Consider the following 230,686-nt stretch of genomic DNA (forward strand, 5'->3'; position numbering starts at 1 on the left):
AGCCTGTTCCATGTGGATGAACGCCTTGAGGGCGACCAGTTGGTGGCACGCCTCAACCGTAAACGGCCAGACCTGTACTTGATGCCCTTGCAGGACGGCAAGCCACTGGCTGAGCTGTATACGTTGAAGAAAGACGAACTGGTACCGGCGAGCACCCGCGGGCTGTACCTGGCCGAAAGCTTCGCGCGCCAGGACGGCTGGGTGGTGACGGATGAGCGGATACGTTGGAAAGAGTGGGTGAAGCAGCAGGGTTTGGTGGAGCGCAAAACGGCCAAGGTTTCACATTTGCAGCGCTTTGGAGACAAGGCGCGGGCGCTGCTGCAGCGGGCGCGTACCACACTGCATAAATGAAGTGGGGCTGCTTTGCAGCCCATCGCCGGCAAGCCGGCTCCCACATGTACAGCGCAGGCCTCACGGGCACTGGCTTCTCTGTAGGAGCCGGCTTGCCGGCTCCCCCCTGTATAGCGCTGGCCTCAAGGGCACTGGCTTCTCTGTAGGAGCCGGCTTGCCGGCGATTGGGCCGCGAAGCGGCCCCAGCGCCATCAGTTCTTGCGGATCTTCTCGACAATCGCCGTGGTCGAGCTGTTCTCGACCAGCCCCAGCACCTTCACGGTACCGCCATAGGCTTTGACGATGTCGGCGCCGACCACCTGGTCGATGCCATAGTCACCACCTTTGACCAGTACATCCGGCTTCACTTGGCTCAACAAGTTTTCCGGCGTGCCTTCAGGGAAGCTGATCACCCAGTCCACCGCGCCAAGGCCGGCCAGTACCGCCATGCGCCGGTCGACACTGTTGATCGGCCGACCAGGGCCTTTCAGGCGGCTTACCGAAGCGTCGTCGTTGACCGCGACGATCAACCGATCGCCTTGGGCCCGTGCTTGCTCCAGGTAAGTCACATGCCCGGCATGCAGGATGTCGAAGCACCCGTTGGTGAAGACGATCTTCTCGTTATGCGCGCGCGCATCGTCGATGGCCAGCAGCAGTTGCTCCAGGCCCAGCACACCACGCTCCGAACCCTCTTCACGCTGGATGGCACGGCGCAACTCAGGTGCGCTGATTGCCGCGGTACCCAGCTTGCCGACCACGATGCCTGCAGCCAGGTTGGCCAAGGCAACGGCGTGAGGCAGGTCTTCACCCGCTGCGATGGCGGCCGCCAGTGTGGAGATAACGGTATCGCCGGCACCGGTCACATCGAACACTTCGCGGGCACGCGCAGGCAGGTGCAGCGCCGGCTGGCCGGTGCGCAACAGGGTCATGCCATGCTCGCCACGGGTGACCAGCAGCGCGCCGAGGTCCAGGTCCAGCAGCAACTGCAGGCCCTTGGCGACCAGCTCGGCCTCATCGGTGCAACGGCCGACAATGGTCTCGAACTCGCTGAGGTTCGGGGTGATCAGGCTGGCACCCCGGTAAATGGAGAAATCCTTGCCCTTGGGATCGGCCAGCACCGGGATGCCCTTGGCTCGTGCGGCCTGGATCAGGCTCTGGTGGTTCTTCAGCGCGCCCTTGCCGTAATCGGACAGCACCAGCACCTTGACGCCCTCGAGCAGGCTTTCGACCTCAGCGCCCAACGACAACGGGTCGGTGGCGAACGGCTCTTCGAAATCTATGCGCAACAACTGCTGGTGACGGCTCATGACCCGCAGCTTGACGATGGTCGGCTGGTGCGCGATGCGCTGGAACACCGAACGCACGCCAGCAGCCTGCAGGCTGTTGGCCAGGCTGTCGGCGGCTTCATCCTGGCCGGTCACGCCGATCAGCGCTGCCGGTGCGCCGAGGGCGGCAATGTTCAAGGCAACGTTGGCCGCGCCGCCGGGGCGATCCTCGATCTGATCGACCTTGACCACCGGCACTGGCGCTTCTGGCGAAATACGCGAAGTACCGCCATGCCAGTAGCGGTCCAGCATGACATCGCCGACCACCAATACCGGGGCTTGATCGAAACGCGGCATGGACAACTTCATGGGCAACCCATATGGAAATAATGAACAGGGGCAGGATATTAGCACAGGGCAGGCGACGGCTTTACGGCCAGATCGGGCTCTGGAAAATTCCGGTGACAATCGGGGCCATACGGCCCCGTTCAGGGAGGACTCAGGTGATATCGGCCTTTGCCGGCTCTTCCAGGCCCATGGCGTGCAAGCGGGCATAATAGCCATTTGCTGCCAACAGCTCGGCATGCGTACCGCGCTCGACCAGGCGGCCCTGGTCCATGACCAGGATCTGGTCGGCCTTCTCGATGGTCGACAGGCGGTGTGCGATCACCAGCGTGGTGCGGCCCTTCATGACATAGTCCAGCGCAGCCTGGATGTGCCGCTCGGACTCGGTGTCCAGTGCCGATGTCGCTTCGTCGAGGATCAGCAACGGGGCATTTTTCAACAGTGCCCGGGCAATTGCCAGGCGCTGGCGCTGGCCGCCGGACAGCAGTACGCCGTTTTCACCCACATCGGTATCGAAGCCCTTGGGCAACTGGTCGACGAACTCCTTGGCGTAGGCATCGGCGGCCGCGGCTTCGATGTCCGCGCGCGGTGCGCCGGCCAGGTCGCCGTAGGCGATGTTGTTGGCTACCGTGTCGTTGAACAGTGTGACGTGCTGAGTAACCTGCGAAACGTGACGGCGCAGGTTGCGCAGGCGGTAGTCTTCGATCTCGACGCCATCGAGCAGGATCTGCCCCTGGTCGTGGTGGTAGAAGCGTGGAATCAGCGCCGCCAGGGTCGACTTGCCGCTGCCGGAACGCCCTACCAGGGCAATCATCTGCCCAGGCTCGGCGGTAAAGCTGATGTCGCTCAGCACTTCGCGATCGGTACCTGGGTAGGTAAAGCTTAAGTTGCGCACTTCAAGGCGCCCTTGCACCCGGTCCTTCTCGACGGTACCGCTGTCGACTTCGGGTTGCTCGTCCAGCTGCTCGAAGATGCTTTCAGCGCCGGCCAGGCCTTTCTGGATGGTCGAGCTCACTTCCGACAACTGGCGGATCGGCTTGGGCAGCAGGCCCGCAGCAGTGATGTAGGCCACCAGGTCACCGGCGGTGGAGTCGCCCCGCAGGAACAGCACCAGGAACATCAACGCAGCCATGGCGCTGTAGATCACCAGCTGCAGCATCGGCGTATACAGTGCACCGGTCTTGGTCATGCGCAGCTGTTTGTCGGTGTTGCTCTGGCTGGCACGGCCGAAGCGTTGCTGCTCGTAAGCCTCGCCGCCGAAGCTGCGCACCACGCGATAACCCTGGATGGTTTCGGACGCGACATGCGTGACGTCGCCCATGGCCACCTGGATCTTCTTGCTCTGCTTGCGGAATTTCTTGCTGGCGACGCTGACCATCACCGCGATTACCGGCAAGATGGCGACCATCACCAGGGTCAGGTGCCAGTTCATCCACAGCAGGTAGGCAAACAGGAACACCACCGTCAGGCCTTCACGGATCACCACCTTGATGGCATCGGTGGCGGCGCCCGTCACCATGGTCACGTTGAAGGTGATGCGCGAAATCAGGTGGCCGGAGTTGTGGTTGTCAAAATAGCGGTTGGGCAATACCAGCAGCTTGTTGAACAACTCGACCCGCAGGTCATGCACCAGGGAAAGGGAGACCTTGGCCAGGAAATAGTTGCCAAGGAAAGAGCCGAGGCCTTGCCATGCAGCGATCAGGATGATCAGCAGCGGCACGGCCTGCAGCAACTGCAGGTCGCGCAGGTAAGGGACGTTGGGGAACAGCACCGCTTCGGGGTTGCTGAGGCCATCGACGAAATACTTGAGGATCCCGGCCAGCATCGGCTGGGTCGAGGCAAAGATCACGAAACCGATAATGCTCAGCAGGAAAATGCCGACATAGGGTTTCACATAGCTCAGCAGCCGGAAGTAGATCTTCACGCTGGAGGTGTGCTCCGCCGGTAGCGGTGTTTCGGCCATCATCGAGCTCGCTGTTCAGGTTGAACCGGAAATTTTACCACAGGCGTCATTTTCGGCACTCCCCCAGGGTAACAACATCGCCAGGCCGACGATCAGCCAGCTCACGAACCACTCCGCACGCGGTGTTGCGGTGAGGCTGGCGGCATCGAACTGCATGGCCATGGTGGAGAAAATCCACAGCGCGAGCAGGATCTTGCCCAGCAATGTGTGGCGCGCGCGTACGATCTCAGCCAGCGTAAACAGCCATACCGCGATCCACAGCAACATTCCAGGTAGCCCGAGCTCCACCGCAACGTGGGTGAACATGTTGTGGGTATGGTCGAATTCCATACCGACCGCGCTCACTTTGTAGGACGCACCCAGGCCCAGCCCAGTCCATGGGTGTTCGCCGATCATCTGAATCACGGCTTGGAAAATCTCTGGCCGGAACGAGGAGCCCCGCGCCGTGATCACGTCATACACCACATAAAACGCCACGCCAGTGGCGATTACGGCCGCAACCGCGATCATTCGGCTATGGCGGTCGCGGAACCACAACGGCGCAAGTACCACGGTGGACAGCAACGCCAGCACCGCGCCGCGGCTCTGGCTGAGCATGACGAATGCACCCAGGCATGCCAGTGCCAACAACCAGCCAAGCTGAACAACCCGCTGGTGTGGCAACTGATAGAGCAGCAGCAGGACCGCCGTACCTATGACGTAGGCGCCAAGAATCGGGTGGGAGATTTCGCCGATGCCCCCAAGCCTACCGATCAGCGGATTGCCCAATACGAAATAGAACTGGACGATCGATATCAACGCGGCAATGGCAAGCAAACCACTACCGATTTGCAGCAAGTGACGAATGCGTGCAGGCCCGCCCTGGGCCACCAAGGGAAACGCCAACAGAAACACCAGGATATAAATCAAGCGCTTGGCTTCGCGCCCAGGATCTTCGGCAGCCGACCAGACCAGGCTGATGGCACCCCATACAATCAGCAGCAGCACCGCCCCCCAGAGCGCCGGCTGACGTCGCCAGGCTTCGATCAGCACCGTGCGCGCGGGCCATGCCAGTATCAAGGTCGGCAACCACAGAAACGCTACCAGGCCCTGCTGATACACCTTGTTGCTGGGTGCCAGGGCGATGGCAGCCACAAACCAGACCAGACCCAACCCCAACCAGGCCCGCGCCCAGTTTTTCTCATGCAACATCAGCTCCCCCGGTGAATCAAAGACACCATCATGGTGCTACAGCATTATTTTCGGCATTATTGCCGGTCATTTTGCTCGCCAGACGACAAGGCTCAATTCATGCAATGCTCTCGGCTCACCCAGGTCGACTTCGATCAGCTGACACTTGGCGCCCAGGTTCTAGAGGCTGACAGCCATGGCGCCAAAGTCTACCTCCTTGAAGATGGAAATTTCCTCAAGGTTTTTCGTCGCAAGCGTCTGATTTCATCTGCGCTGCTGCGCCCCTATTCCCAGCGCTTTGTTGAAAACGCCACGAGACTTGCCCAACTGGGCATCCCCACGCTCGAGGTCATCAGCCAGCACAAGCTCGACCTGCCCGGCAGAACGGCGGTGCTGTACCGGCCGCTGCCGGGGCGCACGCTGCTGCAGATGTCGCGTGATGACGGCTTCAGCTGGGACATCTACCTGCCCCGCCTGATCGACCTGATCCGCCAGTTACACCGCAGCGGCGTGTACTTTCGCTCGCTGCATCTGGGCAATGTGGTGGTCACCCCCGACCAGCGCCTGGGCCTGATCGACGTGGCAGACATGCGTTTCCTGCGCCCGCCACTGTCTGCCCGGATGGTTCGTCGCAATGTGCAACACATGGTGAGTTACATTGAACGCGAGAAGCTTGGCGACCGCTTCCCGCTCGCCGATTTCGAGGCGGCCCTGCTGGCGCGCTGAGCCTTAGCCGCGCAGCAGGCTGGCCGAGCCACTGCTGAAAGCCTGCCAGGCCGCTTCCGGCGCCAGCGCCTGACGCTGCCGGGCGGCCAGCGCCGCTGCGCTCCGGTCATCACAGCGCTCGATCGCCTGGGCCCAGACCTGTACATCGCCAACAGGGAGGTAGCAGCCGGTGTCCTCCAACTGCTCCCGGAACACCGGCAGATCGCTGCAGATCACCGGCACATCGGCCATCACCGCTTCTTGTACGACCAACCCCAAGCCTTCGGCGCGCGAGGGCACCATGAGCCAGTCAAACGCCCGGTAGAGTTGCTGCAAGTCATCATGGTGCCCACAGAGATGGACGCGACCATGCAGGCCGAGTGCATCGATGCGCGACTGCAGGGCCGCTCGCTGAGGGCCGTCACCGATGATTGCCAACTGCGCATCAGGCTGCGCCGCGGTGCCCTGAGCGAATGCGTCGATCAGCATCTCGAAGCTTTTGCTCTCTACCAGCCGACCCACGGCGCCCAGTACTTGCCCGCTGGTTTGCGGCAACGCCAAAACCTGCCGTGCCCGTTCGCGGGTCATCAGCGACTCGATAAACGCGTGCGGTTCGAGCGCCATGCGCAACGTCTGCACTGGCCGCCCCAGGTCGCGCTCCAGCGCCTGCGCGAGGGTCTGCGAAACCGCAGCGATACTCAGCCGGTCGGCGGGGAACCTGCACAGCAGGCGAACATCGCTGGCGGTGAGACGGGTCTTGCCATGGAACAGGACCTTGGCCCGCATACCAGGCAGCTGCAACAGTAATGGCAGCACCAGGCGCGCAACGCCGACGCCATCGAGCAGCAACACATCGGCCTTGGCTTCGGCCAACGCCCTGCGCAGCTTCAAGCGCAGCCATGGCCGCAGCAGGCGCCACAGATGCCGCCCCTTGAGCGCACGTTGCGGCATGTGCCATTCGCGGGTGGAGCCGAGCCCGCAACAAAGGCCGCTGCCCAGCAGCAGCCAGTTGCTGATACGGGCATCCGCACCCGCGTGCGACAGCACCTGCCGGTGAACCTTGTGAATGGACATGTACGGTGACCCGCCCGCCCACATCATGTTGACGATGTTCATGGGGATAGCGCCCCTCTCCCGTTCAAGCCAGGTGGGACTGCGATTTCAGTGAACAAAAATAGAAATTCCCATGCCTACCAAGGCACCCATAATCAGCGTCAATGCCAGCTTTACCCGATCGCGTTGGCGCCGCTTGGCCTTGCGCTGGACTTCTTCAGGCAAGGTTACGTGGCTGCCAAAGCCGGTGTGCAATACTGCATCACCTTCCAGCGTGACCGCTGTAAGTTTCATCTCAGCGTAGCGACGGGAAAGCGCCTTCTCACCAGCATAGGCGGCAAATGGCGCACAGCGCTGATAATCGCTCAGGCGACGCAGGCCGGGGTTGAGCGAAAAGGCCTGCCACTCGGCTTTCTCGGAAAGCAGTGGGTAGCAAGGCACGCCTGCAATCACCTGGCGATCGCCCAAGTGAATGTAGGGGCTGTGGATCGCCAGGTCATGGGCATAACTACGCAGCCACACCTGCAACACCTCGGGGCTGGCCTGCAGTATCGACCTGGAATCTTCGACGAACGCCTGACGATAGAATTGCCAGTCGTCTTCGCAATGGAAGATGTAGGGCGTCTTGACGTGGCTGTAGGCCAGGTCGATCGAAGGCAGCTGGCCAAGCTTGGGCCGATTCACGAACACCGTGCAGTAAGGCTTCCAGTGTTCCGGCACGGCGCCATGCACCGCGTCGTCCCCGGAGTCTTCGGTGATGAAAACTTCGCGTATGGGCGCAGTGTTATAGCGATCGAAACTCGCAAGGGTATCTTTGAGCAGATCGAACCGACCGCAGCTGGTCACCACCAGGGTGACATCACTCTCTTGAGAAAAGCGCACCGGACTCCCTCCGCGTTGCGACAATCGACTTTCGCCTGCATTCCCTGAAAGCGAAAGTTCTTGTAATTAAAAGCCCAGCTTCAACCGCAACCGCTGCCATGCAGACAAGGGCGGACGCGGCCTGAGTGCCGGGCGCATGTGGTCGACGATGCTACGACCAACTTCACCGAAGCTGAAACGGGAAACCGCCAGATGGCGCCCATTCTCGGCAATTTGTTGGGCCAGGGCAGGGTCTGCCCGCAACGTGTGCAGTTTCGCCTGCAGCATCGGGATGCTGTCGTAGAACACCACGTTGTGCATGTCCTGAAGGCCCAGGGCGCGGTTTTCTTCCACGCCCTGGTCAAAGGCCAGCAGCACGCAGCCGCAGGCCATGGCCTCGAAGTTCTTGATCATGTACTCGCCCATGCCGACATCGGCACTGACGAAGAAACGAATACGGTTGAGCGTGTTGCAATAGTCCTCGCCAGACTTGGTGCGCGTCACCACCAGGTTCTCCACCCGCCCCAGCTCATCCAGCAGTGCCTTGCGACCGCTGTAGGCGACGCTGTTGGTGCTGCCGACGAACGCCAGCTCGATGTCGCGGTCACGGCCCTGGTCGGTCAACAGGTGCTCGTCGTAGCCCTTGGGCACGAACACCGCATCGAAACCTTCCTGGCGCAGGCGCTCGCTGACCGTGTATCCAGAGCTGATCACCCGCGCCCAGGGCAACTTGCGGTAGTGCGCGCTGAACTTGCCGGTGTACTTGCAAGGGATGTAGTTCTGGTAGGCGTCGTGTTCGAGGATGACCAGGTTCGGCACTGTCTGGATGAACGCCACCTGACGGATCTCCTGCTTGAAACGCAGGAAGAAGACGATGCGGTCATAACGTTCGACCTGCACTTCGCGTTTGAAGTAACGGCGCAGGTTGCGCTGGTCTTCACTGGTCAGCCAGCGCAGGTCGCACTCACAGTTGGCCGCGACGCCGTCGTACAGGCGATCCAGGATGGCCCGCTGTTCCTTCTGCACCAGAAATAGGACTTTCATTGCTTTCCTTGGGCGCTCTGCGCCATCGCGGTCAACCATGGGCGTTGTCTACAGCTCACGGCGCCAGAACAGTTCATGCCGGCGCACGGCCTTGCGGAAGAATTCGTTCTCCCCGTAAGGCGACGGGCGGCGCCCGGCCAGCCAGCGCTGCAACAGCCGGCGCAGCCGGCGCTTGAACGGTGCGCGTGGCTGCAGGTCGTGCATCATGCCCAAGGCCATTGCCTTGTCGCGTTGCGTTGCCAGGTCCAGTACCAGAGAGCACGGCGCCCATGGCTGCTCGGCACTCAATTGCGGCGGCAAGGCCACACCGTCGCCGCTGTCACCCATCGGCCACCGGTCGTTGTCATGCAGGTGGTTGGCGTAGCACAGCAGCGTTTGCGGCTGCCATTCCAGGCCCTGCAAAGCCTCCAGCACTGCCGCCTGAGCACAGATGTGGTCCGGATGCGGGTCGAGTTGCGGGTGCGGCATGACCAGCACGTCGGGCTTGGCAAGCATCAGCAAGGCACGCAGGTCAGCCAGCAGGTTTCGCCAGGTTGGCGCACCATCGCCATCTGCCGGCAGCGGGAACGGGTTGAAGCGGCGGAAAGGGCGAATATCGGCCATGTCGGCTTCACGTGAAGCGGCCGGCACATCGGGCGCAGCTTGCATGGTGGGCAGTTGCAGGCAGAAGTAGCCCAACTGCACGCAACGCGACTCCGGCACCCCGGCCCAGCGCGGCACGGCAATGCTGTCCCAGGCGCGCAGACGGCCCTTGAGGCGCGCCGCCTCGGCCTTGCCCAGGCCCATCTGCTGATAGTGCTCGGCCTCGATTTCGCCAGCGGTCAACGTGACCACCCAGGTTTCGTCGGCCTGGCTGTACAAGCCATAAGCGGCCAGCTCGGCATCATCGGCATGCGGCGCAATCACCATCACTCGACGGCGCTGCAACTCGACGCTGGGAGTTATCCACAGCCGAGCCTCGCCCTGCAGGCGGCAATGGCGACCACGCAAACGCAATGTACCCGCTTGAAGCGGTGCAGCCAGCCCGGTCAGGTTGAGGAAGCGAACCCCAGCGACACCGCGTTCGAAAGCCTGCCGATCGCTGAGCTCATCTGCCAGCAACTCGACACGCGGGTCCAGAAAACGCCCCAACCAACCGCTCTTCACGCATACTTCGAGGATTAGCGTTTCGTTGCCCTGCAACGCCGCGCCCACCTTGATCACCCCGCCACGCAAGGTGACAGGCGCTTGCCGGGCCTGCTCGCCGAAGTTGTAGGCGTAGTCCTCGTCTGGCGCATAGAACAGATGGTCGGCGAACCACGCCTCGTGGGCAGCCCAGAGCAACGGCAGCAGCAACAGCGGCAGCCACCACCAGGCGAATACGCCCAGGGCAACCAGCGCCGCCAGGCCGGCCAGCAGCCCCAGGCGCTTGTTGCGCCGGTGGCGCTTGAGCAACTGCTGCTTGCGGCTCACGCCTGGTACACCGGTACAGGGTTGCACCAGCGATCCTTGTACTCGCGGTCGGCACGGCCGAACGAGAAGCGCAGGGGCTTGTTGCGCGCGCGGGCGTCCTCCCAGGCAGCCTGGGTGTTGAGGAAGCTAAGTACGCTGCCGGGGCTGAAGGCCTTGGTTTCAGGGTCTACGCCGCCGTTGACGTATTCGACACTGATCCAGCCCGGCGCTTCGACGCGATACACCAGCTGGATGGCGATGGGTTTGTCGTCGAGCAACAGCACCGACCCGATCAGCAGCTCGCGCAGGCGCTGCAGCACGTCCGCCATGCGCTCGGCGCCGGTGGCCGGGAAGCCCCAGCGGCGCTGGAACAGGTCGCAGTACATGGCGGCGATTTCGCTGGCGCCGAAATCAGTGATCGGGCGCACCACCCCACCCGCCTCTTCCAGCAGGCGCAACTCGCGGCGCTGGTTGTAGCGGAATTTCTTCGACAGGTCTTCGGGCGCGCGGGCCATGGCCAGCTGTTCTTTCTGCGCCTTCAGGCCGGTAAAGCGCCCCTGGTTCAGCTCGGACAGGTAGCGCATGGCATGGCGCAACGGCGCGGCAGCGTCAGCGGCGGCCGGCAGAATGATCTCGGCATTGCCAAGGTCGAACAGGCCTTTCTTGCCAGCGCGCTTGAGCACGTCCTTGGACAGCGCCAGATGGCGCCCCCAGGTCGGCACGGCGGCCTTAAGTTCACCCGCCTGATGCCAACCCAGGTAGCGCACGGGTATCTGCGCCAGGTCAGCCAGTTGTTCGATCACCAGCGGGTGCGTGGCGACACTGCCACCGAATCGCCCCCACGCCTGGGCGTAGGTTGCCGCGTCGATAACCTGCCAACCCCGCTCACGGAAGGCCTGAATATGATTGAGCATCATACCTGCCCCACCAGCGCACGCACTTGCGGCAGCTGCCAGAAGGCCTCGCGCACAGCCGCGTCGGAGAAGCGCTCGTGCAGGCGCTGCAGCATGTGCGCGGCACACGCCTGGCGCTGCTGCGCGTCCAGCTTGGCCATATGCGTGAGGCCCTGGGCCAGCTGCGTGGCATCGCCCAGCGGGAACAATACGCCCACGCCTTCAACCACCTCGCGCGCACCCCCGCAGGCGGTCGCCAGCACGGGTACGCCGGCCACCATGGCTTCGAGCAGGACCATGCCGAACGGCTCATGGTCAGAACTCAGCGCAAAGACATCGAACGCCTGGAAGTAGTGGCGGGCATCCGGCACCTGACCCAGGAAGTCGACATGCCCCACGATACCCAGCTCAGCGGCCAAGGCCTTGAGTTTGCCTTCCAGGCGCCCCTTGCCGAGGATCGCCAGGCGAGCCCCCGCAGGCAGCCCTGGGCGTGCCTGGGCAAACCCGCGCAACAAGGTGGCCTGGTCTTTATCCGGATGCAGACGGCCGACGTTACCGACGATCCAAGCCTGGGCATCCAGCCCTAGAGCCTGACGCGCCTCGGCACGCGGCACCAGCGCTGCGTCGAGCGCGCCGATATCGATGCGGTTGTACAAGGTCTGAATACGCTCGGCCGGCCACTGCGGCAGGCAACGGCGTATGTCGTCACGCACCGCATCCGACACGCCGAGCAGGCTCAAACGTTTGCTGAACAGGTTGGCGAACAGCCGCCGCCCCTTGCGCTGGTAGTCGCCGAACGCATGGTGCACGCCGATCACCGGCAAGCCAGTGCCCAACAAGGCCACATAAATCGGCTTGAAGCGGTGGGCGATGCAGAAGCTGAAGTTGCGCTCGGCCGCGACCCGGCGCAGCGCCCGGATGGCACCGAGCTTCAGGCCGCGAACAGCCTTGGAGCTGAATTCGAGAAACAGCACCTCGTCCGACGCGCAGCCGGCCGCAACCTGCGGGTCGGCGGCGCCGGTGAGGAACACCGTGGTGACCTTGTAGCCGCTGCCTTGGAACAGGCTGGCGTATTGACGAGCGCAGTCGAGAAACGGCCCGTCATAGCCATGGCAGAACTGCAGGATGCGCGGTTCAGAGCGGCTGGTCATACGCGGCTGCGCCGTCCTTGACGACCAGGATGTCTTCCATGATCAGGTACTGCAGGTCCGAGCCGAAGAACATGTTCAAGGCATCGGTCGGCGAGCAGATCATCGGTTCACCACGGCGGTTCAGCGAGGTGTTCAGCGACACGCCGTTGCCGGTCAGGTCCTCCAGCGCTTTCATCATGTCGTAGTAGCGCGGGTTGTACTCGCGCTTGAGCACCTGTGCACGCGACGTGCCGTCTTCGTGAACCACTTCTGGTACGCGGGTCTTCCACTCTTCAGCCACTTCGAAGGTGAAGGTCATGAACGGCGCCGGGTGATCGACCTTGATCATCTGCGGGGCAACGGTGTCGAGCATCGACGGGCAGAACGGTCTCCAGCGCTCGCGGAACTTGATCTGGTGGTTGATGCGATCAGCCACGCCTTCGACACTCGGGCAGCCGATGATCGAACGACCACCCAGCGCGCGCGGGCCAAACTCCATGCGGCCCTGGAACCAGGCCACCGGGTTGCCGTCGACCATGATTTGGGCGATCTGCTGCGGCATGTTGTCGAGCTTGCGCCACTTCGGTTGGTCCGGGTGACGAGCGCAGGCGGCAATCACGTCTTCGTTGGAGTACGACGGGCCGAGGTAGACGTGCTCCATCTTCTCGACCGGTACGCCACGGGCGTGGGAAACATAGGCGGCCGCACCGACTGCGGTGCCGGCGTCGCCGGAGGCCGGCTGGACGAACAGCTCTTTCACGTCCGGGCGGGCAATGATCTTCTGGTTGAGCTTGACGTTCAGCGCGCAGCCGCCGGCGAAGGCCAGCTTGCCGGTTTCACGCAGGGTGTCGCCCAGGTAGTGGTCGATCATCTGCAAGGCCAACTTCTCGAACAGCGCCTGCATGCTGGCCGCGTAATGGATGTACGGCTCGTCGGCGATGTCGCCTTCGCGCTTGGGGCCCAGCCATTCGATCAGTTTCGGCGAGAAGTAGAAACCTTTGCCCTTCTCTTTATAACGGCGCAGGCCGATGACGTTGGCGTATTCGGTGTTGATCACCAGTTCGCCGTTTTCGAAGCTGGCCAGGCGCGAGAAGTCATACTTGCTGGCGTCGCCATAAGGCGCCATGCCCATGACCTTGAACTCGCCGTCGAGCATTTCGAAACCCAGGAACTCGGTGATTGCGCCGTACAGGCCGCCCAGAGAATCCGGGTCGAAGAATTCCTTGATCTTGTGGATCTTGCCGTTTTCGCCATAACCGAAGAAGGTCGTGGCGTACTCGCCCTTGCCGTCGATGCCGAGGATCGCGGTCTTCTCTTTGAAGCCCGAGCAATGGTAGGCGCTGGAGGCGTGGGCCAAGTGGTGCTCGACCGGCTCAATCTTGACTTTTTTCGGATCGAAGCCCAGTTGCTCCAGGCACCAGACGATCTTCTTGCGGTAGCGCTTGTAGCGACGGTTGCCCATCAGGATGGCGTCGAGGGCGCGGTCCGGGGCGTACCAGTAGCGCTTGGCATAGTGCCAGCGGGCTTTGCCGAACAGGCTGATCGGGGCGAACGGGATGGCAACCACGTCCACGTCGGACGGCTTGATGCCCGCTTGTTCCAGGCAGAACTTCGCCGACTCGTAGGGCATGCGGTTCTTCGCATGTTTGTCACGCACGAAGCGTTCTTCTTCGGCGGCGGCAATCAGCTTGCCGTCGATGTACAGGGCCGCGGAAGGGTCATGGCTAAGGGCGCCGGACAGGCCAAGAATCGTCAATGCCAAGGGATTAGCCTCTTCATTCGGTAGAGATGCGCCAGCGGCCTCATGGGCGGGTGGCGGCTAAAAGGCGGGATTATAACGCAAACGAGAAAGACACACCGCCCCTTGTGGGGGCGGCGGTGCGGCAAGTCTGCAGGGGTGCGGCAGTGGCTTATTCGGCGATCAGCCAGTCCATCCGGTAGCTGCCAGCGGTCTGCGCCAGTTCCTTGGCCAGCCAGGGCAGCAGCTCCTTGAGCTCCTCTTCCAGGCCCCACGGCGGGTTGGCAATGGCCAGGCCAGAGCCGTTCAGCCCCTGCGGACTGTCCTGGTGGTGCACGTACAACTCGACCCGCAGCAGCTTCGGCGCGCCGGTACTGGTGAGGTCCTGGTAGAAACGGGTGAGCGAGCGCTGGTCCTTGATCGGGTACCAGATGGCAGCAACGGTCTGGCGCATGCGGCCAATCGCCTCTTTCAGCGAGCTAGTGCAGCGCTTGAGCTCGTCAGCCTGCTCGAATGGCGGGTCGATCAGCATGATCGCGCGTTTTTCCTGCACCGGCAGCAACGCCCGCGGCACATGCCAACCCTCACCCAGGTGCACCACCACGCGCGGGTCTTTTTTCATGTTCTCTTTGAGCAGCGGCCCGTCTTCAGGGTGCTTCTCGTTGAGCAACGCCCGGTCCTGCTGACGCATCAGGCGGCGAGCCAGTTCTGGCGACCCAGGGTAGTAGCGCAATTCGCCATCGGCATTCAGGCGTTTGATGACACGCAGGTAGTCGGCGGCCATCGCCGGGACATCATCGCGATTCCACAAACGTGCAACGCCTTCGAGGTATTCACCGGTACGGGTCGCCTGGTCGCCCTGCAGGTCGTACAGACCAAGGCCGGCGTGGGTGTCTATATAGGCGAACGGCTGCTCCTTGCGCGACATCAGGGCGATGAGGCGGGTCAGCACGATGTGTTTGAGAACGTCGGCGTGGTTGCCGGCGTGGAAGGCGTGACGATAGTTCATGGCAACTCCTGCGGGGGTGGCAAGTTTACCTCGTAAGACCGGCGGAGTCAGGTACGGGCACGCACAGTTCATCCACCCACCGCCCCCATCTCAGGTAGCCATTCCCCGTTCTTCACCTCAGGCATGGAGCTCAATCTAGCGCTTCCACTATCAAGGAGTACCTGACATGAAAGCTTCCATCAACTTCGACAACACCGTAACACCACTGGTACACGGCGACCTCGGTATCGCCAATGTGCCGTACACCGCTGTACTGGAAGTTACCAAGCCTGATGGCACGATCGACAACCTGGTCGTAGGATCCTCGCAAAGCACAAAGTGGTCGATGAACCTGGATAGTTACGCTCCTGGCGATTACGACGCTCTGATCCGCCCAAGGGAAGCAAACGCGTTTGAAGCAACCCGAGTGAAGTTCTCGCTATAAGCAGCCTTCACTGAAAAGCAAGCGGCCCGAACAATCAGATTGTTCGGGCCGCTTGCTTTTACCGGGCCAACGCCCAGCAGATCACAACCAGGCAGTCAGCAGCACAACTGACTGTTGGCACAAAGGTTACTTGTCAGCGTGATACGCCGCATCAGCAGTCTCGAAGCGCTGCACCATCGTCTGCGACGGGCTGCCCAGCTTGCTGACCACGATGATGGCGATGCTGGCAAGCAGGAAGCCCGGGATGATTTCGTATAGGCCCCAGGTGTCGATCTGCTTCCACAGGATCACGGTCAGGGCGCCAACCACGATACCCGCCAGCGCGCCGTTACGGGTCATGCCCTTCCACAGCACCGAAATCAACACCACCGGGCCAAAGGCAGCACCGAACCCAGCCCAGGCGTAGGCCACCAGGCCCAGCACGCGGTTTTCCGGGTTGGCAGCCATGGCGATGGCGATCAGTGCCACGACCAATACCATCAGACGGCCGACCCATACCAGCTCGCCCTGCGAAGCATTCTTGCGCAGGAAAGCCTTGTAGAAGTCTTCGGTCAGCGCACTGGAGCAGACCAGCAGCTGGCAGCTCAGCGTACTCATCACCGCCGCCAGAATGGCCGACAGCAGCACACCGGCAATCCACGGGTTGAACAGGATTTTCGCCAGTTCGATGAACACACGCTCATGGTTTTCGGTAACAGGGCCCGCCAGGTCAGGGTGCGCGGAGAAGTAGGCGATGCCGAAGAAGCCCACGGCGCAGGTACCGGCCAGGCACAGGATCATCCAGGTCATGGAGATGCGGCGAGCTTTGGCGATCGACTTGACCGAATCGGCGGCCATGAAGCGCGCCAGGATGTGCGGCTGGCCGAAGTAGCCCAGGCCCCAGCCCATCAGCGAGATGATGCCAATGAAAGTTGCACCCATGAGCATGTCGAAGTTGGCAGGGTTCTGCGCCTCGATGGCCAGGAAGGTCGTGTCGAAGCCACCCGTGGAGATCAGCACGATGATCGGCGTCAGGATCAGCGCGAAGATCATCAGCGAAGCCTGCACGGTGTCCGTCCAGCTCACGGCCAGGAAGCCACCCACGAAGGTGTAGGCGATGGTCGCGGCGGCACCGGCCCACAGTGCGGTTTCATACGGCATGTCGAAGGTGCTTTCGAACAGGCGCGCACCAGCAACGATGCCCGAAGCACAGTAGATGGTGAAGAACACCAGGATGACGACGGCCGAGATGATCCGTAGCAGGCCGGACTTGTCCTCAAAACGGCTGGCAAAGTAGTCCGGCAGGGTCAGCGCATCGCCGTTGTGTTCGGTCTGCACGCGCAGCCGGCCAGCGACGAACAGCCAGTTCAGGTAAGCGCCGACGGTGAGGCCGATGGCGATCCAGGCTTCGGAAAGGCCGGAGAAGTAGATGGCGCCCGGCAGGCCCATCAGCAGCCAACCGCTCATGTCGGAAGCACCGGCAGAAAGCGCGGTAACCACGCTGCCCAGGCTGCGCCCGCCGAGGATATAGTCAGAAAGGTTTTTGGTGGAGCGATAGGCAGCGAAGCCGATCAGCACCATTGCCGCGATGTAGATCACGAAAGTGATCGTTAGTGGATTGCCCATGCGTGTGCCCTGGCGTTTGTTTTTATCTCATGCACAACCGCTTTGAGGCGGTTGCACCCAGGCGGCGAATCCTATGCAACAACGCAAACTGGGTGCAACCATTTTTCATTTGCAAGTTGCACCCGCTCGTGCAATTTCAGTAAACACCTTGTTCTTGCTCCTTTTTGGAGCAAAAAACGTTTTTTTCAGACGAAAACGCACCGTAAACAATCCTTTATTAGATGTAGGAATTTTCGCCAGACGAGTTGCACCTTTTCGACGAAAAAAACGGGTTGCACCTGGTTGCACCTGAATTGCCCTACAGCTACTCTTGGCGCCAGCTAAGGCCACAGCCGTGGCAATAAAGAGGATAAGAAATGGCGACGACCACCCTTGGGGTCAAACTCGATGACCCAACCCGTGAGCGACTCAAAGCAGCTGCGCAGTCCATTGACCGCACACCTCACTGGTTGATCAAGCAAGCGATCTTCAATTACCTGGAGAAGCTCGAGGGTGGTGCTACCCTGACCGAACTCAACGGTCATGCCAGCAGCCTGGGCGACGATGCGGGTGAAGTAACGCCCGACCACGCTCACCAGTGCTTCCTGGAGTTCGCCGAGAGCATCCTGCCGCAGTCCGTCCTGCGCTCGGCCATCACTGCCGCCTATCGCCGCCCCGAGCAGGAAGTGGTTCCGATGCTGCTGGAGCAGGCGCGCCTGAGCGCACCGCTGGCCGAGGCGACCAACAAGATGGCCGCCAGCATCGCCGAAAAGCTGCGCAACCAGAAGAGCGCTGGCGGCCGTGCTGGCATCGTTCAGGGCCTGCTGCAGGAGTTCTCGCTGTCGTCCCAGGAAGGCGTGGCGCTGATGTGCCTGGCCGAAGCCCTGCTGCGCATCCCCGACAAAGGCACCCGCGACGCGCTGATCCGCGACAAGATCAGCACCGGCAACTGGCAGCCGCACCTGGGCAACAGCCCGTCGCTGTTCGTCAACGCCGCCACTTGGGGCCTGCTGCTGACCGGCAAGCTGGTCTCTACCCATAACGAATCTGGCCTTACCTCTTCGCTTACCCGCATCATCGGCAAGAGCGGCGAGCCGATGATCCGTAAGGGCGTCGACATGGCCATGCGCCTGATGGGCGAGCAGTTCGTTACCGGTGAAACGATTGCCGAAGCACTGGCCAATGCCAGCCGTTTCGAATCCAAGGGCTTCCGCTATTCCTACGACATGCTCGGCGAAGCCGCACTGACCGAGCACGACGCACAGAAGTACCTGGCCTCCTACGAGCAGGCGATTCACTCGATCGGCAAAGCGTCGCATGGCCGCGGCATCTATGAAGGCCCGGGTATCTCGATCAAGCTTTCTGCGCTGCACCCGCGCTATAGCCGCGCGCAGTACGAGCGCGTCATGGAAGAACTGTACCCGCGCCTGCTGTCGCTGACCCTGCTGGCCAAGCAATACGACATCGGCCTGAACATCGACGCTGAAGAAGCTGACCGCCTGGAGCTTTCGCTCGACCTGCTCGAGCGCCTGTGCTTCGAGCCTTCGCTGGCAGGCTGGAACGGCATCGGTTTCGTGATCCAGGCCTACCAGAAGCGCTGCCCGTACGTGATCGACTACGTCATCGACCTGGCCAAGCGCAGCCGCCACCGCCTGATGATCCGCCTGGTGAAAGGCGCCTACTGGGACAGCGAGATCAAGCGCGCCCAGGTCGAAGGCCTGGAAGGCTACCCGGTCTATACCCGCAAGGTGTACACCGACGTTTCCTACGTTGCCTGTGCACGCAAGCTGCTGGCCGTACCCGAAGCCATCTACCCGCAGTTCGCCACGCACAACGCCCACACCCTGTCGGCCATCTACCACATCGCGGGTCAGAACTATTACCCAGGGCAGTACGAGTTCCAGTGCCTGCACGGCATGGGCGAGCCGCTGTACGAACAGGTGGTCGGCAAGATCTCCGAGGGCAAGCTGAACCGCCCGTGCCGCGTGTATGCGCCGGTCGGCACCCACGAAACCCTGCTGGCCTACCTGGTCCGCCGCCTGCTGGAGAACGGCGCCAACACCTCGTTCGTCAACCGCATTGCCGACCACTCCATTTCCATCCAGGAACTGGTCGCCGACCCGGTAGCAAGCATCGAGCGCATGGGCACCCAGGAAGGCAACCTCGGCCTGCCACACCCACGCATCCCGTTGCCGCGCGAGCTGTATGGCAGCGAGAGGGCCAACTCGGCCGGCATCGACATGGCCAACGAACACCGCCTGGCCTCGCTGTCCTGCGCCATGCTGGCCACCGCGCACAACGACTGGAAGGCCACCCCGCTGCTGGCCTGCACCGCCAGCGAAGCCGCAGCCGCCCCTGTACTGAACCCATCAGACCACCGCGATGTGGTCGGCCATGTCCAGGAAGCCACCGTTGCCGACGTCGACAACGCCATCCAGTGCGCGCTCAACGCCGCACCGATCTGGCAGGCAACCCCGCCAGCCGAGCGTGCCGCGATTCTCGAGCGTACCGCCGACCTGATGGAGGCCGAGATCCAACCGCTGATGGGCCTGCTGATCCGCGAAGCGGGCAAGACGTTCGCCAACGCCATCGCCGAAGTGCGCGAGGCCGTGGACTTCCTGCGCTACTACGCGGTGCAGGCACGCAACGACTTCAGCAACGACGCCCACCGCCCATTGGGCCCGGTAGTGTGCATCAGCCCGTGGAACTTCCCGCTGGCAATCTTCACCGGCCAAGTGGCCGCAGCCTTGGCTGCCGGCAACCCGGTGCTGGCCAAACCTGCTGAACAGACCCCGCTGATCGCTGCCCAGGCCGTGCGCCTGCTGCTCGAAGCCGGCATCCCAGAAGGTGTGCTGCAACTGCTGCCAGGCCGCGGCGAAACCGTCGGCGCCGGCCTTGTCGGTGACGAGCGGGTCAAGGGCGTGATGTTCACGGGTTCCACCGAAGTCGCCCGCCTGCTGCAACGCAACGTCGCCGGCCGCCTGGACAACCAGGGCCGCCCAATCCCGCTGATCGCCGAAACCGGCGGCCAGAACGCGATGATCGTCGACTCATCGGCACTGACCGAGCAGGTGGTGATCGATGTGGTGTCTTCGGCCTTCGACAGCGCTGGCCAACGCTGCTCGGCCCTGCGTGTGCTGTGCCTGCAGGAAGATTCCGCCGACCGCGTGATCGAGATGCTCAAAGGTGCCATGGCCGAAAGCCGCCTGGGCAACCCGGACCGCCTGGCCGTGGATATCGGCCCGGTGATCGATGCCGAAGCCAAGGCGGGCATCGACAAGCACATTCAGGCCATGCGCGAGAAAGGCCGCGCGGTCTATCAGGTGGCCATCGCCGATACGGCCGAGGTCAAGCGCGGCACCTTCGTCATGCCGACCCTGATCGAGCTGGACAGCTTCGACGAGCTCAAGCGCGAGATCTTCGGCCCGGTGCTGCACGTGGTGCGCTACAACCGCCGCAACCTCGACCAACTGATCGAGCAGATCAACAACTCCGGCTACGGTCTGACCCTCGGCGTGCACACCCGCATCGACGAGACCATCGCCAAAGTGGTGGAAAATGCCAACGCCGGCAATATGTACGTCAACCGCAACATCGTTGGCGCTGTGGTGGGCGTGCAACCGTTCGGCGGTGAAGGCCTGTCTGGCACTGGCCCGAAAGCGGGCGGCCCGCTCTACCTGTACCGCCTGCTGTCGACCCGCCCGGCCGACGCCATTGGCCGTCACTTCCAGCAGCAGGATGGTGACGGCAAGCCGGACCGCACCCTGCACGAACAGCTGATCAAGCCGCTGCACAGCCTCAAGGCCTGGGCCGAGAGCAATCAACAGGCCGACCTGGCCGCACTGTGCACCCAGTTCGCCAGCCAGTCGCAAAGCGGCATCGCGCGGCTGCTGCCAGGCCCGACCGGCGAGCGCAACAGCTACACCATCCTGCCGCGCGAGCACGTGCTGTGCCTGGCGGACAATGAGGCTGACCTGCTGGCACAGTTTGCCGCTGTAGTGGCGGTCGGTAGCTCGGCAGTGTGGGTGGATGGCGAGCCAGGCAAGTCGCTGCGCGGCCGCCTGCCGAAGGAGCTGCAGGCCAAGGTCAAGCTGGTGGCTGACTGGAACAAGGATGACGTGGCATTCGATGCCGTGATCCACCATGGTGATTCGGACCAGCTGCGCGGCGTTTGCCAGCAAGTGGCCAAGCGGGCCGGTGCGATCGTTGGCGTTCACGGGCTGTCCAGCGGCGACCATCAGATTGCCCTGGAGCGACTGGTGATCGAGCGGGCGGTGAGTGTCAATACCGCTGCGGCTGGGGGTAATGCCAGCTTGATGACCATTGGCTGATGGCTGAGGGTTGTTGAAGAAGAAGGAGAGCTTAGGCTCTCCTTTTTTTGTGCCTGTCTCGAAATTGAGTCTGGGTGGCCAGGTGCCTGTCCTGATTGGTTCAGCGCGGCGGAAATCGAGCGCCCGCGCGGCGGATCGCGAGCTGCGCTCGCTCCTAGATTTGTTTCGGGTTACTCCAGAGGGTTTTGCGCGCGAACGCCTTGGCGCATGAGTCAATATCGCGTCGTACAAACAAGGCGGCCGCGCGCAGTTGCAAAGGGGTTACTCGCCCGAAACAAACGTAGGAACAAGCGCTACTAGCGATCCGCCACGACAAGCAATGCCGAAACGCCGCAATGCCATCATTCGCGCCTTCGCCAGAGCCACCAAAGACTCCACACTTTAGCCCCTTCAGACGCACAGAGAAGGCTCAACCAAATCCATGCGCGAGTGTCAGGCAATACTAAAATCACGGAAAGCGATGGAATTACAAATACAAATCGAAAAGGAGTTTGAACGCCAGCCAGATAGACCCCTGACAATTTCCCCAGACAAAGCAAAGTGCCACTAACCACAAGGGATGCCTGGGCGATCAGTCCCATCCACACCATGAGCTCAAGCCCTCCTCCCCACCGCTCCATGTTCGCAAGTGCGGCGTTCAAATCACTTAAAAATGGTGTCACGCCTCTACGCAGGCTGCTGAACACTACAAAACAAATGTAAAAAGCATCCATCGCTCCCCAAAACCAACCAACCGAACGTTTTGACTTGATCAGATTCATGATAAGCATCATTCGTCTTTGAACTCATACTCATCATTTGCCACGACGGGTCGCCAGTGCCATGAAGACCCCGACACATCCCAAGCGTCGTCAGCTTCCACGTAAATCTGAGTAACTTCACGCTCTAGCCCATATCGATGAATGACAGAGGCTTTGGCAAAACCTCGGTCTTCGGTATCAAGGGGCACCCATTTCTGGCTTACCGTTCTTGTGGTGTTAGCAAAATCTTTCCCAGACGATAAAAACACCCGCCCTTCATCCCCTCTCGAAGTCAGGAAGTTCGCAAAAAAAGCAGCACCCGAGGAAAACTTGTTAATCTGAACCGCCACTGTCCTCCACTTACCAGGCCCACTTATCGTAGAGGCTGTGTTCAACAAGTACGTGTCGTCTACACACTGGCTACGCACTCTCGCACACCAACACTTTTCGATATCTATGGGCTTGAATGGCTCATTTTTAATCAACATCCACTCGCCTGACGCTACAGGCCTGAGGACCCTGTCAATAGCATTGCTCGTCAAACGGACCGAGCCGTAGACGCCGCACGCCCGCAGAAGATCGTCAATACCTTTTATCTCTGAAACGTAGCCCCGACTCATCAAGATAGATCGCACTATTGAGACCGAAAAGAAAGGATCTTCTACCTTACATAACTCGTCCTTCGTGACATTTGTCCAGCGAGTTAACTTGTCCATTATCAGCTTCTCCGTTCAAAGGCTGACATTTAGATCATCTCGCTCAAAAAAGCTGTAATTCTACGTCTGAAAATGTTGTGGGAAATTTCTCTCGACGTAGGGAGTTGAAAGTCCACACGCACTCCAGACACTAGTCCCATTCCTCGTTTTGAACCCTTATCACCCAAACCTATTAATCTCCCCCCTAACCAGCCGATCCCCTAGACTCGCCCCAAGCCCGTTCAAGGACCACCGCCATGCCCGAGACCCTGCTCAGCCCCCGCAACCTCGCCTTCGAACTCTATGAGGTGCTCGACGCCGAGGCCCTGACCCAGCGCCCGCGCTTCGCCGAGCACAGCCGCGAAACGTTCGATGCCGCGCTGACCACCGCCCGCACCATCGCCGAAAAGTACTTCGCCCCGCACAACCGCAAGGCCGACGAAAACGAGCCGCGCTATGTGGACGGCCGCGCCGAGCTGATCCCCGAGGTGAAACCTGCGGTCGATGCCTTCCTCGAGGCGGGCTTCCTCAACGCCAACCGCGATTTCGAGGTCGGCGGCATGCAGTTGCCCAGCCTGGTCTCGCAAGCCTGCTTTGCCCACTTTCAGGCCGCCAACGCCGGCACTACGGCCTACCCGTTCCTGACCATGGGCGCGGCCAACCTGATCGAAAGTTTCGGCAGCGACGAACAGAAGCGTTTGTTCCTGCAACCGATGATCGACGGCCGCTATTTCGGCACCATGGCGCTGACCGAACCCCATGCCGGCTCTTCGCTGGCCGATATCCGCACCCGTGCCGAGCCTGCGGCGGATGGCAGCTACCGGATCAAGGGCAACAAGATTTTCATCTCCGGCGGCGACCACGAGCTGTCGGAAAACATCGTGCACATGGTCCTGGCCAAGCTGCCGGATGCACCACCTGGGGTGAAGGGTATTTCGCTGTTCATCGTGCCCAAGTACCTGGTCAACCCGGACGGCAGCCGCGGCGATCGCAACGACGTGCTGTTGGCCGGGCTGTTCCACAAGATGGGCTGGCGCGGCACCACCTCCACGGCACTGAACTTCGGCGACAACGGCCAGTGCGTCGGCTACCTGGTCGGCCAGCCGCACCAAGGCCTGGCCTGCATGTTCCAGATGATGAACGAGGCACGCATCGGCGTCGGCATGGGCGCGGTGATGCTCGGTTACGCCGGGTACCTGTATTCGCTGGAATATGCGCGCCAGCGGCCGCAGGGCAGGCTGCCGGACAACAAGGACCCGCACAGCCCTGCGGTGCCGATCATCAGCCACACCGACGTCCGGCGCATGCTGCTCGCCCAGAAGGCCTATGTAGAAGGCGCTTTCGACCTGGGCTTGTACGCCGCACGGCTATTCGACGACACCCACACGGCAGCCAGCGAATCCGCCCGCCAGCAGGCACAGGAACTGCTCGACCTGCTGACGCCCATCGTCAAATCCTGGCCATCCACCTTCTGCCTCAAGGCCAACGAACTGGCGATCCAGATCCTCGGTGGCCACGGCTACACGCGGGAATACCCGGTGGAGCAGTACTACCGCGACAACCGCCTGAACCCGATCCACGAAGGCACAGAGGGCATCCAGTCACTCGACCTGCTGGGCCGCAAACTGGCGCAGAACAACGGCGCAGGCCTCAAGCAACTGACCCGCCTGATCGCCGATACCGCTGAACGCGCCAGCCATCACCCGGGCCTGGATGCCATGCGCCACCCGCTGGAGCATTTGGTAAACCGCCTGCAGGGCGTGACCCTGGCCCTGCTCGGCGACCTGGCAGAAGGCAAAGTCGCGGGCGCCCTTGCCAATTCAGCCCTGTACCTCAAGGCCTTCGGCCACTGCGTGATCGGCTGGCGCTGGCTGGAACAAGCGATACACGCCGAACTCGGCCTGCTCAAGGGCAATGCCGCAGATCGCGACTTCTACCGGGGCAAGTTGCAGGCCGCACGTTATTTCCTGACCTGGGAAGTACCGGGCTGCCATAATGACCTGGCATTGCTCGAGGCACGCGACGATACCTGCCTGGCCATGCAAGACGGGTGGTTCTAGGGGGAGCCACCGTGCACGCGGAGGTTTTCCCATGTTCGATTCCAGCGCCCTGCTGCGCCAGCGCTTTGCCGCGCTGCGCAGCACGGCCGAGTTGTTTTCCCTGCGCCATGTCAAACAATCGCACCAAGCGCTTTCGGTAAGGCGCAATGTGGCCGAGCCGCCCTTCTTCAGCCAGGACGAAGGCGCCATGCTCACGGTGCGGGTGCAGGGCGTGGAGGCTTACGCCGCCACGGCCGACCTGTCTCAGCAAGGCCTGCAACGTGCGCTGGAACACGCCGAGGCACTGGCCCGGCAGATTGCCAGGCACAGCTTGCTCGACCTGCGCGACCAACCCGTAACCAACGCCCGTCACGACCATGTCTCGCCGAACTTCGACCGCCCGTTACCCACCCTCGCCGACTGCCTCGGCCTGCTCGCTGCCGAGTCGGCCAGCGTGCCCAAGGACAGCCGCCTGGTGGACTGGCAGGCCAGCCTGAGCCAGAGCCTGGTCGAACAGACCTACATGAACTCCGCCGGCGCCGAACTGCGCCACGCGCAGCGCTTCCTGTTCCCAGGCCTGGGCGTAACCGCCAGCGACGGCCAGGACAGCCAGAGCCGCAGCCTGGGCCGTGACAACTTCGGCCAGCAGGGTGGCTTCGAGATCATCGAACGCTGCGGCCTGGTCGGTGCCGCCCACCGGGTCGCCGACGAAGCGCTGCAACTGCTGCTAGCACCCAATACACCCAGTGGCGAGCGCGACCTGCTGCTGATGCCCGACCAGATGATGCTGCAGATCCACGAATCCATCGGCCACCCGCTGGAGATGGACCGCATCCTCGGCGACGAGCGCAACTACGCCGGCACCAGCTTCGTCAAAGCCAGCGACTTCGGCCATTTGCAGTACGGCTCGCCACTGCTCAACGTCACCTTCGACCCGACCATCGCCGAAGAGCTTGCCAGCTACAGCTACGACGATGACGGCAGCCAGGCCAGCAAGCAGTTCCTGATCCGTGAGGGCCTGCTGCTGCGGCCGCTGGGCGGCGCGTTGTCGCAATACCGTTCGGGCCTCGACGGTGTGGCCAACAGCCGGGCCTGTGGCTGGAACCGCGCCCCGATCGACCGCATGGCCAACCTCAACATCGAGCCGGGCGAGCAAACCCTTGAGCAACTGATCGAGGGCATCGAGCACGGCATCCTGATGCGCACCAACCGTTCGTGGTCCATCGACGATGCGCGCAACAAGTTCCAGTTCGGCTGCGAGTGGGGCCAACTGATCGAGGACGGCCAGCTCAAGGGCATCGTCAAGAACCCCAACTACCGCGGCATCTCCGCGCAGTTCTGGCGCGACCTTGCGGCGGTCGGCGACCGCAGCACCTTCCAGGTACTGGGCACCCCCAACTGCGGCAAGGGCGAACCCAACCAGGTGGTACGGGTCGGCCACGCCGCACCGGCCTGCGTGTTCCGCCAGATCGACGTATTCGGAGGGGACGCCTGATGAGCGCCACAGCACAGCAGCTTTTCGAACAATTGGTCAGCGCCCTGCACGATGCACGGCAAGCCGAAGAGCAATTCACCCTCGGCTACAGCGCCGAACAGTCGCAGTTCGTGCGTTTCAACCACGCCAAGGTGCGCCAGGCCGGCGAGGTCAGCCAGGCCAGCGCGCAACTGCGGCTGATCCGCGATGGGCGCCAGGCAGAACAGCAGGTCACGTTGAGCGGCGATGCCGAACTGGACCATCAGCGCCTGCGCGAGGCGCTGGAACAGTTGCGTCAAACCCTGCCGCTATTGGCCGTTGACCCTTACCTGCGCCTGGACGAAAACCCATGGCACAGCTACAGCCTGCAGGAACAGGCGCTGCCAGAGCTAAGCGAAGTACTGGAACTACTCGACCGCGAAGCCGGCGACCTGGACCTGGTCGGTATCTATGCCGCAGGCCCGGTCTGCCGGGGCTTCGCCAGTTCGTATGGCGCCTTCGGCTGGCACCAGGCCAACAGTTTCAACTTCGACTGGAGCCTGTTCCACAGCAATGGCCAGGCCGTGAAGGCTAACTATGCCGGCCAACTGTGGAGTGCCAAGGACTTCACCGCACGGCTGCGCCAGGCCCGTGAGCAACTGGGCTTCCTCGGCCGCCCGGCCGTTACGCTCAAGCCCGGCAGCTACCGCGCCTACCTGGCGCCTGCCGCCATGGACGAAATCGCCGGCATGCTGTGTTGGGGCGGCTTCTCGGCACAGGCGCTGGCCACCGGCAACAGCGCACTGCAGCGGCTGTACAGCAGCGATGCACGGCTGAGCCCGTTGGTCAGCTTCAATGAGCACGTCAGCGGCTCGCTGAGCCCGGCATTTTCCGATGAAGGTTCGCCACGCCTGGACGTACAGCTGATCCAGCACGGGCAGGCTGTGGACAGGCTGGCCAGCGCGCGCAGCGCCGTCGAATTCGAGTTGCTTGCCAATGGCGCAGACAGCCATGAATCGCCCTGTGCATTGAGCCTTGCACCGGGCACCCTGGCGCCTGAAGACATCCTGCAACGGCTGGGCACAGGCCTGTACATCAGCAACCTGTGGTACCTGAACTACTCCGACCTGCCGGCCGCACGGATGACCGGGCTGACACGCTTTGCCACCTTCTGGGTAGAGGACGGTGAAATCAAGGGGCCGGTGAGCACCATGCGCTTCGATGACAGCCTGTACAGCTTGCTGGGCAGCCAACTCGAAGACCTGACCCGCGAACGCGAGATGATCCTTTCAACCAATACCTATGGCCAGCGCAGTACCGGGTCGAGTCATTTGCCGGGAGCTTTGGTCAAAGGGCTTACCCTGACATTGTGATTGGAATTGCAGGCATCTTCGCGGGCTAGTTCGGATTCGCGCATAGCTGCGAGCTTGCCCCGCGAAGAGGCCGGTACTGACAAACGAGGACGTCATGCCCGAACGCACCCCGCTCGACCCCGTCACCGCCCGCTGGATCCCGTGGGTGGTGGCCATTGCTTTTTTCATGCAGTCCCTGGACGGCACCATCCTCAACACTGCCCTGCCGGCCATGGCCCGCTCGCTGGAAGAAGACCCGCTGCGCATGCAGGGCGTGATCATCGCCTACATGCTCACCGTGGCCTTGCTGATCCCTGCCTCTGGGTGGATCGCCGACCGCTTTGGCACCAAGCGCATCTTCTTCAGTGCCATCCTGCTGTTCAGCTTCGGCTCCTTGCTGTGTGCCATGGCCAACAGCCTGGGCTTTCTGATACTCGCCCGCATCGTGCAGGGGCTGGGCGGTGCGCTGATGCTGCCGGTCGGGCGGCTGGTGGTGTTGCGCGCCTATCCGCGGACCGAGCTGGTGCGGATCATGAGCTTCATCACCATCCCCGGCCTGCTGGGCCCACTGCTTGGCCCGACCTTGGGCGGCTGGCTGGTCGAAATCCTGACCTGGCACTGGATCTTCCTGCTCAACCTGCCGGTCGGTGCCATTGGCTGTTACGCGGTGTGGAAGTTCATCCCCGACCTGCGCGGAGCCGAACGCACCACCTTCGATGGCCCGGGTTTCCTGCTGTTTGGCGCAGCGATGGTGCTGATTACCATCGCCATGGAGGGCCTGGGCGAATTGCACCTGCCGCACCTGCGGGTGATGCTGCTGCTGTTCGCCGGCATGGCCTGCCTGGCCGCCTACTGGCTGCGTGCCGGGCGTGACCCGGAACCGCTGTTCTCGCCCAGCCTGTTCCGCGTGCGCACCTTTGCCATCGGTATCCTCGGCAACCTGTTCGCGCGCCTGGGCAGTGGCGCCCTGCCGTTCCTGGTGCCGTTGCTGCTGCAGGTCGCCTTGGGCTATTCGCCGGCACAGGCTGGCATGAGCATGATCCCGCTGGCGGCGGCGGCGATGGTGGCAAAATCCATTGCCCGGCCACTGATCGAGCGGCTCGGTTACCGCATCGTGCTGACCGGCAACACCTTGCTGCTGGGCCTGCTGCTGGCCAGTCTCGGCCTGGTCGATGAGCAGACGCCGTACGCCGTGCTGCTGGTGCAACTGGCCCTGTTGGGCGCAGTGAACTCCATGCAGTTCACCGCGATGAACACGGTGACCCTGATCGACCTTGACGACGCCAGCGCCAGCAGCGGCAACAGCCTGCTGTCGGTGGTCGCGCAACTGTCCCTGAGCCTGGGCGTGGCCTGCGCCGGCGCACTGCTCGGCGGCTTTACCGCAGCCGGCAGCGCCGACGGTGTGGAAACCACTCTGGGGGCCTTCCAGCTGACCTTTGTGACCATCGGCGTCATGGCAATGCTGGCGGCAGCGATCTTCCTGCAGCTGGCGCCGACGGACGGAAGGCGTGCCCGTCGTCCGGAACCGCACATGGAGTCGTAGGGCGAATGGCCATGAGGCTGGTAGACTGTGCGGCATTTTTCGCTTCGCAACGCAGGCCCGCCTCGTGACCACCGAAACCACCGCTTTTGCCACCTTGCCGCTGTCCGCCGCCATGCTGGCCAACCTGGACGCCCTCGGCTATGCCGCGATGACGCCGATCCAGGCCCAGAGCCTGCCCGTCATCCTCAGGGGCCAGGACCTGATTGCCCAGGCCAAGACCGGCAGCGGCAAGACCGCCGCTTTCGGCATTGGCCTGCTCAACCCGATCAACCCGCGCTACTTCGGCTGCCAGGCACTGGTGCTGTGCCCTACCCGCGAGCTCGCCGACCAGGTCGCCAAAGAGTTGCGCCGCCTGGCACGTGCCGAGGACAACATCAAGATCCTGACCCTGTGCGGCGGCGTCTCGCTCGGCCCGCAGATCGCCTCGCTGGAGCACGGCGCGCACATCATCGTCGGCACCCCGGGGCGCATCCAGCAGCACCTGGACAAAGGCACCCTGGTACTCGACGGGCTCAACACCCTGGTGCTGGACGAAGCCGACCGCATGCTCGATATGGGCTTCTTCGATGCCATTGCCAGCATCATCGGCAAGACCCCGTCGCGCCGCCAGACCCTGCTGTTCTCGGCCACCTATCCATCCGGTATCGAGCAACTGGCCGCCGACTTCATGCGCAAGCCGCAGCAGGTCAAGGTCGAGAGCCTGCACACCGACAACCAGATCGAACAACGCTTCATCGAGATCGACCCGCAAAACCGGCTGGAGGCCGTCACCCGCGTGCTTGGCCACTACCGCCCGCAGTCGTGCGTGGCGTTCTGCTTCACCAAGCAGCAGTGCGAAGACGTGGTCGCTCACCTGACCGCCAAGGGCATCGTTGCCCAGGCCCTGCATGGCGACCTGGAGCAGCGTGACCGCGACCAGGTACTGACCATGTTCGCCAACCGCAGCAGCTCGGTGCTGGTGGCCACCGACGTGGCCGCCCGTGGCCTGGACATCGATGGCCTGGACATGGTCATCAACGTCGAGCTGGCCCGTGATGCCGAAATCCATGTGCACCGTGTTGGCCGTACCGGCCGCGCCGGCGAAAAGGGTATCGCCGTCAGCCTGGTGGCCCCGGCCGAAGGCCACCGCGCCCAGGCCATCGAAGCACTGCAGAAGAGCCCGCTGCGCTGGGACCAGCTGGACAGCCTGAAGAACAAAGGCGGCGAGCCCCTGCTGCCGGTCATGACTACTCTGTGCATTGCCGCTGGCCGCAAGGACAAGCTGCGCCCTGGCGACATTCTTGGCGCGCTGACCGGTGATGCCGGCATCCCGGGCAAGCAGGTGGGCAAGATCGCGATCTTCGACTTCCAGGCGTTCGTTGCCGTGGAGCGCGCACTGGCCAAGCAGGCCATGCAGCGGCTGAACAGCGGCAAGATCAAGGGCCGCGCCCTGAAAGTCCGTATTCTTTGACATTTTTTGGGGCTGCTGTGCAGCCCATCGCCGGCAAGCCAGCTCCCACAGGATCACCCCAGGCCTCAGGCTTGCGCAGTGCCCGTGGAAGCTGGCTTGCCAGCGATGGCCGCACAGCGGCCCCAAACTCGCAATGAGGTAACACCGTGCACTCCACCGACGTGATCATCCTCGGCGCCGGCGCCGCCGGCCTGATGTGCGCCCAGCTCAGCGCCCGCCGTGGCCGCCGGGTGCTGCTGCTCGACCACGCCAACAAGCCAGGCAAGAAGATCCTCATGTCCGGCGGCGGGCGCTGCAACTTCACCAACATGTACACCGAGCCGGCCAACTTCCTCTCGCACAACGCCCACTTCTGCAAATCGGCCCTGGCCCGCTACACCCAGTGGGACTTCATCGAACTGGTGGCCAAGCATGGCGTGCCGTATCACGAGAAGAAGCTCGGCCAGCTGTTCTGCGACAACAAGGCCAGCGACATCCTCGACATGCTGCTGGCCGAGTGCGACGACGCGGGCGCCGAACTGCGCATGCAGACCAGCATCGAACACATCGAGAAGACTGAAACCGGTTACCTGCTGCAAACCAGCGCCGGCCAGTTCGCCTGCCAGTCACTGGTGATCGCCACCGGTGGCCTGTCGATCCCGACCCTGGGCGCGACCGGTTTCGGCTACCAGGTGGCGCGCCAGTTCGGCCACACCCTGCTGCCGACCCGCGCCGGCCTGGTGCCGTTCACCATCACCGAGCCCCAACTCAAGGCACTGTGCACCGAACTGTCGGGCACCTCGCTGGACTGCACTGCCAGCTGCAACGGCACCAGCTTCCGCGAAAACCTGCTGTTCACCCACCGCGGCCTGAGCGGCCCGGCGATCCTGCAAATCTCATCGTTCTGGGAGGCAGGCGACACCGTCGAGATCAACCTGCTGCCCGACCGCGATGCGCTGACCTGGCTGCAACAGCAACAGCTCGAACGCGCCAACGCGGAGTTGAAGACCGTGCTGGGCGAGGTGTTCACCCGCAAGCTGGCCACCCTGCTGGCCGAGCAGTGGTTCGAGTCCAAACCCATGAAGCAGTACACGCCGGCGGAACTGGCACAGATCGCCGACAGGCTGTCGGCCTGGCAATTGGTACCGGCCGGTACCGAGGGCTATCGCACCGCCGAGGTCACCCTGGGTGGCGTGGATACCCGCGAGGTGTCATCCAAGACCATGGAATCGCTGAAGAGCCCCGGGCTGTATTTCATCGGCGAAGTACTGGACGTGACCGGCCACCTGGGCGGTTTCAACTTCCAGTGGGCCTGGGCATCGGCCAACGCTGCAGCGCAGTTCGTGTAGAGTAGAATCCATTCAGCAGCACGGAACGCTTCTTGCTGGTCCGTGCCGCAATGCATTCATTCGATCACTGCCAGCAGGCCATCATGTCATCGAGTTCGTTCCGTCAGTCACTGCGTCGCCTGTGGGGCCAAGACAAGTTCAGCTACAGCATCCGGGTGACCATCGCCCTCACCGGCAGCCTGGCCCTGTGCTGGTACCAGAACGAGATGGCCCTGCTGATTCCGCTGTTCCTGGGCATCATCGCCAGCGCATTGGCCGAGACCGACGACAGCTGGCAAGGGCGCCTCAGTGCCCTGGCCGTGACGCTGGTCTGCTTCGCCATTGCCGCGCTAGCCGTCGAGCTGCTGTTCCCCTACCCGTGGGTTTTCGCCATCGCACTGGCGTTGGCGGCGTTTGGCCTGACCATGCTGGGTGCGCTGGGCGAACGCTATGGCGCCATCGCCTCGGCCACGCTGATCACCGCGGTATACACCATGATCGGCGTGGACCAACGCGGCGGCCAGGTCACCGACTTCTGGCACGAACCGCTGCTTCTGGTGGCGGGTGCAGCCTGGTATGGCTTGCTCTCGGTGCTGTGGCAGGCGCTGTTTTCCAACCAGCCGGTGCAGCAGAGCCTGGCCAAGCTGTTCTTCGAACTGGGACGCTACCTCAAGCTCAAAGCCAACCTGTTCGAGCCGATTCGCCACCATGATCTGGAGGCCCGGCGCCTGGAGCTGGCCCAGCAGAACGGCAAGGTGGTCGCAGCGCTCAATGCGGCCAAGGAAATCATCTTGCACCGGGTCGGGAACAGCCAGCCCAACTCCAAGGTCAGCCGCTACCTCAAGCTGTACTTCCTGGCCCAGGATATCCACGAGCGCGTCAGTGCCTCGCACTACCCCTACAATGCCTTGGCCGATGCGTTCTTCCACAGCGATGTGATGTTCCGCTGCCAGCGCCTGCTGCGCCATCAAGGCTCGGCGTGCCAGGACCTGGCCCGCTCGATCCGCCTGCGTCAGCCGTTTGTTCTCGACAGCCGGTTTGCCGACACCCTCGAAGACCTCAACGCCTCGCTGGAGCACCTGCGCACCCAGAACAACCCGGCGTGGCGTGGGCTGCTGCGCTCACTGCGCGCACTGGCGGCCAACCTGGCCACGCTCGACCGCCTGCTGGGCGCCGCCAGCAACCCGGACAGCCTGGCCGATGCCAGCGACAGCAGCCTGCTCGACCGCTCACCGCGAAACTTCAAGGACGTCTGGACCCGCCTGCGCACCCAGCTGACGCCCACTTCGCTGCTGTTCCGCCACGCCCTGCGGCTGCCATTGGCGCTGTCGATCGGCTACGGCATGGTGCACCTGATCCACCCGACACAAGGCTACTGGATCATCCTCACTACGCTGTTCGTGTGTCAGCCGAACTATGGCGCCACCCGGCGCAAGCTGGTGCAGCGCGTGTTCGGCACGGCGATCGGCCTGACGGTGGGCTGGGCGCTGTTCGACCTGTTCCCCAACCCGATCATCCAGTCGCTGTTCGCCGTGGTAGCCGGGGTGGTGTTCTTCGTCAACCGTACCACCCGCTATACCCTGGCCACGGCGGCGATCACGCTGATGGTGCTGTTCTGCTTCAACCAGATCGGCGATGGCTATGGCCTGTTCCTGCCGAGGCTGTTCGATACCCTCGTGGGCAGCCTGATCGCCATCCTCGCGGTGTTCCTGTTCCTCCCCGACTGGCAGGGCCGGCGCCTGAACAAGGCATTGGCCAATACCCTGGCCTGCGCCAGCGTGTACCTACGCCAGATCATGCAGCAGTACGCCCACGGCAAGCGCGACGACCTCGCCTACCGCCTGGCCCGGCGCAACGCCCACAACGCCGACGCCGCGCTGTCTACCACATTGGCCAACATGCTCATGGAGCCTGGGCATTTCCGTAAGGAGGCGGATGTAGGCTTCCGCTTCCTGGTGCTGTCACACACCTTGCTCAGCTACCTCTCGGGGCTTGGCGCGCACCGTGATACCGCGCTGCCGGCCGAAGTTCAGGAGCAATTGATCGATGGCGCAGGGCAGAGCCTGGCCAACAGCCTGGACGAAATCGCCAATGGCCTGGCGGCGCGCTTGCCGGTGGCGATTCACAGTGACGCCGAAGAGACCCTGGCCAATGCGCTGGAACAAATGCCAGAGGAGCTGGATGAACATCAGCGCCTGGTGCAGACCCAGCTGGCTTTGATCTGCCGGCAGTTGGGCCCGTTGCGGACATTGGCGGCGCATTTGATCAAGGAAGGTGCACCGGCCTGAGGTTTTTTCGCCTGTGCCGGCCCTTTCGCGGGGCAAGCAACAGAGATCAAAAGCCATGCTGTCGCAGCAGCCGTGCATAGCTGCCATCGGCCTTCATGGCCGCAATGGCCCGCTCGAAGCGCTCGACGATCTGCTGATGCTCAGGGTGTTTGAGGCTCACCAGAATATGCAGGGTATTTTCGCTTAAGGGCGGCTCGACCATCGTCACCGCCTCCCGCACCTGCTCTGGCTCACGCTGCAGGTTGTAGCGCGCCACGAACTCATCTTCCACCGCCAGGTTCACGCGCCCTGCCGCAACCATGCGCACGGCGGAGGAAAAGTTGCGCACCGGCACCTTGAGCAAGCGGGTATCGCCATCGAACTCAGGCGAATACGCATAATCACGCACCACGGCGATGCTGTAAGGGTACAGGTCAGCCTGGCGCTGATAACGGAAGCTGTCCCCCTTGCGCTTGAGCAGGCGAATGCGATTGGTCAGGTAGGCGCTGGAGAAGTGGCCGATGCGGGCGCGCGAATCGTTGTACCAGGCATTGATCAGCACATCGTAACGGCCCTCACCAACGCCGACCAACGCCCGCGCCCATGGCGCTTCTTCGTAAACGCTGGCGTAACCGGCGCGGGCCAGCGCCGTGGTGACGATGCTGGTGGCCAAGCCACCACCCGGCATGCCAGTGTCGGTAAACGGCGGCCAAGTGTCGGCCACCAACCGTAGCTTGCCCTGGCCCAGGACGGGCGCTGCAAGCATCAGGCCCAGCAGGCCCAGAGCGCAAAGCAGTGGCCGCATGCTCAAGTCCTATTGCAGTGGGATGGCGGTATACGTTGACGCTGGCAGTGAGGTTACACAAACCCGCTGCACACAGGGCAGCGGCCAATAGTGTCATTTAGCCTCTATTTTGGCCGCACTGATCAACGCTCACGGGTAACCGAGCACTTCCCTGATCTGCCGCAGATGCCGGATGATCCACTGCTTGTCGATCGCCCCCCAGTCATGAATGCGGTAATGCCCGGCATGGTTGCGCGCACCCTCCTGCTGCTCGAACTCGCAGACGATGTCCAGGTCGGCCAATGCTGCAATGGTGTCCTGGGCAGTGCGGCGTGGCATGCCGGTGGCTTCCATCAGCGCCGGCACGCTGGTGGCGGTCTGGCTGTCGATCAACCAGGCCACATACAAGCGGCGATAGAAACTGCTCTTGGTCTTGCTCACATCCATGCTGCGTGATCCTTACAGGTTACCCGGCAGCTCCCGATAGGTCAGGTAGACGCGCAGGTCGAATTCCAGTTGGTGGTAATCCGGCTCCATGTGCTGACAGAGCTGGTAGAACGCTTTGCTGTGATCGCGCTCGCGCAGGTGCGCCAGTTCGTGCACCACGATCATGCGCAAAAACTGCGGTGCCGCTTCCTTGAACAGCGAGGCGATACGGATTTCCTTCTTCGCCTTGAGCTTGCCGCCCTGCACCCGCGACACCGCAGTGTTGAGGCCAAGGGCACGGTGGGTCAGGTCCAGGCGGTTGTCGAACAGCACCTTGTCCAGGCTCGGCGCACTGCGCAGGTATTGCTGGCGCAGCTCCTGGGCATAGCCGTACAGCGCCTTGTCGCTCTGCACGTCATGGCGGCCAGGGTAGCGGCGCTGCAGGTAGTCACCCAGGCGGTCGCTGTCGATCATCTGCTGCACCTGCTCCTGCAGGTGCGGCGGGTAGGCATGCAAATAGCGTAATACGGTCATGGCACTGCATTCGGCGTGACGAACGGCGATTCTAGCCAATCAAGGCCGCGGCCAGGGAAAAATCGCCGGGAAGCCGCTGGCATCCGCAGCGGTCATTGGGTGGGCGACCAAAAAACCCTGCACGTAGGCGCAACCGTTTGCCTTCAGCCACGCAGCCTGGGACGCCGTTTCAACGCCCTCGGCGATGACCGTAACGTTGTAGTCGGCGCACAGGCCGATGACCGAGCGCACCAACGCAGCGTCTGCCGCCGAATCGGGCAGGCGCGCTACCAGATGCCGGTCGATTTTCAAGGTGTCGATCGGCAGGTCCCGCAGCATGCGCAACGAGCAGTCACCCGCACCAAAATCATCCAGCGCCACGCGCACGCCCAATTCGCGCAGGCGGTGGATCTGCTTGATCGCTGTGTCGATGTTGTACATCAACGACGTTTCGGCAACTTCGACTTCCAATTGCGCGGGGTTGAGCTGGTACTCCTGGATCACCCGCTGCAACTCATCGACCAGGCCGGGCATGGTGAACTGCGCGCGGCTCAGGCTGATCCCCAACACCAGGTCCGGGGCGAACCGCTCGCACCAGGCCTGGCGCTGCGCCGCGCCCTGACGGTAGATCCAGCCGGCCAGGCGGTTGATCAGCCGGGCCTCTTCCAGCAGCGGGATGAACAGCCCCGGCGGCACATCGCCGACGCTGGGGTGCTGCCAGCGCAGCAAGGCCTCGAAGCCACGCAGACGGCCGTCGGCAAAAGCGACCTGAGGTTGGTACACCATGCTGAAGTCACGGGCCTCGACGGCGTTGCGCACGCTGTCTTCAAGCATCAGCCGCGAGCGTGCCCGGCCATTGAGCTCCTGGTCGTAAAAGCGGTACTGGTGGCGCCCGGCCTGTTTGGCCGCATACATTGCCGCATCGGCAGCACGCAGCAAGCCTTCGACATTGGCGCCGCAGTCCGGGTAGGTGGCGATGCCGATGCTGACGCCCAAGCAGACGTCCATGCCATCTACCTGCTGCTGCACCGACACGCGTTCGAGCAACTGCTCGGCATGGCGCCCGGCTTGTTCCGGATACGGCAGGTTATCGAACAACGCCGTGAATTCGTCCCCACCCATGCGCGCCAGCAGGGCCTCACTGCCCAGGCAATCCTTGAGCTGCTCGGCCACCCAGCGCAATACTCGGTCCCCCGCTTCGTGGCCGAGGGTGTCATTGATCCGCTTGAAACCATCAAGGTCCATGTACATCAGCGCCTGGGTCTTGTCCGAGCGCTCGTTGCGCAGCAGTACGCCTTCCGCGGCCTGATAGAAGCCTCGCCGGTTGAACAGCCCAGTGAGCGGGTCGGTCACTGCCTGGTACTCGAGTTGCTGGTGCAGGTTGCGCTCCACCGACATGTCCAGCACCGTCACCACCATCGCCTGCTGATCGGCAGGCAGCGGGGCGCACGAGAGCGCTACTGGCACCAGATGGCCGGCTACCGTGCGTAAATGGGCCTCATGCACGCGGGATATTCGCCGTGCCTGGTAGGCCTGGTGAAAGTCGGATTCGCTCCACAGGGTGGCATTGGGCAACTGCACCAGGTCGAGCAGATGAGCACCCTGCAATTGCTCGACCGGTGCTTCGAGCAGCCGCGAAATAGCCGGGTTGGCGAAGCTGATGGTGCCGAAGGCATCGACTACCAGAATGCCCTCAGCGGCGTTTTCCAGGATCGAAGCATTGAACGCCCTGGCAGCCTCCAGCTCGCGCGTCAGCTGCTGCAGCATGCGCCGGTTGCGTTGCTGGTCCAGTTGCGCCTGCACCTTGGGCTTGAGGATTTGCGGGTCGAACGGCTTGAACAGGTAATCCACCGCGCCGCTGGCGTAGCCCTTGAGCACGGCGGCATCGGACTGTTCGTTGGCGGTGAGGAAAATGATCGGGGTCAGCCGGGTACGCTGGCTGCCACGCATGAGCCGGGCGACCTCGAAGCCGTCCATTTCCGGCATCTGCACGTCAAGCAGCACCAGGTCGACATCGTGCTCCAGCAAGGCACTCAAGGCTTCCGTACCTGAGCTTGCGGTCAACACCTGCCAATCCCTGCGGGCCAGCAGGGCTCGCATGCTTATGAGGTTCTCAGGGTAATCGTCTACCACCAGGAGAACTGACTTGCCGTCCAACGGTTCAGGGTAAGCGCCATCCATGCTGCTTTCTCTTGTATGACCGACTTCAACTTGCTATTGGATCCGATTACCACTCTAGCCATGAGGGGGCAACACGCAATGCAATCAGAACGCTATCAATGATTAAAGTGAAGGGTAGCCGACTAATGGTCGTTTGCCGGAACGGCATGCATAAAAAAACCCGCATTTCTGCGGGTTTTTTGTAGTCGCCTGACGATCAGTTGACCTTGGCGGCCAACTCACCCTTCAGGTAACGCTGGTACATGCCTTCCAGGGAGATCGGCTTGATCTTGGAGGCATTGCCGGCGGTGCCGAAGGCTTCGTAACGGGCGATGCACACGTCACGCATGGCTTTGACGGTTTCACCGAAGAACTTGCGCGGGTCGAACTCGCTCGGGTTCTGCGCCATCAGGCGACGCATGGCACCGGTGGAGGCCAGGCGCAGGTCGGTATCGATGTTCACCTTGCGCACGCCGTGCTTGATGCCTTCAACGATTTCTTCAACCGGTACGCCGTAGGTCTCTTTGATGTCGCCGCCGTACTGGTTGATGATCGCCAGCCACTCTTGCGGTACCGAAGAGGAACCGTGCATCACCAGGTGGGTGTTGGGGATGCGCTTGTGGATTTCCTTGATACGGTCGATCGCCAGCACGTCACCGGTAGGCGGCTTGGTGAACTTGTAGGCACCGTGGCTGGTACCGATGGCGATTGCCAGGGCATCGACCTGGGTCTTCTTGACGAAGTCGGCAGCTTCTTCAGGGTCGGTCAGCATCTGGCTGTGGTCCAGCACGCCTTCGGCGCCGATGCCGTCTTCTTCACCGGCCATGCCGGTTTCCAGCGAACCCAGGCAGCCCAGCTCGCCTTCCACCGAAACGCCGCAGGCGTGCGCCATGGCAACGGTCTGCTGGGTAACACGGACGTTGTAGTCGTAGTCGGTCGGGGTCTTGCCGTCTTCACCCAGCGAGCCGTCCATCATCACCGAGCTGAAGCCCAGCTGGATGGAGCGTTGGCAGACGTCTGGGCTGGTGCCGTGGTCCTGGTGCATGCACACCGGGATGTGCGGGAATTCTTCGATGGCGGCCAGGATCAGGTGGCGCAGGAACGGCGCGCCAGCGTACTTGCGGGCACCGGCCGAGGCCTGGACGATCACTGGGGAGTCGGTCTTGTCAGCCGCTTCCATGATGGCGCGCATCTGCTCGAGGTTGTTGACGTTGAAAGCCGGAACGCCGTAACCGAACTCGGCGGCGTGGTCCAGCATCTGGCGCATGCTAATGAGTGCCATTGTGTATCTCTCTCCCGACAAGCGTCGTTTTGTTTCGTGCAAGCCTGCCGCAGGGGCGGTTGCTGTTCAAGTAGTGTGGGCCACCAGCGCGGCCCGGCCAGTCACGGTGCCTTGCAGCCCCGCCCAATCAGGTCGTTGGTTGCCACCCAGTACACCAGGCCTTCATCGCCCTTGGTGTGGAAGGCCAGCACGCCATCGCTGTACATCGCGCCCGACGCGCTCGGCTCGGACTTGAGCCGGTACACCTGGTCGCCGCCGCCGAGGCGAACGTCGACCGAATCCTGCTGCGCGTCAGCGTAGCGCCACAGCACATCGGCCTGGCTGTCGCAGACCCAACGGGTCCATTTGTCTGCCGGGGCGGGTTGCGCCGGCTGCAGCAGCGAGCATCCTGCCAGTGTCGCCAGGGCCATCAAGGCCATCAGCGCTTTCATTGCATATCCTCTAGATGACCACACAACGGCCGCTTGGTTGCCTGCTCCGACGAAGCGCATCGGTTCAAGGGCAGCCTGGCGCCTTGCGCTGGTGGTCTTCGTCATACTTTTCCAGGCCTTCCGGGCCCACGCGCTTGCTGATGACCGGCACGGTTTCGGCCTGCCACTCGGACTGGTAGCAACCGCCCTTGGGCGGCTGCGCCGGGTCATCGGCCGAGGACGGGCTGCCGGAGCAAGCGCTCAGCAGGCCGGCCAGGATCATCACAGGCAATTGCTTGACCATCAGGTCGCTCCCTTTGCCAGGCGCCGCCATTGTCAGGCTTTGGCCCGCTCTTCCAGGATCGCCACCGCCGGCAGTACCTTGCCTTCGACGAACTCGAGGAACGCACCGCCACCGGTGGAAATGTAGGAGATATCCTTGCTGACGCCATATTTATCGATGGCAGCCAGGGTATCGCCACCACCGGCGATGGAGAAGGCGGCGCTGTCAGCAATGGCCTTGGCCAATACCTGGGTGCCGTTGCCGAACTGGTCGAACTCGAACACGCCGACCGGGCCGTTCCACAGGATGGTCTTCGACGACTTCAGCAGCTCGGCGAAGTTGGCTGCGGTTTGTGGGCCGATGTCCAGAATCATGTCGTCGGCAGCAACGTCGGCGATCGCCTTGACGGTGGCTACGGCGCTTTCGGCGAATTCCTTGGCGACCACCACGTCGACGGGCAGCGGCACGCTGACCTTGGCGGCGATGGCTTTGGCGGTCTCGACCAGGTCAGGCTCGTACAGCGACTTGCCAACCGGGTGGCCAGCGGCGGCCAGGAAGGTGTTGGCGATGCCGCCACCGACGATCAGTTGGTCGCACACTGCGCTCAGGCTGTTGAGCACGTCCAGCTTGGTGGAAACCTTGGAGCCGGCAACGATGGCAGCCATCGGCTTGGCCGGGGCCTTCAGGGCTTTGCCCAGGGCGTCCAGTTCGGCAGCCAGCAGCGGGCCGGCAGCAGCGACCTTGGCAAACTTGGCCACGCCATGGGTCGAACCCTCAGCACGGTGGGCAGTGCCGAACGCGTCCATGACGAAGACGTCACACAGGGCGGCGTACTGCTGCGCCAGCTCGTCGGCGTTCTTCTTCTCGCCCTTGTTGAAACGTACGTTCTCGAACAGCACCAGGTCACCGGCCTTGACCTCGACACCGCCGAGGTAGTCGGCGACCAGCGGCACGTCGCGGCCCAGGGCCTTGCTCAGGTAGTCGGCAACCGGCTTGAGACTGTTCTCGGCCGAGAACTCGCCTTCGGTCGGGCGGCCCAGGTGCGAGCAGACCATTACCGCTGCGCCCTTCTCCAGGGCCAGCTTGATGGTCGGCAGCGCAGCGAGGATACGCGCATCGCTGGTTACCACACCGTCCTTTACAGGCACGTTGAGGTCTTCGCGGATCAGTACGCGTTTACCTTGCAGGTCGAGGTCGGTCATCTTCAACACGGTCATGAATGCAGTCCTTCAGGGCTGTTTGCTGCGGGTTGGGTGGACGACGTGCAGATAATGTTCGGCAACGTCGAGCATACGGTTGGCAAAACCCCATTCGTTGTCGAACCAGGCCAGCAGGTTCACCAGGCGTGGGCCTGAGACGCGGGTCTGGCTGGCATCGACGATGGCCGAATGCGGGTCATGGTTGAAATCACAGCTGGCGTGGGGCAGCTCGGTATAGGCCAGCAAGCCTTTCAGCGGGCCATCCAGCGCCGCCTCGCGCAATACCCGGTTGACCTCTGCCGCGCTGGTATCGCGGGCGGTCTGCAGGGTGATGTCCAGGCACGAGACGTTGACGGTGGGCACGCGTACCGCTTTGGCCTGGATTCGCCCGGCAAGTTCCGGCAGCAGGCGCTCGATGCCACGCGCCAGACCAGTGGACACCGGGATCACCGACTGGAACGCCGAGCGCGTGCGGCGCAGATCCTCATGGTGATAGGCGTCGATCACCGGCTGGTCGTTCATCGCCGAGTGGATGGTGGTGATCTGCACGTACTCGATGCCGAACGCCTGGTCCAGCACCCGCAGTAGCGGCACCCCGCAGTTGGTGGTGCAGGAGGCGTTGGAGACAAGAAGCTCGTTGCCGGTGAGGCACGCCTGGTTGATGCCGTAGACCACCGTGGCATCTACATCGGCCTCGCTGGCCATGGGCTGCGAGAACAGCACGCGCGGTGCGCCGGCGTCGAGGAAGCGCTGGCCGTCGGCACGGGTGTTGTAGGCGCCGGAGCACTCCAGCACCAGGTCGATGTCCAGGGCCGCCCAGTCGACGCCCTCGGGCGTGGCGCTGCGCAAGACTTTCACGCAGTCACCGTTGATATGCAGACAATCACCGTCGACCTTCACCTCACCAGGAAAACGGCCGTGGGTAGAGTCGAAGCGTGTCAGGTATTCCACGCTGGCCTGGTCGGCCAAGTCGTTCAGTGCAACGATCTCGAAGCCGGCTTTTGCCCCACGCTCGAACAGTGCGCGCAGGACACAGCGGCCGATGCGGCCGTAACCGTTGAGTGCAACTTTGTAGGGACGCGGGTGGGGCATAGATGGCTCGTGAAATCCGTCGGTTGAAAGGGGCCGCCATGCGGCCCATTCGCGGCACAAGGCCGCTCCCACAGGGTACTGCGGCGTATGCAGATCCTGTGGGAGCGGCCTTGTGCCGCGAACGAGGGCCAGTAGCCCTCGCTTTGCCTGTATCAGTCTTCCAGCAGCTCTTCGGCGGTACCCAGGATGTTCTCCAGGGTGAAGCCGAACTCCTCGAACAGTGCGCTGGCCGGAGCCGATTCACCGTAGGTGGTCATGCCGATGATACGACCTTCCAGGCCGACGTACTTGTACCAGAAGTCAGCGTGGGCGGCTTCGATGGCGATGCGCGCACCGACTTCCAGCGGCAGTACGGACTGCTTGTAGGCGGCGTCCTGTGCATCGAACACGCTGGTGCTCGGCATCGACACGACGCGAACCTTGCGGCCCTGCTCGGTCAGTTTGTCGAACGCCTGAACGGCAAGGCCCACTTCGGAACCGGTGGCGATCAGGATCAGCTCAGGCTCCCCAGCGCAGTCTTTCAGCACGTAACCGCCACGGGCGATGTCGGCGATCTGCTGCGCGTCGCGGTCCTGGTGCTGCAGGTTCTGACGCGAGAAGATCAGCGCCGAAGGGCCGTCCTTGCGCTCCAGGGCGTGCTTCCAGGAAACCGCCGATTCAACGGCGTCAGCTGGGCGCCAGGTGTCCAGGTTCGGCGTGCTGCGCAGGCTGGTCAGCTGCTCGATCGGCTGGTGAGTCGGGCCGTCTTCGCCCAGGCCGATGGAGTCGTGGGTATAAACGTGGATCACGCGCTGCTTCATCAGGGCAGACATGCGCACAGCATTGCGGGCGTATTCCATGAACATCAGGAAGGTAGCGCCGTAAGGCACCAGGCCGCCGTGCAGAGCGACGCCGTTCATGATCGCGGTCATGCCGAACTCGCGCACGCCGTAGTACATGTAGTTGCCGTTGGCATCTTCATGGCTTACGCCCTTGCAACCTTTCCACAGGGTCAGGTTGGAACCGGCCAGGTCGGCCGAGCCGCCCAGCAGCTCCGGCAGCAGCGGGCCAAACGCGTTCAGGGTGTTCTGGCTGGCCTTGCGGCTGGCGATGGTTTCGCCTTTGGCAGCGACTTCAGCGATGTAGGCCGCGGCCTTTTCAGCGAAGTCGGCCGGCAACTCGCCGCTCAGGCGGCGCTTGAGTTCGCCAGCCAGCTCAGGGAAGGCAGCGGCGTAGGCGTCGAAACGCTTGTTCCACTCGGCTTCGACCTTGGCGCCAGCGTCCTTGGCATCCCACTCGGCATAGATGTCGGCAGGTACTTCGAACGGCCCGTGGTTCCAGTTCAGCTCTTTGCGGGCCAGGGCGATTTCGTCGTTGCCCAGCGGAGCGCCGTGGCAGTCTTCCTTGCCCTGCTTGTTCGGCGAACCGAAACCGATGATGGTCTTGCAGCAGATCAGGGTCGGACGGTCGCTCTTGCGCGCGGTCTCGATGGCGGTGCGGATCTCGTCGGCGTCGTGACCGTTGACGTTACGGATCACCAGCCAGTTGTACGACTCGAAACGCTTCGGCGTGTCGTCGGTGAACCAGCCTTCCACTTCACCGTCGATGGAGATGCCGTTGTCGTCATAGAAGGCGACCAGCTTGTTCAGGCCCAGGGTACCGGCCAGCGAGGCGACTTCGTGGGAGATGCCTTCCATCATGCAGCCGTCGCCGAGGAACACATAGGTGTTGTGGTCGACGATGTTGTGGCCGTCACGGTTGAACTGGGCGCCCAGTACTTTTTCAGCCAGGGCAAAGCCCACGGCGTTGGCCAGGCCTTGGCCCAGTGGGCCGGTAGTGGTCTCGACACCCGGGGTGTAGCCGAATTCCGGGTGGCCCGGGGTGCGGCTGTGCAGCTGGCGGAACGACTTGAGGTCATCGATGGTGACGTCATAGCCGGTCAGGTGCAGCAGCGAGTAGATCAGCATCGAACCGTGGCCGTTGGACAGCACGAAGCGGTCGCGGTCGGCGAAGCTCGGGTTGCTCGGGTTGTGCTTCATGTAGTCGCGCCAAAGCACTTCAGCGATATCCGCCATGCCCATAGGGGCACCTGGGTGGCCGCTGTTAGCCTTTTGCACGGCATCCATGCTAAGGGCACGAATGGCGTTGGCACGTTCACGACGGCTGGGCATCGCTTATCTCCTGGGCTTGAATAGGTGGTGTTACGAAAAAGGCGGCTATTTTCGCCCACTGGGGGGCTGGGGGCAATGACGGATGGCCACACTTGGGCGTTTTTCCCGTGATTGGCTGTCAATGCGGCGGAAAACCCGGTGCACCCACCCGCCCATCAGGCAATATCAAAACTTTTTGATATTGGCCTTGCTAGGGCAGCGATGCCTGTCTAGACTGCCGCGTCATGAACCTCCGTGCGCAACCGATCCCTCAGCAAAGCGACACCCTGGCCGCCCTGTGCAAAGCCAGTGGCGACGAGTTGCGCCTGAATGTCTTGCGCGCCCTGGCCAGTGACTCGTTCGGCGTGCTGGAGCTGGCGCAGATCTTCGACATCGGCCAGTCGGGTATGAGCCACCACCTCAAAGTGCTGGCCCAGGCCGAGCTGGTGGCCACGCGCCGTGAAGGCAACGCGATTTTCTACCGCCGCGCCCTGCCCGACAGCCACCGCCTGGGCGGGCGACTGCACACGGCGTTGCTCGAAGAGGTCGATGACCTGAGCTTGCCGCAGGACGTCCAGGCACGCATTGCCCAGGTACAGCAACGCCGCGCCGCCACCAGCCAGGACTTCTTCCTGCGCGTGGAGGAGAAGTTCCGCGCCCAGCAGGACCTGATCGCAGGCCTGCCGCAATACCGTGAAAGCCTGCTGGCGTTGCTCGACACACTGAATTTCGAGCCGACCGCCAGCGCGCTGGAAGTCGGCCCCGGCGACGGCGGTTTCCTGCCTGACCTGGCCCGGCGGTTTGCCAGTGTCACCGCCCTGGACAACAGCCCGACCATGCTCGAGCTGGCGCGCCAAGTGTGCGAGCGCGAACGCCTGGATAATGTAAACCTGCAGTTGGCCGATGCACTGGGTGCAACGGATGTGGAAGCCGACTGCGTAGTGCTGAACATGGTCCTGCACCATTTCAGCGACCCGGCCCAGGCCTTGCGCCTGCTGGCCAAACGGGTGAAAGCGGGCGGCAGCCTGCTGGTCACCGAACTGTGCAGCCATGACCAGGATTGGGCGCGGGAAGCCTGCGGCGACCTCTGGCTTGGCTTCGAACAGGACGACCTGGCCCGTTGGGCCAATGCTGCCGGGCTGGCCCCGGGGGACAGCCTCTATGTGGGCTTGCGTAACGGTTTCCAGATCCAGGTCCGCCATTTTCAGCGGACGGCTGGCGACACACACCATCGGTAAATTTTAGGAACCCGTCGAGATGAGCGAATACTCCCTTTTCACCTCCGAGTCCGTGTCCGAAGGGCATCCGGACAAGATCGCCGACCAGATTTCGGACGCGGTCCTGGATGCCATCATCACCCAGGACAAATATGCCCGCGTGGCATGTGAAACCCTGGTCAAGACCGGTGTCGCCATCATCGCCGGCGAAGTCACCACGTCGGCCTGGGTCGACCTGGAAGAACTGGTGCGTAAAGTCATCATCGACATCGGCTATAACAGCTCGGACGTCGGCTTCGACGGCGCCACCTGCGCCGTGATGAACATCATCGGCAAGCAGTCGGTGGACATCGCCCAAGGCGTCGACCGCTCCAAGCCGGAAGACCAGGGTGCTGGCGACCAGGGCCTGATGTTCGGCTATGCCAGCAACGAAACCGACGTGCTGATGCCGGCGCCGATCTGCTTCTCGCACCGCCTGGTCGAGCGCCAGGCCGAAGCGCGCAAGTCTGGCCTGCTGCCGTGGCTGCGCCCGGACGCCAAGTCGCAGGTCACCTGCCGCTACGAGAACGGCAAGGTCGTCGGTATCGACGCCATCGTCCTGTCCACCCAGCACAACCCTGAGGTCTCGCAGAAAGACCTGCAGGAAGCGGTGATGGAGCTGATCGTCAAGCACACCCTGCCGGCTGAACTGCTGCACAAAGGCACCCAGTACCACATCAATCCGACCGGCAACTTCATCATCGGTGGCCCGGTGGGTGACTGCGGCCTGACCGGCCGCAAGATCATCGTCGACTCCTACGGCGGCATGGCCCGTCACGGTGGTGGCGCGTTCTCCGGCAAGGACCCGTCGAAAGTTGACCGTTCCGCTGCCTACGCCGGCCGCTACGTGGCGAAGAATATTGTCGCTGCAGGCCTGGCCGAGCGTTGCGAGATTCAGGTGTCCTACGCCATTGGCGTCGCTCAGCCGACCTCCATCTCGATCAACACCTTCGGCACCGGCAAGGTTTCCGACGACAAGATCATCCAGTTGGTGCGCGAGTGCTTCGACCTGCGTCCGTACGCCATTACCAAGATGCTCGACCTGCTGCACCCGATGTATCAGGAAACCGCTGCCTATGGTCACTTCGGCCGCACCCCGCAGCAGAAGACTGTCGGCGACGACACCTTCACCACCTTCACCTGGGAGCGTACCGACCGCGCCCAGTCGCTGCGTGACGCTGCCGGCCTGTAAGTTTCCTACAGCGGTAAATGAAAGCCCTTGCCGAGTGATCGGCAGGGGCTTTTTCATGACATATCGGCTGACAACTGCGCGGCGCATCGACAGGTTCACCGGCCTAGGCTGAGGCTTTCACTCCGCCACGCAAGGATGCTGGCCATGCCCGTTATGTTGCTCATGCTGATGCTGTTGCTCGCACCTGCGATCCACGCCTCCGACTGCCCGGAATGGTCAGCGGACCGGGCCGACGTGGAACTCGCCAACCTGCGTGAAACCCTTGCCCAATGGGACGACCATTACCATCGCCTGGGCGAGACTCTTGTGCCGGACGCGCTCTACGACCAGAGCCGCCAGCGCCTTCTGGACCTTCAGCGGTGCTTCGCACACGAAGGCGGGCTGGACTCCCTGGCCACTGCACGCGGCCCCCTTGCCCATCCCATTGCCCACACCGGTGTCGAAAAACTGCCGGACGCCCAGGCAGTCGCCCGCTGGATGGCCGGCAAGACTGGCGTATGGGTGCAGCCGAAAGTCGATGGGGTAGCTGTCTCGCTGATTTACCGCCAAGGCCGGCTGGTACGGCTGCTCAGCCGCGGTGACGGCGTCCAGGGGCATGACTGGAGCCGGCACATCCAGGACCTTGAAGGCATCACCCGGCAACTCCCGCAAGCAATCGAGCTGGTGCTGCAAGGCGAGCTGTACTTGCGCCTGGATGGGCATGTACAAGCGCAGGCGGGCAGCGCCAATGCCCGTGGCAATGTCGCCGGCCTGCTGGCACGCAAGCGCCTGGGTCGCGAACAAGGCGCACGCATCGGGCTGTTCGTCTGGGATTGGCCGCATGGGCCGACCACTCAGGCCGAGCGCCTGGCACAGCTCACGGCCCTGGGGTTTGCCGACAGCGAGCGTTACAGCACATCCATCGCTACCCCGCAAGAGGCCGCGCAGTGGCGCTTGCACTGGTACCGCACGCCACTGCCCTTCGCCACGGACGGCCTCATCCTGCGCCAGAACAGCCGCCCCCCGGCCGATCGCTGGCAGGCCAACGCGCCCTACTGGATCGCCGCGTGGAAGTACCCTTTCGCCCAGGCGTTGGCGCAAGTGCGCGAGGTGCGCTTTGTCATCGGCCGCACCGGCAGGGTGACGCCACTGCTCAAGCTGCAGCCGGTCACACTGGACGACCGCCGTATCAGCCAGGTCAGCCTAGGCTCCCTGGCCCGCTGGCAAACGCTGGACATTCGCCCGGGCGATCAGGTGGTCATCAGCCTGGCCGGGCTGACCATTCCTCGGTTCGAACAGGTGCTGCACCGCGCAGTCGAGCGCCAACCCGTGTTGGCACCCGAGGCCGGGCGCTTCGGCCCTCAGAGTTGCTGGCGAGCCAGCGAAGGTTGCGAAGAGCAGTTCATCGCCCGCCTGGTATGGCTGGGCGGCAAGCAAGGGCTGGCGATGCCGGGCATCGGCCCGGGCACCTGGCGGCGGCTGGTGCAGGCGGGCCTGGTGACATCGCTGACAGATTGGTTGGCACTCGATGCGCAGCAGTTGGCCACAGTGCCGGGCATCAGCGAGATCACCGCCCTGCAACTGCAACGCAGTTTCGCCATGGCCCGCAGCCGGCCTTTCGCCCAATGGCTGAAGGGGCTTGGCGTGCCCGCGCCCGGTCATGTGCCGCGGGGTGAGCCATGGCCCGCCCTGGCCGGCCGGTCTGCCAGCGATTGGCAAACCTTGCCTGGTATCGGCGCAACACGCGCCAGACAACTTGCGGCGTTCTTCGCCAATGCCGATGTTCAGGGCATCGCCACACGATTGGGGAACAGTGGGCTCGACGGCTTTCAGGCGGCACAAGATGCCCATTCGCAATAGCCCACGGGCAGGGCATGCCCGTGGGAATGCCCGTGGGAATGCCTGAATCTCAGCCTGAAAAAAACGACAAGGGTTTATAAATCGGCAAAACCAAGGCAGGATTTCCCGACTTTTTGCTGCCCCGCCCCGTTTAGGAGGCTATTCATGAAACGTATTTCAACTGTTTTCCTGCTGGCAACGCTTGCTTTTGGGGTTCAAACCGCCCAGGCCGCAGAAGAACAACCGGGCCTTACTGGCTGCGCCGCCAAGCGCCAGGCGATCAGCGAGCAGATCGAACAAGCCAAGGCTCACAATAACAGCGAGCAGCAAGCTGGCCTGGAAACAGCGCTGGGCGAAGTTGATGCGAACTGTACCGATGCCGGCCTGCGCAAAGAACGCGAGCAGAAAGTGCTCGAAGCGCGCCATGAGGTCAACCAGCGCACCAAGGACCTGGACAAGGCCATGAAGAAAGGCGACCCGGAGCGCATCAACAAGCGCAAGGACAAATTGGCCGAGGCAAAAAAGGAACTGCAGGAAGCGGTCGACGATCTGGAACGTTGACAGCGAGCCGCCACTCAAATTGGCTTGTAGGACTTTTCTGAACTTGCCCGTCTAGGGGTTCACTCAGTTGTAGGAACGGGGCAGGATCGCAGCGCTTACTGCCATTGCCCCTACAAGGAGGCTCCTGTGAAATTAATTTCTTCCGCAGTCATGCTCGCAGTTCTGGGCCTGAGCACCTTCGCTGTGCAGGCTGCTCAGCCCACCCCGGGGTTGACCGGTTGCGCCGCCAAGCGCAGCGCGATCGAGAACCAGCTTGAATACGCCAAGGCACACAATAACGCGGGCCAAATCCGCGGCCTGGAAAAAGCCCTGCAGGAAAACACCGAGCACTGCACCGATGAAGGCTTGAAGGAGGAGCGCGAACAGAAAGTGCGCAAGGCCGAATCGGAAGTCAAAGAGCGTGAAGCCGACCTCAAGCAGGCCCAGGCGAAAGGCGATAGCAGCAAGATCACCAAGCGTGAAAATAAACTGGCCGAGGCCAAGGCAGAACTTGAAGCCGCCAAGGCCGAACTGAACAAGTGACCTGATCCTTCAGGCACGTGCGCCCGCCAGCGGCCCACAAACCGCTGGCGGGCAGCATCAGTGGTTACGAAACTCTGTATGGCAGGCCTTGCAGGCTGCCTCGACCTTGTCCATCGGTGCCTTGAGCATTGCCGCATCCAATGGCTGCTTGCGCGTCACTGCCAGCAATTCGCCCGTTACACCTTCCAGCGACTGCGCCAGGTCGTGGAAACGCGCCTGACGCTCCCAGACTTCGGGCCGAGCACTGCTCTCGCCATCGTCTTTTACCTGCGGGAAATGCTGCCAAGGCGCATGGGCCAGGCCATCGAGCTTCACAGCGCCGTCCGCGAACCTGGCGCCATCGAACGGCAACCGCCCACGCAGCATGCCGCCCATGTCCTCGCTGGTCTTGAGCATCTGTTTGAAGATCGCCTTGCGCTGCCCCAAGGGTGAGTTAGGATCGACACGGTCGCAGGCCGCAAGGGACAGGCTGATCAACAGCACGGCGGTGAAACATTTGAACATCACGGTCACATTGGCAGCTCGAAGGGCCAACAGTATCCTCGGCTGGCCGACAAAGACCAATACCCTCACGAACACTACGGGCAAGTTTCATCTGCTGCCCGCCAAGGATTCAACCATGAAATCTGCTCTGCGCCATCTCGCCTGGGCGCTGCCAGCCCTGGCCTTGCTGGCCGGCTGCAACGGCGGCGAAAGCGCCAAGCCCGAGCCCCACGCCATCGCCACCTACGCCCCGGCCACCTGGAAAGACCTGCCCGCAGTCAGCGACGAAGACCTGCTGGCCGGTTTCTACGCCTGGCGCAGCGGCTGTGAGAAGCTCAAGCGCGACCCGGTGTGGGCCGCCACCTGCGAAGCCGCCGGCAGCGACACGGCGAGCGCTGCCCAGGTGCGTACCTTCCTTGAGCAGAATCTGCAGGTTTATGGCCTGCGCTCCGCCGAGAACAATGCCAACGGCCTGATTACCGGTTACTACGAGCCGGTCTACCCCGGCAGCCTGAGCCAATCAGCCACCAACCATGTGGCGGTTTACGGCCCCCCGGATGACATGATCGTGGTCGACCTGGCCAGCGTGTACCCCGAGCTGAAGGGTAAGCGCCTGCGTGGTCGGCTCGATGGCCGGGTACTCAAACCATACGACACTGCCGAAGTGATCAACCGTAACGGCGTCAAGGCACCGGTGCTGGCCTGGCTGACCGACCCGATGGACCTGCAATTCCTGCAGATCCAGGGTTCGGGCCGGGTACAACTGGAAGACGGCCGTCAGCTGCGCCTGGGCTACGCCGATCAGAACGGCCACCCCTACCGGCCGATTGGCCGCTGGCTGGTGGAGCAGGGCCAGTTGAAAAAAGAAGAAGTGAGCATGGGTGCCATTCATGCCTGGGCCCAGGCCAACCCACAGCGCGTACCGGAACTGCTGGCCAGCAACCCCAGCTACGTGTTCTTCAGCACCCGCCCGGACAGCAACGAAGGCCCGCGCGGTTCGTTGAACGTACCGCTCACCGCCGGCTACAGCGTGGCGATCGACCGCAAGGTGATTCCGTTGGGCAGCCTGTTGTGGCTTTCCACCACTCGCCCGGACGGCTCGCCAGTGGTGCGCCCGGTGGGTGCGCAGGACACTGGTGGGGCGATTGCGGGTGAAGTGCGTGCCGACCTGTTCTGGGGCACCGGCCCGGAAGCTGGCGAGCTGGCGGGTAACATGAAGCAGCAGGGCCAGATCTGGATGCTTTGGCCTAAAGGCAAACCACTGCCTGAGGTACCAAAGGTCCTTTGATAGCGTGCTGGATTCGTCGCGGGCAAACCCGTTCCCACAGGGTCACCGAACACCAAGTGGGAGCGGGTTTACCCGCAAAGGAACCAGCCGATTTCAGGCCGAAACCACAAAGAACGCGACGATCAACGCCAGCCCGGCAAACCATACCAGCGAACGCAACGCCGCCCAGTCCGCCAGGTAGCAGATGATGTAAAGCAGCCGACTGGTGATGTACATCACCCCCAGCACGTCCTGCGTCACCTGCTCGGCATTGCTGACGATATCCGCCACCAGCACCGCCGCCGCGAACGCTGGGAACGCCTCGTAGCTGTTCTGCTGCGCGGCATGCGCGCGGCGCGGCAAGCCCGACAGCGTGTCGAGGAAGGCACGCGGATCGTGATTGTCCTTCATGCCGAAACGGCCACTGCTCACCTTGGCAATCAATGCACAAAGCGGCGGCAGGAGCAGGGCAAACAGGATGCACCACAGGGCAACGGTCATTGGACAGGACTCCTATCAGTCGTGAGGTTAGAGCTTCATCACCAGCATACCTGCCAGCACCAGCCCGCAAGCTAGGAGTCTTGGCCCGCCAAAAGGTTCTTTGAGGTAGCGCATACCCAGCAGCACCACCAGGATCACGCTCAACTCACGCAAGGCCGCCGCCTCGGCCACCGAGCCCAGGTGCATGGCCCACAGCACCAGCGCATAGCTGAACAGCACGCAAAACCCTACCGCCAGCCCCAGACGCCACTGCGTTCGCCAAAACAGCACAAACGGTGCCCGCCGCGCCACGCTGGCCAGCAGCGGGAATTGCCAGGCACTGAGCAGGGTCAGCCATACCAGGTAGTCCCACGGTTTACCCCACAAGCGCACGGCCTGGCCGTCGAACCAGGTGTAGCAGCCGATGCACAGGCCGATCAGGGCCACCACCGGCAGCATCGACCAGGGCAGCCGGTCACCGCCGCCGCCCTGCCACAACAGGCAGGCCATGCCACACGGGATCAGCAGGATGCCGATGACCTGCTGCTGGCTCAGCGACTCCCCGGCAAAGGCCAGCGTCAGCCCCAGCACCACCAGCGGCGACAGCCCGCGCATCAGAGGATAGACCAGCCCCAGGTCGCCCACTCGGTAGGCCTTGATCAGCAGGTACCTATACAGCTGCTCGGCCAGCGCCGAGGCTATCAGCCAAGGCCATATCTCAGCCGGCGGCACTTCGACGAAGGCCACAGCCAGCACTGCGAACACCAGCGCTACCGTGTCCATACTGGCGATCACCAGCAAGCGCTCGCCGCTGAATTTGATCAGGGTATTCCAGGCCGCATGCAGCAGGGCGGCGACCAGCACCAGGGAGGTTGCCAACACGCCTTCTTGTCCTTATGGCTTTTCATGGCTGTGAATATATAGCGTTACGGGGCCGCTGTGCGGCCCTATCGCCGGCAAGCCAGCTCCCACATTGACCGCGCCGCTTTCAAGGTTGATGCCGTACATGTGGGAGCTGGCTTGCCGGCGATTGGGCTGCGCGGCAGCCCCCTTACATGGGAACGATTGGAACGAATCCGGTCAAAGCTTGTGTCCCGAACCCCGCTCCAGGTCATCAAACAACTGCCCGAGCCATTCGGGTAACGACTTGGAAGCCACTGTCACAGGATTCGGGATGCTTGAATTAGTTGCCGCGTTTATCTGCCTCACCACCCTCCTTACCTATGTAAATTACCGCTTTATCGGCCTGCCACCCGCCATCGGCGTGATGGTCACGGCGTTGCTGTTCTCGCTAATGCTGCAGGGTTTGAGCCTGATCGGCTTCCCTGGCCTGGAAGAACGCGTTGAAGGGCTGATGAACCAGATCGACTTCAATGACCTGCTGATGCACTGGATGCTGGCGTTCCTGCTGTTCGCCGGCGCGCTGCATGTCAACCTGAGTGATCTGCGCAGTTATCGCTGGCCGATCGGTTTACTGGCAACGATCGGGGTGCTGATCGCCACCGTGGTGATCGGCTACCTGTCGCACTGGGTGTTCGCGATGTTTGGCTGGCAGGTGCCGCTGATCTACTGCCTGCTGTTCGGCGCACTGATTTCGCCCACCGACCCGATCGCGGTGCTGGGCGCACTACGTACCGCCAACGCTTCCAAACCGCTGAAAACCACCATCGTTGGCGAGTCGCTGTTCAACGACGGCACGGCGGTCGTGGTGTTCACCGTGTTGCTCGGCATCATCCAGTTGGGCGAAACCCCGAGCATTACCGACACGGCGATTCTGTTCGCCCGGGAGGCCATAGGCGGCGTGGTGTTCGGTGGCCTGATCGGCTACGCCACCTACCGCATGATCAAAAGCGTCGAGCAGTACCAGGTCGAGGTCATGTTGACCCTGGCGCTGGTCATCGGCGGTTCGGCGATGTGCTACGAGCTGCATGTTTCGGCGCCGATCGCGATGGTCGTGGCCGGCCTGATCATCGGCAACCTGGGGCGTAACCTGGCGATGAACGACATGACGCGTCGCTATATGGACGGCTTCTGGGAGCTGATCGACGATATGCTCAATGCCCTGCTGTTCGCCCTGATTGGCCTGGAACTGTTGCTGCTGCCATTCAACTGGCTGCACCTGGCCGCAGGCAGTGTGCTGGCGCTGGCGGTGCTGCTGTCGCGGCTGTTGACCGTGGCCCCGGCGATTCTGCTGCTGCGCCGCTGGCGCAGCGTGCCCAAGGGCACCATCCGCGTTCTGACCTGGGGTGGGTTGCGCGGCGGCGTGTCGGTAGCGCTGGCGCTGTCGCTGCCGCTGGGCGAGGAGCGTGACCTGCTGCTGTCGATCACCTACATCGTGGTGCTGTCGTCGATCCTGGTGCAGGGCCTGAGTGTCGGCCGGGTGGTGCGCAAGGTCAGTGCACAACCCTGATGAAAAACCGGGGCCGCCTGGCGGCCCCAGTATTTCCTACTCTACCGCGCTGTCCGGAAACTGATCCTGGACGTACTTGATCTCCGTCCGCCCGTGGGCCGCCGGCAGACCATCCTCGCCCAGATTGACGAAGACCATCTTGTCGACCGTCAGGATGCTCTTGCGGGTGATCTTGTTACGCACTTCGCACTTGAGGGTGATCGAGGTGCGGCCGAATTCGGTAGCGGTGATCCCCAGCTCGATGATGTCGCCCTGGCGCGAGGCACTGACGAAATTGATCTCCGACATGTACTTGGTGACCACGCGCTGGTTGCCGAGCTGGACGATGGCGTAGATTGCCGCCTCTTCGTCGATCCAGCGCAACAGGCTGCCACCGAACAGTGTGCCGTTGGGGTTGAGGTCTTCGGGTTTTACCCATTTGCGGGTGTGAAAGTTCATCTGTACTCCTGACCTGCTTGGCTAACGTGGAGTAATGATGGCAGAGCGGCCGCCGGCGCTCCATTGAACATCGACTATCGTCGCGATTAATCGACAGAAAGCCTTGGGTGTGTCACACGGCCAAGGCTATAATCGCTGCCGTTTCACATGGCTGCCCACAGCGGCGCCATGCCCGCCACCCACCCGAGGGGCGCTGCAGCAGGGTCACCCTGTCAGGCTCGGATGGGGCGTTGTCCGCTCCCGCGGACGCTCAAACGCACAACGGCGCCCATTCGCACACTACGAATGGAGGCTCTCATGAGCGCTGTAAACACGCCTGCAGGTTTTACCGATTTCAAAGTCGCCGACATCTCCCTGGCCGCCTGGGGCCGTCGCGAAACCATCATCGCCGAATCGGAAATGCCTGCTCTGATGGGCCTGCGTCGCAAGTACCTCGCTGAGCAGCCGCTCAAGGGTGCGAAGATCCTTGGCTGCATCCACATGACCATTCAGACTGCCGTGCTGATCGAAACCCTGGTTGCCCTGGGTGCCGAAGTGCGCTGGTCGTCCTGCAACATCTTCTCCACCCAGGATCAGGCTGCTGCCTCCATCGCTGCCGCCGGCATTCCTGTTTTCGCCTGGAAAGGTGAAACCGAGGAAGAGTACGAGTGGTGCCTGGAGCAGACCATCCTCAAGGATGGCCAGCCATGGGACGCCAACATGATCCTCGACGACGGCGGCGACCTGACCGAGCTGCTGCACAAGAAGTACCCGGCCGTGCTGGACCGCGTCCACGGTGTCACCGAAGAAACCACCACTGGCGTGCACCGCCTGCTGGACATGCTGGCCAAAGGCGAGCTGAAAGTCCCGGCGATCAACGTCAACGACTCGGTCACCAAGAGCAAGAACGACAACAAGTACGGCTGCCGTCACAGCCTGAACGACGCCATCAAGCGCGGCACCGACCACCTGCTGTCGGGCAAGCAAGCCCTGGTGATCGGCTACGGTGACGTGGGCAAGGGTTCGGCCCAGTCCCTTCGCCAGGAAGGCATGATCGTCAAGGTCACCGAAGTTGACCCGATCTGCGCCATGCAGGCCTGCATGGACGGCTTCGAGCTGGTCTCGCCGTTCATCGACGGTATCAACGACGGCACCGAAGCCAGCATCGACAAAGCTCTGCTGGGCAAGATCGACCTGATCGTCACCACCACCGGTAACGTCAACGTCTGCGACGCCAACATGCTCAAGGCCCTGAAGAAGCGCGCCGTGGTCTGCAACATCGGCCACTTCGACAACGAGATCGACACCGCCTTCATGCGCAAGAACTGGGCATGGGAAGAGGTCAAGCCGCAAGTGCACAAGATCCACCGCACCGGCGCTGGCGACTTCGACCCGCAGAACGACGACTACCTGATCCTGCTGGCCGAAGGCCGTCTGGTGAACCTGGGTAACGCCACTGGCCACCCAAGCCGCATCATGGACGGTTCGTTCGCCAACCAGGTACTGGCACAGATCTTCCTGTTCGAGCAGAAGTTCGCTGACCTGTCGGCCGAGAAGAAAGCCGAACGCCTGACCGTTGAAGTGCTGCCGAAGAAGCTCGACGAAGAAGTGGCCCTGGAAATGGTCCGCGGCTTCGGCGGCGTGGTCACTCAGCTGACCAAGCAGCAGGCCGACTACATCGGCGTGACTGTCGAAGGCCCGTTCAAGCCGCACGCTTACCGCTACTAAGCGGCAAGCGCCAGGGGCATGCCGCCTGGCGCTTGTAGTCGTTGAATCTTGATCGATGCCCAAGCCAGGCCGGCCCACACCGCCCTGGCTTTTACTTGCAGCTTGCGGCCCTGGCTTGCAGCTGAGGAAACAGAGATGTCACAAGAACGTCGCTACAGTTTCGAATTCTTCCCGACCAAGACCGATGCCGGTCACGAAAAGCTGATGGGCGTTGCCCGCCAGTTGGCTGGCTGCAACCCGGACTTCTTCTCCTGCACCTACGGTGCCGGTGGCTCGACCCGCGACCGCACACTGAACACCGTGCTGCAGCTGGAAAGCGAAGTGAAAGTGCCGGCCGCCCCGCACCTGTCGTGTGTCGGCGACACCAAGGACGAGTTGCGCGCCCTGCTGGCACAGTACAAAGCTGCCGGCATCAAGCGCATCGTCGCCCTGCGTGGCGACCTGCCGTCGGGCATGGGCATGGCCAGTGGCGAACTGCGCTATGCCAGCGACCTGGTCGAGTTCATCCGCCAGGACAGCGGTGACCACTTCCACCTGGAGGTTGCCGCTTACCCGGAAATGCACCCGCAGGCGCGCAACTTCGAAGCCGACCTGAGCAATTTCGTGCACAAGGTCAAGGCCGGTGCCGACAGCGCCATCACCCAGTACTTCTTCAACGCCGACAGCTACTTCTACTTCGTCGAGCGTGCGCAGAAGCTGGGCGTGGACATTCCTGTAGTGCCCGGCATCATGCCGATCACCAACTACAGCAAGCTGGCGCGTTTCTCCGACGCCTGCGGCGCCGAGATCCCACGCTGGATCCGCAAGCAGCTGGAAGCCTATGGCGACGACACCGCCAGCATCCAGGCATTCGGTGAAGAAGTGATCACCCGCATGTGCGAGCAACTGCTGCAAGGCGGCGCGCCAGGCCTGCACTTCTACACCTTGAACCAGGCCGAGGCGAGCCTGGCGATCTGGAACAACCTGAAGCTGCCTCGCTGAAACTTTTTGGCAAAGTCCCATTCAGAAATGCTTAAGGCTTTAGTCATAGACTAAGGCCTTATTTTTTTTTGGTTCAAATGGGTTTAGCCAGCCATGCAGCCTCTCACGCTCTCGCGCCCCCAGCTGGTCTACCTGGCCTTCGGCCCGGCCACCTACCATCAGGAAGCCTGCTTCAGTATCGTCAGCGCCCTGGCCCACCTGGACACATCAGCTGGCGAGGCCTTGGATATCCAGGTCTATACCGACAACCCGCAACCCTACAGCCATCTGCCAGTTACCGTTCATCACCTCGATGAGGCAACGCGCACAGCCTGGAACCAGCCGCACGGGTACCATTTCCGCAGCAAGCATGTGCTGTTGCGCCAGGTATTGCAGCAACACCCGCTGGCCGTGCTGATCGACACCGACACTTTCTTTCGCAAGTCGCCGCTGCAGCTGTTCCAGCGCGTAAAGCCCGGCAGCCTGCTGTGCAACGCGATCGGCGGGCGCTACGGCGAAAATCAGAAGTGCCTGCTTTACAAGAACCTGCTGAATATCTTGCAGGCGAGGGCCCTGGCTGACTGCCAGATGCCGCTGGTCAACTCCGGCGTGATTGGCCTCACCCGCGAAGATGCAGGCGTACTGGACCACTCCGTCGCCCTGATGGACGAATTTCATCCACTGGCCCGCTCGGCCTACACGCTGGAAGAGTTCTGCCTGGCCGTGGCGGCTTATCGCAAGCTGGCATTGGCCGAATGCACCGACGTGATCCACCACTACTGGAGCCGCAAAGCTCAATTCCGCGCCAAGATCCAGGCCTGGCTGCGCAAGCACGGTGACCAACCGCTAAGCGCCGCAGCCCTGGCCGATGTGCTGCTGGTGAACGATCAACTGCCCCGCCCCCCTACCCTGCAACGCTTGGGTTACAAAGCCTTGAGCTTGACCATGCCTAGCCGCGAGCGGCAATTCGCCCGTGAATTGCTGTATGGCAGCTACCCCTACCCCAACGAGTTCGACCGCGCCTGCGCTTCGGCCTGGTGGGACAAGGCGCTGGAGAACCTCAATGCGCGATATGGCCGCATGGAGCCAGAGCAGCTGCGCCAATGCCTGCGCCACCCGGGGCTGCGTCTTTCGCTGGGCGCCCGGCGCAAGGATATCGAAGCGCATCTGCTTAAAGCATCCCAACGCTGATTCGGCTCGGCAGAGCCCTGCGGGTTCACTGGCCTTGCCCTGGCCGAGCGCGTAATCTCGCGCCATGCCACACATCGCCTACCTGTTCTGCATCCTGCTGCTCGCCTGCCTGAGCCCGTTGGCGCAGGGCGAACGGCTGCGCCTGGTCAGCGACGACTGGGCGCCTTATGTGTATCAGGATGCGGGGCAGGCAAAAGGCATCGACTACGAAGTCACCACCGAAGTGTTCAAACGCTTGGGTGTCGAGGTGGAATGGCTGTTCATGCCCTGGAAGCGATGCCTGGCCATGGTCGAGCAGGGCCAGGCCGACGGCGTGATGGACATCTTCATGGTCGACTCGCGCAAGGCCTACCTGATCTACCCGCTGGAACCCATGTCGGACGTCGAGTTCGTGCTGTACCAATCCAGCCGCCGCCGCCATGTCATCAGCCAGCTGAGCGACCTGAGCAACCTGACCGTGGGCACCTCGCCAGGCTATGCCTACGGCGCCGAATTCAACGAAGCCTCCGGCTTTCGTAGAGAGTCAGCACCCAGCCATGAAGCCAATTTTGGCAAACTGGCGCTCGGGCGCATCGATTTGCTGGTCACTGATCGCCTGGTCGGGCGCTATTTGCGCCGACAGCTCGGCCTTGAGCAGCAGGTCGAGGAACTCCCTTTGCTGATCAGCCAGCAGGCGCAATACCTGGGCCTGGCGCGCAAACCTGGCCGCGAGGCGCTGGCCCAGGCCTTTACCGAAGAGCTGCGGCGCTTCAAGCAGGAGCCCGCATTCCTGGCGATAATCGAACGCTACATCGGCGACCCCGGCCATCTTCCTGACGCCGTTGAGCAGCAGGAAAGCAGCACGCCGCGATAGCTCTGTTATACTCGGGCCTTCCCGCCCGGCTCACGCCCGGACGCTCGGCCTCGCAACAGGCATCCCGATCGGCATCGACGCCCCCTTGGCGTCCACCCTCCGTTTTCCGGATGTGCAGTGAAAGCCCAGCTGGACCGGACGCGATCGCATCCCTCCGATGCCCGTCGCGCCAGGCAGAACATCCCTACGGGCCCAGCCCACACGAGAACAGGATTGCCCATGTCCTTTGCTTCCCTCGGTCTCTCCGAGGCTCTTGTCCGCGCTATCGAGGCTGCGGGCTACACCCAGCCGACTCCGGTGCAACAGCGGGCGATTCCCGCCGTGTTGCAAGGCCGCGACCTTATGGTTGCCGCACAGACAGGTACTGGTAAAACCGGCGGCTTCGCCTTGCCGATCCTTGAGCGTTTGTTCCCGGCAGGCCACCCCGACAAATCCCAGCGCCACGGCCCACGCCAACCGCGCGTGCTGGTTCTGACCCCGACCCGCGAACTGGCGGCTCAGGTGCATGACAGTTTCAAGGTGTATGCCCGCGACCTGCCGCTGGTCAGCGCCTGCATCTTCGGCGGGGTTGGCATGAACCCGCAGATCCAGGCCATTGCCAAGGGCGTCGACGTCCTGGTGGCCTGCCCGGGGCGCCTGCTCGACCTGGCCGGTCAAGGCAAGGTCGACCTGGCCCACGTTGAAATCCTGGTCCTGGACGAAGCTGACCGCATGCTCGACATGGGCTTCATCCATGACGTCAAGAAGGTCCTTTCGCGCCTGCCGGCCAAGCGCCAGAACCTGCTGTTCTCCGCGACCTTCTCCAAAGACATCACCGACCTGGCCGACAAGCTCCTGCACAACCCGGAGCGCATCGAGGTTACCCCGCCGAACACCACGGTCGAACGTATCGAGCAGCGCGTCTACCGCCTGCCAGCCAGCCACAAGCGCGCGCTGCTGGCGCACCTGATCACGCTGGGTGCGTGGGAACAGGTGCTGGTATTCACCCGTACCAAGCACGGCGCCAACCGCCTGGCAGAGTACCTGGAAAAACACGGCCTGAGCGCCGCTGCGATCCACGGCAACAAGAGCCAGAACGCCCGCACCAAGGCCCTGGCCGATTTCAAGGCCAACAGCGTGCGCGTGCTGGTCGCCACCGACATTGCCGCCCGTGGTCTGGACATCGACCAACTGCCTCACGTAGTCAACTTCGAGCTGCCTAACGTCGAAGAAGATTACGTCCACCGCATCGGCCGTACCGGTCGTGCCGGTCGTTCGGGCGAGGCCATTTCCATGGTCGCGCCGGATGAAGAGAAGCTGCTCAAGAGCATCGAGCGGGTCACCAAGCAGCGGATCCCGGATGGCGACTGGATGGGCTTCGATGCCAGCCAAGTCGAAGCCGAAAAGCCTGAAGTGCGCGAGCGCCAGCAGAACAACGGCCGTGGTGGCCGCAATCAGCAGGCACGTGGCGAAGGCGGCAAAGACGCCAACGGGGGCCGCAAGGACAAGGGCAAGGATAAAGGCAAGGCCAAGCCGCAGGCTGCGGACAAGCCGGCCGACAAGGAAAAGAACGGCGACAAGCAACAGCAGCCTCGCAAGCCGCGTGACAAGAAGCCGCGCCAGCAGCAACAGCAGCAGGCCAGCAGCAACAGCGCACCGAAAGTACCGGCCAACCGCAACCCGGAAGAGTTCCTAGACGACGAAATCGACAATTTCGGTAACCGCGCCGACTATGTCAGCCCGTACCAGGGCAAGAACCAAGGCCGCAATCGCCGTCCAGGTGGTGGTGCCGGCCAAGGTCAGGGTCAAGGCAGTGGCCAGCGCAGCAACGCTGGCGGCCAGGGCCAACCCCGCAATGGCGGCCAGCCACGCAGTGGTGGCAGCGCCGGTGGCGAAAAACGCCCGCCCCGCGCCAACAACGGTGGCGGTGCCCGTCGCGATGGCGGCGCTGGCCGTAGTCGTCCGGCCCGTGACGATGCTGCCCGGCAAGAGCCGGCAGGGCGCAACCCGCGCCAGCCGGAAAAACAGCCGGTGATCATTCGCAAGGAGTCCAAGCTCGACCGTTTCCCGACACCTGAGCAACTGGATGATCTGCCGAGCCGCCCGCGCGGTGAGCGCCCGGCGCTGCTGACCCGCAAGGGCTGATAGCTGTTATGAAAAAGCCGCCTGACTGGGCGGCTTTTATGCACTTGGGAGCTCGCAAATCGGCCCATAGGGGAGCCTGGTACCTGTCATTTTTGCCAGTAGCCTCGCTATCGCAAACGGAAGAGACTGATTACTCACACCTCTGAGGTTGGCCATCATGGATTCCAAAGAAGCTATCGTGATAGCAGGCTCCCCAAGTCAAAAATGGCAATGCGGCACTTGTGCGAACAGCGTGCAGGACAGTAAAGCTCACCTGCATCAAACAGATCAAAACACTCCATATTCCGACACCCTGTTCTTTACTAGCTTATCGCTCAGGATAGGGAAGACCGTTGACGTGCGTGGCTCAACCTCAGCGAGCAGTGGCGTTGTTGAACTATTGTCCGACGGCACATGGAAAGGCATCGGCAGCGTCACCTCAGACGGCACGTTTCACAACGATGAAGTCCCGCCGACGTATCTGGTGGACAAAAATATTTATGCCCGCGTCAGAAACAACGGTTTTACTTCACGAATGCTATGTGCAACAGATGCGTTCGTCCATCCGCGCTGCATTTCTGTACACACAACCGCAAGCAAAGCTGAAGATCAAAATTTTTACAACTGGAACATACAATGGGCGGACTATCAACCTAGCGGCTACTGGGTACCGCCCGAGACTCTTTTCACTGTTTGGGTGATTGGTAATGATGTTAAGGGCTTTGTCTGTATCGGGACCCAGGGCCTTGCGGAGAAAAAAAAGAGGGACACACAGACCGAGAACATGCTTGAGTTTGCGTTGGCGAAAGGGCAAAACATCTTCAACTCCGGCCCGAATGGCGGTGCGCTTCATTTTCGCAACAACGGTTCAAATGACTTTAGAGTTTTACTGGGCCCTCAAACCCAACCCATCCCTTACTTTATACTCGGCCAGACCCCCCATGACGACTGGCACCGCATGCTTGAAAAAAGCGACCCAATGACCCAGGTGGAGCTTGTCGGAAATCGCGTGGTCATAGCCGCGTACGCTGACACTTACCGACAATATGCCCCTGTAAATGTCGATGAGATTGTAAGGTCTCATGAGAAAGTTCTGGAAATCGAGGCTGAGGCCGCAGGCCTTGATGGTTCCTCGCTCATTCACAGCAAGAGCAACATGTGGATCTACGCGGTGGAGTCGACGTCATCCGTTAGCCCACACGCGAGCACGGGTTACATTGCTCTCCCTCATGGAACTGACCCAAACAATGCGTACATGTATTCATTGGTAGGTGGCCAGGCACACCAGCGCTGGGTAGCCTTGCACGAGTACGGTCACCATTTTCAATCGCGAATGAACAGCGTTTCTCCTATGTTCAATGAAGTGAGCGTGAATATTTATGCATCGGCGGTTGCCCGTAAGCACAAAAACGATCACGTCGATCATTTTCGCCAACTATGGCCAGCAATCAAAAAGTGGTTGGCTAAACCCCGCGAGGAGAAGGAGTTCCTGGAAGCTCCTGACCACTATGCGCTCTTTGAACAATTGCGCGTGGAATACGGCACGCGCTTTCTGACCGATTGGACTCGTACTATCCGAGAAAACCCGCCTGCGAAAAATACTCTAATCACACTTACTTCGTCGCTATGCAAGGCCGCCAGATTTAATCTGGCCAACTTTTTTGCTGATTGGGGAGTCATCAAAGAACGCGATGAGACTTGGCAGGCGCTGGAAGCGCTAGACTTGCCACTGTCCCCCACTGGGCTGATCGACCACGAACCCTACACCGGGCTTTCTGATAACCCATGAAGTAAAAACGCCGCCCCACAGGGGCGGCGCTCATTTACATCAGAGCAGGGCCAATTACTTCTGCTTCACACCTTCAACACTGATATCCAGGTCCAGGGTCTGCGACGTTGCACCCGGGCCCTTGATGCCGAAGTCGTTCAGGTTGAGGGTGGTGGTGGCGTTGAAACCAGCACGCTCGCCGCCCCACGGGTCCTTGCCTTCACCGTTGAAGGTGGCCTTGAAGGTGACGGGCTTGGTCACGCCGTGCAGGGTCAGGTCACCAGTTACGTCGGCGGTCTTGTCACCGGTCGATTTGACAGCGGTAGACACGAACTTGGCGTCTGGATACTTCTTCACATCCAGGAAGTCGGCGCTGGCGATGTGCTTGTCACGCTCGGCGTGGTTCGACCACAGGCTGGCGGTTTTCAGGTCGACACTGATTTTACTGGCTTCAGGCTTTGCGCTGTCCCAGGTAAAGGCGCCATCGAAGTCCTTGAAGGTACCGTGGATGAAGCTGTAGCCCAGGTGGCTGATCTTCCAGTCGACGAACGCGTGCTGGCCTTCCTTGTCGATCTTGTAATCGGCTGCCATGGCCTGGCCAGCGGAGAACAGGGCGGTACCGAGCGCCAGAGCGGCAAAAGTCTTTTTCAACATCCTTTCTATTCCTTGCAATTGAGGTTGAGAGTCAAGCTTTGCGGCCCAGCATACGGCTCAGGGTCGCGTCACGGTCGATGAAATGATGCTTGAGCGCGGCAAGGCCGTGGAGCACGGCGAAAATCACCACGCCCCAGGCCAGCCACAGATGGATCACGCCAGCCAGGTCCGCCTGGTCGGGCAGGTCGCTGATCAGCGCTGGCACTTCGAACAGGCCGAACACCGGGATACCGACACCGTCGGCGGTGGAAATCAGGTAGCCGGCGATCATCACCGCAAACAGGCCCAGGTACAGCGCCAGGTGCCCCAGCTTGGCCGCCACGCGGGTAGCTGCCCCGTGGTTGGCCGGTGCCGGTGGTGGTGGGCTGATGAAGCGCCACAGCACACGCAACAGCATCACTGCCAACAATACCAGGCCGATGCTCTTGTGCAGGTCTGGGCCGGATTTGCGCCAAGGGCTGTAGTAGTCGAGCCCGACCATCCACAGGCCCAGGCCGAACAGGCCGAAGACTGCCAGCGCCACGCCCCAGTGCAGGACAATGCTGACCGCGCCATAGCGAGAAGGTGAGTTGCGCAGTTGCATGATGACGTGTTTCCCCGTGAAAGCTGTGCACAGACTAACGCGTAACGTATCGAATAAAAGCTGAAAAAATTGCTTTGGATTATCGACAAATCCGATAGTTAGTGTGCGAGTTTGCTATTAAGGAAACATTAACGATAGCGGGTAATTCTAGGTTGTCAGCTGCGGCCCTATCGTCGGCAAACCGGCGATAGGGCCAGTACAGGCATCACATCAGTTCGCTTTGGCCTGGGTGTTGGCCACGGCTTTCTTCGTAGGCTCCGATTTGGCGGTAGCCTTCTTGGCCTCGACAGGCTTGTGCGCTTGCTTCGCCGCCGGCTTGTGCGCTGGCGCATGCTTGGCCGGTGCTGCCTTGTTGGCCGCAGGCTTGGCAGGCTCTTGCTTGGCGACCGTTGCCGGTACCACAGGCGCCGGAGCGGCTACAGGAGCGGGCGCCGGCGCCACTTCTTCGGCCTTGGCAATTGGCGCAGTCTGCACCTCTGGCTTGTCCGCACCGCCGAACATACGCGAGAAGAACCCTGGCTTGTCCTGCTTGGCGTCTTCAGCCTTCACCGGTTCAGCCTTGGCAGGGGCCTTGTCGGCTTTATCACCTTTGTCGGACGAGCCGCCAAACATGTTCGAGAAGAATCCGCCCTTGTCTTTGCTCGCCGCAGCACCCGCCGCCGCTGCCGCCGCGATCGGCACAGCCTTGGCCGGGTCGAACGACTTGCCGGCCAGCAGGTCCTGCACCTGGCTGGCGGCGCGTTGGCCGCTGCGCAGGGCGCCTTCCAGGGTGCCAGGGTAGAGCGCATCGGTGTGTTCGCCGGCAAAGGTTATGCGTTGTACCGGGCGCTCCCACAAGCGCCAGTACTTGCTGATCTGCCCCGGCCCGTACGCCAGGTAGGCACCGCCAGTACCGGCGTCGGTGCTGTAGCGCTTGACCTCGTAGCCGGTGAACGCACCGCGGGCCTGTGGATAGAACGCATGCAGGCGGATCAATACCTGGTCGACCATCTGCTTGTCGCCAAATGCCTGCAACAGGCGGGCATTGTCACCCGACAGGTTGATCACCACGTTGGCGCCACCCTTGAGCGCCGGTTCGATCCACAGCATGCCCAGGCCTGCGTTGCTGAAAATTTCTCCAGACATGCGCGAGCGGCTTTCCCACACTGGCTGCTTGAACTTGAGCATCAGCTGGTCGCGCCAGCCATAGTTGGTACCCTTCAGTGCCGCAACGTGCTGGGTGTCCAGGCCGGGGGTCATCTGGATCTTGGCCAGCGCCCGCAGGGGCACGGCCATGACCAGGTAATCGGCCTGGTAGCTGGTGCTGCCGACCTTGACCGTTACTCCATCCTTGTCCTGCACGATGGCGGTGACCGGCGAGCTGGTCTTGATGGTTTTCAGCTGTTTGACGAAGGCTTGGGCCAGCACCGGGCTGCCGCCAGGCAGGCGCGCTGCACGCAGGTCACGGTCGCTGACGCCGCGGTAGACGCGGTTCTGCTGGGCGAAGTACAGCAGCGACAGGCGCGACGGTTCATCGTAGCGGCTACGAATCTGCTGGTTGACCAGCTGTCGCGCGGTGCTCGGCAGCTGCAGCTTGTCGAGCCAGGTGGACACGTTCATCTGGTCAAGGGCAAAAAGCGTGCTGGTAGCCTGCGGCTTGAGCGGGTCATCGATCGAACGGGCCAGGTCGTCGAGGGTTTTTTCGTAACGCTTGAGCGCCTCGGCGGTGGCCGGCTGTTTGGTGGCCAGATCGCTGGCGCTGAAGTACTCACCGTCGATCAGGTAACCCGGCGTACGCACGAACTCCGGCGCCGGCAGTGTTTCCAGCTTGAAGCGGTCGAGGTACTGGTTGAGCACCGGCTGGGCCTTGCTGTTGCCGATCCACTCGCTGGTGGCCAGGCCCGAACGGCCGCCCATGCCCGACTTGGCTTCCAGCAAAGTCACCTGCCAGCCCTTGTCCTGCAGTTCGTAGGCAGCGGTCAGGCCTGCCAGGCCGCCACCCACCACGATTGCCGAAGGTGCCTTGTCCTTCGCCAGCGCGGCGCCGCTGGACACACCGATCAATACCAACGCGCACAGGCGCACCCAAGCAGCAGCCATGATGGCGAACTCCGAGTTGACGTTACAGAAATGGGAAGAGGCAGGAATGCCCCGAGAGACTATGCGTTAAGAATACGTCAGGTCTGGGCACCCTGCCACCACAGCGACATCAAGTGCCTTTGGCAACTGGCATTTTTGCCAGTAGCCAAGGCTCCCGCGCCTGCGCAATGCTGCTGCACGGTAGCCAAAATTCCGACAAAAGGAGCCGCGCATGATCTATGAGGAGCATTTCGCACAGGTCGAACGGCAGTTCCTCTGGTACAAACAGACGCTGCGTACGCCATCAGGCTTGAGTATCCGCTCGAACGGCACTTCCTGGACGGGCTTTCATGAAGCCTTCAAGGGTGAGGATGGCACGGAGTTGGTGATCGGCGAGCACAGTGACGTGGAGATCGCCTTCAGCCAGGAAGTCGAGAACCTACGCCTCGAATACTACGTGGTCAGCGATCAGCACTTCGAAGATGTGCAATTGCTGCTGGACACCGATGGTTACGACATCGACCCCTTCGCCCCGGCCCCGCGCAATTTCTACTGGCTCACGCTTTCGGGCAGCGGGTATACCGAGTTCATGCCCGGCCCGATCTCTACACAACCGTACCATCAGCTGCTGGCCGGGCCGTTTCGGCGCCTGACCATTTCCACTTCACAAGCCGGCACCGTCCACATTCGCAAGCTCGAATGGACCCGCACCTGCCGCCATTGAGCCGCAGCGGTTGTTCTACCTCCCGGCATTGCTTAGGCTTACGCGGTCAAACCAAGCCGTAACGCCAGGAGAAGCGCCGATGGGCCTCAATGATCAGTGGATGCAGCGTGACCTCAAGGTCCTGTGGCACCCCTGCACCCAGATGAAAGACCACGAGCAGCTGCCGCTGATCCCGATCAAGCGCGGCGAAGGGGTGTGGCTCGAGGACTTCGAAGGCAAGCGCTACCTGGATGCGGTCAGCAGCTGGTGGGTCAATGTGTTCGGCCACGCCAACCCACGCATCAACCAGCGCATAAAGGACCAGGTCGACCAGCTCGAGCATGTGATCTTGGCAGGCTTCAGCCACCAGCCGGTGATCGAGCTGTCCGAACGCCTGGTTGCCATGACGCCGGCCGGGCTGGATAGGGTGTTCTACGCCGACAATGGCTCTTCGTGCATCGAAGTGGCGCTGAAGATGAGCTTCCACTACTGGCTGAACATCGGTAAACCGTCAAAAAAACGCTTCGTCACCCTGACCAACAGCTACCACGGCGAGACCATTGCGGCGATGTCGGTGGGCGACGTGCCGCTGTTCACCGAAACCTACAAGGCGTTGCTGCTCGACACCATCAAGGTGCCTAGCCCTGACTGCTACCTGCGCCCGGAGGGCATGGGTTGGGAAGAACATTCGCGCAACATGTTCCAGGCCATGGAACAGACCCTGGCCGAGCATCACGAAACCATCGCCGCAGTGATCATCGAGCCCTTGATCCAAGGCGCCGGCGGCATGCGCATGTACCACCCGGTCTACCTCAAGCTGCTGCGCGAGGCCTGCGACCGTTATGGCGTGCACCTGATTCACGATGAAATCGCCGTCGGCTTCGGCCGCACCGGCACGATGTTCGCGTGTGAGCAGGCTGGCATCCGCCCCGACTTCCTGTGCCTGTCCAAGGCGCTGACCGGCGGTTACCTGCCGCTGGCCGCTTGCCTGACCACCGACACGGTGTACCAGGCGTTCTACGATGACTACCCGACCCTGCGCGCGTTCCTCCACTCGCACAGCTATACCGGTAACCCGCTTGCGTGCGCAGCTGCGTTGGCGACCCTAGACATCTTCGAGCAGGACAACGTGATCGAGGCCAACAAGGCGTTGTCTGCGCGCATGGCCAGCGCCACGGCGCACCTGGCCGATCATGCCCATGTCGCGGAAATCCGCCAGACCGGCATGGCCCTGGCGATCGAGATGGTCCAGGGCAAGGCCGGCAAAGTCGCCTACCCGTGGCAGGAGCGCCGTGGCCTGAAGGTGTTCGAGCATGCCCTGACCCGCGGTGCGTTGCTGCGCCCGCTGGGCAGCGTGGTGTACTTCCTGCCGCCTTACGTGATTACCCCGGAACAGATCGACTTCCTCGCCGAAGTTGCCACTGAAGGCATCGATATCGCGACCCGGGACAGCGTCAGTGTCGCCGTGCCAGCCAACTTCCACCCGGATTTCCGCGATCCGGGCTGACCGAACAGCCATCGCACTGCCTTGCAGGAGCGGCCTTGTGCCGTGAAAGGGCTGCGTAGCAGGCCCAAGGGTTCAGCATCGCTGCGACACTAACGGGGCCGCTTTGCGGCCCTTTCGCGACACAAGGCCGCTCCCACAGGGACGATGTTCAACCTTCTTTCCGAGCAGAACCATGAGACTGTCCCGCTTCTTTATCGACGCCCCCCTGAGCCTTGGCGAGCACGACCTGCCCGAGGCCCAGGCCCACTACATTGGCCGCGTATTGCGCATGGCCGCCGGCGATGCCGTGCAACTGTTCGACGGCAGTGGCCAGGAATACCTCGGCCAGCTGCTGGAAGTGGGCAAGAAAACCGTGCGCGTCAGCCTCGATCAGGCCCTCGCCGGCCAAGCCGAGTCGTCGCTGCACATCCACCTCGGTCAGGGCCTGTCCCGTGGCGAGCGCATGGATTGGGCGATTCAGAAGGCCACCGAATTGGGCGCCAACGAAATCACGCCGATCGTCAGCGAGCGCTGCGAAGTGCGCCTGAAAGACGAGCGTGCCGACAAACGCCTGGCCCACTGGCGCCAGGTAGCAATCAGCGCCTGTGAGCAGTGCGGTCGTTCGACCTTGCCAGTGATCCACCCGCCCGTAAGCCTGGCGGATTGGATCAAAAACAGCGACGCCGACCTCAAGCTGGTGCTGCACCCAGTTGCCGAGCCGCTGACCAGCCATGAAAAGCCGGCACGCCTGGCCTTTCTCGTCGGCCCCGAAGGCGGCCTGAGCGATACCGAGGTCGAGCAGGCCAAGGGCGCCGGCTTCCACGCCGCCCGCCTTGGCCCGCGCGTACTGCGGACCGAAACCGCGCCGGTGGTGGCGCTGTCGGTGGCGCAGCAGTTGTGGGGGGATTTCTCGTAGGGCATGACGGGGGCGGTGAGATCGATCGCCGCCCCACCGCGCAAACATCTAACGCACGTAAAGCGACACCGCGACGAAGTGCATCAAGCTGCCGGCAATCACGAACAGGTGCCAGATGCCATGCCAATGGCGGAAGCGGCTGTCGAACGCGAAGAAGATGATGCCCACCGTGTAGAACACCCCGCCGGCCGCCAACCAGGCGAAGCCAGCGGTGCCAAGGCTGTGCAGCAGCGGCTTGACTGCCACCAGGACGATCCAGCCCATCACCGCGTAGATGATGATCGACAAAACCCGCGCCTCGGAGCGCGGCTTGATTTCCTGGAGCATACCTAGCACCGCCAGCCCCCAGACCACCCCGAACAGGCTCCAGCCCCAGGGCCCGCGCAGGCTGACCAGGCAGAACGGCGTGTAGCTGCCGGCAATCAGCAGGTAGATCGACAGGTGATCGAGCTTGCGCATGATCACCTTCGCCCGGCCGCGGGTGCTGTGGTAGAGAGTCGAGATGCTGTAAAGCAGCAGCAATGTGCCGCCGTAGATGGAGAAACTGACGATCTTCCAGGGGTCGCCCTGCAGGCCTGCGACGACGATCAGCCAGATGGCACCGATGCCGGCCAGAATGGCACCGACCAGGTGGGTCCAAGCGTTGAAACGTTCACCGTAATACATGCAAACACAGACCTCCTTGGCTGGGCTGGGTTCCTCATTGTGACAGTGGTGTACCTGTGGGAGCGGGCTTGCCCCGCGAAAAGGCCAGCCGCAGCACCATCCTACCCAAGCACAGGTTGCAGTTGCGCGTCCCGCACCAGCCTTTCCAGCCCGATCAGGTCCGGCACCCGTGCCACCTGCTCGCCCACCTGCACCGCCGCCAGCTCCAGGCTACCCAGCGCCACATCCACATAGTTGAGCTGGCTGTCGAGCTTGCACGAGCGCGGAATGTCCTGCAGCAGCACCGCCAGGTAACGCAGGCCGGTATCCCCGAGCGCGTTCAACACGACGATACGCGCCCGCTCGCCGCACGGTGTCTCTGTGCCACAAGCCGCCTCGAAACCGATCAGCGGCAGGTGCTGCTGGCGCCAGTCGATCCACCCCAGGTGCCAGCTCGGCTCGCCGCGCTGGCACACCAGGTTGCGCTGGCCAATCAGTTCGGCCACGGCGACATTGGGCAGCACCAGCGTGCGGTCGCCCAACGGCAGCAGCAAACCGGTCAGGCTGCTGCGCTGGCCTGAGATCAGTTCAAGCATGGGTCTGGCTCCAGTGGGCGATGCTCTGCAGCAGCACCGACTCCTGATAGGGTTTGCCCAGGTAGTCGTTGACACCGATGGCCATGGCCCGGTCGCGGTGCTTCTGCCCGGTGCGCGAAGTGATCATGATGATGGGGAGGTCTTTAAGACGTTGGTCACGGCGAATACGGGCGGCCACTTCAAAGCCGTCCATACGCGGCATTTCGATGTCCAGCAGCAACACGTCCGGGCGGTGCTCTTCCAGCAAGGCCATGGCGTCGACACCGTCCTTGGCCGTCAGCACGCTCATGCCATGGCGCTCCAGCAGGCGGCTGGTGACCTTGCGCACGGTCACCGAGTCGTCCACCACCATCACCAGCAACGCCCTGCGCGGTGCCGGCCCGAACAGCGTGCGCTGTACCCCGCTACCGCCCGGCAAGCGCGCCAGGCGCCGTTGCTGGCCGCGCAGCTGGCCGAGCAGATCAAGAATCAGCACCACCCGGCCATCACCGAGCAAGGTGGCGCCCGACAGCCCCGCGACAGCCGCGAACTGGGGGCCAAGGCTTTTCACCACGATCTCGCGGCTGGGCGACAGGCTGTCGACCTGAATGGCGAACGACTGCTCCTGGGAGTGCACCAGCAGCACCGGCAACGGCACGCTCTGGCCCAGCAGGCTGGGGCGTGGCAAGCCTTGCAGCAGCTCACCCAGGTAGCGCAATTCGTACGTGTGGCCGGCATAAACATAATGGGGCACGTCGTGCTGGTAGCAGGCGGCCAGCTCGGCTGGCGGCACGCGGACGATGCCCTCGATGGTGTTGAGCGGGATGGCGTACTGCTCTTCGCCCAGGTGCACCATCACCGCGCGGTTGATCGACACGGTGAACGGCAGTCGGATCAGGAAGCGTGCACCCTTGCCCGGGGCCGACTCGATACTCATCGAGCCACCCAGCTGTTTGACCTCCTCGTGTACCACGTCCATGCCAAGGCCACGCCCGGAAATCTGAGTGATCTTCTCGGCAGTGGAAAAGCCCGGGCGCAAGATGAATTGCAGGATCTCGTGGTCGCTCAGGTGTGCCTGCGGATCCAGCAAGCCACGTTTGATCGCCTTGCGCCGCACAGCCTCCAGCGGCACGCCGGCGCCATCGTCGGTCATCTCGATGACGATATCGGCGCCCTCATGCAGCAAATTCAGGTGGATGGTGCCCAACTCGGGCTTGCCGGCCGCCAGGCGCGCCTCACGCGTTTCCAGGCCATGGTCGACGGCATTGCGCAACATGTGCTCGAGCGGCGCCACCATGCGCTCGAGCACACTGCGGTCGAGCTCGCCCTCGGCATTGCCGACCACCAGCTCGACCTGCTTGCCCAGCTCGCTGGCCACCTGGCGCACCACCCGCTGCAGGCGCGGCACCAGGCGCTCGAACGGCACCATCAAGGTCGCGGTCAGGCCTTCCTGCAACTGGCTGTTCACCCTCGCCTGCTGTTGCAGCAGGCTATGGGCCTCCTGCGCGCGCTGGGCCAGGGTCTCTTTCAGGTCGAGCAGGTCGGATGCCGATTCGAACAGCGCCCGAGACAATTGCTGCAACTGCGAATGGCGGTCCATTTCCAGCGGGTCGAAGTCTTCGTAGGCGTCACCCTCGAACGGCTGGCGGCTGCTGATGCGCCCTTGGGTTTCCATGTCCAGGCGCAGCAGTTGGTCGCGCATGCGCTCCAGCGTGGTTTCCATCTCGTTCAGGGCAAACTGCGCATCGTTGACTTGTTGTTCGATACGCCCGCGGATGACCGAGTGCTCGCCGGCCAGGTTGCCGAGGTCGTCGAGCAGTTCGGCATCCACCTTGACCATGTCGCCAGGCGCCCGCTCCGGGGCAGCAGCAGCCACTTCGGCGGGCGCGGCTTCGGCCTGGGCCTGCCCCGCAGCGCTGTCGGTCAGGGCGGCGCTGCTGAAGTTACGGATGTAGTCGATCAGCGCGGTGGCGGCATGCAGCGGCTGGCCCAGGCGCACGGCATCGAGCATGTGCGCCAGGCGGTCATGGCAATTTTGCAACAGGGCGAACAACGGCGCACTCGGCGGCAAACGCCCAGCGGCCAGCAGTTCGTAAAGAAACTCCAGCTCGTGGGCCAGGTCGCCGATGGCGGCGATCTCGACCATCCGTGCGCCGCCCTTGAGCGTGTGCAGGTCACGCAGCAGGTTGTCCACTTCAACGCTGCTGCGCGGGTCGGCCTGCCAGCGCGCCAGGGCCGCGCCGGCGCTTTCGACGATGTCCGAGCTTTCTTCGAGGAAGACTTCCAGCAGTTCCTTGTCACCCGGGTTATCGGCCTCTTCGGCCGGCTCCAGGGGGGCATCGAGCACAGTGACCGACCCGGGTGCCACCAGGCCTGTGGCATCGGGCGCCAAAGCTCCGTCGAGCAACTTGCGCAGGCCATCGGTGCAGTCTGGCCGGGCGGTCAGCTCCTGGCCAGCCGCAACCTCGTCAAGCATGTCGAGGAGCACCTCGTGGGCCTGACGGGCCTGGGCGAAGAAACGCGCATCAGCAGCCAGGCTGCCCTCTTCCACTGCGCCGTAGAGGTCCAGCAGCGCTTCGCAGACGTCGTCCATTTGCCACAGGTCGGCCAGGTGCGCACCGTGGCAGAGGGTGGTCAGTTCATCGAGCAAGGTGTCCAGCGACTGGCGCTGCCCCGGTTGCTCCTGCCAGCGCGACAGCAACGACTCGGCGTCCAACAGGATGTCCATGGCCTGGGCCAGGAAGTTTGTGATCAATTGCGGGTCGCGCTTGCCCCGGCGCGCCTGCAGCGGCTCGTCATGCACGCTGGCAAGCCGCGCGTCCACCGCCTCGCCGACCTGCTCGATCAGCTCGGCCGCACCGGGTATGGCGGCCAACGGCGTGCTGCCCAATTGCGCCAACCCCGCTTCAAACAAAGCCCGCGCCGCTTCCAGCCATTCGATTTCGGCCACCTGCAACGGGAACTGGTGGCCCCGGTACTCGCGCACCAGGCGGTCGAAGGCAGTCGCCAGCTCGGCGATCGGTAACACGCCAGCCATCGCCGCGCTGCCTTTGAGCGTGTGCAGGGCGCGCTGCAGGCCATCGCTGACGACGGTGCCCTGGCCATCGGCGGCCTGCAGAAATGCGTCCAGGCTGGCCAGGTGGCCCTGGGCTTCATTGCGAAAGATGTCCAGCAACAGCGGGTCGAGGCCATCGATCTCGGCACTGGCCGGGGCATCGTTTTCCGCCAGTGCATGCAGGTGGCTCGCCAACTGCTCGATCTCGGTCACCTGGGGCATCTGGCCGGCAGCAAAGTCGGCCAGCAGGTCGGGCAGGTGCACTACTACCTGCTGCAAGGCCACCACGCCTTCCGGGGCCAGCGTCATGCGCCCCTCCAGCACTCGGTTGAGCAGATGCTCGCCGCCCCAGGCCAGTTCGGCGACCGCCTGGGCATGGACCATGCGGCCACTGCCTTTGAGCGTATGCAGGTCGCGGCGCACCTCCAGCAAGGCATCGCGCAGGGTATTGTCGGCACGCCAGCGCAACCAGTGCCGCTCGATCTCCGGCAGCAACTCGCCGGCTTCCTCAAGGAACACCTCGCGCAGTTCGTCATCGATGCCGTCGGTGCTGCCGTCCTGCTCAAAGCCGGCGTCACCGTGCGAGCACTGCACGCCCAGCGCCGACAAGCTTGCGCGGGCCATGTCGAGGAAAGGCTGGCCATCGGCCAGCGGGTCGGCAACCCGCCATTGCAGGTAGCACTCGCTGGCACTGAGGGCATCAGCCAGGTGGTTCAGCTCGTCCGCTGGCGGCTCCACGTCAAGATGTTGCAGCCAGCGCTGCACATAGCCCGCACAGCCGGCGAACACTTCGGCAGCCGCTGGCAGCATCAGCATCGCCAGCGCACCTCGCACCTGCTGCAGCAGGCCCGGCAAGGGCTGCAGGCGCTGGCGCGGCCAGTCGGACTCAAGGCAATCGCCGATCAGGTCCTTGGCTTGCTGCAGCACGTTTAGCGATTCGTTCAGCACCAGCTGGCGAATTTCGGCCAGGTCCGAACCGGGCAGGCCGCCCTGCCCGCCTTCCTCCAGCGGGCCGACCATGCCATTGAGGCTTGCCTCCACGTACAGCAAGGCGCCTGCGACATCCATGAGCACCGCGTCATTTGCCGCACGTTCGCCCTGGGCCACGGCTTGCAAGGCCAGCACCTGGTCGACGATCACCCGCCGTGGCTGCTGAAAGCCCAGGACCGCGAGGGTATCGGCAACATGGCGCAAGGGTGACAGCAGGCTGTCCAGCTGCTCGCTGTGCTGGCGATCACCCCGCACGAACTGGTCCAGGCGCTCCTTGATGCGCATCAGGTCATCGCACAAGGCGCTGATTACCGAGCGCAAGGCATCACGCCCGGGCCCTGCCTGGATCTGATCACGCCAGTTGCCCAACGACAGGTCGAGGTTGGCCAGGTCGTCGGAGCCTGCAAAGCGCTGGGCTGCGCCGCTGATCAAGCTACCCTGGGCCAACGGCTCGACACCTCGGCAGGCGCGCAACTGGTTGAGCAACGGCAGCATCACCAGAGGCAGGTCATGCCGCGCCCCACGCAGCCGCTCCAGGTACGACGGCAGTTGCTCCAGGCCACGGAACAGCGGCCCCAGGCAGTCACCGCGCGGGCTGACATGGCCCTCGGCAATGGCCCTGGCCAACAGCTCCAGCTCTTCGGCCAGGCGCGTGGCACCGCGCAGTTCGAGCATGCGCAGGCAGCCATGCACCTGGTGCAGGTTGTCCACCACGAACCCTAGCAAGGACAAGTCGTCGGTCGCGCCGGCAAAGCGCTCCAGGGCTTGGCGCGCCTGGCCCAGGCAGTCGAGGATGGCCGCCCGCGTCCAGGCCAGGGCCACGGTATCGTGGCGTTCGGGGCTTACGGCTGCAGCCATGACCATTCCTTAGCGCCGCTCGGCCGGTGCTGGCAAAGTAAACCCGGACACCGAGCGGCGCATCTCGCTGGCCATCCGCGCCAGGTGGCGAATGCTGTCGGCGGTGGCCCCGGAGCCGGCGGAGGTTTGCGCGGTGATCTGCTGGATGACCGCCATGGTGTGGGAAATCTGCCCTGCAGAGGATGTCTGCAACTGGGCGGCATCCGAGATGCTGTGGATAAGTTCGGCGAGGTTTTGCGAAACCCCTTCGATTTCGGCCAGCGCCACCCCGGCGTCCTGCGCCAGCCGCGCGCCACGCACCACTTCGGCGGTGGTCTGCTCCATGGAAATCACCGCCTCGTTGGTGTCGGCCTGGATGGTCCGCACCAGCGCTTCGATCTGCCGCGTCGCCGAGGATGAGCGCTCCGCAAGGCGCTGGACTTCATCGGCAACCACGGCAAAGCCGCGCCCGGCCTCCCCCGCCAACGAGGCCTGGATAGCCGCGTTGAGGGCAAGAATGTTGGTCTGGTCGGCAATGTCGTCGATCAGGCTGACGATGTCGCCGATCTCTTGGGAAGACTCACCCAGGCGCTTGATCCGCTTGGCGGTGTCCTGAATCTGCTCGCGGATGTTGTCCATGCCGTTGATCGTGTTATGCACCACCTCATTGCCCTTGTTGGCAATCGCCACAGAACGCTCGGCCACCTTGGCCGACTCGTAGGCATGCGCCGAAACCCGGTCGATCGACTCGACCATGTCGCCCACCGCCTCCGACGCCTCGCTGATCTGATCGGCCTGGTGCTCCGAGGCCTTGGCCAGCTGGCGGGCGGTGTTCTGCGTGTCCTGCACCGCTGCAGCCACTTGCTCGGCGCTGTGGTTGATGGTGGCCACCAGGTCGCGCAACTGGTCCACGGAATAGTTGATCGAGTCGGCAATGGCCCCGGTAAAGTCTTCGGTCACCGACACCGTCACGGTCAGGTCGCCGTCGGCCAGCTCTTCGATTTCGTCGAGCAGGCGCATGATCGCCTGCTGGTTGCGCTCGTTCTTCTCGGCGGTTTCGTGCAACTGCCGGTGGGTGGCGCGCACCATTACCAGGCCGATCAGGATGATCGAGGCCAGCGCCAGCAGGCCCAGCACATAACCACCCACAGTATCCAGCGTGCGCCCGGCGGCCAGGTTCTCGAAGCCATTGGCCAGGTGCGAGGCTTCATCGAGCAGGGTTTGCGACAGGCTGAAGATGTTGCCGGCCGCTTCGCGCACGCGGAACAGCTCCGGCGAGGTTTCGAGGATTTCATCGACCGAGCCTGCGACAAACTGGAACAGCTCGGCGATTTCGGCCAGCCGGGCACGGGCGTCGGCATCCTCGACGCGGGTTACCTGGATGGCCGGGTTGCCCGCCAGCATGCCTTCGAGCACCTGGCCAAACCGGCTGGCATCACGGCCGAAGGTGTCGGCGGCCTGCGCTGCTGTGTCGTCGCCGGCCAGCACGGTGTTGACCGACCCCAGTATGCGCTCGGCAAGCAGCAACTGCCGTTGTGCCACAACCACCTGGCTGGCCGGAGCACCGCTCTGCAGCAGGATCTCAACCACCTTCTCGTATTCCACCTGCAGCTGCGGCACGGTTTCGGCCAGGGTCGCCGCCACCTGGTGTAGCGACAATACAGTCTGTTCACTGGCAAGAATGGTGTCGGTGTTCTTGCGCAGGTTTTCCCAGTCTTGGCGTACCGCTTCCATTTCATCCTTTACGGCGGCCGGCGCCGCTGGCAGGCCGGTGGACTTGTCACCTTCACGCAGGTAGCTCCAACGCCGCTCGAAATCGTTGCGCGCATCCGACAGCAACTTGAAGGCCAAGGCCTTGCCAGCCGCAGCCTCGGTGGCGTTCTTGGCAATGCGCTGGGACAGCACGCGCAGTTCACCGGCGTGGCCGATGTACTGCTTGTCGTGGTTGGACTGGGTATTGAGGTAAGCGAAGTTGGCGAACAGCAGGATGATCGACAGGATCAGCACCACGAACAGCACGGTGATCTGCGCGATGCTGCGCGTGCGCGGGGTCATGCTGGTGGAGGCGACATTGGTGGCCGGCTTGTTCACGTTCGAAAGTCCTATAGCGCCACGTCTAGAAAGCCCGGCGCCTGGCACAGGGCGAAGGGGCTGAAGATCGCCCAGTTGCGTTCACGCGGGAAATGCCCCTGGACGAACCTCGCGGCGGCGCGAATCAACGGCTGTGGCGGCGCCAGCTCCAGGGTATCCAGGGCAAAGTGCTGCAGGCCCAGCACCTCGTCGACCAGCAGGCCGACGAACAGGTCCTCGTGGTCCAGCACCAGCACCCGCCGCTGCTTGCCCGGGGCCGCCGGGCCGAGGCCGAGAAAACTGCTCAGGTCCATGACCGGCAGCAACCGGCCGCGCAGGTTGGCCACCCCGCAGACCCATGGTTGCACCCCCGGCACACGGCTGCTGCGCGGCTCGCGCGACACCTCGGCCACCTCACCCATCGGCGCGACGAACCACTGCCCGGCAATGCGAAAACCGATACCGCTCCATTGTTGCAGGCGGGTGTCCTGCAGCGGCTGGTCGGCCACCAGCAGGCGGCAGCGCCGGTCGATGTCCAGCAACAGCTCGAAGGCGGTCAGAGACGCGCCTTGGGGGCGGGTGGTCAAGCGCCCAGTACTTCTTTGAGCTTGGCGATCAACGCGTCTTCTTCCACGGGTTTGGTCAAGAAGTCGCGAGCGCCCTGCCGCGTGGCCCAGATCCGGTCGGTTTCCTGGTCCTTGGTGGTTACCACCACCACGGGGATGGCGCTGGTTTCCGGGTCCTTGCTCAGCTGGCGGGTGGCCTGGAAGCCGTTCATGCCAGGCATGACGATGTCCATCAGCACCGCATCCGGTTTTTCCTGGCGGGCCAGGGCCACACCGTCGGCGCCGTTGCTGGCCTTGAGCACTTGGTGGCCATGCTTCTCGAGCCATTCGGTCAATCTGTACATCTCTGTCGGCGAGTCGTCGACAATCAGAACTCGGGCCATGCTGTTTCCCCATCAGGAAAAAAAGGCCGTGCCACCTCGGGCGCGGTCAGGGTGCGTGTTGTTCGTGCGCAACGAAACCGGGCACATGGGCCCTGATCGCGTCGAGCAGTTCTTCCTTGCTGAATGGTTTGGTCAGGAACTGGTCAGAGCCGACCACCCGCCCGCGGGCCTTGTCGAACAGGCCATCGCGTGACGACAGGAGAATCACCGGGATGTCCTTGAAGGCACTGTTGTGCTTGATCACCGCACAGGTTTGATAGCCATCAAGGCGGGGCATCAGCACGTCGACGAAAATGATCTGCGGCTGGTGGTCGACGATCTTGGCCAGGGCATCGAAACCATCGCTGGCGGTAATCACCTCACAGCCCGCTTCGCCGAGCAACATCTGCGCGGTGCGGCGGATCGTGCGGGAATCGTCGATCACCATCACCTTCAGGGGCTGTTCCATAAGTCGCGCTACCATCGCTGCACAGTGTGGGCTGCAAGGCACTGATGGCTTGCAGCTTGAAGCTGAGGGCATTTTTAGCACACTCCGGGGGCCCGTTCCATCTGCCGCCCCCTTGACCCGCGGCGCTCACAGCGCCACCCTGAGCCACTTTTCTTTCGATTCACCGCGGCCACGGGCCGCCAAGAGGAACCACCCCATGAGCGTTCGCCTCGGCATTGTCATGGACCCGATCGCGTCCATCTCCTACAAGAAGGACAGCTCGCTGGCCATGCTGCTGGCCGCCCAGGCCCGCGGCTGGAGCCTGTTCTACATGGAGCAGCGCGACCTGTACCAGGGCGAAGGCAAGGCCCGCGCGCGCATGCGCCCATTGAAAGTGTTTGCCGACCCGGCGCGCTGGTTCGAGCTGGGCGACGAACAGGACAGCACCCTGGCCGAGCTGGACGTGATCCTGATGCGCAAGGACCCGCCGTTCGACATGGAGTTCGTCTACAGCACTTACCTGCTGGAACAGGCCGAGGCCGAAGGCGTGCTGGTGGTCAACCGCCCGCAGAGCCTGCGCGATTGCAACGAAAAACTGTTCGCCACGCTGTTCCCGCAGTGCACACCCCCGACCCTGGTCAGCCGCCGCCCGGACATCATTCGGGAATTTGCAGCCAAGCACGGCGATGTGATCCTCAAGCCGCTGGACGGCATGGGCGGCACGTCGATCTTCCGCCACCGGGTTGGCGACCCCAACCTGTCGGTGATCCTCGAAACCCTGACCGCACTCGGCGCCCAGCAGATCATGGCCCAGGCCTACCTGCCGGCGATCAAGGACGGCGACAAGCGCATCCTGATGATCGACGGCGAGCCGGTCGACTACTGCCTGGCGCGCATCCCGGCCAGCGGCGAAACCCGCGGCAACCTGGCCGCCGGTGGCCGTGGCGAAGCACGCCCGCTGAGCGAGCGTGACCGCTGGATCGCTGCCCAGGTCGGCCCGACCCTGCGTGAAAAGGGCCTGCTGTTCGTCGGCCTGGACGTGATCGGCGACTACCTCACCGAAATCAACGTCACCAGCCCGACCTGCATTCGCGAGATCGATGCCGCCTACAACACCGATATCGGCGGCAAACTGATGGATGCCATTGATCGCCAGCTGAAGGCGCGCTGACCGCCGACGCGAAGCAAAAGCGCGGAGTGGGGTATGATGCCAGTCCTTTTCGACTGAGCTGCTGCCCCGCCCTGCGGTTGCTGGATACCTGATGACGCTGCCCGCCGACATCCCTGCCGACCTGCTGCCACCCCGCGTTCGCCCGGTGGACCGGCTTGGCTTTACCCTTTTCCTGGCTGCCCTGGTGCACCTGGCGCTGATCCTCGGGGTCGGTTTCAGCGTGGTCAAACCGGCTGAAATCCGCCAGACCATGGATATCACGCTGGCCACCTTCAAAAGCGAGAAGGCACCCGAGAAGGCCGATTACCAGGCACAGGCCAACCAGCAGGGCAGCGGCACCCTGGAAAAAAAGGCGGTGCCCACCACCACCGAGGTCGCGCCGTTCCAGGACAGCAAGATCAACAAGGTCACCCCACCTCCCGCGGCCAAGCCCGAAGTTGTGCCGCCGCCTGCGCCGCAGAAGTCTGCCGTGGCTACCCAGGCGCCCAAGGCGCAGAAGGTCGAGCCCAAGCCCAAGGCAAGCAAACCGCAGCCAAAGCCGGCAGCGGCCACGCCTGATTTCGACAGCTCGCAGCTGTCGAGCCAGATCGCAAGCCTTGAGGCCGAGCTGTCCAACGAACAGCAGATGTACGCCAAACGCCCGCGTATCCACCGGCTGAACGCGGCGTCGACCATGCGCGACAAGGGCGCCTGGTACAAGGAAGAGTGGCGCAAGAAAGTCGAGCGGGTGGGCAACCTCAACTACCCCGACGAAGCGCGCCGGCAGCAGATTTACGGCAACTTGCGGATGATGGTGTCGATCAACCGCGATGGCTCTTTGTATGAGGTATTGGTGCTGGAGTCGTCCGGCCAGCCGCTGCTGGACCAGGCCGCGCAGCGCATCGTGCGGCTGGCCGCGCCGTTTGCGCCGTTTACCGGGGACCTTGCCGAATACGACCGGCTGGAGATTATCCGCACCTGGCGGTTTGCCCGCGGGGATCGGCTTTCCAGTAACTGATTTGCGCTTTCAGGGCCGCTTCGCGCCCCATCGCCGGCAAGCCGGCTCCCACAGGGACCGCGCCGTCCTCAGAATCACCGTTTTACCTGTGGGAGCCGGCTTGCCGGCGATGGGGCGCGAAGCGGCCCTGAATCTGAGCTGCACAGCACCTTGTCAGCCTCGCCACCTGGCGCCACACTATCCCTCATGAAAACCCTCGCCCCGAGCTACCTCAAGCATCAGTTCCTGATCGCCATGCCGCACATGGCCGACCCGAACTTCGCCCAGACCCTCACGTATATCGTCGAGCACAACGCCAATGGCGCCATGGGCCTGGTGGTCAATCGACCTCAGGAGCTGAACCTGGCGGACATTCTCGAGCAGTTGCGCCCGGACGAGGAGCCACCGGCCAGTACCTTGCAAGTGCCCATCTACCAGGGCGGCCCGGTGCAGACCGACCGCGGCTTCGTGCTGCACAGCAGCGAATGCAGCTTCCAGGCCACCGTGGCCCTGGAAGGGTTGTCGCTGACCACATCGCAGGATGTGTTGCTTGCGATTGCCGCAGGGGTCGGCCCCAAACGGAGCCTGATCACACTGGGCTACGCCGGCTGGGAAGCGGGCCAACTGGAAGCAGAACTGGCCGACAACGCTTGGCTCAACTGCCCGTTCGACCCTGACATCCTCTTCGGTATGGCCAGCGAACAGCGCCTGGGCGCCGCCGCCCGCAGCCTGGGCATCAACCTCAGCCTGCTGACCAGCCAGGCGGGCCACGCCTGATGGCTGAACTACGCCTGTTGCTGGGCTTCGACTACGGCAGCAAACAGATCGGCGTGGCCGTCGGCCAGGTAATCACCGGCCAAGCCCGCGAGCTGTGCACCCTCAAGGCGCAAAACGGCGTGCCGGACTGGGCCCAGGTGGAAAAACTGATCACCGAGTGGAAGCCCGATGCCATCGTCGTCGGCCTGCCGCTGAACATGGATGGCACTCCCAGCGAAATGAGCGCCCGCGCCGAAAAGTTCGCCCGCCGTCTCAATGGCCGCTTCAACCTGCCCGTGCACACCCACGACGAACGCCTGACCACCTTCGAGGCCAAGGGCGAGCGCATGGCCCGCGGCGGCCAGCGCGGCAGCTACCGTGACAACCCGGTCGATGCCATCGCCGCTGCCCTGCTGTTGCAAGGCTGGCTGGAGGCCAACACCTAACTTTCCGCTTTGCCGTCGGGCCAACCCGGCGCCCCCCTAGGAGCACGCAATGAGCCTACCCAATCCAGCCGACCTGATCCGGCAGATGGCTGTCGACCTACGCGCCCATCTGGCCCGCCGCGGCATCACCGAACCGCGCTTCATTGGCATCCGCACCGGCGGTGTCTGGGTAGCCCAGGCCTTGCAGCGGGAAATGGCCGACGAAAGCCCGCTGGGCACCCTGGACGTGTCCTTCTACCGCGACGATTTCAGCCAGAACGGCCTGCACCCGCAAGTGCGCCCCTCCGAGCTGCCGTTCGAGGTCGAAGGCCAGCACTTGGTGCTGATCGACGACGTACTGATGAGCGGCCGCACCATCCGCGCCGCACTCAACGAACTGTTCGACTACGGCCGCCCGGCCAGCGTGACGCTGGTTTGCCTGCTGGACCTGGATGCCGGCGAATTGCCGATCCGCCCCAATGTGCTTGGCGCCACCCTGTCGCTGGCCGCCCATGAACGGGTAAAATTGACCGGACCCGCACCGCTCGCCCTCGAGCGCCAGGACCTCGCCACCGCTTCCGCCCTTTAAGAGTCCACTCGCGATGACGCCAATCGACGCCAAGCGCCCGCTGCAGCTCAATGATCAGGGCCAGCTGCGCCACTTCCTCTCGCTCGACGGTTTGCCCCGCGAACTGCTGACCGAGATCCTCGACACCGCCGACTCGTTCCTCGAAGTCGGCGCCCGGGCCGTCAAGAAAGTCCCGTTGCTGCGCGGCAAGACCGTGTGCAACGTGTTCTTCGAGAACTCGACCCGTACCCGCACCACCTTCGAACTGGCCGCTCAGCGCCTGTCGGCCGACGTGATCAGCCTCAATGTGTCGACCTCCTCGACCAGCAAGGGCGAAACCCTGTTCGACACCCTGCGCAACCTCGAAGCCATGGCCGCCGACATGTTCGTCGTGCGCCACTCCGACTCGGGTGCTGCACACTTCATTGCCGAACACGTGTGCCCGGATGTCGCGGTGATCAACGGCGGTGATGGCCGCCATGCCCACCCTACCCAAGGCATGCTCGACATGCTGACCATCCGCCGCCACAAGGGCAGCTTCGAAAACCTGTCCGTGGCAATCGTCGGCGACATCCTGCACTCGCGCGTGGCCCGCTCCGACATGCTCGCGCTCAAAGCGCTGGGCTGCCCGGACATCCGCGTGATCGGCCCGAAAACCCTGATCCCGATCGGCATCGAGCAATATGGCGTGAAGGTCTACACCGACCTCGCCGAAGGCCTGAAGGACGTCGACGTGGTGATCATGCTGCGCCTGCAGCGCGAGCGCATGGCCGGCGGCCTGCTGCCCAGCGAAGGCGAGTTCTACCGCCTGTTCGGCCTGACCACCGCGCGCCTGGCCGGCGCCAAGCCTGACGCCATCGTCATGCACCCAGGGCCGATCAACCGCGGCGTGGAAATCGAATCGGCGGTTGCCGACGGCAAACACTCGGTGATCCTCAATCAGGTTACCTACGGCATCGCCGTGCGCATGGCGGTATTGTCCATGGCCATGAGCGGGCAGAACGCGCAACGTCAAATCGACCAGGAGAACGCCCAGTGACCCTCAGCATTCTTGGCGCCCGGGTCATCGACCCCAAGAGTGGCCTGGACCAGGTCACCGACCTGCACCTGGATGGCGGCCGTATTGCCGCGATCGGCGCGGCCCCAGCCGGTTTCAGCGCCAGCCGTACCCTCCAGGCCGACGGCCTGATCGCCGCGCCAGGCCTGGTCGACCTCGGTGTCTCCCTGCGTGAGCCGGGTTACAGCCGTAAAGGCACCATCGCCAGCGAAACCCGCGCCGCCGTGGCCGGTGGCGTCACCAGCCTGTGCTGCCCGCCGCAGACCAAGCCGGTGCTGGACACCTCGGCAGTGGCCGAGCTGATCCTCGACCGTGCCCGTGAAGCCAGCAACAGCAAGGTCTACCCGATCGGCGCCCTGACCAAAGGCCTGGAAGGCGAGCAACTGGCCGAGCTGGTGGCCCTGCGCGACACCGGCTGCGTGGCCTTCGGCAACGGCCTGAAGGAAATCCCCAACAACCGTACCCTGGCCCGCGCCCTGGAATACGCTGCCACTTTCGACCTGACCGTGGTGTTCCACTCCCAGGACCGCGACCTGGCCCAAGGTGGCCTGGCCCACGAAGGCGCCATGGCCAGCTTCCTCGGCCTGCCCGGCATCCCCGAAAGTGCCGAGACCGTGGCCCTGGCCCGCAACTTGTTGCTGGTCGAGCAGAGCGGCGTGCGCGCGCACTTCACACAGATCACCAGCGCCCGTGGTGCGCGGCTGATCGAACAAGCCCAGCAGCTTGGCCTGCCGGTAACTGCCGACGTTGCCCTGTACCAGCTGATCCTCACCGACGAGTCGCTGCGCGAGTTCTCCAGCCTGTACCACGTGCAGCCGCCACTGCGCAGCAAAGCCGACCGCGAAGGCCTACGCCAGGCGGTCAAGTCGGGCGTGATCCAGGCGATCTCCAGCCACCACCAGCCGCACGAGCGCGATGCCAAGCTGGCACCGTTCGGCGCTACCGAGCCTGGAATCAGCAGCGTCGAACTGCTGCTGCCACTGGCCATGACCCTGGTTGACGACGGCCTGCTCGACCTGCCAACCCTGCTGGCTCGCCTGACCAGCGGCCCTGCGGCGGCCATGCGCCTGCCGGCGGGTGAGCTGAAGGTAGGTGCAGCTGCTGACCTGGTGCTGTTCGATGCCAAGGCCTCGACCGTTGCCGGTGAACAGTGGTTCTCACGCGGCGACAATTGCCCGTTCATCGGCCACTGCCTGCCTGGGGCGGTGCGTTATACCTTGGTCGATGGGCATGTCTGCCACGAGGGCTGAGTAGGCCCCACCGCCCTCAACGCCGGCAAGCCGGCTCCCACAGGGATTTGCAGCGCTAAAACCTGCGTGGGGGCCGGCTTGCCGGCGATGAGGCCAGCACAGACATCCACCAACCATTCATCCCCCCCGGTTGAAATCCTTCCCCCCACCCCCATATGAGTCTGCATCAGGCAATTTTGCCCCGCTGCGTGGAGACTCCCCCTTGACCACCATCGTTTCTGTCCGCCGTAACGGCAAAGTCGTCATGGGCGGCGACGGCCAGGTATCCCTCGGCAACACCGTGATGAAAGGCAACGCCAAAAAGGTTCGTCGCCTGTACCACGGCCAGGTCATCGCCGGCTTTGCCGGTGCCACCGCCGACGCCTTCACCTTGTTCGAGCGTTTCGAGGGGCAGCTGGAGAAACACCAGGGCCACCTGGTGCGTGCCGCCGTCGAGTTGGCCAAGGAATGGCGCACCGACCGCTCCCTGAGCCGTCTGGAGGCCATGCTGGCCGTGGCCAACAAGGATGCATCGCTGATCATTACCGGCAACGGCGACGTGGTCGAGCCCGAAGACGGCCTGATTGCCATGGGTTCCGGCGGCGCCTACGCCCAGGCCGCAGCCCGCGCCCTGCTGAACAAGACCGACCTCTCGGCCCGTGAAATCGCCGAGACAGCCCTGAACATCGCCGGTGACATCTGCGTGTTCACCAACCACAACCTGACCATCGAGGAGCAGGACCTGGCCGACTGATCAGTTGTTTTGGCGTCCCGCCCAGAGCGGGACTTTTCCACACTGATTGCTCTGCTCGAGGACCATTTTCATCATGTCCATGACCCCCCGCGAGATCGTCCACGAACTCAACCGCCACATCATCGGCCAGGACGACGCCAAGCGCGCCGTGGCCATTGCCCTGCGCAACCGCTGGCGGCGCATGCAGCTGCCTGCCGAGCTGCGTGCCGAGGTCACCCCGAAGAACATCCTGATGATCGGACCCACCGGCGTCGGCAAGACCGAAATCGCCCGTCGCCTGGCCAAGCTGGCCAATGCGCCGTTCCTCAAGGTCGAAGCGACCAAGTTCACCGAAGTCGGCTACGTTGGCCGCGATGTCGAGTCGATCATCCGCGACCTGGCCGACGCGGCCATGAAGATGTTGCGTGAGCAGGAAATCATCCGCGTGCGCCACCGCGCCGAAGATGCCGCCGAAGACCGTATCCTCGATGCCCTGCTGCCGCAGGCCCGGGTGACCAGCTTCAGCGAAGAAGCCGCACAAACCAGCAGCGATTCCAACACCCGCCAGCTGTTCCGCAAGCGCCTGCGTGAAGGCCAGCTGGACGACAAGGAAATCGAGATCGAAGTTGCCGACACCGCCGGCGTCGAAATCGCCGCGCCCCCCGGCATGGAAGAGATGACCAACCAGCTGCAGAGCCTGTTTGCCAACATGGGCAAGGGCAAGCGCAAAGCGCGCAAGCTTAAGGTCAAGGAAGCGCTGAAGATGGTTCGCGACGAAGAAGCGAGCCGCCTGGTCAACGACGACGACCTCAAGGCCAAGGCCCTGGAAGCGGTCGAGCAACACGGTATCGTGTTCATCGATGAAATCGACAAGGTTGCCAAGCGTGGCAACGTCGGCGGTGCCGATGTATCCCGCGAAGGCGTGCAACGCGACCTGCTGCCGCTGATCGAGGGCTGCACCGTCAACACCAAACTGGGCATGGTCAAGACCGACCACATCCTGTTCATCGCCTCCGGTGCGTTCCACTTGAGCAAGCCGAGCGACCTGGTGCCTGAGCTGCAAGGCCGCCTGCCGATCCGTGTCGAACTCAAGGCACTGACCCCGGAAGACTTCGAGCGCATCCTGCAGGAGCCGCACGCTTCGCTGACCGAGCAATACCGCGAGCTGCTCAAGACCGAAGGGCTGAACATCGAGTTCCAGGCCGACGGTATCAAGCGCCTGGCCGAGATCGCCTACCAAGTCAACGAGAAGACCGAGAACATCGGTGCCCGCCGCCTGCACACCCTGCTCGAGCGCCTGCTCGAAGAGGTATCGTTCAGTGCCGGTGACCTGGCCAGTGCACATGACGAAGCACCTATCCAGATCGATGCCGCTTATGTGAACAGCCACCTGGGTGAGCTGGCGCAGAACGAAGACCTGTCGCGCTACATCCTGTAAGACCGAAGGGGCCGCTTCGCGGCCCAATCGCCGGCAAGCCGGCTCCCACAATGTCCGCAGCACTGCTGAACCCTGTGGCAGCCGGCTTGCCGGCGATTGGGCTGCACACCAGGCCCTTGCACAAAGGCGGGAATCTCTCGAAGCTTGCATTATCAGCTAACCAGAGATTCAGCCCATGGCCCGCCTGCCCACCGCTATCAATCTGCACAAAGCCTCCAGGACCCTCAGCCTCACGTACGGCCCCGACGAGGTCTACCACCTGTCCGCCGAATTCCTGCGCGTGCACTCGCCTTCCGCCGAAGTGCAGGGCCACGGCAACCCTATCCTGCAATTTGGCAAGATCAACGTCGGCCTTTCCGGCCTCGAGCCTGCCGGCCAGTACGCACTGAAACTGACTTTCGACGACGGCCACGACAGCGGCCTGTTCACCTGGGAATACCTCGAGCAGCTGTGCCTGCGCCAGGAGCAGCTCTGGGCCGAGTACCTCGATGAATTACACAAGGCTGGCAAAGCCCGCGATCCTGCCGAATCGGTGGTTAAACTGATGCTCTAGGTCAGGCCTTCCAAGAGTTAGAGCGCATTTTCTAATCTCATCTGTTTGAATGCCTTACAGACAGCTCTTTCAAGCGCTGTCTTGCGCATTACATGAAGTCGGGTTACCAATGGAGCTGGCAAGTTCCCTGCATTGCTTTCCAGGCAATCAGGGCCAGGCCGGTTTGTAGAGGTCGCGAGCGAAAGCAGGCAGTCTTCACACGCAGATTCCCCCGCAGCTCATCGCCGAATGCATCCGGCCCGCAGCACCGCTGTTCCTTATCACTGGTCACCCGAGTAGCAGTACCGGGCTGTCGACTGTGCGTTTGCCACAGCAAACCGGTACTCGTCTCAGGACAACGGAGCGTCGTAGATGAGTAGCAAGAACAACGATGAGTTGCAGCGGCAAGCCTCGGACAACACCCTGGGCCTGAACCCGGTCATTGGCATCCGCCGCAAGGATCTGCTGAGCTCTGCCCGTACCGTGCTGCGCCAGGCCGTACGCCAGCCGCTGCACAGCGCCAAGCACGTGGCGCATTTCGGCCTGGAGCTGAAGAACGTGCTGCTGGGCAAGTCTAGCCTGGCCCCCGAGGGCGACGACCGTCGCTTCCAGGACCCGGCCTGGAGCAAGAACCCGCTGTATCGCCGCTACCTGCAAACCTACCTGGCCTGGCGCAAGGAGCTGCAGGACTGGATCGGCAACAGCGACCTGTCCCCCCAGGACATCAGCCGCGGCCAGTTCGTCATCAACCTGATGACCGAAGCCATGGCACCGACCAACACCCTGTCCAACCCGGCGGCAGTCAAACGGTTCTTCGAGACCGGCGGCAAGAGCCTGCTCGACGGCCTGTCCAACCTGGCCAAGGACGTGGTCAACAACGGCGGCATGCCCAGCCAGGTAAACATGGACGCCTTCGAAGTGGGCAAGAACCTGGGTACCAGTGAAGGCGCCGTGGTGTACCGCAACGATGTGCTCGAACTGATCCAGTACAGCCCCATCACCGAGCAGGTGCATGCCCGCCCGCTGCTGGTGGTACCGCCCCAGATCAACAAGTTCTACGTTTTCGACCTGAGCCCGGAAAAGAGCCTGGCGCGCTTCTGCCTGCGCTCCCATCAGCAGACCTTCATCATCAGCTGGCGCAACCCGACCAAGGCTCAGCGTGAGTGGGGCCTGTCGACCTACATCGACGCGCTCAAGGAAGCGGTCGACGCGGTGCTGGCGATCACCGGCAGCAAGGACCTGAACATGCTCGGTGCCTGCTCCGGCGGCATCACCTGCACCGCGCTGGTCGGCCACTATGCGGCGCTGGGCGAGAAAAAGGTCAATGCCCTGACCCTGCTGGTCAGCGTGCTCGACACCACCCTGGACACCCAGGTCGCGCTGTTCGTCGACGAGCAGACCCTCGAATCGGCCAAGCGCCATTCCTACCAGGCCGGTGTGCTCGAAGGCAGCGACATGGCCAAGGTGTTCGCCTGGATGCGCCCCAACGACCTGATCTGGAACTACTGGGTCAACAACTACCTGCTCGGCAACGAGCCGCCGGTGTTCGACATCCTGTTCTGGAACAACGACACCACGCGCCTGCCGGCCGCCTTCCACGGCGACCTGATCGAAATGTTCAAGAACAACCCACTGACCCGTTCCGATGCACTGGAAGTGTGCGGCACGCCGATCGACCTGAAGAAGGTGCACTGCGACATCTTCAGCGTCGCTGGCACCAACGACCACATTACCCCGTGGCAGTCGTGCTACCGCTCGGCGCACCTGTTCGGCGGCAAGATCGAGTTCGTGCTGTCCAACAGCGGCCATATCCAGAGCATCCTCAACCCGCCGGGCAACCCCAAGTCGCGCTTCATGACCGGCGCCGACCGCCCGGGCGACCCGCTGGCCTGGCAGGAGAACGCCGACAAGCATGCCGACTCCTGGTGGCTGCACTGGCAGAGCTGGCTGGGCGAGCGTGCCGGTGACCTGAAAAAAGCCCCGGTGCGCCTCGGCAACCGCGCCTATGCCGCAGGTGAAGCTGCACCGGGGACTTACGTTCACGAACGTTGAGTTGTAACGCCGCGGCGCCCATGGAGGGCCCACGGCGCTTCATCCACATCAGAGTCACGCGCATGCCGCCACCCTACATATTCAGGACCGTCGAGCTGGACGACCAGTCCATTCGTACCGCCGTCCGTCCGGGCAAGCCGCACCTGACGCCGCTGCTGATCTTCAACGGCATCGGCGCCAACCTGGAGCTGGTGTTCCCGTTCATCGAGGCGCTCGACCCCGACCTGGAAGTCATCGCCTTCGATGTGCCAGGCGTGGGTGGTTCCTCCACTCCGCGTCACCCTTACCGCTTCCCGGGCCTGGCCAAGCTGACCGCGCGTATGCTCGATTACCTGGATTACGGGCAGGTCAATGTGATCGGTGTGTCCTGGGGTGGCGCCCTGGCGCAGCAGTTCGCCCACGACTACCCGGAGCGCTGCAAGAAGCTGGTGCTGGCCGCTACTGCCGCCGGTGCGGTGATGGTGCCAGGCAAGCCCAAGGTGCTGTGGATGATGGCCAGCCCGCGTCGATACATTCAGCCCTCGCACGTGATTCGCATCGCCCCGTTGATCTACGGCGGTGGCTTTCGCCGCGACCCCGACCTGGCCATGCACCACGCATCCAAGGTGCGCTCCGGCGGCAAGTTGGGCTACTACTGGCAGCTGTTCGCCGGCCTGGGCTGGACCAGCATCCATTGGCTGCACAAGATCCAGCAGCCCACTCTGGTGCTGGCCGGTGACGACGACCCGTTGATCCCGCTGATCAACATGCGCCTGCTGGCCTGGCGAATTCCCAATGCCCAGCTACACATTATCGACGACGGTCACTTGTTCCTGATCACCCGGGCCGAGGCCGTCGCCCCGATCATCATGAAGTTCCTCCAGCAAGAACGTCAGCGTGCAGTCATGCACCCCCGCCCAGCCTCCGGCGGCTAGGGTGCTGGTTGCTGCGTTCTGAGCTGACCGTGGCTTGACGAAGGAGTGCTGCCATGAAAGACAAACCGGCCAAAGGAACGACAACGCTTCCCGCCACCAGCATGAACGTGCAAAACGCGATTCTCGGCCTGCGCGGTCGCGACCTGGTCTCGACACTGCGCAATGTCGGCCGCCATGGCCTGCGCAACCCGCTGCACACCGCCCGCCATTTGTTGGCGCTGAGCGGCCAGCTAGGCCGGGTGATGCTCGGCGACACGCCGTATCAGCCAAGCCCCCGCGATGCACGCTTCAACGACCCGACATGGAGCCAGAACCCGTTCTATCGCCGCGGCCTGCAGGCCTACCTGGCGTGGCAGAAGCAGACCCGCCTGTGGATCGAGGAAAGCCACCTGGACGCCGACGACCGGGCCCGCGCGCATTTCCTGTTCAACCTGATCAACGACGCCCTGGCCCCGAGCAACTCGCTGCTCAACCCGCTGGCAGTGAAGGAGCTGTTGAATACCGGTGGCCAGAGCCTGGTGCGTGGCGTGGCCCACCTGCTCGATGACCTGCGCCACAATGACGGCCTGCCGCGCCAGGTGGACGAGCGTGCCTTCGAAGTCGGTGGCAACCTGGCTGCAACCCCAGGCGCGGTGGTGTTTCGCAATGAGCTGCTGGAGCTGATCCAGTACAAGCCCATGAGCGAAAAACAGCATGCCCGGCCCTTGCTGGTGGTGCCGCCGCAGATCAACAAGTACTACATCTTCGACCTGCAGCCGACCAACAGCTTCGTCCAGTACATGCTCAAGAACGGTTTGCAGGTGTTCATGATCAGCTGGCGTAACCCCGACCCGCGCCACCGCGAATGGGGCCTGTCCAGCTACGTACAGGCCTTGGAAGAAGCACTCAACGCCTGCCGCAGCATCAGCGGCAACCGCGACCCCAACCTGATGGGCGCCTGCGCCGGGGGCCTGACCATGGCCGCGCTGCAGGGCCACCTCAAAGCCAAGCACCAGCTGCGCCGGGTGCGCAGCGCCACTTACCTGGTCAGCCTGCTCGACAGCAAGTTCGACAGCCCCGCCAGCCTGTTCGCCGATGAGCAGACCATCGAGGCGGCCAAGCGCCGCTCATACCAACGTGGCGTGCTGGACGGCGGCGAAGTGGCGCGGATTTTCGCCTGGATGCGGCCCAACGACCTGATCTGGAACTATTGGGTCAACAACTACCTGCTCGGCAAGACGCCACCGGCCTTCGACATCCTTTACTGGAACGCCGACAGCACACGCTTGCCGGCCGCGCTGCATGGCGACCTGCTGGACTTCTTCAAGCACAACCCGCTGACCCACTCGAACGGGCTGGAGGTCTGCGGCACACCCATCGACCTCAAACAGGTCGACCTGGACAGCTTTACCGTGGCAGGCAGCAACGACCACATCACCCCGTGGGACGCGGTGTACCGCTCGGCCCTGCTGCTGGGTGGCGAGCGTCGTTTTGTGCTGGCCAACAGCGGGCATATCCAAAGCATCATCAACCCGCCAGGCAACCCCAAGGCCTTTTACCTGGACAACCCCAAGCTTTCGAGCGACCCGCGGGCCTGGTTCCACGATGCCCAGCGTAGCGACGGCAGCTGGTGGCCGCTGTGGCTGGAGTGGATCACCCCGCGCTCCGGCCCGCTGAAGGCGCCACGCGTGGAGCTGGGTAATGCAACTTATCCACCGCTGGGCCCCGCGCCAGGCACCTATGTCCTGACCCGATGAGCACAACGACTGGATGAAAACCCGCGACCGTATCCTCGAATGCGCCCTGCAGCTGTTCAACCAGCAGGGCGAGCCCAACGTTTCGACCCTGGAGATTGCCAACGAACTGGGCATCAGCCCGGGCAACCTGTACTACCACTTCCATGGCAAGGAACCGTTGGTGATCGGCCTGTTCGAGCGTTTCGAAGAGGCACTGATGCCGCTGCTGGACCCGCCCCTGGAAGTGCGCCTGGATGCCGAAGACTATTGGCTGTTCCTGCATCTGATCGTCGAGCGCATGGCTCAATACCGCTTCCTCTTCCAGGACCTGTCGAACCTGACGGGGCGCTTGCCGAAGCTGGCGCGAGGCATGCGCAGCCTGATCAACGCGCTTAAGCGCACGCTCGCTGCGTTACTGGCCAGTCTCAAGGGCCAGGGGCAGGTGGTCAGTGAAACGCAGGCGCTGGGGCAGTTGGTGGAACAGATCACCCTGACGCTGATGTTCTCGCTGGATTACCAGCGGGTGCTGGGGCGCGAGGGCGACGTGGGGATTGTGGTGTATCAGGTGATGATGCTGGTGGCGCCGCATTTGCAGGCGCAAGCGCGGGGGGCGGCGGAGCAGTTGGCGGTGCGGTACTTGGAAGGGTAAGGCTGCTGAATGGCGTTGCCTTCATCGCGGGCAAGCCCGCTCCTACAGGTATTGAAACCGACGCAGTACCTGTGGGAGCCGGCTTGCCGGCGATTGCGGCGACGCAGTATCAGGCCTGAGTAGCCGCGTTTACCGGTGCCGACGGTGCGTTGCTGGCCGGGGCCGCGCTTGGCGCTGGCGCCGCGGTAGCGGCCGGTGCGGCACTGGCCGCCGGTGCTGCCGGCTTGGAGGCTGCCGGCTTGGCCGGTGCCTTTTTCACCGCAGGTTTTTTCGCAGCAGCAGGTTTTGCTGCAGGCTTGGCAGCAACTGGTTTGGCTGCAGGTTTCGCCGCGGGTTTGGCCGCAGCAGTCTTGGCCGCTGGTTTGGCCGCAGGCTTGGCCGCCGCCGTTTTTGCTGCAGGCTTGGCAGCTGCCTTGGCCAGCGGTTTGGCTGCAGTCTTGCTGGCTGCAGGCTTGGCCGCAGCGGCGCGCGACGAGATTGGCGTGACCGAAGCCCCGGTCAGTTTCTCAATCTGCTTGGTCAGGCTATCAACCTGCTGGTGCAGAGCCTTGATCTCGTTGCGGCTCGGCACGCCAAGGCGCGAAATCGCGCTGTTCAAGCGCTTGTCGAAGGCCTCTTCGAGTTCGCTCCACTTGCCCAATGCGCGATCTTTCACGCCCGACACGCGCGAGGTGGTCGAAGACTTGGCGCTGTCGGCCACATCTTCTGCAGCCTTCTTCGCCTGCTTCTCGGCCTTCTCGCCATCCTTCACCAGCGAGTCGAACAGCTTCGGGCCGTCCTGGTCGACTTTCGAGTAGATACCCAGCCCTGCCAGCCAGATCTTGCGGGAGTACTTCTCGATCCCACCGACCCAGGAGCTGCCTTCTTTGTCGGAATTCTTTTTGCCAGCCATCCTGCTCTCCTTATGGTTTGTGCGCGACGCGCTCGAGCAGCTCATGCAGCTGCTCAAGCTTGATGGACAACGCCTCAACGTCATGTTTAGACGGAATGCCGAGGCGATTCAAGGCGCGACCTACCCGTGCGTCGAAAGCTTTTTCGATCTTGTCGAGTTGAATCTCGACCTTGCCGCGTACCCGACTGACTTCTTCAGCGGCTTCATCGATCTGGTTGTTGGCGGCATCGAGCTCTTTGTCGATACGTTTCTTGCCACGCTTCTCGACGCCTTCACCGGCTTTCACCAGCTCCTGAAAGTACTCGGAGCCTTCCTGGCCAACACGGGCGTAGGCGCCAATGCCTGCCAGCCAGATCTTGCGCGCATAACCGCGCACCTCGCCCAGCGCGCTCTGGGCGTCGTCCTTTTTCTTCACATTCACTTTGGCCATGCTCTGTACCTCATGCTCATGAGTGGAGGAGAACCGCCCATGAAGGTTGGGCTTGAGCATAAGGTAGGAGCAGGAATTAGAATCTTCACCCTAAGATCGCCGCGCTGAAGTATCTACCGCAGCTGCTGCATGCTGGCGTTGCAGAATTCGGCTCCCTTTTCCCGGAGCCTTTGCCATGCCCCAGTCACCGACCTCGCCAGCGACATCGTTCAGGCAACGGGTAGCAATGCAGTTCGCCAATCGCCCCAGCTTGCGCGATGTCATTGCCGCCGCTGGCTTCGACGCACTTGCCGCACGCTACCCGTGGACCCGCAAGAACCATCCGCAGCTGCAATCCCTGGAGGGCTTCAGCATCCTGCCTGGCGCGGATGAAGAACAACCGGCACAACCCCGCAACCTGGTCGACACATTGCTTGAGCATTTCCTCAACGGCCAGCCCATGGCCCTCAAGCCCACGGACCAGTTCAGCCTGAACCCGCCAGCCATCTTTCGCCCCCAGGATGATGCCCCGACCATCGACATTCGCATGGCCGACCTGAACACCGATTACGACGATGTCCTTGCGACCCTCTGCGAGAGATTTCAGCAGGCACAGGTCAGTTTCTGGAACAGCCGCGAGGGGGACTCGGATGTGACCCGTCTGCACTGGATGCAGCAGGTGCTCAAGGCCGCACTGCTCGGCACGCTCGAGCGCCAAGGCCTGGACAGTGATCAGAAGACCTTGCTGTACGCCATGCTCGCTCGAACCAATGCGTCGTCCAACGTGCAGGGTTTGCAGGTGACACTCGGCAGTCAGGGCAACATGGTTGAACTGGTAGTTCCGGACCTGCTCATCACAGGGCAAAAAGAGGCGCGCGAGCTGATCTTGTGGTGCAAACCCTCTGGCACCGTGCGCGGCTTCACTGGGCTGCCGGCCTTTGCGGTCGCCCTGCGCGACGAGCTCTCCGAGCGCCATGTGTTCGACACGATGTCCTGGGCCAGCACGGCCCTGGTCGAAGACCCGTTCTGCTATCAGGCCCGGCAGATGCTCAACGCACTGCTGCAACAGATTGACCGCATGCAACTGGATGCAATTGAACAGACAAGCGATCTGGAGGAGGCTTTCAGCCTGCTGAGCGATCCTTCATCGACATTCCCGACGTACTTCAAGCTCGAGCAATCGCCCCCCGAGATCACGCTGCCTGGCTGGCTGGAGAACGCCACGGTAACGGATCGATTCCAGTACCACATGGCGTTGCTGGACCTGGCGGCAGAGCAAATGCTGGCGCAGGGTAAATCATCCCTGGACGGGATCGAAGATTTGCAGCAGTACACGGTTCGCCGCCTGCGCGATCAAATGCGCGATGACCACCCGGCCGAGCAGGTTTACAACCCCGATGAGGTTCAGATCACGATTTCACAGGTGGTGCAGGTGTCCTCCGCGGGGCCAGCCAAGCTTGAGCCTCTGAAAATCATCAGCCTGACCGAACTGGCCATCACACGCCTTCCCCTGGGCAGCGGCCAAGTCGCCTCGGCCATTGAATTGGCCGATCAACAGACGCTGGGCAGCTGGATGGACCTGGACTACGTCAACGCACTGGTCAGTGCCGTGGATGTCGGTGGCCAGTATCCGCAATTTGTCCACAACCAGTTGCAAGCCGGCAACGACACCGACAAACACCACCAGCGGTTCGCCGAAGAATGGCGCGCAGCCCTGCTGCTGAGCGCGCTACAAGCCAAGATCGCTAGCCAGCTGGACGAACGAACCTGGCAGGTGGTCGCAGACTTCTGCCGCCGTAAAGCCCACGCCAGCGCATCGCTGAACCTGGCTCCGCTGGCATTCAACAGTGTCCCCGGTGGCCCGAAGGCCAACCGGGTGCATGGCATGTTCGTCATTCACATCCCCGCCACAGGGGCCTGGATACTCTACCGGCCCATGAACACGGTGCAGGCTGTCAGGCAGTTCGAAAGCCAAGATCTGTTGATGGCAGCAATACGGACCGAACCGCGCCTGCAGCAGGACATCCTCGCCTGGCTGGATGACGAAGCCCACCCCATTTATGCCAATGACGGCTTCACCCATCCGCACTTGCATAGCGGCCTCACCGAATTGGCGCACCTTGTGGGGCCCGGTTCCGAGCTGGCCACTGAAGCCCTTGAGCGTCTGAGGGCACCTGTCACCTTGGCTTTCACTCCACGGTCCGGCGACCTGGACAGGTCGATGTTGCGGGCCAGGGCCGATGTGCTTGTGTTACTGGCTTCACGGCAGAGCGTCTCGAATGCGCAGCAACGCTGGGCGATGGTCGTGCAATTCGCCTGGCTGGCGTTCAACACTGTCACGCCGCTGCTGCGTGGGCCTGCAGGCCTGCTGGCCTGGCTGGTGGCAGCCCTGCTCAGCATCAAGGATGACCTGACAGCGTTGACCCAAGGGAGCAGCGCAGAAAAGGTACTCGCCACTGCCGACCTCCTGTTGAACCTGGCCATGCTGCTGGCCCACGGGCCCAATACCACCCCCATCGAGCCAGAGGTGGCACTTAAGCCCAGGCCACGGCGTGGCTCCGACGCAACCGCAAAGCAGCCACCCGAGCAGACAACCTGGCAAGCCCCCACGGAGCAGCCCGGGCCTGCAGCGCTCAACGTCAGCCAATGGGGCCACGACCAGAGGCTCGGCAACCTGCCCCGCGAAGCCCGTGCCACCCTCCACACGCTACGCGCCAAGCTCGGCCTGCACGGGCGCAGTGCGCTGAGCAGTGGCCGCATGCGCGGCCTGTACAAGGTGGACGGCCGCTACTACGTGAATTTGCAGGATGTCGCCTATGAAGTGGAAGAGAACTGGCGCGGCATGCGCATCATCGGCCCCGAGGTCAGCCAGACTGAATGGTCGCAAACCTGGGGGGCAGAGCCTGACGGCTACTACATTGTCGGCCGCGAACGCAGCCATGGCCCTTGGCTGACGCGCTGGAACGGTGAATGGATGCTCGACCTGCATCTGCCCGGCGGCATGCCGAAAACGGCCAGGGCGCTGATCGATGAAAAAAAGGAAGCTTTCAGCAAAATGCAGGAAAGCCGAAAGGCAAATGACAAGAAACTCACCAGCACGGAAGACTTCATCGATGGCTATCTGGAACGCTTGAAACCCTATGACCAGGCGCATCAGGCATTCGAAAAGTCCCTGGAGGATTACCCCGGTGTCACCCTCGACAATCTGCCAGCAGAGCTGCAAGCGCCGCGCCAGGCACTACGGGCCCTGCGCAACGAGGCACGGGCAAACCTGGATGTACTGGCACGCGCCTACGACAAACAGGCCGGGCTGGTAAAAGAGCAGGTGCAGCTGTACGCCAGCATGAGCGATCTGAAGTACGCCAGGTTCGACCCGAAGGCGGCTGCCACCTATGGCCGTGGGCAGTGGTGGGAACAGTTGCTGACCACCGACCTGCAGCAGTTCCGCCGCCTGCTGGACATGAATGACTATGAAACCCTCAAGGATCAGTCAAACCGGCTGGTGCAGCTACCTTTCGGGCAGGAGCAGGCACAGTTGTACCTGGAGCACAGCAAGAACGTGGAGGCAGCACTGGCTACCCATAGACGCCTCTTCAGCGTCAGCCAACGCCTCGACCAGAACATCGGCGAGGCACTGGCAGACGGCCAGATCCAGTTCCCAGGCAAGCGCAAGAAGCTCGATGCCCTCATCAATAACCGGCGATACTCGACACTCATCATTCGAGCCCAGATCCTGAGCGACTTGTTTCAGTTGGTGGTGAAGAGAGACCAGCTGACCGCGGAGACCTTCGAAAGCACCCTGCTCTGGCAAAAGACCCTGCGTAGCAAAAGCCTCCATGAAGCGATGCTGAGCCACGACAGCCTGGCTGCAGCCCGCCTGGAGCCCGAAGCGCAGAAGGAGCCGCTGGAGAGCGCGCTGTGCGAATACAAACTGTCACGGGGCATCGCCGACTATTTGCTGTCACTCGATCTTCCGGCTGTGGACAGCAGCAGGCTCAATGAGTACATCGCTGAGCTCGATGCACTGATAACGCTGGCCGAGCGTGACCTTGCCTATGTTTCTGCTGCGGCGGATGCGCAGGGTGCAGTGATCGAACGGCCTGTGGTAAATAAAATGCGCCCCGTGAGACGCAAGGTGATCCGCACCACCCGTGGCAGATCACTGGTGGTCGAGCAGGCGGAGGAAGGCAGCGAAGCCGTGCAGATCGACCCGCTGACCGAACAGACCATTGCGCGCTATCAGCCTCAAGGCGATCGCTGGGAAGTTGTGCCGCAAAGCGTGCCAGCACCCAACTACGCTCACCTGCACCGCTTCGGCAACGACCTGTTGAGGCAGAAGGATGCCAGAATCGCCCACGCCGCCCGCCACCTGGACGGTCCCAATAGCCTGTCGGACCAGCTCGACTTTTACATCCAGGACATGGCCGATACCGCCGGCCCCTTGCGTGCGGGGCCAGAACAAGGGCATTCACTCGCCACCAGGCTGGATCAGGCGATTGCCGAGGTACAGGCAGAAAAAAAGCGGCTCTTGACCGTCGCCTACCTCGGCACCTTGCACCCGGACAGTAAGGCGTTGCGCTTTTTGGTGGATGCTGACGAAGTCGAAATCAAGGCAAGCAGGCGCCGCAAGAAACTCAAGGCCAATGACTTTCTGGATGTGTACGACGTTTATCGCCTGCAACCCCGGCAGAAGCTCTGGGAAGCGCATTTTCACTACACCAGCGCCAATGCCAATGCCCGGCGCTTCGCCAAGGGCCATTTGAAGTTCCCGGACGCCATGGGCCGTGACGAGCGTTTGCAGCGTGCACTGGCCCCGGCAGAGCGATATGACATCTATCGCGGTGACCTACGCCTGGAACAGATCGAGGACGTCATCCCGTTCCCCGACAATTGACAGCAGCGGGCGTCAGGCCAGCGCCTTGTCCAGCGCCCGCTCGATCTCGCCCTTGATGGTGCCGCTCATCATCGACAGCATCATGCCGAGCTTCAGCTCCACACGGATGCTGTCGTCGCCAATGTGCACGCTGCCATTGGCGCCGCTGCGCGCCACATCCACGCGGTCGCCGTTCCAGGTGGCCTTGAGGTCGTACTCACGGCTGAGCTTGTCGACCAGCGCTTCGGCCTTGGCGCGGGCGGCCTCGCGGCCTAGGGAGTGTTTGCGTTCGACGCTGATCTGGGTCATGCGGGTGTTCCTGAAGATGAAGACATAATCGGCATTATGCCCGCCCCTGCCCACTGGCACACCCCGCCAAGACAAATCCGCCCGTTCGCCCTAGAATGGCGGTAATTTTTTCCGGTGAAGCGATATGAACGACCAGCGCAAAGGCGAACACGCCGAACCCACCACTCATTTCGGCTACCAGGACGTCCCCGAGAGCCAGAAGGCAAAGAAAGTCGCCGAGGTATTCCACTCGGTGGCCGCCAAGTACGACCTCATGAACGACGTGCTTTCCGGCGGCATGCACCGCTTGTGGAAGCGCTTCACCATCGAGCTGTCGGGCGTGCGCAGCGGTAACCGCGTGCTGGACATCGCCGGTGGTACTGGCGACCTGGCCGCCAAGTTCTCGCGCCTGGTTGGCCCAACCGGTCAAGTGGTGCTCGCCGACATCAACGATTCGATGCTCAAAGTCGGCCGTGACCGCCTGCTCGACCGTGGCGTGGCGGGTAACATCGAGTTCGTCCAGGCCGACGCTGAAAAGCTGCCGTTCCCGGACAACCATTTCGACTGCGTGACCATTGCCTTCGGCCTGCGTAACGTCACCCACAAGGACGCAGCGATCCGCTCGATGCTGCGCGTGCTCAAGCCCGGTGGCCGCCTGTTGATCCTGGAGTTCTCCAAGCCGACCAACAAGCTCATGTCCAAAGCCTACGACGCCTACTCGTTCGCCTTTATGCCACTGGCCGGCAAGCTGATCACCAATGACTCGGAAAGCTACCGTTACCTCGCCGAGTCGATCCGCATGCACCCGGATCAGGAAACCCTCAAAAGCATGATGGTGGAGGCCGGTTTTGACCGCGTCACCTACCACAACATGACCAGCGGCATCGTCGCCGTGCACCGGGGAATCAAGCCCTGATGCTGCTGGCAGGGCTGCTCGCCAGCGTCGAACATGGCCTGAACCGCGTCCTGCGCATGGACAGCACGGCCCTGCCGCGGCTGGCCGCGCTGGAAGGCAAGGTCATCGAAATCGACTGCCGTCAGCCGGCCCTGCAGGTCTTCATCCTGCCCGATGAAGAAGGCCTGATGCTCGCCGCCCATTGGGAGGGCGAGGTGGACTGCAGCCTGCGTGCACCGGCCGGCAGCCTGGCGCAACTGGCCCTGGCCAGGGACAAGACCGCCGTGCTGCACAGCCCGCAGGTCGAACTGCATGGCGACAGCGCCGTGCTGCTCGACCTGTTCGGCGTGCTGCAAGACCTGGAGCTGGACTGGGAGCACGAGCTGCAACGCTGGCTCGGCCCGGTCGCCACGGCGCTGCTGGCAGGCCACATCCGCCTGCGCGCACGCTGGACCCGCCAGGGCCTGGCACGCTTCAGCCAGAACCTGTCCGAATACCTGGCCGAAGAGTCGCGCACCCTGGTGGGCAAGCGTGAAGCCGAAGCCGCCTTCAGCGAGCTCGACACTTTGAAGGTCGACATAGAACGCCTCGAGGCGCGCCTGCTGCGCCTCTCCCGATCCCTTGATACCAGCGATAACGCATGAAGCTGCTCGCCGTCCGCCGTCTTTTCCGCATCCAGCGCGTGGTGATCCGCTACCGCCTCGATGACTTGTTGTTCGACCTGCCGCTGCCCTGGTGGCTGCGCAGTCTGCGCCTGCTGATGCCTTGGCGCTGGCTGCCGCGCAAGCCGTCCGAGCTCACCCGCGGTGCGCGCCTGCGCCTGGCGCTGCAGGACCTGGGGCCGATCTTCATCAAGTTCGGCCAGCTGCTGTCCACCCGCCGCGACCTGCTGCCCCCTGACATCGCCGATGAGCTGATGGGGCTGCAGGACCGCGTGCCGCCGTTCGACCCGAAACAGGCCGTAGCGCTGATCGAAGCACAGCTGGGCGCCAAAGTGGGCCAGGTGTTCAGCCGCTTCGACGTCGAGCCGCTGGCCTCGGCCTCGGTGGCCCAGGTGCATGCCGCACGCCTCAAGACCGGTGAAGAGGTGGTGGTCAAGGTGGTGCGGCCCGGCCTGAAGCCTGTGATTGCCCAGGACCTGGCCTGGCTGTTCCTGATTGCCAAGGCCGCCGAGCGCGCCTCGGCCGACGCCCGCCGCCTGCACCCGGTGGAAATCGTCGGCGACTACGAAAAGACTATCTACGACGAGCTCGACCTGCTGCGCGAGGCGGCCAACGCCAGCCAGCTGCGGCGCAACTTCGAGGGCTCGGAGCTGATGTACGTGCCCCAGGTGTACTGGGACCTGTGCCGCCCCAAGGTGCTGGTGATGGAACGCATCTACGGCGTGCCGGTGACCGACATGGCCACCCTGGCCGACCAGCGCACTGACATGAAGCTGCTGGCCGAGCGCGGCGTCGAGGTGTTCTTCACCCAGGTGTTTCGCGACAGCTTCTTTCATGCCGACATGCACCCCGGCAACATCTTCGTCAGCACGGTAAAGCCGTGGAGCCCGCAGTACATCGCCATCGACTGCGGCATCGTCGGCAGCCTCACCGCCGAGGACCAGGACTACCTGGCGCGCAACCTGTTCGCCTTCTTCAAGCGTGACTACCGCCGCGTTGCCGAGCTGCACATCGATTCGGGCTGGGTACCGGCGCACACCAAAGTCAATGAATTCGAGGCCGCGATCCGCACCGTGTGCGAGCCGATCTTCGAAAAACCGTTGAAAGATATTTCCTTCGGCCAGGTGCTGATGCGCCTGTTCCAGACTGCCCGGCGCTTCAATATGGAGGTGCAGCCACAGCTGGTGCTGCTGCAGAAGACCCTGCTCAACATCGAAGGCCTGGGCCGTCAGCTCTACCCCGACCTGGACCTGTGGAGCACCGCCAAGCCGTTCCTCGAACGCTGGATGCGCGAGCGCTACAGCCCCAAGGCCGTGTTCGGCAACCTGCACAGCCAGGTAGAACAACTGCCGCACCTGGCCGACATGACCCGCGACTTGCTCGAACGCCTGTCGCAGCCGCACCTGCACGACCCACAGCTGCCGGAGCGCCGCCGCCAGGGCGACCGCTGGGCGCTGCGCCTGCTGGGTGCCGGCCTGCTGGGTGGCGGTGCGGTGCTGGCCGCCGGTGCCGCCGAGGCCGCCAGCCTGGCAGCCCCGGCTGCATGGCCGGCCTGGCTGATGCTGGCTGCAGGCCTTTACCTGATCGTGCGCCAATAGCCAGCCGCGCTGCTGGCTGGCACACTAGCGCAAGGGGCCCGGTACAGGAGCGGGCCCGGCTTTGGAGTCGACGATGAAAGACTGGCTGGACGAGATCAAGTGGAACAGCGATGGCCTGGTACCGGCAATCGCCCAGGACCACAAGACCGGACGCGTACTGATGATGGCCTGGATGAACCGTGAGTCGCTGGCACTGACTGCCGCCGAGCATCGCGCCATCTACTGGTCACGCTCCCGTGGCAAGCTGTGGCGCAAGGGCGAGGAATCTGGCCATGTGCAGAAGCTGCACGAGATGCGCCTGGACTGCGATGCCGACGTGATCATCCTGATGGTCGAGCAACTGGGCCATATCGCTTGCCATACCGGCCGTGAAAGCTGCTTCTACCGCGTCTTCGAAGACGGCCAGTGGAAAACCGTCGACCCGGTGTTGAAAGACCCGGATGCCATCTACAGCGCAGGACACTGACATGAGCGATACCCTCAACCGCCTGGCCGAAGTGCTCGAAGAACGCAAGCACGCAGCACCCGACAGCTCCTATGTGGCCAGCCTGTACCACAAGGGCCTGAACAAGATCCTCGAGAAACTTGGCGAAGAGTCCGTCGAAACCATCATTGCTGCCAAGGATGCCGAGGTCAGCAAGGATTACAGCGATGTCATCTATGAAACCGCCGACCTGTGGTTTCATAGCCTGGTCATGCTCAGCGCACTGGGCCAGCATCCACAAGCCGTGCTCGATGAACTGGAGCGCCGTTTCGGCCTCTCCGGGCACGATGAAAAAGCCGCGCGCCAGCCCTCGGCCTGACCGAATAGCATTCTAGGAGAGCACCATGGGTATTTTTGACTGGAAACACTGGATCGTCCTGCTGGTCGTCGTCGTGCTGGTGTTCGGCACGAAGAAGCTGAAGAACCTGGGTGGCGACCTGGGCGAATCGATCAAGGGCTTCCGTAAAGCCATGAACGACGAAGAGACCAAGCCGGCCGAGCAGACCCCGCCGCCAGCCCAGCCGATTCCGCCGGTACACACCACCCAGCCGCACGCCGCCGCGTCGCAGCCGCAGCCGCAGCCGCAGGGCCACACCATCGAGGGCCAGGCCCAGCCGGTCCAAGAGCCGCAGCGGAAAGACTGAGCCATGTTCGGCATCAGCTTCAGCGAGTTGCTGCTCGTCGGCCTGGTAGCGCTGTTGGTGCTCGGCCCCGAACGCCTGCCTGGCGCCGCGCGTACTGCGGGGCTGTGGGTCGGCCGGCTCAAGCGCAGCTTCAACGCCATCAAGATGGAAGTCGAGCGCGAAATCGGCGCCGACGACATCCGCCGTCAGTTGCACAATGAGCACATCCTGCAGATGGAACAGGAAGCCAAGCGCATCCTCAACCCGCTGACGCCGCCAGCCCCGCCGCCAGCCGCTGCGGTTACCGAGCAGCCTGCCGCCACGCCCACGCCAGCGCCGGTAGCACCTGTAGCGCCGGCCACTGCGCCCGAGCAGCCCGAACAGCCTCAACCGCCGCGAGCCCCATGAGCGAAAAACCGCAAGACGACCAGCCCATGCCGCTGGTCTCGCACCTGACCGAACTGCGCACGCGCCTGTTACGCTGCGTCGCCGCGATCTTCCTGATCTTTGCCGGGCTGTTCTCTTTCGCCCAGCAGATCTACACCCTGGTCTCGGCGCCCCTGCGCGACCACTTGCCGGCCAACGCAACGATGATCGCCACCGATGTGGCCTCGCCGTTCCTGACGCCGTTCAAGCTGACCATGATCGTCTCGCTGTTCCTGGCCATCCCGTTCATCCTGCAGCAGATCTGGGGGTTTATCGCCCCGGGTCTGTACCGCCACGAAAAACGCATCGCCATTCCGCTGCTGGTATCGAGCATCTTCCTGTTTTACGCCGGCATGGCCTTCGCCTACTTCCTGGTGTTCCCGCTGATGTTCAAATTCTTCGCCGCTGCCACACCGGCAGGCGTGGCGATGATGACCGACATCGCCAACTACCTCGATTTCGTCATGACCCTGTTCTTCGCCTTCGGCGTCGCCTTCGAAATACCGGTGGCGGTGGTGCTGCTGGTGTGGATCGGTGTGGTCGATGTGCAATACCTGAAGAAAATCCGCCCTTACGTGATCATCGGCTGCTTCGTGGTCGGCATGATCCTCACCCCGCCAGACATCTTCTCGCAGACCCTGCTCGCCGTGCCCATGTGGCTGCTGTTCGAAATCGGTGTGCTGTGTGGCAGCCTGATCCGCAAGCGCAGCCACCGCGATGATGAAGCAGCGAACGACCACAACGACCAGCCGCCAGCGACCCAACCGTGAACCTCTTGCTTCTTGAAGAGGCCGACTTCGTCTCGGCCGACCGTGTCGTCCTTGCCGATCGGCGCTTTACCCACATGCAGGAAATCCACCGTGTGGCGGTGGGCGACAGCCTGCGCGTAGGCCGTATCAACGGCCTGATGGGCAGCGCTACGGTGGTGCGCCTGGAGCAGCACGAAGCCGAACTTGAAGTCGGCTTCAACCAGCCGCCGCCCGCCAAACTGCCGCTGACCCTGGTGCTGGCCGTGCCGCGACCAAAGATGCTGCGCAGGCTGTTCCAGACCGTCGCCACCCTGGGCGTACAGCGGTTGGTGCTGGTCAACAGTTACAAAGTCGAGAAAAGCTTCTGGCAGACGCCCTTCCTGACCCCCGAGAGCATCCGCGAGAACCTGATTCTGGGGCTGGAACAGGCCCGCGACACGGTGCTGCCCGAGGTATTCATCGAGAAGCGCTTCAAACCGTTCGTCGAAGACCGCCTGCCCGCCATCGCCGAAGGGACCCTCGGCCTGGTCGGCCACCCGGGCCCCTACCCCGCCTGCCCGCGTGCGGTCGAAGGCCCGGTAACGTTGGCGATTGGCCCGGAAGGTGGCTGGATCCCCTACGAAGTCGAACTGCTGGGCAAGGCAGGCCTGGCGCCAGTGCAGCTGGGTGAACGCATTCTGCGCGTGGAAACGGCCGTCACGGCGTTGTTATCGCGAATTTTCTGACAGCCAAGTCAGCCTTTTCCACCCATCAAGTTTCCCCGACATAGGCCGATGCTCTGGCAACACAACAATAATTCCGTGCTGCCACGTTGCCGGGGGGTCGAACATGTACCAAAAGTTTTCCCAATCGCTGGGGAATATAAGCGTCAATCGAAAATTGGGGCTGGGCTTCGGCTTGGTGCTCTTGCTCACCCTGGCCATTACCTTCACGGGCTGGAAGGGCATGGACAGCATCATCGACCGGGGCGACAAGCTGGGCAATATCTCGGTGATCCAGCAATACACCCAGGAACTGCGCATCGCTCGCCAGCATTACCAGCGTCAACGCGACGCGGCCACGTTGGGCGAATTGGAGCAGGCGCTGGCCAACCTCGATCACCAAGTGCAGCGGATGCTCGGGGAGATCGAACAGCCGGCAGACCGCCAGCGCCTGGAGCAGCAGCGCGAGGCCGTGCGCATCTATCAGCAGGCCCTCACCGACCTGAAGCAGGCCGGTCAGCGTCGTGACACGAGCCGTGCCATGCTGGGCGACACCGCCGACAAGGCGGTCGAGCTGATCGGCCGTGTGCAGCAGCGCCTGCTGCAGGGCGGCGATATCACCCAGTACCACGCTGCCGTCGAGGTCAATGCCCTGGTTCAGCAGGCGCGCTTCCAGGTGCGTGGCTACACCTACAGCGGTAATGCCGACTTCCAGCAGACCGCGCTTAAGGCGATCGACCAGGCCCTCGCCGAGCTCAAGGCGCTGCCGGCCAAGCTCCCAGCCGAATATGCCGCCAGCCTCGATGACTCCGCCACCGCACTGGCCGCCTACCGCGATGCGGTACGCCAGTTCGGCGACGCCCAGAATGCCAGCGAGCAGGCCCTGCAGCACATGGCCGACCAAGGCTCGGTGCTGTTGCAAACCAGCCAGGCGATGACCCTTTCGCAAACCGAAGTGCGTGACGCCGGCAGCCACCGGGCCAAAGTCATGCTGGGCGCAGCCACCGCCTTCGCCATGGTGCTGGGCCTGCTCGCCGCATGGGCCATCACCCGGCAGATCATCATCCCGCTGCGTCAGACTTTGGCCGCCGCCGAACGCGTGGCCAACGGCGACCTGCGCCAGGACCTGGTCAGCACCCGCCGCGACGAACTGGGCCAGTTGCAGGCCAGCATGCAGCGCATGACCCAAGGCCTGCGCGAACTGATCGGCGGCATCGGCGACGGCGTCACCCAGATCGCCAGCGCCGCCGAAGAGCTGTCGGCTGTGACCGAGCAGACCAGCGCCGGGGTCAACAACCAGAAGGTCGAAACCGATCAGGTAGCGACCGCCATGAACGAAATGGCTGCCACCGTGCACGAAGTGGCACGCAATGCCGAGCAGGCCTCGGAAGCGGCGCTGATGGCAGACCAACAGGCGCGTGAAGGCGATCGCGTGGTCAGCGAGGCCGTTGCGCAGATCGAGCGCCTGGCCAGCGAGGTGGTGAATTCCAGCGAAGCGATGAACCAGCTCAAAGCTGAGAGCGACAAGATTGGCAGCGTGCTCGACGTGATCAAGTCGGTTGCCCAGCAGACCAACCTGCTGGCCCTCAACGCGGCCATCGAAGCGGCCCGTGCCGGCGAGGCTGGCCGTGGTTTTGCCGTGGTGGCCGATGAAGTGCGCAGCCTGGCGCAGCGTACTCAGCAGTCCACCGAGGAAATCGAAGAGCTGATTGCCGGCCTGCAAAGCGGCACCCAGCGGGTTGCCAGCGTCATGGACGCCAGCCGCCAGCTCACCGACAGCAGCGTCGAGCTTACCCGCCGTGCGGGCGGCTCGCTGGAAACCATCACCCGTACCGTGTCGTCGATCCAGGCAATGAACCAGCAGATCGCCACGGCAGCCGAGCAGCAAAGCGCCACCGCCGAAGAGATCAACCGCAGCGTGATGAACGTGCGGGATATCTCCGACCAGACCTCGGCGGCCAGTGAAGAGACGGCCAGTTCCAGTGTCGAACTGGCGCGCCTGGGCACGCACCTGCAGGGCCTGGTCGGGCGCTTCAGGCTCTAACGACACGGGCTACTAGTAACATCCTACGAATCAGGCTGAAATTTCCTACCTGATTCTCAGGTCAAGTCCTACGCGCCCTCCGCCGATGGGCAGGGGTGTCATGCCAGCAAAGTGCTGGCATGGCTCCCCTACTCAACTGGACGGAGACTTGCCATGTTCGGCTACCTCAACCGCAGGCTCGGCAACATCAGTGTCGGCGCCAAGCTCGCCCTGGGCTTCGCCGTGGTCCTGCTGCTTACCCTGGCCACCACTGTCAGCGGCTGGCGCGCCCTGGATGGTGCCATTACCCGCTCGGAACAGCTCAGTGAAATAGGCCGGATCAACGACTTGGTCAAGGATCTGCGCGCCGAGCGCATCACCTACCGGGTGCTGGACGATGACACCAGCAAGGCGAAGATCGCCAGTATCCTGCAGCAACTGGATGCCATGCTGACGGCGCTGCAGCAACGCAGCAGCGTCGATGAATCGCGGCAAATGCTGAGCCAGAAGCTGCAAGTGCTGCAGCGGCTGCTCGACGATTTCAGCGCCCTGCAGCGCGCCGTCGAAAGCCGGCGTACCCTGCGAGCGGCCATGCAGGCGCAGGAACAGAAGCTCAACGAAGTCATCGACGAACTGCAAACCCAAGCCCTGCTGCAGATGCCCGCCGACAGCCAGCAGAACGGCGTACTGGGGCTGATGGACACGCTCAGCCGGCATGTCGACGGCGCCAATCAGCAGAGCCTGGTACCGGCGTACACCTTCTCGCCGCTGGGCGACTTCGCCAAGGTGGGCGATACCGCGCTGGACGCCGCGCAAGCCAGCCTCGGCCAACTGCTCAAAAGCATTGCCCCCTTGGGCCTGCCGCGCAGCCTGACGGAACAGCCAGGCATGGAGCTGGGCAAATACCGCGCCAGCCTCGATCAATACCGGCGCACCGCGCTGGGTGTGGAGCAGCTGCAAGACGACATGGAGCAGAAGGGCAACGAGCTTCGGGCGGTCAGCCTGGAGCTGGGTGAAAGGAAGATCGAACAGCGCGACAGCGAAGCCCTGGCTGCCCGCTCACTGTTGACCAGCGTGGCCCTGCTGGCCCTGGTGGTCGGGGTACTGGCCGGTTGGCTCATCACTCAGCAGATCACCCAGCCGCTGCGCCAGACGCTCGCCGTGGCGGCGCGTATCGCACGCGGCGACCTCAGCCAGGTAGAGCCCGTGCAGCGTCGTGACGAGATGGGCCAGCTACAGGCCAGCATGCGTGAAATGACCCTCAGCCTGCGCGAGCTGATCGGCGGCATCGACCAGGGTGTCGGTCAGCTGTCACAAGCCGCCACACAACTGGCGGCCAGCAGCGAGGACACCAAGCTACGCATCAACCAGCAGCGCGAGGAAACCGACCAGGTAGCCACCGCAATGAACCAGATGAGCGCCACGGTGCAGGAAGTTGCTCAGAATGCCGAGCAGGCGTCAATGGCGGCGACCAATGCCGACCAGCAGGCGCAGCTGGGCGACCAGGTGGTGGCCGAGGCCATCAACCGTATCGAGCAACTGGCTGGGCAAATGGACCACTGCCTGGCGGCCATGCAGCACCTGGCAGGTGAAAGTCAGCGCATCGGCAGCATTCTCGATGTGATCAAGTCGGTGTCCGAGCAGACCAACCTGCTGGCGCTGAACGCCGCCATCGAGGCCGCCCGGGCCGGTGAAGCCGGGCGTGGTTTTGCCGTAGTCGCCGATGAAGTCAGAGGGTTGGCGCAGCGCACGCAGCAGTCCACCGAAGAGATCGAACAGCTGATCGAAAGCCTGCACAGCGGCACCGACCAGGTCACCAGCCTGCTCGACAACAGCAAGCGCCTGACCGAGCAGAGCGTCGAACTGAGCCGCAAGGCGGGGGGTGCCCTGAGCCAGATCACCGATACGGTGTCGAGTATCCAGGGCATGAACCAGCAAATCGCCACGGCCAGCGAGGAGCAGAGCGTGGTGGCCGAGCAGATCAACCGCAGTGTGATCAGTGTGCGCGATGCGTCAGACCAGACCAGTGCAGCCAGTGAGCAGACGGCAGCTTCGAGTGGGGAGCTGGAGCAGCTGGGGCAGCAGCTACGGGGGATGGTGGGGCGGTTCAGCCTTTGAGATTGCCGAGGGCCGCGTTGCGGCGCCTTCGCGGCGCAAGTCGGATCGCCGCACCGCCGCTCCCACAAACTGGGGCAGTGAATCGCCTGTGGGAGCGGGCTTGCCCCGCGAAGGGGGCGGCGCGGTTACAGCACCTGGCGCAAGAACGCCTGCGCGCGCGGGTCTTTTGGCGAGGCGAAGAACGCCGCCGGGGCAGAATCTTCCAGCAACTTGCCGTGATCGAAGAACAGCACCCGGTCCGCCACTTCTCGGGCAAAGCCCATTTCATGGGTCACGCAGACCATGGTCATGCCTTCCTGGGCCAAGGTCTTCATCACGTCCAGCACTTCACCGACCATTTCCGGGTCGAGCGCCGAGGTGGGCTCGTCGAACAGCATGACCTTAGGCTCCATTGCCAGGGCCCGGGCGATCGCCACCCGCTGCTGCTGGCCGCCGGAAAGCCGCGAGGGGTACTCGTTGGCCTTTTGCGAAATGCCCACTTTCTCCAGCAGCGCACGCGCCTTGGCTTCGCGCTCGGCCTTGCCGCGCTTGCGCACGACCTTCTGGGCCAGGCACAGGTTCTCCAGCACAGTCATGTGCGGGAACAGGTTGAAGTGCTGGAACACCATGCCGACTTCGCGGCGGTAGGCATTGATGTCGGTCTTCGGGTCTGCGAGTTGCAGGCCGTTGATGGCGACATGGCCTTCGTCGAAATGCTCCAGGCCGTTCAAGCAGCGCAGGAAGGTCGACTTGCCCGAGCCCGACGGGCCGAGCACCACCACCACTTCGCCCTTGGCCACCTGGGTGGTGACGTTGTCCACCGCGCGCACCACTTGGCCACGGGTGTCGAACACTTTCAAAAGGTCACGGACTTCAATCACTTTGCGCAAGCCTCCGCTCGAGCCGGCTGGCCAGGTGCGACAGCGGCAGGTTGATCAGCAGGTACAGGCCTGCCACGCAGAACCAAATCTCGAACGTCGAGAACGAGGTGGTGATGGCCTCTCGACCGCTCTTGGTCAGTTCGGTGATGGCGATCACCGACACCAGCGAGGTGTCCTTGACCAGGCTGATGAACTGGCCGGCCAACGGCGGCAGCACGCGTTTGAAGGCCTGCGGCAGGATCACGTGGCGCATCGACTGGCCCGCGTTCAGGCCCAGCGAGCGCGCAGCCTCGTTCTGGCCCTTGGCGATCGACTGCACGCCGGCACGGACGATCTCGGCCACATAGGCACCGGTGAACAGCGCCAGCGCCGCCACACCGGCGAATTCACGGGACAGGTTGAGCACGGTGCCGATGAAGAAGTAGAAGATGAAAATCTGTACCAGCAGCGGCGTGCCGCGCACCAGTTCGACGTAGACGGTCGACAGGTCGCGCAGGGTCGGGTTGTTCGACAGCCGGCACAGCCCGGCGAACAGGCCGATCACCAGGCCCAGCGCCCCGGAGACTACCGAAAGCCACAAGGTAGTCCACAGGCCCCATGCCAGCGGGCCGGCTGCCCAGTGGCGAGTCACGCCGATCTGGTCGCCTTCGGCAACGTCGTCACCGCGGCTCAGTTGCAGGCTGTCCTTGGCCACGTCGAGCACTTGCTCATCGCCGTTCTCGTCTTTGAGCGTAACGCGGGCGTTATCGCCAGAGACGACGATTTCCTGCACCGTGCCGTAGCCGCTGGCGCGCTGCGCTTCCTCGGCCTTGTAGGCGAAGTATTGCGGTACGCGGTTCCAGCGCCACTCGTAGGACATCATCGAGGTGGCCAGGTACAGGCTGATCGCCAGGCCCACCAGGACCAGCGCAGTCAGCGCGTGCCAGGGCCACTGGGCTTTCTTGTGTTTGATCACGTGGGTACTTCCGTAAATGCGAACGCGCAGGGTTTACCTGCGCGTCGGGGTCAAAGCCGGGGGCTTGTGGCCTGGGCCTTATTCCATTTCCTTCAGCCAGTCCTTGTTCTTGAACCACTTGTCGTGGATACGATCGTAGGTCCCGTCATGCTTGATCTGGTGCAGGAAGTTGTTGATGAAGTTGATGCTGTCGTAGTCGCCTTTCTTCAGGCCGAAAGCCAGCGGCTCGTAGGTGAAGGGCTCTTCCAGGAACAGCAGCTTGCCAGCACCGGCCTTCTCGACTGCCACCACGTTGTACGGCGCGTCATAGACGAAGGCGTCAGCCTTGCCGTTGACCACGTCCATCACCGCTTCCTGCTCGTTGTCGTAGCCGTGGTATTTGGCCTTGGCGATCAGTTTCTTGGAAACCATCTCGCCGGTGGTGCCGAGCTTGGAGGTGATGCGGTACTTCTCGTTGTTCAGGTCCTTGTACGACTTGATCTCGCCCGCCAGCTCCTTGCGGATCAGCAGGGTCTGGCCAACCACGATGAAGGGTTCGCTGAAGTTCAGGCGCAGGTTGCGTTCCTGGGTCAGGGTCATGCCGCTGCCGATGATGTCGAACTTGTCGGTCAGCAGGGCCGGGATGATCCCGTCATAGGCGGTGGAGACTGCCTCGAACTTGACGCCCATGGATTTGGCCATGGCTTTGAGGATATCGACTTCAAAGCCGATGATCTCGCCACGCTTGTTGGTCATCTGGAACGGCATGTAGGTAGGGTCCATGCCCACCCGCAGGGTGCCGCGCTTGACCGCGTCGTCGATTGCGCCGGCCTGGGCCGAAGCCACTGCAACCAGCGCGGTGACGCCGACCAGCAGTCGCGAAAGGTATTTCTTCATCATCACCAAGTCCCCTAGCAAGAAAAGTAGCGAATCTTATCGTTGGCACGGCCGTACCGGCCGGCGTGGTTTATCGGAGAGGGATGCTAACGCATGGCGGCCCTGGGACCTAGAGCCGGGGGGGACTTTGTTGGCCAAAAACAGCGTTGTGGCCATTGAAAAGCTTCGCGGGCAAGCCCGCTCCTGCAGGGTTTGGTGTGAACCCTGTGGGAGCGGGCTTGCCCGCGAATACTGCCTGTCAGGCGCCGACGAGTGCCGGTTGGCCTTCGTTCTCTGGGTGCAACGGCAACAACGGCGAATGCGGGTCGTTGTTGATCGAAGCCCGCCACACGTCGATCCAGGCGGCATTGTGCTCGGCCCAGACTTGTTCATGCAGGCGCGACAGGGCAACCGGGTCGCTCAGCAGGGCAAGACGGGTGTTCAGGTCCAGGCCATTGGGCCCCACCTCGATCGCCTTGGCCACACGCTCGGCGCGCAGTGCTTCGATCGGCGCAGCCTGGCCGTGACGGGCAGTGGCCATGGCACAGGCCAGGGCGTTCTGGCGCGGGTCGACCACGGCGCGCACAAAGCCGTCGTGCAGCGCGTGCCAGCGGTTTTCGTGGGTGTACTGGTCGGTTGCCAGCAGCTCCTGCGGCGTCGCGTATTCCTCAGGGATGAGGAACAGCTTCTCGTCCTTGGCCGCAAGGCCCAGGCGAGTACGGCTGGAGATCACCGAAACAGGAATGGACAGCACCAGCGAACCGACGATCGGCGCCAGCCACCACAGGAAGCTCGGGTTCAGCCAGGCCACCAGCGCAGCCCAGGCAAAGCCCAACAGCGTTTGCGGGCCGTGGCGGCGCACGGCCTCGCTCCACGGGGTGGAGTCGTCGTCACGCTGTGGCGAGTTCCAGGTCGCTGCCCAGCCGAGGAACGCGGCCAGTACGAAACGGGTGTGGAAGATCATCCGCACCGGCGCCAGCAGCATGGAGAACAGCATCTCCATCAGCATCGACAGGGTGACCTTGATGCGCCCGCCAAACTCGACCGCACCCTTGGCCCAGATCAGGATGATGCTGAGCAGTTTGGGCAGGAACAGCAGCACGATGGTGGTGGAGAACAGCGCAACGGCCTTCTCCGGGTGCCATTGTGGCCACAGCGGGTAAAGCTGGTACGGCTCGATGAAGTATTGCGGTTCCATCAGCGTATTGGTCGCCAGCAGCGCGGTCGACAGCACCAGGAAGAAGAACCACAGCGGCGCCGACAGGTACGACATCACGCCGGTCAGGAACACCGCACGGTGCACCGGGTGCATGCCCTTGACCAGGAACAGCCGGAAGTTCATCAGGTTGCCGTGGCACCAACGGCGGTCACGCTTGAGCTCGTCGAGCAGGTTGGGCGGCAGTTCTTCGTAGCTGCCCGGCAGGTCGTAGGCGATCCACACGCCCCAGCCGGCACGGCGCATCAGCGCGGCTTCGACGAAGTCGTGGGACAGGATTGCACCGGCGAACGCACCCTTGCCCGGCAACGGCGCCAGGGCGCAGTGCTCGATGAACGGCTTCATGCGGATGATCGCGTTGTGGCCCCAGTAATGCGACTCGCCCAGCTGCCAGAAGTGCAGGCCGGCCGTGAACAGCGGGCCGTACACACGGGTAGCGAACTGCTGCATGCGCGCATACAGGGTGTCCATGCCCGACGCCTTGGGCGCGGTCTGGATGATACCGGCGTCCGGGTTGGCCTCCATCAGGCGCACCAGGCTGCTCAGGCACTCGCCACTCATGACGCTGTCGGCGTCGAGCACGACCATGTACTTGTACTCACCACCCCAGCGACGGCAGAAGTCGTCGAGGTTACCGCTCTTGCGCTTAACGCGGCGGCGGCGGCGGCGGTAGAAGATGCGGCCGAAGCCCTTGGTCTCGCGGCACACGTCCAGCCAGGCCTGTTGCTCGGCCACGGCGATGTCGGTGTCGTTGGTGTCGCTGAGCACGAAGAAGTCGAAACGGTCGAGGTTGCCGCTGGCAGCCACCGACTCGAAGGTCGCTCGCAGGCCGGCGAACACGCGCGGCACGTCTTCGTTGCAGATCGGCATCACCAGCGCAGTGCGCGCTTCGGGTGCGATCGGCTCGTTACCGGCACTGCTGCCGGAGATGCGGTACTTGTCACGGCCGGTGAGCAGTTCCAGGAACCCCATCAGCGCGGTCCAGAAGCCCGCCGAAACCCAACAGAAGAGGATACCGAAGAGGATCAGGATGGACGTCTGCAAGGCATACGGCCAAACCTGCACCACGGTGTCCCACAGTGGCTGGTTGACCACTTCGTCGAGGTCGACGAACGACCAGCCCTGGTACGGCAGGATGCCCTTCATGTACCAGCCGGCGACGATGGTCTGGCCGATCATCAGGGCCAGCAGGATGTAGCGGCGGATCGAACCGACCGTGCGCCAGCGCGCCTTGGGCAGCTCGCGCTGCTCGGGCTGCGGGGCGTTGGTGCGGCCGGTCATGCGCCGCCACATGCGGATCAGCACGTTGGTGCGCCACGGCTCGGGCACTACCCGGGTACGCTTGATCGGCGGTGCGATCTTCAGGCACAGCCGGCCGCTGCCGTCGACGCCAAGCATCTCGGCGTCTTCCAGCTCGGCGGCGCTGCCCACGGTCAGCCGCGGGCCCACCGAGGCCTGTACGGCCTCGGTGGATTCGGCGGCCGGGTTGGCCGCCAGGCGTTGGTGCAGCTCGCTGAACGAGGTGCAGCTGGCGAGTTCCGCGCGCTGCTCATCGCTCAGTGGGAGGTGGGCCAGGTATTCGCCAAGCGATTCCGGCCTTGCGCTTGAGTTACTCATCGGCAGGCAACTGATAGCTCCAGGTCTCGGTCAACACCTTTTCTTCGGTGGTGGCCGGGGTCCCGTTGGTGGGTGCCGCATCGGCGGCGGGTTGTTCGGCCTTGGCAGGCTCCTGCGCCTTGGCAGTTTTTTCGTGCTTGGCATGCTTGGCAGCGGCCTTGTCCTGCTTGGCGTCTGCGGCAGGCTTGGCCGGCTCGACCGGTACGTCACGCACCAGCGCGGCGCGCATTTCGGTGGCCTTGTTGGCTTCCTTGACCTTCAACCGCAGGGTCAGGCGCCAGCCTTTTGTTTCCGGGTTATAGCGCAGGTTGTTCTCGACCACCTCGGCGTTGTCGCCAACGCTGATTTGGCTACGCACTGGGGCGTCTTCCGGCAGGGATGCCAGCGCAGGGCCTGCAAAATCGACCAGGAAGGCAACGCTGCCGTCCGGTTGACGGATCAGGTTGGACTGCTTGACGTCACCGGTGGAGCGCATGGTCTGGGTAACCGAACCCAGCTCCTGAGCCTGGAACTTGGCTTCGTCGATGGTCCAGTGCAGGCGGTAGGCGTATTCGAACGGCTTGCCTGGCTCTGGCAGGGTTTCCGGGCTCCAGAACGCAACGATATTGTCGTTGGTTTCGTCGGCGGTCGGGATCTCGACCAGATCGACGGTGCCTTTGCCCCAGTCGCCTTTAGGCTCGATCCAGGCGCTCGGGCGCTTCTGGTAGTTGTCGTCGAGGTCTTCGTAATCCTTGAAGTCACGATGACGCTGCATCAGGCCGAAACCGCGCGGGTTCTCGACGCTGAAGTTGCTCACGGCCAGGTGTTTCGGGTTGTTCAGCGGGCGCCACAGCCATTCGCCGTTGCCAGCGTGGATCGACAGGCCTTCGGAGTCATGCAGGGCCGGGCGGTAGTTCATGACCTTGGACGGCTGGTTAGGCCCGAACAGGTACATGCTGGTCAGCGGGGCAACACCCAGGCGGCTGACGTGGTCACGCAGGAACACGCGGGACTGCACGTCGACCACGGTGTCGTTGCCTGGGCGCAGGATCAGCTTGTAGGCGCCGGTGGAACGCGGCGAATCCAGCAGGGCGTAGATCACCAGGTGCTTGTCGGCAGGCTTTGGCTTCTCGACCCAGAACTCGGTGAAACGCGGGAATTCTTCGCCCGACGGCAGCGCGGTGTCGATGGCCAGGCCACGGGCCGACAGGCCATACACATGGCCCTTGCCGACCACGCGGAAATAGCTGGCGCCAAGCAGGGTCATGATTTCATCCTGCTTGTCGGCCTTGTTGATCGGGTACAGCACGCGGAAACCGGCGTAACCCAGGTTCTTGGTGGTTTCCGGGTCATGCGGCACGTCACCGAACTCGAAACGGCTCGGGTCGTACTTGATTTCCTCGACCTTGCTGGCGGTGACCTCGTTGATCTTCACCGGCGTGTCGAAATGCATGCCTTGGTGGTAGAAGGACAGCTTGAACGGCGTCTTGTCCTTGGCCCACTCGGCCTTTTCCTGCAGGAAGTGGATCTTCTGGTAGTCCGCGAACTTCATGTCGCGGAACACGGCCGGCAGGTTGCTTTTAGGGGCTTCGTACTTCTGGCCGGCCAGATCCTTTGCCTTGGCTGCAACATCGTCAAGATTGAATGCCCACAGCTGGCCCGCGCTCATCAGGCCGACCAGTGCCGCACTGGCCATCAGGGCCTTGCGCAGCCGCATGCCGGGGATTCTTGATGCTTTTTGGGGACTAACAATCACGAGCAACCCTCGCCGAAAACAGATCATGAAACCAACGGCCAGCGACAAATGCCGGGTTGGCGAGCACTGTTCGGACCCCGTGAGGGCGTAATGATTCCCCAAACGGTTCCAGACAATGCTCGAGTCAGAGTAGAACGAACCTGCGAACGCAGGCCCACGCAGCGCGCGATTATCCAGCAGGTCGCGTTACAACGCATCAGGCTGGAACAACTATTTATCGTACAAAACCCCTGTTTTACCCACAAAGCAGGGGTTTTTTTACCTCATATTTGTAACAGAAATGTCACTGGGCCATCATTGACCAGGTGCACCTGCATGTCTGCACCGAAGCGCCCGCTTGCAACAGTGGCATGTTGGCCTTGGGCCTGGCGCAAAAGATAGTCGAACAATTCGGCCCCCAGCGCCGGCGGTGCCGCCGTCGAGAAGCCCGGCCGCATGCCGCTGCGGGTGTCGGCCGCCAAGGTGAACTGAGACACCAGCAGCAGGCCGCCGCCAACATCCTTGAGCGACAGGTTCATCTTGCCCTGCTCATCGCTGAACACGCGATAATTGAGCAGCTTGTGCAACAGCTTGTCGGCATGTTCCCGGCTATCTTCAGGTTCGACGGCCACCAGCACCAGCAGGCCCTGATCGACGGCGCCGACGATCTCGCCGGCCACCTCTACCCGCGCGCCACGCACGCGCTGCAACAGCCCCCTCATGCTTCTTCCAGGGGCAGATCGAGCAAGCGACGCGCCATTTGGTCAGCAGCACGTACCAGGGCGTCGGTAATGCCCGGCTCGGACGCGGCGTGGCCGGCGTCGCGGATCACCTTGAGCTCGCTGTTCGGCCAGGCCTGATGCAGAGCCCAGGCGTTGTCCAGCGGGCAGATCACGTCATAGCGGCCATGCACGATCACTGCCGGCAGGTGGGCGATCTTCGGCATGTCGCGGATCAACTGGTCCGGCTCGAGGAAAGCGTTGTTCATGAAGTAGTGGCATTCGATGCGAGCAATCGACAGCGCCCGCTGTGGCTCGGAGAAGCGGTCGACCACCAGCGGGTTGGGGCGCAGGGTGGCAGTGCGGCCTTCCCAGGTGGACCAGGCCTTGGCGGCATGCATCTGGGCAATCTGGTCGTTGCCGGTCAGGCGTTTGTGGAATGCCTTGACCAGGTCGCCCCGCTCGTCCGCCGGAATCGGCGCGATGTAATCCTGCCAGTAATCGGGGAACAGGCGGCTGGCGCCCTCCTGGTAGAACCACTCGATCTCTTGCGGGCGGCACAGGAAGATGCCGCGCAGGATCAGGCCATGCACCCGCTCGGGGTGGGTCTGGGCATAGGCCAGGGCCAGGGTCGAACCCCAGGACCCGCCGAACAGTACCCACTTGTCGATGCCCAGGTGCTCGCGGATGCGCTCCAGGTCCTCGACCAGGTGCCAGGTGGTGTTGTTCTCCAGGCTGGCATGTGGCGTGGAGCGGCCACAGCCGCGCTGGTCGAAGGTGATGATGCGGTACAGGTTGGGGTCGAAGTAGCAACGGCTCTGGGCATCGCAACCCGCGCCCGGGCCACCGTGGATGAACACCACCGGCAGACCTTCAGGCGAGCCGCTTTCATCGACATACAGCACATGCGGCGCTTCCACGGCCAGATCGTGCCGGGCGTAGGGTTTGATCTGCGGGTAGAGGGTCTGCATTGCGCACTCCGTGTGAGGATTAAGTCTGCCGTTGGGCATCATAAACCTGAATTGCGCTTTGAGCATGCTCTCGTGCTACCGCGTGAGCCCGCCGTGGCGGCGGGCTTGCCGGGCCTGCTATTTACCGTACTTCGCCTTGCCCCATGCGAGCAGCTGCTTCAGCAGGCGCTCCAGGACCTGGCGAGTGGGCTGCGCCAGGTCCTCGCGATAGGCGAACGGCTCGGTTTCATTCATGTAGGTGCTTTGCGCCAGCTCCAGCTGCACCGCATGAATGTGCTGCGCCGGGTCGCCATAATGGCGGGTGATGTGCCCGCCTTTGAAGCGCCCGTTGAGCACATGCGTGTACGCCGGCGCCTGGGCACACACGCCCTCCAGCAACTGTGCCAGCTCTGGGTCACAGCTGGCGCCGTTGAAGGTGCCAAGGTTGAAGTCCGGCAGTTTGCCGTCGAACAGGTGCGGGATCCGCGAGCGGATCGAGTGGGCATCCCACAGCAGTGCGTAGCCAAACGCGTCGCGCAGGCGCGCCAGTTCGCGTTCGATGGTGGCGTGATACGGCCGCCAGATCTGCTCCAGATACGTGCTGCGCTCGTCGGCGGACGGTGCCTGGCCGTCCTTGAACAGCGGCTCGCCCTCGAACAGCGTGGCCGGGTACAAGCCGGTGGTAGCGCCCGCGTACAGCGGTTTGTCGTCGTCCGGCCGGTTCAGGTCGATGACGAAACGCGAATACTCCGCCGCTACAACGCTCGCTCCGAGCTCGTGGGCAAAGTCGTACAGGCGCGGGATATGCCAGTCGGTGTCGGGCAGGCTACGCGCCGGCTCGACCAGGCCATCGCGCACAGCCGGGGTCAGCTTCAGGCCCGCGTGGGGCATGCTGATCAGCAAGGGCAAACGGCCCTGGTGGAAACTCAGTACCTTGTCCATCTCGCCTCGCTCAGTTGGATATCTCGTGGCCCTTGCGCACCACGCGCTTGGGCAGGTCGCCACCCAGCCAGTAGGCCAGGTCTGCAGGGCGTTCGATGTGCCAGGCGACGAAGTCTGCCGCCTTGCCGGTTTCCAGCGTACCGTGGCTGTGGCCCAGGCCCAGCGCCGTGGCGGCATGGGTGGTGACGCCGGCCAGGGCTTCTTCCGGGGTCATGCGGAACAGCGTGCAGCCCATGTTCAGCATCAGCCGCAGGGATAGCCCTGGCGAGGTGCCGGGGTTGAGGTCGCTGGCCAGGGCGATCTTCACCCCGTGGCGGCGCAGGGCGTCCATCGGTGGCAGCTGGGTTTCGCGCAGGAAGTAGAACGCGCCCGGCAGCAGCACGGCGACCGTGCCGGCCTTGGCCATGGCAATGGCGTCTTCCTCGGTCATGAACTCCAGGTGGTCGGCTGACAGCGCCTGGTAACGCGCTGCCAGGCTCGAACCGTGCAGCGACGAGAGTTGTTCGGCGTGCAGTTTCACCGGCAGGCCCAGTTCGCGGGCCTTGATGAACACCCGCTCGACCTGCGCGGGGGAGAACGCCAGGTGTTCACAGAAGGCATCCACGGCATCCACCAGCCCTTCCCTGGCAAGGGCCGGCAGCATTTCGTCGCAAATGTGCGCGATGTAATCGTCCGCCCGGCCCGCGTATTCCGGCGGCAGGGCATGGGCGGCCAGGCAAGTGGCGCGCACCGCCAGCGGCAGCTCGTCGGCCAGGCGCCGGGCCACGCGCAGCATCTTGCGCTCGTTGGCCAGGTCCAGGCCGTAGCCGGACTTGACCTCGATCGTGGTCACGCCATCTCGCATCAGCGCCTGCACACGCTGGCGAGCGCTGGCGAACAACTCATCTTCGCTGGCCGCACGGGTAGCCCGCACGGTGCTGGCAATACCTCCGCCCTGCGCCGCGATCTCGGCATAGCTCACGCCCTGCAGGCGCTGTTCGAACTCGCCGCTGCGGTTACCGCCGAACACCGCATGGGTGTGGCAGTCGATCAGCCCCGGGGTCACCCAGGCGCCGCCAAGGTCCACGGTACGGGTGATGCCCAGCGCCGGCACGGCTGCACGTGGGCCAATCCATTCGATCAGGCCCGCGTTGCTGACGATGGCGGCGTCCTCGATGATCGAGTAGCTGCCTTGGGCCATGGTCGCCGCATGGCAGTGCTGCCAGAGGGTTCTCATACACAGTCTCCGTTACTAGCGATGGAGTTCGGCGCGGTCGATCGCTGGCCCGCCCTGCCCCGCCCGTGGCTTGCACCACAGCCAGTAGGACAGCACCAGGAACACCACCCAGGCCACCCCGACGAGCAACGCCGCCTGGGTGTCGGGGAAGTAGCCGAGCACTCCGAAAATGAACAACATGAACGCAATGGCCAGGGCCGGCCCGTAGGGCCAGAACGGTACGGGGAATTGCAGGCTGGCGGCCTCTTCGCGGCTCATGCGCCTGCGCATGGCCACCTGGGTGACCAGGATCATCAGCCACACCCAAACGGTGGCGAAGGTCGCGATCGAGGCAATCAGCAGGAAGACGTTTTCGGGGATCAGGTAGTTGAGCAGCACGCCGATCAACAGCGCCGCTCCCATCACCACAACGGTCAGCCATGGCACGCCTTGGCTGGACAGCCGGGCGAAGCCACGCGGTGCCTGGCCTTGCTGGGCCAGGCCGTACATCATGCGCCCGGCGCCGAAGATGTCGCTGTTGATTGCCGAGATCGCCGCGGATATCACCACCACGTTGAGCAGCGCGGCGGCCGAGCCTATGCCCAGGTTGCTGAAAATCTGCACGAACGGGCTGCCCTGGCTGCCGATCTGCGGCCAGGGGTACAAGCACATCAGCACGAACAGCGTAAGCACGTAGAACAGCAGGATGCGCAGCGGCACGGCGTTGATCGCCTTGGGGATGACCCGCTGTGGGTCCTTGGCCTCACCGGCGGTGATGCCGATGATCTCGATGCCCCCGAAGGCGAACATGACCACCGCGAACGAGGCGATCAGGCCTCCGATACCGTTGGGCAGGAAGCCGCCATGCTCGAACAGGTTGCTCACCCCCACCACGTGATCGCCGCCCGCCTGGCCCAGGCCGAAGGCCATGATGCCCAGGCCCGCGAGGATCATTGCGACGATGGCGCCGACCTTGAGCAGCGATAGCCAGAATTCCATCTCACCGAACACCTTGACGTTGCACAGGTTCAGCCCCCCGATCAGGAACACGATGCCCAGCACCCAGATCCAGCGCGGCACCTCGGGGAACCAGAAGCCCATGTAGATCCCGAAGGCCGTGACATCGGCAATGCAGACGATGATCATCTCGAAGGCGTAGGTCCAGCCGAGGATGAACCCGGCCATGGGGCCCAGGTAGGTGCTGGCGTATTGGCCGAAGGAACCGGCCACCGGGTTGTGCACAGCCATCTCGCCCAGTGCCCGCATCACCATGAACACTGCAGCGCCGCCGATCAGGTAGGCCAGCAGCACGGCCGGGCCGGCCATCTGGATGGCTGAAGCGGAGCCGTAGAACAGGCCCGTGCCAATGGCTGAACCGAGGGCCATGAAACGGATGTGGCGGGCCGTCAGGCCACGATGGAGTCCTTGTGCTGGTTGCATGTCGCGTCCTTATTGTTGTTTTGCGGTGCATTCTGGGGCTGCTGTGCAGCCCATTCGCGGGGCAAGCCCGCTCCCACAGGTTCAGCGCCGCTCAAAATGACAGTGGAGTAACTGTGGGAGCGGGCTTGCCCCGCGAATGGGCCGCACAGCGGCCCCGGCGGTGTCACAGGCTCGGCAGGACCCCAGCCGGCAACAAACCGGTCAGCTTGCCCTCTGCCAACAACGCACTGGCCATCTCGATATCCGGCGAGAAGAACCGGTCGTGGTCATAGTGCGGTACTTCGCGGCGCAGCACCTGGCGCGCCGTTTCCAGCTTCACCGAGGTCTTCAGCCCTTCGCGCAGGTCCAGCCCCTGGCATGCGCCCAGCCACTCGATAGCGAGCACCCCGCGGGTGTTCTCGGCCATTTCCCACAAGCGCTTGCCCGCCGCTGGCGCCATGGACACATGGTCCTCCTGGTTGGCCGAGGTGGGCAGGCTGTCGACGCTGTGCGGGTGCGACAGCGCCTTGTTCTCGCTGGCCAGGGCGGCGGCTGTCACCTGGGCGATCATGAAGCCGGAGTTGACCCCGCCGTTTTCCACCAGGAATGGCGGCAGCTGCGACATGTGCTTGTCCATCATCAGCGAGATGCGGCGCTCGCTCAGCGCCCCGATTTCAGCGATGGCCAGGGCGAGGTTGTCGGCGGCCATGGCCACAGGCTCTGCGTGGAAGTTACCGCCCGACACCACATCGCCTTCGGCGGCGAACACCAGCGGGTTGTCCGACACGGCGTTGGCCTCGACCGACAGCACTTCGGCTGCCTGGCGCAGCTGGGTCAGGCAGGCGCCCATGACCTGCGGCTGGCAACGCAGCGAATACGGGTCCTGGACCTTGCCGCAGTGCTTGTGCGACTGCGAAACCTCACTGGACTCGCCCAGCAGGTCGCGGAAGCACGCGGCGGTATCGATCTGGCCGCGCTGGCCGCGCGCATCATGGATGCGTGCGTCGAATGGCGAACGCGAGCCCAGCACCGCCTCGACGGTCAGGCCGCCGCAGGTGATGGCCGCAGCGTACAGGTCTTCAGCCTGGAACAGGCCGCGCAGGGCATAGGCGGTGGACGCCTGGGTGCCGTTGAGCAGCGCCAGGCCTTCTTTGGCAGCCAGGGTCAGCGGCTCCAGGCCGGCGACTGCCAGGGCCTCGCTGGCTGGGAGCCATTCACCTTGGTAGCGCGCCTTGCCTTCGCCCAGTAGCACCAGCGACATGTGCGCCAGCGGCGCCAGGTCACCGGAGGCACCCACCGAGCCCTTGAGCGGGATATGCGGGTAGACCTCGGCGTTGACGAGGGTGATCAAGGCATCGATGACCTTGCGGCGGATACCGGAAAAGCCACGGCTGAGGCTGTTGATCTTCAGCACCATGATCAGCCGCACCATTGCGTCGTCCAGCGGTGCGCCGATGCCGGCGGCATGCGACAGCACCAGCGAGCGCTGCAGGTTTTCCAGGTCGTGGCTGGCGATGCGGGTCGAGGCCAGCAGGCCGAAACCGGTGTTGATGCCGTAAGCGGTGCGGTCTTCGGCGATGATCCGCTCGACCACGGCCACGCTGGCATCGATGCCGGCCCCCGCACTGGCATCCAGGCTCAAGCGCAGCGGCGCGTGGTGGATGCGGCGCAGCTGGGCCAGGGTCAGCTGGCCAGGGACAAGGTTCAGGGCTTCCATGTACATTCTCCTTTTAGTTGTTCAGTGCAGGGCCGGCAGCACAGGCTGCGGCCCTTGCGAAGCTTTCAGCAGCGCCGCGGCGCGGGCGATGTCCGGGGCCAGCCAGCGGTCTTCAAGGTACGCCGGCACCTGCTCGCGCAGCAGGCGCCAGGCGGCATCGGTGCCAATGCCGAAACGCTGTTCCTTGAGGAATTCAAAGGCTTGAGCGGCCAGCAGGTATTCGATGGCGAGGATCTGGGTGCAGTTTTCCAGCACCTGGTGCAGCTTGAGCGCGGCATTGGTGCCCAGGCTCAGGTGGTCTTCCTGCAGGCCAGAGGTGACGTAGTTGTCGAGCACCGCCGGTTGCGCCAGCTGGCGGTTCTGCGCACACAGCGAGGCGGCAACGTATTGGGCGATCATCATCCCCGAGTTGACCCCGGGGTTGCTGACCAGAAACGCCGGCAGGCCACTGACATGCGGGTTGACCAGGCGGTCCAGGCGGCGCTCGGCTATCGACCCGATCTCGGCCATGGCAATCGCCAGCAGGTCGGCGGCCATGGCCACCGACTGGCCGTGCGGGTTGGCCTGGGAGACCACGCGGAAATCCTCTGGGGTGCCCAACAAAAGCGGGTTGTCATTGGCGCCGTTGAGCTCGGCCTCGATCTGCTTCACCGCGTGGGCAAACTGGTCACGAGCGGCGCCGTGCACCTGCGGGATCGAACGGATGCTGAGGGCGTCCTGGGTGCGGATGCCTTTGCTGGTGGCGATGACTTCGCTTTCCGCCAGCAAGGCGCGCAAGTTTTTACCCACCACTTGCATGCCCGGATGCGGCTTGAGCGCGATGATCTCGGGGTCAAAGGCAGCGATCTGACCCCGCAGCGCCTCGAAGCTCATGGCGCCGATCACATCGGCCCACTGCAGCAGGCGGCTGGCATCGTCCAGCGCCAGGCTGGCCAGGCCGGTCATGCACGGCGTGCCATTGACCAGGCACAGGCCGTCCTTTGCCGCCAGTTGTACCGGCGCCAACCCTTCGGCAGCCAGGGCCTCGGCGGCGTCGACAATCTGCCCGCGGTAGCTGACCTTGCCGATGCCCAGCAGGCACACGCCTACATGGGCCATGTGGGTCAGGTAGCCGACCGAGCCCTGCGACGGCACCTGAGGGGTAATGCCATGGTTGAGCAGTGCCAGCAGCGCGTCGACCACGCTGCGCTGGATGCCCGACTTGCCGTGGCTGTAATTGGCAATGGCAGCGCAGATGATCGCCCGGGTTTGTTCATCCGGCAACGCCGGGCCGACGCCGCAGGCGTGGCTGAGCAAGGTGTTGCGCGACAGCTGGCTGAGCTGCTCGCCCTGCAGCGACACATTGCACAGCGCACCCAGGCCGGTGTTCACACCGTAGGCACGCTCACCACTTTCAACGATATGGCGGACGATCGCCTGGGCATTGTCGATGCGCGCCCAGATATCCGGCGCCAACTCAAGGCGCGCGCCATGGCGGGCCACGGCGGCGATGCCCTGCCAGCGCAGTGGGGCACCATCGAAGACCACGGTTTCAACGTGCGACATGCTGTTCCTCATACCGCGACCGCGCGGCGCTGGACGAAGCGGTCGACATAATCGTCGGCCGGGTTATGGAGGATCTGGTGCGGCGTGCCCACCTGGATCAGCCGGCCGTCCTTGAGGATGGCGATGCGGTTGCCGATGCGCACGGCTTCGTCCAGGTCATGGGTGATGAACACGATGGTCTTGTGCAGGGTTTTCTGCAGTTCCAGCAACTGGTCCTGCATCTCTGCGCGGATCAACGGGTCGAGGGCGCTGAAGGCCTCGTCCATGAGGATGATGTCAGTGTCCGCCGCCAATGCCCGGGCCAGGCCGACGCGCTGGCGCATGCCGCCCGACAACTGGTGCGGGTACTTCTTCTCGTAGCCCTTGAGGCCCACGGTCTCGATCCATTGCTGGGCACGCTCGGCGCACAACTGCTTGCTCTCGCCGCGTACCTTCAGGCCGTAGGCGACGTTGTCCAGCACATTGCGGTGCGGCAGCAGGCCGAAGCTCTGGAACACCATGCTGATCTTGCGCCGGCGAAATTCGCGCAGCGCCTCCATGTCGTACTGCAGGATGTCTTCACCATCGACCAGGATCTGCCCGCTGGTGGGGTCGATTAGCCGGTTGAAGTGGCGCACCAGGGTCGACTTGCCCGACCCGGACAGGCCCATGATCACGAAGATTTCGCCGCTACCGATGGACAGCGACAGGTCATTGACCCCAACCACGCAGCCGGTCTGCGCCAGCACCTGCTCCTTGCTCTGGTTGTTGCGGATCAACTGCAACGCCTCGGCGGCGCGGTCGCCGAAGATCTTGAAGACGTTCTTCACCTCGATCTTGCTGATCGGCTGCGTGCTCATTTGCTCACCTCATGGCGTGGCCGGCCATAGGCCTGGGTAATGCGGTCGATCACCACCGCAAGAATGACGATGGCCAGGCCGGCTTCGAGGCCGCGGCCGACGTTGAGGGTCTGGATGCCCACCAGTACGTCTTCACCCAGGCCACGGGCGCCGATCATCGACGCGATCACCACCATCGACAGGGCCATCATGGTGGTCTGGTTGATGCCCGCCATGATGCTCGGCAAGGCCAGCGGCAATTGCACGCCGAACAGTTGTTGCCAGCGGTTGGCACCAAAGGCGTTGATCGCCTCCATCACTTCGCCGTCCACCTGGCGAATGCCCAGGTCGGTCAGGCGGATCAGCGGCGGCGCGGCATAGATCACTGTGGCGAAGATCGCAGGCACCTTGCCCAGGCCGAACAGCATCAGCACCGGGATCAGGTACACGAAGCTGGGCATGGTCTGCATGATGTCCAGCAGCGGCATCAGCACTGCCCGCAGGCGGTTGCTGCGCGCCGACAGGATGCCCAGCGGGATGCCCACCATCACCGAGATCAGCGTGGCGACCAGCATCAGCGCCAGGGTCTGCATCAGCTTGTCCCACAGGCCGACGGCACCGACCAGGAACAGCAGGCCGGTGATCACCAGGGTCGGCAGGATGCGCCGAGTGGCGTGCCAGGCAATGACCGCCACCACGCCCAGCATCAGCCACCACGGGGTGGCGCGCAGCATGCCTTCGAGGCTGACAATGGCCCACAGCAGGGTGTCGGAGATATGCCGGAACACGTCGCCATAGTTGGTCACCAGGGCGTCGACCCAGCCGTTGACCCAGTCGGCGATGGAGAATGTCAGGTTGTCAGGAAACATGGGGTTCACTCATCAGCTGAGGACGCTCAGAGCGCCGCGTTGATCTTCTTGGCAGCCTCATCGCTGACCCAGGCCTGCCAGACTTCAGGATGTTCCTTGAGGAACGCCTTGGCCAGCGCGGGCGACTCGATCCGATCCTTGGTCATGCGCGCCAGGTTCTGGTTCAGCAGGTCGATCGGCAGGTTGACCTTTTCCAGCACCGCGACCAGCTCGGGGGCTTGTTCGTGGAAGGCCTTCGACAGCCCGACCTTGATCGACACTGACTTGTCCACACGCTCTTTTTCCTGCAGCTTGACCAAGTCGACCTGGCCCATCAGCGGGGTGGGCGTCCAGTAGTAGAAGAGAATCGGCTCGCCACGCTTGTAGCTCGACAGCACGGCGGCATCCAGGGCCGGGCCGGTGCCGGGGCGGAAGTTGGTATAGCTGCTCTCCAGGCCGTATTCCTTGAGCATCCTGCTGTTGTCCAGTTCGCAGGTCCAACCGGCCGGGCAGTTGTAGAACCGGCCTTTGCTCGGTTCTTCCTGGTCCTTGAACACGCTGGCGTATTTGCCCAGGTCAGCCACGCTCTTGAGCGCTGGCGCCTTGGCTTCGAGCTTGCGCTTGGCGTCGCCCTCGATCACGTAGCGGGGCACGTACCAACCCTCCTCTGCGCCCACCACCGGGGCGCCGACGCCAACCACCTTGCCGGCCGCCTCGGCCTTCTTCCAGACCTCGCTGCGGCCGACCCACTCTTCGGCAAAGACCTGGATGTCATTGGTGCCCAGGGCGTTTTCCATGGTGATGGAGTTGCCGGGCAGGCTGTCGGTTTCGCAGCCGTAGCCGTTCTTCAGTACGAACTGCATCACGTCGGTCAGCAGCATGCCGCTTTCCCAGTTCAGCCCGGCGAACTTCACCGGCTTGCCAGACTCGCACCAGCCGGCGGCCTGGCTGCTGCCGGCAGCGCCGAGCAGGCCGAGGGCGAACAGCGAGGCAAGCAAGGTCTTGTTGGTTTTCATTGCGTGACGCTCCCAAACTTGAAAGTGGAAATCGGCAGTCCTTGCAAAGAAAATGGCCGATCGGGGCCGCGTTGCGGCCCATCGCGGATGAATCCGCTCCTACAAGGTTCAGCGTTGTACCTGTAGGTGCGGATTTATCTGCAGGGCTGCGCAGCAGCCCCCAGGCCCTGTCAGCCAGTAATCATCGGCAGGTTCAACCCCTGCTCTTTGGCGCAATCAATCGCAATCTGGTAGCCAGCATCAGCATGGCGCATCACCCCGGTGGCCGGGTCGTTGGTCAGCACGCGGGCGATGCGCTCGGCCGCCTCGTCGGTGCCATCACACACGATGACCATGCCCGAGTGCTGCGAGAAGCCCATGCCCACCCCGCCGCCATGGTGCAGCGACACCCAGGTCGCACCGCTGGCGGTGTTCAGCAGTGCGTTGAGCAGCGGCCAATCGGACACGGCATCCGAACCGTCCTGCATGGCTTCGGTTTCGCGGTTCGGGCTAGACACCGAGCCCGAGTCGAGGTGGTCACGGCCGATCACGATCGGCGCCGACAGCTCGCCGCTGCGCACCATTTCGTTGAACGCCAGGCCCAGCTTCGCGCGCAGGCCCAGGCCCACCCAGCAGATACGTGCCGGCAGGCCCTGGAAGCTGATGCGCTCGCGGGCCATGTCCAGCCAGCGGTGCAGGTGGGCGTCATCGGGGATCAGTTCCTTGACCTTGGCGTCGGTCTTGTAGATGTCCTCGGCCTCGCCAGACAGCGCCGCCCAGCGGAACGGGCCGATGCCGCGGCAGAACAGCGGGCGGATATAAGCGGGGACGAAGCCTGGGAAGTCGAAGGCATTGGCAACGCCTTCTTCCTTGGCCATCTGGCGGATGTTGTTGCCGTAGTCGAAGGTCGGCACGCCTTGCTTCTGGAAGTCCAGCATGGCCTGCACGTGCACGGCCATGGACTGCTTGGCGGCCTTGACCACGGCGGCGGGCTCGGTCTGGGCGCGGTCGCGGTATTGCTCCCAGGTCCAGCCGGCTGGCAGGTAGCCGTTGAGCGGGTCGTGGGCGCTGGTCTGGTCGGTGACCATGTCCGGGCGCACGCCGCGCTTGACCAGCTCCGGCAAGATCTCGGCGGCGTTGCCATGCAGGGCGATGGAGATCGCCTTGCCTTCGGCGGTGTACTTGGCGATGCGAGCCAGGGCGTCGTCGAGGTCCTTGGCTTGCTCGTCGACGTAGCGGGTGTCGAGACGGAAGTCGATACGGCTCTGCTGGCATTCGATGTTCAGCGAGCAGGCACCGGCCAGGGTTGCGGCCAGTGGCTGGGCGCCGCCCATGCCGCCGAGGCCCGCAGTCAGTACCCACTTGCCTTTCAGGCTGCCGCCGTAGTGCTGGCGGCCAGCCTCGACGAAGGTTTCGTAAGTGCCTTGGACGATGCCCTGGCTGCCGATGTAGATCCAGCTGCCGGCGGTCATCTGGCCGTACATGGCCAGGCCCTTGGCGTCGAGTTCGTTGAAGTGTTCCCAGTTGGCCCAGTGCGGCACCAGGTTGGAGTTGGCGATCAGCACGCGCGGGGCGTTGGTGTGGGTCTTGAACACGCCAACCGGCTTGCCTGACTGCACCAGCAGGGTTTCATCGTCGTTCAGGTTGGTCAGGCTTTCGACGATCTTGTCGTAGCAGGCCCAGTTGCGCGCGGCGCGGCCAATGCCGCCGTACACCACCAGCTCTTTCGGGTTTTCGGCGACCTGCGGGTCGAGGTTGTTCATCAGCATGCGCAGCGGCGCTTCGGTCAGCCAGCTTTTGGCCGTCAGCTTGTTGCCACGCGGGGCGCGGATCTCGACGTCACGGAATTTGTTGAGTTTGTTGTCAGTCACGAAAAGTGCTCCTCGGGTGCGTACAGCGCGAATGGGGACGGCCTATCCACTTTCGCGCACTTGGCTTTACTTGTACATACAAGCATATGCAATTGAATTGCCAAGTTGAGTTTGCAGGTGTTTTTCGGGCGCACGAAGGGGGGTGGAGCCCCCGTAGATCAACGGTTGGGAAAGTTAGAAAAGCTGGGTGGGGGGTTGAGGAGCGCAGCGAGCAGCTCGACGGCATTGCGCCATCTTGGGGCGATCGGTAACAGCGTGAGCGGTTTGGGAGCGTTACCGGGTAACTTTTCCGACCCTATCGCGGGCAAGCCCGCTCCTACAAGGGCAATGGGGTGCCTGTAGGAGCGGGCTTGCCCGCGATAGGGCTGCAGGCATCACTCAAAAAGCGGGTTAAGCTCGATAACACAGCAGCGGCCCAGCACATCCACTTCGACCGAACGGTCGTTACCGCTCAGTTGCAAGCAGTCATACAGCCCCAGCGCCGGGTGCACCTGGCCATCAAGACTCACCTGCAGTTGCGCCTGGCCACTGAAAATCAATACGGTGCTGGCAGCGCTGAACCACCGACCCCCACCGTTGAACCACTGCAAGCGTGCCCGGTAACGCCCCGGCGCATAGATCAGGTTGAAGTCGCGAATCGGCCCGCCCAATAGCATGCAGCTCACGTGGCTCTCACCACTGAACGCATAGGCATCGAACGGCAGCAGTGGGCGGCTGGGTGCGCCATCCACCGTCAGGCGCATGCCATCACCTTGCAGTACGGTGATGATCCGCTGGTAACCGGCAAAGCTGGAGAAGCCGCCAGACGCTTCGATGTCGGCGATCGACAGGCGCCAGCCAAAGCCATCCAGCCCGTCGCCCGCATCGCGGGTGATTTCTTCAGTGAAGCCACCGCCGTTCTTCCACGGCATGCGCGGGTAGTCTTGGGCGCGTAACCACTGCAACTGGCTCATTTGCTGAAGCGTCCTTCCAGGCGATGACGGGAACCGGGGTGAATCAGCCGCGCCGCAGTAACGGGCTGGCGACCGGACCAGGTACGGCGGCGGATCAGCAGGCAAGGTTCGCCCGCTTCGATCTGCAGCAACTGGCACTCGTGCGCCTCGGCGAGGATGGCTTCGACCACGTGCTCGCCCTCGGTCAGCGGTGCTACCTGGGACAGGTAGGCGTAAGGTGTCTGCCGGGTGAAGTCCTGCTTGAGGTAGTCGGGGGCGATCTGCGCGTTGACGTAGCGGTCTTCGATCTGCACCGGCACGCCGTTTTCGTAATGCACGATCAGCGAATGAAACACCCGCTGGCCTTCGCGCATGTCCAGGGCCAGGGCGCGCTCGGAGCCGGCCGCTTCCTCGGCCAGGGTGATGACCTGGCAGCTATGCTGGTGGCCACGTGCGGCGATTTCGTCAGCGATGTTGTTGACCTCGAACAACGCCGAACGGGTCTTGGGTTCGGCAACGAAGGTGCCGACGCCCTGCATCCGCACCAGCAGCCCTTCGGCAGTGAGCTCGCGCAGCGCGCGGTTGATGGTCATGCGGCTGAAACCCAGCTGGCTGACCAGCTCGCTTTCGGACGGCACCCGGTGGTGCGGCGGCCAGCTGCCATTCTCGATGTGCTGAATGATCATCTGTTTGACCCGGGCGTAGAGCGGCGCCGGGCCCTCGCCCATCTGGGCTACCAGCGCGGAGACAGGAGGTGTCGGCACGGCGTTTGATCCTTGTGCAATTGGGTTGAACGGTAGCTTGCCGGAGTTTACCCGGCAGGCAAACGGCTGTATATGTATATACAAGTTGAACAATAACAGGATAGCGCAATGCCCGCCTACTACGCCGAACGTGCCCTCCTGCCCAGCGGTTGGGCCAACAATGTTCGCTTCGAGGTGGCCGCCGATGGCCACCTGGCTGCGGTTCAAGCCGATGCCAGTGCCGAAGGCGCCGAGCGCCTCAGTGGCCCAGTATTGCCGGGCATGCCCAACCTGCACTCCCATGCCTTTCAACGAGCCATGGCGGGCCTGGCGGAGGTGGCGGGCAACCCCAACGACAGCTTCTGGACCTGGCGCGAACTGATGTACCGCCTGGTCGGCAAGATAACGCCAGAGCAACTGCAGGTCATCGCCCGCCAGCTATACATCGAGATGCTCAAGGCCGGCTACACCTCGGTTGCCGAGTTCCACTACGTGCACCATGACCAGGCGGGCGAGCCTTACGCCGACCCGGCCGAACTTTCCCGGCGCATCAGTGCTGCGGCGGCCAGCAGCGGCATTGGCCTGACCTTGCTGCCGGTGCTTTACAGCCATGCCGGTTTCGGCGGCCAGGCACCCAACCAAGGGCAGCGGCGCTTCATCAACTCCACCGAGCACTACCTGCAACTGCAAGCGCAGCTGGCCCCGGTACTGGCGGGGCAGCCTGCACAGCAGCTGGGCCTGTGCTTTCACTCGTTGCGCGCGGTAACGCCTGAGCAGATCACCGAAGTGCTGGCTGCCGGCAATCAGCAATGCCCCATCCATATTCACATCGCCGAACAACAGAAGGAGGTCGACGACTGCCTGGCCTGGAGTGGCCTGCGTCCGCTGCAATGGCTGTATGAACATGTGCCGGTGGATGCGCGCTGGTGCCTGGTGCATGCCACCCATGCGCAGCCTGCAGAAGTGGCGGCCATGGCCCGCAGTAAAGCCGTGGCAGGCCTGTGCCTGACCACCGAGGCCAACCTGGGTGACGGTATTTTCCCGGCGGTGGACTTCCTGGCCCAGGGTGGGCGCATGGGTATCGGCTCCGACAGCCATGTGTCACTCAGCGTGGTCGAGGAGCTGCGTTGGCTGGAATACGGCCAACGCCTGCGTGACCAGCGGCGCAACCGGCTGCACCGGGAAGACCAGCCGATGGTCGGGCGCACGTTGTATGACGCTGCATTGCGTGGCGGTGCCCAGGCACTGGGGCAGCCCATCGGTGAACTGGCGGTGGGCAAGCGTGCTGACTGGCTGGTACTTGATGGCCAGGACCCGTATATCGCCATGGCCGATGGCGATGCCATTCTTAACCGCTGGCTGTTCGCCGGGGGCGACCGCCAGGTGCGCGATGTAATGGTCAATGGGCAGTGGGTGGTGCGCCAGGGGCGGCACGAACAGGAAGCGCAAAGCGCGCTGGCGTTTGTCGAGGTGTTGCGCCAGCTGCTGGGTTGACTGCATGGGCGGGTGTGCAGCCAGTTGTGGGAGCGGCCTTGTGTCGCGAAAGGGCCGCAAAGCGGCCCCAGTCGACTCAATGCATCTGCACGATCTGCTTGTCCGCCATCCGCCAAATCAACCGGCTGGTGTCATAACCCTGCTGCCGTGCCTTGGCCTGCAGGTTCTCACGCTCCCATGCCGGCAATGAAGGCGTGCGCGACAGAATCCACAGGTATTTGCGGTCCGGGCTGCCGACGATCGCCGTACGGTAACGCTCATCCACGTACAGGATCCAGTATTCGCCCCTGGTCAGGCCAGGCACCAGGCGGGTGAACCAGTTGTCGAATTCCACCCACAACCTGTCGGTATGCCCCGGCTGCTGAATGTTGGCGTGGCCTTCGGCGCGCAGCCATTCATCACCCATCGTGCGGCAACGGTTGAGCACACCGTACGAGCCGTCAGGCTTGAGGTTGTAATGGGCCTCGGACTGGGCGCATTCGCTCTGGTACGGCATCGGCAAGCGGGCCAGCTCGTACCACTTGCCCTGGTACCGCTTGAGGTCGACGTTACCGGCGGTCTTGGGCGCCAGCGGGTCGTTGGCCGAGGTGGCGCAGCCACCCAACAGCATCACCAGGCACAACCCCAGCAGCAGGTGCAGACGCGTCATTTGAGGCCCTGCCCTGAGTACATCAATACCTTGTCAGCTGCATACTGCACGCTGATGAAGCTCTTCTCGTCCCCCCAGGTGCAGCTGCTCATGCCCAGTGCGCCAGAGCACTCGGTGGGCGTGCCGAGCAGTTGCTCGACCTCGGCCTTGTTCATACCGGCCTTGAGCTTGGAATAGTTTTCCTGATTGATCTTGCTGCACGCAGTCAGGACGACGCACAAGGACAACAGGGCGAGGGAACGCAACGACATGAAGGGACACTCCTGGAAGGTGGGTGCAGGCGAGTGGCTGCAGTGACCTTCGACGGGAAAATCGCTCCCTGGTTCCCTACCTGCACGCCTTTCGTTCAACACCGTTGGTCGGCTGGCGCTGCGCAGGCGCTTCAGGCTCCAAAAACAAATGGGGCCGCATAGCGGCCCCATTCATTACTCAGAACCTGGAGCCAGGCTCCAGCAGAAAATCCATCTCTTCGCTGGTGCTCGGCCGCTCCAGCATCAGGTTGCGGTGCGGGAAGCGCCCGAACCGTGCAATCACGCGCTGGTGCTGCTCGGCATAGTCGAGGAAGCCTTCGAACAAGCGTCGGTGGGCCTCTGGCTGCTCATCCAGCAGCACCTGATAGCGTTCGACGCAGAGGTTCTGCCAGTCCAGCACTTCGGCATGCTCCAGCACCAGCAGCACGAACACTCGCTGGATCGGCAGCAGTTGGTAATCCCAGCCCTTCTGCAAACCCTGCAGCGCGACCACCTGGGCACGCCGGTCGCCCTCGAAAGCGCGCGGCGTATCGCGGTAGATCATGCGCGGCAGCTGGTCCAGCAGGAGCAACAGGCCGAGCCAGCCTTGCGGGCTTTGCTGCCACTCGTCGAGCCCGCCCGCCAGGGCATGCTCAACCAGCTCGCCAAACACCGCCTGGGCTTCGCCATCGTGATGCTTGCCGAACCACAGCGTGCTCTTCTCGTCAGCCACGGCCTGGGGACTGGTGCCCCAACCGAACCACCACTCCAGCAACGGCTGCCAAGGTGCGAGCATGTCTTACTCCTTGTGATAGGCGGTAACGCGCTCAACCTCTTCCTTCGAGCCGAGGATCACCGACACGCGCTGGTGCAGGCTCTCTGGCTTGATGTCGAGGATGCGATCGTAACCGTTGGTGGAGGCGCCGCCAGCCTGCTCGATGATGAACGACATCGGGTTGGCTTCGTACATCAGGCGCAGCTTGCCCGGCTTGCTCGGCTCGCGGGCATCGCGCGGGTACATGAACAGGCCGCCACGGGTCAGGATACGGTGTACGTCGGCCACCATGGAGGCGATCCAGCGCATGTTGTAGTTCTTTTTCAGTGGCCCGGTCTCACCGGCCAGCAGCTCGCCCACGTAACGCTGTACCGGGGCTTCCCAGTGGCGCTGGTTGGACATGTTGATGGCGAACTCGGCGGTGGTAGCCGGTACCTGGATGTTTTCGTGGGTCAGAACGAAGCTGCCCAGTTCGCGGTCCAGGGTGAAGCCCTTGACGCCGTTGCCCAGGGTCAGGATCAGCATGGTCTGCGGGCCGTAGATGGCATAACCGGCAGCGACCTGCTCGGTACCTGGCTGCAGGAATGCTTCTTCGTTCAGGCTTTCGTTCTGGCTCAGGTACTGGTTAGGGCAACGCAGTACCGAGAAGATGGTGCCGACCGAGACGTTGACGTCGATGTTCGACGAGCCGTCGAGCGGGTCGAAGACCAGCAGGTAGGCGCCTTTCGGGTATTTGCCCGGGATCTGGTAGGCGTTGTCCATTTCTTCGGACGCCATGCCGGCCAGGTGGCCGCCCCACTCGTTGGCTTCGAGCAGGATGTCGTTGGAAATCACGTCCAGCTTCTTCTGCACTTCGCCCTGCACGTTTTCGGTGCCCATGCTGCCCAGCACGCCGCCGAGGGCGCCCTTGGACACGTGGTGGCTGATTTCCTTGCACGCACGCGCTACCACTTCGATCAGGAAGCGCAGATCGGCAGGGGTATTGTTGCTGCGGGTCTGCTCAATCAGATAGCGACTCAGGGTAACGCGGGACATGTATGGCTCCGAACGGATTGGGGGAGAAAAACCCCCGCAGTTTACAGGGAGAGTTGAATGCTAGCGAGCAAAGAGACTCGCTGGGCAGTCAGACGGCACTTTAGGTCGGTAGTTCAGCGATGGCCTGGCCGGTGGTCAGTTGGGGCTGCTGTGCAGCCCAATCGCCGGCAAGCCGGCTCCCAAAGGTTTTGTGCTGCCTTCAAGGCAACGCAGATCCTGTGGGAGCGGGCTTGCCCCGCGAATGGGCCGCAACGCGGCCCCAGCACTCAATCCAGCGCCTTCCAGATATCGGTCGCATACTCGCGAATGGTCCGGTCCGAAGAGAACCAGCCCATCCGCGCCGTGTTCAGCACTGCAATGCGCCACCACTCCTGCGGTGTATGCCACAACTCCTCGACGCGCCGCTGGGCATCCCAGTAGGCATCGAAATCGGCGCAGACCAGGAAGCGGTCGTACGCCACCAGCCCATCGATCAGCCCGGCATAGCGCCCAGGGTCATCCGGCGAAAACACACCACTGCGGATCGCCTGCAGTACATCGTTCAAGCGGTTGGAGGCGGCTATCGCGGCACTGGCACCAAAGTCGCCGGCACGCTTGCGCGCCTCGACCTGCTGCGCAGTCAAACCGAAGATGAACATGTTGTCGGCACCCACCTGTTCGCACATCTCCACGTTGGCACCGTCCAGGGTGCCGATGGTCAGCGCGCCATTGAGGCCGAACTTCATGTTGCTGGTACCCGAGGCTTCGTAGCCGGCAGTGGAGATCTGCTCCGACAGGTCCGCTGCCGGGATGATGCTCTCCGCCAGGCTGACGTTGTAGTTGGGCAGGAACACCACCTTGAGCAGGCCACGCACGGTGGGGTCGTTGTTGACCACGCGGGCGATGTCGTTGGCCAGCTTGATGATCAGCTTGGCCTGGTGGTAGCTGGCCGCCGCCTTGCCGGCAAAGATCTTCACCCGGGGCACCCAGTTGATACCGGGGTCGTTGCGTATGGCCTGGTACAGCGCCACGGTGTGCAACAGGTTGAGCAGCTGGCGCTTGTATTCGTGGATGCGCTTGACCTGCACATCGAACAGCGCCTCTGGGTTGACCGTAACCCCGACGCGGTCCTGAATGATGCTGGCCAGTGCGCGCTTGCTGTGCAGGCGCTGCGCGGCGAACGCCTTGCGAAAGCCCCCCTTGTCGGCGAACGGCACCAGGTTTGCCAGGCGCGCCTCGGGGTCGTCGAGGAGCTCCGGCCCCAGGGCCTCGACCAGCATCGCGGTCAATTGCGGGTTGGCCTGGTACAGCCAGCGGCGGAAGGTGATGCCGTTGGTCTTGTTGTTGATCCGCTGCGGGTAGAGCTTGTGCAGCTCGGCGAACACCGTGCTTTTCATCAGCTTGCTGTGCAGCGCCGACACCCCGTTGACGCTGTGTGAGCCGAGGAATGCCAGGTTGCCCATGCGCACCCGGCGGCCGTTGTCCTCCTCGATCAGCGACACTGCCCGTAGCACGTCGAAGTCATGCAGGCCTTTCGCGCGCAGGGCGTCGATATGGTAGGCGTTGATCAGGTAGATGATCTGCATGTGCCGCGGCAGCATGCGCTCCATCAGCGCCACAGGCCAGGTTTCCAGGGCTTCGGGCAGCAGGGTGTGGTTGGTATAGGCCAATGTACCGACGGTAAGCTCCCAGGCCTTTTCCCACGGAATTTCGTGCTGGTCGACCAGCAGCCGCATCAGTTCGGCCACGGCAATCGACGGGTGCGTGTCATTGAGCTGGATCGCCGCCGCATCCGGCAGGTTGAGCAGGTCCTTGTGCATGTTCAGGTGGCGCCGCAGCAGGTCCTGCAGCGATGCCGAGACAAAGAAGTATTCCTGGCGCAGGCGCAGCTCCTGGCCAGCCTCGGTACTGTCGGCTGGGTACAGCACCCGCGAGATACTTTCGGCGCGCGCGACTTCGGCCACCGCCCCCAGGTGGTCACCGGCGTTGAAACGCTCCAGGTGGAGTTCTTCCAGCGCCCGTGCACGCCACAGGCGCAGAGTATTGACGCTGGACCCGCGCCAGCCAACCACCGGCGTGTCATAGGCAACCGCCCGCACCGTTTCGCCCGGCGACCAGACCTGACGCTGCTGGCCGTGGGCGTCGTGCACCGTTTCGACACTACCGCCAAAGCTGATCGGGTAGATCACCTCGGCGCGCTCGAACTCCCAGGGGTTGCCGAAATCCAGCCAGTTCTCGGTCTGCTCCTGCTGCCAGCCATCGACCATGGCCTGGCGGAACAGCCCGTGCTCGTAACGGATGCCGTAACCGTGGGCGGCAATGCCCAGGGTCGACATGCTTTCCATGAAACAGGCTGCCAGACGCCCCAGGCCACCATTACCTAGAGCGGCGTCCGGCTCGAGCAGGCGAATGCGCTCCAGGTCCACATCCAGCCCTTCCAGCGCATCGCGGGCTATGTCCAGCAAGCCCAGGTTGCTCAGGCTGTCATAGAGCAGGCGGCCGATGAGGAATTCAAGGGAGAGGTAATACACCCGCTTCTGGCTGCGTCTATAGGCCTGACGGGTGTGGTCCATCCAGTGGTCGACCATGTGATCGCGGGCAGCCAGCGCAATGGCTTCGAACCAGTCGTGGTCGAAGGCATGCTCAGGGTCCTTGCCGACTGCATAGGTAAGCTTGTCCAGTACAGCGGCACGAAAATCGGCCACCTCGGCATCACGTGCTTTGGGTTCCTGGGACATACGGCATCCTCGGGCAAGTTGACGAAAGCGCAGGGAGAGTGTTGAGACTAGACCCTTCGACAGGGAGTGACAGTCTCGGTTCGCAGTTTTCATGCCCACTTTGCCAATCCGGCAAAAGGTTGTTCACAAATTGAACAACTCCGGTATCATCGCGCGCCCCAAGACCGTGATCCACCACCTATAACGATGAAAACGACCCTGATTGCCGCGGCCGAAGTCGACCGCCTGGAAACCTGGCAGCGCTATGCCAGCCATATGTGCGGAGGCTGCCATTCGACCTGCTGCACGCTGCCCGTGGAAGTGAAGATCAAAGACCTGATCCGCATTGGCGTGGTGGACGAGTTCGAAAAGGACGAGCCGCCGAAAAACGTGGCCAAACGCCTGCAGAAGGAAGGCATCATCGAACGCTTCAACCAGAAGTCCGGGATCTTCACCCTGACCCGGATGAGCAACGATGACTGCATGTATCTGGATCGCAAGAGCCGCCTGTGCACCATTTATGACAAGCGCCCGGATACCTGCCGCAATCACCCGAAGATCGGGCCACGGCCGGGGTATTGTGCTTACAAGCCGAAAGCGGCTACCCGTTGAGCTACTGCCTGCACCGACGTCTTCGTGGTTAAACTCGCCCGCCCCTACGTTGCACAAAACCTGTAGGAGCGGGTTTACCCGCGAGAGGCCGGTACAGCCAGCACAAAAAAAAACAGACAAAAAAAACGCCCCCGGCCTTACGACCGGGGGCGTTTTCATTCAGCCAGAACTAACTCAGCTGTTCTTGGCTTTCTTGGCAGCGCGGGTACGCTCGCTTTCGTCCAGGATCTTCTTGCGAAGACGGATGGACTTCGGCGTTACTTCGCACAGCTCGTCTTCCTGGATGTATTCCAGAGCCTGTTCCAGGGTGAAGCGAACTGGCGGAACCAGGGCGATGACTTCGTCTTTACCCGAAGCACGCATGTTGTCGAGCTTCTTGCCCTTGGTAGGGTTGACGCCCAGGTCGTTGTCGCGGCTGTTCTGGCCGATGATCTGACCGTTGTAGATCTCTTGACCGTGCTCGACAAACAGCTTGCCACGCGCCTGCAGGGTTTCCAGCGAGTAGGTCAGCGCCTTGCCGGTTTCGACCGAAACCAGTACGCCATTCTGACGGCCGGACATGTGGCCGGACTTCACGGCGTCGTAGCGATCGAAGATCGAAGTCAGAATGCCTGCACCGTTGGTCAGGGTCAGGAACTGGTTACGGAAACCGATCAGACCACGAGCCGGGATGTTGTACTCCAGGCGTACACGGCCCTTGCCATCCGGGACCATGTTGGTCAGGTCGCCTTTACGCAGACCCATCTCTTCCATGACCTTGCCCTGCGAATCTTCAGGGATGTCGATGGTGACGTTCTCGAACGGTTCCTGCTTCACGCCATCCACTTCACGGATGATCACTTCCGGACGGCCCAGGGCCAATTCGAAGCCTTCGCGACGCATGGTTTCGATCAGTACCGAAAGGTGCAGCTCACCACGGCCCGAGACCTTGAACTTGTCTGGGGAGTCGGTTTCTTCAACGCGCAGGGCTACGTTGTACAGCAGCTCTTTGTCCAGACGGTCCTTGATGTTACGGCTGGTGACGAACTTGCCTTCCTTGCCGCAGAACGGCGAGTCGTTGACCTGGAAGGTCATCGAAACGGTAGGCTCGTCAACGGTCAGCGGCTTCATCGCCTCAACGGCAGTTGGGTCGCACAGGGTGTCGGAGATGAACAGCTCGTCGAAACCGCTGATGCAGACGATGTCACCCGCTTGGGCTTCTTCGACATCCACGCGGTGCAGACCGTGGTGGCCCATCAGCTTGAGGATACGGCCGTTACGCTTCTTGCCTTCAGCGTCGATGGCGACAACCGGGGTGTTCGGCTTGATGCGACCACGGGCAATACGGCCAACACCGATAACACCCAGGAAGCTGTTGTAGTCCAGTGCGGAGATCTGCATCTGGAACGGGCCGTCACGGTCAACAGCTGGCGCTGGAACGTGGTCGATGACAGCCTGATACAGGGCAGTCATGTCTTCGCCCATTGCGGTGTGGTCCAGACCGGCAATGCCGTTCAGGGCCGAGGCGTAGACGACTTTGAAGTCCAGCTGCTCGTCGGTGGCACCGAGGTTGTCGAACAGGTCGAAGATCTGGTCCAGAACCCAGTCAGGACGCGCGCCCGGACGGTCGACCTTGTTGATCACGACGATCGGCTTCAGGCCAGCCTCGAAAGCCTTCTTGGTCACGAAGCGGGTTTGCGGCATCGGGCCGTCCTGAGCGTCGACCAGCAGCAGCACGGAGTCGACCATCGACATTACACGCTCAACCTCGCCACCGAAGTCGGCGTGGCCGGGGGTGTCGACGATGTTGATGTGGTAGCCATTCCAGTTAATGGCGGTGTTTTTCGCCAGAATGGTAATGCCGCGCTCTTTTTCCTGGTCGTTGGAGTCCATCACGCGCTCGTCGTTGAGCTCGTTACGCTCCAGAGTGCCGGACTGGCGCAGGAGTTTGTCGACCAGGGTGGTTTTACCATGGTCAACGTGGGCGATGATGGCGATGTTACGCAGATTTTCGATCACAACTGTATCTCGATCAGAGGATTCGGTTGCCGCCAGTCTAGGCGGCCAATATGAAGGTAAAAGGCTCAGCGGGCCCGGCGGTCGGGAGGGCGATGGCGGATGCTGCCGCCATACAGCCCTGGCGTCTTATGTCGGACGATAAACACGCACATTGGCATGTCCCTCACTGAGCAGGTGGTGTGCGTGCAAACGGCTCATCACACCCTTGTCGCAATACAGCAAGTACTGGCGGGTTTCATCCAGCTGCTTGAACTTGCTGTTGATCGCGTAAAACGGCATCACCTGGACTTCCACGCCGTCGATTACCAGGGGTTGGTCTTCCTGGGCATCGGGGTGACGGATGTCGATGACGATCTGGCCTGGCAGCGCTTCGCGCACTTCCTCGACCTCGATGTCCTTGCCCAGTTCGTCGATCACGTGGTCGATCGAGATGAACTTGGCACGTTCGAGCGCACGCTCCAGCACGGCCATGTCGAATTGCTTTTCTTCATGCTCCATGCGGTGACGCTTGGCGTGAGTGGTCGGGTTTACCGAGATCACACCGCAGTATTCAGGCATGTGCTTGGCGAAGTCGGCGGTGCCGATTTCGGTGGCCTGGTCAATGATGTCCTGCTTGTGGCTGGCCAGCAACGGGCGCAGCACCAGCTTGTCGGTGGCCGAATCGATGATCGACAGGTTCGGCAGCGTCTGGCTCGACACCTGGGAGATCGCTTCGCCGGTCACCAGCGCGTCGATTTGCAGACGGTCGGCCATGTGCGCCGCACCGCGCAGCATCATGCGCTTGAGGGTCACGCCCATGTAGCTGTTGTCGACCTTGTTGAGGATCTCGCCGACCACTTCCTCGAACGGCACGCTGATGAACAGCACGCGCTGGCTGCTGCCGTACTTTTTCCAGAGGTAGTGGGCCACTTCCATCACGCCCAGCTCGTGCGCACGGCCGCCGAGGTTGAAGAAGCAGAAGTGGGTCATCAGGCCGCGGCGCATCATCTGATAGGCGGCCACGGTGGAGTCGAAGCCACCGGACATCAACACCAGGGTCTGCTCCAGGGCGCCCAGCGGATAGCCGCCAATGCCCTGGTGCTGGTTGTGGATCACGTACAGGCGCTGGTTGCGGATTTCGATGCGCACCAGCACTTGCGGGTTCTTCAGCTCGATGCCGGCGGCGCCGCACTGCTGACGCAGCTGGCTGCCGACGTAGCGGTCGACATCCATCGAGGTGAAGTCGTGATGGCCGCCGCGCTTGCAGCGTACGGCGAAGTGCTTGCCGGCCAGCAGGTGGCCGAAATGGTGCTTGCACTTGGCGACGATGTCGTCGAAGTCGCCCAGCGGGTATTCCTCGACCTGCAGGAAGTGGGTGATACCCGGCGTGCAGGCGAGGCGCTCGATCATCTCGCGCTGGACCTTCTCGTCCTCGACGCGGGTGACCACTTCGAGATTGTCCCAGACACCATCGACCGCGAGCTCAGGATCGAGGTCCTTGAGCACGTTGCGGATGTTCTTGCTGAGCTGGCGGATGAAGCGCTTGCGCACCGGCCGGCTCTTGATGGTGATTTCTGGGAAGACTTTGACGATAAGTTTCATTGGTTAACAGCGCGCGCAGGGCCTGCCGAAAATGAGGGGCGCGAATTATATCGGAAATTGCTCAGGATTTGACCAACTTTTGTACAGAAGGTTGGATTTATGTTTGCCCACACCGGCCTCATCGCCAGCAAGCCGGCTTCCACAGGGCATAGCGTAGGTCTTGATGCCCGTGGTGAACTTGTGAGAGGCGGCTTGCCGGCGATGAGGCCCTTTAAGGAAGCACAAACGCCAACTAACGCACCGCATTGGTGCGCGCACGCCAGAATTCGCATCTTAAGAGTGCATTTTTTACTCGACACCCATCCCCAGATGCCCGCAAACGCCCCTTTTTATCCCGCGCTCGCCATTTTCGGGCACTGGCATGCAATTTGCTCCCTTGTGAGGCAGGTAAGCTTGGCCGACTATCCGCGCCCGGCAACACCCTTTTTGCAGGGCAGCGGCCAACTGCGCCCTAGACCATCCGGAGGACAACATGTCGAAGTCGGTTCAACTCATCAAAGATCATGACGTCAAGTGGATTGATCTGCGTTTCACGGACACCAAAGGCATTCAGCATCACGTGACCATGCCAGCGCGTGATGGCCTGGACGAAGACTTCTTCGAAGTCGGCAAGATGTTCGACGGCTCCTCCATCGCTGGCTGGAAAGGCATCGAAGCCTCCGACATGATCCTGATGCCGGTCGACGACACCGCCGTACTGGACCCGTTCACCGAAGAGCCGACCCTGATCATCACCTGCGACATCGTCGACCCGTCGAGCATGCAGGGCTACGACCGTGACCCACGCGGCATCGCCAAGCGCGCCGAAGAGTACCTGAAGAGCACCGGCATCGGTGACACCGTATTCGCAGGCCCAGAGCCAGAGTTCTTCATCTTCGACGAGGTGAAGTTCCAGTCGGACATCTCCGGCTCGATGTTCAAGATCTTCTCCGAGCAAGGCTCGTGGATGACTGGCGCTGACGTGGAAGGCGGCAACAAAGGCCACCGTCCGGGCGTTAAAGGTGGCTACTTCCCGGTTCCGCCGTTCGACCACGACCACGAAATCCGTACTGCCATGTGCAACGCACTGGAAGAAATGGGCCAGACCGTTGAAGTTCACCACCACGAAGTGGCGACTGCCGGCCAGAACGAAATCGGCGTCAAGTTCAACACCCTGGTGAAGAAAGCTGACGAAGTACAGGCCCTGAAATACGTCGTGCACAACGTTGCCGACGCTTACGGCCGTACCGCTACCTTCATGCCGAAGCCACTGTACGGCGATAACGGCTCGGGCATGCACGTGCACATGTCGATCTGGAAAGACGGCAAGAACACCTTCTCGGGTGAAGGCTATGCCGGCCTGTCCGACACCGCCCTGTACTTCATCGGCGGCATCATCAAGCACGGTAAGGCCCTGAACGGCTTCACCAACCCGTCGACCAACTCCTACAAGCGTCTGGTCCCAGGCTTCGAAGCCCCGGTAATGCTGGCCTACTCGGCACGCAACCGTTCCGCCTCGATCCGTATTCCTTACGTCGGCAGCCCGAAAGCCCGCCGTATCGAAGCCCGTTTCCCGGACCCATCGGCCAACCCGTACCTGGCTTTCGCAGCCCTGCTGATGGCTGGCCTCGACGGTATCCAGAACAAGATCCACCCAGGCGATGCTGCCGACAAGAACCTGTACGATCTGCCGCCTGAAGAGGCTAAAGACATCCCGCAAGTGTGCGGCAGCCTGAAAGAAGCTCTGGAAGAGCTGGATAAAGGCCGTGCGTTCCTGACCAAGGGCGGCGTGTTCTCCGATGACTTCATCGATGCCTTCATCGAGCTGAAGTCGGAAGAAGAGATCAAGGTTCGCACCTTCGTACACCCGCTGGAATACGAGCTGTACTACAGCTGCTGATCTAATCGGCGCCTGGCGTCGATGAAATCACCGGAAACGGCCTTCTTCTGAAGGCCGTTTTTGTTTTTGCGATCGTCCGAATCGGACGCGTCCTACAAGCAGAATGCGTCACCCAACCCACAATCAGGTCTCCATGCATAAGGAGATCACCATGCAACGCTTCACCATCGCGCTCGTCATCACATTCGGCCTTCTCGGCTGCCAGGCATCAACACCTTCTGAACCAGACTTTCAGCCCTTGCTGACCAGTATCGAGCAGCGCCTGGACCTGGCCACCTCGGTTGCGGTACACAAATGGGACAACCACCTGCCCGTGGAAGCCCCCGAACGGGAGCGACAGGTGCTGTCGGGTGTCCAAGAGATGGCACCCGACTACGACCTGAGCCCCGAGCGCGCCGCTGCGTTTTTCGCTGACCAGATCGAAGCCAACAAGCTCATCCAGTACACCCTGCGCGACCGCTGGACAGTGCTTGGGCAACGACCGCCCGCTGCACCGCTCGACCTCGCCAACCAGATTCGACCCCGCCTGGACAAACTCCAGGCAACGCTACTGTTCGAACTGGCCCGCTTTGACCGGCAGCATAATCAGGGCTGCACGCAAAAACTCGCTCACGCCTTGGCGCGACGCACCAACGACCCTCTACGCCACCAGGCGCTGGTACGCGCCACCACAAAATTGTGCGTCGAACGCTAATCGCGAAGATGCTCTATATTGGTGCATAACGCTATTCATCACGCCGCTGACCACCCCAAAACAGGTCACGTGAAACGGTAAATCAGCACATTCTGATCCGAATAAGCGCAATAACAGGTCTTTATCAAGGAATCCCGCTTCTTTTCGGAGCCTTGGTTTGTTTCTTGCATTTTCCAGGCATCAGCGGATCCATAGCGCGCTCGTCCTTGGCCCGACCAAGGACCAGCCAGCGCCAAAAGAGGTCAACGACGCCTTATGACCATCAGCGATGCACAGCACCGTCTGCTTCTGGACAACCTGACCACCGCCACGCTCCTGCTCAACGCCGAGCTGCGCCTGGAGTACATGAACCCGGCTGCGGAAATGCTGCTGGCGGTGAGCGGGCAGCGGAGCCATGGGCAGTTCATCAGTGAGCTGTTCACCGAATCGACCGAAGCGCTCAATTCGCTGCGCCAGGCCGTCGAACACGCACATCCGTTCACCAAGCGCGAAGCGCAGCTCACGTCGTTGACTGGGCAGACCATCACAGTCGACTACGCCGTGACGCCGATCCTGCACCAGGGCAATACCTTGCTGCTACTCGAGGTGCACCCGCGCGACCGCCTGCTGCGCATCACCAAGGAAGAGGCCCAGCTGAGCAAGCAGGAAACCACCAAGATGCTGGTGCGCGGCCTGGCCCACGAGATCAAGAACCCGCTCGGCGGCATCCGCGGCGCTGCGCAATTGCTGGCCCGCGAACTGCCCGAAGACGGCCTGCGCGACTACACCAACGTGATCATCGAAGAGGCCGACCGCCTGCGTAACCTGGTCGACCGCATGCTCGGCTCGAACAAGCTGCCGTCGCTGGCCATGACCAACATTCACGAAGTGCTCGAGCGGGTCTGCAGCCTGGTCGACGCCGAAAGCCAAGGCTGCATCACATTGGTGCGCGATTACGACCCAAGCCTGCCGGACGTGCTGATCGACCGCGAGCAGATGATCCAGGCGGTGCTGAATATCGTGCGCAACGCCATGCAGGCGATCAGCTCGCAGAACGAGCTGCGCCTGGGCCGTATCACACTGCGCAGCCGCGCGATGCGCCAGTTCACCATCGGCCACGTGCGCCACCGCCTGGTGGCCCGCGTCGAGATCATCGACAACGGCCCGGGCATTCCCAGTGAACTGCAGGACACCCTCTTCTATCCCATGGTCAGTGGCCGCCCGGACGGTACCGGGCTGGGCCTGGCCATTACCCAGAACATCATCAGCCAGCACCAGGGCCTGATCGAGTGTGAAAGCCACGCCGGGCACACCGCCTTCTCGATCTTCCTGCCCCTGGAACAAGGAGCCACCGCCTCATGAGCCGAAGTGAAACCGTATGGATCGTCGACGATGATCGCTCCATCCGCTGGGTCCTGGAAAAAGCCCTGCAACAGGAAGGCATGACCACCCAGAGCTTCGACAGCGCCGATGGCGTGATGGGCCGCCTGGCTCGGCAGCAGCCGGACGTGATCATTTCCGACATCCGTATGCCCGGTGCCAGTGGCCTCGACCTGCTGGCGCAGATTCGCGAGCAGCACCCGCGCCTGCCGGTCATCATCATGACTGCCCATTCCGACCTGGACAGCGCGGTGGCGTCGTACCAGGGCGGTGCGTTCGAGTACCTGCCGAAACCGTTCGACGTCGATGAAGCGGTGTCGCTGGTCAAGCGCGCCAACCAGCATTCCCAGGAACAACAAGGCCTCGACGTGCCCCAGGCGCTGGCCCGCACGCCGGAAATCATCGGTGAAGCACCGGCGATGCAGGAGGTATTCCGCGCCATCGGTCGCTTGAGCCACTCCAACATCACCGTGCTGATCAATGGCGAATCGGGTACCGGCAAGGAACTGGTCGCCCACGCCCTGCACCGCCACAGCCCGCGCGCGGCATCGCCCTTCATCGCCTTGAACATGGCGGCCATCCCGAAAGACCTGATGGAGTCGGAGCTGTTCGGCCATGAGAAAGGGGCGTTCACCGGCGCAGCCAACCTGCGCCGCGGCCGCTTCGAGCAGGCCGATGGCGGCACGCTTTTCCTCGACGAAATCGGCGACATGCCGGCCGACACCCAGACCCGCCTGCTGCGGGTACTGGCCGATGGCGAGTTTTATCGCGTGGGCGGCCATGTGCCGGTGAAGGTCGATGTGCGAATCATCGCCGCCACGCACCAGAACCTCGAACTGCTGGTACAAGCCGGCAAGTTCCGTGAGGACTTGTTCCACCGCCTCAACGTGATTCGCATCCATATACCGCGCCTGGCCGACCGTCGCGAGGACATCCCTGCCCTCGCCCGCCACTTCCTCGGCCGCGCCGCGCAGGAGCTGGCCGTCGAGCCGAAACTGCTCAAGCCGGAAACCGAAGAATTCATCCGCAACTTGCCTTGGCCCGGCAACGTTCGCCAGCTGGAGAACACCTGCCGCTGGATCACCGTGATGGCCTCCAGCCGCGAAGTGCTGATCGGCGACCTGCCACCGGAGCTGCTCAACCTGCCGCAGGACGCTGCGCCAGTGACCAACTGGGAGCAAGCCCTGCGCCAGTGGGCCGACCAGGCCTTGGCCCGCGGGCAGTCGAACCTGCTCGACAGCGCGGTGCCCAGCTTTGAGCGGATCATGATCGAGACCGCGCTCAAGCACACGGCCGGGCGCCGCCGTGATGCGGCTGTGCTGCTTGGCTGGGGGCGCAATACCCTGACGCGCAAGATCAAGGAACTGGGGATGAATGTGGATGGGGGAGATGACGATGAGGGCGATGACCACTGACGCCTCGTCATTCAGATAGACCTCTGGGGCCGCTTTGCGGCCCCAGCCGTTTCTGGCGCATGCACCGAAGCTGTGCCCTCTGCACCGCCCCAAGGCACAAATCCCCTCTAAAACCGGCCAAATCCCCCTCAAAGGCCAGTATTCACAGGCCTGGCAAAACTGGCACGCCCCCTGCAATAGCTAATACATACCCAGTTTCGGGGGCCCTGGTACAGGCAGGCCGGGTGAACCCCTCTTTTATTTGCAGTTGCTCCAGTTTTCGGGGACCTCGGTACAGGCAGGCCGGGACATCCCCTCTTTTACACGCAGTCGCTCCCGCTTTTGGGGACCCTGGTACAGGCAGGCCGGGACATCCCCTCTTTTATTCGTGCAGCCTCACCTGCACCCGCCAACGCCCAGCGTCCTCTGCACCGGCCCATTCGCCCTGCAGAGGGCGCGCAGCCACCACGGTCAGCAGCAACCCCTCCTTGCTGTTCTGCAAGCGCCAGCTCACCGGCTTGCCCTGCAGGCTCAACTGCCCGCGTTGGGCTTTGCCCTCGGCCTGGAACAGTACGGCGACTGTCCCCTCGACATTCTCGCCATGCAGCTTCGGCTCGTCGTTGAACCACAGGTCCAACCCATCCTGCACCACCTCAACCTGCTCAAGCACGTGATCTTCGGGGGCGGTGAGGCGGCCGATCATCAGGCCGACCATCACGCCGACGATCGCCAGCGAAAGCATCACACGCGGCAAGCCCTTCGAACGCGACTCGGGTTCGGGGGTAGAATGTTCGCCATCTTCATGCTTGGAGCCGTGCATGTTTCACGTCATCCTTTTTCAACCTGAAATTCCGCCGAATACCGGCAACATCATTCGCCTCTGCGCCAACAGCGGTTGCGACCTGCACCTGATCGAACCGATCAGCTTCGAGCTGGACGACAAACGGCTGCGCCGCGCGGGGCTGGACTACCACGAGTATGCCACGCTCAAGCGCCACGAAAGTCTGGCCGGATGCTTGGAAAGCCTGGGCAACCCGCGGCTGTTCGCCTTCACCACCAAAGGCTCGCACCCATTTCATGAAGTTGCCTACCAGCCCGGCGATGCCTTCCTGTTCGGGCCCGAGAGCCGCGGCCTGCCCGCCGAGGTGCTGGACAGCCTGCCGGCCGAACAGCGCCTGCGCCTGCCGATGCGGCCGGGGTGCCGGAGCCTGAACCTTTCCAACACTGTCGCGGTGACGGTGTATGAAGCCTGGCGGCAGCAGGGCTTTGCCGGGAGCTGAGGCAGTGCCTGCTCCGGCCTCATCGCCGGCAAGCCGGCTCCCACAGCGATTGCACCACACCAGAGACTTGCGCATCACCTGTGGGAGCCGGCTTGCCGGCGAAGAGGCCGGAGCAGGCAACAAAAAAGCGCCCCGAGAGGCGCTTTCTTGATACCGGCAGCGGTTACTGCACGGTCGGCGCTTCGCCGGCTTCCTGCATGCGCTGCATTTCTTGCGCGTACAGGGCGTCGAAGTTCACCGGCGACAGCATCAGGGCCGGGAACGAACCACGGGTCACCAGGCTGTCCAAGGTCTCGCGAGCGTACGGGAACAGGATGTTCGGGCAGAACGCACCCAAGGTGTGGCTCATCGAAGCCGCGTCGAGGTTCTTGATCAGGAAGATACCGGCCTGCTGAACTTCGGCGATGAAAGCCACTTCGTCACCGTTCTTGACGGTCACCGACAGGGTCAGCACCACTTCATGGAAATCGCCTTCCAGAGCTTTCTGCTTGGTGTTCAAGTCCAGGCCGACGCTCGGCTCCCAGGTCTGACGGAAGATCTGCGGGCTTTTAGGGGCCTCGAACGACAGGTCGCGCACGTAGATGCGCTGCATGGAGAACTGAGGGCTGTTGTCTTCGGCGGCTGCGCCGTTGGTCTGTTGGTCAGTCATGACAGGTCCTTATCCTAATGTTTTTGAATGCAGTGCAAATCAGGCCGCCAGCAGCGCGTCGAGCTTGCCGGCGCGCTCCAGGGCGTAGAGGTCATCGCATCCACCGACATGGGTGCTGCCGATCCAGATCTGCGGAACCGACGTACGTCCGGCTTTCTGGCTCATCTCGGCGCGCAGCTGCGGTTTGCCGTCGACCTTGATTTCTTCGAAGGCGACGCCCTTGCTCTCGAGCAGGTACTTGGCGCGCATGCAGTAGGGGCAGTAGTCGCTGGAATAGACGATGACAGGCTTCATATCACTTCACCAGGGGCAGGTTATCGGCTTTCCAGCTGGAAACGCCACCGCTCAGTTTGGCGGCGGTGTAGCCAGCCTTCAGCAGCTCGCGGCACAGGGTGCCGGACTGCTGGCCCATTGCGTCGACGACGATCAGGGTCTTTTCCTTGTGCTTGTCCAGCTCGCTCATGCGGGCTACCAGCTTGTCTTGCGGAATGTTGATCGCACCGACAATGTGGCCGGCGGAGTATTCCTTGGGCGTGCGGATGTCGACGACCAGGCCCTTGTCGGCGTTGACCAGGGCGGTCAGCTGGCCATTGCTCAGGCTCTGGCCGCCGCGGCGGATTTCATTGAGAAGCAGCAGGACCAGCAGAACAACGAAGATCGCAACCAGGATGTAGTGATCTGTCGCGAATTGAATCAGGTGAGCAACCATCAGCGGTGTTCCAGGCGATTGAAAATGCCGGCCAGTATACACAGCCCCCCAGTGCCACCAAAGCCCGACGGGCCGGCCGGAAAGGTACCTTCATGTTGCCGCGAGGGCCGCGCTGGTCAGGGAACAGGACGAATATTCGCCGCGGATGGCGCATTTGCCCTAAAATGCGTGTCTTTATCATCTTTGAACAACCGTGAGTTTGATTGATGACGAGCACGCCCAAACCCCTGGTCCTGATCATCCTGGATGGATTCGGCCACAGCGAAAGCCCCGAATACAACGCCATCTATGCCGCCAACACACCGGTCTATGATCGCCTGCGCGCTACCCAGCCACATGGCTTGATCTCTGGTTCAGGGATGGATGTCGGCCTGCCGGACGGGCAGATGGGCAACTCCGAGGTCGGTCACATGAACCTGGGTGCCGGCCGTGTCGTGTACCAGGACTTCACCCGCGTCACCAAGGCCATCCGCGATGGCGACTTCTTCAGCAACCCGGTGCTGACCGGCGCGGTGGATAAAGCCGCCGGTGCCGGCAAGGCCGTGCATATCCTCGGCCTGCTGTCCGATGGCGGCGTGCACAGCCACCAGGACCACCTGGTTGCCATGGCCGAACTGGCTGCGCAGCGCGGTGCAGAAAAGATCTACCTGCACGCCTTCCTTGACGGCCGCGACACCCCGCCACGCAGCGCACAGTCGTCCATCGAACTGCTCGACGCCACCTTCGCCAAGCTGGGCAAGGGCCGCATCGCCAGCCTTATCGGCCGCTACTTCGCCATGGACCGCGACAACCGTTGGGACCGTGTCAGCGCCGCTTACAACTTGATCGTCGACAGTGCCGCCGAGTACACCGCCGACACCGCCCAGGCCGGCCTGGAAGCGGCCTACGCCCGTGACGAGAGCGACGAGTTCGTCAAAGCCACGCGCATTGGCGAGGCAGTAAAGGTCGAAGACGGCGACGCGGTCATCTTCATGAACTTCCGCGCCGACCGTGCCCGCGAACTGTCGCGTGCATTCGTGGAGCCGGACTTCAACGAATTCCCCCGGGCGCGGCTGCCGAAGATGGCCGCCTATATCGGCCTGACCCAATACTCGGCAAAAATCCCGGCACCAGCAGCCTTCGCGCCTTCCAGCCTGGACAACGTGCTGGGCGAGTACCTGGCCAAGAACGGCAAGACCCAGCTGCGCATCGCCGAGACCGAGAAATACGCGCACGTCACGTTCTTCTTCTCCGGTGGCCGCGAGGAGCCGTTCGAAGGCGAAGAGCGCATTCTGATCCCGTCGCCTAAGGTCGCCACCTATGACCTGCAACCGGAAATGAATGCACCCGAGGTTACCGACCGTATCGTCGAGGCCATCGAGCAGCAGCGCTACGACGTGATCATCGTCAACTACGCCAACGGCGACATGGTCGGCCACACCGGCGTGTTCGAAGCGGCGGTGAAAGCGGTCGAAGCGCTGGATACCTGCGTCGGGCGCATTGTCGAAGCGCTGGAGAAGGTAGACGGCGAAGCGCTGATCACCGCCGACCACGGCAACGTCGAGCAGATGGAAGACGCCTGCACCGGCCAGGCGCACACCGCTCACACCACCGAGCCCGTGCCGTTCATCTATGTGGGCAAGCGCCCGGTCAAGGTCCGCGAGGGCGGCGTGCTGGCCGACGTGGCACCGACCATGCTCAAGCTGCTGGGGCTGGAAAAGCCTGCCGAAATGACGGGCACTTCGATCCTGGTAGACGCCTGAGGCAATGGGGCATCCCTGCTGCCCAATCGCCGGCAAGCCGGCTCCCACAGGGTCCACCGCAGTTTTGGTGGGAGCCGGCTTGCCGGCGATTGGGGCGCAGAGCGGCCCCTGTACACAGCAATTCCAGACAAACGCCTCACCGCATCTGCGGTGGGGCGTTTTTTTTGCAGGCACAGGCGGGCATACTAGGCCAGTCTCCATCCTTGGTACGCCCAACCTCATGCTTCGCGCCCTGATCCTCCTAGCCCTGTCTTGCCTGCTCAGCCCGGCTTTCGCCGATGAGCGCGTGCAGACCCAGCAACAACTGGACGCCACCCGCCAGGACATCGCCGAGCTCAAGAAGACGCTGGGCAAGCTCCAGGAAGAAAAAGCCGGCGTGCAGAAAGACCTCAAAGCCACCGAGACCGACATCGGCAACCTCGAGAAGCAGGTGGAGGCCCTGCAGCAAGAACTAAAAAAGACCGAGGGCGATCTGGAGCGCCTTGATACCGAGAAAAAAAAACTCCAGAGCTCCCGCGTTGAACAACAGCGCCTGATCGCCATCCAGGCGCGGTCGGCCTACCAGAACAACGGTCGCGAGGAATACCTCAAGCTGCTGCTCAACCAGCAGAACCCCGAGAAATTCGCCCGCACGCTGAGTTACTACGACTACCTGAGCAAGGCCCGCATGGAGCAACTGCGTGCCTTCAACGAGACCTTGCGCCAGCTGGCCAACGTCGAACAGGACATTTCCCGCCAGCAAGAGCAGTTGCTGGCCCAGCGCGCCGACCTCGACAGCCGCCGCCAGGCCCTCGAAGCCGAGCGCGGCAAGCGCCAACAGGTGCTGGCCAAGCTCAACACCGACATGAAAGACCGCGACCAGAAGCTGCAGGCCCGCGAGCAGGACCAGGCAGACCTGGCCAAGGTGCTCAAGACCATCGAGGAAACCCTGGCCCGCCAGGCCCGCGAAGCCGAGGAAGCGCGCCAGAAAGCCCTGCTCGCCCAGCAGGAGGCCGAGAAGCGCCGCCAGCAGGAAGCTCTGGCCAAACGTGAAGCAATCACCGAGCCGCCGAAAAAGGCCCGTACCACCCTTGGCCCGCTGGTTTCCAGCGACAGCGCGAGCTACGGCGGTGCTTTTTCTGCCGCACGGGGAAAACTTCCTTGGCCGGTCAATGGTCGATTGCTGGCACGCTTCGGCGATGCCCGAGGCAGCGATGCCCGCGCCAAGTGGGACGGCGTGATGATCAGCGCCAACCCCGGCACCCAGGTACGCGCCGTTCACGGCGGGCGCGTGGTGTTCGCCGACTGGTTGCGCGGTGCTGGACTTCTGGTCATTCTCGACCATGGTAATGGTTACCTGAGCCTCTACGGCCACAACCAGAGCCTGCTCAAGAGCGCCGGGGACATCGTCAAGGCCGGCGAGGCCATTTCCACCGTTGGCGACAGCGGCGGCCAGGATGCCGCAGGTTTGTATTTCGCCATCCGCCAGCAGGGCCGGCCTACCGACCCGTCGCAGTGGTGCCGAGGTTAGTTCACTTTTACGGCGTAGCGCCCGGCGCTGCACCGATGCTCCCCCGGGAGCGCCTACAGGATCAGGAGTTCGTTCGACATGCTGCACTCGCCTCGTCTCACCCAGCTGGCCCTGACCATCGCCCTGGCGGTCGGCGCGCCCTTGGCCATCGCTGCCGAACCGGCGCCCGCCAAGGCCGCCAAGCCAGCCGCGGTGCCGGCCACCGAGGTGACCGCCAAGGCGCCACTGCCGCTCGAAGAGCTGCGCACCTTCGCCGAGGTGATGGACCGCATCAAGGCGGCCTATGTCGAACCGGTTGACGACAAGACCCTGCTCGAAAACGCCATCAAAGGCATGCTCAGCAATCTGGACCCACACTCGGCCTACCTTGGCCCCGAGGACTTCCAGGAGCTGCAGGAAAGCACCAGCGGCGAATTCGGCGGCCTGGGCATCGAAGTGGGCCAGGAAGACGGCTTCATCAAGGTGGTCTCGCCCATCGACGACACCCCGGCCTCGCGTGCCGGCGTGCAGGCAGGCGACCTGATCGTGAAGATCAACGGCGCCCCTACCCGTGGCCAGACCATGACCGAAGCCGTGGACAAGATGCGCGGCAAGATCGGCGAAAAAATCACCCTGACCTTGGTGCGCGACGGCGGCAACCCGTTCGACGTGACCCTTGCCCGCGCGGTAATCCAGGTCAAGAGCGTGAAGAGCCAGCTGCTGGAAAACGACTACGGCTACATCCGCATCACCCAGTTCCAGGTCAAGACCGGCGAAGAAGTGGGCAAGGCGCTGGCCAAGCTGCGCAAGGACAACGGCAAAAAAATGCGCGGCGTGGTCCTGGACCTGCGCAACAACCCCGGCGGCGTGCTGCAGTCGGCGGTGGAAGTGGCCGACCACTTCCTGACCAAGGGGCTGATCGTCTACACCAAAGGTCGCATCGCCAACTCCGAGCTGCGCTTCTCCGCCGACCCGGCCGATGCCAGCGAAGGCGTGCCACTGGTGGTGCTGATCAACGGTGGCAGTGCTTCGGCTTCGGAAATCGTCGCCGGCGCCCTGCAGGACCAGAAACGCGCCGTGCTGATGGGTACCGACAGCTTCGGCAAAGGCTCGGTGCAGACCGTGCTGCCGCTGGCCAACGACCGCGCCCTGAAGCTCACCACCGCGTTGTATTACACCCCCAACGGCCGCTCGATCCAGGCCCAGGGCATCGTGCCGGACATCGAAGTGCGCCCGGCCAAACTCACGGCCGAGATCGACACCGACAACTTCAAGGAAGCCGACCTGCAGGGCCACTTGGGCAACGGCAACGGCGGCGCCGACCGGCCGACCGGCAGCAGCAAGCGCAAGGAACGCCCACAGGACGATGACTTCCAGCTGAGCCAGGCCCTGAGCCTGCTCAAGGGCTTGAACATCACCTCGGGCAAATGACGCACCCCATGCGTTATCTGCTGTGCCTGCTGGCCTGCCTGTTGGCCGGTGCTGCCCAAGCGGCGCCGGCCAACAAGGCCTACATGAGCATCATCATCGACGACCTGGGCCAGAGCAGCGAGCGTGACAACCGCACCCTCGCCTTGCCCGGCCCGGTGACGATGGCGGTCATGCCCGACACGCCGCACGCCACTACTTTCGCGCGCCAGGCGCACAAGGCCGGCAAGACGGTGATCCTGCACATGCCCATGGACCCGGCCACCGGCCCTTATGCCTGGCACCCGGAGGTTCCGCTGACGGAGCTGGCCAGGCGGCTCGACGCTGCGCTGGCCAAGGTGCCCTACGCCGCCGGCATCAACAACCACATGGGCAGCCGCATGACCGCCCAACGCCAGCCTATGGCCTGGCTGATGGGCGAGCTGCAGCAGCGCCATCTGTTCTTTGTCGACAGCCGTACCAGTGCGGCCACGGTGGCAGCTGCCCAAGCGCAGGCACAAGGCTTGGCACATGTCTCGCGGGATGTGTTTCTCGACGATGTGCGTACCACCGAGGCGATTACCAGGCAACTTCATCAAGGTATTGCCCTGGCCAGCAAGCAAGGCTCGGTGGTGTTGATCGGGCACCCTTACCCACAAACGCTCGAGGTGCTGGAGCGCGAACTGCCAGGCCTGAAGAGCCAGGGCATTACCCTGATCGGCCTGAATCAGATGATCGCCGAGCGGAGCAACCAGGCCATGCCTGCACATGGCAAGCACGGCCGCTACAGCAACCGCTGAGCACGAAGTTCGCGCCTCGTATCGTCCAGGTCAACTGAAGGGAATAATCCCTCTGGCTTGCTCCAACGTCAGCTTCCCACGGTGAATCCGTTGCCCCGCCATTGCTGCGAGGCGGCTGCTCATACGACGCTGGCTCCAGGTTTTAAGGTGGCCGGCTACAAAATTTTCACCATGATCGCTCTGCGACTGGAAATGAAAATGTGCTGCCCAGAGGTTACGCCTGCTCGGCAGGCGCAGCACACGATACTCATCAAAGGCACCCCCATCCTGCATGGTACGGCGTTCGCCATATTCGACGGTGATCAAGCCTTCATCGTGCAAGTAACGCAGGGCTTCGGCGGATGGGTAGTTGGTGTCGGTGTAGAGGGTGATGAGCTGCAGCTTTTTCTCACCGCGCAACGCATCCGCATCCCGCTCCAGGGCCCTGAGCAGTGAGTCTTTACCACCCGCGTCGCGTACGGTAGTCGCCGCCTGTTCCAGTTTGGCCAGATGAAGGTCGAATAACTGAACGAGCAAGGTCCCTTTGATATCGTGCTCGACATACGATTTGGCCTTCGTCCGCACCGTACTGGTTTCATCCAGCAATGATTGCACCCACATGGCCAAATCGCCTGGGGGCGCTTCATCAGTCAACGAAGGCCGTTTTACCTCACGCTGACGCCACTCTCCTTCAACATGTTCAAAGGTTGCAAGCACCGCTCCGCTGATTCCCTCACGCACTTCAAGCAGGCGTTGCCCCTCCACTTCCACTTCGGTGCCGATCTGCAACTGCCCCTGAGCATTACGCACCAGCCGTTGGGGCATGCTGGACAAAGGATACGGCGAACGGCTGCTGGTCGCTCGGGGCTCATCCTGCTCGCGAACCGCCTCGACCAGACGGCGGCCAGCATCCAGCTTGAGCTTGCCGACATGCTCCCGGTACCGGTCGAGCATCGCCGGCTCGATCAACCTCCCGCCCTCCTTGCGAATGCGGTCGCTGTTGAGTATTGCAGCACTGTACTCATCCCAGGCTTCCTGCAGGATGACAATCCTGTCCTGCGCCGGCAGGTTGGCAAAATCCAGTTCGCCGTGAGCTTCAGCCGCGTTGCGCAGGCTAAGGCCCGCCAGTTCATCCCTGTAGCCGGCGAGGATGTATCGCCCGGCTTCATTGTCAAGGTGCAAGGCAAGGTCGACCAGGTTCAGTACCTGATGGAAGCGCAGATGAACCGTATTGATGGTGCGCTGGGCTATAAGCTGCGCAACCGTCCGCGCAGGTTCTTCTGGGGCTCCGGTAATTTCGAAGTCGTCGGGTGTGTCAGCGAGGATTTGATCGAGACTCTCATAGCCCGCAAGCAAGCGATCCTGCAGGTCGACAGCGGCCTGCAGCTTGAGGCGGAACGCCTGATACAAGTCGGAAACTTGACCGATTGGCTTCCCATCCAGCGCCTGCTGCATCTCGGATAGCCGGGGCACATCCACAAGGTCCCAGAGTTCATGGACGATGAAATCGCTATTGCGGATAATCCCCTCGCGAACGGTCGTCTCGTGCCGCCGAAGCGTTTCGCCCCAGCCGCCTTTCTGCCGCTCGCTGGCATACTTGGGTTCATTCATGCTTGCGAATATCGGGAGTATTGCCGTTTCGGCGCTGACAGCGGCTTCCAGCTGCTTTATCGACTGGTCTCTGTGCAGGGAGGCATCCTGCTCTAACTTGGTTATACGTTCATCGTATTGCTGCAGCAGTTTGCCTAACTGCTCACGTTCATCCCCCTCCGGGAGGCCAGCAAGCTTTGCGGCTGCCCTGTTCCTGAGGTCCTCCAGCATTTGCAGCGTTTTCTTCGACTCCACGGACTTCTTGGCCATCAGCCCGAATTGCTGTCTCGCGCGTTCAACCTCCTGGTCCAGCTGGTTGACCTTCTGATGTAACTCTTCGAATCGCTTTGCCAGCCTAGCCTGGGCGGAGTTCCGGGGCATGCCGCCGTCCAGGCGAAGTGAGGAATCCAGCCGCCAGTCGCCATCGGCAGAGCTCAGCCAAGGCCCCACTGCCCCATGGCCGTCGATCACCCGCACCCCCTCAGGTAATTGCTGCACGCGGTAGGTATCCCCGGCCAAGCTGACGTATAACGCGTCGTCGATACGGTACAAGCCTGCTGTTTCTGGGCTACTCAACGGTACCATGCCATCGAGCGACACCTCTGAACGCATTGCCCGAAGTGCTTGCCGCTGCGCAGGCGGTAACCAGTTGAACCCACTTTGGCCACGCCAGGAAAAATCGATCCATCCCCCACGAAGGCCCCCGCCGGCTGCCGCTTCCTCGACCGGGACGATGGTTAGCTCGGCATAGGCTCCACGCTGCGGCTCGGGGCCTTCAACGGCTGCTGCGCCGGGCAGTTCATGGATGGGAATGTCCCGTGGCGGTTGCCTGCCATGCAGTAACGCCATACCCAGGTTGAGCACAAGGTCGGCAACTGCGGCTGTTCGGTCAAACTCATCCCCGCGCTCAAGGGCATCCAGGTCGTGCTGCAGGGAGGCCAGCAACTGCACCAACCACGCTACGGAGGCCACCGGCCCACGGATCGCTAATGTCACCACATTGAATAACAGCCATGCGCCCTCACACAGGGTTTGCCAGCGGTTCTCGGCGTTGGATACGGTCTGCTTGTCGGCAAGCCTGAGCAGAAGGTCACGGTTCGCATTGTAGAGCTGCTCGTCAATGTCGCTGGTCCAGTAGGTGACTGCCAGTTGGGCGGGCGCTGGACGCTCGGGAATGATATAGGGGTCGATTCCTATGGAGGTGGTATGAGGCTCACTGAACCCCCCATGGTCATATATCGGCCTGACGTTCGGCGCCATCCAGTCGAGAATACTGTCCTGCAGCAGCTTCGACTCGCGCACATGACCGAGCAAATCCGCCAGGTTGGTGTATTGACGTAGCGTGTCACGGGCGAACAGCGGACGGTAGAGCAATACCAGCGAAGGTTCTGCGCAGTACAGTAGGTACATGCCCAGCACCTTGTCCATGTTCGCCGACGTTGCGCTGCGCTTGAACGCCAACGGGATCAATACCATTCGCGGCGTTATCGGGTCGATGTGCCCGGCGCAGAAATCGACCACACATTGCAACCCGACCTCTCTGATCTTTCCCCCAAGCTTGGCAGAGATAGCACTGGCGAGCAGCGCAGCACGCCATTCGCCACCCAATCGCCTGACCCGCTCCGCGCGCATGGCCGGGTCGTCCAACTGGGCGGCGACGTAGGCTGGGTAATGACGACCGATATCCACCTTGTTGACGAGGGCCCTGGCGACGTCAACATCGAGCCATTTCGGCGCATCCACCCATTTCGGCTCATCCCCCTCGGCGCGCGGGTAGATTCGCCCGATGCTGGCTCCTTTGAGGGAAGCGAGGTTACCGATGGCGAACTGGGTAAGCGACATGCTCCCTGCGGGCTCCAACGGTTCCCCACCGCCCGTGCCCGTTGCCGAACCTCCCGGCACCCCACGAGCACGATAAAGGTCGAACATCAGATCGTCCGGCGAGCTGTGAACCTTATGGTCATCCCAGATTTGCTTCTCCAGCTCCTGACGAGCGTAGTCGGTCAACGATTGGATACCCTCCAACGCCCCCACGCCGCCCGAGCCGAGCTGATGCAGCGCGATCTGCAGCAAGGCGGCGCTGCAGGCAAAGCTGTCCTGGGGAGCACTGGCACGCAACCCTGGAGGCGGCACTACTGCAGGCGTGTCATCCTGGTAAACCTCGAACCAGGACGAAGGGTCACTGAGCTGGGCAAAACGACGCTCCAGGGCCGGAACATCCTCGATGGCCAGATAGCGGGCTCGCTCAACCCGACCAAGCAGCGCGTCGAGCAAGACCGAAACCTGCTGGGCAAATACGTTGCCTTCGGCTGGATAGCGTTGCCAGCGCATCTGCTCGAACGCATAGTCCTGCGCCAGTTCGTCACGCAGTGCCAGGCCAAACGCGGCCAACGAGTCGAAGCTGCGCACCGCACCCGAAGGCGCGCACCAAAGCGTTACCTCGCGCTCGTCCCATTCGCCGCAAACCAGCATCAGGGACTGCACCTGATCATGCTGCAGCGAGGCACTGATGAGCTGAGTCTGGACAAAATACACCGCTGGCTGGTCGTCACCGCCGTACAACACGCCACGGATACACGCCTGCTCCTGTGCGTCCAGGCCTTGCAGCGGAAGGCCGCGCAGTAACGCGATCCTCAACAGCAACTGCAGCCAGCTGTCACGTCGGACACCACCTTTGTCATTGGCTCTCCAGTATTCGAGCTGAGCCTCGCAGAAATACTGAGGAAGTTGCTGCACCAATTCGATCAGCGCAGGCGACAAGCCTGACAACCGGCGGGTATCGAACTCACTATCCGAGCCAGGAAAACGATAGTCTTCGGTCAGGCCGAGGTTGTAATGGCGATCATCATCAAATGGCTCGAGGCTAAGCGGCTTCGAATCGAGCAAGGCGGCCAGCACCCGGTCCACCAATGAGCCGGTGGTCCAGTAAGCGCCGGAGGGGTCCGGGCTGTCCAGGATCAGTGGGTCCGCCGTTGTCAGGGCGGGAGTGACATCGGCCAGCCAGGGCAGTTCTGAGAGCAACAAGCGCAGCAGCTGTTGACTGGCGACCTGCCGCAGCGTCGGGCGATCGTCGAACTGCCTGGCAACCACCTGCCTGAAATCGAAGGTTGGAACCTGAGGACGGGTCATACGGGGTGCCTCCACCGTGAAAAACGGTAGGCTGCGGCAAGAATGCCCGACACCCGCACTACATATTGCTTGATCAAGCGCTGGCGCAGTTCAGGTCCAACGTCGACCGGCGCTTAGCTCGGCGCAGCCACCAAGCCATTCGGCCATGTGTTCAGAGGTTGAACGGAATCACATCCTTGGCCTGTGCGTAGGTCAGGTTACCCCGGTAGATGCTCAAGACCTGCCCCTCGCTCGCCGCCTTCATCTGCTCGCGATACCCCATCTTGCGCTGGCTCCATAGCTTGAGGTGGCCTTTGCCGAACGCCGTCGGCGCCGCCTGCGAGTCGGAGAAATGGAAATGCGCGGCCCACAAGGGTTTACCCCGAAGCTCGCCGGGAGCACGCAGCAGGCTGATCCGGTACTCGTCCAGATAGCCATCGGAGACCACCTGCCGAGGGCCGACATATTCCACGTCGAGCAAGCCCTGCTGATGGAGAAAATTCAAACCCCTGGAACCTGGATAGCGCGTCTTGGTGTACAGCTCTACCAAGCAGTCGCGGCGGGCCTGACGCAGTTGAATCAATGCATCGTCCATACGCGCCAGCAGCGCTTGCTCTGCGTCGGCATCGCTGAGCTTTTCACGCAGCTCGACCACTTCGTTGATCTGGCCGCCCAGCATCGATAACAGGCCTATATCGTCAGCATCCTTGGCGACCAGGTCTCTGGCCTGGGCAATGACGTTCTCGTTCTGTGCCAGTATGGCTTCGGCCAGTTCACGGTTATTCCTCTCGGAGTCCGGCGTCGAAGCCCTAGACTGCGGCTCCGGTTCGCCCGTGGCTACCTCTTCAACCCAGGCGTCGTCCTGCTTATGGAAGCGATGCAGCACACGCTTGCTGAACGTTCCTGCGACTTCCAAAACAGGCTGCCCGTCGACCACCGCTTCGCTGCCAATGACTATCTGCCCAGCCCGGGTGTGCGCGACCTGCAGGCTCCTTTGCGGGTAGACCGCACGACGAGCGCCATGGGCCTGACCATCCGCCTGCTCACGCATGGCGTCGACCAGCGCCTCACCGGCTAGGGTTTTCAGTTCCACCATCTGTTGCTTGTAGGCCTCAAGGCGCTGGACATCGATCAGCTTGCTGCCGAGTGTCTTGATCCGTTCCGCGTTGAGAATCGCCGCGAGGTACTCGTCCCACGCGCTTTGCAGCACCTCGATACGTTCTGCGACAGGCAAGTCACAGAACATCAGCAGATGATGCGTATGCGCGGCCACCCGCAGACGATGACCGGCGAGCGCATCACGAAAGATCATGTAGTGCTGCGTGGATGCGCCTTTACGCCACTGCAGGGCCAGCTCGACCAAGCCCATGGCCTGGAAAAACCGGATGTTGATCGTGGTCGTCTTGCGACTGTCGATAATGCCCGAAACGCTAAAGATGGCCCTGGAGTAAGGCACTTGCATGTCGATATCGGTTACAGCCAAAAGACGATCCAGCTGGCTGGAGGTTTTGATGATCCGGGGCTGCTCTTCAAGCATCTTCTCCAACATCGCCCGGTACCTGGCATACAACTCGGCCTGTTGCTCTGGCGGCGCGACATTGAGCGTTTGGGTGAGCCGGTCATATTCCCTGAAACCACCCAAGGTCAGGAGCTCATCGATGAAGTACATGCCATAGCCGATCAGGTTCGTACGGACCTGGGCCAAGAGTTTCCGTTGATCTCTCACGCTGTCGCTCGGAGTCGAGACGTTCGACTTGTCAAGCACGTAGATGATGTTGCGTTCGGCCTCGAGATAATCCAGGAACAGTTTTTCGTTCAACGCCAGGCGCTGGGTGCGCAGCTCATTCCTCTGCTCGTGCAACTCCTGGAACTTGCGCTCGAACAACTCGGTGGCCTGCTGGAATTGCGCACGTTCGCCTGGGTCGGTTGGCGGCTCCTTTTGCAAGCGATCCTCGACTTTTGTCAAGGACTTACGCAAACCGATAATCTGCTCGCTCAAGGCGGTGAATTTCTCCATGGCGGCCTCCGCAGCCGTGATATGCCGCTCGACCCCAGCCTGAGCCGCGGCGATCGGCCCGCTAAGCTTCTGACGCAAACGCTCGCGAGCCAACTCGCGGGAGCGACCACTTCCGCCGTACAAACGCGAGTTATTGAGGTGCCAGATATCGCCGTCGCGCATCAGGTATGGCCCAAGCGTCCCGTCCGGGCCAATGATGCGAGCCCCTGCGTTTTCAAAGCTGACTCGGTAAACATCGCCACCCAGAGTCACATAGAGATCATCCTCGACCCGTACCAGCCCAGCGGCCACGCCCAGCTCCTGGGGTTTGTGCCCTTCCAGCGAAACAGGGGCCACCAACGTTCGCATACGACTGCGCTGCTCGCTTGAGAGGCCACTGAACCCACCAGCCCCATGCCAGGAAAAATCGAGGTGGGTATTGGCCATGAACTGCTGGCTGTCAACCGAGGCGCTGGCCTCCTTCGTCGCCGTGGAAAGGCTCGCCAGCTCTATCCCATTTCCAGCAGGTGGGCCCTCGAGCAGCAATGGCGGCAGGTCTCTGGAAACCGGCGCTACTGCCAGCGCCGGCGTTTGCAGGTGTATCAGAGCTAGCAACGTGTTGTTCAGCACATCGACCATCGCCTGGATTCGCTCATCCAGATGCGGGCTGGCCAGTCCATGCACATCGTTGATCAAACTGCGCATGCCGATGTAAAGCCAGGCAACCGAGGTGAGCGGCCCTGGCAACACCGGAAACACAACATTCAGCAGCTCCCACGAAAACGCCGTGACCAGCCGCCAGCGCACCTCGCTGTTGCTCATGGAGCTGCGATCCGACAGCTCCAGCAACATCCGGCCCTTGGCTTCGAACATGTGCCGATCCACGTCTTGCGCCCAGAATTGCAGCGCCAACTGAACAGGCTGCGGTTTCTCCGGGAACGTGTAAGGGTCGAACAGCCATTGGGGCAGGTGCGGTTCTCTGAAACCGCCATTCTCGTAGACAGCGCGCTGAGAATGCTCTATCCAGAGCAGTACGCTGTCCTGCAACGGCCCCGGGGTGCCGATCGCATCCAACAGGGCCTGAGCGTCGCGCAATTGGATCAACGCCTTGTCGGTGTACAACGGGCAATACAACAGATGCACACCCGTTTCGATGATTTCGATCACATAGAAACCATGAGCCACGTCGATGCTTGCTGACGTCGGCGAGCGTTTGAATGCCAGGGGCGCGATCCGCACAGCTGCTGCGCCCTCCTGGCTGCTACGGCAGAAGTCGGCCAGGGCGCCGTAGGCGAACTTGTCTAGGCGCATGACTGCCCTAGCCCGCGCGGCATCGAACATCAGGGTGGTACGCCAGCGTATGGCGAATGCCGAGATGTGTTCGGCGCGGTTCGCCGAGCGATCGAGAATTGCATGTAAATGACGTGGATAACTGCGGCCGATATCGACCCGCTGCACCAGCTCACGGATGTAGTCGATATTCATCCAGTCCATGATCAGCTGGTTTTCACGGTGAGCAATGTGTGTCACCACCCCACCTGCAGTGGCATCCAGGCGGCCGATCGCAAGCTGCGTCAGGGTCAATTGCTTGTCGCCGATCTTCTGGCCAAAACCCAGGCCATGACCATCGTTGACGAAGGTTTCGACAGTAAGGATGAGGTCATCGGGAAAGTAATTGGCGTCATCCGGATGGTCATCCAGCATCTCCTTGCGCAGGCGTGCCGCCGCATAGGTGTGCAAATCGGGCAGATCATGGTTGATGTCTTGGCCTGAGCTGCGCTGTTGCAGTAGCGACATGTCGAGCATGGCTTGAAGGTAGGCGGTCTGGCTGTCCGTGTCGGCGCGCAACACTCCCTTGGGAAACGCCAAGGCCGGCCCATCGGAGCCAGAATCACTGCGTTCAGCGAAAAACGCCGCGGGGTCGCAGGCCGAGTGGCAGTAATGCTCCAGCTGGTCGACGCTGTCGACCGCACTCCAGCGCAAGTGGGCCACACGCTCGAGCAGGATTTCCAGCAATGAGGCGCTGTACAGGGCGAAAGCGTCGCCGTCGGCGGCCAAGCCTTGCCAACTCAACTCATCGAACCGATACCGGCCAGCCATCCACATTTGCAACGCCACGCCGAACGCAGGCTGGGAATCGAAACTGCGGACCAGGCCTTCGGGAGAGCACCAAAGCGTAAGTTCGCGAACTTCACTGGATGCCGTGATCAGTAAGCCGGGCAACAACTCATAGTAAGTTTCGTCCGCCTCACGTAACGCTACCCGTACCAACTGCACATCGAGCCCGGCGCGGTAGCCCATCAGAAGGTCACGCAGAAGCTTGCGTTGTTCGTCGTCCAGTGCCTCGTCTTTCAGGCCATCGAGCAGGCTGGCGCGCAACACTTGCTGCAGCCAAAGACCGCGATCGACCGTGCCGTCGCCGTTCCAATAGTCGATCTGCGCTTGCTGGAAGTGCCCGGGCAGCATCGGCAGCAACGCGTTAAGTGCGTCGGTCAAGCGGGAGGGCTCGACCACATCGCCTTCAGCAGTTTCGAAGCTCGAGTCGATGGCGTAAAAACGCTGCGGCGGGTTGAGGCTAAGGCGGTAGTCACCCGCTGGGGTGAGGTCCAGGGGTTTAGCCTCAAGCATGGTTCGCAAGACAACGTCCACCAACGGCTCGGAGTTCCAAGAGCTATCCGGGTTAAAGGACATCAGGTACAGCGGTGCAGCCGAAGTCATTTCAGGGCGATGCACGCCGACCAGAGGAAAGTGCTCCAGAATCACCTTCATGACCTGTTCGCCTGCGACCTGGCGAAGCGTGGGGCGGCTGGCGAACTGGGCGGCGACTGCGTGGTTGAGGTTGTGCGCGTGAGGGGCGGGCATGGCCAGGACTCGTAGTGGAATGAACCACCAAGCGTCCTGGAGATGTTACCCAAAGCGGTGCTACATATTGCTGCTGGCAGGCCGCCGCACCTGGCAGTGCAGCGGCCTACGCGGCCGTCAGCTATAGACGCGGCCAAGCACCTGGCGATGGCTCTCGAACTGGTCGAGCACATCACGCACGATCTGCTCCGGGGCAAAGCCCATCAGGTCGTACTCCTGACTGCCGTCGTGCAGGTAGACCTCGGCGCGGTAGAAGCGCTGGCGCAGTTCAGGCTCACCGTCGACCGGCGCCTCGTTAGGCGCGGCCATGTAGCCGTCAAGGCTTACTTCGTAGACGAAAGGGTTGCCCTCCTCCATCATCACCCGCAAGCCCATCAGGTTGCGTGACTGGCCAAAGCGGGTTTCCACCTCGAAGCCCAAGGCCTGCAGCTGTGCAGCGGCTTCTTTCAACGCCGGGCTGACGTGCTTGTCCATGAAGCGCTGCACCACGGCCTGGGTCGGCTGCAGGTCCAGTTGGCTCAGGCGCTCGCTGAAGCCGCGGCGGCCACGGGCGGCCAGCTCGGCGCGCTCCTGCTCGACTGCCACATCCTGCTTCATGGCCTTGTACAAGCCGAACATGAACAACACCAGCACCACCGAGAACGGCAGGCCGGCCAGTACCACCATGGTCTGCATGGCTTCGAAGTTACCGGCGAACAGCAGGCCGATGGTAACCAGGGTGATGATCACCGACCAGAACACGACCATCCAGTGCGGCGCGTCTTCGTCCACCTTGCCGCCTTTGCACGACAGGTTGGCCATCATCACCGCGCCCGAGTCGGCCGGGGTAAGGAACAGCACGAAGCCGACGAACACCGCCACACCGATCACGATCTTGGCGGCCGGGAAGTATTCAAGCAGTTGGTAGATCGACATCGACGGCTGTTCGAGGGCGGTCTTGCCCAGCTCCACGGCGCCCTGGTTGATCACCAGGTCCAGTGCGGTGTTGCCGAAGATCGACAGCCAGGCCAGGGTGAAGCCCAGCGGGATCAGCAGCACGCCCATGACCAGCTGACGCACGGTGCGGCCCTTGGAGATACGCGCGATGAACATACCAACGAACGGGCCCCAGGAAATCCACCAGGCCCAGTAGAACACGGTCCACAGGCCGAGCCAGCGCTCGGACTTGCCGGCTTCGCCTTCGTAGACGTACAGGTCGAAGGTCTTCAGCACGATGCCATTGAGGTAGTCGCCGACGTTCTGCACCAGGCCGTTGAGCAAGTGCAGGGTTTCGCCGCCCAGCAGCACAAAGATCAGCAGGCCGCTGAACAGCATGATGTTCAAGTTGGACAGGCGGCGAATGCCGTTCTCCACGCCCGACACCGCAGCCACCGTCGCCACACCGGCCATGACCAGGATCACCACCAGCAGGTTGGTTTTGCTGTGGTCCATGCCGAACAGGTACTCCAGGCCCGAAGACACCTGCATCGAACCGATACCCAGGTTGGTTACCAGGCCCAGCAGGGTGACGAACATCCCGAAGATGTCCACCGCGTTGCCGGCAGCACCCTTGACCCAACGCTCCCCCACCAGCGGATACAGCGCCGAGCGCAGTGCCAGCGGCTGATTGTGGCGGTAGGCGAAGTAACCCACGGCCAGGCCGACCAGGGCGTAGATCGCCCAGCCGTGCAGGCCCCAGTGCAGGAAGGTCAGCTGCAGGCCCTGGCGCGCGGCCTCGAGGCTGGCGGGCGTGCCTTCAGGTGGGTTGAAGTAGTGGTCCAGCGGCTCGGAGGCGCCGAAGTACAGCAGCGAGATACCGATACCAGAGGAGAACAACATGCCCGCCCAGGCCCCGTAGCTGAAGTCGGGCTGGTCGTCCTTGCCGCCAAGCTTGAGCTTGCCGTAATCGGAGAACGCCAGGAAAACGACAAACAGCAGGTAACCGCAGATCACCAGCATGTAGTACCAGCCGAAGGTGCGCGTCAGCCACTTCTGGGCTACGCCCAGCACTTGGCCGGCAGTATCGGGCACAGCGATCAGCAAGGCAGTCAGAACGAGGATCATCAGCGCGGAGGTGAAGAACACCACGCGATTGACCCGTACCCTCTCGGCGGGGGGTTTGGTTAGGGAGGCAGAACTCATTGCACGAATGCTCCGGGCAGTACGGCTTATGGAGGCTAATCAGTCTTTTCCCGAGCAATTGGTGGAATACCCCCACTGCATCAGGTGTTATAAAAGCACCCTGGAAACCGTGATCCCGAATCGATACGTTGCAAAAAAACAGACAGGTGGTCTGCAATAAATGCCGCGCCCAACACCGTGGTGCGCGCATTCGTCACAGAGCACCCCGCCCGCTCCAAGGGCCTGCCGCAGGTCGATGACCGTTCGGCAGAATCTGCATTTCGCATCGCTCATGCCCGTCAACGCCTTGTATTCCGGGGGTTACGCGATTTCCTGGGGTGTCAATCCGTGCGCTCGAAGCAGCCTGAAAAACTGTCAATGGCACAAATTGTCGCAGAGCTTATTCTTTATTGATTGAACGTTCAATCAAAACAAAATAGACTGGCCTTCGCCGAGTCAGCCGCTTGTCGTCTGCTTGTCAGGCCTGAGGAGAATGCAAGATGCCCAAGGTCGGTATGCAACCCATCCGCCGCCAACAATTGATCGAAGCCACTCTGCTAGCGGTCGATCAGGTGGGGCTGGGAGATGCCAGCATTGCGCTCATTGCCCGTTTGGCCGGCGTGTCGAACGGCATCATCAGTCACTACTTTCGGGACAAGAACGGCCTGATCGCAGCGACGATGGGTTACATCATGAACATGCTCAACGAAGGCGTTAGAGCACGTCGCCAGGCCCTGACGGACGACAGCCCGCGCGCCCACCTGAAGGTGATCATCGAAGGTAACTTCGATGCCAGCCAGGTGAACGGCCCGGCAATGAAAACCTGGTTGGCCTTCTGGGCTTCCAGCATGCACCAGCCCGATTTGCACAGGTTGCAGCGGATCAACGATCACCGCCTTTACTCCAACCTGTGCTGCCAGTTCCGCCGCGTCCTGCCGCTATACCATGCGCGCAAGGCCGCCCGCGGCCTGGCGGCCCTAATCGACGGCTTGTGGCTGCGTGGCGCCCTGTCGGGAGATGCATTCGACACCGACCAGGCGATACGGATTGCATACGAATACATGGATTTACAACTGGCTAAACAGCACACCCTGGACATATCGGACCAGGCCGCTGAACAAGCGCGCACGGCCCTTGCCAACACGGCAGGAGCGTGACGCGCAAGCCAACCACACACTGCACTTGCGAGGACACTATGGCCCGTTTCGGAACGCAAAAACTCTACATTGATGGCGGTTATGTCGACGCTGGCACCGACGCCACCTTCGAAGCCATCAACCCGGCCACCGGCGAAGTCCTCGCCCATGTGCAGCGCGCCACTCAGGCCGACGTCGAAAAAGCCGTCGAAAGCGCCGAGCGCGGCCAGAAAATCTGGGCCGCGATGACCGCCATGCAGCGTTCGCGCATCCTGCGCCGTGCCGTCGACATCCTGCGCGAGCGCAACGACGAACTGGCCCAGCTGGAAACCCTGGACACCGGCAAGTCGTACTCGGAAACCCGCTACGTCGACATCGTCACCGGCGCCGACGTGCTGGAGTACTACGCAGGCCTGGTACCGGCCATCGAGGGCGAGCAGATCCCGCTGCGTGAAAGCTCCTTCGTCTACACCCGCCGCGAGCCGCTGGGTGTGACCGTCGGTATCGGCGCCTGGAACTACCCGATCCAGATCGCCCTGTGGAAATCCGCCCCCGCCCTGGCTGCCGGCAACGCGATGATCTTCAAGCCTTCGGAAGTCACCTCGCTGACCACCCTGAAACTGGCCGAGATCTACACCGAAGCCGGCCTGCCGGACGGCGTGTTCAACGTGCTGACCGGCAGCGGCCGCGAAGTCGGCACCTGGCTGACCGAGCACCCGCGCATCGAGAAAGTCTCCTTCACCGGCGGCACCACCACCGGCAAGAAAGTCATGGCCAGCGCCTCGAGCTCCTCGCTCAAGGAAGTCACCATGGAACTGGGCGGCAAGTCGCCACTGATCATCTGCGCCGACGCCGACCTGGACAAGGCCGCCGACATCGCCATGATGGCCAACTTCTACAGCTCCGGCCAGGTCTGCACCAACGGCACCCGCGTGTTCATCCCTGCCGAGATGAAAGCCGCCTTCGAAGCCAAGATCGCCGAGCGCGTTGCACGCATCCGTATTGGCAACCCTGAAGACGAAAACACCAACTTCGGCCCGCTGGTCAGCTTCCAGCACATGGAAAGCGTGCTGGGCTACATCGCCAAGGGTAAGGAAGAAGGTGCCCGTGTACTGTGCGGTGGCGAGCGTCTGACCGAAGGTGATCTGGCCAAGGGCGCCTTCGTGGCCCCGACCGTGTTCACCGACTGCACCGACGACATGACCATCGTCAAGGAAGAGATCTTCGGCCCAGTGATGAGCATCCTGAGCTACGAGACCGAAGAAGAAGTCATCCGCCGCGCCAACGACACCGATTACGGCCTGGCCGCTGGCGTGTGCACCAACGACATCACCCGCGCCCACCGCATCATCCACAAGCTTGAAGCCGGCATCTGCTGGATCAACGCCTGGGGTGAATCGCCGGCCGAAATGCCGGTTGGTGGTTACAAGCAGTCGGGCGTGGGCCGTGAAAACGGCGTCAGCTCGCTGGCTCAATACACTCGCATCAAGTCGGTCCAGGTCGAGCTGGGCGGCTACAACTCGGTTTTCTAAACCCTGTCTAGCCACGCCCGTGCCATTGCGCACGGGCGTTTCCGCTCCCTGATCACACCGCAAACGAGGGTACTTACATGTCCCAAGAATTCGATTACATCATCGTCGGTGCCGGCTCGGCCGGTAACACCCTGGCCACCCGCCTGACCGAAGACGCCAGCGTCACCGTACTGCTGCTCGAAGCCGGTGGCCCCGACTACCGCTTCGACTTCCGCACCCAGATGCCAGCCGCACTGGCCTTCCCGCTGCAGGGCCGCCGCTACAACTGGGCCTACGAGACCGACCCAGAGCCGCACATGGACGGCCGCCGCATGGAATGTGGCCGCGGCAAGGGCCTGGGTGGCTCTTCGCTGATCAACGGCATGTGCTACATCCGCGGTAACGCCATGGACTTCGACGGCTGGGCGGAACTGCCAGGCCTGGAAGACTGGACCTACCTGGACTGCCTGCCGTACTTCCGCAAAGCGGAAACCCGTGACATCGGCCCCAACGACTACCACGGCGGTGAAGGCCCGGTCAGCGTTGCTACGCCAAAGGCCGGCAACAACCCGCTGTTCCACGCCATGGTCGAGGCCGGCGTACAGGCCGGTTACCCACGCACCGAAGACCTGAACGGCTACCAGCAGGAAGGTTTCGGCCCGATGGACCGTTCGGTGACCAAGAACGGTCGCCGTTCCAGCACCGCACGCGGTTACCTGGACCAGGCCAAGAAGCGCCCTAACCTGACCATCGTCACCCACGCTCTGAGCGACCGCGTGCTGTTCGACGGCAAGCGCGCCGTTGGCGTGACCTACCTGGTTGGCGACAGCGAAGAGCGCGTCGAAGCTCGCGCGCGCAAGGAAGTGATCGTCAGCTCCGGCGCCATCGCTTCGCCGCAACTGCTGCAGCGCTCTGGCGTGGGCCCGCGCGCCTTGCTGGAAAGCCTGGACATCCCGGTTGTGCACGACCTGCCGGGCGTCGGCGAGAACCTGCAGGACCACCTCGAGTTGTACCTGCAGTACGCCTGCACCCAGCCGGTGTCGCTGTACCCGTCGCTGCTGTGGTGGAACCAGCCGGCCATTGGTGCCGAGTGGCTGTTCAACGGCACCGGCATCGGCGCCAGCAACCAGTTCGAGGCCGGTGGTTTCATCCGTACCCGCCCTGAATTCGAGTGGCCGAACATCCAGTACCACTTCCTGCCGGTAGCGATCAACTACAACGGTTCCAATGGCGTGAAGGAGCATGGCTTCCAGGCGCACATGGGCTCGATGCGTTCGCCAAGCCGTGGTCGCATCCAGGCCAAGTCCAAGGACCCGCGCCAGCACCCGAGCATCCTGTTCAACTACATGGCCACCGAGCAGGACTGGCAGGAATTCCGTGACGGTATCCGCCTGACCCGCGAAATCATGGCCCAGCCAGCGCTGGACCCCTACCGTGGCCGCGAGATCAGCCCGGGCGCCGATGTGCAAACCGACGAGCAGCTGGACAAGTTCATCCGCGAGCACGCCGAAACCGCCTTCCACCCGTCCTGCTCGTGCAAGATGGGCACCGACGACATGGCGGTGGTCGATGGCGAAGGCCGCGTGCACGGTATGCAGGGCCTGCGTGTGGTCGACGCGTCGATCATGCCGATCATCATCACTGGCAACCTCAACGCCACCACGATCATGATCGCCGAGAAGATTTCGGACAAGATCCGTGGCCGCAAGCCACTGCCGCGCAGCACCGCCAAGTACTATGTGGCCAACGGTGCGCCAGTGAAGGGCAAGCCGATGCGTGAAGTGAAGCAGGGCTGATCAGCACCGGTCTCATCGCCGGCAAGCCGGCTCCCACAGGTACAGCGCCGCCCTCTGGCCTGTGATCATCCTGTGGGAGCCGGCTTGCCGGCGATGGGGCCCGCAGCGCAACACAAGAAAAGGCACCCACCGCGGTGCCTTTTCTACATCTGCAGAAACGCTTTACAGGCTGCCAATTCATCAGGTTAGAATCAATTGGCACGCGACCTGCTAGTTCATCAAGCTATCGAGTCTTCTTCCTCGCGTTTCCCGGAGTACCTGCCTTTGGATGCAAGCACCATCAACAGCCTGTTCTTGATCGGCGCATTGCTGGTGGGCGCAAGTATTCTGGTCAGTTCACTGTCGTCGCGCCTGGGCATCCCGATCCTGGTCATCATCCTGGCCGTCGGCATGGTCGCCGGCGTGGACGGTGGCGGCATCATCTTCAACAACTACCCGACCGCCTATCTGGTGGGCAACCTGGCACTGGCAGTGATCCTGCTGGACGGCGGCCTGCGCACGCGGGTGGCCAGCTTCCGCGTGGCCTTGTGGCCGGCCCTTTCGCTGGCCACGGTAGGGGTGATGATCACCACCGCCCTCACCGGCCTGGTCGCCGCCTGGTTGTTCAACCTCAGCCTGATCCAGGGCCTGCTGATCGGCGCGATCGTTGGCTCCACCGACGCCGCGGCGGTGTTCTCGCTGCTCGGCGGCAAAGGCCTGAACGAGAGGGTGACCGCCACGCTGGAAATCGAATCGGGCAGCAACGACCCGATGGCTGTATTCCTCACGGTCACGTTGATCGACATGATCGCCAGCGGCCAGACCGGCCTGCACTGGAGCCTGCTGACCCACCTGCTGCGCGAATTCGGCATCGGTGGCCTGCTCGGCCTGGGCGGAGGCTGGCTGATGCTGCAGCTGGTCAACCGGATCAACCTGGCCGGCGGCCTGTACCCGATCCTGGTGGTCGCCGGTGGCCTGGTAGTGTTCTCGCTGACCAACGCCCTGCATGGCAGCGGCTTCCTCGCCGTTTACCTGTGCGGCCTGGTGCTGGGCAACAAACCGATCCGCAGCCGCCACGGCATCCTGCACATGCTCGACGGCATGGCCTGGCTGGCACAGATCGGCATGTTCCTGGTGCTGGGGCTGCTGGTCACCCCGCACGACTTGCTGCCCATCGCCCTGCCGGCGCTGGGCCTGGCGCTGTGGATGATCCTGATTGCCCGACCGTTGTCGGTGGTAGCCGCCCTGCTGCCGTTCAAGGCCTTCCACGGCCGCGAAAAAGGCTTCATTTCCTGGGTAGGGCTGCGCGGTGCGGTACCGATCATTCTGGCGGTGTTCCCACTGATGGCCGGGCTGCCGGACGCGCAGCTGTTCTTCAACCTTGCGTTCTTCATCGTGCTGGTTTCGCTGCTGGTGCAGGGCACCAGCCTGCCCTGGATGGCCAAGCTGCTGAAGGTCACGGTACCGCCGGACCCTGCGCCGATTTCGCGCTCTGCCCTTGAGGTCCACATCACCAGCGAGTGGGAGCTGTTCGTCTACCGCCTGGGTGCGGAAAAGTGGTGCATCGGCGCCGCCCTGCGCGAGCTGAAGATGCCCGAGGGCACCCGTATCGCTGCGTTGTTCCGTGGCGAGCAGTTGCTGCACCCCTCGGGCAGTACCGTGCTTGAGGTGGGCGACATGCTTTGCGTAATCGGCCACGAACACAACCTGCCGGCACTGGGCAAGCTGTTCAGCCAGGCGCCGCAGCGCGGCTTGGACCTGCGCTTCTTCGGCGACTTCGTGCTCGAAGGCGATGCTGAACTGGGTGCTGTGGCTGCGCTTTACGGCCTGAAACTCGACGGCCTGGACGCAAAAATGCCGCTGGCGCAGTTCATCCGACAGAAGGTCGGAGGCGCTCCAGTAGTAGGCGACCAGGTCGAATGGCACGGCACGATCTGGACCGTGGCGACCATGGACGGGAACAAGATCCAGAAAGTGGGCGTCAGATTCCCCGAAGGAACGCGACCCGGACCAGGATTGTTCCTCTAAACTCCGTTACCGCCTGATCCACAAGTAGTCTGCCTATGTCCCTGCGCGTGTACCTTCGCACAGCCCTGTTCGGGCTGTGTCTGTCCCTTTCGTTCGCGGCTACCGCCGCCGAAGCACCTACCGCTGCCAGCATCCAGCACAGCCTCGACAAGATCGCCGAACGCAAGCTGCCCGAAGCCGATCAGAAGGCCTTGCAACAGGTACTCGAACAGACGCTGAGCCTGCTCGCCAACAAGGAAGACAACGAGAAGAAGCTGGCTGCGCTCAAGCAGCAGCTGGCCGGCGCGCCGAAAGAGACCAGCGACAGCCAAAAGGAGCTGGCCAAGCTCAAGGACAGCAAACCGCAACCGGTCGCCCAGCGCTACGCCAGCCTCAACGTGCCGCAGCTGGAGCAGATGCTCAGCGAGCGCAACACCCAGCAGGGCGAGCTGCAAAAGGCGCTGTCGGATGCCAACAGTCTGATCATCAATTCGCAGACACGCCCCGAACGCGCCCAGGCTGAAATCAGCAACAACCAGACGCGCAGCCAGCAGATCAACAACATCCTCAAAAGCGGCAAGGACGGCGGCAAATCGATCAACGCCGACCAGCGCAACCAGCTTGCTGCCGAACTGGCCTCAATCAACGCGGTGACCCTGCTACGCCGCCAGGAACTGGCCGGCAACGGCCTGCTGCAAGACCTCGGCAATGCCCGCCATGACCTGCTGGTCGAACGCGCCGCCCGCCTGGAACAGGAAATCCAGGACCTGCAGACGCTGATCAACGAAAAGCGCCTGGCGCAATCGCAGCAGACGGTCACCCAGCAATCGATCGAAGCCCAGAAAGCCGGCGGCAGCAGCCTGCTGGCCAGTGAAAGCGCGGCCAACCTGAAGCTGTCCGACTACCTGCTCAAGAGCACCGACCGCCTCAACGAACTGACCCAGCAGAACCTGCGCACCAAACAGCAGCTCGACAGCCTGACCCAGGCCGACCAGGCGCTGGACGAGCAAATCAGCGTGCTCAAGGGCAGCCTGCTGCTGTCGAAGATCCTCTACAAACAAAAGCAGGCGCTGCCGCACCTGAAGCTCGACCGCGACCTGGCTGACCAGATTGCCGATATCCGCCTGTACCAGTTCGAGATCAACCAGCAGCGCGAGCAGATGAGCAGCCCGGTGACCTATGTCGACAAGCTGCTGGCCAGCCAGCCGCAGGAAGACGTCACCCCCGCCCTGCGCAAAGCCCTATTGGAAGTGGCGATTACCCGCAGCGACCTGCTCGAACGCCTGAACCGTGAACTGTCGGCGCTGCTCAACGAATCGATCACCCTGCAGCTCAACCAGAAGCAGCTGCTCGGCACCGCGCAAGGCCTGCGCACCACTCTCGACGAGCAGATGTTCTGGATCCCCAGCAACAAGCCGCTGGACTGGGACTGGTTGAAATATGTCCCGGAACGCTTTGCCAAACAGGTAGCCGACCTGCCCTGGGGCTCGGGCCTCAAGGAGTTGGGCGACGGCCTGAGCCAGCGCCCCTTGCTGTTCCTGCCTTTGCTGCTGGTGATCGGTGCCCTGCTGTGGCGCCGCAAATACCTGTACCAGCGGCTGAGCAAGGTGCACCAGGACATCGGTCATTTCCGCCGTGACAGCCAGTGGCACACGCCGCAGGCCATCCTGATCAACATTCTTTTGGCGATGCCGGTGAGCCTTGGCCTGGCGCTGTGCAGCTACGCCCTGCAGATCGACGCCCGCGGGCAGAACGCCAACCTGGGCGCTGCACTGTGGCAGCTGGCACAGGCCTGGCTGGTGTTCTACACCGCCTATCGCATCCTTGCCCCCGGCGGCGTGGCGGAAATCCACTTCCGCTGGCACAAGCCGCAGGTCGAGTTCCTGCGGGGCTGGGTACGCCGGCTCGGCACCGTGGTTCTGGCCCTGGTCGGCGTAGTGGCGGTGGCTGAACATCAGCCTTCGGCGCTGGCCGAGGACGTGCTGGGCATCGGCGTGGTGCTCACCTGCTATGCCCTGATGGCCTGGTTGCTCAGCCGCCTGCTGGCCAGCAGCCCGGCGCACCGCGACACCTCATTATTCCGCAGGGCCGTCGGGGTCGCCTTCACCGCCTTGCCGATCGCCTTGTTCGTGGCGGTGTGCTTCGGCTACTACTACACCGCGCTCAAGCTCACCGACCGCCTCATCTATACCCTGTACCTGCTGATGTTCTGGCTGGTGATCGAGGCCGCGTTCGTGCGTGGGCTGTCGGTGGCCGCACGGCGCCTGGCCTACCAGCGTGCCCTGAGCAAACGTGCGGCAGCCAAGGAAGGGCTGGATGGCGAAGTCATCACCGAAGAGCCAACGCTGGACATCGAACAGGTCAACCAGCAGTCGTTGCGCCTGATCCGCCTGGCCTTGCTCGGCGGCTTCATTGCTGGCCTGTACTGGGTATGGTCGGACCTGATCTCGGTGTTCTCCTACCTCAACAACTTCACCCTCTACGAGTACACCAGCGGCACCGGCAGCGCCGCCAGCATGGTGCCGATCAGCCTCGGCGACCTGCTCGGCGCGCTGGTGATCGTCGGCATTACCTTTGCCCTGGCTGGCAACTTGCCTGGCTTGCTGGAAGTGCTGGTGCTGTCACGCCTGAACCTGGCCCAGGGCAGCGCCTACGCCACCACCACGCTGCTGTCGTACACCATCGTCGGCATCGGTATCGTCAGCACCCTGTCGACCTTGGGGGTGAGCTGGGACAAGCTGCAGTGGCTGGTGGCAGCGCTGTCGGTGGGCCTGGGCTTCGGCATGCAGGAGATCTTCGCCAACTTCATCTCCGGCATCATGATCCTGTTCGAGCGCCCGGTGCGCATCGGCGACACCATCACCATCGGCAACCTGTCCGGTACGGTCAGCAAGATCCGCATCCGCGCCACCACCATCACCGACTTCGACCGCAAGGACATCATCGTCCCCAACAAGACCTTCATCACCGGCCAGTTGATCAACTGGTCGCTGACCGACACGGTCACCCGGGTGACACTGAAGCTGGGTATCGACTACGGCTCCGACCTGGACCTGGTGCGCGACCTGCTGCTCAAGGGCGCACACGAAAACCCAAGGGTGCTCAAGGACCCGGAGCCGATCGTGTACTTCCTCAACTTCGGCGAAAGCTCGCTGGACCACGAACTGCGCATGCACGTACGCGACCTGGGCGACCGCAACCCGACCCTCGACGAAATCAACCGCTACATCAACCGCGAGTTCAAGGCCCACGACATCAAGATCTCGGTGCGCCAGGTCGAGGTGTTCCTGATGGACACCAAAGGTGGCAAGCAGCAGCTGATACCTGTGGAACAGCCAAAACCCGATGGCACTGCACAGGCCTGAGTGGGCTCGAATGCTTTATTCTGTGCTGAACCCCAGGAGCAGCCCGTGAAAGCCCTCGACCAACTCACCTTCGACAACCGCTTCGCCCGCCTGGGCGATGCGTTCTCCACCCAGGTCCTGCCCGAACCCATCGCAGAGCCGCGCCTGGTGGTGGCAAGCGAGTCGGCCATGGCCTTGCTCGACCTCGACCCAACCCAGGCCGATTCGGCCCTGTTCGCTGAAGTGTTCAGCGGCCAGAAACTCTGGGAAGAGGCCGACCCGCGCGCGATGGTTTATTCCGGCCACCAGTTCGGCTCATACAACCCACGCCTGGGCGATGGCCGCGGCTTGCTGCTGGCCGAGGTGCTCAACGAGGCAGGCGAGCACTGGGACCTGCACCTCAAGGGCGCCGGCCAGACGCCGTACTCACGCATGGGTGACGGCCGCGCCGTACTGCGCTCGTCGATTCGTGAGTTCCTTGCCTCCGAAGCCCTACATGCCCTGGGCATCCCCAGCAGCCGGGCGTTGTGCGTGATCGGCTCCAGCACCCCGGTATGGCGCGAAACCCAAGAGCGTGCCGCCATGCTCACCCGCGTTGCGCAGAGCCACGTGCGCTTTGGCCATTTCGAATACTTCTACTACACCAAGCAGCCAGAACAGCAGCGTGTGCTGATCGACCATGTGCTGGAACAACACTACCCCGAGTGCCGCGCGGCCGAGCAGCCATACCTGGCCATGTTCCGAACCATCGTCGAGCGCAACGCCGAGCTGATCGCGCGCTGGCAGGCCTACGGGTTCTGCCACGGGGTGATGAACACCGACAACATGTCTATCCTGGGCATCACCTTCGATTTCGGCCCTTACGCTTTCCTCGACGACTTCGACGCCAATTTCATCTGCAACCACTCCGATGATCGCGGCCGCTACAGCTACGCCAACCAGGTACCGATCGCCCACTGGAACCTGAGCGCCCTGGCCCAGGCCTTGACCACGGTGATCGAGGTCGAGTCACTGAAGGAAGCGCTGGGGCTGTTCCTGCCGCTGTACCAGGCGCATTACCTGGACTTGATGCGCCGGCGACTGGGCCTTACCACCGCCGAGGACGACGACATGGCGCTGGTCGAGCGCCTGCTGCAGCGTATGCAGAGCGGTGGTGTGGACTACAACCTGTTCTTCCGTAAGCTAGGCGAGCAGCCGGCCACCGAAGCGCTGAAGGTGGTACGCGAGGACTTCATCGACCTGGCCGGCTTCGATGCCTGGGGCGCGGAATACCTGGCGCGCTGCGAGCGCGAAACCGACAACGCAGAAGGCCGCCGTGAGCGGATGCATGCCGTGAACCCGCTGTATGTGCTGCGCAACTACCTGGCGCAAAAGGCCATCGAAGCGGCTGAAGCGGGGGATTACAGCGAAGTGCGGCGGCTGCATCAGGTGCTGAGCAAGCCATTCGAGGAACAAGCCGGCATGCAGGGCTACGCCGAGCGACCGCCGGAATGGGGCAAGCATCTGGAAATCAGCTGTTCTTCGTGATGGCTTGGAGGTGCATGTCTTGAGTTGTTCTGTGCCCGTGAGATCGAGCGCCGCCCGCGCGGCGCATCGCGGCTAAAGCCGCTCCTACATTTGTTGCAATGTGCCGTTCCAGTCAGGGCATGGTTGTTCGCCTTGGTGCATGACTGAAGACAGGTGAGGCGACATCAGCGCCAGCCGAAAAATCGCGTGGTGCTGACAAGGCTAACGACTATGGCCTCTCAGGCCATGGCACGTTGCAACAAATGTAGGAGCGGCTTTAGCCGCGATGCGCCGCGCGGGCGGCGCTCGATCTCATAGGCACTGAAGCCCCCAAGCCAGGCCCCTCAGCCATTCTCCTCAAGCAGCGAGTGCAACTCGACAAACTGCTGGGTCAGCTTGTGCCGTGGCTCCAGGTGGATCAGCGGCAAGCTGGCGTGGTGCGACTCGCGCATCTTCACCGAGCTGTTGAGGTACACCGGTAACACCGGCAAACCTTCAGCCAGCAGCTCGTCGAGCATCTGCTGCGGCAGGCTGGCGCGGGACTGGAACTGGTTGACCACGATGCCTTCGACCATCAGGTCTTCGTTGTGGTCGTCCTTCAACTCCTCGATTTCAGCCAGCAGGCCATAAAGCGCCTGGCGCGAAAAGCTGTCGCAGTCAAAGGGAATGAGCACGCGATCCGCTGCAATCAATGCAGAAACCGCATAGAAATTAAGCGCAGGCGGCGTATCGATGTAGATGCGTTCATAGTCCTCGTCCAACTCGTCGAGCAACTTACGCAGCTTGTTGATCTTGTGCTTGGCCTCGAGCTTGGGCTGCAAATCGGCCAGCTCTGGCGTTGCAGTCACCACATGCAGGTTGTCGAACGGGGTTTCGTAGATATCGACCTTGTTCTTCTTGCTGAACGGCCCGCTGGACAGGCTTTGCTTGAAGAAATCTGCGATGCCCATGGGGATGTCATCGCCGGTCAGGCCGGTCAGGTACTGGGTCGAGTTGGCCTGGGCATCCAGGTCGATCAACAGGGTCCGATAACCTTCGCTGGCGCTCACCGCCGCCAGGTTGCAAGCGATGCTCGACTTGCCTACACCGCCTTTCTGATTGAACACCACGCGCCGCATGAGAGACCTCCGTGTATCAACGAATGCCCGAGTATGTGGCGGCGCAACGGCATTGGCCAGCAACTCTTGGCGCAACACAAGCAAACGGCGACCAGTAACCGCCCCGCACCGTCCATCGGAAATCACCTACAGCAGATACCGACATTGACGCATTCAGGCATAGCCATTGTCTGATGGCAATCATGTAACCTGTGTTTGCTACACACCCCCGGCACCGGGATAATCGCGCGCCATTCGGCAAATGCGCCAACCCGGTTTCGCGTTGCTCCCTGCGCAGGAAACCCATAGGGCGGGAAGTCAGAAAACATTGTGATCACCTTCGATATTAGCCAATGGCGCGCCTGGGCCCCAGGCCTGCAGACCCCTGCCGACTGGCAGGCCTGGGCGCAAGGCTTACAGACGCCTGCCGACTGGCAGGCCTGGGCGCAAGGCAGCCTGCGCCCTCAGGGCGACGGCCCGGCGCCGGACGTGTCGTTCCTGCCGGCCCTGCAGCGTCGTCGCCTCAGCCACCTGGCACGCATGGCCTTCGCCGTGGGCTGGCCGCTGGCCGAAGGGCGGGGAGCATTGCCGCTGGTATTCGTCTCGCACCATGGTGAAACCCCGCGCACCTTTTCCATGCTCTGCGACCTGGCCGAGCAGCAGCCGCTGTCGCCTACCCAGTTCAGCCTTTCGGTTCACAACGCTGTGCCAGGCCTGTGGTCGATCCTGCGCGGCGAGACCAGCGAGATGACCGCCCTGGCCGCTGCCGGCGACGGCTTCGAGCAAGGTGTGCTCGAGGCTGCCGCGCTGTTGGCCGAAGGCGCGCCGGCGGCACTGCTGATTGTCACCGAGGAACTGCCGGCCGAGGCTTACCGGCCATGGATCGATGATGTGCCGTTCACCTACGCGGTGGGCCTGTTACTGACCCCTGGCACGCAGTGGCGCCTGGCAGCGCAGCCCTCCTCGTCTGCCCAACCGGCCGAACTGCCCCATGCCTTGAGCTGGCTGCACGCCACGCTCACAGGGCGGGATACCTTCACTCACTTGTGGAAGCGCCGCGCATGGAACTGGCAACGACAGCCGTGAGCAGATTCCGCGATGCCTATTACTGGCGCTTGCTGGCCACCGCAGTGAGCTTTTGCGTGTTCGGCCTGGGCAGCCTGTGCCTCGGGCTGCTGGTGTTCCCCCTGCTGGCCTGCCTGCCCGGCGGCGCGGTGCGCCATCGCCAGCGTGCCCGCCATACCATCAGTTGGCTGTTCTGGCGCTTCATTCGCCTGATGCGCGGCCTTGGCGTACTCACGTATCGAATCGACGGCGCCGACCGCCTGGGCCGCCCCGGCCAGCTGATCATCGCCAACCACCCTTCGCTGATCGACGTGGTGTTCCTCATCGGCCTGGTGCGCCACGCCAACTGCGTGGTCAAGCACAGCCTGTTCGGCAACCCCTTTACCCGCGGCCCGATCCGCGAAGCCCAGTACATTGGCAATGACGGCAGCATGGACATGCTCGACAATGCCGTAGCCTCGCTGCGCCAGGGCCAGCCGCTGATCATTTTCCCTGAGGGCACGCGCACACCGCCCGGCCAGGCGCCGGCCTTTCATCGCGGCGCTGCGGCAATTGCCCTGCGCGGTGCGAAAATCATCACGCCGGTAACGATCACGGTCAGCCCCACCACACTGACCAAGAACGAACCCTGGTACCGCATCCCCAGACGCCGCGTGCATTTCACGTTGAACGTCGGCGCCGATATCGACCCCCAGGCGTTCGCCGCGCAGGGGCCAGCGCCGCAAGCGTCGCGCAAACTCAACGACTACCTGCACCAGTACTACATCAAGGAGCTCGCCACCGATGAGCGTGCCACTACAAGACCTCAACCGTGACCTCAAACAATTGATCATCGACGCCCTGGGCCTCGAAGACATCAGCGTGCAGGACATCGACGACCAGCAACCGCTGTTCGGCGAAGGCCTGGGCCTGGACTCGGTCGACGCTTTGGAGCTGGGCCTGGCCCTGCAGAAACGCTACGGCATCAAGATCGATGCCGACGCCAAGGACACCCGTAACCACTTCACCAACGTCGCCACCCTGGCCGCATTCGTCACCGCCCGCCAGGCCGCCTGAGACCGCACCATGCAAACCCGCGAAGACATCTACCACATCCTCAGCGACGCCCTGGTCGAACTGTTCGAACTCGACCCCACCTCCATCAGCCTGCAATCCAACCTGTACCAGGACCTGGAAATCGACAGCATCGACGCCATCGACCTGCTCGACCACATCAAGCGCCAGACCGGCAAGAAAATCGCCGCCGAGGACTTCAAGTCTGTGCGCACCGTCAATGACGTGGTCGAAGCCGTGTTCCGCCTGGTCAACCCGGCGGCATGAAGCGCCTGGTCGGCCTCGGCCTGCTGCTGGCCGGTGTGCTATATCCGTTTGCCGTCTACTTCGGCATGGCCCACTTCGCCCCGTGGCAGTTCGGCCTGCTGCTCGGCGCGCTATGGCTGGCCCGTGTGCTGAGCAGCCGCCGCCCGGGCAGCCAATGGATGGCCGTCGCGGCGCTGAGCTTCTGCGCGTTGCTGGGGCTGTTCGACAGCCCGCAGCTGTTGCGCTGGTACCCGGTGCTGGTCAACAGCTTCCTGCTGGCCCTGTTCGGCAGCAGCCTGCTACGCGGCATGCCGATGGCCGAACGGCTGGCACGCCTGCGTGAACCGCGGTTGCCGCCCCGGGCGGTGCGCTACACCCGGCGCGTCACCCAGGTGTGGTGCGGTTTCTTTCTGGTCAACGGCCTGATCGCCGCCGGCCTGACCCTGTGGGCGCCACTGAGCTGGTGGACCCTGTATAACGGCCTGATTGCGTATGCCGCCATGGGCCTGCTGTTCGCCGTCGAATGGCGAATCCGACAACGTGTGCGAGCGCGCCCATGACCTGGATCAACCTCGAACAGCTGCTGCAGCCCTCGGCGGCGCCGCGCCTGATCACTCAAGCGCCGGAGCTTGCACATGCCGAACTGTGCGAGCAGGCCCTGCGCCTGGCGGGCGGCCTGCAGCAGCGCGGCGTAAAGCGCATTGCGGTACACCTGGAAGACGCTGCGCACCTGGCGATTGCACTGCTCGGCGCCTGGCGCGCGGGCATCGAGGTGTTGTTGCCGGCAGACCTGCAGCCAGGCACCCGCGCACGCTGGAGCGCTCAGGTCGACCTGTGGCTCAGTGATAGGCCAGGCGACACGACGATTGCCGAGCTGCAGGCCACGCCACTGGCCCCCGCCGACCTGGACCTGGAGCACTGTCGCATCAGCCTGTGCACTTCAGGCTCCAGCGGCGAGCCCAAGCGGATCGACAAGCAACTGCGCCAACTGGCCAACGAGGTGCTGGCGCTGGAGCGCTTGTGGGGCGAGGCGCTGGGCCAGGCCTGGATCATCGGCAGTGTTGCCACGCAGCACATCTACGGGCTGCTGTTCCGCGTGCTCTGGCCGTTGTGTGCCGGGCGCGGTTTCGAGCGGCGCCAACTGCCCTTCCCCGAAGACCTGCAACGCGCCAGCCGAGCGCACCCGGCCTTCGCCTGGGTAGCCAGCCCGGCGCTGCTCAAGCGCGTGGGCGAAAACCTCGACTGGCCGGCCTTGAGCAGGGTGCGAAAAGTGTTCTCCTCGGGCGGCGAACTGCCTGGCGAAGCGGCGCAACAGCTTTTTCAGCGCCTGGGCCAATGGCCCACGGAGATCCTTGGCAGCTCCGAGACCGGCGGTATCGCCTGGCGCCAGGGCGAAGCACTGTGGCGGCCGTTTGCCGATGTGCAGCTGAGCCAGGATGAACAAGGCGCTCTGTGCATCGCCTCACCGTATTTGCCGCCTGGGTATGTCGAATGCAGCGCCGATGCTGCCGAAATCACCCCCGACGGGCGCTTCACCTTGCTCGGCCGCCTCGACCGCATCGTCAAACTGGAAGAAAAACGCATCTCCCTGCCCCTGCTCGAACAACTGCTGTGCGACCACACCTGGGTCAGCGAAGCGCGTCTGGGCGTGGTCGAGCAAGGCCGGGCTTACCTCGGTGCCCTGCTGGTGCTGTCGCCTGCCGGCTTGCACGCCTTGCGCAATCAGGGCCGGCGCGCCCTGATCGCTGGCTTGCGCGAGCACCTGCATGGCCACTGCGACCCCACCGCCCTGCCACGGCGCTGGCGCCTGCTGCGCCAGCTACCACTCAACGCCCAGGGCAAGCTGCCCCAGGCTGAGGTGCAAGCGCTGTTGCTGGCCGCTCGCAGCATGGCACCTGATGTGCTGGGTCAAAGCGTGGAGGGCGACGAACTGCAGCTGCGCTTGGCTGTGCCGCCAGACCTCGCCTGTTTCCCCGGCCACTTCCCGCAGACCCCAGTGCTGCCTGGCGTGGTGCAGATCGACTGGGCAATTGCCTTGGCCAATGAGCGGCTCGCCCCCGCTCATCGTTTCGCCGGCATGGAAGTGCTCAAGTTCCAACACGTGGTGCGCCCGGGCGATGAATTGGTGCTGACGCTGCGCTTCGACGCTGAACGCGGCAAGCTGTACTTCAATTACCACTGCGCCGGGCAGGTCTGCTCCAGCGGCCGTATCTTGCTGGAGGCTGATGGTGCATAAGCCTTGCGCGGTGATCCCGGTGTACGACCACGAGCAGGCCATACCCGCCGTAGTCGCCGACCTGTTGCGTGCCGGCCTGCCCTGCGTGCTGGTCGACGATGCCAGCCATGCGCCGTGCGCGCACGTATTGCAGCAGCTGGCCGAACAGGAGCAGGTTCACCTGGTCACCCTCAAAACCAATCAGGGCAAGGGCGGCGCCGTCATGGCCGGGCTGCGTGAGGCGGCGCGGCTGGGGTTCAGCCATGCCTTGCAGGTGGACGCCGATGGCCAGCACGATCTGGCCGACGTCAGCCTGTTCCTGGCCCAGTCGCAGGCTTATCCACAAGCGCTGGTGTGCGGTTATCCACAATACGATGCCAGCGTGCCGAAAGGCCGCCTGTATGCCCGCTACCTCACCCATGTGTGGGTCTGGATCAACAGCCTGTCGTTGCAGATCCCCGATTCGATGTGCGGCTTTAGGGTCTACCCGTTGCCCGCCACCCTGGCGCTGATCGACAGCGTCGCATTGGGCAGGCGCATGGACTTCGACCCCGAGATCCTGGTGCGCCTGGCGTGGCGCGAACAGCCCATGCGCTGGCTGCCGACACGGGTGCACTACCCGCAGGATGGCCGCTCGCATTTCCGCCTGGTCCACGACAACGCCCTGATCTCGAAAATGCACGCCAAGCTGTTCTTCGGCATGCTGGTACGCGCCCCGCGAATCCTCTGGCGCAGGTGGTGCCGATGAGCGAGCGACACTGGGCCGATCAAAAGGAACGCGGCAGCTTCTGGCTGATGAAGCTGACCGCTGCACTGCTGCGCCTGCTCGGCCGCCGTGCGCTGAGCCCGCTGATCCACCTGATCGTCGCCTACTTTTTCCTGTTTGGCCGCCGCGCCCGGCGCAGCGCCTGGCAGTACCAGCAGCGCCTGCACCAGTGGAGCGGCGGGCAGAGCGCGCGCCCCAGCCACTGGCAGGTGTTTCGTCAGTTCATGGCCTTTGCCGATGCCCTGCTGGACAAGCTCGATGTGTGGCACGGCAAACTGCGCCTGGCCGACATCGACATCGACGACCCGGGCCAGCTGCGGCAGCAGCTGCGCGGTGGACGGGGGCAAATGCTGGTGGGCGCACATCTGGGCAACCTCGAGGTGTGCCGCGCGCTGGCCGAACTCGGCGAGCAAGTGCCGATGAATGTGCTGGTGCATACCCGCCACGCCGAGCGCTTCAACCGCCTGCTGGGTGAAGCCGGAGCGAGCAATGTACGGCTGATCCAGGTCAGCGAGCTGGACCCGGCGATCATGCTGCAACTGGCCGAACGCCTGGAGCGTGGCGAGTGGCTGGCGATCGCCGGCGATCGCGTGCCGTTGCATGGCGCGCGCACGGTCGAGGTGGACTTCCTCGGCCACCCGGCCGCCTTCCCGCAGGGCCCCTGGCTGCTGGCGGGCATGCTCGAATGCCCGCTCAACCTGTTGTTCTGCCTCAAGCACCAGGGCCGCTACCGCATCACCCTCGAACCCTTTGCCGAACGCCTGCAGTGGCGCCGCAGCCAACGCGATCAAGTGGTCGCCGAGTGGGCCGGGCGCTATGCCGAGCGTCTGGGCCATTACTGTGCCCAAGCGCCTTTGCAGTGGTTCAATTTCTACCCCTTCTGGAAGACCGATGACGATGCATCCGCATGAGCCTGTAACGTTCGGCGAGTCGCCGCTGGCAATCGAAGATGTCCTGGCCCTGGCCGAACGCCGTGCCACGGTGTGCCTGCAGGATGACGCCGCCTACCGCGAGCGCATCGCCCGTGGTGCGCGCTTTCTCGACACCTTGCTCGACAAGGAAGGGGTGATCTACGGCGTGACCACCGGCTATGGCGACTCGTGCGTGGTGGCCGTGCCGCTGGAGCACGTCGAGGCCCTGCCACGGCACCTGTATACCTTCCATGGCTGCGGCCTGGGCAAGCTGCTCGAAGCCCCCGCCACCCGCGCCGTGCTGGCTGCCCGCCTGCGCTCGCTGAGCCACGGCATGTCGGGCGTGCGCCTGGAGTTACTGGAGCGGCTGCGCGACTTTCTGGCCCACGACATCCTGCCGCTGATCCCCGAAGAGGGCTCGGTGGGGGCCAGTGGCGACCTGACGCCGCTGTCCTATGTTGCCGCAACCCTGTCCGGCGAGCGCGAAGTGATGTACCAAGGCCAGCGCCGCAGCAGTGCCGATGTGCACCGCGAACTGGGCTGGCAGCCGCTGGTGCTGCGGCCCAAGGAAGCCTTGGCGCTGATGAACGGCACCGCAGTGATGACCGGCCTGGCCTGCCTGGCCTTTGCCCGCGCCGACTATCTGCTGCAACTGGCCACGCGCATCACCGCGCTGAACGTCATCGGCCTGCAGGGCAACCCGGAGCACTTCGACGAACGCCTGTTCGCCGCCAAACCGCACCCCGGGCAAACCCAGGTCGCTGCCTGGCTGCGCCAGGACCTCGCCATCGACGCCCCGCTGCCGCCGCTGCACCGCCTGCAGGACCGCTACTCGCTGCGCTGCGCGCCACATGTGCTGGGCGTGCTGGCCGACAGCCTGGGCTGGCTGCGCGGCTTCATCGAAACCGAACTCAACAGCGCCAACGACAACCCGATCATCGACGGCGACGCCGAGCGGGTGCTGCATGGCGGGCACTTCTACGGCGGCCATATCGCCTTCGCCATGGACAGCCTCAAGACCCTGGTGGCCAACGTCGCCGACCTGCTCGACCGGCAACTCGCGCTGCTGGTCGACACCCGCTACAACCATGGCTTGCCGAGCAACCTGTCCGGTGCCGCCCCAGGCCGGGCGATGCTCAACCATGGCTTCAAGGCCGTGCAGATCGGCGCCAGCGCCTGGACAGCCGAGGCCCTCAAACAGACCATGCCGGCCAGCGTGTTCTCGCGCTCCACCGAGTGCCACAACCAGGACAAGGTGAGCATGGGTACCATCGCCGCGCGCGATGCCCTGCGCGTGCTGGAGTTGACCGAGCAGGTAGCCGCCGCCAGCCTGCTGGCCGCCAACCAGGGCGTCTGGCTGCGCACCCGGCAAGGCCAGGCACACGCCCTGCCGCCCGCGCTGGCAAAGATGCACGAAGCCTTGCTTGAAGACTTTGCCCCGGTCATCGAAGACCGCGCCCTGGAAAGCGACCTGCGCCTGTGCCTGCAGCGCATCGGCGAACGCCATTGGAGGCTGCATGCGTAACCCCGGCGTGTTCCATGTCGACAGCGAAATCGTCGTGCCCTTTTTCGATGTCGACAGCATGCACATCGTCTGGCACGGGCATTACGTTAAATACCTGGAAGTCGCCCGCTGCGCGCTGCTCGACCGCCTGGCGCACAACTACTTGCAGATGCAGGCCAGCGGTTACGCCTGGCCGGTGATCGACCTGCAGCTGCGTTATATCCGGGGCGCCAGCTTCGGCCAGCGCCTGAGCGTGCGCGCCAGCCTGGTGGAATGGGAGAACCGCCTGAAGATCCACTACCTGATAAGCGACGCCGACACCGGCGAACGCATGACCCGCGCCAGCACCGTGCAGGTGGCCGTGCATATCGAAAGCGGCGAGATGCAGCTGGCCTCGCCGCAGGTGATGCTCGATGCCGTGCGCAAGGTGCTTACATGAACGCTTACCGAAGTCATCGCCGGATCACCGCCTTCAAGAGCACCCCAGTACCTGTGGGAGCCGGCTTGCCGGCGATGGCCTGCAGCGCAGGCCCGCTTTTCTGTGCACTGCTGTTAATGCTCATAAGCCCCTTGACCTTCGCCTTCGGCCTCGAAGACCTGCAAAAGCAGCTCAGCAAACCCGCCGTGGTCAGCGGCCCGTTCATCCAGGAAAAACACCTGCGCGCCCTGCCCCAGCCGCTGCTGAGCAAGGGCCGCTTCGTGCTCGCCCGCGACCATGGCCTGCTGTGGCTGCTGCAAACACCGCTGCGCCAGGATTACCGCATCGATGCCAACGGCATCGCCCGGCGTGACCCCAATGGCTGGCAAAACCTGCCAAGCCGCAGCGCCGGGGCCGAGCAGAACCGCTTGTTCTTCGCCGTGCTGCAAGGCGACAGCAGTGGCCTGCAACGGGACTTCGAGCTGGCCCTGACGGGTACCGCGCAGCAGTGGCAACTGCACCTGACGCCGCGTTCGCTGCTGCTCAAGCAGGTCTTCACACGCATCGATATCAGCGGCGGGCAGTTTGTCGAACGCATCGAACTGAGCGAGACCCAGGGCGACAGCACCGTGCTGCGCATGCCCGAAAGCCGCAGCGCCGCTGCGCTGAGCGATGCGGAGCGCAGTGACTTTGCCGACTGAACGCCTGTTGCCGCGCCTCTTCGCGGGGCTGCTACTGGTCATGCTCGCCATCGCCGGCTGGCAGTGGCACCGCGCTGCGCCCTTGTCGGCCGACCTGATGACGCTGGTCCCCGGCGCCACCGAGGACCCGCTGCTCAAGCGTGCCGAACAGCGCATGCAGGAGCCGCTCAACCGCGAGCTGCTGGTACTGGTAGGCCACGCCGACCGCCAGCAGGCGCTGGCCCTGGCGCAGACACTGGCGGGGCAATGGCAGGCCAGCGGGCTGTTCGAGAAAGTCCAGTGGAGCCTGCAGACCGACCTGCAGGCCGTGCGCGAGCAGCTGCTGCAAGGCCGGCTGGCGATGCTTGCGGCCGCTGATCGGCAGCAGCTGATCGAACAACCCGACGCCTTTGTCGAACAGCGCGTGCGAAGCCTGTTCGACCCCTTCGCCGGCTTCAGCCTGGTGCCCAGCCAGGAAGACTGGCTGGGGCTGACAGGGCGTATCCAGAGCAGCCAACCCAAGCCTGCCAACGTGGCGCTGGACACTGCCAGCGGTGCGCTGATTGCCGAGGCTGAGGGCCAGCATTGGGTACTGCTGCGCGCACGCACCCTGGGCAATGCCTTCGACCTCCACTTGCCGTTGCAGGTCGCCGACCTGCTCGCCACCGCCCGCGCGCAGGCCGGCCAGGCCGGTGCACACCTGCTGGCCGCCAGTGGCCTGCTGCATGCGGCAGCCGGCCAGCAGCAGGCCAGCCGTGAAATCACCTGGGTCGGCGGGGGGGCGACGCTGGGCATCGTGCTGCTGTTGCTGCTGGCCTTGCGCCGCTGGCAGGCGCTGCTGGCATTCGTGCCGGTGCTGGTGGGCATGCTGTTCGGTTCGGTAGTGTGCGTGGCGCTGTTCGGCCAGATGCATGTGATGACGCTGGTCCTGGGCTCGAGCCTGATTGGTGTGGCGGTGGATTACCCGCTGCACTACCTGTCCAAGAGCTGGAGCCTGAAGCCATGGCGCAGCTGGCAGGCCGTACGCCTGACCCTGCCAGGCATGAGCCTGAGCCTGGCGACCAGCTGCATCGGCTACCTGGCCCTGGCGTTCACACCGTTCCCGGCACTGACGCAGATTGCCACCTTCTCGGCCGCAGGCCTGGCGGGCGCCTACCTGAGCGCAGTGTGCCTGCTACCGGCGCTGCTCGCCGGCGTACAACTGCACCCGCCACACTGGCCACTGCAAGTTGCCGAAACACTCACCCGCTGGCGCGAACGGCTGCTGCGCAGAGTGCCCAGTGGTGTGCTGCTGGGGCTGCTGATGGTGTTCTGTGCTGCCGGCTTGTTGCGCCTGGGCAGCCATAACGACATCCGCCAATGGGTCGCCAGCCCCCCGCAGTTGTTGGAAGAAGCGCAGGCCGTTGCGCGCATTACCGGTTACCAGCCCACCAGCCAGTTCTACCTGGTGCGTGGCGCCGATGAGCAACAGTTGCTCGAACGCCTTAGCCTGCTGTCGGCCAAGCTCGATGAGCTGGTCGAACTGGGCAAGCTGAAGGGCTACATGAGCCTCGGCCAGCTGGCCGCCAGCCCGGCACAACAGGCCCAGGCACGCCAGGCCTTGGCGGTGCTGCCACAGCATTGGCAGCCGTTACTGGACCTGGGCGTGCCACAAGCGGCGTTGCTGGCCGAACTGCAGCACTTGCAGCAATTGCCAACGCAGCGCATCGAACAGCTGCTGGCGGGGCCTTTGGGTGAGGCGTGGCGGCCCTTGTGGTTGGGTGAAGACGGCGCTGGCGTGGCGGCCATCGTCAGCTTGCAGGGCCTGGGCGATACGGCGTTGCTGCGCTTGCAGGTCGAAGATCTCGCAGGCGTGCAACTGGTGGACCGCCTGGGCGAGCTGAACCAACTGTTTGCCGCCACCCAGGTGAGTGCCGCCGAGCTCAAGCTGTTGTCCTGCGTGCTGATCCTGGTGCTGCTGGTGTTGCCGTTCGGCCTGCGCGGCGCACTGCGTATTGTCGCCCTGCCGCTGCTGGCGGCGCTGTGCAGTCTGGCGTGCCTGGGCTGGCTGGGCCAACCCTTGACCCTGTTCAGCCTGTTCGGCCTGCTATTGGTGACGGCCATCAGCGTCGACTACGCCATCCTGATGCACGAACATATCGGTGGGCCTGCCGTGAGCCTGCTCGGCACGCTGCTGGCAGCACTCACCACCTGGCTTTCATTTGGCCTGCTGGCGCTGTCTGCCACGCCAGCCGTCAGCAACTTCGGCCTGGCGGTAAGCCTGGGCCTGGCGTTCAGCTTCCTGCTGGCGCCCTGGGCCGCTCAACGCCAAGGGGCGCATGCCACACAGGAGCGCACATGAAATACCTGATCTCCCTTGCCCTGTGCCTGCTGCTCGGTGCCTGCGCCGCTCATCCACCCCTGCCCACACAGGCGCCGTCGCTCGAACTGCCACAGCAGTTGCATGTGCTGCGTGAGCAGGCCGGGCAGCGCCAGGACTGGCTACTGGTGATACAGCGCGAAGACCATCGCCTGCGCTGGTCGCTGCTCGACCTGCTGGGCATTCCCCAGGCACGCCAGTTGCTCGACGGGCAGCAGTGGCAGGCCGACGGCCTGTTACCCCCCAACCCAGCCGCACGGGAGCTGTTCGCCGCCGTGCTGTTCGCCCTGACGCCCGCCGCGCAGTTGCAGCAGCTCTACCCCGGTGCGCGCCAGCAGGCCCAGCGCCGCTGGCTGGGGGAGCGCTGGCAGGTCAATTACCGGGCCTCGCACGGGTTCGACTTGAACCTCGACCAGGGCCTGAGTTATCAAGTCGACCCCATGCCCAGCGAGCACACGCCATGACCGCCTACCTCAATGACCTGGGCCTGGTCTGTGCGCTTGGTCGCGGCCAGGCCGAAATCACCGCCCGCCTGTTGGCCGGCGATTGCTCAGGCATGCAAGCCGATGCCAGTTGGGTTCCCGGGCGCTGCCCACCGGTCGGTGCGGTGCGCGGTGCACTGCCCGCACTGCCACTGGCCGACCATCACAGCCGCAACAACCAGCTGCTGTATGCCGCAGCTTTGCAGATTGAGCCGGCCATCCGGGCAGCCATCGCACGTCATGGCCCACACCGCATCGCCGTGGTCCTCGGCACCAGCACCTCGGGCATCGACGAGGCCAGCGCAGATATCGCCCATTACCTGCAGGCCGGCCAGTTTCCCGCGCACTACCGCTACGACCAGCAGGCGCTGAGCGCACCTGCCGAGTTTCTCGCCGACTGGCTGCAGCTGAGCGGGCCGGCGTATGTCATTTCCACCGCCTGCACGTCCAGTGGCCGGGCCATGATGAGCGCGCGCCGGCTGCTACAACTGGGGGTGTGCGATGCCGTGCTGTGCGGTGGCGTGGACACCCTGTGCGGCCTGACGCTCAATGGTTTCAGCGCCCTGGAAGCGGTCAGCGAGAAACGTTGCAACCCCGTCTCGGCCAACCGCGACGGGATCAATATCGGTGAAGCGGCAGCCCTGTTCCTGATGACCCGCGAAGGCCATGCAAACGGCCCGCCCGTGGCCTTGCTGGGCGCCGGCGCCAGCTCCGATGCGCACCACATTTCGGCACCGGACCCCACCGGTAACGGCGCCTTGCAAGCCATGGCCAAAGCCCTCGACAATGCAGGCCTCACACCTGCGCAGATCGGCTACCTGAACCTGCACGGCACCGCCACGGCGCACAACGACGCCATGGAAAGCCACGCTGTGCACCGCCTGTTCGGTGCGGGCTTGCCATGCTCGTCGAGCAAACCCATGACCGGCCATACCCTGGGGGCTGCGGGCGCACTGGAAGCGGCATTCTGCTGGTTGATACTCAGTGGGCATAACCCGCTTGGCCTGCTGCCGCCGCATGTGTGGGACGGCCAGGCCGACCCGCTGCTGCCGGCACTCGCCCTGGTGACTGCGCAGCATCGTCTGGCCACTGAGCGGCCGCGCCGGTTGATGAGCAACTCGTTCGCCTTCGGCGGCAACAATGTCAGCCTGATTCTCGGAGATGCACCATGATCCCCTGGCCACTGGCCGAGCTGTTGCCCCACGCCGGCGAGATGATCCTGATTGATCAGGTAGATAGCTGCGACGACGAGCAGATCCACACGCGTACCGTGGTGCGCCAGGGCGGCCTGTTCAACCGCGCCGACGGCAGCCTGCCGGCCTGGTTCGGTATCGAACTGATGGCGCAAAGCGTGGCGGCCTTTGCCGGTTGCCGCGCGCGCCGCAACGGCCAGCCGGTCGCACTGGGCTTTTTGCTCGGCACGCGCAAATACCAATGCGATGTGGAACACTTTCCGCTCGGTGCCGAGCTGCACGTGCACGCCATCCGCTCGCTGGAAGACGACAACGGCATGGGTGTGTTCGAATGCCACCTGCGCGGCCCAGGCGTCCACGCCAGCGCCCGGCTGAATGTCTATACCCCGCCGCAACCTGCCCGTTATCTGGCAGAAGCCGGCCCTGAGGATCCAACCCATGACTGACACCATTCTGGTCACAGGCTCCAGCCGAGGCATCGGCCGGGCCATTGCCTTGCGCCTGGCACAAGCCGGCTACGACCTGGTGCTGCATTGCCGCAGCGGCCGCGCCGAAGCCGATGCCGTCGCTGCGCAAATCGGCGAACTGGGCCAGCAGGCACGGGTACTGCAGTTCGATGTCGCCGACCGCGCAGCGTGCAAGGCCATCCTGGAGCAGGATGTGGAAAGCCACGGGGCTTACTACGGCGTGGTGTGCAACGCAGGCCTGACCCGTGACGGCGCGTTCCCTGGGCTGAGCGAAGACGACTGGGACCTGGTGATGCGCACCAACCTCGATGGTTTTTTCAACGTGCTGCAGCCGCTGACCATGCCGATGATCCGCCGCCGCGCCCCCGGCCGCATCGTCTGTATCACTTCAGTGTCCGGCTTGATTGGCAACCGTGGCCAGGTCAACTACAGCGCCTCCAAGGCGGGGCTGATCGGCGCGGCCAAGGCACTGGCGATCGAGCTGGGCAAGCGCAGGATCACCGTCAACTGCGTGGCACCCGGGCTGATCGACACCGCCATGCTCGACGAGCACGTCCCCGTGGACGAATTACTGAAGATGATCCCTGCCGGGCGCATGGGCACCCCTGAAGAAGTGGCCGGCGCAGTGAACTTCCTGATGTCTCCAGAGGCGGCCTACATCACCCGCCAGGTGCTGGCGGTCAATGGGGGGTTGTGCTGATGCGCCGCGTCGTGGTCACCGGCATGGCCGGCATTACTGCCCTGGGCAACGACTGGGCCACCATCGCCGGGCACTTTGCCGCGCAGCGCAGCGGCATCCGCCGCATGCATGAGTGGGACCGCTTTGCCGAGCTCAATACTCGCCTGGCCGGCCCGATCGACAGCTTTGAAGTGCCAAACCACTGGACCCGCAAGCAGCTGCGCAGCATGGGCCGCGTCTCGCGCCTGGCCGTGGCCGCCGCCGAACGGGCCCTGGCCGACGCCGGCCTGCTGGACGACCCGAGTATCCGCGACGGGCGCATGGGCGTGGCCTGTGGCTCGTCCACCGGCAGCACCGACGAGATCAAGACCTTTGGCAACATGCTGATGAACTCGGTGGCCGATGGCCTGAACGCCAACTCCTATGTGCGCATGATGCCGCACACCACGGCGGCCAACATCAGCATCTTCTTTGGCCTTACCGGGCGCCTGATACCTACGTCCAGCGCCTGCACCAGCGGCAGCCAAGGCGTGGGCTACGCCTACGAGGCGATCAAGTACGGCCGCCTGCCGCTGATGCTTGCCGGTGGGGCCGAAGAGCTATGCCCCACCGAGGCGATGGTGTTCGATGCGCTGTACGCCACCAGCCTGAAAAACGACACGCCGCAATTGACCCCGCGGCCTTACGACGCCTGCCGGGATGGGCTGGTGATCGGTGAAGGTGGCGGCATGCTGGTGCTGGAAGAACTTGAGCACGCCCTAGCCCGGGGGGCGAAGATCCATGCCGAAGTGGTCGGTTTCGGCAGCAATGCCGACGGCCAGCACATCACCCGGCCTGAGCAGGTCACCATGGGCCGGGCTATGCAACTGGCACTGGACGATGCCGGGCTGGCCGCCGAGGCCATCGGCTACGTCAACGGCCACGGCACCGCCACCGAGCAGGGCGACATTGCCGAAACCCAGGCCACCAGCAGCCTGTTCGGCCCACGCATGCCAATCAGCTCGCAAAAGAGCTTCCTCGGCCATACCCTGGGGGCCTGCGGGGCGCTGGAGTCGTGGTTCAGCATCGAAATGCTGAACAGCGACCGCTACGTGCACACCCTCAACCTCGATCAGGTCGACCCTTTGTGCGGCGAACTGGACTACCTGATGGGTGATTTCCGCGTGATGAGCAATGAGTATGTGATGAACAACAACTTCGCCTTTGGCGGGGTGAACACCTCGCTGATTTTCCGTCGCTGGGCGTGAGTCAGCTGCTCATCAACCCGGTAAGCAGCTCGGCGAAGGCTTTGGCCATCGCGGATGCGCCGCGCTCACGTTGCACCAGCCACACCGCCGACATTGCGCCCTCATCCAGCAAGGTGCGGTACACCACACCCTCAATGCGCATGCGCTGGAACGAGGCGGGCAACACCGAAACCCCCAAACCCGCCGATACCAGCCCGATGATGGTCATCGCCTCGCCTGCCTCCTGAGCAAAATGCGGGCTGAAACCCGCCTGCCGGGCCAGGCTCAACAGCTGCGCATGCAGCCCGCTGCCATAACTGCGCGGGAAGAACACGAACGGTTCATGGGCCAGCGCCGCCATGTGCACCCCGTGCTCGGTCCCCTCGGCCAACGGATGCGAAGCATTGATTACCGCTACCAACGGCTCGCGGAACAGTTCGGTGGCCACCAGGCCATCGGGCAGCGGCATGGGCCGCATCAGCCCGACCTCGATGGACTCGTCGAACACGCCTTCGGCCACGTCGCGGCTGCTCATCTCCTTGAGGTTCAGGTGCACGGCCGGGAAGCGCTGGCGAAACGCATGGATAGCCTTGGGGATTTTCGAGGTAAACGGTGCCGACGAGGTAAAGCCGATCTTCATCTCGCCCAGCTCGCCCAATTGCGCCCGGCGCGCCACATCGGCGGCTTTCTCCACCTGCGCCAGCACTTGGCGCGCCTCCTCCAGAAACAGCCGGCCGGCCTCACTCAGCTCGACCCGACGGTTGGTACGCTCGAACAGGCGTGCCCCCAGCTCCTGCTCCAAGGCCTGGATCTGTTGGCTCAGGGGTGGCTGGGAAATGCCCAGCTGCTGGGCCGCGCGGCCAAAATGCAGCTCTTCGGCAACCGCGATGAAATACCGCAGGTGGCGCAGTTCCATGTCTGCCTCCGGAACAAGTCGTAAAACGTCTTAAATAGGTCGAACAATATATTGGATGTAATCATTAGCCAGCTATATGCTTTTTTCATTGCGCAAGAGGTACCCGCCCGTGAAAACTGCTGTATCCCCCCTCCCTGCTGACCCCGACCCTGCTCCGTTGCACGACATCTGGATCGAAAAAGGCACCCCGGCCTTCATGAAAACCGTGCTGGCCCTGTTCAGCGGCGGCTTCGCCACCTTCGCCCTGCTGTACTGCGTGCAGCCGATGATGCCGCTGTTGTCGCAGGAGTTTTCGATCAATGCCGCGCAGAGCAGCCTGGTGTTGTCGGTATCGACCGGGATGCTGGCGTTCGGTTTGCTGGTCACCGGGCCGATCTCCGACCGCATCGGGCGCAAGCCGGTGATGGTGTTCGCGCTGCTCTGCGCTGCGTTATCGACCATGGTCAGCGCGGTGATGCCAACCTGGGAAGGTGTACTCGCCACACGGGCGCTGGTCGGCCTGTCGCTCAGCGGCCTGGCGGCAGTGGCGATGACCTACCTGAGCGAAGAGATCCACCCACAGCACATCGGCCTGGCCATGGGTTTGTACATTGGCGGCAACGCCATCGGCGGCATGAGCGGCCGGCTGATCACCGGCGTACTGATCGACTTCGTCAGCTGGCACACGGCAATGCTGACCATCGGAGGCCTGGCCCTGGGCGCGGCACTGGTGTTCTGGAAAGTGCTGCCCGAATCGCGCAACTTCCGCGCCCAGACGCTGCACCCGCGTAGCCTGCTGGACGGTTTCGTCATGCACTTCAAGGACGCCGGCCTGCCCTGGCTGTTCCTCGAAGCCTTCCTGCTGATGGGCGCCTTCGTCACCCTGTTCAACTACATCGGCTACCGCCTGCTGGCAGAGCCCTACCACATGAACCAGGCGCTGGTCGGCTTGCTCTCGGTGGTCTACCTGTCGGGTATCTACAGCTCGGCCCAAGTCGGCGCCCTGGCTGACAAACTGGGCCGGCGCAAGGTGTTCTGGGCCAGTATCCTGGTGATGGCGGGCGGCTTGCTGATGACCTTGGCATCACCGCTGGTGCTGGTGATCTTCGGCATGCTGGTGTTCACCTTCGGCTTCTTTGGCGCGCATTCGGTGGCCAGCAGCTGGATCGGCCGCCGGGCGCTGAAGGCCAAAGGGCAGGCCTCGTCGCTGTACCTGTTCTGCTATTACGCAGGGTCCAGTGTGGCCGGGACGGCCGGTGGGGTGTTCTGGCACCAGTGGGGCTGGAACGGGATCGGGCTGTTCATTGGCAGCTTGCTGGCGGTGGCGTTGCTAGTGGCATTGCGCTTGAGTCGCCTTCCGGCCAAAACCGCCTGAGCATTGAGGGGGATATCAATCGGGCAACTCCATCACGAAACGGGCTTGAAGCGCTTCACCTTCTCTTTGCAGCTGGATGTTGCTCAACTGCTCCACTTCTTGTTCAAGGCTGTGCAGCCAGCTGAGCACAGCTGCTGGCGGCCCCTGCAGGCTTATGTCCACTTGCCCGGCCCGGGTCTGCAGCCCGGTGACGGATATCCCCACCAGCCGGGCACTCTCACTCAAGCTGGCAGGCGTAGTCCGCCGAGCCACGCCACCCACGCGTACCGGCGCTCGGGTGACACGTTGCAGCAGCACCCCTATCTCATGCTCTCGCGTCAGCTTGCGCTCGGCCTCCTGTAGGCGTGCCTGGGCCGGTAGCCAGGCGAGTTGCCATACCAAGACCAAGGCCAGGCCCCACAATGCGGCCTTCAATAACGCCTTCCGGCCAGCAGGCACCTGCTGCCATTGGCGCGCCAACGCGTGATCCGCCCAACGTTTCATTCAGCCTCCTGCCACGAAAGCGTTGCCCGTACACCTTGCTCAGCTTGCCGGGCATGATCCATACCTACGCCGGGAAGGCGATCGCGCATCCGCTCAAGGTCGCTGAAACCCTGCGCAGCAACTTCGATGCGCCAGCCTTGCCCAGGGCTCGACTCTGCCCGCTCAAGGGTGACATTGCCGGCTTCGACCAGTTGCTCGGCAAACGATGCCAGCCGCTCCACTGAAGTCGATGGCTTTGGGCGATGTTCGAGCGCACTCACTCGAGCAGCCAGGTCAGGCCCCGAAGGCTGACCGGGAGCCCAACGCTCAAATGCCATTATGTTTTCCGCATGCTGTTGCGACGTGCGCTGAAGGAGCCACTCGGCACGCAGGTAGTCGGCAAGGCTGACCATCAGGAAAACCAGCACCAGAGCGCCAGCCAGCCTATGCCATGACGGCCCATTGCGACGCCGACGAAAATCGCCCTGGCGCAGATCGATAGCACCCGCACGCCCTTGCACCAAGGTATCGAGGGCACTGTTGATTTGCCGATTGTACAAAGGCGCTGCCACCTCCTGCGCCTCAGCCATCCACGGCATGCTGGGCAGATGGTGCGCCAGCACCTGAGCTGCTTGGGTGCTGACAGCAAGACGCGCGCCGCTGTAGCCACCGAGCAGCCATCTGCCCTCGAACCAAAGTGCGCACACCTCATCGCCTCCCAGCAGATCGGCGTCAACATGCACGGCAACGGGGTCGATGCCCTGCGTTTGCAGCAGCGAGATCATCTGCCGATATACCTCTAGCTCGATAGTGATCACCCTTCGGCACCCCTTCTCATCGGTGGCCCCGAACGCCAGATGAGAAGTTTCCAACGCAGTCGCCAACTGCTCCTCTGCGGCATAAGCCAGCGACTCGCGCCTGGGGCGCCTGCCCGGTACTGGCCCGATCACGCAGCTCCCGACCATTTCCATCGGCAGTATCGCCACCACTGCTGTACCTGCCAGTTCAGGCGGCAGGTTGCCAAGGTTCGTTCGGTACTCCAGGCCCTGAGCCGTGCGGATCAGTACTGGCCACGGTGTATCAGCTGTGGCCATGCCCTCAGCGAGGAGAAACAGAAAAACTTCACTCATCTGGCTTGAGCTCCGGCTGTGCAGAAAAAACACGACGAACCACGCGGACCTGGTGGGTGTTCGGGTCGATTTCCATATCGCTGTAGAGGTACATAAGCCTGCTTCCCAGCGCTGCCTGCACCTCCAGCCGAAACCACCGGCTCGTCGTGGTCAGGCCATGGCTTTGGATGCCAAGGCTGTCAAGTTGAGGGAGAGCCAAAAAGCTCTGGACGTTGGCGTAGCCCTCCTCTGGCCGCGCCTCTACCAGACGCTGTGCAACCGACGGATCCACCCCCTCGAGCAGCCCGAGCATTCGTGCTGGGGCTGTGTTTATGTTCAGCGCGGCGCTGGGCGGTAGCGCCACGACCCATGGCAGCAAACGTGCCATCGATTCAGCGCTGAAACCTGGCAGGGCCCGCAACTGGGTAGGGTCAAGCAGTGGCTGGCCAGCCAATGCATCCAGCGCTGGCGGCTCGATCTGCAGTGAACGGCATAGGCGCTGCCAGCGCTTGAGCAACACCGGGTCGAGGGTTTTTCGCGCAGTCAACGCAGCCAGGTTGAACCGGCCCGAGAGATCTTCCAGGCGCAGCTGTACGCGCCCCTCATGCAAAGCCAGCGCACGGCTGCGCGCCCACGGCTGGCCGCCATGGGTCACTTGCAGCAAGGCGTCACTCTGCTGTCTGAGTTCGCCCAGGGCGTGACGCTCGCCGGCATAAGCGAGCTGCAGCAGGCGCGAAGCCTCGATTTGCTGCCGTATGCCCCCCATCAGGCCCTGATGGCTGCGCAACATGCCGCTGACCATAAGGGTCAACAGGGTCATTACCAGTAACACCGTGATCAGCGCCACGCCTTGCTGCCGAGCGCTCCTCACAGGCTGCTCCCCGCCAGCGGCAGCACCCGGCGTATTGCCTGCAAGCGCTCGGTCGACAGTGTTATTTCCAGCGCTTGCGGAGGGTTTGCTTGACCCGTCGGCCAGCTGGACCGCCACCCGACGCCGGGAACATGCAGCCGCCAACGCAATTCGACGACACCTTCGAGCAGGCGCTGAGGCCGTCCCTGGCCTTGCTCGAGCGTGCGACGCTGACGCCACAGCACACCGTCCGCGAGCCAATACTCGACAACTCTCAGATCACTGCGTGGCAGCGGCTGACTGTCGCGCTCCGCACCCAATAGCCAGCCTACCCGCTGTTTTTCCAGCGTCACACCAAAGCCTGCTCGCTTGCTCTTCGGTGTTGGCCAGTAGCTCTGCAGGGCATCACGCTGCATTACGCTCATTGCCCGCCCCAACGCCTGCAACTCGTCGGCCTGCAGCTGACGCACATCGTCGGCTCGCACCAACGCATTCAGCACCAGGCTGCTACCTGTTGCCAGCAGAGCAAAGATGGCCAGCGCCAGCAGCAGTTCCAGCAGGGTAAAACCCCGCTCGCCACGTTTGGCAGAGTCACTGCGCGGCATCCGCTGCCTCCAGCCAACCAGTGGCCTGGTGCAGTGGCTGGCGATCAGCAGCCAGGCCTACACGCACGTTTACTTCGACGAGGCGGTGATCTGCAAGACGCCGCCTGGATTCAGTTACAACCCAGATGCGTTGATCGAAACTTATCTCCAGCGTGCGGCGCCCTGTGGGCGGGGGGGCCAGCAAGCGCAGTTCGGTTAAGTGATTATCGGCGATCCAACTTGCAAATAACCGGTCCCGAACGCCTTGCGACTGCGCCAGGACATGCTGACTGGCCGAGGTCACCGCCGCAGCCAGCACAGCGAAAACTGACAACGCCACCAACACCTCCAGCAGGGTGAACCCGCGCTCAGCGCTCGAGCCAGGGGTCATTGAGGCCGTCGCTCGTAATGGAGGCCAGGCGAACGCCGGCATCATGGAAATACAACGAAAAAGGTGTGTACTCATCGTTGCTGGCAAATACCAGTTGCGCACCGCTGCCTTGCCCGTGGACGGGTACCGCCAACCCGTCGATTTCCAATTGCAGGTCCAGCTCGAGCGCACGCCGCTGGCCCGCCGCCGCCCAGTGCTGGCCCGAACGCATCATCAATTGATAGCCGTTGGTATCGACACGAAGCCCATACTCTATTGCCTCTAGCACTGCTTGTTGCCTGGCATGCTGTACCAACTGCATGAGCAAGCCGGCTTCCCGATACGCCAACCGCTGTCGATCACCGCCACCCACCAGCCCCGCCATGCCCAAGGCAATGCCTGCCAGCAGCATCACCAGCAACAGTTCCAGGAGGGTGAAGCCCCGCGAGTGTCGTGGGGTCATTCGGCCCAATTTCCGATATCCGCGTCCGCGTCTTCACCACCTGGCTGGCTATCGGCCCCCAGTGAGAACAGGTCGAAGCCCTGGCCTGAACGCGTGCCGGGGTTGGCATACTGATAGGGCAAGCCCCAGGGGTCGGAAGCTGCGCTCTTCAGGTAGCCCTGGTTATTCCACTGGCGCGGCAGCGGGGCCACGGTCGGCCGCTTGACTAGCGCTTCAAGGCCTTGGGCGGTAGTCGGATATCGCCCGTTATCCAGGCGATAAATTTCCAGTGCAGTGGAAATGGATTGTATGTCGGTGCGGGCGGCCGTTAGTTTGGCGTGGTCGGGGCGGCTCATCACGTTCGGTAGCACCAGCGCACCCAGCACGCCCAGTATGATGACCACAACCATGATTTCGATAAGCGTGAAGCCGCGTTGCAAGCGCCGTGCAGTGCCGAAGGACATATCAGTTAACCAGTTGATTGAGGTTGAGAATGGGGAGCAGGATGGCCAGCACGATGAACAGCACGATGCCACCCATTACCAGCAGCATCAGTGGTTCGCACAGGCTCACCAGCAGCGAGATCCGCCCGGCGAGTTGTTTTTCCTGCAGGTCGGCGGCGCGTTCGAGCATGTTTTCAAGCTCCCCTGCCCGCTCGCCGCTGGCAATCATGTGCAACATCAGCGCAGGCAATGCCTCGCTGCGCGCCAGGCTGCTGGCCAAGGTCGCGCCCTCGGCGACTTCACCGACGGCTACCTGCAAACGTTCGCGCAACACCAGGTTGCTGACCACGCCTGCGCCGATGCCCATCGCCTCGACCAGCACCACCCCGCTTCTGCCGAGGATCGCCAAGGTGCTGACAAAACGCGCGGCGTCACTGGTGCGCACCAGTTCGGCAAAGCCCGGCAAACGCAACGCAACCGCATGCCAATGCCTTCTTCTGGCCGGCGCACGAAGCCCCAGGGCAATCGCGGCAACCAGCAGCAGAAGCAGCAACAGGGCCAGCACGCCATAGCGGCCGGTCGCATCGCTGAGTGCGATCAGTACCTGAGTCGCCAGTGGCAACTGGGCATGGTCGCGGGCAAATGCCTGCACCACGTCTGGCACCACATAACCGAGCAGAAAACCTACGACCAGTAGCGAAACGGTCATCAAGATCAATGGATAGACCATCGCCAACTGCACCTTCTGGCGCAGGGCCTGCTGGTTTTCACCATGACTGGCCAGCCGTTCGAGCACACCCGCCAGGTCTCCCGAACGCTCGGCCGCCGCTACAGTCGCGCGATACACGACCGGGAATGCCAATGGGTAACGTGCCAGTGCATCGGCCAGGGTATTGCCTTCGGCTACCCGCTCGGCTACTCCCAGCATCACCTGCCTGACCTGACGTTGGTTCTTCTGCACCGCCACAGCGTGCAGAGCCTCGGTCAGCGGCATACCGGCCTGAAGCAAAGTCGCCAGTTGCCGGGTCAACAGGCAACGACGCGCGAGGCTCAAACCGTAGACACGTCGTGCTGCTGCAAAGGGCGTTTGCCGCTGAAGCTCGATCATCAACACCTGCAGGCCCTGCTCGCGCAATTGCTGCCTCGCCTGACGCGCATTGGCGGCCTCCAGCGTGCCGCGCTGGCGAACGCCGCTGGCACTCTGGGCCTGGTAACGGAAAACAGTCATGCTCAATCCTGGCCCGTCACACGCAGCAGTTCTTCGACACTGGTCTGGCCTTGGCACACCCGCTGGACGCCATGCTGGAAAAGGCTTGGAGTGTCGAGACTTATCAGCTCACGCATTTGCGCCTGCGAAGCGCCGACATGGATGGCCTGAGCCAACGCTGGGTTGACCACAACCATTTCATGCAGGGCCACTCGACCGCTGTAGCCCATCTGGCACTCGTCACACCCCACAGCCTTGTAGAGCTGCCTCGGTAGTGCGTGAGGGTTACCCAAGGCGCTCGCTGTGCCGTCATCCACTGTGTAGGCCGCTTTGCAATGCGGGCACAGCACTCGCACCAACCGCTGGGCCATGACCCCGGCCAGGGATGACGCTAGCAGGCAGGTGTCGACGCCCATGTCAGCCAACCGCGAGATGGCGCCCAGGGCGCTGTTGGTGTGCAGGGTCGAGAGCACCAGATGCCCCGTCAGCGATGCCTGCACGGCGATATCGGCAGTTTCACGATCCCGGATCTCGCCCACCATCACCACATCCGGATCCTGACGGAGGATGGCCCGCAAACCACGAGAAAAGGACATCTCGACCTTGGGGTTGACCTGGGTCTGGCCGATGCCGGGCAGGTGATATTCGATCGGGTCTTCGACCGTAAGGATGTTACGCGACTCTTGGTTGAGCACCGAAAGCGCCGTGTACAGCGTGGTCGTCTTGCCTGAGCCTGTCGGCCCGGTAACCAGGAAAATGCCATGGGGTTTTTCCAGCATGCCCATGAAGCCGCTGCGCACCGAAGCCTGCATCTGCATATGTTCCACATCAAGACGCACGGCCTGTTTGTCCAGCAAACGCAGGACCACACGCTCGCCATGGGCGGCCGGCAGCGTCGAGACCCGTACATCTACTTCATGGCCTGCCAGGCGCAGGCCGATACGGCCATCCTGCGGCACGCGCTTTTCGGCAATATCCAGGCGCGCCATGACTTTGATTCGTGACACCAATAAAGCGGCCAACGCCCTTGGCGGCGTCAACACTTCACGCATAACCCCATCAATACGCATGCGAACCCGCAATTGCTGTTCAAAGGTTTCCAAATGAATGTCCGACGCTCGCGACCTCACAGCCTCGCTGAGCAATGCGTTAAGCAAGCGGATGATTGGCGCATCGTCCTGTTGGTCGAGCAAGTCGCTGGTCTGCGGCAAGGCTTCGGCCAAGCTGGACAGGTCGATCTGCTGATCAAGGCCTTGAATCACCGTCTGCGCTGCGTCCTGGGCGCTGCCGTAACAAACGGCGAGGCGTTTGGCGAACTCGCCTTCATCCACCATCTTCAGAGGCCAGTGCCTACCGACCAAGCGCGTAGCCTCGGAGAGTGCCTCCAGCGATGCATTGTCCCGCATCAGCAAGCTAGCCTGCGCCGCCTGCTGGTCCAGGAGGATGCCGTGACGCCGGGCGAAGTGAAACGGCAATAGCGTTTTCAAGAGCCGGCCCCTTGCGCATTTGGCAAGCGCCGACCCTCGAACAGCTGCTGGGGGTCCTGGGGGACGTTCGACGGGTCAGCGGTGCGCACGTCATCATAAGCACGGCGCCCGGCTTCAATCAGATCGGCCTGGTCACGCAGAATGGTTGGCCGCAGAAAAACCATCAGGTTGGTCTTTTCCTGGGTGTCCCGGGTCCAACGAAACAAACCACCGACCCACGGTATGCGGCTGAGCAGCGGGACGCCCCGCTGTTCGGTGCGCACGCTGTCCTTGATCAAACCGCCGATCACGATGATCTCGCCGTCGGCAGCCAGAATGGTGCTCTTGAGGGTTCGCTTGTTGGTGATCAGGTCGTCCTCGACCACACTTGGCGCCAGTTCGGAGCTTTCCTGCTCAACTTCAAGGCGCAGGCTGCGGCCTTCGTTAATGTGAGGGCGCACCTTCAGGCTGATACCGATATCTTTGCGTTCGACCGTCGTGAACGGGTTGTCCGCACCGCTGCCAGATGTGGTGTAGGAGCCTGTCCGGAATGGCACGTTCTGCCCTACCAGGATGTGCGCCTCTTGGTTGTCGAGCGTCAACAGGCTTGGGGTGGAGAGCAAATTGCTACGGCTATTGCTGGCCAACGCAGAGACCAACAGGCCAAAACGGTCGGAGCCAATCGCCAGCGCCGCGCCACTGGGCAGTGCTTTTTCCGGGCCCAGCAGGTTCTCCCAGAAAGCACCGCTCTCAGGAAATGTCACCCCGCCTTTCAAGCTTCCGGTATTGATCCCCCACTGCAATCCCAGGGCTTCGTTGATGTCGCCACTGACTTCGACGATTGCCGCATGTATCAGTACCTGGGCGCGGGGCTGGTCCAGCTGCTCAATTATCTGTACCACGCTGCTCAAGGTCTGAGGCTCACCCAAAAGCACCAGGGCGTTTTGGCTGACGTCGGCCTTGATCATCGCCCCTGCAGCAAGCGGTTGGTCCAGAGTTTCGGTACCGGCCTTGCCATCCAGGCGCTTGCCTACCTCGCCTAGCATCTCGGCCAACTGCTCGGCATTGCCGTGCTGCAGGCGCACCACCCGCCAGTTTTGTGATGAAGCAGGTGCAGGCACGTCCAGGTCTCGGGTCAACTGCGCCAGGCGTTGTCGGGACTTGGCAGGGCCGAGAATAAGCAGGCGGTTACCGCGCGGGTCGGGCAACACCCGAACACCACTGTCTGGGCCACCGGCCGACGCCTCAACCACCGGCAACACATCAGTGGCCTGTGCGGTACGCAGGGTCACCAATTCGTAGTCATGTCGCTGGCCGCTGTCGAGTTGCGCGACCAAGGCGTGCAGGCGATCAAGGTTGGCCGCCGAATCGGTGACCACCAAGGCGTTGGCTGAACTGGACGGGCCGATGTAACCGTTGCTCGATACCAGTGGCCGCAGCAGCCCGGCCAGATCAGCGGCAACGCTACCAGAGAGGGTAAACACCCGGGTCGTAAACGCCGAAGGAATCTCATCGACCTGTTGATTAGCCCACGCCTTGGCTTCACTGGCTGGCAGCACCAGCAACCGATCCCCCTCGTTGACGGCGGCAAAGCCTTGCGCGTTAAGCACGGAGTAGAACAGCCGGCGTATCCCTTCGCGGTCGTGCGCTTCATTGGACAGCACGGTAATGCGGCCTTGAACACGGGGGTCGAGCACAATCGTCTGGTCAAGAATTGCCCCGACCTCGCGCACAACATCTCGTACATCGGCGTCGTTCATCGCCAGTTGCCAAGTAGGGGGTTCGGCTAATGCCATGGGGCCAGCCAGAACCAGGCAAGCACCGAAGACAGCGGCGCGCAGGTTGGTTTTGGAAATCATTGCACCTCCCGCAGCAGGCGGGGTGAATCAGCAGCAGCACGGCCGGATGTGGCGGTGCCGCCGGAGGGATGAAAGAGCGTGGCGTGGGCAGCGGAGAGCAGCAGGGTTTCTTCACGGCCACCTACCCACAGCGTAATCGAGCGCACGTCGATGCGGCGTAACACACTGCCGCCGGGCAGGCGGTCGCCAATCCGATAGACCCGCTCACCGTTGCCACTTGCAACCAGCGCACGGGCCTCGCCACGACTGGGGACCATGCACGCCTTGAGTACGAGCCCGGTCTGACTGGAGGCAGGCTCACCAGGCGCACTGAATCCGAACGCGAGCGACAGCGCTGCAGTAGGCATCGGTTGCTCCGGCATTGGGCTACGGGTTTGCACGCCTGCGTGCAAGGTTGGCTCGTCGATACCCGGGCGAGCAGTTTCGCGTACGCCCAGGATGACCACCGCTATCAGCAGCATCGCGACCCAGCCCAGGTTTGGGGAATGATTCATCGGTTCAAGGCAGCATCCGACGAACTATGCACCGCCCGCTTAGCTCATGGAGAATCACTGCACCCACGTGCAGCAGCACACCTAAAGCCAGCACTGCGCAGGCCGCGATATGCAAAGTGAACCAGGCCTCCAGCCAGAACGGATCGCTTAACAAAGGTGCCAAGGCAAACCAGGCGAAGACGTCTATAGGGCGGTCCATCATCAGTACACCGGACAACAGCACCACAGCGGTCACCCAGTACAAGCCTTCATGGACCACGTGGGCAATGAGCTGACCGGCAGGGTGTTCATGCACAGGGCTCGGCCGCGCGTTAACAAGGCGAACCAGCCAGCGCATCAGAAAAATCGGAATAAATAGCGTAGTCAGACTGACATTGAAGGAACCCACCAGATCAGCGGTTTCCTGCTCTACGTCGAAAAAGGCAACATAAAAACCTGTTACCAACGCCCAGCAAATTACCAAGGCCGAGACCCAGTGCAACAGGACCTGCTGCCAGCAGTACTTGTATTCTTGCATCGAAAATACCCAATAGGGCCTGGCAGCCCAGGACAGGCTGCCAGGCCCAACTCCGTCAGCGCTTGATCCAGGCGTCTTGCCAGTCGCTGCCTACACCAGGCTCATACTGCGTGGCACTTGTCGAATAGCTCTTGCACCAGCCCTCGTACGGGAACGGTTTGCACTCGAAGACTTCACCGGTCTTGGCCTGCAGTACACGAGTGCCCGCTTTATAGCTGGTGATCGATTGAGGGAACTCGAAGTCATAGCCATCTGCTCCGGCGGCTTTCAACTGAACCGAGCGTTCTTCCTGTAACAGTACTCGCCCGCTTTTGTTGACACCGACGACCTTGAGCAGATGTTCGCCTGCTCCGCTCGCGACCGGGAGAGCAATCGGGCTGGTGGTGGCATCCACGTCCTGGCGAACAAAGCCAACCTGCTGGTTGGCAGCGTCGAATAGACGCGTAGTGACCTGAAGTTTGCGGTTGGTCATTACGCTGAAGTCCAGGGTCGCTTTGCCTTCCGTCAAGGTGTAGTCGGGCTTCAGGCCATGCAGGTGCATATAGCTGTCATCGCCAGGCACCCCTTCGAAATCCAGCTGGTAGCCAGTAATGCCGGTCGTGGGTTTGGCATAAATGTTGTTGGCGCCCTGAACGGGCTTGATGTTGCCTTCTTCATCAATCTGGCCGGCCTGCACCAGGCTCTGGGTGTCACTGATACGCTTGGCAAGCTTGTACGACCAGTTCGGTGCGAGGGCTTCCTCGGCGTTCTCGATGTCAATGCTGACGCTGTATTGCGGGCTTTCGGAAGCATTCACGAAGGCGCGTGCCTTGACCTTGTCGCCGACTTGAAGGTCCCGATTTGGGGTGATGCTGCCTACCTGCGGCCATTCCGGTGCAGGCCCCCCATCGGCCTGGATATCCACATCCATGACATCGTGGAAAGCAGCTGTGGTGTCACCCACGGTCCAGAGCCCCAGTATCACGTGGTGCCCGGCACGATCTGCCGGCAGCGTGCACTGGTGTTTCTCAAGAGCCGGCCCTTTCATAGGCTGGCCATCACCTCGAGCGGGCTTACCATGGCCATCGACGGTGCAGAAAGGGGTTGTCTCAAATGCCTCACGACTCAAAGCCGCATTGGGATTCCAACCGGTTTTGGTGATGAAATATTCCCACTTGGTCGTAACGTGCCCAACTTCGTAGTACCAAGCGAAGGAAATCTGCCGGTCCTTAACAGGTGTCAGATGCCAGCGGCCAGCGGCTTGCTCATCGACGGGAGAGAAATCGGACCTGACGCCTCCACTGGCAATCTTGCCATCAGCAGGGCCTCTTTGCGGAAAGCCTTTTTCCGCTTCGCCGACCGATTGCGGTTCGTACATAGGTTGACCACAGTTAGCGTTCAACCCCAGTCGGCAGGCGTATGCCCGTGAAGGTGGTTCAGAGGTATAGCCATGGGCATTGGCTAATTGGGCATGCAAGCCAGCCCCAGCAATGGCTAGCCAGACACTGCTGGCGACGAGCTTTCGCAGCTCAGTTCTATTGTTCATCAGACGCTCCAGACGCTTGGTTAGGCAGTCAGGAGTGGCGCCTCCCGACAACGCGCCCAAGCCTAAAGATGCGTCCGTGGTCGTGATGTAGGAAAAAGCTGGCCAATCAGGAGATTGGCCATTTGATTCAATTGACGATTTCCACCATATCTACATCAACCTCCCGGCTCATCAGGTGCTTTTCCACTTCACCGGTCAGCTTGACCTTGGTCTTGTCATTGAACGGCGTCGGTGGCAAATCTTCATCGTCGATCTCGACGGTGATGGTGCCGGTGTTGTCTTTGAACTCGTACTTGTCGTCGTTGTTGACCTTCTTGGTCACAAAGCCTTGCAGCACCACCGGGGTGTCATCGGCTGCGTCGTTGGCGGCGGCGACCGTGGTGACCGATTGGGCACCCGGGCCGGTGTAGCCGGCGGCCAGGGCAGCGGTGCTCAAGAAAGGGGTAAGGATCAGTGCAAGGTAACGAGTTTTCATGATGATCGGGTCCTGTTTGGGTTTCGATGGGACCAGATTAGCGACGATCGCTGAATTGAAGCTTAACGCGATAAAAAACCGGCACAGAGGCCGGTTCGTTGTTGGGACATCAGATCACTGATGGTATTGCGCCGACAGTTCGTGCACAGCATTGATGAACACACCAGCGTGCTCCGGATCGACTTCCGGGGTAATGCCGTGGCCCAGGTTGAACACGTGGCCGGTGCCCTTGCCGTAGCTGGCGAGGATACGCGCGACTTCCTGGCGGATGGCCTCTGGCTTGGCATACAGCACGGTCGGGTCCATGTTGCCCTGCAGCGCCACCTTGTCACCCACACGGCGGCGGGCGTCGCCGATTTCGCAGGTCCAGTCCAGGCCCAGGGCGTCGGCACCGGCTTCGGCAATGCTTTCCAGCCACAGGCCGCCGTTCTTGGTGAAGAGGATCACCGGCACCTTGCGCCCTTCGTGCTCGCGGATCAGGCCGCTGACGATCTTGCGCATGTAGGCCAGGGAGAACTCCTGGTAAGCCGCCGCCGACAGGTTGCCACCCCAGGTGTCGAAGATCTGCACTGCCTGGGCACCCGCAAGGATCTGGCCGTTGAGGTAGCTGGTGACCGACTGGGCCAGCTTGTCCAGTAGCATATGCAGCGCTTGCGGGTTGTCGTAGGCCATCGCCTTGGTCTTGCGGAAGTCCTTGGACGAGCCGCCTTCGACCATGTAGGTGGCCAGGGTCCAAGGGCTGCCGGAGAAGCCGATCAGCGGCACGCGGCCATTGAGCTCGCGACGGATGGTGCTGACCGCGTCCATTACATAACCGAGGTCTTTCTGCGGATCAGGTACCTGCAGCGCCTCGATGTCGGCCGGGGTGCTGATGACCTTCTTGAAACGCGGGCCTTCGCCGGTCTCGAAGTACAGGCCAAGGCCCATGGCGTCGGGGATGGTGAGGATGTCCGAGAACAGGATCGCCGCATCCAGCGGGTAGCGGTCCAGCGGCTGCAGGGTGACCTCGCAGGCGAACTGCGGGTTCATGCACAGGCTCATGAAGTCGCCGGCCTTGGCGCGGCTGGCGCGGTATTCCGGCAGGTAGCGGCCGGCCTGGCGCATCATCCACACCGGGGTGACGTCTACGGGTTGCTTGAGCAGTGCACGCAGGAAACGATCGTTCTTCAGGGCAGTCATGTCGGCATCCGGCAAAAAAGTGCAGGCATTTTCTCAGACGCACAAAGAAAAGGCACGGCTGATTGCCGTGCCTTTTGTCTATCGGTATGTCCTGGATCAATAGATTTTGTATACAAAATCCAGTGCAACCTCAGACTTCGAGGTAATCCAGGATACCTTCGGCAGCCGTGCGGCCTTCGAAGATGGCGGTTACCACCAGGTCCGAACCGCGCACCATGTCGCCACCGGCGAAGATTTTCGGGTTGCTGGTCTGGTGCTTGAACTTGCCTTTCTCCGGTGCCACCACACGGCCCTGGCTGTCCATCTGGATGCCATGCTGCTCGAACCACGGTGCCGGGCTTGGGCGGAAGCCGAAAGCGATCACCACGGCGTCGGCCGGCAGGATCTCTTCGGAGCCGGGGATCGGCTCAGGGCTGCGGCGGCCGCGGGCATCCGGCTCGCCAAGACGAGTCTCTACGACTTTCACGCCTTCGACCTTGTCTTCGCCGACAATCGCAATGGGCTGGCGGTTATAGAGGAACTTCACGCCTTCTTCCTTGGCGTTCTTCACCTCTTTGCGCGAGCCGGGCATGTTGGCCTCGTCACGGCGATAGGCACACGTCACCGACTTGGCGCCCTGACGGATCGAGGTGCGGTTGCAGTCCATCGCGGTGTCGCCCCCGCCCAGTACCACGACCTTCTTGCCCTGCATGTCGACAAAGTCTTCCGGCGACTTTTCAAAGCCCAGGTTGCGGTTGACGTTGGCGATCAGGAAGTCCAGTGCGTCATGCACACCCGGCAGGTCTTCGCCCGGGAAACCGCCCTTCATGTAGGTGTAGGTGCCCATGCCCATGAACACGGCATCGTATTCGGCGAGCAGCTGCTCCATGGTGATGTCGGTACCCACCTCGGTGTTCAGGCGGAACTCGATGCCCATGCCGGTGAAGACTTCGCGGCGGTTGCTGAGCACGGTCTTTTCAAGCTTGAACTCGGGGATGCCAAAGGTCAGCAGGCCGCCGATTTCCGGGTTCTTGTCGAACACCACCGGGGTCACCCCAGCACGCACCAGCACGTCGGCACAGCCCAGGCCCGCCGGGCCGGCGCCGATGATGGCGACGCGCTTGCCGGTCGGTTTGACCTTGGACATGTCCGGGCGCCAGCCCATGGCGAAGGCGGTATCGGTGATGTACTTCTCCACCGAGCCGATGGTCACGGCGCCGAAGCCGTCGTTCAAGGTGCAGGCGCCCTCGCACAGGCGGTCTTGCGGGCACACGCGACCACAGACTTCCGGCAGGGTGTTGGTCTGATGCGACAGCTCGGCGGCTGCCAGGATGTTGCCTTCGGAAACCAGCTTCAACCAGTTGGGGATGAAGTTGTGCACCGGGCACTTCCACTCGCAATAGGGGTTACCGCAGCCCAGGCAACGGTGTGCCTGCTCCACGGACTGCTGTGGCTTGAAGGGTTCGTAGATCTCCACGAACTCCTTCTTGCGCTGGCGCAGCAGCTTTTTCTTCGGGTCCTTTCGGCCCACTTCGATGAACTGGAAGTCGTTACTCAGACGTTCAGCCATTTTTCAAAACCTCTTAACAGCAGCTGCAAGCTACGCGCTGCAAGCCGCAAGACGATCACTTAAGCCGGGCAAACCTCGAACTGCATTGACTTGCAGCTTGAGGCTTGCCACTTGCAGCTGTTTTTACTGCGGGTTGGCACGGGTGCTGGACAGCAGTTGCTTGAGGTTGGCCGCCTTCGGCTTGACCAGCCAGAAGCGCCGCACATAGTCGTCCAGGTTCTCGAAGAGCTCACGCCCCCACTCGCTGCCAGTCTCTTCCACGTATTCGCCAAGGACCCGCGCCAGGTGGCTGCGGTAGGCCTCCATCGCTTCACCACTGATGCGCTGGATTTCCACCAGTTCGTGGTTCAGCTTGTCGACGAAGCTGTTGTCCATGTCGAGCACGTAGGCGAAGCCGCCAGTCATGCCAGAACCGAAGTTGTAACCGGTCTTGCCCAAAACGCAGACAAAGCCGCCGGTCATGTATTCACAGCAGTGATCACCCGTACCCTCGACCACCGCGTGGGCGCCGGAGTTACGCACAGCGAAGCGCTCGCCCGCGGTGCCGGCGGCAAACAGCTTGCCGCCCGTGGCGCCGTACAGGCAGGTGTTGCCGACGATGGCGCTGTGCTGGGTTTCGAACGGGCTGCCGGCAGGCGGCACGATGGTCACCTTGCCACCGGTCATGCCTTTGCCGACGTAGTCGTTGGCGTCACCTTCCAGATACAGGTTCAGGCCACCGGCGTTCCACACGCCGAAGCTCTGGCCTGCAGTGCCCTTGAAGCGGAAGGTGATCGGCGACGCAGCCATACCCTGGTTGCCGTGCAGCTTGGCGATTTCGCCGGAGATGCGCGCACCAATGGAACGGTCGCAGTTGCAGATGTCGAGCGCGAACTCGCCACCGGCCTGGTCGCGAATGGCCGGCAGGGCCATCTCGACCATCTTCTCGGCCAACTCGCCCTTGTCGAACGGCGGGTTCTTGTCGACCTCGCAGAACTGCGGCTTGTCCGCCGGGATGTGCGAACTGCCCAGCAGCGGCGAGAGGTCCAGGTACTGCTGGCGCTCGGTATCACCCGGCAGCACGTCGAGCAGGTCGGTACGGCCGATCAGCTCGCCCAGGCTGCGCACGCCCAGCTTGGCCAGCCACTCGCGTGTTTCTTCGGCGACGAAGGTGAAGAAGTTGATCACCATGTCGACGGTGCCGATGTAGTGGTCCTTGCGCAGCTTGTCGTTCTGGGTGGCTACGCCGGTGGCGCAGTTGTTCAGGTGGCAGATGCGCAGGTACTTGCAGCCCAGGGCAATCATTGGCGCGGTGCCGAAGCCGAAGCTTTCGGCGCCGAGGATGGCTGCCTTGATCACATCGAGGCCGGTTTTCAGGCCGCCGTCGGTCTGTACCCGGACCTTGCCGCGCAGGTCGTTGCCACGCAGGGTCTGATGGGTTTCAGCCAGGCCCAGTTCCCACGGGGCGCCAGCGTACTTGATCGATGTCAGGGGCGAAGCACCGGTGCCACCGTCGTAACCGGAGATGGTGATCAGGTCGGCGTAGGCCTTGGCCACGCCAGCGGCGATGGTGCCAACGCCTGCCTCTGCCACCAGCTTGACCGATACCAATGCCTGCGGGTTGACCTGTTTGAGGTCGTAGATCAGCTGGGCAAGGTCTTCGATCGAATAGATGTCATGGTGCGGCGGCGGAGAGATCAGGGTCACGCCCGGTACCGCATAGCGCAGCTTGGCGATCAGGCCGTTGACCTTGCCCCCTGGCAACTGGCCGCCCTCACCGGGCTTGGCGCCCTGGGCAACTTTGATCTGCAGCACTTCGGCATTGACCAGGTATTCCGGGGTCACACCGAAGCGACCGGTGGCGACCTGCTTGATTTTCGAGCTGCGTACGGTGCCGTAGCGCGACGGGTCTTCACCGCCCTCACCGGAGTTGGAGCGCGCGCCCAGGCGGTTCATCGCCTCGGCCAAGGCTTCGTGGGCCTCTGGCGACAGTGCCCCCAGCGAGATACCCGCCGAGTCGAAGCGCTTGAGGATCGCCTCCAGCGGCTCGATCTGCTCCAGCGGCAGGGCCTGGTCGGCCACTTTCACTTTCAGCAGGTCGCGGATCATCGACACCGGGCGCTGGTCGACCAGCGTGGTGTATTCCTTGAATTTGGCGTAGTCGCCCTGCTGCACGGCAGCCTGCAGGGTATTGACCACGTCCGGGTTGTAGGCGTGGTATTCGCCACCGTGAACGAACTTGAGCAGGCCACCTTGCTGGATCGGCTTGCGCGCGCTCCAGGCTTCGGCGGCGAGCAGCTTCTGGTCGCCCTCGAGGTCGACGAAGCGCGCCCCCTTGATGCGGCTGGAAACGCCCTTGAAGCTCAGGCCGACCACTTCCTCGGCCAGGCCCACGGCTTCGAACAGCTGCGCGCCACGGTACGAGGCAACGGTGGAGATACCCATCTTCGACAGGATCTTCAGCAGGCCTTTGGAGATGCCTTTGCGGTAGTACTTGAAGACTTCATCCAGGTCGCCCAGCACCTCGCCGGTACGGATCAGGTCGGCCAGCACTTCATAGGCCAGGTACGGGTACACGGCGGAGGCGCCGAAGCCCAGCAGCACGGCGAAGTGGTGCGGATCGCGGGCGGTGGCGGTTTCGACCAGGATGTTGCTGTCGCAGCGCAGGCCCTTTTCGGTCAGGCGGTGGTGCACTGCGCCGACGGCGAACGAAGCGTGCACCGGCAGCTTGCCCGGGGCGATGTAACGGTCGCTCAGCACCAGTTGGGTCTTGCCGGCCCGCACCGCTTCTTCAGCCTGGTCGGCGATGTTGCGGATGGCAGCTTCCAGGCCGATGCTTTCCTCGTAGTTGAGGTCGATCAGCTGGCGGTCGAAGCCTTCACGCTCCAGGTTCATCAGCGAACGCCACTTGGCGGGCGAGATGACCGGCGAGCTGAGGATCACCCGCGAGGCGTGCTCCGGGGATTCCTGGAAGATGTTGCGCTCGGCGCCCAGGCAGATTTCCAGCGACATGACGATCGCTTCACGCAGCGGGTCGATCGGCGGGTTGGTCACCTGGGCGAACTGCTGGCGGAAGAAGTCGTACGGCGAACGCACGCGCTGCGACAGCACGGCCATCGGCGTGTCGTCGCCCATGGAGCCGACCGCTTCCTGGCCCTGCTCGCCGAGTGGGCGCAGTACCTGGTCACGCTCCTCGAAGGTAACCTGGAACATCTTCATGTATTGCTTGAGCTGGTCGCTGTCGTAGCTGGCAGCGCCCTGGTCGTCGGTCAGCGTCGCCTGAATGCGCAGGGCGTGCTGACGCAGCCAGCGCTTGTACGGGTGGCGCGACTTCAAGCGGTTATCGATGGCGTCGGTGTCGAGAATATGACCGGTCTCGGTGTCTACAGCCAGGATCTGACCAGGGCCGACACGGCCCTTGGCAACGACCTCCTCAGGCTTGTAACCCCATACGCCGATTTCCGAAGCGATGGTGATATAGCCATTGGTGGTGGTCACCCAGCGCGCCGGGCGCAGGCCGTTACGGTCGAGCAGGCAGACCGCATGACGGCCTTCGGTCATGACGATACCGGCCGGGCCATCCCACGGCTCCATGTGCATGGAGTTGTACTCGTAGAAGGCGCGCAGGTCGGCGTCCATGGTCTCGACGTTCTGCCAGGCTGGCGGTACCAGCATGCGCACGCCACGGAACAGGTCGATGCCGCCGGTGACCATCAGCTCGAGCATGTTGTCCATGCTCGAGGAGTCGGAGCCGACGCGGTTGACCAGCGGGCCGAGCTCTTCGAGGTCGGGGATCTGGTCGTTGGCGAACTTGGTACGACGGGCCATGGCCCAGTTACGGTTGCCGGTGATGGTGTTGATTTCGCCATTGTGGGCGAGGAAGCGGAACGGTTGCGCCAGCGGCCATTTCGGCAGGGTATTGGTGGAGAAGCGCTGGTGGAACACGCAGATCGCGGTTTGCAGGCGCTCGTCATCCAGGTCCGGGTAGAAGGCCGCGAGATCGCGCGGCATCATCAGGCCTTTGTAGATGATGGTCTTGTGCGAGAAGCTGCAGATGTAGTGGTCGGCGTCGTGGGCGTTGGCCACGGACGAACGGCGACGGGCACTGAACAGCTTGATGGCGAATTCCTGATCGCTCAGGCCTTCACCGCCGATGAACACCTGTTCGATCTGCGGCAGACGCTCCAGGGCCAGGCGGCCGAGCACGCTGGTGTCGATTGGCACTTTGCGCCAGCCAACCAGCGTAAGACCGGCAGCAAGGATTTCGCGATCCATGTTGGCGCGAGCGGCTTCGGCTTTAACCGGGTCCTGATTGAAGAACACCATGCCGACGGCATACTGCTTGGGCAGCTCGACCGCAAAGTGCTCCTGGGCCACGGCGCGCAGGAATTGATCAGGCTTCTGCATGAGCAGGCCGCAACCGTCACCGGTCTTGCCGTCGGCGTTGATTCCGCCGCGGTGGGTCATGCAAGTCAGTGCCTGCATGGCGGTTTGCAGAAGGTGGTGGCTGGGTTCACCCGTCATATGGGCGATCAGGCCAAAACCACAGTTGTCCTTGAATTCTTCGGGATGGTACAGACCTGTTTTCATAGACACTATCTCACCAGGTTCACCTCTCAACCGGAGGCAAATCTCTTTTTTAACAACCACTTACCATCCACGCCGATCAAATGCCAGCTTTTTTGCGGTGGCCATGGAAAACCATTGTTGCACAGCGACAGCGATGCCCACAAATTTTCATGTCTCACCATTGAAAATTTATGTCGCAATTTTGAATGTTTTTGCGCCATGCGCCGTGATAGCGGCTTGGCTAGAGTCTGAAGCGTTTCAGCCATGACTGCAAGATTGGCTTGTGGCCGGCAGTCTGGGACAGAAAAGCCTGCCGCGCTCGGGCGCAGCAGGCTAGACGAAAGTCAGTTTCGCTCAGCAACTGGGCGGCGGGGTGATGCCGCCCGGAAGGTAATCAGCGAGCCGTGGCCAGCTCTTGTTGGACGCTGCCGACGGTACGTGGCCAAGGTTTACCAGCCTGGACCTTCGCTGGCAAGTTCTTGATTGCCGCAACCGCTGCATCGCGGTTGGCGAAGCTGCCATAAGTGACCACGTACAGCGGCTTGCCCTGCAGGTTTTTCTTGAAGTAGCGATAGTCGCCACCCTGCGCCTTGACGAAGGCCTGGGCCGACGCTTCGGAGCTGGTGCCGAGAATCTGCACCACATAATTGCCGGGTTTCTGGCCAGCGTACCAACCACCCGTGCTGCCACCAGCGGCTGGTTTTTCAGCAGGTTTGGCAGCGGGCTTGGCGGTGGCCACTTGAGTCGGTGCCGGAGCAGGCTTGGCAGGCGCTACCGGCTTGGCCGGCTGGGTTGCAACAGGCTTCTGCGCAGGTGCTACTGGCTGAGCCGGAGCAGGGCTGGTGGTGGCTTGAGCCATGGTCGGTGCCGGGCCGGCAGCCACACCTTGCGGTGGCGCGGTGGTGGTTACCGTCGGCGGGTTGCCAGGCTGCAACGCGGTATTACCCGCTGGGCCGCCTTCCTCACCATCGCCCATGCCTGCGGCCTGGGCCAGCGGCTCACGCATCACCGGCTGCGACTGGCCAACCAGTGGCAGTGGCATCGGCTGCGAAGAGCCGGAGAACTCGATGGAAGGGTCGTTCGACTTGCCGTCCCCCAGCGGCAGCTGGGCCTGGGCTGCTGGCGCATCGGTTGGCGCCTTGTCGCCTTTCTTGGGCATGAGAACCGCGGCAGCAACGGCGACCACGACGACAGCGGACAACGCGAGCACGTGTTTCTTAGGCATTTTGAACCCCATGGTTGGTCGCTTGGCCGTAGTGCGGCTGGCGATCATGGCTTCGATCAAGGTATCGCGGGCGACCTGGTTGATGTTGCCAGGCCAACCGTCGGAGTTTTCATGGATATCGACGAGCTGCTCACGGGTGAACACCTCGATACCCCGGCCGGCACCCTCAAGGCGCTGTTCCAGGTACTCGCGGGTCTCTTCCTCGCTGTAGGGGGCGAGCTCGATGACGTGGAAACGCTCTTCCTCGACATGGATTTCTTCCAACCCGGCGATCAGCGAGGGTTCGCCGAACAGGAACACGTGCGGGCGCCCTTCCGGAACACCTGCCGCCAGTTCCAGCAACGCTTGGAGTGCCGACTCGTCGAGTTGTTCCGCATCGTCCACCAGCAAGTAGACTTCTTGCCCGGTGAGGGCGAGTTGCACCACCTTGGACAGAATCGCCTGGACTTCGGGCTGGGCTACTTCCAGCGACTGGGCCACCTGGCCCAGCACGCTGGCCGCATCGCTGGCGCCGCGGGCCGATACCACCACGCTCTGCACCGACTGTTTGTTGGTGCTGGCCACCAAGGCCTGGCGCAGCAGTGTCTTGCCGCTGCCTACCGGGCCTGTAACCACCAGCATCAGCTGGCTGTAGCGGGCCAAGTGATGCAGTTGGCCGAGCACGGGCTTGCGCTGGGCAGGGAAGAACTTGAAGCCGGGCACACGCGGCGCGAACGGATCGTGGCTCAACTGGTAGTGGTCGAGAAACGCCTCATCGGCATGCAAACTGGTCATTGCGCTGTCACAACCTCAAAGCTGGGCCACGATCGCGCGGTAATCCGCCGACAGCGTGGCCTGAAGAATCTCTTTCGGATAGTCGTCGGTGACCACGGCCTCACCCATCTGGCGCAGCAGCACCAGACGCAGACGCCCATCGATCACCTTTTTATCGACCGCCATATGCTCCATGAAATGCGCCGGGGTCATTTCCTGTGGTGGCACCACCGGCAAACCTGCATCCTGCAGCAGGCGGATTGCGCGATCGCGCTCGGGCTGGTCGATCCAGCCCAGGCGCATGGACATTTCCAGGGCCATCACCGTGCCCGCTGCCACGGCTTCGCCGTGCAACCAGACACCGTAGCCCATGTGCGTTTCGATGGCGTGCCCGAAGGTATGCCCCAGGTTCAGTGTGGCGCGCACGCCGGATTCGCGCTCATCGGCACCCACCACTGCGGCCTTGGCCGCGCAGGAACGCCGGATCGCTTCGGTCAGGGCAGCAGGCTCCAGGGCGCGCAGGGCCTCGATATTGTCTTCGAGCCAGCCGAGGAAGGGTTTGTCGCAGATCAGGCCGTACTTGATCACTTCGGCCAGGCCCGCCGACAGCTCACGCTCGGGCAGGGTCCTGAGGCTGGTGGTATCGATCAGCACCGCGTTGGGCTGATAGAAGGCACCCACCATGTTCTTGCCCAGCGGGTGGTTGATGCCAGTCTTGCCGCCGACCGAGGAGTCGACCTGGGACAGCAGTGTGGTCGGCACCTGGATGAAATCGACGCCGCGCTGGTAGCAGGCCGCTGCGAAACCGGCCATGTCACCGATCACGCCACCGCCCAGGGCCACCACCGTGGTGCGGCGGTCGTGCCGGGCAGTCAGCAGGCCGTCGAAGATCAGCTGCAGGGTTTCCCAGTTCTTGAAAGCTTCGCCGTCTGGAAGGATCACGGGCAGCACCGAATAGGCCCCGAGGGTCTTGCTCAAACGTTCGAGATACAGGGGCGCGACGGTCTCGTTGGAAACGATGGCAACCTGCCGGCCGGCAATATGCGGCGCCAGCAACTCGGGCTGGTCAAGCAGGCCTTCGCCAATGTAGATCGGGTAGCTGCGCTCGCCCAGGTCGACCTTTAGTGTCTGCATGTATCCCCACAATGTACTTTGGCGCGGCGTCGGCTGAGCGACCCACGCGGTATCGTTGAACCTCGCCTCGGCGCTGGCCGAGAATAGTCCCGGCTTACCGGGGCGGCAACTGCTGCAAGCGGTCGAGAATGTCGAGCACGACCATGCGCGGCGGCCGTTCGTCGGTTTCCACCACCAGGTCAGCAATCTCGCGGTAGAGCGGGTCGCGCGTTTCCAGCAGGTTGCGCAACGTCGCCTCCGGGTTGGCGGTACGCAGCAACGGGCGGTTGCGATCGCGCGCGGTGCGCCCGACCTGCTGCTCCACCGAGGCATGCAGGTAGATTACCCGGCCGCCCCGGTGCAACGCCCGGCGATTGGCCTCGCGCATCACTGCGCCGCCACCGGTCGCCACGACCACGCCATCGAGCGCGCAGAGTTCGGCGATCATCGCCTCCTCACGGTCACGAAAGCCCGGTTCGCCTTCCTTGTCGAAGATCCACGGGATATTGGCGCCGGACCGCAGTTCGATTTCCTTGTCGGAATCTTTGAACAGCAGGCGCAGTTCTTTGGCCAACAGGCGTCCGATGGTGCTTTTACCAGCGCCCATGGGCCCTACAAGTATCAAATTTCGCACAGAATCAACGACTCACAGCAATCGCCTGGTCACTCATGATACGCGGAGTCAGGAAGACCAGCAGCTCGGATTTTTTCTCTTGTAATGCATCGCGTCGAAACAGCCGCCCAACATACGGCAGATCGCCAAAAAATGGCACCTTGTCGACCACATTGTTTTGCGTGGTCGAGTACACACCCCCAATGACGATGGTCTCGCCATCGGCCACCCGAACCTTGGCATTCACCTCGTTCTTGCGGATTGGCGGCACATCATTCAAGGCATTGACGAAATCAGGCTCATCCTTGGTCACCTTGACCGTCATGATGACCTTACCGTCCGGGGTGATCTGTGGGGTGACCTCCAGAGACAGCGACGCTTCACGGAAGGCGACAGACGTAGCACCGCTTTTGGTCGTCTCCTGGTAAGGCACCTCGGTGCCCTTGAGTATGCGGGCTGTCTCCTTGTCAGCGGTGACGACCTTGGGCTGGGAAATGATTTCGCCATTGCCGGTCTTTTCCATGGCGCTGAGCTCCAGGTCCAGCAGCACACCTCCGCGCAGCAGGCCAAGGCCGATACTGGAACCGGCCCGCTCCACCCCCAGATCGACGAACACATCCTTCCCTAACTGTGGGGTCTCGCCATAAAGCCGCCGCCCCCAGCGCACTCCCAGGCTCTTCTCGTAGTCGAGATTGGCTTCGACAATGCGCGCCTCGATCGCCACCTGGCGCACCGGCACGTCCAGTTGCGCCACCAACTGACGCAACTCGGCGAGTCGATCTTCAGGCTGGTGCGCCACCAAGGTATTGGTGCGGGCATCGACGCTCAGGCTCCCGCGGCCGGTGAGGATGCCATCGTCGGCCAGCGTTGCCAGCAGCAACTCGGCAAGTTCGGACGCTTCGGCGTGATGGATCCGCAGCAACTCCCGGCGCAAAGGTTGCAGTTGAGCGTCCAGCTCCTGCCCCAGGCGCGCGCCGAGTGACTGTTCAGCCAGTTCGGCCGCCGGCGCCACCATCAGCACATTGCCTTCCTCCCTTCGCGCCAGCCCTTTGCTGCGCAAGATCAGCTCCAGGGCTTGATCCCAAGGGACGCCCTGCAAGCGCAGGGTAATGTTGCCCTGAACCGTGTCACTGGCGACCAGATTGATACCGGCGTAATCGGCCAGCACCTGCAGCACCGAGCGCACTTCCACATCCTGGAAGTTCAACGAAATCGGCTCACCTCGATGAGGTGTCGCGGCCATCAATGGCATCGGCAGCACCGCCAACATCAGCCACGTCATCAAGCCTTTCATCATCTTCCTTGACCTCCCTGTCCACGCCCTTCCTGAGCGTTAGCAATGTGCTGCGTTCCCGCCACCTGCCACCCACGAACAACCGTTCACGCACCTCGACCTGCCTCTCGCCGACATGGCTCACCACGCCCTCATCGCGCCCTAACGCGTCACCCGCGCGCACACGGTACAACCTCCCTGCAGACGACAGCACTGCCTGGTATTCCAGGCCCCGCGACAAACTGCCGACCATTTCAAGCTGAGCCAGTGGGACGTTGGCCAGCCCTTCGCGGGCAACGCGGGTCGACCAGGCTGAAAACGGGTCAAGAACAGGTGGCAGAACGTCAGCGCGGGCGGGGGTCAGGGCCAGCGAGCCTGGCTCCGGCACCGGCCCATCGGCCTGGAAGGCGTTGACCCGCAGGCGCAAGCGGAGCAAGCCAGGCTTGCCAGCTGCGCTGGCCAGATACAGGTCGCCAGCACGCAGCAGGCGAACCTGACCCAGCCAATCGTCCAGCCACATGCGCAGCGACGCATAGCGGCCAACCACCAGCACATCGAGCGGTGTCCGGCGAAACCCGGGCATCTTCACCTCCTCCTGTACATCCAGTTGCTCGAAGTGCAGCCCATGCGCATGCCCGGAGGCTGCCAGCTGGTCGAGCAAGTCGCTGATGTCGCCCCCTGCCGCAAGGCGCCAGCGATGGTCTAGCAGTTCCAGCTCGGCCTCGCCAATGGCTTCCCGTATGGACTCACTCGCCAGCACTCGAGCGGTTTTGGCTTCCTGCTCCTCGCTCAGTTGCCTGCCCTGTGCCTGTTCTATCTGCTGGAGCTGCCGCCACTCCGGCAGGCGAACAAGGCAACCCAGCGCAAGCACTGCAAGCGCGACAGAAATCGGCAGGGCATAGCTCAGCAAAGGTGAGCGAACGACCGGCACCAGCCAATCCAGGCGGTAGAGAACGCTCACGACCAGGACGCCGACATGCGCCCCAGCATCAAGAACTCATCGCCAGCCGGCAGGCTTTTCAAGCGTTTGAGCTCCAGGTCCAGCACCACACTGGAGCGCCCCAGGTCGCGCATGAACTGCGCCACCACGGCCCCGGAAACAGCCAGCCCGACGATATGCAGGCGCTCGCCTTCAAGCTTCAGCTCGACTACCTGAACACCCTCAGGCAGTGCACGCTCCAGGTCGGCGAAAAGTGCGACCAGAAGCCCTCTATCAGCGTGCAAAGCGGCCAGCATGTCAGCTTGAGCACGCACCGAATCAAGCGTTTCCCTGGCGCTTTCAAGCCGCTCCAGCTGAGCGTCCAACCCAGCAATCACCGCTTGCTGACTGACATTGGCCATCGCCTGCTGCTGCGCCCTTTGCCGCGCCAGCTGGTCCATCAACAACACGACGCATAGCGCCAGAAGCACACCGCCGACCAGCATCAGGCGCAAGCGCCGCAGGGCCGCCAGGCGCTGCTGCTCGCGCCAGGGTAGAAGGTTGATACGCAACATCATCGCGAACCTCCCAATGCCAGCGCGCACGCCAGTGTCATGCTGTTGTCGTGACAATCGATGCCGGCCACCGGGGGCAATGGCCGGCATTGCACACTCAGGCTATCAGTCAGTTGTTGCAGCCGAGCCTGATGGAGTGTCGGCGTGCTGGTGACCACCAGATCATTCAGAAAGGGACAATCGGCAAACAACTCGCACAGCCGATCCAAGGGCATTTCGCGCCGCTGGGGCAGTACATCTGGTGACCAGCAATGCAGCGTCGCGCTACACGGCTCCAGCCGCAGCAACGCCGAGCCTTGTGCACGCGGCTGCGGCAGAAGCCGCCGCAAAGCGATGCTGTCGACCTCCACCGCTTCAAGCTGGAGTCCGGCCGCCTCGAACAACGCCTCAAGGGGGTTCAGCACAGCCTGCCGACAGGCGGCCACCATGACATCCCGCGCCCCTGCCTGAACATGTGAAGCGCCCATTACCTGAAAATCCATTACCAGCTCTTCCAGCGGAAATGGAAACAGCCTGTCCGCGTCGGCCAGCAGCTTCGCCTCCAGATCGGCTTCAGACTGGCTAGGCGGCAATTGCCACAACTTGCAGATCACCTGCGAAGCAGGCAGTGCCACCGCCACCCGGCGTTGGCGGCTACCGCTGCGCCGATAGGCGCTACTCAATGCCGCCAGAACGCGATCCGGGGCCTGCCACCAGTCGCCAGCGGTAAACGGCTCGAACCGTTCCAGCGCCCACGCGACCCGCTCATAGCGCCCCTTTAGCCGTCGCAGCTGCAGCACCCGTACAGAATCGGAGGCAATTTCCACCCCCAGCAGTGAACCGGCATCCTTGCCCATGCGTCCAAGCATCGTTGTCCCCTTGTGGCAACCGTAAACCCGCTGCATCGCCAGCCCTTGGAAGGCCAGGCGGTGCAGCGGGCCGCCTGGCCGGTCACCCGGCGTGGCGAAAAATGCTTATAATGCCCAGCGTTTTTTTCGTCCGCCGGCTCCGTGCGCAACTCACCCCTCAACCTGGACACCCAAAAGCCTTGATACGCCTGCTGAAGTTCTTCTGGTGGTCTTTCGTCGCAGTCATCTGCGCGCTCGTACTCGGTGTGAGCGGTGCGTTTCTGTATCTTAGTCCCAACCTGCCGTCGGTCGATTCGCTCAGAAGCATCCAGTTGCAGATCCCCCTGAGGGTGTACAGCAGCGACGGCAAGCTCATTGCCGAGTTCGGCGAAATGCGCCGCTCGCCAATCCGTTTCGCGGAAATCCCCCCGCAGTTCATTCAGGCGCTTCTGTCAGCCGAAGACGACAATTTCCTCAACCACTACGGCGTCGATCCGAGCAGCCTCATGCGCGCCGCGACCCAGCTGGTTAAAACCGGTCACATCCAGACCGGCGGCAGCACCATCACCATGCAGGTGGCGAAGAACTTCTTCCTGACCAGCGAGCGCAGCTTCTCGCGCAAGACCAACGAGATTCTGCTGGCCCTGCAGATCGAGCGTGAGCTGACCAAGGACGAGATCCTCGAGCTGTACGTGAACAAGATCTACCTGGGTAACCGAGCCTACGGCATCGACGCCGCCGCGCAGGTGTACTACGGCAAATCGATCCGGGACGTGAGCCTGGCGCAGATGGCGATGATCGCCGGCCTGCCCAAGGCGCCGTCGCGCTTCAACCCGCTGGCCAACCCGGTGCGTGCGAAAGAGCGCCGCGACTGGATCCTGGGGCGCATGTACAAGCTCGGCAAGATCGACGAAGCCAGCTACCAGAACGCACTGGCCGAGCCGCTCAACGCCAGCTACCACGTACCGACACCTGAAGTGAACGCGCCGTACATCGCCGAGATGGCCCGCGCCGAAATGGTCGGCCGCTATGGCAGCGAGGCCTATACCGAAGGCTTCCGCGTCACCACCACGGTGCCGAGCGACATGCAGGAAATGGCCAACAAGGCAGTCCTCAACGGCCTGTCGGACTATGACGAGCGCCATGGCTACCGCGGGCCGGACGCACGCTTCCCGGGCAAGACCCAGGCCGCCTGGCTACAGGAGTTGAACAAGCAGCGCACCTTGGGCGGGCTGGAGCCGGCCATCGTTACCCATGTCGAAAAGACTGGCATCAAGGTGCTGACCCGCAGCGGCAAGGAAGAAGACGTGGCCTGGGACACCATGAAGTGGGCGCGCCCATTCATCAACAGCAACTCCCAGGGTCGCGCGCCGCAATCGCCGGCTGACGTGGCCCAGGTCGGCGACCTGGTACGCCTGCAGCGCCTGGACGACGGCAAGCTCAAATTCAGCCAGGTGCCCGGTGCCCAGAGTGCGCTGGTAACCCTGGACCCTTACAACGGTGCCATTCGTGCGTTGGTGGGCGGCTTCTCGTTCGAGCAGAGCAACTACAACCGCGCCATGCAGGCCAAGCGCCAGCCGGGCTCGAGCTTCAAGCCGTTCATCTACAGCGCCGCACTGGACAGCGGCTATACCGCCGCCAGCCTGGTCAACGATGCACCGATCGTGTTCGTCGACGAGTACCTCGACAAGGAATGGCGGCCAAAGAACGACACCAACACCTTCCTTGGCCCGATCCGCATGCGCGAGGCGTTGTACAAGTCGCGCAATCTGGTATCGATCCGCCTGCTGCAGGCCATGGGTGTAGGCCGCACCATCGACTACATCGCCAAGTTCGGCTTCAACAAGCAGGACCTGCCGCGCAACCTGTCGCTGGCGTTGGGCACCGCAACGCTGACGCCGATGGAGATCGCCACCGGGTGGAGCACGTTTGCCAACGGCGGCTACAAGGTCAACCCGTACCTGATCGAGCGCATCGAAAGCCGTAGCGGCGAGACGCTGTTCACCGCCAATCCGGCACGCGTGCCGCAAGGCGCCGAAGACCAGGCAGGCCTGGCGGCACCGGAACAGCCAATCAGCACCGCTGCAATGCCGGGCGAGGCACCGTCGGCCTTCGGCCAGATAGCGCCGACACCGCAAGCGCCGGTGATTGCCGAGCAAATCATCGATGGCCGCACCACCTATATCCTCACCAGCATGCTGCAGGACGTGATCAAGCGCGGTACCGGGCGCCGGGCGCTGGCCTTGGGCCGTACTGACCTGGCAGGCAAGACCGGCACCACCAACGAGTCCAAGGACGCCTGGTTCTCGGGCTACAACGCCGATTACGTGACCACCGTCTGGGTCGGCTTCGACCAGCCGGAAACCTTGGGCCGCCGGGAATACGGCGGCACTGCGGCGCTGCCGATCTGGATGAGCTTCATGGGCGCGGCGCTCAAGGACAAGCCTAACCACGCACCGGCAGAGCCGGAAGGCATCCTCAGCCTGCGCGTCGACCCGGTCAGCGGCCGCGCAGCCTCGCCGAGCACGCCGAACGCGTACTTCGAGCTGTTCAAGGCTGAAGACTCGCCACCGTCGGTGGATGAGCTGGGCAATGGTGCAGCACCTGGCAGCCCGCTGCCAGCGGATGAAGCAGCGCCGATGGACCTGTTCTGACAGTGACTTTGTAGCGAGGCCTATAGCCGGCAAGCCGGCTCCAACAGAGTTAGCACCAACCCTGAGCGTTGTGCAGTACCTGTAGGAGCTGGCTTGCCGGCGATAGGGCCCTGACAGGCCACCGACCAATCAGCAGGCAAACAAAAAGCCCCGGCTCACACGAGCCGGGGCTTTTTTGTGTTGCTACGGCCTGGGGATCAGCCGTTGAACACTTCATCCACGCTGTTCAGCGGGTAGTGCTTCGGATACGGCAGGGTAGCCACGCCGGATTCGATGGCGGCCTTGGCCACTGCGTCGGAAACGACGGTGATCAGGCGAGCGTCCAGCGGCTTCGGAATGATGTACTCACGGCCGAATTCCAGACCTTCGACGCCGTAGGCCTCGCATACTTCCTTAGGCACTGGCAGCTTGGCCAGGTCTTTCAGGGCGATGGCGGCGGCAATCTTCATTTCTTCGTTGATACGCTTGGCGCGAACGTCCAGGGCACCACGGAAGATGAACGGGAAGCCCAGAACGTTGTTGACCTGGTTCGGGTAGTCGGAGCGACCGGTGGCCATGATCACGTCGTTGCGGGTGGCGTGAGCCAGCTCTGGCGAGATTTCCGGGTCCGGGTTCGAGCACGCGAACACGATCGGATTGGCGGCCATCGACTTCAGGCCTTCCGGGCTCAGCAGGTTCGGGCCGGACAGGCCAACGAACACGTCAGCACCTTCCAGGGCATCAGCCAGGCTGCGCTTGTCGGTGGCGTGGGCGAATTGGGCCTTGTACTGGTTCAGGTCGTCGCGGCCAGCGTGGATCACGCCGCTGCGGTCGATCATGAAGATGTTCTCGACCTTGGCACCCATGCTGACCAGCAGCTTCATGCACGAGATTGCAGCAGCGCCGGCACCCAGGCAGACGATCTTGGCGTCTTCGAGTTTTTTGCCAGCGATTTCCAAGGCGTTGATCATGCCGGCGGCGGTAACGATCGCGGTGCCGTGCTGGTCATCGTGGAACACTGGGATGTCGCACTGCTCGATCAGGGTGCGTTCAATTTCGAAGCACTCAGGAGCCTTGATGTCTTCGAGGTTGATGCCACCGAAGGTAATCGAGATGCGGCGAACGGTGTCGATGAAAGCTTGTGGGCTTTCCGATTCGACTTCGATGTCGAAGACGTCGATACCGGCGAAACGCTTGAACAGAACGCCCTTGCCTTCCATGACCGGCTTGGAAGCCAGTGGACCGAGGTCACCCAGACCGAGGATGGCGGTGCCATCGGAAATCACCGCAACAAGGTTGCCCTTGCCGGTGTATTTGTAGGCCAGCTCAGGATCACGGCCGATTTCACGCACAGGTTCTGCAACGCCTGGGCTGTAGGCCAGGGCGAGATCACGGGCGGTGGCGGTGGGCTTGGAGAGCTCGACGCTCAGTTTCCCCGGACGAGGTTGAGCGTGATATTCGAGAGCGGCGGTTTTCAGGTCTGACATGGTGGGCATTCCGCTATTTACTGTTCTGACGGACCGCCGAGGATACGCAAAGAGCCGGGGAGTCACAAGACTGGTCGGTCACTTGTGTCAAGGCCTTTAGCCTACGACTTTACGCTATAACACACGGGGGCATTGGAGCCACCAGTGTGTACAATCCAGTAGCGAAATGTCTACATCTTTTCAGCCTGAAATGCGCTCCAGCATGCTCGGATCGGTCAATGGCAACACCCAACGTCGCTGCCCCGGCTTGAGCCCACCCTTGCGGGAACGATCCAGCACCCAACCGCGCGCCTCGACCTGGCGTCCTTTGAGATTATCGAAGAAGCCTGCAGGGAAGTTGCGTTGCAGACGAGCGGGAACCTGCAACACCACGCCGGTCTCCAGCGCCAACCAGACGCCCCCGCGGTTGCGTGCAACGCTCTGAATGCTGCCACCGATAACCGCGAACCCCGATTGCCTGACCTCACGGGCGCGCAGCACCGGCGAGTTGCGCCACAGCCCGGCCCTTGCCTTGCGTGCCGACTGCTCGGCCACTTGCTGGCAAGCGACCAAGCGCACATTGGGTGCCACCGCGACACGGTAGCCAAGGCCCTCGCTGAGCAAGCGCGCCTCAAGATTGTCGCCATTGCGGCCGTAGATATGGGCCAGCGTGCGCCCGTATTTGTCCTTGGCCTCGATGCCCTGCACCAGCCCGACCCGGCCGTCACTGGCTTTGACCAAAGCTTGCAGGCGCTGTTTGGCGGCGTCGGCGTAGGGCTCGCTGGTGCGCCCTTTGCGCCCGATTTCCGGCGCGTTGATGCCGATCATGCGCACACTGCGGCCATCGACAAGGCGTAGCGTGTCGCCATCCACCACCTGACGCACTGCCACCTGCTGCGGCTTGACCGGCAGCGGGCAGAACGCCAGCGCCGACGCCTGCCAGATCGCGCCCACAAAAAAGGCGCCCACAAGGGGCGCCTTTTTCAGCAACAATGCGAAGCCCGAAGGGTTCGCCATGCGCATGATTACTTCTTGGTACCGAACATACCGAAGCGATCGGCGAACTTCTGTACGCGACCACCGGTGTCCAGGACTTTCTGCTTACCGGTGTAGAACGGGTGGCACAGGTTGCAAACGTCGATCGCCAGGGTGTTGCCCAGGGTCGAACGCGTTTCGAATTTGTTGCCGCAGCTGCAAGTCACTGCAACCGCTTCGTAGTTCGGATGAATATCAGCTTTCATGGTCACTTCCTCGAGCTGCGTGCCGCCACCCAACACCAATTGTTGAATACCGCACGTAATTAGGCGGCAAATAATACCAGAGCTTCACTCCAACGCAAGTTGTCGCTTGCACCGACCGTCGTCTGCTAGGCTCGCCACTCATTTGTAACGCCCTGCGAGACCTTCCGCGTGTCCGACGTCATTCTGCGCCTTGCCCTGCCCTCCCCGCTGCGTCGCCTGTTCGACTATCGGGCGCCGGCGAGCATGGCGCGCCAGGCACTCACCCCGGGCATGCGCATCCGCGTACCGTTCGGCCGTCGCGAGATGATCGGCGTACTGGTCGAGGTGTGCGACCACAGCGAGGTCCCTGCCGACAAACTCAAGCCGGCCAGCGCCCTGCTCGACCCTGTTTCGCCGGTGCCGGCGTCACTGTTCAAGCTGTGCCTGTGGACTGCCCAGTATTATCAGCACAGCCTCGGCGACACCCTGAGTTGGGCCCTGCCCACCTTGCTGCGCCAGGGCGAGCCAGCCGAGATGCGCCAGGAGCGCTTCTGGCACGTCGCCCCCGATGCCCGCATCGAAGACCCACGCATCGCCCGCGCGCCGCGCCAGCGCGACGCCCTCAAGACCCTGGCCCAGCACCCGCACGGCGTGGCGCACAGCCTGCTGAGCAAGCTCAACCTGAACAAGGACAGCCTCGACCTGCTGCTGGCCAAGGACCTGGTTCGGCTCGAAACACGTCGCCACCT

General features: G+C 63.0%; 192 protein-coding genes, 1 pseudogene and 1 riboswitch (2 of these 194 only partly in view). Of the genes and pseudogenes, 91 read left to right on the forward strand and 102 right to left on the reverse strand.

Annotation, left to right across the window (positions count from 1 at the left end; genetic code table 11):
• Positions 1-351, forward strand: the end of a protein-coding gene (locus ACFY68_RS00775; RefSeq protein ID WP_387522573.1) for a metal ABC transporter ATPase. It extends 618 nt beyond the left edge of the window; the window shows 351 of its 969 coding nt (coding positions 619-969); its start codon lies beyond the left edge, outside the window; the stop codon is at positions 349-351.
• Between the two features lie 191 nt (positions 352-542).
• Here the strand turns inward: ACFY68_RS00775 and hldE are convergent, their stop codons facing one another.
• From hldE to ACFY68_RS00790, 3 genes are all read right to left on the reverse strand, one after another.
• The gene (hldE, locus tag ACFY68_RS00780; RefSeq protein ID WP_346615366.1) at positions 543-1,964 is read right to left on the reverse strand and encodes a bifunctional D-glycero-beta-D-manno-heptose-7-phosphate kinase/D-glycero-beta-D-manno-heptose 1-phosphate adenylyltransferase HldE; all 1,422 of its coding nucleotides are present in this window, start codon (positions 1,962-1,964) and stop codon (positions 543-545) included.
• A 130-nt stretch (positions 1,965-2,094) separates the two neighbouring features.
• On the reverse strand, positions 2,095-3,903 hold the full coding sequence (gene msbA / locus ACFY68_RS00785; RefSeq protein WP_387523019.1) for a lipid A export permease/ATP-binding protein MsbA: 1,809 nt from the start codon (positions 3,901-3,903) through the stop codon (positions 2,095-2,097).
• 15 nt (positions 3,904-3,918) lie between these two features.
• A complete protein-coding gene (locus tag ACFY68_RS00790) occupies positions 3,919-5,094 on the reverse strand; it encodes an O-antigen ligase family protein (protein ID WP_387522575.1) in 1,176 nt (391 codons plus the stop codon).
• 99 nt (positions 5,095-5,193) lie between these two features.
• Here ACFY68_RS00790 and ACFY68_RS00795 point away from each other — a divergent pair, with 99 nt between their 5' ends.
• The gene (locus ACFY68_RS00795) at positions 5,194-5,799 is read left to right on the forward strand and encodes a toluene tolerance protein (RefSeq protein ID WP_346615369.1); all 606 of its coding nucleotides are present in this window, start codon (positions 5,194-5,196) and stop codon (positions 5,797-5,799) included.
• 3 nt (positions 5,800-5,802) lie between these two features.
• On the opposite strand, the gene ACFY68_RS00800 is transcribed toward ACFY68_RS00795, so the two are convergent.
• The 8 genes from ACFY68_RS00800 to ACFY68_RS00835 form a co-directional block, all read right to left on the reverse strand.
• Positions 5,803-6,894: a glycosyltransferase gene (locus tag ACFY68_RS00800; protein ID WP_387522577.1), complete on the reverse strand. Its 1,092-nt coding sequence runs from the start codon at positions 6,892-6,894 to the stop codon at positions 5,803-5,805.
• Between the two features lie 45 nt (positions 6,895-6,939).
• Positions 6,940-7,713 (reverse strand): glycosyltransferase family 2 protein, encoded by a 774-nt coding sequence (locus tag ACFY68_RS00805; RefSeq protein ID WP_387522579.1) that lies wholly within the window; start codon positions 7,711-7,713, stop codon positions 6,940-6,942.
• Between the two features lie 66 nt (positions 7,714-7,779).
• Positions 7,780-8,736 (reverse strand): glycosyltransferase, encoded by a 957-nt coding sequence (locus ACFY68_RS00810; RefSeq protein ID WP_387522581.1) that lies wholly within the window; start codon positions 8,734-8,736, stop codon positions 7,780-7,782.
• 48 nt (positions 8,737-8,784) lie between these two features.
• A complete protein-coding gene (locus ACFY68_RS00815; protein ID WP_387523020.1) occupies positions 8,785-10,188 on the reverse strand; it encodes a PIG-L family deacetylase in 1,404 nt (467 codons plus the stop codon).
• The gene (locus ACFY68_RS00820) at positions 10,185-11,081 is read right to left on the reverse strand and encodes an antimicrobial resistance protein Mig-14 (protein WP_387523022.1); all 897 of its coding nucleotides are present in this window, start codon (positions 11,079-11,081) and stop codon (positions 10,185-10,187) included. The genes ACFY68_RS00815 and ACFY68_RS00820 overlap by 4 nt, the downstream gene beginning before the upstream one ends.
• Positions 11,081-12,211, reverse strand: a complete 1,131-nt coding sequence (locus ACFY68_RS00825) for a glycosyltransferase (protein WP_387522583.1) — start codon at positions 12,209-12,211, stop codon at positions 11,081-11,083. The genes ACFY68_RS00820 and ACFY68_RS00825 overlap by 1 nt, the downstream gene beginning before the upstream one ends.
• Positions 12,195-13,952, reverse strand: a complete 1,758-nt coding sequence (locus ACFY68_RS00830) for a carbamoyltransferase (protein WP_016501928.1) — start codon at positions 13,950-13,952, stop codon at positions 12,195-12,197. The genes ACFY68_RS00825 and ACFY68_RS00830 overlap by 17 nt, the downstream gene beginning before the upstream one ends.
• Positions 13,953-14,100: 148 nt before the next feature.
• Complete coding sequence (locus tag ACFY68_RS00835) at positions 14,101-14,937, reverse strand: 23S rRNA (adenine(2030)-N(6))-methyltransferase RlmJ (RefSeq protein ID WP_274097535.1); 837 nt, start codon at positions 14,935-14,937, stop codon at positions 14,101-14,103.
• 166 nt (positions 14,938-15,103) lie between these two features.
• Between ACFY68_RS00835 and ACFY68_RS00840 the strand changes: the two genes are divergently transcribed.
• Positions 15,104-15,361, forward strand: a complete 258-nt coding sequence (locus ACFY68_RS00840) for a hypothetical protein (protein WP_387522584.1) — start codon at positions 15,104-15,106, stop codon at positions 15,359-15,361.
• Between the two features lie 126 nt (positions 15,362-15,487).
• Here the strand turns inward: ACFY68_RS00840 and putP are convergent, their stop codons facing one another.
• Positions 15,488-16,966, reverse strand: a complete 1,479-nt coding sequence (putP, locus tag ACFY68_RS00845) for a sodium/proline symporter PutP (RefSeq protein WP_387522586.1) — start codon at positions 16,964-16,966, stop codon at positions 15,488-15,490.
• 356 nt (positions 16,967-17,322) lie between these two features.
• Here putP and putA point away from each other — a divergent pair, with 356 nt between their 5' ends.
• Positions 17,323-21,276, forward strand: coding sequence for a trifunctional transcriptional regulator/proline dehydrogenase/L-glutamate gamma-semialdehyde dehydrogenase (gene putA, locus ACFY68_RS00850; protein WP_387522588.1), 3,954 nt, complete (start codon positions 17,323-17,325; stop codon positions 21,274-21,276).
• 341 nt (positions 21,277-21,617) lie between these two features.
• On the opposite strand, the gene ACFY68_RS00855 is transcribed toward putA, so the two are convergent.
• Both ACFY68_RS00855 and ACFY68_RS00860 read right to left on the reverse strand, forming a co-directional pair.
• Positions 21,618-22,037, reverse strand: a complete 420-nt coding sequence (locus ACFY68_RS00855; RefSeq protein WP_387522590.1) for a hypothetical protein — start codon at positions 22,035-22,037, stop codon at positions 21,618-21,620.
• Between the two features lie 8 nt (positions 22,038-22,045).
• Positions 22,046-22,366, reverse strand: a complete 321-nt coding sequence (locus ACFY68_RS00860) for a hypothetical protein (RefSeq protein WP_387522592.1) — start codon at positions 22,364-22,366, stop codon at positions 22,046-22,048.
• A gap of 602 nt (positions 22,367-22,968) precedes the next feature.
• Between ACFY68_RS00860 and ACFY68_RS00865 the strand changes: the two genes are divergently transcribed.
• The 7 genes from ACFY68_RS00865 (at position 22,969) to yccS (ending at position 34,143) form a co-directional block, all read left to right on the forward strand.
• Positions 22,969-24,771: an acyl-CoA dehydrogenase gene (locus tag ACFY68_RS00865; protein ID WP_387522594.1), complete on the forward strand. Its 1,803-nt coding sequence runs from the start codon at positions 22,969-22,971 to the stop codon at positions 24,769-24,771.
• Positions 24,772-24,802: 31 nt separating this feature from the next.
• Entirely contained in the window at positions 24,803-26,245 is a 1,443-nt protein-coding gene (locus tag ACFY68_RS00870; RefSeq protein WP_387522596.1) for a TldD/PmbA family protein, read from the forward strand.
• Complete coding sequence (locus ACFY68_RS00875) at positions 26,245-27,576, forward strand: TldD/PmbA family protein (protein ID WP_387522598.1); 1,332 nt, start codon at positions 26,245-26,247, stop codon at positions 27,574-27,576. The genes ACFY68_RS00870 and ACFY68_RS00875 overlap by 1 nt, the downstream gene beginning before the upstream one ends.
• A 94-nt stretch (positions 27,577-27,670) precedes the next feature.
• A complete protein-coding gene (gene mdtD / locus ACFY68_RS00880; protein ID WP_387522600.1) occupies positions 27,671-29,098 on the forward strand; it encodes a multidrug transporter subunit MdtD in 1,428 nt (475 codons plus the stop codon).
• A 112-nt stretch (positions 29,099-29,210) separates the two neighbouring features.
• The gene (dbpA, locus tag ACFY68_RS00885) at positions 29,211-30,548 is read left to right on the forward strand and encodes an ATP-dependent RNA helicase DbpA (protein ID WP_346615422.1); all 1,338 of its coding nucleotides are present in this window, start codon (positions 29,211-29,213) and stop codon (positions 30,546-30,548) included.
• A gap of 146 nt (positions 30,549-30,694) precedes the next feature.
• Positions 30,695-31,876, forward strand: a complete 1,182-nt coding sequence (locus tag ACFY68_RS00890; protein ID WP_387522602.1) for an NAD(P)/FAD-dependent oxidoreductase — start codon at positions 30,695-30,697, stop codon at positions 31,874-31,876.
• 83 nt (positions 31,877-31,959) lie between these two features.
• Positions 31,960-34,143, forward strand: coding sequence for a YccS family putative transporter (yccS, locus tag ACFY68_RS00895; RefSeq protein ID WP_387522604.1), 2,184 nt, complete (start codon positions 31,960-31,962; stop codon positions 34,141-34,143).
• A gap of 46 nt (positions 34,144-34,189) precedes the next feature.
• On the opposite strand, the gene ACFY68_RS00900 is transcribed toward yccS, so the two are convergent.
• From ACFY68_RS00900 to tkt, 10 genes are all read right to left on the reverse strand, one after another.
• A complete protein-coding gene (locus ACFY68_RS00900) occupies positions 34,190-34,927 on the reverse strand; it encodes a substrate-binding periplasmic protein (RefSeq protein ID WP_387522606.1) in 738 nt (245 codons plus the stop codon).
• Positions 34,928-35,056: 129 nt separating this feature from the next.
• The gene (locus tag ACFY68_RS00905) at positions 35,057-35,353 is read right to left on the reverse strand and encodes a helix-turn-helix domain-containing protein (RefSeq protein WP_012312450.1); all 297 of its coding nucleotides are present in this window, start codon (positions 35,351-35,353) and stop codon (positions 35,057-35,059) included.
• A gap of 12 nt (positions 35,354-35,365) precedes the next feature.
• On the reverse strand, positions 35,366-35,866 hold the full coding sequence (locus ACFY68_RS00910; RefSeq protein WP_387522608.1) for a M48 family metallopeptidase: 501 nt from the start codon (positions 35,864-35,866) through the stop codon (positions 35,366-35,368).
• 39 nt (positions 35,867-35,905) lie between these two features.
• Complete coding sequence (locus tag ACFY68_RS00915) at positions 35,906-38,026, reverse strand: putative bifunctional diguanylate cyclase/phosphodiesterase (protein WP_387522610.1); 2,121 nt, start codon at positions 38,024-38,026, stop codon at positions 35,906-35,908.
• 196 nt (positions 38,027-38,222) lie between these two features.
• Positions 38,223-39,287 carry a class II fructose-bisphosphate aldolase gene (gene fba, locus ACFY68_RS00920; RefSeq protein ID WP_264311299.1) on the reverse strand — a complete coding sequence of 355 codons (1,065 nt, stop codon included), beginning with the start codon at positions 39,285-39,287 and terminating at the stop codon, positions 38,223-38,225.
• Positions 39,288-39,388: 101 nt separating this feature from the next.
• Complete coding sequence (locus ACFY68_RS00925) at positions 39,389-39,718, reverse strand: MliC family protein (protein WP_387522612.1); 330 nt, start codon at positions 39,716-39,718, stop codon at positions 39,389-39,391.
• Positions 39,719-39,782: 64 nt separating this feature from the next.
• The gene (locus tag ACFY68_RS00930; protein ID WP_346615388.1) at positions 39,783-40,001 is read right to left on the reverse strand and encodes a hypothetical protein; all 219 of its coding nucleotides are present in this window, start codon (positions 39,999-40,001) and stop codon (positions 39,783-39,785) included.
• Between the two features lie 32 nt (positions 40,002-40,033).
• A complete protein-coding gene (locus tag ACFY68_RS00935) occupies positions 40,034-41,197 on the reverse strand; it encodes a phosphoglycerate kinase (protein ID WP_387522615.1) in 1,164 nt (387 codons plus the stop codon).
• A 12-nt stretch (positions 41,198-41,209) separates the two neighbouring features.
• Positions 41,210-42,271 carry an erythrose-4-phosphate dehydrogenase gene (epd, locus tag ACFY68_RS00940; protein WP_387522617.1) on the reverse strand — a complete coding sequence of 354 codons (1,062 nt, stop codon included), beginning with the start codon at positions 42,269-42,271 and terminating at the stop codon, positions 41,210-41,212.
• A 152-nt stretch (positions 42,272-42,423) separates the two neighbouring features.
• Positions 42,424-44,421 (reverse strand): transketolase, encoded by a 1,998-nt coding sequence (gene tkt / locus ACFY68_RS00945; protein ID WP_346615391.1) that lies wholly within the window; start codon positions 44,419-44,421, stop codon positions 42,424-42,426.
• A gap of 224 nt (positions 44,422-44,645) precedes the next feature.
• On the opposite strand from tkt, the gene ACFY68_RS00950 reads away from it, so the two are divergent.
• The 5 genes from ACFY68_RS00950 (at position 44,646) to ACFY68_RS00970 (ending at position 49,749) form a co-directional block, all read left to right on the forward strand.
• On the forward strand, positions 44,646-45,638 hold the full coding sequence (locus tag ACFY68_RS00950; RefSeq protein WP_387522620.1) for an ArsR/SmtB family transcription factor: 993 nt from the start codon (positions 44,646-44,648) through the stop codon (positions 45,636-45,638).
• A gap of 19 nt (positions 45,639-45,657) precedes the next feature.
• Positions 45,658-46,848 carry a methionine adenosyltransferase gene (gene metK / locus ACFY68_RS00955; protein WP_346615393.1) on the forward strand — a complete coding sequence of 397 codons (1,191 nt, stop codon included), beginning with the start codon at positions 45,658-45,660 and terminating at the stop codon, positions 46,846-46,848.
• A gap of 144 nt (positions 46,849-46,992) precedes the next feature.
• Positions 46,993-48,687 carry an NAD-dependent DNA ligase LigB gene (gene ligB, locus ACFY68_RS00960; protein WP_387522622.1) on the forward strand — a complete coding sequence of 565 codons (1,695 nt, stop codon included), beginning with the start codon at positions 46,993-46,995 and terminating at the stop codon, positions 48,685-48,687.
• Positions 48,688-48,831: 144 nt separating this feature from the next.
• Positions 48,832-49,227 (forward strand): DUF1090 domain-containing protein, encoded by a 396-nt coding sequence (locus tag ACFY68_RS00965; RefSeq protein WP_346615395.1) that lies wholly within the window; start codon positions 48,832-48,834, stop codon positions 49,225-49,227.
• Between the two features lie 126 nt (positions 49,228-49,353).
• Positions 49,354-49,749: a DUF1090 domain-containing protein gene (locus ACFY68_RS00970; RefSeq protein ID WP_387522624.1), complete on the forward strand. Its 396-nt coding sequence runs from the start codon at positions 49,354-49,356 to the stop codon at positions 49,747-49,749.
• Positions 49,750-49,806: 57 nt separating this feature from the next.
• On the opposite strand, the gene ACFY68_RS00975 is transcribed toward ACFY68_RS00970, so the two are convergent.
• Positions 49,807-50,253 (reverse strand): c-type cytochrome, encoded by a 447-nt coding sequence (locus ACFY68_RS00975; protein ID WP_387522626.1) that lies wholly within the window; start codon positions 50,251-50,253, stop codon positions 49,807-49,809.
• A 115-nt stretch (positions 50,254-50,368) separates the two neighbouring features.
• On the opposite strand from ACFY68_RS00975, the gene ACFY68_RS00980 reads away from it, so the two are divergent.
• Positions 50,369-51,520 carry a murein transglycosylase A gene (locus ACFY68_RS00980; RefSeq protein WP_387522628.1) on the forward strand — a complete coding sequence of 384 codons (1,152 nt, stop codon included), beginning with the start codon at positions 50,369-50,371 and terminating at the stop codon, positions 51,518-51,520.
• Positions 51,521-51,613: 93 nt separating this feature from the next.
• Here ACFY68_RS00980 and ACFY68_RS00985 read toward each other — a convergent pair whose 3' ends face one another.
• Positions 51,614-52,000: an MAPEG family protein gene (locus ACFY68_RS00985; RefSeq protein WP_387522630.1), complete on the reverse strand. Its 387-nt coding sequence runs from the start codon at positions 51,998-52,000 to the stop codon at positions 51,614-51,616.
• Between the two features lie 27 nt (positions 52,001-52,027).
• Positions 52,028-52,861 (reverse strand): EamA family transporter, encoded by an 834-nt coding sequence (locus ACFY68_RS00990; RefSeq protein WP_387522632.1) that lies wholly within the window; start codon positions 52,859-52,861, stop codon positions 52,028-52,030.
• A gap of 292 nt (positions 52,862-53,153) precedes the next feature.
• On the opposite strand from ACFY68_RS00990, the gene ACFY68_RS00995 reads away from it, so the two are divergent.
• Positions 53,154-54,389 (forward strand): cation:proton antiporter, encoded by a 1,236-nt coding sequence (locus tag ACFY68_RS00995; RefSeq protein WP_387522634.1) that lies wholly within the window; start codon positions 53,154-53,156, stop codon positions 54,387-54,389.
• 36 nt (positions 54,390-54,425) lie between these two features.
• Here the strand turns inward: ACFY68_RS00995 and ACFY68_RS01000 are convergent, their stop codons facing one another.
• On the reverse strand, positions 54,426-54,827 hold the full coding sequence (locus ACFY68_RS01000) for an acyl-CoA thioesterase (RefSeq protein WP_012274534.1): 402 nt from the start codon (positions 54,825-54,827) through the stop codon (positions 54,426-54,428).
• A gap of 179 nt (positions 54,828-55,006) precedes the next feature.
• A riboswitch (S-adenosyl-L-homocysteine riboswitch) is annotated at positions 55,007-55,104 on the forward strand.
• Positions 55,105-55,124: 20 nt separating this feature from the next.
• Between ACFY68_RS01000 and ahcY the strand changes: the two genes are divergently transcribed.
• The 6 genes from ahcY (at position 55,125) to ACFY68_RS01030 (ending at position 63,430) form a co-directional block, all read left to right on the forward strand.
• The gene (ahcY, locus tag ACFY68_RS01005) at positions 55,125-56,534 is read left to right on the forward strand and encodes an adenosylhomocysteinase (RefSeq protein WP_346615402.1); all 1,410 of its coding nucleotides are present in this window, start codon (positions 55,125-55,127) and stop codon (positions 56,532-56,534) included.
• Between the two features lie 135 nt (positions 56,535-56,669).
• Complete coding sequence (gene metF / locus ACFY68_RS01010) at positions 56,670-57,515, forward strand: methylenetetrahydrofolate reductase [NAD(P)H] (protein ID WP_387522637.1); 846 nt, start codon at positions 56,670-56,672, stop codon at positions 57,513-57,515.
• Positions 57,516-57,608: 93 nt separating this feature from the next.
• Positions 57,609-58,685 (forward strand): hypothetical protein, encoded by a 1,077-nt coding sequence (locus ACFY68_RS01015; protein WP_387522639.1) that lies wholly within the window; start codon positions 57,609-57,611, stop codon positions 58,683-58,685.
• Positions 58,686-58,749: 64 nt separating this feature from the next.
• The gene (locus tag ACFY68_RS01020) at positions 58,750-59,538 is read left to right on the forward strand and encodes a transporter substrate-binding domain-containing protein (protein ID WP_346615405.1); all 789 of its coding nucleotides are present in this window, start codon (positions 58,750-58,752) and stop codon (positions 59,536-59,538) included.
• A gap of 219 nt (positions 59,539-59,757) precedes the next feature.
• Positions 59,758-61,662 (forward strand): DEAD/DEAH box helicase, encoded by a 1,905-nt coding sequence (locus ACFY68_RS01025; RefSeq protein WP_387522641.1) that lies wholly within the window; start codon positions 59,758-59,760, stop codon positions 61,660-61,662.
• A 157-nt stretch (positions 61,663-61,819) separates the two neighbouring features.
• Entirely contained in the window at positions 61,820-63,430 is a 1,611-nt protein-coding gene (locus ACFY68_RS01030) for a M60 family metallopeptidase (protein WP_387522643.1), read from the forward strand.
• A gap of 54 nt (positions 63,431-63,484) precedes the next feature.
• On the opposite strand, the gene ACFY68_RS01035 is transcribed toward ACFY68_RS01030, so the two are convergent.
• From ACFY68_RS01035 to ACFY68_RS01045, 3 genes are all read right to left on the reverse strand, one after another.
• Positions 63,485-64,063, reverse strand: a complete 579-nt coding sequence (locus ACFY68_RS01035) for a YceI family protein (protein WP_387522645.1) — start codon at positions 64,061-64,063, stop codon at positions 63,485-63,487.
• Positions 64,064-64,094: 31 nt separating this feature from the next.
• On the reverse strand, positions 64,095-64,646 hold the full coding sequence (locus tag ACFY68_RS01040) for a cytochrome b (protein WP_387522647.1): 552 nt from the start codon (positions 64,644-64,646) through the stop codon (positions 64,095-64,097).
• A gap of 210 nt (positions 64,647-64,856) precedes the next feature.
• Positions 64,857-66,725, reverse strand: coding sequence for an FAD-dependent oxidoreductase (locus ACFY68_RS01045; RefSeq protein ID WP_387522649.1), 1,869 nt, complete (start codon positions 66,723-66,725; stop codon positions 64,857-64,859).
• A 211-nt stretch (positions 66,726-66,936) separates the two neighbouring features.
• Between ACFY68_RS01045 and ACFY68_RS01050 the strand changes: the two genes are divergently transcribed.
• From ACFY68_RS01050 to ACFY68_RS01060, 3 genes are all read left to right on the forward strand, one after another.
• A complete protein-coding gene (locus tag ACFY68_RS01050; RefSeq protein ID WP_387522651.1) occupies positions 66,937-67,428 on the forward strand; it encodes a hypothetical protein in 492 nt (163 codons plus the stop codon).
• A gap of 79 nt (positions 67,429-67,507) precedes the next feature.
• Positions 67,508-68,914 carry an adenosylmethionine--8-amino-7-oxononanoate transaminase gene (locus ACFY68_RS01055; RefSeq protein ID WP_387522653.1) on the forward strand — a complete coding sequence of 469 codons (1,407 nt, stop codon included), beginning with the start codon at positions 67,508-67,510 and terminating at the stop codon, positions 68,912-68,914.
• A gap of 172 nt (positions 68,915-69,086) precedes the next feature.
• The gene (locus ACFY68_RS01060) at positions 69,087-69,809 is read left to right on the forward strand and encodes a 16S rRNA (uracil(1498)-N(3))-methyltransferase (protein WP_387522655.1); all 723 of its coding nucleotides are present in this window, start codon (positions 69,087-69,089) and stop codon (positions 69,807-69,809) included.
• Positions 69,810-69,857: 48 nt separating this feature from the next.
• Here ACFY68_RS01060 and ACFY68_RS01065 read toward each other — a convergent pair whose 3' ends face one another.
• The 7 genes from ACFY68_RS01065 to ACFY68_RS01095 all read right to left on the reverse strand — a co-directional run bounded on the left by ACFY68_RS01065 (position 69,858) and on the right by ACFY68_RS01095 (position 79,378).
• Positions 69,858-70,475: a hemolysin III family protein gene (locus tag ACFY68_RS01065; RefSeq protein ID WP_387522657.1), complete on the reverse strand. Its 618-nt coding sequence runs from the start codon at positions 70,473-70,475 to the stop codon at positions 69,858-69,860.
• Positions 70,476-70,576: 101 nt separating this feature from the next.
• A complete protein-coding gene (locus tag ACFY68_RS01070) occupies positions 70,577-71,050 on the reverse strand; it encodes a chemotaxis protein CheW (RefSeq protein WP_387522659.1) in 474 nt (157 codons plus the stop codon).
• Positions 71,043-75,932: an Hpt domain-containing protein gene (locus ACFY68_RS01075; protein WP_387522661.1), complete on the reverse strand. Its 4,890-nt coding sequence runs from the start codon at positions 75,930-75,932 to the stop codon at positions 71,043-71,045. Before ACFY68_RS01075 ends, ACFY68_RS01070 begins: the two co-directional genes overlap by 8 nt.
• Positions 75,933-75,941: 9 nt before the next feature.
• Positions 75,942-77,966, reverse strand: a complete 2,025-nt coding sequence (locus tag ACFY68_RS01080; RefSeq protein WP_346615424.1) for a methyl-accepting chemotaxis protein — start codon at positions 77,964-77,966, stop codon at positions 75,942-75,944.
• A 47-nt stretch (positions 77,967-78,013) separates the two neighbouring features.
• Entirely contained in the window at positions 78,014-78,568 is a 555-nt protein-coding gene (locus ACFY68_RS01085) for a chemotaxis protein CheW (protein ID WP_346615416.1), read from the reverse strand.
• Positions 78,565-78,930, reverse strand: coding sequence for a twitching motility response regulator PilH (pilH, locus tag ACFY68_RS01090; protein ID WP_085676684.1), 366 nt, complete (start codon positions 78,928-78,930; stop codon positions 78,565-78,567). Before pilH ends, ACFY68_RS01085 begins: the two co-directional genes overlap by 4 nt.
• Positions 78,931-78,976: 46 nt before the next feature.
• Entirely contained in the window at positions 78,977-79,378 is a 402-nt protein-coding gene (locus ACFY68_RS01095; protein WP_387522664.1) for a PleD family two-component system response regulator, read from the reverse strand.
• A 196-nt stretch (positions 79,379-79,574) separates the two neighbouring features.
• On the opposite strand from ACFY68_RS01095, the gene gshB reads away from it, so the two are divergent.
• The 14 genes from gshB (at position 79,575) to ACFY68_RS01165 (ending at position 93,572) form a co-directional block, all read left to right on the forward strand.
• On the forward strand, positions 79,575-80,528 hold the full coding sequence (gene gshB / locus ACFY68_RS01100) for a glutathione synthase (protein WP_346615418.1): 954 nt from the start codon (positions 79,575-79,577) through the stop codon (positions 80,526-80,528).
• A gap of 91 nt (positions 80,529-80,619) precedes the next feature.
• Complete coding sequence (locus ACFY68_RS01105) at positions 80,620-81,525, forward strand: TonB family protein (RefSeq protein ID WP_387522666.1); 906 nt, start codon at positions 80,620-80,622, stop codon at positions 81,523-81,525.
• A gap of 186 nt (positions 81,526-81,711) precedes the next feature.
• Complete coding sequence (locus tag ACFY68_RS01110; protein ID WP_387522668.1) at positions 81,712-82,281, forward strand: YqgE/AlgH family protein; 570 nt, start codon at positions 81,712-81,714, stop codon at positions 82,279-82,281.
• Positions 82,281-82,706: a Holliday junction resolvase RuvX gene (ruvX, locus tag ACFY68_RS01115; RefSeq protein WP_346614066.1), complete on the forward strand. Its 426-nt coding sequence runs from the start codon at positions 82,281-82,283 to the stop codon at positions 82,704-82,706. Before ACFY68_RS01110 ends, ruvX begins: the two co-directional genes overlap by 1 nt.
• Before the next feature lie 49 nt (positions 82,707-82,755).
• On the forward strand, positions 82,756-83,274 hold the full coding sequence (gene pyrR / locus ACFY68_RS01120) for a bifunctional pyr operon transcriptional regulator/uracil phosphoribosyltransferase PyrR (RefSeq protein WP_387522671.1): 519 nt from the start codon (positions 82,756-82,758) through the stop codon (positions 83,272-83,274).
• A 13-nt stretch (positions 83,275-83,287) separates the two neighbouring features.
• On the forward strand, positions 83,288-84,292 hold the full coding sequence (locus ACFY68_RS01125) for an aspartate carbamoyltransferase catalytic subunit (protein ID WP_387522673.1): 1,005 nt from the start codon (positions 83,288-83,290) through the stop codon (positions 84,290-84,292).
• A complete protein-coding gene (locus tag ACFY68_RS01130; RefSeq protein ID WP_387522675.1) occupies positions 84,289-85,560 on the forward strand; it encodes a dihydroorotase in 1,272 nt (423 codons plus the stop codon). Before ACFY68_RS01125 ends, ACFY68_RS01130 begins: the two co-directional genes overlap by 4 nt.
• 202 nt (positions 85,561-85,762) lie before the next feature.
• Positions 85,763-86,293 carry an ATP-dependent protease subunit HslV gene (gene hslV / locus ACFY68_RS01135; RefSeq protein ID WP_003249309.1) on the forward strand — a complete coding sequence of 177 codons (531 nt, stop codon included), beginning with the start codon at positions 85,763-85,765 and terminating at the stop codon, positions 86,291-86,293.
• Between the two features lie 73 nt (positions 86,294-86,366).
• On the forward strand, positions 86,367-87,710 hold the full coding sequence (hslU, locus tag ACFY68_RS01140; RefSeq protein WP_346614069.1) for an ATP-dependent protease ATPase subunit HslU: 1,344 nt from the start codon (positions 86,367-86,369) through the stop codon (positions 87,708-87,710).
• Positions 87,711-87,885: 175 nt separating this feature from the next.
• Positions 87,886-88,263 (forward strand): gamma-butyrobetaine hydroxylase-like domain-containing protein, encoded by a 378-nt coding sequence (locus ACFY68_RS01145; protein WP_387522678.1) that lies wholly within the window; start codon positions 87,886-87,888, stop codon positions 88,261-88,263.
• A gap of 351 nt (positions 88,264-88,614) precedes the next feature.
• Positions 88,615-90,294: a class II poly(R)-hydroxyalkanoic acid synthase gene (gene phaC / locus ACFY68_RS01150; protein ID WP_387522680.1), complete on the forward strand. Its 1,680-nt coding sequence runs from the start codon at positions 88,615-88,617 to the stop codon at positions 90,292-90,294.
• A gap of 62 nt (positions 90,295-90,356) precedes the next feature.
• The gene (phaZ, locus tag ACFY68_RS01155; protein WP_387522681.1) at positions 90,357-91,208 is read left to right on the forward strand and encodes a poly(3-hydroxyalkanoate) depolymerase; all 852 of its coding nucleotides are present in this window, start codon (positions 90,357-90,359) and stop codon (positions 91,206-91,208) included.
• 53 nt (positions 91,209-91,261) lie between these two features.
• Positions 91,262-92,944, forward strand: a complete 1,683-nt coding sequence (gene phaC, locus ACFY68_RS01160; RefSeq protein ID WP_387522683.1) for a class II poly(R)-hydroxyalkanoic acid synthase — start codon at positions 91,262-91,264, stop codon at positions 92,942-92,944.
• A 13-nt stretch (positions 92,945-92,957) separates the two neighbouring features.
• The gene (locus tag ACFY68_RS01165) at positions 92,958-93,572 is read left to right on the forward strand and encodes a TetR/AcrR family transcriptional regulator (protein ID WP_387522685.1); all 615 of its coding nucleotides are present in this window, start codon (positions 92,958-92,960) and stop codon (positions 93,570-93,572) included.
• A gap of 109 nt (positions 93,573-93,681) precedes the next feature.
• On the opposite strand, the gene ACFY68_RS01170 is transcribed toward ACFY68_RS01165, so the two are convergent.
• The gene (locus tag ACFY68_RS01170) at positions 93,682-94,464 is read right to left on the reverse strand and encodes a phasin family protein (RefSeq protein ID WP_387522687.1); all 783 of its coding nucleotides are present in this window, start codon (positions 94,462-94,464) and stop codon (positions 93,682-93,684) included.
• Positions 94,465-94,474: 10 nt separating this feature from the next.
• The gene (locus ACFY68_RS01175; protein WP_387522689.1) at positions 94,475-94,894 is read right to left on the reverse strand and encodes a phasin family protein; all 420 of its coding nucleotides are present in this window, start codon (positions 94,892-94,894) and stop codon (positions 94,475-94,477) included.
• A 175-nt stretch (positions 94,895-95,069) separates the two neighbouring features.
• On the opposite strand from ACFY68_RS01175, the gene ACFY68_RS01180 reads away from it, so the two are divergent.
• Positions 95,070-99,767: a hypothetical protein gene (locus ACFY68_RS01180; RefSeq protein WP_387522691.1), complete on the forward strand. Its 4,698-nt coding sequence runs from the start codon at positions 95,070-95,072 to the stop codon at positions 99,765-99,767.
• Between the two features lie 12 nt (positions 99,768-99,779).
• Here the strand turns inward: ACFY68_RS01180 and ACFY68_RS01185 are convergent, their stop codons facing one another.
• Positions 99,780-100,055 carry a polyhydroxyalkanoic acid system family protein gene (locus ACFY68_RS01185; protein WP_033701930.1) on the reverse strand — a complete coding sequence of 92 codons (276 nt, stop codon included), beginning with the start codon at positions 100,053-100,055 and terminating at the stop codon, positions 99,780-99,782.
• A 124-nt stretch (positions 100,056-100,179) separates the two neighbouring features.
• Between ACFY68_RS01185 and ubiE the strand changes: the two genes are divergently transcribed.
• The 12 genes and pseudogenes from ubiE to ACFY68_RS01245 all read left to right on the forward strand — a co-directional run bounded on the left by ubiE (position 100,180) and on the right by ACFY68_RS01245 (position 110,313).
• Complete coding sequence (gene ubiE, locus ACFY68_RS01190) at positions 100,180-100,950, forward strand: bifunctional demethylmenaquinone methyltransferase/2-methoxy-6-polyprenyl-1,4-benzoquinol methylase UbiE (protein ID WP_387522693.1); 771 nt, start codon at positions 100,180-100,182, stop codon at positions 100,948-100,950.
• Positions 100,950-101,573 (forward strand): SCP2 sterol-binding domain-containing protein, encoded by a 624-nt coding sequence (locus ACFY68_RS01195; protein WP_346614078.1) that lies wholly within the window; start codon positions 100,950-100,952, stop codon positions 101,571-101,573. The genes ubiE and ACFY68_RS01195 overlap by 1 nt, the downstream gene beginning before the upstream one ends.
• Complete coding sequence (gene ubiB, locus ACFY68_RS01200) at positions 101,570-103,189, forward strand: ubiquinone biosynthesis regulatory protein kinase UbiB (RefSeq protein ID WP_387522695.1); 1,620 nt, start codon at positions 101,570-101,572, stop codon at positions 103,187-103,189. The genes ACFY68_RS01195 and ubiB overlap by 4 nt, the downstream gene beginning before the upstream one ends.
• 73 nt (positions 103,190-103,262) lie before the next feature.
• Positions 103,263-103,655, forward strand: coding sequence for a phosphoribosyl-AMP cyclohydrolase (gene hisI, locus ACFY68_RS01205; RefSeq protein WP_050707261.1), 393 nt, complete (start codon positions 103,263-103,265; stop codon positions 103,653-103,655).
• Position 103,656: 1 nt separating this feature from the next.
• Positions 103,657-103,992: a phosphoribosyl-ATP diphosphatase gene (locus ACFY68_RS01210; RefSeq protein WP_387522697.1), complete on the forward strand. Its 336-nt coding sequence runs from the start codon at positions 103,657-103,659 to the stop codon at positions 103,990-103,992.
• Between the two features lie 25 nt (positions 103,993-104,017).
• The gene (locus ACFY68_RS01215) at positions 104,018-104,317 is read left to right on the forward strand and encodes a twin-arginine translocase TatA/TatE family subunit (protein ID WP_387522699.1); all 300 of its coding nucleotides are present in this window, start codon (positions 104,018-104,020) and stop codon (positions 104,315-104,317) included.
• Positions 104,318-104,320: 3 nt separating this feature from the next.
• Positions 104,321-104,704, forward strand: coding sequence for a Sec-independent protein translocase protein TatB (gene tatB, locus ACFY68_RS01220; protein WP_346614082.1), 384 nt, complete (start codon positions 104,321-104,323; stop codon positions 104,702-104,704).
• Positions 104,701-105,492: a twin-arginine translocase subunit TatC gene (gene tatC, locus ACFY68_RS01225; protein ID WP_346614083.1), complete on the forward strand. Its 792-nt coding sequence runs from the start codon at positions 104,701-104,703 to the stop codon at positions 105,490-105,492. The genes tatB and tatC overlap by 4 nt, the downstream gene beginning before the upstream one ends.
• Entirely contained in the window at positions 105,489-106,196 is a 708-nt protein-coding gene (locus ACFY68_RS01230; RefSeq protein ID WP_387522702.1) for a 16S rRNA (uracil(1498)-N(3))-methyltransferase, read from the forward strand. Before tatC ends, ACFY68_RS01230 begins: the two co-directional genes overlap by 4 nt.
• 103 nt (positions 106,197-106,299) lie before the next feature.
• The gene (locus tag ACFY68_RS01235; protein WP_387522703.1) at positions 106,300-108,216 is read left to right on the forward strand and encodes a methyl-accepting chemotaxis protein; all 1,917 of its coding nucleotides are present in this window, start codon (positions 106,300-106,302) and stop codon (positions 108,214-108,216) included.
• A 153-nt stretch (positions 108,217-108,369) separates the two neighbouring features.
• Positions 108,370-109,458: pseudogene (locus tag ACFY68_RS01240) on the forward strand (methyl-accepting chemotaxis protein); the annotation flags it as partial.
• Positions 109,450-110,313: a methyl-accepting chemotaxis protein gene (locus ACFY68_RS01245; RefSeq protein WP_387523024.1), complete on the forward strand. Its 864-nt coding sequence runs from the start codon at positions 109,450-109,452 to the stop codon at positions 110,311-110,313. The pseudogene ACFY68_RS01240 and the gene ACFY68_RS01245, both read left to right, overlap by 9 nt.
• Positions 110,314-110,438: 125 nt before the next feature.
• Here the strand turns inward: ACFY68_RS01245 and ACFY68_RS01250 are convergent, their stop codons facing one another.
• From ACFY68_RS01250 to hutC, 18 genes are all read right to left on the reverse strand, one after another.
• Positions 110,439-111,173 (reverse strand): amino acid ABC transporter ATP-binding protein, encoded by a 735-nt coding sequence (locus ACFY68_RS01250; RefSeq protein ID WP_346614217.1) that lies wholly within the window; start codon positions 111,171-111,173, stop codon positions 110,439-110,441.
• Entirely contained in the window at positions 111,166-112,128 is a 963-nt protein-coding gene (locus tag ACFY68_RS01255) for an amino acid ABC transporter permease (protein ID WP_346614087.1), read from the reverse strand. Before ACFY68_RS01255 ends, ACFY68_RS01250 begins: the two co-directional genes overlap by 8 nt.
• Positions 112,129-112,206: 78 nt before the next feature.
• Positions 112,207-113,004, reverse strand: a complete 798-nt coding sequence (locus ACFY68_RS01260) for a transporter substrate-binding domain-containing protein (RefSeq protein WP_054900389.1) — start codon at positions 113,002-113,004, stop codon at positions 112,207-112,209.
• Positions 113,005-113,242: 238 nt separating this feature from the next.
• On the reverse strand, positions 113,243-115,816 hold the full coding sequence (gene mdoH, locus ACFY68_RS01265; protein WP_387522705.1) for a glucans biosynthesis glucosyltransferase MdoH: 2,574 nt from the start codon (positions 115,814-115,816) through the stop codon (positions 113,243-113,245).
• Positions 115,809-117,491 carry a glucan biosynthesis protein G gene (locus tag ACFY68_RS01270; RefSeq protein WP_387523026.1) on the reverse strand — a complete coding sequence of 561 codons (1,683 nt, stop codon included), beginning with the start codon at positions 117,489-117,491 and terminating at the stop codon, positions 115,809-115,811. The genes mdoH and ACFY68_RS01270 overlap by 8 nt, the downstream gene beginning before the upstream one ends.
• Positions 117,492-117,814: 323 nt before the next feature.
• Positions 117,815-118,252, reverse strand: coding sequence for a D-aminoacyl-tRNA deacylase (dtd, locus tag ACFY68_RS01275; protein ID WP_387522707.1), 438 nt, complete (start codon positions 118,250-118,252; stop codon positions 117,815-117,817).
• Positions 118,249-119,220 (reverse strand): prolyl aminopeptidase, encoded by a 972-nt coding sequence (gene pip, locus ACFY68_RS01280; RefSeq protein ID WP_346614091.1) that lies wholly within the window; start codon positions 119,218-119,220, stop codon positions 118,249-118,251. Before pip ends, dtd begins: the two co-directional genes overlap by 4 nt.
• A 117-nt stretch (positions 119,221-119,337) precedes the next feature.
• The gene (gene hutG, locus ACFY68_RS01285; RefSeq protein ID WP_387522709.1) at positions 119,338-120,141 is read right to left on the reverse strand and encodes an N-formylglutamate deformylase; all 804 of its coding nucleotides are present in this window, start codon (positions 120,139-120,141) and stop codon (positions 119,338-119,340) included.
• 10 nt (positions 120,142-120,151) lie between these two features.
• Positions 120,152-121,357: an imidazolonepropionase gene (gene hutI, locus ACFY68_RS01290; protein ID WP_387522710.1), complete on the reverse strand. Its 1,206-nt coding sequence runs from the start codon at positions 121,355-121,357 to the stop codon at positions 120,152-120,154.
• 15 nt (positions 121,358-121,372) lie between these two features.
• The gene (locus ACFY68_RS01295) at positions 121,373-122,776 is read right to left on the reverse strand and encodes an amino acid permease (RefSeq protein WP_387522712.1); all 1,404 of its coding nucleotides are present in this window, start codon (positions 122,774-122,776) and stop codon (positions 121,373-121,375) included.
• A 163-nt stretch (positions 122,777-122,939) separates the two neighbouring features.
• Entirely contained in the window at positions 122,940-124,472 is a 1,533-nt protein-coding gene (gene hutH / locus ACFY68_RS01300) for a histidine ammonia-lyase (protein WP_387522713.1), read from the reverse strand.
• Between the two features lie 21 nt (positions 124,473-124,493).
• Positions 124,494-126,017 (reverse strand): histidine ammonia-lyase, encoded by a 1,524-nt coding sequence (gene hutH, locus ACFY68_RS01305; protein ID WP_387522715.1) that lies wholly within the window; start codon positions 126,015-126,017, stop codon positions 124,494-124,496.
• An 8-nt stretch (positions 126,018-126,025) separates the two neighbouring features.
• A complete protein-coding gene (locus tag ACFY68_RS01310) occupies positions 126,026-126,856 on the reverse strand; it encodes a glycine betaine/L-proline ABC transporter ATP-binding protein (protein WP_387522716.1) in 831 nt (276 codons plus the stop codon).
• Complete coding sequence (locus ACFY68_RS01315) at positions 126,853-127,704, reverse strand: ABC transporter permease (protein WP_387522718.1); 852 nt, start codon at positions 127,702-127,704, stop codon at positions 126,853-126,855. Before ACFY68_RS01315 ends, ACFY68_RS01310 begins: the two co-directional genes overlap by 4 nt.
• Before the next feature lie 26 nt (positions 127,705-127,730).
• Positions 127,731-128,699 (reverse strand): ABC transporter substrate-binding protein, encoded by a 969-nt coding sequence (locus ACFY68_RS01320; RefSeq protein WP_387522720.1) that lies wholly within the window; start codon positions 128,697-128,699, stop codon positions 127,731-127,733.
• Between the two features lie 170 nt (positions 128,700-128,869).
• Complete coding sequence (gene hutU / locus ACFY68_RS01325; protein WP_387522722.1) at positions 128,870-130,549, reverse strand: urocanate hydratase; 1,680 nt, start codon at positions 130,547-130,549, stop codon at positions 128,870-128,872.
• 374 nt (positions 130,550-130,923) lie between these two features.
• Entirely contained in the window at positions 130,924-131,502 is a 579-nt protein-coding gene (locus ACFY68_RS01330; protein ID WP_387522724.1) for a HutD family protein, read from the reverse strand.
• Complete coding sequence (gene hutC / locus ACFY68_RS01335) at positions 131,499-132,209, reverse strand: histidine utilization repressor (RefSeq protein WP_346614219.1); 711 nt, start codon at positions 132,207-132,209, stop codon at positions 131,499-131,501. The genes ACFY68_RS01330 and hutC overlap by 4 nt, the downstream gene beginning before the upstream one ends.
• A 144-nt stretch (positions 132,210-132,353) precedes the next feature.
• On the opposite strand from hutC, the gene ACFY68_RS01340 reads away from it, so the two are divergent.
• On the forward strand, positions 132,354-133,718 hold the full coding sequence (locus ACFY68_RS01340; protein ID WP_387522725.1) for a formimidoylglutamate deiminase: 1,365 nt from the start codon (positions 132,354-132,356) through the stop codon (positions 133,716-133,718).
• 76 nt (positions 133,719-133,794) lie between these two features.
• Here the strand turns inward: ACFY68_RS01340 and ACFY68_RS01345 are convergent, their stop codons facing one another.
• From ACFY68_RS01345 to ACFY68_RS01365, 5 genes are all read right to left on the reverse strand, one after another.
• Positions 133,795-134,367 carry a lipocalin family protein gene (locus tag ACFY68_RS01345; RefSeq protein ID WP_346614103.1) on the reverse strand — a complete coding sequence of 191 codons (573 nt, stop codon included), beginning with the start codon at positions 134,365-134,367 and terminating at the stop codon, positions 133,795-133,797.
• Positions 134,364-134,618 carry an outer membrane protein assembly factor BamE gene (gene bamE / locus ACFY68_RS01350; RefSeq protein ID WP_079230016.1) on the reverse strand — a complete coding sequence of 85 codons (255 nt, stop codon included), beginning with the start codon at positions 134,616-134,618 and terminating at the stop codon, positions 134,364-134,366. The genes ACFY68_RS01345 and bamE overlap by 4 nt, the downstream gene beginning before the upstream one ends.
• Before the next feature lie 178 nt (positions 134,619-134,796).
• Positions 134,797-135,393, reverse strand: a complete 597-nt coding sequence (locus ACFY68_RS01355; protein ID WP_387522728.1) for a DUF924 family protein — start codon at positions 135,391-135,393, stop codon at positions 134,797-134,799.
• A gap of 3 nt (positions 135,394-135,396) precedes the next feature.
• Positions 135,397-136,407 carry a class 1 fructose-bisphosphatase gene (locus tag ACFY68_RS01360; protein ID WP_012274595.1) on the reverse strand — a complete coding sequence of 337 codons (1,011 nt, stop codon included), beginning with the start codon at positions 136,405-136,407 and terminating at the stop codon, positions 135,397-135,399.
• A gap of 266 nt (positions 136,408-136,673) precedes the next feature.
• A complete protein-coding gene (locus ACFY68_RS01365; protein WP_387522730.1) occupies positions 136,674-139,124 on the reverse strand; it encodes a glycogen/starch/alpha-glucan phosphorylase in 2,451 nt (816 codons plus the stop codon).
• Positions 139,125-139,310: 186 nt separating this feature from the next.
• Here ACFY68_RS01365 and ACFY68_RS01370 point away from each other — a divergent pair, with 186 nt between their 5' ends.
• The gene (locus tag ACFY68_RS01370; protein WP_387522732.1) at positions 139,311-139,715 is read left to right on the forward strand and encodes a YkgJ family cysteine cluster protein; all 405 of its coding nucleotides are present in this window, start codon (positions 139,311-139,313) and stop codon (positions 139,713-139,715) included.
• A gap of 174 nt (positions 139,716-139,889) precedes the next feature.
• Here the strand turns inward: ACFY68_RS01370 and typA are convergent, their stop codons facing one another.
• Positions 139,890-141,713 (reverse strand): translational GTPase TypA, encoded by a 1,824-nt coding sequence (gene typA, locus ACFY68_RS01375; protein ID WP_387522734.1) that lies wholly within the window; start codon positions 141,711-141,713, stop codon positions 139,890-139,892.
• A gap of 126 nt (positions 141,714-141,839) precedes the next feature.
• Positions 141,840-143,294 (reverse strand): tRNA uracil 4-sulfurtransferase ThiI, encoded by a 1,455-nt coding sequence (gene thiI / locus ACFY68_RS01380; protein ID WP_346614109.1) that lies wholly within the window; start codon positions 143,292-143,294, stop codon positions 141,840-141,842.
• A 472-nt stretch (positions 143,295-143,766) separates the two neighbouring features.
• Here thiI and glnA point away from each other — a divergent pair, with 472 nt between their 5' ends.
• The 4 genes from glnA to ntrC all read left to right on the forward strand — a co-directional run bounded on the left by glnA (position 143,767) and on the right by ntrC (position 148,641).
• Positions 143,767-145,173, forward strand: a complete 1,407-nt coding sequence (glnA, locus tag ACFY68_RS01385; RefSeq protein ID WP_008095432.1) for a type I glutamate--ammonia ligase — start codon at positions 143,767-143,769, stop codon at positions 145,171-145,173.
• Positions 145,174-145,324: 151 nt separating this feature from the next.
• Positions 145,325-145,867: a chorismate mutase gene (locus ACFY68_RS01390; protein ID WP_387522735.1), complete on the forward strand. Its 543-nt coding sequence runs from the start codon at positions 145,325-145,327 to the stop codon at positions 145,865-145,867.
• Positions 145,868-146,122: 255 nt separating this feature from the next.
• Positions 146,123-147,208, forward strand: a complete 1,086-nt coding sequence (gene glnL, locus ACFY68_RS01395; protein WP_387522736.1) for a nitrogen regulation protein NR(II) — start codon at positions 146,123-146,125, stop codon at positions 147,206-147,208.
• Positions 147,205-148,641 carry a nitrogen regulation protein NR(I) gene (gene ntrC, locus ACFY68_RS01400; protein WP_346614112.1) on the forward strand — a complete coding sequence of 479 codons (1,437 nt, stop codon included), beginning with the start codon at positions 147,205-147,207 and terminating at the stop codon, positions 148,639-148,641. The genes glnL and ntrC overlap by 4 nt, the downstream gene beginning before the upstream one ends.
• 361 nt (positions 148,642-149,002) lie before the next feature.
• Here the strand turns inward: ntrC and ACFY68_RS01405 are convergent, their stop codons facing one another.
• Positions 149,003-149,440 (reverse strand): hypothetical protein, encoded by a 438-nt coding sequence (locus tag ACFY68_RS01405; protein WP_387522737.1) that lies wholly within the window; start codon positions 149,438-149,440, stop codon positions 149,003-149,005.
• Here ACFY68_RS01405 and trmL point away from each other — a divergent pair.
• Entirely contained in the window at positions 149,439-149,900 is a 462-nt protein-coding gene (gene trmL / locus ACFY68_RS01410) for a tRNA (uridine(34)/cytosine(34)/5-carboxymethylaminomethyluridine(34)-2'-O)-methyltransferase TrmL (protein ID WP_008093177.1), read from the forward strand. The genes ACFY68_RS01405 and trmL overlap by 2 nt on opposite strands.
• A gap of 163 nt (positions 149,901-150,063) precedes the next feature.
• On the opposite strand, the gene secB is transcribed toward trmL, so the two are convergent.
• Genes secB through ACFY68_RS01425 form a run of 3 tightly spaced genes read right to left on the reverse strand, consistent with a single transcriptional unit; the run spans position 150,064 to position 151,258 of the window.
• A complete protein-coding gene (gene secB, locus ACFY68_RS01415; protein WP_346614114.1) occupies positions 150,064-150,549 on the reverse strand; it encodes a protein-export chaperone SecB in 486 nt (161 codons plus the stop codon).
• A gap of 39 nt (positions 150,550-150,588) precedes the next feature.
• A complete protein-coding gene (gene grxC, locus ACFY68_RS01420; protein ID WP_110995319.1) occupies positions 150,589-150,843 on the reverse strand; it encodes a glutaredoxin 3 in 255 nt (84 codons plus the stop codon).
• Between the two features lies 1 nt (position 150,844).
• Positions 150,845-151,258, reverse strand: a complete 414-nt coding sequence (locus tag ACFY68_RS01425; protein WP_346614115.1) for a rhodanese-like domain-containing protein — start codon at positions 151,256-151,258, stop codon at positions 150,845-150,847.
• Positions 151,259-151,464: 206 nt separating this feature from the next.
• Between ACFY68_RS01425 and gpmI the strand changes: the two genes are divergently transcribed.
• The 4 genes from gpmI to ACFY68_RS01445 all read left to right on the forward strand — a co-directional run bounded on the left by gpmI (position 151,465) and on the right by ACFY68_RS01445 (position 156,696).
• Positions 151,465-153,000 carry a 2,3-bisphosphoglycerate-independent phosphoglycerate mutase gene (gpmI, locus tag ACFY68_RS01430; RefSeq protein ID WP_387522739.1) on the forward strand — a complete coding sequence of 512 codons (1,536 nt, stop codon included), beginning with the start codon at positions 151,465-151,467 and terminating at the stop codon, positions 152,998-153,000.
• A 220-nt stretch (positions 153,001-153,220) separates the two neighbouring features.
• Positions 153,221-154,510 carry a murein hydrolase activator EnvC gene (locus tag ACFY68_RS01435; RefSeq protein WP_346614117.1) on the forward strand — a complete coding sequence of 430 codons (1,290 nt, stop codon included), beginning with the start codon at positions 153,221-153,223 and terminating at the stop codon, positions 154,508-154,510.
• Positions 154,511-154,588: 78 nt separating this feature from the next.
• Positions 154,589-155,920: a S41 family peptidase gene (locus ACFY68_RS01440; protein WP_387522741.1), complete on the forward strand. Its 1,332-nt coding sequence runs from the start codon at positions 154,589-154,591 to the stop codon at positions 155,918-155,920.
• 8 nt (positions 155,921-155,928) lie between these two features.
• Positions 155,929-156,696 carry a divergent polysaccharide deacetylase family protein gene (locus tag ACFY68_RS01445; RefSeq protein ID WP_387522743.1) on the forward strand — a complete coding sequence of 256 codons (768 nt, stop codon included), beginning with the start codon at positions 155,929-155,931 and terminating at the stop codon, positions 156,694-156,696.
• A gap of 30 nt (positions 156,697-156,726) precedes the next feature.
• On the opposite strand, the gene ACFY68_RS01450 is transcribed toward ACFY68_RS01445, so the two are convergent.
• The 3 genes from ACFY68_RS01450 to ACFY68_RS01460 all read right to left on the reverse strand — a co-directional run bounded on the left by ACFY68_RS01450 (position 156,727) and on the right by ACFY68_RS01460 (position 168,352).
• Entirely contained in the window at positions 156,727-161,394 is a 4,668-nt protein-coding gene (locus ACFY68_RS01450; RefSeq protein ID WP_387522745.1) for a hypothetical protein, read from the reverse strand.
• 151 nt (positions 161,395-161,545) lie between these two features.
• Positions 161,546-165,835 (reverse strand): dermonecrotic toxin domain-containing protein, encoded by a 4,290-nt coding sequence (locus ACFY68_RS01455; RefSeq protein ID WP_387523028.1) that lies wholly within the window; start codon positions 165,833-165,835, stop codon positions 161,546-161,548.
• 513 nt (positions 165,836-166,348) lie between these two features.
• Entirely contained in the window at positions 166,349-168,352 is a 2,004-nt protein-coding gene (locus ACFY68_RS01460) for a BCCT family transporter (RefSeq protein WP_387522747.1), read from the reverse strand.
• A gap of 479 nt (positions 168,353-168,831) precedes the next feature.
• On the opposite strand from ACFY68_RS01460, the gene betI reads away from it, so the two are divergent.
• The 6 genes from betI to selO all read left to right on the forward strand — a co-directional run bounded on the left by betI (position 168,832) and on the right by selO (position 179,631).
• Complete coding sequence (betI, locus tag ACFY68_RS01465) at positions 168,832-169,488, forward strand: transcriptional regulator BetI (RefSeq protein WP_387522749.1); 657 nt, start codon at positions 168,832-168,834, stop codon at positions 169,486-169,488.
• Positions 169,489-169,526: 38 nt separating this feature from the next.
• A complete protein-coding gene (betB, locus tag ACFY68_RS01470; RefSeq protein WP_346614122.1) occupies positions 169,527-170,999 on the forward strand; it encodes a betaine-aldehyde dehydrogenase in 1,473 nt (490 codons plus the stop codon).
• Between the two features lie 77 nt (positions 171,000-171,076).
• Positions 171,077-172,774, forward strand: coding sequence for a choline dehydrogenase (gene betA / locus ACFY68_RS01475; RefSeq protein WP_346614123.1), 1,698 nt, complete (start codon positions 171,077-171,079; stop codon positions 172,772-172,774).
• Between the two features lie 264 nt (positions 172,775-173,038).
• Positions 173,039-174,781, forward strand: a complete 1,743-nt coding sequence (locus ACFY68_RS01480; RefSeq protein WP_346614124.1) for a potassium/proton antiporter — start codon at positions 173,039-173,041, stop codon at positions 174,779-174,781.
• Between the two features lie 35 nt (positions 174,782-174,816).
• Entirely contained in the window at positions 174,817-178,125 is a 3,309-nt protein-coding gene (gene mscK / locus ACFY68_RS01485; protein ID WP_387522751.1) for a mechanosensitive channel MscK, read from the forward strand.
• A gap of 45 nt (positions 178,126-178,170) precedes the next feature.
• Complete coding sequence (gene selO, locus ACFY68_RS01490; RefSeq protein ID WP_387522753.1) at positions 178,171-179,631, forward strand: protein adenylyltransferase SelO; 1,461 nt, start codon at positions 178,171-178,173, stop codon at positions 179,629-179,631.
• Between the two features lie 323 nt (positions 179,632-179,954).
• Here the strand turns inward: selO and ACFY68_RS01495 are convergent, their stop codons facing one another.
• The gene (locus tag ACFY68_RS01495; protein ID WP_346614127.1) at positions 179,955-180,728 is read right to left on the reverse strand and encodes a ParA family protein; all 774 of its coding nucleotides are present in this window, start codon (positions 180,726-180,728) and stop codon (positions 179,955-179,957) included.
• 309 nt (positions 180,729-181,037) lie between these two features.
• Between ACFY68_RS01495 and ACFY68_RS01500 the strand changes: the two genes are divergently transcribed.
• The 17 genes from ACFY68_RS01500 (at position 181,038) to ACFY68_RS01580 (ending at position 195,992) form a co-directional block, all read left to right on the forward strand.
• Entirely contained in the window at positions 181,038-181,793 is a 756-nt protein-coding gene (locus tag ACFY68_RS01500) for a beta-ketoacyl synthase chain length factor (protein ID WP_387522755.1), read from the forward strand.
• Positions 181,769-182,587 (forward strand): lysophospholipid acyltransferase family protein, encoded by an 819-nt coding sequence (locus tag ACFY68_RS01505; protein ID WP_387522756.1) that lies wholly within the window; start codon positions 181,769-181,771, stop codon positions 182,585-182,587. Before ACFY68_RS01500 ends, ACFY68_RS01505 begins: the two co-directional genes overlap by 25 nt.
• Positions 182,556-182,828 carry a phosphopantetheine-binding protein gene (locus ACFY68_RS01510; RefSeq protein ID WP_346614130.1) on the forward strand — a complete coding sequence of 91 codons (273 nt, stop codon included), beginning with the start codon at positions 182,556-182,558 and terminating at the stop codon, positions 182,826-182,828. The genes ACFY68_RS01505 and ACFY68_RS01510 overlap by 32 nt, the downstream gene beginning before the upstream one ends.
• A gap of 9 nt (positions 182,829-182,837) precedes the next feature.
• Positions 182,838-183,092, forward strand: coding sequence for an acyl carrier protein (locus ACFY68_RS01515; RefSeq protein WP_387522759.1), 255 nt, complete (start codon positions 182,838-182,840; stop codon positions 183,090-183,092).
• Positions 183,089-183,631 (forward strand): hypothetical protein, encoded by a 543-nt coding sequence (locus tag ACFY68_RS01520; RefSeq protein WP_387522761.1) that lies wholly within the window; start codon positions 183,089-183,091, stop codon positions 183,629-183,631. Before ACFY68_RS01515 ends, ACFY68_RS01520 begins: the two co-directional genes overlap by 4 nt.
• Entirely contained in the window at positions 183,628-185,307 is a 1,680-nt protein-coding gene (locus ACFY68_RS01525) for an AMP-binding protein (RefSeq protein WP_387522763.1), read from the forward strand. The genes ACFY68_RS01520 and ACFY68_RS01525 overlap by 4 nt, the downstream gene beginning before the upstream one ends.
• On the forward strand, positions 185,300-186,034 hold the full coding sequence (locus ACFY68_RS01530; protein WP_387522765.1) for a glycosyltransferase family 2 protein: 735 nt from the start codon (positions 185,300-185,302) through the stop codon (positions 186,032-186,034). The genes ACFY68_RS01525 and ACFY68_RS01530 overlap by 8 nt, the downstream gene beginning before the upstream one ends.
• Complete coding sequence (locus tag ACFY68_RS01535; protein ID WP_387522767.1) at positions 186,031-186,963, forward strand: glycosyl transferase; 933 nt, start codon at positions 186,031-186,033, stop codon at positions 186,961-186,963. Before ACFY68_RS01530 ends, ACFY68_RS01535 begins: the two co-directional genes overlap by 4 nt.
• A complete protein-coding gene (gene hutH, locus ACFY68_RS01540; protein WP_387522768.1) occupies positions 186,944-188,488 on the forward strand; it encodes a histidine ammonia-lyase in 1,545 nt (514 codons plus the stop codon). The genes ACFY68_RS01535 and hutH (ACFY68_RS01540) overlap by 20 nt, the downstream gene beginning before the upstream one ends.
• On the forward strand, positions 188,481-188,906 hold the full coding sequence (locus tag ACFY68_RS01545; RefSeq protein ID WP_387522770.1) for an acyl-CoA thioesterase: 426 nt from the start codon (positions 188,481-188,483) through the stop codon (positions 188,904-188,906). Before hutH (ACFY68_RS01540) ends, ACFY68_RS01545 begins: the two co-directional genes overlap by 8 nt.
• Positions 188,907-188,980: 74 nt before the next feature.
• Positions 188,981-189,586, forward strand: a complete 606-nt coding sequence (locus tag ACFY68_RS01550; protein WP_387523029.1) for an outer membrane lipoprotein carrier protein LolA — start codon at positions 188,981-188,983, stop codon at positions 189,584-189,586.
• Entirely contained in the window at positions 189,558-191,906 is a 2,349-nt protein-coding gene (locus ACFY68_RS01555) for an MMPL family transporter (RefSeq protein WP_387522772.1), read from the forward strand. The genes ACFY68_RS01550 and ACFY68_RS01555 overlap by 29 nt, the downstream gene beginning before the upstream one ends.
• Positions 191,903-192,388: a hypothetical protein gene (locus tag ACFY68_RS01560; RefSeq protein ID WP_387522774.1), complete on the forward strand. Its 486-nt coding sequence runs from the start codon at positions 191,903-191,905 to the stop codon at positions 192,386-192,388. Before ACFY68_RS01555 ends, ACFY68_RS01560 begins: the two co-directional genes overlap by 4 nt.
• Positions 192,385-193,578, forward strand: a complete 1,194-nt coding sequence (locus ACFY68_RS01565; RefSeq protein ID WP_387522776.1) for a beta-ketoacyl-[acyl-carrier-protein] synthase family protein — start codon at positions 192,385-192,387, stop codon at positions 193,576-193,578. The genes ACFY68_RS01560 and ACFY68_RS01565 overlap by 4 nt, the downstream gene beginning before the upstream one ends.
• On the forward strand, positions 193,575-194,045 hold the full coding sequence (locus tag ACFY68_RS01570) for a hotdog family protein (protein ID WP_387522778.1): 471 nt from the start codon (positions 193,575-193,577) through the stop codon (positions 194,043-194,045). Before ACFY68_RS01565 ends, ACFY68_RS01570 begins: the two co-directional genes overlap by 4 nt.
• Positions 194,038-194,766 carry a 3-oxoacyl-ACP reductase FabG gene (gene fabG / locus ACFY68_RS01575; RefSeq protein WP_346614142.1) on the forward strand — a complete coding sequence of 243 codons (729 nt, stop codon included), beginning with the start codon at positions 194,038-194,040 and terminating at the stop codon, positions 194,764-194,766. Before ACFY68_RS01570 ends, fabG begins: the two co-directional genes overlap by 8 nt.
• Positions 194,766-195,992, forward strand: coding sequence for a beta-ketoacyl-ACP synthase (locus ACFY68_RS01580; RefSeq protein ID WP_387522780.1), 1,227 nt, complete (start codon positions 194,766-194,768; stop codon positions 195,990-195,992). The genes fabG and ACFY68_RS01580 overlap by 1 nt, the downstream gene beginning before the upstream one ends.
• A gap of 1 nt (position 195,993) precedes the next feature.
• Here ACFY68_RS01580 and ACFY68_RS01585 read toward each other — a convergent pair whose 3' ends face one another.
• Positions 195,994-196,887, reverse strand: a complete 894-nt coding sequence (locus ACFY68_RS01585; RefSeq protein WP_387522781.1) for a LysR substrate-binding domain-containing protein — start codon at positions 196,885-196,887, stop codon at positions 195,994-195,996.
• 196 nt (positions 196,888-197,083) lie between these two features.
• On the opposite strand from ACFY68_RS01585, the gene ACFY68_RS01590 reads away from it, so the two are divergent.
• Positions 197,084-198,241 (forward strand): MFS transporter, encoded by a 1,158-nt coding sequence (locus ACFY68_RS01590; RefSeq protein WP_387523030.1) that lies wholly within the window; start codon positions 197,084-197,086, stop codon positions 198,239-198,241.
• A gap of 15 nt (positions 198,242-198,256) precedes the next feature.
• Here ACFY68_RS01590 and gspM read toward each other — a convergent pair whose 3' ends face one another.
• The 24 genes from gspM to pilM all read right to left on the reverse strand — a co-directional run bounded on the left by gspM (position 198,257) and on the right by pilM (position 224,639).
• Complete coding sequence (gspM, locus tag ACFY68_RS01595; RefSeq protein ID WP_387522782.1) at positions 198,257-198,724, reverse strand: type II secretion system protein GspM; 468 nt, start codon at positions 198,722-198,724, stop codon at positions 198,257-198,259.
• Positions 198,721-199,833 (reverse strand): type II secretion system protein GspL, encoded by a 1,113-nt coding sequence (gene gspL, locus ACFY68_RS01600; RefSeq protein ID WP_387522784.1) that lies wholly within the window; start codon positions 199,831-199,833, stop codon positions 198,721-198,723. Before gspL ends, gspM begins: the two co-directional genes overlap by 4 nt.
• Positions 199,826-200,683: a general secretion pathway protein GspK gene (locus tag ACFY68_RS01605; protein WP_387522786.1), complete on the reverse strand. Its 858-nt coding sequence runs from the start codon at positions 200,681-200,683 to the stop codon at positions 199,826-199,828. The genes gspL and ACFY68_RS01605 overlap by 8 nt, the downstream gene beginning before the upstream one ends.
• A complete protein-coding gene (gene gspJ, locus ACFY68_RS01610; protein ID WP_387522788.1) occupies positions 200,680-201,267 on the reverse strand; it encodes a type II secretion system minor pseudopilin GspJ in 588 nt (195 codons plus the stop codon). Before gspJ ends, ACFY68_RS01605 begins: the two co-directional genes overlap by 4 nt.
• Positions 201,254-201,637 (reverse strand): type II secretion system minor pseudopilin GspI, encoded by a 384-nt coding sequence (gene gspI / locus ACFY68_RS01615; RefSeq protein ID WP_387522790.1) that lies wholly within the window; start codon positions 201,635-201,637, stop codon positions 201,254-201,256. Before gspI ends, gspJ begins: the two co-directional genes overlap by 14 nt.
• Positions 201,615-202,079, reverse strand: coding sequence for a type II secretion system minor pseudopilin GspH (gene gspH, locus ACFY68_RS01620; RefSeq protein ID WP_387522792.1), 465 nt, complete (start codon positions 202,077-202,079; stop codon positions 201,615-201,617). Before gspH ends, gspI begins: the two co-directional genes overlap by 23 nt.
• The gene (gene gspG, locus ACFY68_RS01625) at positions 202,076-202,522 is read right to left on the reverse strand and encodes a type II secretion system major pseudopilin GspG (RefSeq protein ID WP_387522794.1); all 447 of its coding nucleotides are present in this window, start codon (positions 202,520-202,522) and stop codon (positions 202,076-202,078) included. The genes gspH and gspG overlap by 4 nt, the downstream gene beginning before the upstream one ends.
• Before the next feature lies 1 nt (position 202,523).
• On the reverse strand, positions 202,524-203,729 hold the full coding sequence (gspF, locus tag ACFY68_RS01630; RefSeq protein WP_387522795.1) for a type II secretion system inner membrane protein GspF: 1,206 nt from the start codon (positions 203,727-203,729) through the stop codon (positions 202,524-202,526).
• Positions 203,730-203,731: 2 nt separating this feature from the next.
• Positions 203,732-205,195: a type II secretion system ATPase GspE gene (gene gspE, locus ACFY68_RS01635; protein WP_387522797.1), complete on the reverse strand. Its 1,464-nt coding sequence runs from the start codon at positions 205,193-205,195 to the stop codon at positions 203,732-203,734.
• On the reverse strand, positions 205,192-207,033 hold the full coding sequence (gspD, locus tag ACFY68_RS01640; RefSeq protein WP_387522799.1) for a type II secretion system secretin GspD: 1,842 nt from the start codon (positions 207,031-207,033) through the stop codon (positions 205,192-205,194). The genes gspE and gspD overlap by 4 nt, the downstream gene beginning before the upstream one ends.
• Positions 207,030-207,527, reverse strand: a complete 498-nt coding sequence (locus tag ACFY68_RS01645) for a type II secretion system protein N (protein WP_387522801.1) — start codon at positions 207,525-207,527, stop codon at positions 207,030-207,032. Before ACFY68_RS01645 ends, gspD begins: the two co-directional genes overlap by 4 nt.
• A gap of 4 nt (positions 207,528-207,531) precedes the next feature.
• Entirely contained in the window at positions 207,532-208,044 is a 513-nt protein-coding gene (locus ACFY68_RS01650) for a cytochrome b/b6 domain-containing protein (RefSeq protein ID WP_387522802.1), read from the reverse strand.
• A 55-nt stretch (positions 208,045-208,099) separates the two neighbouring features.
• Positions 208,100-209,569: an N-acetylglucosamine-binding protein GbpA gene (gbpA, locus tag ACFY68_RS01655; RefSeq protein WP_387522804.1), complete on the reverse strand. Its 1,470-nt coding sequence runs from the start codon at positions 209,567-209,569 to the stop codon at positions 208,100-208,102.
• 127 nt (positions 209,570-209,696) lie between these two features.
• On the reverse strand, positions 209,697-210,044 hold the full coding sequence (locus ACFY68_RS01660; protein ID WP_387522805.1) for a NirD/YgiW/YdeI family stress tolerance protein: 348 nt from the start codon (positions 210,042-210,044) through the stop codon (positions 209,697-209,699).
• A 114-nt stretch (positions 210,045-210,158) separates the two neighbouring features.
• Positions 210,159-211,223, reverse strand: a complete 1,065-nt coding sequence (gene hemE, locus ACFY68_RS01665; RefSeq protein ID WP_346614146.1) for a uroporphyrinogen decarboxylase — start codon at positions 211,221-211,223, stop codon at positions 210,159-210,161.
• A 130-nt stretch (positions 211,224-211,353) separates the two neighbouring features.
• On the reverse strand, positions 211,354-212,772 hold the full coding sequence (locus ACFY68_RS01670) for an FAD-dependent oxidoreductase (protein WP_099430676.1): 1,419 nt from the start codon (positions 212,770-212,772) through the stop codon (positions 211,354-211,356).
• Positions 212,773-212,895: 123 nt separating this feature from the next.
• A complete protein-coding gene (gltB, locus tag ACFY68_RS01675; RefSeq protein WP_387522807.1) occupies positions 212,896-217,341 on the reverse strand; it encodes a glutamate synthase large subunit in 4,446 nt (1,481 codons plus the stop codon).
• A gap of 373 nt (positions 217,342-217,714) precedes the next feature.
• Complete coding sequence (locus ACFY68_RS01680) at positions 217,715-219,319, reverse strand: AAA family ATPase (RefSeq protein WP_387522809.1); 1,605 nt, start codon at positions 219,317-219,319, stop codon at positions 217,715-217,717.
• A 15-nt stretch (positions 219,320-219,334) separates the two neighbouring features.
• Entirely contained in the window at positions 219,335-220,432 is a 1,098-nt protein-coding gene (gene aroB / locus ACFY68_RS01685) for a 3-dehydroquinate synthase (protein WP_387522811.1), read from the reverse strand.
• 94 nt (positions 220,433-220,526) lie between these two features.
• Positions 220,527-221,045 (reverse strand): shikimate kinase AroK, encoded by a 519-nt coding sequence (gene aroK / locus ACFY68_RS01690; RefSeq protein WP_346614151.1) that lies wholly within the window; start codon positions 221,043-221,045, stop codon positions 220,527-220,529.
• Positions 221,046-221,049: 4 nt separating this feature from the next.
• Positions 221,050-222,318, reverse strand: coding sequence for a type IV pilus secretin PilQ (locus ACFY68_RS01695; RefSeq protein WP_387523032.1), 1,269 nt, complete (start codon positions 222,316-222,318; stop codon positions 221,050-221,052).
• Complete coding sequence (locus ACFY68_RS01700; protein WP_387522813.1) at positions 222,242-223,258, reverse strand: pilus assembly protein PilP; 1,017 nt, start codon at positions 223,256-223,258, stop codon at positions 222,242-222,244. Before ACFY68_RS01700 ends, ACFY68_RS01695 begins: the two co-directional genes overlap by 77 nt.
• Complete coding sequence (locus ACFY68_RS01705; protein WP_387523033.1) at positions 223,255-223,791, reverse strand: PilN domain-containing protein; 537 nt, start codon at positions 223,789-223,791, stop codon at positions 223,255-223,257. The genes ACFY68_RS01700 and ACFY68_RS01705 overlap by 4 nt, the downstream gene beginning before the upstream one ends.
• On the reverse strand, positions 223,791-224,639 hold the full coding sequence (gene pilM, locus ACFY68_RS01710; RefSeq protein ID WP_387522815.1) for a type IV pilus biogenesis protein PilM: 849 nt from the start codon (positions 224,637-224,639) through the stop codon (positions 223,791-223,793). The genes ACFY68_RS01705 and pilM overlap by 1 nt, the downstream gene beginning before the upstream one ends.
• Before the next feature lie 182 nt (positions 224,640-224,821).
• Between pilM and ACFY68_RS01715 the strand changes: the two genes are divergently transcribed.
• Entirely contained in the window at positions 224,822-227,272 is a 2,451-nt protein-coding gene (locus ACFY68_RS01715; protein WP_387523035.1) for a penicillin-binding protein 1A, read from the forward strand.
• Positions 227,273-227,469: 197 nt separating this feature from the next.
• On the opposite strand, the gene ACFY68_RS01720 is transcribed toward ACFY68_RS01715, so the two are convergent.
• From ACFY68_RS01720 to rpmE, 3 genes are all read right to left on the reverse strand, one after another.
• The gene (locus ACFY68_RS01720) at positions 227,470-228,738 is read right to left on the reverse strand and encodes a malic enzyme-like NAD(P)-binding protein (RefSeq protein ID WP_346614156.1); all 1,269 of its coding nucleotides are present in this window, start codon (positions 228,736-228,738) and stop codon (positions 227,470-227,472) included.
• A gap of 180 nt (positions 228,739-228,918) precedes the next feature.
• Positions 228,919-229,740 carry a thermonuclease family protein gene (locus ACFY68_RS01725; protein WP_387522817.1) on the reverse strand — a complete coding sequence of 274 codons (822 nt, stop codon included), beginning with the start codon at positions 229,738-229,740 and terminating at the stop codon, positions 228,919-228,921.
• A 2-nt stretch (positions 229,741-229,742) separates the two neighbouring features.
• Positions 229,743-229,958 carry a 50S ribosomal protein L31 gene (gene rpmE, locus ACFY68_RS01730; protein WP_054891182.1) on the reverse strand — a complete coding sequence of 72 codons (216 nt, stop codon included), beginning with the start codon at positions 229,956-229,958 and terminating at the stop codon, positions 229,743-229,745.
• A gap of 168 nt (positions 229,959-230,126) precedes the next feature.
• Here rpmE and ACFY68_RS01735 point away from each other — a divergent pair, with 168 nt between their 5' ends.
• Positions 230,127-230,686 carry the 5' end (the start) of a primosomal protein N' gene (locus ACFY68_RS01735; RefSeq protein WP_387522819.1) on the forward strand. Its footprint extends 1,660 nt past the window's final position, so only the first 560 of its 2,220 coding nucleotides appear in the window; its start codon is at positions 230,127-230,129; the stop codon falls past the right edge of the window.

The sequence above is a fragment of the Pseudomonas sp. NPDC012596 genome (assembly GCF_042902325.1).
Taxonomy (GTDB): Bacteria; Pseudomonadota; Gammaproteobacteria; order Pseudomonadales; family Pseudomonadaceae; genus Aquipseudomonas.

Bases quoted from the DNA above. Each gene is read 5' to 3' on its own strand.
- hldE (WP_346615366.1), bottom strand. From the start codon at position 1,964: ATGAAGTTGTCCATGCCGCGTTTCGATCAAGCCCCGGTATTGGTGGTC.
- msbA (WP_387523019.1), bottom strand. From the start codon at position 3,903: ATGGCCGAAACACCGCTACCGGCGGAGCACACCTCCAGCGTGAAGATC.
- ACFY68_RS00790 (WP_387522575.1), bottom strand. From the start codon at position 5,094: ATGTTGCATGAGAAAAACTGGGCGCGGGCCTGGTTGGGGTTGGGTCTG.
- ACFY68_RS00795 (WP_346615369.1), top strand. From the start codon at position 5,194: ATGCAATGCTCTCGGCTCACCCAGGTCGACTTCGATCAGCTGACACTT.
- ACFY68_RS00800 (WP_387522577.1), bottom strand. From the start codon at position 6,894: ATGAACATCGTCAACATGATGTGGGCGGGCGGGTCACCGTACATGTCC.
- ACFY68_RS00810 (WP_387522581.1), bottom strand. From the start codon at position 8,736: ATGAAAGTCCTATTTCTGGTGCAGAAGGAACAGCGGGCCATCCTGGAT.
- ACFY68_RS00820 (WP_387523022.1), bottom strand. From the start codon at position 11,081: ATGCTCAATCATATTCAGGCCTTCCGTGAGCGGGGTTGGCAGGTTATC.
- ACFY68_RS00825 (WP_387522583.1), bottom strand. From the start codon at position 12,211: ATGACCAGCCGCTCTGAACCGCGCATCCTGCAGTTCTGCCATGGCTAT.
- ACFY68_RS00835 (WP_274097535.1), bottom strand. From the start codon at position 14,937: ATGAACTATCGTCACGCCTTCCACGCCGGCAACCACGCCGACGTTCTC.
- ACFY68_RS00840 (WP_387522584.1), top strand. From the start codon at position 15,104: ATGAAAGCTTCCATCAACTTCGACAACACCGTAACACCACTGGTACAC.
- putP (WP_387522586.1), bottom strand. From the start codon at position 16,966: ATGGGCAATCCACTAACGATCACTTTCGTGATCTACATCGCGGCAATG.
- putA (WP_387522588.1), top strand. From the start codon at position 17,323: ATGGCGACGACCACCCTTGGGGTCAAACTCGATGACCCAACCCGTGAG.
- ACFY68_RS00855 (WP_387522590.1), bottom strand. From the start codon at position 22,037: ATGAATCTGATCAAGTCAAAACGTTCGGTTGGTTGGTTTTGGGGAGCG.
- ACFY68_RS00865 (WP_387522594.1), top strand. From the start codon at position 22,969: ATGCCCGAGACCCTGCTCAGCCCCCGCAACCTCGCCTTCGAACTCTAT.
- ACFY68_RS00870 (WP_387522596.1), top strand. From the start codon at position 24,803: ATGTTCGATTCCAGCGCCCTGCTGCGCCAGCGCTTTGCCGCGCTGCGC.
- ACFY68_RS00875 (WP_387522598.1), top strand. From the start codon at position 26,245: ATGAGCGCCACAGCACAGCAGCTTTTCGAACAATTGGTCAGCGCCCTG.
- mdtD (WP_387522600.1), top strand. From the start codon at position 27,671: ATGCCCGAACGCACCCCGCTCGACCCCGTCACCGCCCGCTGGATCCCG.
- dbpA (WP_346615422.1), top strand. From the start codon at position 29,211: ATGCTGGCCAACCTGGACGCCCTCGGCTATGCCGCGATGACGCCGATC.
- yccS (WP_387522604.1), top strand. From the start codon at position 31,960: ATGTCATCGAGTTCGTTCCGTCAGTCACTGCGTCGCCTGTGGGGCCAA.
- ACFY68_RS00900 (WP_387522606.1), bottom strand. From the start codon at position 34,927: ATGCGGCCACTGCTTTGCGCTCTGGGCCTGCTGGGCCTGATGCTTGCA.
- ACFY68_RS00905 (WP_012312450.1), bottom strand. From the start codon at position 35,353: ATGGATGTGAGCAAGACCAAGAGCAGTTTCTATCGCCGCTTGTATGTG.
- ACFY68_RS00910 (WP_387522608.1), bottom strand. From the start codon at position 35,866: ATGACCGTATTACGCTATTTGCATGCCTACCCGCCGCACCTGCAGGAG.
- ACFY68_RS00915 (WP_387522610.1), bottom strand. From the start codon at position 38,026: ATGGATGGCGCTTACCCTGAACCGTTGGACGGCAAGTCAGTTCTCCTG.
- fba (WP_264311299.1), bottom strand. From the start codon at position 39,287: ATGGCACTCATTAGCATGCGCCAGATGCTGGACCACGCCGCCGAGTTC.
- ACFY68_RS00925 (WP_387522612.1), bottom strand. From the start codon at position 39,718: ATGAAAGCGCTGATGGCCTTGATGGCCCTGGCGACACTGGCAGGATGC.
- ACFY68_RS00930 (WP_346615388.1), bottom strand. From the start codon at position 40,001: ATGGTCAAGCAATTGCCTGTGATGATCCTGGCCGGCCTGCTGAGCGCT.
- ACFY68_RS00935 (WP_387522615.1), bottom strand. From the start codon at position 41,197: ATGACCGTGTTGAAGATGACCGACCTCGACCTGCAAGGTAAACGCGTA.
- epd (WP_387522617.1), bottom strand. From the start codon at position 42,271: ATGCCCCACCCGCGTCCCTACAAAGTTGCACTCAACGGTTACGGCCGC.
- tkt (WP_346615391.1), bottom strand. From the start codon at position 44,421: ATGCCCAGCCGTCGTGAACGTGCCAACGCCATTCGTGCCCTTAGCATG.
- ACFY68_RS00950 (WP_387522620.1), top strand. From the start codon at position 44,646: ATGAACCTCCGTGCGCAACCGATCCCTCAGCAAAGCGACACCCTGGCC.
- metK (WP_346615393.1), top strand. From the start codon at position 45,658: ATGAGCGAATACTCCCTTTTCACCTCCGAGTCCGTGTCCGAAGGGCAT.
- ligB (WP_387522622.1), top strand. From the start codon at position 46,993: ATGCCCGTTATGTTGCTCATGCTGATGCTGTTGCTCGCACCTGCGATC.
- ACFY68_RS00965 (WP_346615395.1), top strand. From the start codon at position 48,832: ATGAAACGTATTTCAACTGTTTTCCTGCTGGCAACGCTTGCTTTTGGG.
- ACFY68_RS00975 (WP_387522626.1), bottom strand. From the start codon at position 50,253: ATGTTCAAATGTTTCACCGCCGTGCTGTTGATCAGCCTGTCCCTTGCG.
- ACFY68_RS00980 (WP_387522628.1), top strand. From the start codon at position 50,369: ATGAAATCTGCTCTGCGCCATCTCGCCTGGGCGCTGCCAGCCCTGGCC.
- ACFY68_RS00985 (WP_387522630.1), bottom strand. From the start codon at position 52,000: ATGACCGTTGCCCTGTGGTGCATCCTGTTTGCCCTGCTCCTGCCGCCG.
- ACFY68_RS00995 (WP_387522634.1), top strand. From the start codon at position 53,154: ATGCTTGAATTAGTTGCCGCGTTTATCTGCCTCACCACCCTCCTTACC.
- ACFY68_RS01000 (WP_012274534.1), bottom strand. From the start codon at position 54,827: ATGAACTTTCACACCCGCAAATGGGTAAAACCCGAAGACCTCAACCCC.
- ahcY (WP_346615402.1), top strand. From the start codon at position 55,125: ATGAGCGCTGTAAACACGCCTGCAGGTTTTACCGATTTCAAAGTCGCC.
- metF (WP_387522637.1), top strand. From the start codon at position 56,670: ATGTCACAAGAACGTCGCTACAGTTTCGAATTCTTCCCGACCAAGACC.
- ACFY68_RS01015 (WP_387522639.1), top strand. From the start codon at position 57,609: ATGCAGCCTCTCACGCTCTCGCGCCCCCAGCTGGTCTACCTGGCCTTC.
- ACFY68_RS01020 (WP_346615405.1), top strand. From the start codon at position 58,750: ATGCCACACATCGCCTACCTGTTCTGCATCCTGCTGCTCGCCTGCCTG.
- ACFY68_RS01025 (WP_387522641.1), top strand. From the start codon at position 59,758: ATGTCCTTTGCTTCCCTCGGTCTCTCCGAGGCTCTTGTCCGCGCTATC.
- ACFY68_RS01030 (WP_387522643.1), top strand. From the start codon at position 61,820: ATGGATTCCAAAGAAGCTATCGTGATAGCAGGCTCCCCAAGTCAAAAA.
- ACFY68_RS01035 (WP_387522645.1), bottom strand. From the start codon at position 64,063: ATGTTGAAAAAGACTTTTGCCGCTCTGGCGCTCGGTACCGCCCTGTTC.
- ACFY68_RS01040 (WP_387522647.1), bottom strand. From the start codon at position 64,646: ATGCAACTGCGCAACTCACCTTCTCGCTATGGCGCGGTCAGCATTGTC.
- ACFY68_RS01045 (WP_387522649.1), bottom strand. From the start codon at position 66,725: ATGGCTGCTGCTTGGGTGCGCCTGTGCGCGTTGGTATTGATCGGTGTG.
- ACFY68_RS01050 (WP_387522651.1), top strand. From the start codon at position 66,937: ATGATCTATGAGGAGCATTTCGCACAGGTCGAACGGCAGTTCCTCTGG.
- ACFY68_RS01055 (WP_387522653.1), top strand. From the start codon at position 67,508: ATGGGCCTCAATGATCAGTGGATGCAGCGTGACCTCAAGGTCCTGTGG.
- ACFY68_RS01060 (WP_387522655.1), top strand. From the start codon at position 69,087: ATGAGACTGTCCCGCTTCTTTATCGACGCCCCCCTGAGCCTTGGCGAG.
- ACFY68_RS01065 (WP_387522657.1), bottom strand. From the start codon at position 70,475: ATGTATTACGGTGAACGTTTCAACGCTTGGACCCACCTGGTCGGTGCC.
- ACFY68_RS01070 (WP_387522659.1), bottom strand. From the start codon at position 71,050: ATGCTTGAACTGATCTCAGGCCAGCGCAGCAGCCTGACCGGTTTGCTG.
- ACFY68_RS01075 (WP_387522661.1), bottom strand. From the start codon at position 75,932: ATGGCTGCAGCCGTAAGCCCCGAACGCCACGATACCGTGGCCCTGGCC.
- ACFY68_RS01080 (WP_346615424.1), bottom strand. From the start codon at position 77,966: ATGACCCCGCGCACGCGCAGCATCGCGCAGATCACCGTGCTGTTCGTG.
- pilH (WP_085676684.1), bottom strand. From the start codon at position 78,930: ATGGCCCGAGTTCTGATTGTCGACGACTCGCCGACAGAGATGTACAGA.
- ACFY68_RS01095 (WP_387522664.1), bottom strand. From the start codon at position 79,378: ATGGAACAGCCCCTGAAGGTGATGGTGATCGACGATTCCCGCACGATC.
- gshB (WP_346615418.1), top strand. From the start codon at position 79,575: ATGAGCGTTCGCCTCGGCATTGTCATGGACCCGATCGCGTCCATCTCC.
- ACFY68_RS01105 (WP_387522666.1), top strand. From the start codon at position 80,620: ATGACGCTGCCCGCCGACATCCCTGCCGACCTGCTGCCACCCCGCGTT.
- ACFY68_RS01110 (WP_387522668.1), top strand. From the start codon at position 81,712: ATGAAAACCCTCGCCCCGAGCTACCTCAAGCATCAGTTCCTGATCGCC.
- ruvX (WP_346614066.1), top strand. From the start codon at position 82,281: ATGGCTGAACTACGCCTGTTGCTGGGCTTCGACTACGGCAGCAAACAG.
- pyrR (WP_387522671.1), top strand. From the start codon at position 82,756: ATGAGCCTACCCAATCCAGCCGACCTGATCCGGCAGATGGCTGTCGAC.
- ACFY68_RS01125 (WP_387522673.1), top strand. From the start codon at position 83,288: ATGACGCCAATCGACGCCAAGCGCCCGCTGCAGCTCAATGATCAGGGC.
- hslU (WP_346614069.1), top strand. From the start codon at position 86,367: ATGTCCATGACCCCCCGCGAGATCGTCCACGAACTCAACCGCCACATC.
- ACFY68_RS01145 (WP_387522678.1), top strand. From the start codon at position 87,886: ATGGCCCGCCTGCCCACCGCTATCAATCTGCACAAAGCCTCCAGGACC.
- phaC (WP_387522680.1), top strand. From the start codon at position 88,615: ATGAGTAGCAAGAACAACGATGAGTTGCAGCGGCAAGCCTCGGACAAC.
- phaZ (WP_387522681.1), top strand. From the start codon at position 90,357: ATGCCGCCACCCTACATATTCAGGACCGTCGAGCTGGACGACCAGTCC.
- phaC (WP_387522683.1), top strand. From the start codon at position 91,262: ATGAAAGACAAACCGGCCAAAGGAACGACAACGCTTCCCGCCACCAGC.
- ACFY68_RS01165 (WP_387522685.1), top strand. From the start codon at position 92,958: ATGAAAACCCGCGACCGTATCCTCGAATGCGCCCTGCAGCTGTTCAAC.
- ACFY68_RS01170 (WP_387522687.1), bottom strand. From the start codon at position 94,464: ATGGCTGGCAAAAAGAATTCCGACAAAGAAGGCAGCTCCTGGGTCGGT.
- ACFY68_RS01175 (WP_387522689.1), bottom strand. From the start codon at position 94,894: ATGGCCAAAGTGAATGTGAAGAAAAAGGACGACGCCCAGAGCGCGCTG.
- ACFY68_RS01180 (WP_387522691.1), top strand. From the start codon at position 95,070: ATGCCCCAGTCACCGACCTCGCCAGCGACATCGTTCAGGCAACGGGTA.
- ACFY68_RS01185 (WP_033701930.1), bottom strand. From the start codon at position 100,055: ATGACCCAGATCAGCGTCGAACGCAAACACTCCCTAGGCCGCGAGGCC.
- ubiE (WP_387522693.1), top strand. From the start codon at position 100,180: ATGAACGACCAGCGCAAAGGCGAACACGCCGAACCCACCACTCATTTC.
- ACFY68_RS01195 (WP_346614078.1), top strand. From the start codon at position 100,950: ATGCTGCTGGCAGGGCTGCTCGCCAGCGTCGAACATGGCCTGAACCGC.
- ubiB (WP_387522695.1), top strand. From the start codon at position 101,570: ATGAAGCTGCTCGCCGTCCGCCGTCTTTTCCGCATCCAGCGCGTGGTG.
- hisI (WP_050707261.1), top strand. From the start codon at position 103,263: ATGAAAGACTGGCTGGACGAGATCAAGTGGAACAGCGATGGCCTGGTA.
- ACFY68_RS01210 (WP_387522697.1), top strand. From the start codon at position 103,657: ATGAGCGATACCCTCAACCGCCTGGCCGAAGTGCTCGAAGAACGCAAG.
- ACFY68_RS01215 (WP_387522699.1), top strand. From the start codon at position 104,018: ATGGGTATTTTTGACTGGAAACACTGGATCGTCCTGCTGGTCGTCGTC.
- tatB (WP_346614082.1), top strand. From the start codon at position 104,321: ATGTTCGGCATCAGCTTCAGCGAGTTGCTGCTCGTCGGCCTGGTAGCG.
- tatC (WP_346614083.1), top strand. From the start codon at position 104,701: ATGAGCGAAAAACCGCAAGACGACCAGCCCATGCCGCTGGTCTCGCAC.
- ACFY68_RS01235 (WP_387522703.1), top strand. From the start codon at position 106,300: ATGTACCAAAAGTTTTCCCAATCGCTGGGGAATATAAGCGTCAATCGA.
- ACFY68_RS01245 (WP_387523024.1), top strand. From the start codon at position 109,450: ATGACCCTCAGCCTGCGCGAGCTGATCGGCGGCATCGACCAGGGTGTC.
- ACFY68_RS01260 (WP_054900389.1), bottom strand. From the start codon at position 113,004: ATGAAGAAATACCTTTCGCGACTGCTGGTCGGCGTCACCGCGCTGGTT.
- mdoH (WP_387522705.1), bottom strand. From the start codon at position 115,816: ATGAGTAACTCAAGCGCAAGGCCGGAATCGCTTGGCGAATACCTGGCC.
- ACFY68_RS01270 (WP_387523026.1), bottom strand. From the start codon at position 117,491: ATGGCCAGTGCGGCACTGGTCGGCCTGATGAGCGCGGGCCAGCTGTGG.
- dtd (WP_387522707.1), bottom strand. From the start codon at position 118,252: ATGAGGGGGCTGTTGCAGCGCGTGCGTGGCGCGCGGGTAGAGGTGGCC.
- pip (WP_346614091.1), bottom strand. From the start codon at position 119,220: ATGCAGACCCTCTACCCGCAGATCAAACCCTACGCCCGGCACGATCTG.
- hutG (WP_387522709.1), bottom strand. From the start codon at position 120,141: ATGGACAAGGTACTGAGTTTCCACCAGGGCCGTTTGCCCTTGCTGATC.
- hutI (WP_387522710.1), bottom strand. From the start codon at position 121,357: ATGAGAACCCTCTGGCAGCACTGCCATGCGGCGACCATGGCCCAAGGC.
- ACFY68_RS01295 (WP_387522712.1), bottom strand. From the start codon at position 122,776: ATGCAACCAGCACAAGGACTCCATCGTGGCCTGACGGCCCGCCACATC.
- hutH (WP_387522713.1), bottom strand. From the start codon at position 124,472: ATGGAAGCCCTGAACCTTGTCCCTGGCCAGCTGACCCTGGCCCAGCTG.
- hutH (WP_387522715.1), bottom strand. From the start codon at position 126,017: ATGTCGCACGTTGAAACCGTGGTCTTCGATGGTGCCCCACTGCGCTGG.
- ACFY68_RS01310 (WP_387522716.1), bottom strand. From the start codon at position 126,856: ATGAGCACGCAGCCGATCAGCAAGATCGAGGTGAAGAACGTCTTCAAG.
- ACFY68_RS01315 (WP_387522718.1), bottom strand. From the start codon at position 127,704: ATGTTTCCTGACAACCTGACATTCTCCATCGCCGACTGGGTCAACGGC.
- ACFY68_RS01320 (WP_387522720.1), bottom strand. From the start codon at position 128,699: ATGAAAACCAACAAGACCTTGCTTGCCTCGCTGTTCGCCCTCGGCCTG.
- ACFY68_RS01330 (WP_387522724.1), bottom strand. From the start codon at position 131,502: ATGAGCCAGTTGCAGTGGTTACGCGCCCAAGACTACCCGCGCATGCCG.
- hutC (WP_346614219.1), bottom strand. From the start codon at position 132,209: ATGGGCGAGGGCCCGGCGCCGCTCTACGCCCGGGTCAAACAGATGATC.
- ACFY68_RS01340 (WP_387522725.1), top strand. From the start codon at position 132,354: ATGCCCGCCTACTACGCCGAACGTGCCCTCCTGCCCAGCGGTTGGGCC.
- ACFY68_RS01345 (WP_346614103.1), bottom strand. From the start codon at position 134,367: ATGACGCGTCTGCACCTGCTGCTGGGGTTGTGCCTGGTGATGCTGTTG.
- bamE (WP_079230016.1), bottom strand. From the start codon at position 134,618: ATGTCGTTGCGTTCCCTCGCCCTGTTGTCCTTGTGCGTCGTCCTGACT.
- ACFY68_RS01355 (WP_387522728.1), bottom strand. From the start codon at position 135,393: ATGCTCGCACCTTGGCAGCCGTTGCTGGAGTGGTGGTTCGGTTGGGGC.
- ACFY68_RS01360 (WP_012274595.1), bottom strand. From the start codon at position 136,407: ATGTCCCGCGTTACCCTGAGTCGCTATCTGATTGAGCAGACCCGCAGC.
- ACFY68_RS01365 (WP_387522730.1), bottom strand. From the start codon at position 139,124: ATGTCCCAGGAACCCAAAGCACGTGATGCCGAGGTGGCCGATTTTCGT.
- ACFY68_RS01370 (WP_387522732.1), top strand. From the start codon at position 139,311: ATGAAAACGACCCTGATTGCCGCGGCCGAAGTCGACCGCCTGGAAACC.
- thiI (WP_346614109.1), bottom strand. From the start codon at position 143,294: ATGAAACTTATCGTCAAAGTCTTCCCAGAAATCACCATCAAGAGCCGG.
- glnA (WP_008095432.1), top strand. From the start codon at position 143,767: ATGTCGAAGTCGGTTCAACTCATCAAAGATCATGACGTCAAGTGGATT.
- ACFY68_RS01390 (WP_387522735.1), top strand. From the start codon at position 145,325: ATGCAACGCTTCACCATCGCGCTCGTCATCACATTCGGCCTTCTCGGC.
- glnL (WP_387522736.1), top strand. From the start codon at position 146,123: ATGACCATCAGCGATGCACAGCACCGTCTGCTTCTGGACAACCTGACC.
- ntrC (WP_346614112.1), top strand. From the start codon at position 147,205: ATGAGCCGAAGTGAAACCGTATGGATCGTCGACGATGATCGCTCCATC.
- trmL (WP_008093177.1), top strand. From the start codon at position 149,439: ATGTTTCACGTCATCCTTTTTCAACCTGAAATTCCGCCGAATACCGGC.
- ACFY68_RS01405 (WP_387522737.1), bottom strand. From the start codon at position 149,440: ATGCACGGCTCCAAGCATGAAGATGGCGAACATTCTACCCCCGAACCC.
- secB (WP_346614114.1), bottom strand. From the start codon at position 150,549: ATGACTGACCAACAGACCAACGGCGCAGCCGCCGAAGACAACAGCCCT.
- grxC (WP_110995319.1), bottom strand. From the start codon at position 150,843: ATGAAGCCTGTCATCGTCTATTCCAGCGACTACTGCCCCTACTGCATG.
- ACFY68_RS01425 (WP_346614115.1), bottom strand. From the start codon at position 151,258: ATGGTTGCTCACCTGATTCAATTCGCGACAGATCACTACATCCTGGTT.
- gpmI (WP_387522739.1), top strand. From the start codon at position 151,465: ATGACGAGCACGCCCAAACCCCTGGTCCTGATCATCCTGGATGGATTC.
- ACFY68_RS01435 (WP_346614117.1), top strand. From the start codon at position 153,221: ATGCTTCGCGCCCTGATCCTCCTAGCCCTGTCTTGCCTGCTCAGCCCG.
- ACFY68_RS01440 (WP_387522741.1), top strand. From the start codon at position 154,589: ATGCTGCACTCGCCTCGTCTCACCCAGCTGGCCCTGACCATCGCCCTG.
- ACFY68_RS01445 (WP_387522743.1), top strand. From the start codon at position 155,929: ATGCGTTATCTGCTGTGCCTGCTGGCCTGCCTGTTGGCCGGTGCTGCC.
- ACFY68_RS01450 (WP_387522745.1), bottom strand. From the start codon at position 161,394: ATGACCCGTCCTCAGGTTCCAACCTTCGATTTCAGGCAGGTGGTTGCC.
- ACFY68_RS01455 (WP_387523028.1), bottom strand. From the start codon at position 165,835: ATGCTGCCCGGGCACTTCCAGCAAGCGCAGATCGACTATTGGAACGGC.
- ACFY68_RS01460 (WP_387522747.1), bottom strand. From the start codon at position 168,352: ATGAGTTCTGCCTCCCTAACCAAACCCCCCGCCGAGAGGGTACGGGTC.
- betI (WP_387522749.1), top strand. From the start codon at position 168,832: ATGCCCAAGGTCGGTATGCAACCCATCCGCCGCCAACAATTGATCGAA.
- betB (WP_346614122.1), top strand. From the start codon at position 169,527: ATGGCCCGTTTCGGAACGCAAAAACTCTACATTGATGGCGGTTATGTC.
- betA (WP_346614123.1), top strand. From the start codon at position 171,077: ATGTCCCAAGAATTCGATTACATCATCGTCGGTGCCGGCTCGGCCGGT.
- mscK (WP_387522751.1), top strand. From the start codon at position 174,817: ATGTCCCTGCGCGTGTACCTTCGCACAGCCCTGTTCGGGCTGTGTCTG.
- ACFY68_RS01495 (WP_346614127.1), bottom strand. From the start codon at position 180,728: ATGCGGCGCGTGGTGTTCAATCAGAAAGGCGGTGTAGGCAAGTCGAGC.
- ACFY68_RS01505 (WP_387522756.1), top strand. From the start codon at position 181,769: ATGGAACTGGCAACGACAGCCGTGAGCAGATTCCGCGATGCCTATTAC.
- ACFY68_RS01510 (WP_346614130.1), top strand. From the start codon at position 182,556: ATGAGCGTGCCACTACAAGACCTCAACCGTGACCTCAAACAATTGATC.
- ACFY68_RS01515 (WP_387522759.1), top strand. From the start codon at position 182,838: ATGCAAACCCGCGAAGACATCTACCACATCCTCAGCGACGCCCTGGTC.
- ACFY68_RS01520 (WP_387522761.1), top strand. From the start codon at position 183,089: ATGAAGCGCCTGGTCGGCCTCGGCCTGCTGCTGGCCGGTGTGCTATAT.
- ACFY68_RS01525 (WP_387522763.1), top strand. From the start codon at position 183,628: ATGACCTGGATCAACCTCGAACAGCTGCTGCAGCCCTCGGCGGCGCCG.
- ACFY68_RS01535 (WP_387522767.1), top strand. From the start codon at position 186,031: ATGAGCGAGCGACACTGGGCCGATCAAAAGGAACGCGGCAGCTTCTGG.
- hutH (WP_387522768.1), top strand. From the start codon at position 186,944: ATGACGATGCATCCGCATGAGCCTGTAACGTTCGGCGAGTCGCCGCTG.
- ACFY68_RS01545 (WP_387522770.1), top strand. From the start codon at position 188,481: ATGCGTAACCCCGGCGTGTTCCATGTCGACAGCGAAATCGTCGTGCCC.
- ACFY68_RS01550 (WP_387523029.1), top strand. From the start codon at position 188,981: ATGGCCTGCAGCGCAGGCCCGCTTTTCTGTGCACTGCTGTTAATGCTC.
- ACFY68_RS01555 (WP_387522772.1), top strand. From the start codon at position 189,558: ATGCGGAGCGCAGTGACTTTGCCGACTGAACGCCTGTTGCCGCGCCTC.
- ACFY68_RS01560 (WP_387522774.1), top strand. From the start codon at position 191,903: ATGAAATACCTGATCTCCCTTGCCCTGTGCCTGCTGCTCGGTGCCTGC.
- ACFY68_RS01565 (WP_387522776.1), top strand. From the start codon at position 192,385: ATGACCGCCTACCTCAATGACCTGGGCCTGGTCTGTGCGCTTGGTCGC.
- ACFY68_RS01570 (WP_387522778.1), top strand. From the start codon at position 193,575: ATGATCCCCTGGCCACTGGCCGAGCTGTTGCCCCACGCCGGCGAGATG.
- fabG (WP_346614142.1), top strand. From the start codon at position 194,038: ATGACTGACACCATTCTGGTCACAGGCTCCAGCCGAGGCATCGGCCGG.
- ACFY68_RS01580 (WP_387522780.1), top strand. From the start codon at position 194,766: ATGCGCCGCGTCGTGGTCACCGGCATGGCCGGCATTACTGCCCTGGGC.
- ACFY68_RS01585 (WP_387522781.1), bottom strand. From the start codon at position 196,887: ATGGAACTGCGCCACCTGCGGTATTTCATCGCGGTTGCCGAAGAGCTG.
- ACFY68_RS01590 (WP_387523030.1), top strand. From the start codon at position 197,084: ATGAAAACCGTGCTGGCCCTGTTCAGCGGCGGCTTCGCCACCTTCGCC.
- gspM (WP_387522782.1), bottom strand. From the start codon at position 198,724: ATGAAACGTTGGGCGGATCACGCGTTGGCGCGCCAATGGCAGCAGGTG.
- gspL (WP_387522784.1), bottom strand. From the start codon at position 199,833: ATGAGTGAAGTTTTTCTGTTTCTCCTCGCTGAGGGCATGGCCACAGCT.
- gspJ (WP_387522788.1), bottom strand. From the start codon at position 201,267: ATGCCGCGCAGTGACTCTGCCAAACGTGGCGAGCGGGGTTTTACCCTG.
- gspI (WP_387522790.1), bottom strand. From the start codon at position 201,637: ATGACCCCTGGCTCGAGCGCTGAGCGCGGGTTCACCCTGCTGGAGGTG.
- gspH (WP_387522792.1), bottom strand. From the start codon at position 202,079: ATGACCCCACGACACTCGCGGGGCTTCACCCTCCTGGAACTGTTGCTG.
- gspG (WP_387522794.1), bottom strand. From the start codon at position 202,522: ATGTCCTTCGGCACTGCACGGCGCTTGCAACGCGGCTTCACGCTTATC.
- gspF (WP_387522795.1), bottom strand. From the start codon at position 203,729: ATGACTGTTTTCCGTTACCAGGCCCAGAGTGCCAGCGGCGTTCGCCAG.
- gspD (WP_387522799.1), bottom strand. From the start codon at position 207,033: ATGATTTCCAAAACCAACCTGCGCGCCGCTGTCTTCGGTGCTTGCCTG.
- ACFY68_RS01645 (WP_387522801.1), bottom strand. From the start codon at position 207,527: ATGAATCATTCCCCAAACCTGGGCTGGGTCGCGATGCTGCTGATAGCG.
- ACFY68_RS01650 (WP_387522802.1), bottom strand. From the start codon at position 208,044: ATGCAAGAATACAAGTACTGCTGGCAGCAGGTCCTGTTGCACTGGGTC.
- gbpA (WP_387522804.1), bottom strand. From the start codon at position 209,569: ATGAACAATAGAACTGAGCTGCGAAAGCTCGTCGCCAGCAGTGTCTGG.
- ACFY68_RS01660 (WP_387522805.1), bottom strand. From the start codon at position 210,044: ATGAAAACTCGTTACCTTGCACTGATCCTTACCCCTTTCTTGAGCACC.
- hemE (WP_346614146.1), bottom strand. From the start codon at position 211,223: ATGACTGCCCTGAAGAACGATCGTTTCCTGCGTGCACTGCTCAAGCAA.
- ACFY68_RS01670 (WP_099430676.1), bottom strand. From the start codon at position 212,772: ATGGCTGAACGTCTGAGTAACGACTTCCAGTTCATCGAAGTGGGCCGA.
- gltB (WP_387522807.1), bottom strand. From the start codon at position 217,341: ATGAAAACAGGTCTGTACCATCCCGAAGAATTCAAGGACAACTGTGGT.
- ACFY68_RS01680 (WP_387522809.1), bottom strand. From the start codon at position 219,319: ATGACCAGTTTGCATGCCGATGAGGCGTTTCTCGACCACTACCAGTTG.
- aroB (WP_387522811.1), bottom strand. From the start codon at position 220,432: ATGCAGACACTAAAGGTCGACCTGGGCGAGCGCAGCTACCCGATCTAC.
- ACFY68_RS01695 (WP_387523032.1), bottom strand. From the start codon at position 222,318: ATGAAAGGCTTGATGACGTGGCTGATGTTGGCGGTGCTGCCGATGCCA.
- ACFY68_RS01705 (WP_387523033.1), bottom strand. From the start codon at position 223,791: ATGTTGCGTATCAACCTTCTACCCTGGCGCGAGCAGCAGCGCCTGGCG.
- pilM (WP_387522815.1), bottom strand. From the start codon at position 224,639: ATGCTTGGACGCATGGGCAAGGATGCCGGTTCACTGCTGGGGGTGGAA.
- ACFY68_RS01720 (WP_346614156.1), bottom strand. From the start codon at position 228,738: ATGTCAGACCTGAAAACCGCCGCTCTCGAATATCACGCTCAACCTCGT.
- ACFY68_RS01725 (WP_387522817.1), bottom strand. From the start codon at position 229,740: ATGCGCATGGCGAACCCTTCGGGCTTCGCATTGTTGCTGAAAAAGGCG.
- rpmE (WP_054891182.1), bottom strand. From the start codon at position 229,958: ATGAAAGCTGATATTCATCCGAACTACGAAGCGGTTGCAGTGACTTGC.